At 65.3% G+C, this 230,686-nt stretch carries 195 protein-coding genes and 2 pseudogenes (1 of these 197 cut by a window edge); 74 read left to right on the forward strand and 123 right to left on the reverse strand.

Going from position 1 to position 230,686, the window contains the following annotated elements; genetic code table 11:
- Positions 1-9: 9 nt before the first annotated feature.
- Positions 10-876, reverse strand: a complete 867-nt coding sequence (locus KA712_12430; protein ID MCG5053761.1) for an HAD hydrolase-like protein — start codon at positions 874-876, stop codon at positions 10-12.
- A gap of 27 nt (positions 877-903) precedes the next feature.
- Between KA712_12430 and KA712_12435 the strand changes: the two genes are divergently transcribed.
- From KA712_12435 to KA712_12455, 5 genes are all read left to right on the forward strand, one after another.
- Positions 904-2,019, forward strand: a complete 1,116-nt coding sequence (locus KA712_12435) for an alcohol dehydrogenase catalytic domain-containing protein (GenBank protein MCG5053762.1) — start codon at positions 904-906, stop codon at positions 2,017-2,019.
- 56 nt (positions 2,020-2,075) lie between these two features.
- On the forward strand, positions 2,076-2,597 hold the full coding sequence (locus tag KA712_12440; GenBank protein MCG5053763.1) for an acyltransferase: 522 nt from the start codon (positions 2,076-2,078) through the stop codon (positions 2,595-2,597).
- A complete protein-coding gene (locus tag KA712_12445; GenBank protein MCG5053764.1) occupies positions 2,594-3,310 on the forward strand; it encodes a glycosyltransferase family 2 protein in 717 nt (238 codons plus the stop codon). The genes KA712_12440 and KA712_12445 overlap by 4 nt, the downstream gene beginning before the upstream one ends.
- Before the next feature lie 105 nt (positions 3,311-3,415).
- A complete protein-coding gene (locus KA712_12450; GenBank protein ID MCG5053765.1) occupies positions 3,416-5,110 on the forward strand; it encodes a DUF2341 domain-containing protein in 1,695 nt (564 codons plus the stop codon).
- Positions 5,064-7,250, forward strand: coding sequence for a hypothetical protein (locus KA712_12455; GenBank protein ID MCG5053766.1), 2,187 nt, complete (start codon positions 5,064-5,066; stop codon positions 7,248-7,250). Before KA712_12450 ends, KA712_12455 begins: the two co-directional genes overlap by 47 nt.
- Here the strand turns inward: KA712_12455 and KA712_12460 are convergent.
- Entirely contained in the window at positions 7,210-8,070 is an 861-nt protein-coding gene (locus tag KA712_12460) for a phytanoyl-CoA dioxygenase family protein (GenBank protein MCG5053767.1), read from the reverse strand. The two genes, KA712_12455 and KA712_12460, sit on opposite strands and share 41 nt — an antisense overlap.
- 55 nt (positions 8,071-8,125) lie before the next feature.
- Here KA712_12460 and KA712_12465 point away from each other — a divergent pair, with 55 nt between their 5' ends.
- Positions 8,126-8,998, forward strand: a complete 873-nt coding sequence (locus KA712_12465) for an AraC family transcriptional regulator (protein ID MCG5053768.1) — start codon at positions 8,126-8,128, stop codon at positions 8,996-8,998.
- A 17-nt stretch (positions 8,999-9,015) separates the two neighbouring features.
- Here the strand turns inward: KA712_12465 and KA712_12470 are convergent, their stop codons facing one another.
- Positions 9,016-9,867: a helix-turn-helix transcriptional regulator gene (locus tag KA712_12470; protein MCG5053769.1), complete on the reverse strand. Its 852-nt coding sequence runs from the start codon at positions 9,865-9,867 to the stop codon at positions 9,016-9,018.
- A gap of 26 nt (positions 9,868-9,893) precedes the next feature.
- Here KA712_12470 and KA712_12475 point away from each other — a divergent pair, with 26 nt between their 5' ends.
- Both KA712_12475 and KA712_12480 read left to right on the forward strand, forming a co-directional pair.
- On the forward strand, positions 9,894-10,310 hold the full coding sequence (locus KA712_12475) for a hypothetical protein (GenBank protein MCG5053770.1): 417 nt from the start codon (positions 9,894-9,896) through the stop codon (positions 10,308-10,310).
- 82 nt (positions 10,311-10,392) lie between these two features.
- A complete protein-coding gene (locus KA712_12480; protein MCG5053771.1) occupies positions 10,393-11,784 on the forward strand; it encodes a hypothetical protein in 1,392 nt (463 codons plus the stop codon).
- 28 nt (positions 11,785-11,812) lie between these two features.
- Here KA712_12480 and KA712_12485 read toward each other — a convergent pair whose 3' ends face one another.
- The 5 genes from KA712_12485 to KA712_12505 form a co-directional block, all read right to left on the reverse strand.
- Positions 11,813-12,538, reverse strand: a complete 726-nt coding sequence (locus KA712_12485; protein ID MCG5053772.1) for a DUF4386 domain-containing protein — start codon at positions 12,536-12,538, stop codon at positions 11,813-11,815.
- On the reverse strand, positions 12,535-13,044 hold the full coding sequence (locus tag KA712_12490; protein MCG5053773.1) for a hypothetical protein: 510 nt from the start codon (positions 13,042-13,044) through the stop codon (positions 12,535-12,537). Before KA712_12490 ends, KA712_12485 begins: the two co-directional genes overlap by 4 nt.
- Positions 13,045-13,137: 93 nt before the next feature.
- Positions 13,138-14,208: an AraC family transcriptional regulator gene (locus tag KA712_12495; GenBank protein ID MCG5053774.1), complete on the reverse strand. Its 1,071-nt coding sequence runs from the start codon at positions 14,206-14,208 to the stop codon at positions 13,138-13,140.
- A gap of 81 nt (positions 14,209-14,289) precedes the next feature.
- Positions 14,290-16,116 carry a lamin tail domain-containing protein gene (locus KA712_12500; GenBank protein ID MCG5053775.1) on the reverse strand — a complete coding sequence of 609 codons (1,827 nt, stop codon included), beginning with the start codon at positions 16,114-16,116 and terminating at the stop codon, positions 14,290-14,292.
- A gap of 182 nt (positions 16,117-16,298) precedes the next feature.
- On the reverse strand, positions 16,299-17,072 hold the full coding sequence (locus tag KA712_12505) for a carbonic anhydrase family protein (GenBank protein MCG5053776.1): 774 nt from the start codon (positions 17,070-17,072) through the stop codon (positions 16,299-16,301).
- A 10-nt stretch (positions 17,073-17,082) separates the two neighbouring features.
- Here KA712_12505 and plsY point away from each other — a divergent pair, with 10 nt between their 5' ends.
- The gene (gene plsY / locus KA712_12510; GenBank protein ID MCG5053777.1) at positions 17,083-17,748 is read left to right on the forward strand and encodes a glycerol-3-phosphate 1-O-acyltransferase PlsY; all 666 of its coding nucleotides are present in this window, start codon (positions 17,083-17,085) and stop codon (positions 17,746-17,748) included.
- A gap of 43 nt (positions 17,749-17,791) precedes the next feature.
- Here plsY and bioB read toward each other — a convergent pair whose 3' ends face one another.
- Positions 17,792-18,739 carry a biotin synthase BioB gene (gene bioB, locus KA712_12515; protein MCG5053778.1) on the reverse strand — a complete coding sequence of 316 codons (948 nt, stop codon included), beginning with the start codon at positions 18,737-18,739 and terminating at the stop codon, positions 17,792-17,794.
- 238 nt (positions 18,740-18,977) lie between these two features.
- Here bioB and KA712_12520 point away from each other — a divergent pair, with 238 nt between their 5' ends.
- A complete protein-coding gene (locus KA712_12520; GenBank protein ID MCG5053779.1) occupies positions 18,978-22,742 on the forward strand; it encodes a tetratricopeptide repeat protein in 3,765 nt (1,254 codons plus the stop codon).
- Positions 22,743-22,936: 194 nt separating this feature from the next.
- Complete coding sequence (locus KA712_12525; protein MCG5053780.1) at positions 22,937-23,287, forward strand: SPW repeat protein; 351 nt, start codon at positions 22,937-22,939, stop codon at positions 23,285-23,287.
- Positions 23,288-23,418: 131 nt separating this feature from the next.
- Here the strand turns inward: KA712_12525 and KA712_12530 are convergent, their stop codons facing one another.
- The 5 genes from KA712_12530 to KA712_12550 all read right to left on the reverse strand — a co-directional run bounded on the left by KA712_12530 (position 23,419) and on the right by KA712_12550 (position 28,036).
- Positions 23,419-24,390, reverse strand: coding sequence for a DUF4423 domain-containing protein (locus tag KA712_12530; GenBank protein MCG5053781.1), 972 nt, complete (start codon positions 24,388-24,390; stop codon positions 23,419-23,421).
- A 1,154-nt stretch (positions 24,391-25,544) separates the two neighbouring features.
- Positions 25,545-26,051, reverse strand: a complete 507-nt coding sequence (locus KA712_12535) for a GNAT family N-acetyltransferase (protein ID MCG5053782.1) — start codon at positions 26,049-26,051, stop codon at positions 25,545-25,547.
- Positions 26,048-26,404: a cupin domain-containing protein gene (locus KA712_12540; protein ID MCG5053783.1), complete on the reverse strand. Its 357-nt coding sequence runs from the start codon at positions 26,402-26,404 to the stop codon at positions 26,048-26,050. The genes KA712_12535 and KA712_12540 overlap by 4 nt, the downstream gene beginning before the upstream one ends.
- Positions 26,405-27,111: 707 nt before the next feature.
- The gene (locus tag KA712_12545; protein MCG5053784.1) at positions 27,112-27,531 is read right to left on the reverse strand and encodes a hypothetical protein; all 420 of its coding nucleotides are present in this window, start codon (positions 27,529-27,531) and stop codon (positions 27,112-27,114) included.
- Positions 27,532-27,811: 280 nt separating this feature from the next.
- Entirely contained in the window at positions 27,812-28,036 is a 225-nt protein-coding gene (locus tag KA712_12550; GenBank protein ID MCG5053785.1) for a helix-turn-helix domain-containing protein, read from the reverse strand.
- Between the two features lie 386 nt (positions 28,037-28,422).
- Between KA712_12550 and KA712_12555 the strand changes: the two genes are divergently transcribed.
- From KA712_12555 to KA712_12580, 6 genes are all read left to right on the forward strand, one after another.
- Positions 28,423-29,433 carry a hypothetical protein gene (locus KA712_12555; GenBank protein MCG5053786.1) on the forward strand — a complete coding sequence of 337 codons (1,011 nt, stop codon included), beginning with the start codon at positions 28,423-28,425 and terminating at the stop codon, positions 29,431-29,433.
- A complete protein-coding gene (locus KA712_12560) occupies positions 29,414-30,829 on the forward strand; it encodes a hypothetical protein (GenBank protein ID MCG5053787.1) in 1,416 nt (471 codons plus the stop codon). The genes KA712_12555 and KA712_12560 overlap by 20 nt, the downstream gene beginning before the upstream one ends.
- A gap of 151 nt (positions 30,830-30,980) precedes the next feature.
- A complete protein-coding gene (locus KA712_12565) occupies positions 30,981-32,186 on the forward strand; it encodes a hypothetical protein (protein ID MCG5053788.1) in 1,206 nt (401 codons plus the stop codon).
- 135 nt (positions 32,187-32,321) lie between these two features.
- On the forward strand, positions 32,322-36,314 hold the full coding sequence (locus KA712_12570; GenBank protein MCG5053789.1) for a protein kinase: 3,993 nt from the start codon (positions 32,322-32,324) through the stop codon (positions 36,312-36,314).
- 120 nt (positions 36,315-36,434) lie between these two features.
- Positions 36,435-38,270 carry a hypothetical protein gene (locus KA712_12575; GenBank protein MCG5053790.1) on the forward strand — a complete coding sequence of 612 codons (1,836 nt, stop codon included), beginning with the start codon at positions 36,435-36,437 and terminating at the stop codon, positions 38,268-38,270.
- Positions 38,200-39,624 carry a DUF4981 domain-containing protein gene (locus tag KA712_12580; protein MCG5053791.1) on the forward strand — a complete coding sequence of 475 codons (1,425 nt, stop codon included), beginning with the start codon at positions 38,200-38,202 and terminating at the stop codon, positions 39,622-39,624. Before KA712_12575 ends, KA712_12580 begins: the two co-directional genes overlap by 71 nt.
- Before the next feature lie 40 nt (positions 39,625-39,664).
- Here KA712_12580 and KA712_12585 read toward each other — a convergent pair whose 3' ends face one another.
- Entirely contained in the window at positions 39,665-40,234 is a 570-nt protein-coding gene (locus tag KA712_12585; protein MCG5053792.1) for a YdeI/OmpD-associated family protein, read from the reverse strand.
- Positions 40,235-40,373: 139 nt separating this feature from the next.
- Between KA712_12585 and KA712_12590 the strand changes: the two genes are divergently transcribed.
- Positions 40,374-40,685, forward strand: a complete 312-nt coding sequence (locus KA712_12590; GenBank protein MCG5053793.1) for a metalloregulator ArsR/SmtB family transcription factor — start codon at positions 40,374-40,376, stop codon at positions 40,683-40,685.
- Positions 40,682-41,188: an SRPBCC domain-containing protein gene (locus tag KA712_12595; protein ID MCG5053794.1), complete on the forward strand. Its 507-nt coding sequence runs from the start codon at positions 40,682-40,684 to the stop codon at positions 41,186-41,188. Before KA712_12590 ends, KA712_12595 begins: the two co-directional genes overlap by 4 nt.
- Before the next feature lie 49 nt (positions 41,189-41,237).
- On the opposite strand, the gene KA712_12600 is transcribed toward KA712_12595, so the two are convergent.
- A complete protein-coding gene (locus KA712_12600; protein MCG5053795.1) occupies positions 41,238-42,350 on the reverse strand; it encodes a hypothetical protein in 1,113 nt (370 codons plus the stop codon).
- An 89-nt stretch (positions 42,351-42,439) separates the two neighbouring features.
- The gene (locus tag KA712_12605; protein MCG5053796.1) at positions 42,440-42,838 is read right to left on the reverse strand and encodes a DUF4345 family protein; all 399 of its coding nucleotides are present in this window, start codon (positions 42,836-42,838) and stop codon (positions 42,440-42,442) included.
- A gap of 299 nt (positions 42,839-43,137) precedes the next feature.
- Between KA712_12605 and KA712_12610 the strand changes: the two genes are divergently transcribed.
- The 3 genes from KA712_12610 (at position 43,138) to KA712_12620 (ending at position 48,266) form a co-directional block, all read left to right on the forward strand.
- Positions 43,138-46,170 (forward strand): sigma-70 family RNA polymerase sigma factor, encoded by a 3,033-nt coding sequence (locus KA712_12610; protein ID MCG5053797.1) that lies wholly within the window; start codon positions 43,138-43,140, stop codon positions 46,168-46,170.
- Between the two features lie 63 nt (positions 46,171-46,233).
- The gene (locus KA712_12615) at positions 46,234-47,700 is read left to right on the forward strand and encodes a hypothetical protein (GenBank protein ID MCG5053798.1); all 1,467 of its coding nucleotides are present in this window, start codon (positions 46,234-46,236) and stop codon (positions 47,698-47,700) included.
- A gap of 296 nt (positions 47,701-47,996) precedes the next feature.
- Positions 47,997-48,266 (forward strand): hypothetical protein, encoded by a 270-nt coding sequence (locus KA712_12620; protein ID MCG5053799.1) that lies wholly within the window; start codon positions 47,997-47,999, stop codon positions 48,264-48,266.
- Between the two features lie 110 nt (positions 48,267-48,376).
- On the opposite strand, the gene trpA is transcribed toward KA712_12620, so the two are convergent.
- The 5 genes from trpA to KA712_12645 all read right to left on the reverse strand — a co-directional run bounded on the left by trpA (position 48,377) and on the right by KA712_12645 (position 51,876).
- The gene (gene trpA / locus KA712_12625; GenBank protein ID MCG5053800.1) at positions 48,377-49,147 is read right to left on the reverse strand and encodes a tryptophan synthase subunit alpha; all 771 of its coding nucleotides are present in this window, start codon (positions 49,145-49,147) and stop codon (positions 48,377-48,379) included.
- Between the two features lie 5 nt (positions 49,148-49,152).
- Positions 49,153-50,394 (reverse strand): tryptophan synthase subunit beta, encoded by a 1,242-nt coding sequence (gene trpB / locus KA712_12630; GenBank protein ID MCG5053801.1) that lies wholly within the window; start codon positions 50,392-50,394, stop codon positions 49,153-49,155.
- Entirely contained in the window at positions 50,391-51,155 is a 765-nt protein-coding gene (locus KA712_12635; GenBank protein MCG5053802.1) for a GntR family transcriptional regulator, read from the reverse strand. Before KA712_12635 ends, trpB begins: the two co-directional genes overlap by 4 nt.
- 114 nt (positions 51,156-51,269) lie before the next feature.
- Positions 51,270-51,659 carry a PIN domain-containing protein gene (locus KA712_12640; GenBank protein ID MCG5053803.1) on the reverse strand — a complete coding sequence of 130 codons (390 nt, stop codon included), beginning with the start codon at positions 51,657-51,659 and terminating at the stop codon, positions 51,270-51,272.
- Positions 51,646-51,876, reverse strand: a complete 231-nt coding sequence (locus tag KA712_12645) for a type II toxin-antitoxin system VapB family antitoxin (protein MCG5053804.1) — start codon at positions 51,874-51,876, stop codon at positions 51,646-51,648. The genes KA712_12640 and KA712_12645 overlap by 14 nt, the downstream gene beginning before the upstream one ends.
- A 175-nt stretch (positions 51,877-52,051) precedes the next feature.
- On the opposite strand from KA712_12645, the gene KA712_12650 reads away from it, so the two are divergent.
- The gene (locus KA712_12650; GenBank protein MCG5053805.1) at positions 52,052-54,145 is read left to right on the forward strand and encodes a bifunctional metallophosphatase/5'-nucleotidase; all 2,094 of its coding nucleotides are present in this window, start codon (positions 52,052-52,054) and stop codon (positions 54,143-54,145) included.
- 131 nt (positions 54,146-54,276) lie between these two features.
- Positions 54,277-55,146, forward strand: a complete 870-nt coding sequence (locus KA712_12655; protein MCG5053806.1) for a peptidyl-prolyl cis-trans isomerase — start codon at positions 54,277-54,279, stop codon at positions 55,144-55,146.
- Between the two features lie 50 nt (positions 55,147-55,196).
- On the opposite strand, the gene KA712_12660 is transcribed toward KA712_12655, so the two are convergent.
- The 3 genes from KA712_12660 to KA712_12670 form a co-directional block, all read right to left on the reverse strand.
- A complete protein-coding gene (locus KA712_12660) occupies positions 55,197-55,799 on the reverse strand; it encodes an alpha/beta fold hydrolase (GenBank protein MCG5053807.1) in 603 nt (200 codons plus the stop codon).
- Between the two features lie 33 nt (positions 55,800-55,832).
- On the reverse strand, positions 55,833-56,696 hold the full coding sequence (locus tag KA712_12665; GenBank protein MCG5053808.1) for a hypothetical protein: 864 nt from the start codon (positions 56,694-56,696) through the stop codon (positions 55,833-55,835).
- A gap of 194 nt (positions 56,697-56,890) precedes the next feature.
- Complete coding sequence (locus KA712_12670) at positions 56,891-57,790, reverse strand: hypothetical protein (GenBank protein MCG5053809.1); 900 nt, start codon at positions 57,788-57,790, stop codon at positions 56,891-56,893.
- A gap of 375 nt (positions 57,791-58,165) precedes the next feature.
- On the opposite strand from KA712_12670, the gene KA712_12675 reads away from it, so the two are divergent.
- Together KA712_12675 and KA712_12680 are read left to right on the forward strand one after the other, a co-directional pair.
- The gene (locus tag KA712_12675) at positions 58,166-62,875 is read left to right on the forward strand and encodes a hypothetical protein (GenBank protein ID MCG5053810.1); all 4,710 of its coding nucleotides are present in this window, start codon (positions 58,166-58,168) and stop codon (positions 62,873-62,875) included.
- A 202-nt stretch (positions 62,876-63,077) separates the two neighbouring features.
- Positions 63,078-63,593 (forward strand): hypothetical protein, encoded by a 516-nt coding sequence (locus KA712_12680; GenBank protein ID MCG5053811.1) that lies wholly within the window; start codon positions 63,078-63,080, stop codon positions 63,591-63,593.
- 48 nt (positions 63,594-63,641) lie between these two features.
- On the opposite strand, the gene KA712_12685 is transcribed toward KA712_12680, so the two are convergent.
- The 4 genes from KA712_12685 to KA712_12700 form a co-directional block, all read right to left on the reverse strand.
- On the reverse strand, positions 63,642-64,154 hold the full coding sequence (locus tag KA712_12685; GenBank protein MCG5053812.1) for a hypothetical protein: 513 nt from the start codon (positions 64,152-64,154) through the stop codon (positions 63,642-63,644).
- Between the two features lie 58 nt (positions 64,155-64,212).
- Entirely contained in the window at positions 64,213-64,686 is a 474-nt protein-coding gene (locus KA712_12690) for a MarR family transcriptional regulator (GenBank protein ID MCG5053813.1), read from the reverse strand.
- Between the two features lie 40 nt (positions 64,687-64,726).
- Positions 64,727-65,128: a DUF1398 family protein gene (locus tag KA712_12695; protein MCG5053814.1), complete on the reverse strand. Its 402-nt coding sequence runs from the start codon at positions 65,126-65,128 to the stop codon at positions 64,727-64,729.
- 130 nt (positions 65,129-65,258) lie between these two features.
- Entirely contained in the window at positions 65,259-67,778 is a 2,520-nt protein-coding gene (locus KA712_12700) for a S8 family serine peptidase (GenBank protein ID MCG5053815.1), read from the reverse strand.
- A 128-nt stretch (positions 67,779-67,906) separates the two neighbouring features.
- On the opposite strand from KA712_12700, the gene KA712_12705 reads away from it, so the two are divergent.
- The 3 genes from KA712_12705 to KA712_12715 all read left to right on the forward strand — a co-directional run bounded on the left by KA712_12705 (position 67,907) and on the right by KA712_12715 (position 72,788).
- Positions 67,907-70,534, forward strand: a complete 2,628-nt coding sequence (locus tag KA712_12705; GenBank protein ID MCG5053816.1) for a protein kinase — start codon at positions 67,907-67,909, stop codon at positions 70,532-70,534.
- Between the two features lie 218 nt (positions 70,535-70,752).
- On the forward strand, positions 70,753-71,985 hold the full coding sequence (locus tag KA712_12710; protein MCG5053817.1) for a hypothetical protein: 1,233 nt from the start codon (positions 70,753-70,755) through the stop codon (positions 71,983-71,985).
- Between the two features lie 503 nt (positions 71,986-72,488).
- Positions 72,489-72,788, forward strand: a complete 300-nt coding sequence (locus tag KA712_12715; GenBank protein ID MCG5053818.1) for a hypothetical protein — start codon at positions 72,489-72,491, stop codon at positions 72,786-72,788.
- A 445-nt stretch (positions 72,789-73,233) separates the two neighbouring features.
- On the opposite strand, the gene KA712_12720 is transcribed toward KA712_12715, so the two are convergent.
- From KA712_12720 to KA712_12755, 8 genes are all read right to left on the reverse strand, one after another.
- Positions 73,234-74,658 carry a hypothetical protein gene (locus tag KA712_12720; protein ID MCG5053819.1) on the reverse strand — a complete coding sequence of 475 codons (1,425 nt, stop codon included), beginning with the start codon at positions 74,656-74,658 and terminating at the stop codon, positions 73,234-73,236.
- A gap of 422 nt (positions 74,659-75,080) precedes the next feature.
- Complete coding sequence (locus tag KA712_12725; GenBank protein MCG5053820.1) at positions 75,081-75,482, reverse strand: nucleotidyltransferase domain-containing protein; 402 nt, start codon at positions 75,480-75,482, stop codon at positions 75,081-75,083.
- A 100-nt stretch (positions 75,483-75,582) separates the two neighbouring features.
- Complete coding sequence (locus tag KA712_12730) at positions 75,583-76,791, reverse strand: hypothetical protein (GenBank protein MCG5053821.1); 1,209 nt, start codon at positions 76,789-76,791, stop codon at positions 75,583-75,585.
- Positions 76,792-76,895: 104 nt separating this feature from the next.
- On the reverse strand, positions 76,896-77,309 hold the full coding sequence (locus tag KA712_12735) for a DUF86 domain-containing protein (GenBank protein MCG5053822.1): 414 nt from the start codon (positions 77,307-77,309) through the stop codon (positions 76,896-76,898).
- Positions 77,302-77,745, reverse strand: coding sequence for a nucleotidyltransferase domain-containing protein (locus KA712_12740; GenBank protein ID MCG5053823.1), 444 nt, complete (start codon positions 77,743-77,745; stop codon positions 77,302-77,304). The genes KA712_12735 and KA712_12740 overlap by 8 nt, the downstream gene beginning before the upstream one ends.
- Positions 77,746-77,996: 251 nt before the next feature.
- Complete coding sequence (locus KA712_12745) at positions 77,997-80,636, reverse strand: hypothetical protein (GenBank protein MCG5053824.1); 2,640 nt, start codon at positions 80,634-80,636, stop codon at positions 77,997-77,999.
- A 7-nt stretch (positions 80,637-80,643) separates the two neighbouring features.
- Positions 80,644-81,801 (reverse strand): hypothetical protein, encoded by a 1,158-nt coding sequence (locus KA712_12750; GenBank protein MCG5053825.1) that lies wholly within the window; start codon positions 81,799-81,801, stop codon positions 80,644-80,646.
- Positions 81,802-82,506: 705 nt separating this feature from the next.
- Positions 82,507-82,815, reverse strand: a complete 309-nt coding sequence (locus KA712_12755) for a hypothetical protein (GenBank protein MCG5053826.1) — start codon at positions 82,813-82,815, stop codon at positions 82,507-82,509.
- Between the two features lie 329 nt (positions 82,816-83,144).
- Here KA712_12755 and KA712_12760 point away from each other — a divergent pair, with 329 nt between their 5' ends.
- Both KA712_12760 and KA712_12765 read left to right on the forward strand, forming a co-directional pair.
- A complete protein-coding gene (locus KA712_12760) occupies positions 83,145-83,900 on the forward strand; it encodes a hypothetical protein (protein ID MCG5053827.1) in 756 nt (251 codons plus the stop codon).
- A complete protein-coding gene (locus KA712_12765; protein MCG5053828.1) occupies positions 83,897-85,024 on the forward strand; it encodes a di-heme enzyme in 1,128 nt (375 codons plus the stop codon). Before KA712_12760 ends, KA712_12765 begins: the two co-directional genes overlap by 4 nt.
- Positions 85,025-85,692: 668 nt before the next feature.
- Here the strand turns inward: KA712_12765 and KA712_12770 are convergent.
- Together KA712_12770 and KA712_12775 are read right to left on the reverse strand one after the other, a co-directional pair.
- Entirely contained in the window at positions 85,693-86,166 is a 474-nt protein-coding gene (locus KA712_12770; protein MCG5053829.1) for a helix-turn-helix domain-containing protein, read from the reverse strand.
- A gap of 211 nt (positions 86,167-86,377) precedes the next feature.
- Positions 86,378-88,114, reverse strand: coding sequence for an ABC transporter ATP-binding protein/permease (locus KA712_12775; GenBank protein ID MCG5053830.1), 1,737 nt, complete (start codon positions 88,112-88,114; stop codon positions 86,378-86,380).
- Between the two features lie 203 nt (positions 88,115-88,317).
- Here KA712_12775 and KA712_12780 point away from each other — a divergent pair, with 203 nt between their 5' ends.
- Positions 88,318-88,479, forward strand: a complete 162-nt coding sequence (locus KA712_12780; GenBank protein ID MCG5053831.1) for a hypothetical protein — start codon at positions 88,318-88,320, stop codon at positions 88,477-88,479.
- 33 nt (positions 88,480-88,512) lie between these two features.
- On the opposite strand, the gene KA712_12785 is transcribed toward KA712_12780, so the two are convergent.
- Positions 88,513-89,736, reverse strand: a complete 1,224-nt coding sequence (locus KA712_12785; GenBank protein MCG5053832.1) for an ATP-binding protein — start codon at positions 89,734-89,736, stop codon at positions 88,513-88,515.
- A 203-nt stretch (positions 89,737-89,939) separates the two neighbouring features.
- On the opposite strand from KA712_12785, the gene KA712_12790 reads away from it, so the two are divergent.
- Positions 89,940-90,659 (forward strand): hypothetical protein, encoded by a 720-nt coding sequence (locus KA712_12790; protein ID MCG5053833.1) that lies wholly within the window; start codon positions 89,940-89,942, stop codon positions 90,657-90,659.
- A 57-nt stretch (positions 90,660-90,716) separates the two neighbouring features.
- Positions 90,717-91,253 (forward strand): CDP-alcohol phosphatidyltransferase family protein, encoded by a 537-nt coding sequence (locus KA712_12795; GenBank protein ID MCG5053834.1) that lies wholly within the window; start codon positions 90,717-90,719, stop codon positions 91,251-91,253.
- A 13-nt stretch (positions 91,254-91,266) separates the two neighbouring features.
- Here KA712_12795 and KA712_12800 read toward each other — a convergent pair whose 3' ends face one another.
- From KA712_12800 to KA712_12815, 4 genes are all read right to left on the reverse strand, one after another.
- Positions 91,267-91,725: a YeeE/YedE family protein gene (locus tag KA712_12800; protein ID MCG5053835.1), complete on the reverse strand. Its 459-nt coding sequence runs from the start codon at positions 91,723-91,725 to the stop codon at positions 91,267-91,269.
- Positions 91,722-92,147 carry a YeeE/YedE family protein gene (locus KA712_12805; protein ID MCG5053836.1) on the reverse strand — a complete coding sequence of 142 codons (426 nt, stop codon included), beginning with the start codon at positions 92,145-92,147 and terminating at the stop codon, positions 91,722-91,724. Before KA712_12805 ends, KA712_12800 begins: the two co-directional genes overlap by 4 nt.
- Positions 92,148-92,232: 85 nt before the next feature.
- On the reverse strand, positions 92,233-93,363 hold the full coding sequence (locus KA712_12810) for a di-heme enzyme (protein ID MCG5053837.1): 1,131 nt from the start codon (positions 93,361-93,363) through the stop codon (positions 92,233-92,235).
- On the reverse strand, positions 93,360-94,277 hold the full coding sequence (locus KA712_12815) for a metallo-mystery pair system four-Cys motif protein (GenBank protein MCG5053838.1): 918 nt from the start codon (positions 94,275-94,277) through the stop codon (positions 93,360-93,362). Before KA712_12815 ends, KA712_12810 begins: the two co-directional genes overlap by 4 nt.
- Before the next feature lie 139 nt (positions 94,278-94,416).
- Here KA712_12815 and KA712_12820 point away from each other — a divergent pair, with 139 nt between their 5' ends.
- Entirely contained in the window at positions 94,417-95,709 is a 1,293-nt protein-coding gene (locus KA712_12820) for a sensor histidine kinase (GenBank protein MCG5053839.1), read from the forward strand.
- On the forward strand, positions 95,706-96,242 hold the full coding sequence (locus KA712_12825) for a response regulator (protein ID MCG5053840.1): 537 nt from the start codon (positions 95,706-95,708) through the stop codon (positions 96,240-96,242). Before KA712_12820 ends, KA712_12825 begins: the two co-directional genes overlap by 4 nt.
- A 5-nt stretch (positions 96,243-96,247) precedes the next feature.
- Here KA712_12825 and KA712_12830 read toward each other — a convergent pair whose 3' ends face one another.
- From KA712_12830 to KA712_12840, 3 genes are read right to left on the reverse strand one after another with little or no spacing between them, the layout of a single operon-like run.
- Positions 96,248-96,442, reverse strand: coding sequence for a hypothetical protein (locus KA712_12830; GenBank protein ID MCG5053841.1), 195 nt, complete (start codon positions 96,440-96,442; stop codon positions 96,248-96,250).
- Position 96,443: 1 nt separating this feature from the next.
- On the reverse strand, positions 96,444-96,899 hold the full coding sequence (locus KA712_12835) for a nucleotidyltransferase (GenBank protein MCG5053842.1): 456 nt from the start codon (positions 96,897-96,899) through the stop codon (positions 96,444-96,446).
- Between the two features lie 31 nt (positions 96,900-96,930).
- The gene (locus tag KA712_12840) at positions 96,931-100,455 is read right to left on the reverse strand and encodes a carboxypeptidase regulatory-like domain-containing protein (GenBank protein ID MCG5053843.1); all 3,525 of its coding nucleotides are present in this window, start codon (positions 100,453-100,455) and stop codon (positions 96,931-96,933) included.
- Between the two features lie 125 nt (positions 100,456-100,580).
- Between KA712_12840 and KA712_12845 the strand changes: the two genes are divergently transcribed.
- Positions 100,581-101,144 carry a Uma2 family endonuclease gene (locus KA712_12845; protein ID MCG5053844.1) on the forward strand — a complete coding sequence of 188 codons (564 nt, stop codon included), beginning with the start codon at positions 100,581-100,583 and terminating at the stop codon, positions 101,142-101,144.
- An 11-nt stretch (positions 101,145-101,155) separates the two neighbouring features.
- Here KA712_12845 and KA712_12850 read toward each other — a convergent pair whose 3' ends face one another.
- Complete coding sequence (locus KA712_12850) at positions 101,156-101,602, reverse strand: VOC family protein (protein ID MCG5053845.1); 447 nt, start codon at positions 101,600-101,602, stop codon at positions 101,156-101,158.
- A gap of 158 nt (positions 101,603-101,760) precedes the next feature.
- On the opposite strand from KA712_12850, the gene KA712_12855 reads away from it, so the two are divergent.
- From KA712_12855 to KA712_12865, 3 genes are all read left to right on the forward strand, one after another.
- Positions 101,761-102,297, forward strand: coding sequence for a hypothetical protein (locus KA712_12855; GenBank protein ID MCG5053846.1), 537 nt, complete (start codon positions 101,761-101,763; stop codon positions 102,295-102,297).
- A 202-nt stretch (positions 102,298-102,499) separates the two neighbouring features.
- Positions 102,500-102,775 (forward strand): type II toxin-antitoxin system Phd/YefM family antitoxin, encoded by a 276-nt coding sequence (locus tag KA712_12860; GenBank protein MCG5053847.1) that lies wholly within the window; start codon positions 102,500-102,502, stop codon positions 102,773-102,775.
- Positions 102,744-103,064 (forward strand): type II toxin-antitoxin system RelE/ParE family toxin, encoded by a 321-nt coding sequence (locus KA712_12865; protein ID MCG5053848.1) that lies wholly within the window; start codon positions 102,744-102,746, stop codon positions 103,062-103,064. The genes KA712_12860 and KA712_12865 overlap by 32 nt, the downstream gene beginning before the upstream one ends.
- A 144-nt stretch (positions 103,065-103,208) precedes the next feature.
- On the opposite strand, the gene KA712_12870 is transcribed toward KA712_12865, so the two are convergent.
- Complete coding sequence (locus KA712_12870; protein MCG5053849.1) at positions 103,209-104,147, reverse strand: LysR family transcriptional regulator; 939 nt, start codon at positions 104,145-104,147, stop codon at positions 103,209-103,211.
- Positions 104,148-104,277: 130 nt separating this feature from the next.
- On the opposite strand from KA712_12870, the gene KA712_12875 reads away from it, so the two are divergent.
- The 5 genes from KA712_12875 to KA712_12895 all read left to right on the forward strand — a co-directional run bounded on the left by KA712_12875 (position 104,278) and on the right by KA712_12895 (position 108,704).
- Positions 104,278-105,138, forward strand: a complete 861-nt coding sequence (locus tag KA712_12875; protein ID MCG5053850.1) for a pirin family protein — start codon at positions 104,278-104,280, stop codon at positions 105,136-105,138.
- A gap of 249 nt (positions 105,139-105,387) precedes the next feature.
- Positions 105,388-106,182, forward strand: coding sequence for a TIGR04255 family protein (locus KA712_12880; GenBank protein MCG5053851.1), 795 nt, complete (start codon positions 105,388-105,390; stop codon positions 106,180-106,182).
- Positions 106,179-106,847, forward strand: a complete 669-nt coding sequence (locus KA712_12885; GenBank protein MCG5053852.1) for a helix-turn-helix domain-containing protein — start codon at positions 106,179-106,181, stop codon at positions 106,845-106,847. Before KA712_12880 ends, KA712_12885 begins: the two co-directional genes overlap by 4 nt.
- Entirely contained in the window at positions 106,848-107,702 is an 855-nt protein-coding gene (locus KA712_12890) for a hypothetical protein (GenBank protein ID MCG5053853.1), read from the forward strand.
- A 156-nt stretch (positions 107,703-107,858) separates the two neighbouring features.
- Positions 107,859-108,704, forward strand: coding sequence for a hypothetical protein (locus KA712_12895; GenBank protein ID MCG5053854.1), 846 nt, complete (start codon positions 107,859-107,861; stop codon positions 108,702-108,704).
- 38 nt (positions 108,705-108,742) lie between these two features.
- Here KA712_12895 and KA712_12900 read toward each other — a convergent pair whose 3' ends face one another.
- Together KA712_12900 and KA712_12905 are read right to left on the reverse strand one after the other, a co-directional pair.
- Positions 108,743-109,495 (reverse strand): hypothetical protein, encoded by a 753-nt coding sequence (locus KA712_12900; protein ID MCG5053855.1) that lies wholly within the window; start codon positions 109,493-109,495, stop codon positions 108,743-108,745.
- 41 nt (positions 109,496-109,536) lie between these two features.
- Positions 109,537-110,754: a hypothetical protein gene (locus KA712_12905; GenBank protein ID MCG5053856.1), complete on the reverse strand. Its 1,218-nt coding sequence runs from the start codon at positions 110,752-110,754 to the stop codon at positions 109,537-109,539.
- A 99-nt stretch (positions 110,755-110,853) separates the two neighbouring features.
- On the opposite strand from KA712_12905, the gene KA712_12910 reads away from it, so the two are divergent.
- From KA712_12910 to sppA, 3 genes are all read left to right on the forward strand, one after another.
- Entirely contained in the window at positions 110,854-112,140 is a 1,287-nt protein-coding gene (locus KA712_12910; GenBank protein ID MCG5053857.1) for an amino acid permease, read from the forward strand.
- A gap of 102 nt (positions 112,141-112,242) precedes the next feature.
- Complete coding sequence (locus tag KA712_12915; protein MCG5053858.1) at positions 112,243-114,030, forward strand: hypothetical protein; 1,788 nt, start codon at positions 112,243-112,245, stop codon at positions 114,028-114,030.
- A gap of 51 nt (positions 114,031-114,081) precedes the next feature.
- Positions 114,082-115,872 carry a signal peptide peptidase SppA gene (gene sppA, locus KA712_12920; protein MCG5053859.1) on the forward strand — a complete coding sequence of 597 codons (1,791 nt, stop codon included), beginning with the start codon at positions 114,082-114,084 and terminating at the stop codon, positions 115,870-115,872.
- A gap of 16 nt (positions 115,873-115,888) precedes the next feature.
- On the opposite strand, the gene glgX is transcribed toward sppA, so the two are convergent.
- From glgX to KA712_12985, 13 genes are all read right to left on the reverse strand, one after another.
- Positions 115,889-118,144: a glycogen debranching protein GlgX gene (gene glgX / locus KA712_12925; protein ID MCG5053860.1), complete on the reverse strand. Its 2,256-nt coding sequence runs from the start codon at positions 118,142-118,144 to the stop codon at positions 115,889-115,891.
- Between the two features lie 83 nt (positions 118,145-118,227).
- Positions 118,228-119,133 carry a cation diffusion facilitator family transporter gene (locus tag KA712_12930; GenBank protein ID MCG5053861.1) on the reverse strand — a complete coding sequence of 302 codons (906 nt, stop codon included), beginning with the start codon at positions 119,131-119,133 and terminating at the stop codon, positions 118,228-118,230.
- Positions 119,134-119,207: 74 nt separating this feature from the next.
- Positions 119,208-120,845, reverse strand: coding sequence for a fumarate hydratase (locus KA712_12935; protein MCG5053862.1), 1,638 nt, complete (start codon positions 120,843-120,845; stop codon positions 119,208-119,210).
- 81 nt (positions 120,846-120,926) lie between these two features.
- Positions 120,927-121,724, reverse strand: a complete 798-nt coding sequence (locus KA712_12940; protein MCG5053863.1) for a site-2 protease family protein — start codon at positions 121,722-121,724, stop codon at positions 120,927-120,929.
- Between the two features lie 38 nt (positions 121,725-121,762).
- Positions 121,763-122,302 (reverse strand): histidine phosphatase family protein, encoded by a 540-nt coding sequence (locus KA712_12945; GenBank protein MCG5053864.1) that lies wholly within the window; start codon positions 122,300-122,302, stop codon positions 121,763-121,765.
- Between the two features lie 159 nt (positions 122,303-122,461).
- Positions 122,462-124,042 carry a cell division protein FtsZ gene (gene ftsZ, locus KA712_12950; GenBank protein MCG5053865.1) on the reverse strand — a complete coding sequence of 527 codons (1,581 nt, stop codon included), beginning with the start codon at positions 124,040-124,042 and terminating at the stop codon, positions 122,462-122,464.
- Between the two features lie 138 nt (positions 124,043-124,180).
- Positions 124,181-125,407, reverse strand: coding sequence for a cell division protein FtsA (gene ftsA, locus KA712_12955; protein MCG5053866.1), 1,227 nt, complete (start codon positions 125,405-125,407; stop codon positions 124,181-124,183).
- Between the two features lie 22 nt (positions 125,408-125,429).
- On the reverse strand, positions 125,430-126,326 hold the full coding sequence (locus KA712_12960) for an FtsQ-type POTRA domain-containing protein (protein ID MCG5053867.1): 897 nt from the start codon (positions 126,324-126,326) through the stop codon (positions 125,430-125,432).
- Complete coding sequence (gene murC / locus KA712_12965; GenBank protein MCG5053868.1) at positions 126,323-127,699, reverse strand: UDP-N-acetylmuramate--L-alanine ligase; 1,377 nt, start codon at positions 127,697-127,699, stop codon at positions 126,323-126,325. Before murC ends, KA712_12960 begins: the two co-directional genes overlap by 4 nt.
- 125 nt (positions 127,700-127,824) lie before the next feature.
- Positions 127,825-128,934 carry an endonuclease/exonuclease/phosphatase family protein gene (locus KA712_12970; GenBank protein ID MCG5053869.1) on the reverse strand — a complete coding sequence of 370 codons (1,110 nt, stop codon included), beginning with the start codon at positions 128,932-128,934 and terminating at the stop codon, positions 127,825-127,827.
- A 45-nt stretch (positions 128,935-128,979) separates the two neighbouring features.
- Positions 128,980-132,321 (reverse strand): transglutaminase family protein, encoded by a 3,342-nt coding sequence (locus tag KA712_12975; GenBank protein MCG5053870.1) that lies wholly within the window; start codon positions 132,319-132,321, stop codon positions 128,980-128,982.
- 119 nt (positions 132,322-132,440) lie between these two features.
- Positions 132,441-132,890, reverse strand: coding sequence for a PA2169 family four-helix-bundle protein (locus KA712_12980; GenBank protein ID MCG5053871.1), 450 nt, complete (start codon positions 132,888-132,890; stop codon positions 132,441-132,443).
- Positions 132,891-133,040: 150 nt separating this feature from the next.
- Complete coding sequence (locus KA712_12985) at positions 133,041-134,357, reverse strand: outer membrane protein transport protein (GenBank protein MCG5053872.1); 1,317 nt, start codon at positions 134,355-134,357, stop codon at positions 133,041-133,043.
- Between the two features lie 100 nt (positions 134,358-134,457).
- Here KA712_12985 and KA712_12990 point away from each other — a divergent pair, with 100 nt between their 5' ends.
- Entirely contained in the window at positions 134,458-135,999 is a 1,542-nt protein-coding gene (locus KA712_12990) for a DUF2029 domain-containing protein (protein ID MCG5053873.1), read from the forward strand.
- Here KA712_12990 and KA712_12995 read toward each other — a convergent pair.
- From KA712_12995 to KA712_13010, 4 genes are all read right to left on the reverse strand, one after another.
- Positions 135,996-136,913: a metallophosphoesterase gene (locus KA712_12995; protein MCG5053874.1), complete on the reverse strand. Its 918-nt coding sequence runs from the start codon at positions 136,911-136,913 to the stop codon at positions 135,996-135,998. The genes KA712_12990 and KA712_12995 overlap by 4 nt on opposite strands.
- A 33-nt stretch (positions 136,914-136,946) precedes the next feature.
- Positions 136,947-137,867, reverse strand: coding sequence for a UbiA prenyltransferase family protein (locus KA712_13000; GenBank protein ID MCG5053875.1), 921 nt, complete (start codon positions 137,865-137,867; stop codon positions 136,947-136,949).
- Complete coding sequence (locus KA712_13005; protein MCG5053876.1) at positions 137,854-138,735, reverse strand: class I SAM-dependent methyltransferase; 882 nt, start codon at positions 138,733-138,735, stop codon at positions 137,854-137,856. The genes KA712_13000 and KA712_13005 overlap by 14 nt, the downstream gene beginning before the upstream one ends.
- Before the next feature lie 72 nt (positions 138,736-138,807).
- Positions 138,808-140,346 carry a hypothetical protein gene (locus KA712_13010; protein ID MCG5053877.1) on the reverse strand — a complete coding sequence of 513 codons (1,539 nt, stop codon included), beginning with the start codon at positions 140,344-140,346 and terminating at the stop codon, positions 138,808-138,810.
- A 281-nt stretch (positions 140,347-140,627) separates the two neighbouring features.
- On the opposite strand from KA712_13010, the gene KA712_13015 reads away from it, so the two are divergent.
- The gene (locus KA712_13015; protein MCG5053878.1) at positions 140,628-142,064 is read left to right on the forward strand and encodes a tetratricopeptide repeat protein; all 1,437 of its coding nucleotides are present in this window, start codon (positions 140,628-140,630) and stop codon (positions 142,062-142,064) included.
- Between the two features lie 88 nt (positions 142,065-142,152).
- On the opposite strand, the gene murG is transcribed toward KA712_13015, so the two are convergent.
- The 9 genes and pseudogenes from murG to rsmH form a co-directional block, all read right to left on the reverse strand.
- Positions 142,153-143,250 carry an undecaprenyldiphospho-muramoylpentapeptide beta-N-acetylglucosaminyltransferase gene (gene murG / locus KA712_13020; protein MCG5053879.1) on the reverse strand — a complete coding sequence of 366 codons (1,098 nt, stop codon included), beginning with the start codon at positions 143,248-143,250 and terminating at the stop codon, positions 142,153-142,155.
- 147 nt (positions 143,251-143,397) lie between these two features.
- Positions 143,398-144,629: pseudogene (ftsW, locus tag KA712_13025) on the reverse strand (putative lipid II flippase FtsW).
- Between the two features lie 13 nt (positions 144,630-144,642).
- A complete protein-coding gene (gene murD, locus KA712_13030; GenBank protein ID MCG5053880.1) occupies positions 144,643-146,061 on the reverse strand; it encodes a UDP-N-acetylmuramoyl-L-alanine--D-glutamate ligase in 1,419 nt (472 codons plus the stop codon).
- A 90-nt stretch (positions 146,062-146,151) separates the two neighbouring features.
- Positions 146,152-147,264: a phospho-N-acetylmuramoyl-pentapeptide-transferase gene (mraY, locus tag KA712_13035; GenBank protein MCG5053881.1), complete on the reverse strand. Its 1,113-nt coding sequence runs from the start codon at positions 147,262-147,264 to the stop codon at positions 146,152-146,154.
- 31 nt (positions 147,265-147,295) lie between these two features.
- Complete coding sequence (locus tag KA712_13040; protein ID MCG5053882.1) at positions 147,296-148,756, reverse strand: UDP-N-acetylmuramoyl-tripeptide--D-alanyl-D-alanine ligase; 1,461 nt, start codon at positions 148,754-148,756, stop codon at positions 147,296-147,298.
- The gene (locus tag KA712_13045) at positions 148,753-150,312 is read right to left on the reverse strand and encodes a UDP-N-acetylmuramoyl-L-alanyl-D-glutamate--2,6-diaminopimelate ligase (GenBank protein ID MCG5053883.1); all 1,560 of its coding nucleotides are present in this window, start codon (positions 150,310-150,312) and stop codon (positions 148,753-148,755) included. Before KA712_13045 ends, KA712_13040 begins: the two co-directional genes overlap by 4 nt.
- 2 nt (positions 150,313-150,314) lie before the next feature.
- Entirely contained in the window at positions 150,315-152,330 is a 2,016-nt protein-coding gene (locus KA712_13050; protein ID MCG5053884.1) for a transpeptidase family protein, read from the reverse strand.
- The gene (locus KA712_13055) at positions 152,330-152,869 is read right to left on the reverse strand and encodes a cell division protein FtsL (GenBank protein MCG5053885.1); all 540 of its coding nucleotides are present in this window, start codon (positions 152,867-152,869) and stop codon (positions 152,330-152,332) included. The genes KA712_13050 and KA712_13055 overlap by 1 nt, the downstream gene beginning before the upstream one ends.
- A complete protein-coding gene (gene rsmH / locus KA712_13060) occupies positions 152,866-153,783 on the reverse strand; it encodes a 16S rRNA (cytosine(1402)-N(4))-methyltransferase RsmH (protein MCG5053886.1) in 918 nt (305 codons plus the stop codon). Before rsmH ends, KA712_13055 begins: the two co-directional genes overlap by 4 nt.
- A gap of 342 nt (positions 153,784-154,125) precedes the next feature.
- On the opposite strand from rsmH, the gene KA712_13065 reads away from it, so the two are divergent.
- The 7 genes from KA712_13065 to KA712_13095 all read left to right on the forward strand — a co-directional run bounded on the left by KA712_13065 (position 154,126) and on the right by KA712_13095 (position 161,667).
- Positions 154,126-154,890 carry a Fic family protein gene (locus KA712_13065; GenBank protein ID MCG5053887.1) on the forward strand — a complete coding sequence of 255 codons (765 nt, stop codon included), beginning with the start codon at positions 154,126-154,128 and terminating at the stop codon, positions 154,888-154,890.
- A gap of 135 nt (positions 154,891-155,025) precedes the next feature.
- Positions 155,026-156,663, forward strand: a complete 1,638-nt coding sequence (locus KA712_13070) for a hypothetical protein (protein ID MCG5053888.1) — start codon at positions 155,026-155,028, stop codon at positions 156,661-156,663.
- A gap of 67 nt (positions 156,664-156,730) precedes the next feature.
- Positions 156,731-157,414 (forward strand): glycosyltransferase family 2 protein, encoded by a 684-nt coding sequence (locus KA712_13075; GenBank protein MCG5053889.1) that lies wholly within the window; start codon positions 156,731-156,733, stop codon positions 157,412-157,414.
- A gap of 6 nt (positions 157,415-157,420) precedes the next feature.
- Positions 157,421-157,774 carry a DUF2304 family protein gene (locus KA712_13080; GenBank protein ID MCG5053890.1) on the forward strand — a complete coding sequence of 118 codons (354 nt, stop codon included), beginning with the start codon at positions 157,421-157,423 and terminating at the stop codon, positions 157,772-157,774.
- A gap of 50 nt (positions 157,775-157,824) precedes the next feature.
- Entirely contained in the window at positions 157,825-159,225 is a 1,401-nt protein-coding gene (locus KA712_13085; GenBank protein MCG5053891.1) for a hypothetical protein, read from the forward strand.
- Between the two features lie 275 nt (positions 159,226-159,500).
- A complete protein-coding gene (locus KA712_13090) occupies positions 159,501-160,385 on the forward strand; it encodes a hypothetical protein (protein MCG5053892.1) in 885 nt (294 codons plus the stop codon).
- A gap of 7 nt (positions 160,386-160,392) precedes the next feature.
- Complete coding sequence (locus KA712_13095; protein ID MCG5053893.1) at positions 160,393-161,667, forward strand: oligosaccharide flippase family protein; 1,275 nt, start codon at positions 160,393-160,395, stop codon at positions 161,665-161,667.
- Here KA712_13095 and KA712_13100 read toward each other — a convergent pair.
- The 5 genes from KA712_13100 to KA712_13120 all read right to left on the reverse strand — a co-directional run bounded on the left by KA712_13100 (position 161,651) and on the right by KA712_13120 (position 166,066).
- On the reverse strand, positions 161,651-162,334 hold the full coding sequence (locus KA712_13100; protein MCG5053894.1) for a class I SAM-dependent methyltransferase: 684 nt from the start codon (positions 162,332-162,334) through the stop codon (positions 161,651-161,653). The genes KA712_13095 and KA712_13100 overlap by 17 nt on opposite strands.
- A 410-nt stretch (positions 162,335-162,744) precedes the next feature.
- Positions 162,745-163,560: a glycosyltransferase gene (locus KA712_13105; protein MCG5053895.1), complete on the reverse strand. Its 816-nt coding sequence runs from the start codon at positions 163,558-163,560 to the stop codon at positions 162,745-162,747.
- Positions 163,561-163,566: 6 nt separating this feature from the next.
- Positions 163,567-164,316 (reverse strand): glycosyltransferase family 2 protein, encoded by a 750-nt coding sequence (locus KA712_13110; protein ID MCG5053896.1) that lies wholly within the window; start codon positions 164,314-164,316, stop codon positions 163,567-163,569.
- A gap of 14 nt (positions 164,317-164,330) precedes the next feature.
- Positions 164,331-165,278, reverse strand: a complete 948-nt coding sequence (locus KA712_13115) for a glycosyltransferase family 2 protein (protein MCG5053897.1) — start codon at positions 165,276-165,278, stop codon at positions 164,331-164,333.
- Entirely contained in the window at positions 165,275-166,066 is a 792-nt protein-coding gene (locus KA712_13120; GenBank protein MCG5053898.1) for a class I SAM-dependent methyltransferase, read from the reverse strand. The genes KA712_13115 and KA712_13120 overlap by 4 nt, the downstream gene beginning before the upstream one ends.
- Before the next feature lie 219 nt (positions 166,067-166,285).
- On the opposite strand from KA712_13120, the gene KA712_13125 reads away from it, so the two are divergent.
- Positions 166,286-167,215, forward strand: a complete 930-nt coding sequence (locus tag KA712_13125) for a glycosyltransferase (GenBank protein MCG5053899.1) — start codon at positions 166,286-166,288, stop codon at positions 167,213-167,215.
- Between the two features lie 106 nt (positions 167,216-167,321).
- On the opposite strand, the gene KA712_13130 is transcribed toward KA712_13125, so the two are convergent.
- From KA712_13130 to KA712_13155, 6 genes are all read right to left on the reverse strand, one after another.
- The gene (locus tag KA712_13130) at positions 167,322-168,635 is read right to left on the reverse strand and encodes a hypothetical protein (GenBank protein MCG5053900.1); all 1,314 of its coding nucleotides are present in this window, start codon (positions 168,633-168,635) and stop codon (positions 167,322-167,324) included.
- Positions 168,636-168,648: 13 nt separating this feature from the next.
- The gene (locus KA712_13135; GenBank protein ID MCG5053901.1) at positions 168,649-169,296 is read right to left on the reverse strand and encodes a class I SAM-dependent methyltransferase; all 648 of its coding nucleotides are present in this window, start codon (positions 169,294-169,296) and stop codon (positions 168,649-168,651) included.
- Entirely contained in the window at positions 169,271-170,152 is an 882-nt protein-coding gene (locus KA712_13140) for a class I SAM-dependent methyltransferase (GenBank protein MCG5053902.1), read from the reverse strand. The genes KA712_13135 and KA712_13140 overlap by 26 nt, the downstream gene beginning before the upstream one ends.
- 108 nt (positions 170,153-170,260) lie before the next feature.
- On the reverse strand, positions 170,261-171,949 hold the full coding sequence (locus KA712_13145) for a hypothetical protein (protein MCG5053903.1): 1,689 nt from the start codon (positions 171,947-171,949) through the stop codon (positions 170,261-170,263).
- A gap of 41 nt (positions 171,950-171,990) precedes the next feature.
- Complete coding sequence (locus KA712_13150; protein MCG5053904.1) at positions 171,991-172,737, reverse strand: hypothetical protein; 747 nt, start codon at positions 172,735-172,737, stop codon at positions 171,991-171,993.
- Positions 172,738-175,687: 2,950 nt separating this feature from the next.
- Positions 175,688-176,161 carry a hypothetical protein gene (locus tag KA712_13155; GenBank protein MCG5053905.1) on the reverse strand — a complete coding sequence of 158 codons (474 nt, stop codon included), beginning with the start codon at positions 176,159-176,161 and terminating at the stop codon, positions 175,688-175,690.
- Positions 176,162-176,398: 237 nt separating this feature from the next.
- On the opposite strand from KA712_13155, the gene KA712_13160 reads away from it, so the two are divergent.
- Positions 176,399-176,536: a hypothetical protein gene (locus KA712_13160; protein ID MCG5053906.1), complete on the forward strand. Its 138-nt coding sequence runs from the start codon at positions 176,399-176,401 to the stop codon at positions 176,534-176,536.
- Positions 176,537-178,796: 2,260 nt separating this feature from the next.
- On the opposite strand, the gene KA712_13165 is transcribed toward KA712_13160, so the two are convergent.
- Positions 178,797-179,618 (reverse strand): PEGA domain-containing protein, encoded by an 822-nt coding sequence (locus KA712_13165; protein MCG5053907.1) that lies wholly within the window; start codon positions 179,616-179,618, stop codon positions 178,797-178,799.
- A gap of 557 nt (positions 179,619-180,175) precedes the next feature.
- Positions 180,176-180,475, reverse strand: coding sequence for a hypothetical protein (locus KA712_13170; protein ID MCG5053908.1), 300 nt, complete (start codon positions 180,473-180,475; stop codon positions 180,176-180,178).
- Between the two features lie 383 nt (positions 180,476-180,858).
- Here KA712_13170 and argH point away from each other — a divergent pair, with 383 nt between their 5' ends.
- Together argH and KA712_13180 are read left to right on the forward strand one after the other, a co-directional pair.
- Positions 180,859-182,283: an argininosuccinate lyase gene (gene argH, locus KA712_13175; protein MCG5053909.1), complete on the forward strand. Its 1,425-nt coding sequence runs from the start codon at positions 180,859-180,861 to the stop codon at positions 182,281-182,283.
- 30 nt (positions 182,284-182,313) lie between these two features.
- The gene (locus KA712_13180) at positions 182,314-182,958 is read left to right on the forward strand and encodes a DedA family protein (GenBank protein ID MCG5053910.1); all 645 of its coding nucleotides are present in this window, start codon (positions 182,314-182,316) and stop codon (positions 182,956-182,958) included.
- Here the strand turns inward: KA712_13180 and KA712_13185 are convergent.
- The 14 genes and pseudogenes from KA712_13185 to KA712_13250 form a co-directional block, all read right to left on the reverse strand.
- A pseudogene (locus KA712_13185) lies at positions 182,942-184,071 on the reverse strand (DegT/DnrJ/EryC1/StrS family aminotransferase). The gene KA712_13180 and the pseudogene KA712_13185 sit on opposite strands and share 17 nt — an antisense overlap.
- Positions 184,072-184,172: 101 nt before the next feature.
- Positions 184,173-185,765, reverse strand: coding sequence for a hypothetical protein (locus KA712_13190; protein MCG5053911.1), 1,593 nt, complete (start codon positions 185,763-185,765; stop codon positions 184,173-184,175).
- Positions 185,762-187,393, reverse strand: a complete 1,632-nt coding sequence (locus tag KA712_13195) for a hypothetical protein (GenBank protein ID MCG5053912.1) — start codon at positions 187,391-187,393, stop codon at positions 185,762-185,764. The genes KA712_13190 and KA712_13195 overlap by 4 nt, the downstream gene beginning before the upstream one ends.
- 78 nt (positions 187,394-187,471) lie before the next feature.
- On the reverse strand, positions 187,472-189,148 hold the full coding sequence (locus tag KA712_13200; GenBank protein MCG5053913.1) for a PEGA domain-containing protein: 1,677 nt from the start codon (positions 189,146-189,148) through the stop codon (positions 187,472-187,474).
- Positions 189,145-190,578 carry a protein kinase gene (locus tag KA712_13205; GenBank protein MCG5053914.1) on the reverse strand — a complete coding sequence of 478 codons (1,434 nt, stop codon included), beginning with the start codon at positions 190,576-190,578 and terminating at the stop codon, positions 189,145-189,147. The genes KA712_13200 and KA712_13205 overlap by 4 nt, the downstream gene beginning before the upstream one ends.
- 37 nt (positions 190,579-190,615) lie before the next feature.
- Positions 190,616-191,611 (reverse strand): glycosyltransferase, encoded by a 996-nt coding sequence (locus tag KA712_13210; protein ID MCG5053915.1) that lies wholly within the window; start codon positions 191,609-191,611, stop codon positions 190,616-190,618.
- Positions 191,612-191,628: 17 nt separating this feature from the next.
- The gene (locus KA712_13215) at positions 191,629-192,006 is read right to left on the reverse strand and encodes a DUF2304 family protein (GenBank protein MCG5053916.1); all 378 of its coding nucleotides are present in this window, start codon (positions 192,004-192,006) and stop codon (positions 191,629-191,631) included.
- A gap of 5 nt (positions 192,007-192,011) precedes the next feature.
- Positions 192,012-192,749: a glycosyltransferase family 2 protein gene (locus KA712_13220; protein MCG5053917.1), complete on the reverse strand. Its 738-nt coding sequence runs from the start codon at positions 192,747-192,749 to the stop codon at positions 192,012-192,014.
- 53 nt (positions 192,750-192,802) lie between these two features.
- Complete coding sequence (locus KA712_13225; protein MCG5053918.1) at positions 192,803-193,747, reverse strand: small ribosomal subunit Rsm22 family protein; 945 nt, start codon at positions 193,745-193,747, stop codon at positions 192,803-192,805.
- A gap of 19 nt (positions 193,748-193,766) precedes the next feature.
- Positions 193,767-194,789: a M50 family metallopeptidase gene (locus KA712_13230; GenBank protein MCG5053919.1), complete on the reverse strand. Its 1,023-nt coding sequence runs from the start codon at positions 194,787-194,789 to the stop codon at positions 193,767-193,769.
- A 69-nt stretch (positions 194,790-194,858) separates the two neighbouring features.
- Positions 194,859-195,443, reverse strand: coding sequence for a glycosyltransferase (locus KA712_13235; protein ID MCG5053920.1), 585 nt, complete (start codon positions 195,441-195,443; stop codon positions 194,859-194,861).
- A gap of 154 nt (positions 195,444-195,597) precedes the next feature.
- The gene (locus KA712_13240; protein MCG5053921.1) at positions 195,598-196,701 is read right to left on the reverse strand and encodes a glycosyltransferase family 4 protein; all 1,104 of its coding nucleotides are present in this window, start codon (positions 196,699-196,701) and stop codon (positions 195,598-195,600) included.
- 47 nt (positions 196,702-196,748) lie between these two features.
- Positions 196,749-197,516 (reverse strand): glycosyltransferase family 2 protein, encoded by a 768-nt coding sequence (locus KA712_13245; protein ID MCG5053922.1) that lies wholly within the window; start codon positions 197,514-197,516, stop codon positions 196,749-196,751.
- Positions 197,517-197,561: 45 nt separating this feature from the next.
- Positions 197,562-199,256 carry a serine/threonine protein kinase gene (locus KA712_13250; protein ID MCG5053923.1) on the reverse strand — a complete coding sequence of 565 codons (1,695 nt, stop codon included), beginning with the start codon at positions 199,254-199,256 and terminating at the stop codon, positions 197,562-197,564.
- 306 nt (positions 199,257-199,562) lie between these two features.
- On the opposite strand from KA712_13250, the gene KA712_13255 reads away from it, so the two are divergent.
- Complete coding sequence (locus KA712_13255; protein ID MCG5053924.1) at positions 199,563-200,360, forward strand: hydroxymethylpyrimidine/phosphomethylpyrimidine kinase; 798 nt, start codon at positions 199,563-199,565, stop codon at positions 200,358-200,360.
- A gap of 10 nt (positions 200,361-200,370) precedes the next feature.
- On the opposite strand, the gene KA712_13260 is transcribed toward KA712_13255, so the two are convergent.
- The gene (locus tag KA712_13260; protein ID MCG5053925.1) at positions 200,371-200,970 is read right to left on the reverse strand and encodes a hypothetical protein; all 600 of its coding nucleotides are present in this window, start codon (positions 200,968-200,970) and stop codon (positions 200,371-200,373) included.
- Positions 200,971-201,072: 102 nt separating this feature from the next.
- On the opposite strand from KA712_13260, the gene KA712_13265 reads away from it, so the two are divergent.
- Positions 201,073-202,110 (forward strand): Gfo/Idh/MocA family oxidoreductase, encoded by a 1,038-nt coding sequence (locus KA712_13265; GenBank protein MCG5053926.1) that lies wholly within the window; start codon positions 201,073-201,075, stop codon positions 202,108-202,110.
- Positions 202,107-202,754: an N-acetyltransferase gene (locus KA712_13270; GenBank protein MCG5053927.1), complete on the forward strand. Its 648-nt coding sequence runs from the start codon at positions 202,107-202,109 to the stop codon at positions 202,752-202,754. Before KA712_13265 ends, KA712_13270 begins: the two co-directional genes overlap by 4 nt.
- Here the strand turns inward: KA712_13270 and KA712_13275 are convergent.
- From KA712_13275 to serS, 4 genes are all read right to left on the reverse strand, one after another.
- Entirely contained in the window at positions 202,751-204,979 is a 2,229-nt protein-coding gene (locus KA712_13275) for an ATP-dependent RecD-like DNA helicase (GenBank protein ID MCG5053928.1), read from the reverse strand. The genes KA712_13270 and KA712_13275 overlap by 4 nt on opposite strands.
- 42 nt (positions 204,980-205,021) lie before the next feature.
- Positions 205,022-205,369 (reverse strand): integration host factor subunit beta, encoded by a 348-nt coding sequence (locus tag KA712_13280; GenBank protein ID MCG5053929.1) that lies wholly within the window; start codon positions 205,367-205,369, stop codon positions 205,022-205,024.
- Positions 205,370-205,520: 151 nt separating this feature from the next.
- On the reverse strand, positions 205,521-206,384 hold the full coding sequence (locus KA712_13285) for a hypothetical protein (GenBank protein MCG5053930.1): 864 nt from the start codon (positions 206,382-206,384) through the stop codon (positions 205,521-205,523).
- Positions 206,385-206,411: 27 nt separating this feature from the next.
- Entirely contained in the window at positions 206,412-207,677 is a 1,266-nt protein-coding gene (gene serS / locus KA712_13290) for a serine--tRNA ligase (protein MCG5053931.1), read from the reverse strand.
- Between the two features lie 32 nt (positions 207,678-207,709).
- On the opposite strand from serS, the gene KA712_13295 reads away from it, so the two are divergent.
- Entirely contained in the window at positions 207,710-208,192 is a 483-nt protein-coding gene (locus KA712_13295) for a PEGA domain-containing protein (GenBank protein MCG5053932.1), read from the forward strand.
- 108 nt (positions 208,193-208,300) lie between these two features.
- Here KA712_13295 and KA712_13300 read toward each other — a convergent pair whose 3' ends face one another.
- Complete coding sequence (locus KA712_13300; GenBank protein MCG5053933.1) at positions 208,301-208,510, reverse strand: hypothetical protein; 210 nt, start codon at positions 208,508-208,510, stop codon at positions 208,301-208,303.
- A gap of 175 nt (positions 208,511-208,685) precedes the next feature.
- Between KA712_13300 and KA712_13305 the strand changes: the two genes are divergently transcribed.
- Both KA712_13305 and KA712_13310 read left to right on the forward strand, forming a co-directional pair.
- A complete protein-coding gene (locus KA712_13305) occupies positions 208,686-209,267 on the forward strand; it encodes a nucleoside monophosphate kinase (protein MCG5053934.1) in 582 nt (193 codons plus the stop codon).
- A gap of 3 nt (positions 209,268-209,270) precedes the next feature.
- Positions 209,271-209,684 carry a cyanoglobin gene (locus KA712_13310; GenBank protein ID MCG5053935.1) on the forward strand — a complete coding sequence of 138 codons (414 nt, stop codon included), beginning with the start codon at positions 209,271-209,273 and terminating at the stop codon, positions 209,682-209,684.
- Positions 209,685-209,706: 22 nt separating this feature from the next.
- Here the strand turns inward: KA712_13310 and aroA are convergent, their stop codons facing one another.
- From aroA to KA712_13325, 3 genes are all read right to left on the reverse strand, one after another.
- On the reverse strand, positions 209,707-210,981 hold the full coding sequence (gene aroA, locus KA712_13315) for a 3-phosphoshikimate 1-carboxyvinyltransferase (GenBank protein ID MCG5053936.1): 1,275 nt from the start codon (positions 210,979-210,981) through the stop codon (positions 209,707-209,709).
- Positions 210,982-211,003: 22 nt separating this feature from the next.
- Complete coding sequence (locus tag KA712_13320) at positions 211,004-211,750, reverse strand: tetratricopeptide repeat protein (protein MCG5053937.1); 747 nt, start codon at positions 211,748-211,750, stop codon at positions 211,004-211,006.
- Between the two features lie 162 nt (positions 211,751-211,912).
- The gene (locus KA712_13325; protein ID MCG5053938.1) at positions 211,913-212,128 is read right to left on the reverse strand and encodes a cold shock domain-containing protein; all 216 of its coding nucleotides are present in this window, start codon (positions 212,126-212,128) and stop codon (positions 211,913-211,915) included.
- Between the two features lie 259 nt (positions 212,129-212,387).
- Here KA712_13325 and KA712_13330 point away from each other — a divergent pair, with 259 nt between their 5' ends.
- The 4 genes from KA712_13330 to KA712_13345 are packed head-to-tail and all read left to right on the forward strand — an operon-like array spanning position 212,388 to position 218,727.
- On the forward strand, positions 212,388-213,914 hold the full coding sequence (locus tag KA712_13330) for an FAD-binding protein (protein MCG5053939.1): 1,527 nt from the start codon (positions 212,388-212,390) through the stop codon (positions 213,912-213,914).
- Positions 213,911-215,143: an FAD-binding oxidoreductase gene (locus KA712_13335; GenBank protein ID MCG5053940.1), complete on the forward strand. Its 1,233-nt coding sequence runs from the start codon at positions 213,911-213,913 to the stop codon at positions 215,141-215,143. The genes KA712_13330 and KA712_13335 overlap by 4 nt, the downstream gene beginning before the upstream one ends.
- Positions 215,098-216,498, forward strand: a complete 1,401-nt coding sequence (locus tag KA712_13340) for a 4Fe-4S dicluster domain-containing protein (protein ID MCG5053941.1) — start codon at positions 215,098-215,100, stop codon at positions 216,496-216,498. Before KA712_13335 ends, KA712_13340 begins: the two co-directional genes overlap by 46 nt.
- A 9-nt stretch (positions 216,499-216,507) precedes the next feature.
- The gene (locus KA712_13345) at positions 216,508-218,727 is read left to right on the forward strand and encodes a response regulator (protein ID MCG5053942.1); all 2,220 of its coding nucleotides are present in this window, start codon (positions 216,508-216,510) and stop codon (positions 218,725-218,727) included.
- Positions 218,728-218,791: 64 nt separating this feature from the next.
- Here the strand turns inward: KA712_13345 and recA are convergent, their stop codons facing one another.
- From recA to KA712_13395, 10 genes are all read right to left on the reverse strand, one after another.
- A complete protein-coding gene (gene recA, locus KA712_13350; protein ID MCG5053943.1) occupies positions 218,792-219,868 on the reverse strand; it encodes a recombinase RecA in 1,077 nt (358 codons plus the stop codon).
- Positions 219,869-219,913: 45 nt separating this feature from the next.
- Positions 219,914-221,446, reverse strand: coding sequence for a YifB family Mg chelatase-like AAA ATPase (locus KA712_13355; protein ID MCG5053944.1), 1,533 nt, complete (start codon positions 221,444-221,446; stop codon positions 219,914-219,916).
- A gap of 156 nt (positions 221,447-221,602) precedes the next feature.
- Complete coding sequence (locus KA712_13360; GenBank protein ID MCG5053945.1) at positions 221,603-222,496, reverse strand: hypothetical protein; 894 nt, start codon at positions 222,494-222,496, stop codon at positions 221,603-221,605.
- 74 nt (positions 222,497-222,570) lie between these two features.
- Positions 222,571-222,984 (reverse strand): biopolymer transporter ExbD, encoded by a 414-nt coding sequence (locus KA712_13365; protein ID MCG5053946.1) that lies wholly within the window; start codon positions 222,982-222,984, stop codon positions 222,571-222,573.
- 52 nt (positions 222,985-223,036) lie between these two features.
- Complete coding sequence (locus tag KA712_13370; GenBank protein ID MCG5053947.1) at positions 223,037-223,492, reverse strand: biopolymer transporter ExbD; 456 nt, start codon at positions 223,490-223,492, stop codon at positions 223,037-223,039.
- Between the two features lie 56 nt (positions 223,493-223,548).
- Positions 223,549-224,367 carry a MotA/TolQ/ExbB proton channel family protein gene (locus tag KA712_13375; protein ID MCG5053948.1) on the reverse strand — a complete coding sequence of 273 codons (819 nt, stop codon included), beginning with the start codon at positions 224,365-224,367 and terminating at the stop codon, positions 223,549-223,551.
- A gap of 69 nt (positions 224,368-224,436) precedes the next feature.
- Entirely contained in the window at positions 224,437-225,162 is a 726-nt protein-coding gene (locus tag KA712_13380) for an energy transducer TonB (protein MCG5053949.1), read from the reverse strand.
- A gap of 53 nt (positions 225,163-225,215) precedes the next feature.
- Entirely contained in the window at positions 225,216-226,244 is a 1,029-nt protein-coding gene (locus KA712_13385; protein ID MCG5053950.1) for a hypothetical protein, read from the reverse strand.
- 328 nt (positions 226,245-226,572) lie between these two features.
- Positions 226,573-227,835 (reverse strand): hypothetical protein, encoded by a 1,263-nt coding sequence (locus KA712_13390; protein ID MCG5053951.1) that lies wholly within the window; start codon positions 227,833-227,835, stop codon positions 226,573-226,575.
- 87 nt (positions 227,836-227,922) lie between these two features.
- The gene (locus tag KA712_13395) at positions 227,923-228,738 is read right to left on the reverse strand and encodes a hypothetical protein (GenBank protein ID MCG5053952.1); all 816 of its coding nucleotides are present in this window, start codon (positions 228,736-228,738) and stop codon (positions 227,923-227,925) included.
- A gap of 103 nt (positions 228,739-228,841) precedes the next feature.
- On the opposite strand from KA712_13395, the gene hisB reads away from it, so the two are divergent.
- The 3 genes from hisB to hisA all read left to right on the forward strand — a co-directional run.
- Complete coding sequence (gene hisB, locus KA712_13400; GenBank protein ID MCG5053953.1) at positions 228,842-229,435, forward strand: imidazoleglycerol-phosphate dehydratase HisB; 594 nt, start codon at positions 228,842-228,844, stop codon at positions 229,433-229,435.
- An 11-nt stretch (positions 229,436-229,446) separates the two neighbouring features.
- A complete protein-coding gene (hisH, locus tag KA712_13405; protein ID MCG5053954.1) occupies positions 229,447-230,118 on the forward strand; it encodes an imidazole glycerol phosphate synthase subunit HisH in 672 nt (223 codons plus the stop codon).
- Between the two features lie 81 nt (positions 230,119-230,199).
- Positions 230,200-230,686 carry the 5' portion of a 1-(5-phosphoribosyl)-5-[(5-phosphoribosylamino)methylideneamino]imidazole-4-carboxamide isomerase gene (hisA, locus tag KA712_13410; GenBank protein MCG5053955.1) on the forward strand. The gene runs 266 nt beyond the window's last position, so 487 of the gene's 753 nt are visible here — the first part of the coding sequence; its start codon is at positions 230,200-230,202; its stop codon lies off the right edge, out of view.

The raw sequence follows: 230,686 nt of genomic DNA on the forward strand, positions 1-230,686 counted from the left end.
CCCCGAGCTTCAAAGCCGCTCCACCACATGCGTGGGCTGTGCTTCGGCGTGTGCCAGCTCGGCAAGCCGGGAGACCCCCGTCAAGAGCAGCGCCGAAGCGATCCCAGCCCGGGTGGCTCCCAGAATGTCGGTGGCCAGCTGATCGCCCAGCATGAGGATGCGCGCCTTCGGCACGGCGCCGCCCACCTTTTCGAGGCCCGCCTCGAAGATCGGCAGATAAGGCTTGCCGAGCGGCACGAAGCGTTGAGAGCCGCTGGGATCGCGCAAACGCAACACCGCCTCCACGGCGGCGGCAATGGCGCCGGCGGTAAGACCAAAGCCGCCCGTGCGGGGGAACACCAGATCCGGGTTGGGCAGCAAGAGGCGGGTGGTCTGCCCGTGCTCCAGGCGATGGAGCAACACGGTGATCACCTCGTTCATCGTCTCCAAAAAGGGATAGCCATAATCGTCCGCCAGCACGCACACGGTGGCCGATCGATCGTCGGGGGGTGCCACGATCCCCCCAGCAGCTTCCACGTAGGCGCGTGAGTCGTCTGTGCCGAGCACGATGCAACGTTGTCCCACGAGCCCCTCGCGCTGGAACGTGCGGCCGAGCAAGCTGCCTGACGTGATGATCCGCTCCCGCGCCACGGGAAGGCCGAAGCCGGTGTAGCGTTTCCAGGTGGTGTCGATCGAGCGAGACGCATCGTTCGAGAGCAGCCAGTAAGGCTTGCCCCGCTCTGCGAGGGATTCGAGAAACGTGGCGGCCCCGGGCAGGGCGCCGTTCGAGTTCACCAGCACGCCGTAGGCGTCGAGAAAAAACACGTCGTAGCGCGCGAGCAAGGCCTCGATACGCGGCAAGACGTCGGGGGCAGGGGCGCCGTGACCGTTCGACATGCGCCCACGTATAGCAGCCGGGCGCGCGTGAGACCCAGGAACGGCCTTGCCCAGTCGCGCGTCTTGGGGGAAACCTTCCACATGGACGCGGTGGTCATGTCAGCCGAGGGCGAGGTCGAGGTGCGGCAGTGCCCCGAACCGCACACGGTGGCGGCCAGCGACGCCGTGGTGAAGGTGACCTTGGCCGGAATTTGCGGTTCGGACCTGCACATCGTGGCCGGCCGCGATCGGGGCTGTCGCATGGGCACCATCATGGGACACGAGTTCGTGGGGGTGGTGACCGAGGTGGGATCCCAGGTCGCCCGGTTTCGCCCGGGCGATCGCGTGGTGGCGCCCTTCACGGTGAACTGCGGCCAGTGCTTTTTTTGCCAGCGGCGTCTGCCCGCCCGCTGTGAGCGCTCGGCCGGTTTTGGTTTCGTCACCTCCGAGGGGCGAGGCCTCGAAGGCGCCCAGGCCGAGTTCGTGCGCGTGCCCTTCGCCGACACGTCGCTGCTGGCGCTGCCCGATCGCGATCATGCCGGGGCGCCCTTCGAGGACCAAGACGCGCTTTTTCTCGGCGACATTCTCTCCACCGCTTACGGCGCGGCGGACGCGGCCTGCATCGTGCCGGGCGATGTGGTGGCCGTGGTGGGCTGTGGCCCCGTGGGGCTTTTGGCCATTCAGGCCGCCGAGCTCTTTCAGCCCGCGTGCGTGGTGGCGGTCGACCCCTGCGCCTACCGGCGCGACAAAGCCGCCGCGCTGGGGGCCCTGCCCTGCCCGCCCGAACAGGCGCGGGCCCTGTGCGACGACCACACCCACGGCCGCGGCGCCGATGCGGTGATCGAGGCGGTGGGCACCGAAGGCGCCCTCACCCGCGCGCTGTCGCTGATGCGCCCAGGCGCCATCGTGTCCATCGCCGGGTACCACACCGCCGATACCTTCTCGTTGCCGATCCAGACCGCCTACGACCTCAACTTGACCTTGAAGGTGGGGAGGGCGAACGCCCGGGTGCACATGGAGACGTTGTTGCCAAAAGTTCTAGCGGGCATCTTCAGACCCCGCGCGATCATCAGCCACGTTTTGCCGTTGCGACAAGCGGTGTACGGCTACGAGATCTTTCGCGAACGGCGCGACAACGCCATCAAGGTCCTGCTGACCCCCTGAGGGGCGAAATTCGCGCGGCGGCGCAAGGGGCGCGATAATCGGGCGGGCCCTCACACATGTCTGCACGCAACCGCTCCCACGGCACAGGTCAGTGGCAACCCGGCGATTTCCGCCGTCTGGGGCCAGACTGCGTGTTCGAGGCGGGCGCCCTGGTGTTTCACCCCGAAACCATTTCGCTCGGCCGCAACGTGTACGTGGGGCACCAGAGCATCCTCAAGGGCTACTTCAAGAACGAAATGACCATCGGTGACGAGACCTGGATCGGGCAGCAGTGCTTTCTTCACAGCGCCGGCGGCCTCTTCATCGGCAACGCCGTGGGCATCGGACCCGGCGTGAAGATCATCACCTCCACCCACCAGGAGGCAGGTCGCGCGGTGCCCGTGCTGCAAGCGCCTTTGTCGTTCGCCCCCGTGCACATCGACGACGGGGCGGACCTTGGCGTGGGTGCGATCGTGCTGCCGGGGGTCCGCATCGGCGCCGGTGCGATCATCGGTGCAGGCGCCGTGGTGACCCACGATGTGCCCGCCTACGCCGTGGCGGCGGGTGTGCCCGCGCGGGTGACGAGGCTGCGGCCGTGAGCGCAGAAGGCCTGCCCGCGTCCGAGCCCCTCACGCTGATCGTGTTCGCGTTCAACGAGAGCAGCAACGTGGACACGGTGCTGCCCCCCATCCGCGACTGGCTGGCCGCCCGCAGCCCCACGGGCCAGCTGCTCTTCATCGACGACGGCAGCACGGACGACACGGCCGCGCGCGCCCAGGCCGTGCTCGCCGGCACCCCGGGGGCCGCCGTGTTGACGCACCCGAAGAACCGCGGCATCGGCGCCGCGCTGAAGACAGGCGTGCGCGCCGCCACCGGCACGTGGGTCACCTTTTTGCCCTGCGATGGCCAGATCGCCCCCGAAGCGCTCGACGCGCTCCTCACCAGGGCCGCGCACACGCAGGCCTCACTCGTCTTCTCCGTCTACCTGGATCGCAACGATGGTCTGCGCCGCACGCTCCTGTCGGCGGGCATCCGTGGCCTCATCCGGGCCGCCTTCGGAGTGAGCCTCGCCAGCGATGGTCCCTATCTCTTCAAGCGCTCGCTCTTCGACCCGGACGCGCTGCCTCCCGATTCATTCTTCCTCAACTTCGAGTTTCCCATCCGGGCCCTGCGCCGTCGCCAGCCCTTCGAGGTCGTATCGATTCACTGCCGCCCCCGTCACGCAGGGGTGAGCAAGAGCACTGGCTGGAGACGCATCCTGGGCGTGGCGCGGGATCTGGTCGACCTGCGGGTGAGGATGTGGCGCGAGTAGCCGCGCAGGCACACCGCCCCTCAAGTTCGTCGACCTGGGCGCCGATGGCTCCGAGCAAGCCTGATACCGCCTCGACACCGCATCGTCGAGCGGCTCTCGTTCATCATGACGCGCCTTGCAGGGTTCATCTCGTGTGTGGGGCTCATGCTCTTCATGGGCAGCGCGAGGGCCTCATTCTCTTACCGGAAGAGCGTCACCATCGATCGCTCGAAGGCCGGAGACGCAGGCACCACCACGCTCTCGGCGTTCCCGATGTTCTTCAAGGTCACGGATGCCGACCTACGGTCCACGGCCAACGGCGGCGACGTGCAAAGTGCCAACGGCTACGACATCATCTTTCGCGCCCTGGACAGCGCAACGTGTGGCGGCCCCTCCACCTGTGAACTGCCGCATCAGATCGAGCGCTACGACGCCAGCACGGGGGACCTCGAAGCCTGGGTGACGATCCCGGTTCTGAACGGCCCCAGCGCCGCATCGGACACGGTGATTTACGTCTACTACGGCAACGCCGACATCGTGTCGTCCACGGAGCAAGCCAGCTCGGTCTGGGCTGACGGGTACAGGGCCGTTTACCACTTCAACGAGACCACCGGCGGCACGGGCGCGGTACGGGATTCGACGAGCCATGCCAACCACTTGACCGATGTCAACGGGCCCACCCTGGGAGGCACAGGGTTTTTGGGGCCCGGGATCCAGCTCGATGGCGCCAACGACTACCTCGAGGCCCCCACCTCGAGCTCTCTCGAGATCACGGGCAGCATCACCCTGTCGATGTGGGTCAACTTAAGTTCCACGTCCGAGCCTCAAATTGGCGTGACGAAACCCCCAAGCGACACTTCACACGTGTCACGGTATCACAACTACTCCCTTCACTTTCTCCGCGTCAGCTCGACCTCGTTTCGCCCGCGCTTTTATTTGACGCTCGGAGGGAACGCCCGCTCGACCTCGACGTCGACCACGATGTCCACCGGCTCTTGGACCCATGTCGCGGGCACCTACGATGGCACGACCTTGCGCGTGTACCAAAACGGAGTCTTGCGAGGCAGCCTGAGCAACTCGGGCGCGATCTTGAACTCGCAAAAAAAATTGAGGATTGGAACGAACGGCTCCGGCTCCAGCGAGTTTTTGGCCAACAAGCTCGATGAGCTCAGGATCTGCGCGTGCACCCGGTCTGCGGGCTTCATCGTCGCAGAATTCAACAACCAGAGTGCACCGTCTTCCTTCTATGCCGTGGGCAGCGAAAGCGGCCCCGGGGTGCTCTCGGCCGTGCACTACGAGACGGGCCACGCCCAGCGGATGCCAGACGGGGCCGTCCGCGTGACCTGGCGAACGGGCTGGGAACACGAGACCCTGGGGTACCGCATGTATCGGCTCGCCCCCGACGCGTCTTGGGTGCGGGTGACGCCCGCTTTGATTCCTGGGCCTCTGCTCGGGGGAAGCGGGCCGCTTTACGAAGCCTTCGATCACAGCCCCGGGCCGCCGGGGAACCGCTACGTCGTCGAAGACGTGGATGCCCATGGCGTGGCGACCCGGCATGCGCCCCTCGACATCGAGACGCTGGCACCCCCGCGCATCCCTGCCGCCCTCCGGGAGCCCCACAATCCACGCCTTGGCGGTGGGTCACGTTGCCCCCCTCGAAGACACCCTCGCCGAAGGGTCTGCCCCGAAGCGAAATTCCGCCCTGGCGACCCGCCCCTGGGTGGCGCCCCCGGGAGCCCTGGCGCTCCCTGTGTCCCGCAGCGGCTGGCAACGCGTGGGATACGCAGCGCTCGTCGCGGCAGGCTGGGACCTTCGCCGTGAGCCGGGGGGCTATGGCCTTTGGCACGACGGCGCCGAGGTGCCGCTGCGGATCGTGGACGGAGGCGACGGCCGCTTCGATCCCGAAGACCACCTCGCGTTCCTGGCACAGGCCCGCGACACGCGATGGGAGGGGGAATCCGTGTACTGGCTCGGGCCGCGCGGGGGCCTTCGTCGCGTTGCCGAGGGGGACGTGCCCACCGCGTCGGGCCTCACGGGGCAAAAAAAAGCCCTCCGCGACGAGTTGAGGCAGCTTCGTCTCGAGCCCTCTTCACCCAGCTACCTTCACGCCACGCGGCTCACGGAGCGCACCCGATACCTTGCGGCCATCCTGGATGGTGAGGGCGACAACTTCTTCGGCGCCGTGCTGACCAAGCCGCCCCTCGAAAGGACGCTGCCCGTTCACCATCGCCACGCGGGTGAGGAGCGGCTCGAGGTGGTGCTGCAAGGGATCTCGCAAGGAGACCACGCGGTGGCCATCGAGCTCAACGACGTCCGGGTGGGGCAAGCCAGCTTCCGCGGCAGGGTTGCCCATACGTTCACGCAGCCGGTCGTCCTGCGCGAGGGCGACAACCTCATTCGTCTCGTACGCGCAGGTGACGAGACCGACGTGGCAGCTGTGTCGAGTCTGACGCTTGTTTACCGGCATCGCCTCGTCGCTGATGACGACCATCTCACGTTCAGCGTTCCCGGTGGGCGTACGGTAACCCTGCACGGGTTTTCGTCTCGCAACGTCGAGGTCATCGACATCACGAGCCCCGACGAGCCCGTGTGGCTGGACACGCGCAGCGCACGTCTTTCCTCCCGGGGCCACGCGGTCGAGGTCACGATCCCGGGGGCGGGGACACGCCACGTTCTCGCCACCGCGCGGCCCTTCGAGCTTCGGGACGCCCGGTCCGTGACAGCGTCCACGGCGCTCGAGGCGGGCGAGGGCGCCCACGTGGTGATGATCGGCCCGGCGGCCCTGGCACCTGCCATGGAGCGGCTTGCCGAGCAACGCCGACGCGAAGGCTTGCTCGTTCGTGTCGAGGACGTCCGCACGCTCTACGAGCAATTCGCCTACGGCCACAAAACACCCTGGGCGGTTCGCAACTTCCTGCGCTGGGCCGGCGAGACGTGGCCCACGCCGCCCCGCTACGTCGTGCTCTTTGGGGACGCAAGCTTCGATCCGCGTGACCGCCTGGCCAAAGGCCAGGGCGATCTCGTTCCCACATTATTCTTCGACGCCCCGACCATGGAGACCGCGACCGATGAGCTGTTCGGCGACCTCGACGGCGATGGCCGCGGCGATGTGGCCGTGGGACGGTTGCCTGCCCGCACGCTCGAACAGGCCGAGGTGATGGTGAGCAAGGTGCTTGGCTTTTCGCCAGAGGCGGCGGCCCCGCTCAATGACCTTCTGCTCGTGGCAGGCTGGGACGGCTCGTCCCTCGATTTTCCCCGGCTGTCCGCGTCCGTGGGGGCGAGCGCGCCCGCGGCCGCCCGAAAGGAGAGTCTGGTGGTGACCCCCGAGCTCTACGATACGGCGCGCGCGCGCTTCGGCGAGGCGCTGTCGCGCAGCCCGAAGGTGGTCAACTACTTCGGCCACGGTTCGACCGGAACCTGGAGCGGCACGGGGTTCATGACGAGCGCCCAGGCCAGGGAACTGGTCAACGAAAAGCCCCCCGTCTTTTCGCTCATGACCTGTCTCAACGGCATGTTTCAGGATGTCTTCAGCGAGAGCTTGGCCGAGTCTCTTCTGCAAGCACCTCTAGGGGGAGCCGTGGCGGTGTTGTCCTCGTCGACTCTGACCGAGCCCGTTTCACAAGCGGAGCTCGCGCGGGGCTTCGTGGGCGCGGCGCTCGGCGGCACGGCGCCTCGTTTGGGGGACGCGGTGCTTGCCGGCAAGGAGCGCATCGGCCCCGGGGGGGTGCGGCTTTCGTGGAACCTGCTGGGAGATCCGTCGATGCCCTTGCTGCCTGCCTCTTCGCGGCTCATGAAAGAAGCCCTCCCCGCGCCGCAGGCCGGGCCTGGGTGTGCTTACGCGCGGGGTGATGCGACCGGCGGGGCGACAGTGGGATTGTTGATGCTGCTCGGGCTGTGGAGGCGCCGGCAGCGGGCGCGGCTCAGTGCCCGCGCCGGATGCGGTGGGCGCGCGCCTCGATGAGATCCGGCCGTGGCACGTTTGGATCTCCGTAGCGATTGCCCGCCCGATCTTGCCCGTGTGCCAGATAGATCTGGTGATAGTTCCCGGCCTCCGCGTTGTACTTCGTGGCCGCGCTGATGAAGCGCATGGTGTAGCCGCATCGCCTGCGCGCGCTGCGGTTGGCTTCGCTGCCGTGGAACAGCACGGCATCGTGCAGGCTGGCGTGGTTCGGCAACAACGTACAGGTGACCGCCCGCGCTTCGGCTTCGTCGAGATACCTGCGGCTGATCTCTTTCGGGAAGGTATTGATGGTGAGGTCGGCATCTTCGTAGCCCACGTCCCCGTTCGTGTGGGTCCGGGGGACGACCCGCATGGCCCCGTTGCCGTCGTCACTGGGGTCGATGGCCAGCCACACGGTCACCACCTCCATGGGCGAAAGCAGGTGGCGCCAGTAAAACGAGTCTTGATGCCAGGGCACGCGCTTGCCATCTGCCGCAGGCTTGCAGATGAAGTGACTCGAGAACAAGGCCACGTCGTTTCCCAAAAACGGGGTAACCAACGACAGCACGGAGGGGTGAAACAGAAACTCGAACAGCTCGGGGTGGACGAGGTGCGGAACGTCCAGATCTTCGGGGCGCTTATCTTCGGGCAGGTCTGCCAGGATCGACTCGAAGGTGCGACAAAGCCGCGCGAACGCGTCGTCGGGCAGCACGGGCTCTGGAACGATGAGGTAGCCCTCCCGCCTATAGGTCTCGACCTGGGTGAGGCTGAGCCGTGCTGGAAGGCGTTGCGTTCCGTTGATATCTTGCAAGGACGCGCCGTTCGTTTCGATCTGACTCATGCCCTATAATCTCGCATGGAGAGTTCGAAACGTCGTGTCCCTGGAAGCTCATGCTATGTCCTCCATTGATGTGCCCTACCGTTTGCAGCTGTCCACGCTCGTGCACGCGCCGGCCGTCTGCCACGTCGCGGCCCGCACCATCGCCCCCGGCCACACGCCCCCGCTGCACACCCACGACTTTCCAGAAATCTTCTGGATCGAGGCGGGCCGGGGGGCGCACGTGCTCGGCAGCGGCAAGGAGGCCCTGGTCCGCGGAACCCTCGTGTTCGTGGCGCCCGAGGACGTGCACGGGTTCGAGACGGCCGGCCCCGAGGGGTACGCCCTCTTCAATCTCGCCTTTTCGCGGCAGCACTGGCGCGCCTTCTGGAAACGCTACGCTCCACCGGGGGCGCTGGATCTCTGCGCGGCCGAGACGCCCCGCGCGGCGCGCACCTTTCGCCTGGAGGACGGCGAACTGGCCCAGCTCAAGTTGTTCTCGCACGAGCTGCGCCAGGGGCAGCGCACACGCGCAGCGCTCGATCGGTTCCTGCTGAACCTCCTGCATCTCGTCACCTCGCTGGCGCCCCGGGAGGGCACGCAGCAGCTGCCTCCGGTATGGTTGCGGCGCAGCGTGCGCGCGCTCGCCGAGGACGAAGACGCGCTTTGCCAGGGCACTTCTGCGCTTGTCCGCCTGAGTGGCCGTACGCCGGCCCATCTTTCGCGCGAATGCCGCCGCTGGTTCGGAAAGTCACCCACCGAGCTCGTCAACGAGCTGCGCCTCGAGCGGGCGGCCGCACGGCTCGCCGCGGGGGACGAGTCCGTGGTGAGCGTGGCCCAGGCGTTCGGTTTCTCGAACATGAGCCACTTCTACCGGCTGTTTTCACAGCGCTTCTCCACGACCCCCGCCGAACACCGCGCCGCCGCCCGCAGGGTGCTGCAACCCAGCTGAGGGGCGCGCGGGCGAACCTAACGGCCGCTGGGCTCGTTCCGCGGGGGCGGCGTGCGAAACCAGCGCTCGGTCACGTCGTCGGCCGGAAACAAAGCTTCCAGGGTCAGCTCCTCGGTGGTCAGATCGAGCGGTGTACCGATGGTCGTGAGACACGCGAACATCGTCAGCTCGTGGGCGCCGTGGCGCAGGCGCAGGGCCGCCGCCGGGGCGCCGCCCGGCTCGGGCACGGGGAGGCGTACGACGCCGGGATAGGTGCGGATCTCGTCGCGCAACGCCCGCCGTTCGTCGTCTGTGGGGTGGGCCTGGGCAGCCCGTTCGACCCGCTCGAGAAGCAAAGACGCAACCTCGGACCAGTTCACGATGTGGGGCCTCAGCCCCTCGGGATGCAGCGTGGCCTTGACCAAATTCGCGGTAACCCCTGCCGGCACCCGTGAAGCGTCGAGGAAGGTATCGAGAAGCCTGCGGGCGCCGTCGTTGACCCGCAGCACGTTCCAGCATCGGTCGATCGCCAGGGCCGGATAAGGAGACTGCTGTGCGAGCAGAAGGTCCACCGCCCGGTTCACGGAGGCCATCGCCTGCGCGTGAAGCGGGGTGGCTGCGTAAACGCCCGCAAAGCCCGCGCTGACCAGCAGCGTGTTGCGCTCGCGCAGCGCGAGGCTCAGCACATCCGACAAGCGCAGCACCATCGCGCGGCTTGGCTGCGCTTTGCCGGACTCGAGGCAACTGACGTGTCTCGACGAGACGTTGGCAGCAAAACCCAAACGTTCCTGGCTCCACCCGAGAACCCGTCGATGCCCCCGAAGACGCTCACCAAACGAGGGGGTGCTTCCAGACTCGGCCGAGATGACCTCCGAGGTCATGGACTTCATGAGGGCCATGCTGCACGACAGGGGGTATGAGCACCAGTCTCGAAACGGCTCTCTTTGTCCTCGGCGCGTGTGGCGCCACGGCCTTCATCCTGGGATCGTTACAGCTCTCCGCAGCCCAGCGCGCGCAGGCTGGACGATGGCTTCCCCTGCTGATCCTCGTGGGTTTTTTCGCCGCGAGCGTGTCGGCCGTGCTCAGGGAGGGACCTTTGGGTTTTGTGCGCGAGCACACGCGGGGCGCCTGGTCGACCCAGATCTGGTTCGACCTCCTGATCGCGGCGAGCGTGGCGTTCAGCAGCCTGGCCCCGCGGGCCCGGCGGGCAGGCATGCGGCTTTCGTTGTGGGGCCTCGGCCTGCTGCTCACGGGAAGCATCGCTCTTGTCGCCATGGTCCTGCGCCTCCATCACCTCGAGGCCCGGGCTGGCGCGCAGGAGCCGGTCGCTTGAGGGGTGGGACCCACGACCCTTCGCGCCGCGACGAGCGCGCCTTGGCGGCTGCGGAGAATGGGCCCACAATGAACTTACCCCCTTGGCAACCTCCCGCGCGTCCGTCGTCAGCAAGCCCCCCCTGCGTTTCGCGCCCGTCTCGTGGCTGGCCGGACTGACCTTGTTCTTCGGGGTGGCCTGCCGCGCCACGGAGGAGCCCTCGCCGGAGGATCTCGGCCCCGCAGGAGGCGGAAGCGGCGGAAGCGCTGAAGCCCCTCCTGTCCCCGCAAGCCGTTGCACGCCGATCGCACTCGCTACGCCGGCCCAGTACCAGGGCAAAGCTTCATTTTGGGGCAATCACCTTGGCGCTGGCATCGATGTGGACCTCGGCGGGGGGGGCTACCACAAGTTCACGATTCGCTTCGGACAAGGCAAGGACTACCGCCCCCGCACGGGCACCTTCCCCCTGGGCACCTCACCCAACGGCGCGTTCGCCACGTGCCACGAGTGTGTGATGGTGATGGAAAACGTCTGGGGCGACAACGTCAACACCTTGAACTTCGCCTCGTCCGGTTCCATCACCATCGAAGCCATCGACCTGCCCCACGGGGCCGTGAGGGGCCGGGTCGAGAACGTCATCTTCCAACCGCTGACGTATACAAACCAGCACCACGTGTGGGCAGGCTTCAAAGAGGACACGGACCACTGCCTGTTTCTCTCCGAGGCGCGCTTCGACACCTTCGCCGGTGAGGGCGAAGCCTGCGCGACGTCGAGCGATTGCCGAAACCACGCAACGCAGGTCTGTGATCCACGTGCGGGCCACTGCGTGCCCACGCGCTGCGGGTCCCACGAGCCCTGCGGGACCAACGAGGTCTGCGTGCTCCAGAACGCCGCCTACGACACCCAGGCTTGTTTTCCGGCCTGCGAACCCTGGAAGGCGAATGGCTGCCCCCAGGGTCTTTCCTGCGTGACCCGCGACTACGCAGGCAAAGAGGGGGTGTGTAAGGTCACGGGAACCGCCGCCGTGGGCCGCAAGGAATGTCCTGCGAGCAACACGAGCACAGGCTGCGTCAGCGGGGCCGTATGCCAAACGGTCTCGACGTTTTGGCCCAAGGAGCAGTATTGCTTCGAGACTTGCGACTTTTTTGGGGACGGCAAAGCCTGTTCGTCCGGCATCTGCCAGCTCCGGTTTTACCGTAACAAGGACTTCAAGCTCTACTGCTACGACGATCGCTGCCACCGCGGAGGCACCTGCGAACGCCCGGAGCGCGCGGATCCGGCCGCGCTCGGCGCCCGCTGCGCCGCAGACGCCAACCGCCCGTGCGGCGTGGAAGCAGGCGTGGCCCGCGGCGTGTGCGACGCCGACACGAACAACACCTGCCTGCGCCTGTGCCGCCTGGGGGAACAAGACTGCCCCACGGGGCAAGCGTGCGCCCCGTACTTCATCCGCAACGACGGGGCCACCGCGGTCGAGGGGATCGGCGTGTGCCGCTGAGGCGCGGCAAGGAGTGCACCGGCGAACGTCACCGGGCCCGCCACGCCGCCCTCATCACACGCACGCCCGTTGCGACCAGCCAGACCGTCCAGATCAAAAACGCCACGAGCGGCACCTCTGCGATGAGCGCGGAGGCGGGTAGCGGCACCACGGTCAGCAACCCATCGGCAAGACCAAGCAGGAACAACCCCGCACCCAACCGACCCAAGGTACGGAGCGCGCGGTTCGTCTCATGCCCCGCCACCAAAAAGGTCCACAGTGCGAGGGTCATTTGACCCAGGTGCTCGCCCAGCAGGTTGCCAAACAAACGGTGCTGCAGATCGAAGGCCACCGCCACGGCGTTCCGCGTGGCTTCTGACGCCAGCGGCTCCGTGTAGGCCGCGGCCAGCGCTGGCACCACCAGGGTCCAGCGCAGCAGCCCCACGAGCTGCGTGACCGCCGAGATCGTCCCGAGAGCGCGCACCAGCGCCCGACGACCCACAGGCATCTCGAGCACATCGGGCAGCGCGATGACGATGAGCAGAAAAGGTACGAGACACAGCGCGTACGCGTACCAGGTCCACAGGAGCCCGTGGCCGCCGGCCGAAAAGCGCACGAGGATCTCCCCCGCAGGCTGGCGCAGGATGTCGGGGTAGTCGAAGGTCGCCACCAGCACGTTGAAAGGAACCTGAACCAGCAGAGGCACGAGCGCCAAGCCCGCTCCCAGGACAAGCCGCGCCCGCCACGCAACGCCAGGCAACTCTTGCGCCTTCACAGCACCGTGCTCCAGGAAATCCCCGGCGTGGGGTGCACGATCACACGGCCTTCGGAGCCCGCTGCGATGCCGATGCCCAGGCGAAGATCGAGCCCCTGCCCCAGCGCCCAGCGGAAACCCAACTCGCCGTGGATGGCCGTGCCTTGGCTGACCGACTCCGCCACGTTCCATTCATTGTTGAGGCCCTGCAGCAGCGACACCGAAGCGAAGGGCCCGGACGGGCGGCGCGACCCCAGCGCAAAGCGCACGGGATACACGGTGAGCCCCGTTTTGAGAAACCAGGTGGTTCGCGAGCCGTCGAGCCCGTCATCCGCGATCAGCGGAAACAAACCGACGTGAAAGCCCAGCGCGTGATCACGAAGTTCCACGCCCATCGAAGGCGAGCGAAACCCGTGCACGGTGAGCTCGCGCTCGGCGAGCGCGTCATCAGCGTGGGCGGCGGCGGGCGCTGCCAGCAAAAGGGCGAACCCGGAAAATGAGAGGAACAAACGATGCGAGAAGTTCATGAGGCCGAGCTTGAGCCTTCTCGTCACCGCTGACAGTGGCCCCGCCCGCCAACCCATGGTCTGCGCGCGCCACCACCCTGCCTGCGGCGTTCGTCAGCCCGCGGAGGGCAGGCTGCGGTTGCGCGCGCGAAACGTCTTCGGCGTCTCGCCCGTCCACCGCCGGAAGGCGCGGTGAAAGTTGCTGGGATCGGAAAAACCCACGAGGAATCCTATTTCTGCGAGCGAAAGCCGCTCGTCTTCCAAGTAGCGTTCGGCCAGCCGACGGTGGGCCCGCTCCACCACCTCGGCAAACGTCGTGCCTCGTTCGGACAAGCGGCGCTGCAGCGTGCGCGAGGACAAGGCAAGCTGCGGGGCGATGTCCTCGATCGGGGGGACCCCGCGCGCCAACTGGGCGGTGACCAAGCGTTCCACCTGGGCCTCGATGCGGGCGTCATCGGGCAGGCGTGACATCACGTCGCGAGCGTACGCGTCGAGGTGGCTGGCGAGACCCGGCTTAAACCCCGCGATGGGCAGGGCCAACACGGCGGGATCGAAGCTGATCGAGGTTTCCTCCTGCGCGAAAGTCGGCGTGACGCCGAAGAGCCGATGGTGTTCGTTGAGATGGGGCGGTGCCGCGTGCTTGAACTTCACGCCTCGAGGCACCAAGTGAACGTTGGTCACCCGTCGCGCCAGGACGAGCGCGCCCAAGGTCGAAAACTCGGCCACGTGACGGGGATACTCGTGAAGCAGCCCTCGACAGCCCGGGTACAACACCACGGCGTCCGCCTGGTGCTCGAGATCCACACGGCCGGCGTCGTGAAGGATGCGCGAGAAGGCGCACACCCGCGCAAACGCCTCGCCCAACGTGGCACTGTGAGCGGCAAGATGGCCCACCACATCGAAGGCGTCGAGGTCGAGACACTCGGCAAAGTGAAGGCCGAAATCCACATCGCCCGATCGGCGGGCAAGCTCGGCGACGATGAGGTTGTTTGCCGCCTGCGTGACACGGGCCTCGGGACCCTCGAGATCGGCAGGTTCGAGCCCGGCGGCAGCCAGCACATCCTGGGTGGCTATCCGTCGGCTGGCCGCGTAGGCAAGAAACCCACGCAGAGAACTCGCGGCCACCGTGAACCGCGCGCCTTCGATGCGGTCCGCCTCCGTCCCGACCACGCTGGCCTTTAGCATGTCTTGACCGGACCATCGAGAGCCCCCTCGCCCCGAACCCAACCGGGCGGCCGTGGGACCGCCCGGCTCTGCGCTGGCCTCTCAGGGGCAGGTGTTCGGAGCGCCTTTGCTGGGCGTCATGGGAACGAAGGGCCCCGTGCCGTCAGGGCAGCGGCCCACCGACGTCACGTGGGCCGTCCACGTGTGTTGGTCGACGATGGCCCCGCTGGCGTCGTGAAGGACGGCCGCGTCGCCGTTGCCGAGACCAAAGTCGAACTGACCCACGCCGCCCTCGAGCTGATCCAGCACCAAAAGCCCCCCTGCGGGCACCACGGTGCCAGCCGTGAAAAAGTACTTGTGCCCAGCCGATGCGGGGGCGTTGTCGGTGAAGTACCAACCGGAGAGATCAACCGGGCCCGCGCCCGGGTTGATGAACTCCACCCAGTCGGGGTTGGGGTTCGACGAGATCTCGTTGAAGACGAGCCGGCCCACCGCACCACCCATGCCACCTGCGCCGCCCATGCCACCTGTGCCGCCTGCGCCACCTATACCTCCTGCACCGTCGGGGACACGAACGATCCGCTCCCACGAGAACACCTCGGGCGTTCGGGGATCCACCTGCAGAAGCAGCCACTCCAAGGTCGTTTCTCCCTGCACCACCACGCGGGTCAGGTTGGGCACGGGGGCGGTGATGCCGTAGGCGCTGCTGCCGCTGGCGAGCGGCTTGTCCACGACGAAGCTATGCGAATCGCCCTGCACCAACAGCACAGGCCGTGCAAACGCGCGTGCCCGATCCGCAAGGCGTGTGACGAGAGCCTCGAAGCCCGCCGTCGCGCCCAGGAAGGTGTCGGCTTGCATGAACACGGCAACGCCCTTCGAGCCGTCCGCCTGCGCGACGTCGAACGTGCGATCGATCCAGTCGAGCGCGGCGTTGATGCGGGCGTTGACCTCGGCGATGCGGCGCGCAGGGTCATCGAACTTGGTGCCGGTCGTATCCGTGCCGAACCAGGGCGCAAGCCCGTTGGCGCTGCCCACGGCATGAACGGTCGCGAACGTCACACCCGAGGCCGACCACAGCTGATTTTCAACGAAGGTGGCGTGGGCGGGGACGGTGGCCTGGCTCAACACGAACGAGGGTGCGCCGAGCGTCGTCGCGGGATCGGCAAAGAAAGCATTGCGAAGCGCCGCCAGACGCTCGAGCGGATCGTAGGCGCCGTTGTTGGCGCGGTGGCAGTCGGTCCATTCGTTGTCGCCGAGGGTGTAGTGCAAGGGCTTTTGCAGGGTGGCAAACGCCGCGGCGATGGTCTGGAAGTACGCATCGTCACACCGGGTGCTGCCGTTTTTGATGTCGCCCACGTGAACGAGCGAGGACAGGCGCGCGTCCGCGTTGAGCTGCGCCACGAGGTTGGGGAAGTCGGCCACCTGAGCAGCGCCGTACGGCGTATCTCCCAGCACCGCCAGGTACGTCGGCTGCAAAGTCTCCGGAGCGCCGCCCTCGAAGGCGACGCCCACGTTGAGGCGCCCGTTCTGCAACAAGCGCAGCGCGATCGTGGCGACCTGCTTGATGTCGATGCGCACGGTGACGGGCGCCGCGCCCACGTACGAAGGCGCGTCCGCGGCGGTCACCACGGGGCACGCCTTGGCGAACGCGGCGGCGTCCACCGTTGCCAGACCCGCAGGCAGCCGGTCGAGCAGGAACGAAGGCGCTTGGCCCGGCACCAGGCTGAAGTCCCGTACCAGCGGCCGGGCCCCGGCGAGCGAAATGCGCAGGCAAAGGGCATCGGCGGGCACGGTCTCGAGGGTCAGGGCCAGGGCGCCGAGCTCATCGCCCAGGGCCTCATCGCGGGGGCTGTCTGCGCAACCCATCACGCCGCCAAACAGTCCAGTCAGCGTCAACGCGGCGGCAATCCGAGGCAGGGTCTTTTTCATCACGAGCTCTCCTTGTGGGCACACGATTTGGTGCACCCGTTGTAGAGCGGCGGGAACCCGGCCCGCGTGACGCTTGGCCGATAGTTTGCCGACAAGGCAACTCCGACATCACGGCTTCGTGCCCGAAGCGCGTCCGTGCAACAGCCAGGTGAAGTCTCGTGCGCCGAAGCGCCGTTGCGACCTCAGGGCGTGGCGTCGAAGAACACCGTACGTCGTCCTACGGGCTTTACGGGACGCACGTTGTTCGGGTAGAGCGCAGTGAACGAGGCAATCTGCTCGCGCGAGGCCTCGAGCGGCTCCGTGAGCACCAGCCACTGCACGTTCTCCCAGCAAGGCGGCGTGGTGAGCGAGCCGGTGTAGCGTATGTACGTGTGCGCCTTCGGCAAGAGCGAGGCCAGGGAGAGAGGGGGGCCGGCGCCCGTTTCTTCCCCCGGGGTGCGCGGCAGCCGCCCCAGCAACATCGCCAACGCAGGGTTCGGTCGCCCTTCCTTCACCATCACCGCCACCACGGCCAGGTGGCCACGGGCGCTTCGGTGGACCCACTGCAGTTCCATCGGGAAGCTCTGGCCTGCGGCCCGGTGCTCGCTGGGGGCGTGAAACTGAATCGTCTCGAGCGCAAACGTCATGGCACCGAAGGCGATGCTGCTGCCGGGCGCCACCGTTTGCTCCACGGTGCGCCCCGTGTTCGTGAGCCGCACGGGCGTGGTGCCGTAGCGAAACCGGACCTCGGGCAAGTCGCGCGGGACCACCTCGACGATATCGATGGGCGATTGGCTTTGCCCCGAGGCACACGCGGCATACGCAGGATCCAGCTGCCCCCAGGCCGAGGGACCGTCGGGGCCCTCGTAGGCCCACCGGGGCCCTGTCGCGCAGCCCCCCAACGGGGCGCCGGCGATCAGGGTCACCGTGCTCAAGGCGAGGCCCGCCCGGCGCCAATCCAAGAAAAACCCCCGCATGTGCCTGCTTATGGGTTCGGACGCCCGGGCGATTTCTGAAGCAGCGCCCCGCCCTTGCCACCCCAAAGGGCAAGGGCCATGCTGCGGCCCCGTGCTTCCCCAGGCCCTGTTTCTCGTGGCTGCATTCGTGTCTGGCTCTTTTCCCACGGGCGTTCTCCTGGCCCGCGCCCGCGGCGTGGACCTGCGCCAGGTGGGCAGCGGCAACGTGGGCGCCAGCAACGTGGGCCGCGCGCTCGGCAAAAAGTTCGGCATTCTGGTGCTGCTGGTCGACGCCGCCAAGGGCGCCTGGCCGGTGCTCTTGGGGCGGGGCCTCTGGCTCTCCGACTGGGTGCTCGCCGCCCTGGCGTTGGCGGCCGTTCTCGGGCACGTGTTCAGCATCTTCCTCAAGGGGCGCGGCGGCAAGGGCGTGGCCACGGCGCTCGGGGCGTCGCTGGCCCTCACCCCCCTGCCGGCGCTCTGTGCCTTCGGCGTCTTCGTGCTGCTGTATGCAGCGTTTCGCATTTCCTCGGTGGGCTCGTTGGCCGGTGCGGTGTCCTTCGTGGGCTTCCTCTTCGCCTTCGGCGAGGCCCACCCGGCCACGCTGGCCTACGGCAGCCTCGCCGCCCTGGTGATCGTGCTGCGCCACAAGGACAACCTGCGCAGGCTGGCGCGCGGCGAAGAGCTCAAGGCCCCCTGAGGCCGCCTCAGGTGACGCAGCCCCGAGGGGGGGCAGTCTGCCTTTAGAGCGCAGCCGGGCGCATGCCCGCGTCCCGCAGCAGCGCCTGATCCTGTTCCACGTCGGGGTTGCCCGTGGTGAGCAGCTTCTCGCCGTAGAACACCGAGTTGGCACCGGCCAGGAAGCACAGAAGCTGCGCTTCGCGTGACAGCCCCGTGCGCCCCGCCGATAGACGCACCTTCGCCTGGGGCATGAGAATGCGCGCCACGGCGATCGTGCGCACCAGGTCGAGCGGATCGGTGGCCGGCAGCGCCGCCAGCGGCGTGCCTTCCACGGGCACCAGCGTGTTGACGGGCACGCTCTCGGGCTGCGGGTCCAGATTCGCCAGCGTCATCAACATGGCGCACCGGTCGCGGACCGACTCGCCCATGCCGATGATGCCCCCGCAACACACGGTGACACCGGCCTTGCGAACGTTGCGAATGGTGGTGAGGCGATCCTCGTAGGTCCGGGTGCTGATGATCTTCCCGTAAAACTCGCGCGAGGTGTCCAGGTTGTGGTTGTAGGCGGTGAGCCCCGCGTCGGCCAGCCGCTGCGCCTGCGCCTCGGTCAGCATGCCCAGGGTCACACACGCCTCCATGCCCAGCTCCCGCACGCCGCGCACCATGCTGAGCACCGCATCGAAGGCTGGGCCTTCCTTCACCTCGCGCCAGGCGGCGCCCATGCAGAAGCGGGTGGCACCGGCCTCCCGCGCCCGGCGCGCCGAATCGAGCACCTCGTCCACCTTCAGCATGCGCTGCGGGTCGACCGCGGTTTCGTACTTCGAGGACTGGGGGCAGTAGGCGCAGTCCTCGGCGCATCCGCCCGTCTTGACCGACAAGAGGGTACAAAGCTGCACCTCCTCGGGGCTGTGATGCGCCTCGTGCACGGCCTGCGCCTGCCGGATGAGGCGAGGCAAAGGCAGGTCGTAGAGCGCTTGAACCTCTTGCAGCGTGTAGTCTTGCCGAGTCACGCGCCCGTTTTAACAGGCGGAACACACGGTTCCAAGCCTCGTCTTGCAGGTCCGGGGGCGCGCCGCCTCCCGCGCGGTGCCGCACATGACACGAACCGCCCTGGCCAGGCAGGGCCCGTGCGGCCGCAGGGCGGCGGAAGGGGCGCCCGGGGCTAAAGAAGGGGCGGAAAACCCCCGAACTTTGGCTCGGGCCTCGGGCCTCCCCAAGGCCCCTCACCTCTCGGGGGACGGTTTCGCGGTGTCAGTTCAAGTCTTCTGCCCAAAGTGCGGCCGCGCTCAACCGGCGGCGCCCAATAACGCCGACGAACATCACAAGTGCGTCGCGTGCCAGCACGTCTTCTCCGCGAAGGGACGCCCCCAGCCGCTGCCCGAGCGGGTCTTGGCAGGCGGCGCCGCGGCGCTGGTCGCAGGCAGCCGCCAGGACCCGGAGCTGCCCGGACGCCCGCGGAGCACCAGCAACCTGCCCGCGCCGCGCGAAGCCATCCCCTCGCCCTCCCTGGGGGTGGCGCCCCCGCTGGTTCCTCCCCATCGGCCCACCCTCTCGGGGGTGGGGGGAGATCCCGACGTGCCCGCGCCCCGCGAAGCCGTCCCGCCCCCCAACTTGCCCGCTGCCCGCGAGAGCATTCCGGTGCCCATGGGCCTGCCGATGAACCTGCCCGCCCCCCGCGGCCCCGTGCCCATGAATCTGCCGGCTCCCCGCGAGGCGGTGCCCCCGCCAAACCTGCCGGCCCCCCGCGCCGCCGTGCCGCCCCCGGATCTGCCGGCCTCCCGCGCCGCCGTGCCGCCCCCCAACCTGCCCGTCTCCCGGCAGGCCGTGATGCCTTCGGCGCCCGTGTCCCTGCCCGCGGCCCCCGGCCTGCCGCTTCCCCCGGGCCCACCGGCGTCCTCGCCGTGGCTGGCCGTGGTCCGCGACGCCGCGCCCCCCTCCGATCTGCCCGCCCCCCGCGAGGCCGTGGGCCTTTCTAACCTGCCCGCCCCCCGCGAGGCCGTGGGTCTGGCGAATCTGCCCGCCTCCCGCGAGGCGCCTGGCCTCGCCAACCTGCCCGCGCCCCGCTCCGCGGTCCCTTACCCGAACCTGCCGGCCCCCCGCGAGGCCGTCGCCAACCCGAACCTGCCCGCGCCCCGCTCGGCGGTGCCACGGGCTTCGGCCGTGCCCCCGGCCACCCCGGTGGCCCTGGCTCGCCTGAACCTCAGCGTCGAACGTACCCCCGCGCCCGACTTGGCGCCCGCCAACAGCCCGCTTGCGCCTTTGGATCTCAACGACCCCGGGCTCAGCTTCGATCTCAGCCCCGACGAAGCCCTCCCGGCCGGCCCCGGCCCGCAGCAAAGCGCGTTCAGCAGCGCAGAGGACCCGGGCCTCGATCTCGACCTCCTGGACGACATCACGAGGGCGGCGCCCCTTTCGGCCGCCGGGCTGGCCGCCGCCTTCCGCACGCCCGGCATCCCTGCCAGCTTGGGGCTCGAGGCGGTGGACGGGGGCCTGGGCTTCAGGCTCGACATCGAGGGGGCCGAGGCGCCGTCACCCACGTCGCCCGTTGCGGCCATCGTGCCTTCCTCCGCGCTGCCCGCGATCGAGGTGAACGCGATGGGCGTTCTGGAAGACGCCCTGCCCGAACTGGCGCCGCACCGGGAGGCACCTCTGCCCTCCACCGCGCCGAAGCCGCGGACCCGTCCCAAGCCCGCGCTGCTGGTAGCCGCGGGTGCGGGCGCGGCGGCGCTCCTGGCCGGGGTGCTGCTGGTGCTGGTTCCGAAGCTCACCGCGGGCCCCGCCCCCGAGGCCGTGCTGGCGCCTTTCCTGCCGCAGCTCGAATCAGATACCTTCCCCGCCTACCAGGCCGCCGCCACCGCACTGGTGCAGCAAGCCGCGCAGGAATCGCACGCCGACGGGCTGCGCGCCGGGGCCGCCGAGCTCTTGCTGCTGGCCCGCCTCGGCCGCGAGGCCCCGAAGGCGCTGGTGACGGAGGCGGCGCAGCACTTGAGCCAAATCCTGCCAGCCGACGAGCCTTCCGCAAGCGAGCGTCGGGCGCGCGCACTGGCCGAGCTGGCCCAGGGCAAGTTAAGGGGCGTCGACGCGCTCTTGGCGGGGATCGAGGATTCCCCCGGCGCCCGCCTGATCGTGGGGCTCAAGCAGCTCGCTACCGGCAACCCCGCGGCCGCGGCAGGCACCTTCGAGGTGGCGGCTTCACAAGAGCCTCGGCGTTTGCTGCCGCCGTACCTGGGCGCCAAGGCGCTCGAGGCGGCGGGGCAGGCCGCGAAGGCGCATGCGCTCTACGAAAAAGTGCTCGCACGCAACCCGCAACATCTCGGCGCCGCGCTGGGCGCGCTACGCACCGCGGGTTTGCCGCCCACGGAGCTCCTCGAGAAGCTCGAAAAGCTGGCGGGGGCGAACCCTGGCGCCGCGTCGGGCGCCGAGGTGGCCGGCGTGCTGGTGCTGCTCGGCAAAACCGCCGCAGGGCTGGGGCGTCACCACGCGGCGCCCAAGGCGTTTACGCGGGCTCTGGCGGCTGACCCGGGCAACGCCGAGGCCACGATCGCGCTGGCCGAAAGCCTGCTTGCCGAAGGCCGCTACAACGACGCTCTCACGCGGGTGCAGAGCGTGGCGGGCGAAGCCGTCAAAACGGCCGAGGGGCTCTTCACGTGGGGTGGCGCGCTCATTGCTACCCACAGGGTCACCGAAGGGTTGGCGCAGGTCGACAAGGCGGTGCTCAAAGCGCCTCAGGATCCGCGGGGCCCCTTCTTTAGGGCCTGGGCGGCCGAAGAGGCCGTGAACCCCGATCACAAGGGGGCTCTGGCGCAATACCAGGAAGCGCTCTCCCGCGCGCCGTCCTTCGTGCCCGCCACGCTCAGGCTCGCGTCGCTCTTGCAGAAGAGCCAGCGTGCGCCCGAGGCCCTCAAGGTGCTCAAGGCCGCCGAGGACGCCGGCGCCCCGCCCACGTCGCTGCAGCTGGCGTGGGGACAAGCCCTCATCGTCGCCAAGCAGGCCCACCGGGCCGAGGACGTGTTTCGCAAGGCTTTGGCGGCAGAGCCCACGCTGGCGGCCGCCCGGTTGGGTCTGGCGTCTGCCCTGGAGGCGCAAGGGCGTGTGGGTGAAGCCAAGCTCGAGCTCGACGAGCTGCTCACGCAAAGTCCCGACACAGACGGCATCCACGAACGGCTCGCGGGCCTCGCGTTACGGCTGGGCGAAAAGGACGAGGCGCTGGCCCACTTCGAGGCGGCGCTGGCCACCGGCAAGGCAGGTCCCGAGGTGCACGTGGCGCTGGGGCAGCTGGCGCTCGACATGGGCAAGCTGGACCTGGCCGCGTCGCACCTCGTGAAGGTCTCGGAAGAGAGCCCTTCCACCCCGGGCGCGCTCTATTCGCTCGGGCGGCTGCGCGAGCGCCAGGGCGATCTCGGCAAAGCGCTCGCCGAGTACCGCCGCGCCACCGGCTACGAGAACACGCCCGAAGTGCAGCTGGCTTACGGGCGGGTGCTCGGGGCGGCTGGCAAGGAAGACGATGCCCTGGTGGCGTTCCGCGAGGCGTTCGCGCTGGCTGAGGGACATCTCGAACACGGGCGGCTGCTCCTCAAGCGCTCGAAGGCCGATCAGGCGATCGTGGATTTCGACGCCGCCGTGCGGATCGATCCCGAGATGTGGGAGGCGTTCCTGATGAAGGGAAACGCCCACGACGTGCTCGGTGAAACCGACAAGGCTGCCGAAGCGTGGCGCCAGGTGGTCCGGCTTCAACCCAAGAACGTCGAGGGGCTCTACAAGCTGGGGCGGCTCGAGATGGACCGTGGCCAGATCAAGCCGGCGCTCGATTATCTGCGCCGCGCGGCGGCCGGGGCGCCGCAGGATCGTCCCTGGGCGGCCGACGTCTATTTTCAGCTAGGTTATGCCGAGCTGCAGGCGGGCTCGAAGAAGAGCGCGCGCGACGCCTTGACGAAGTATCTGGCGCTGGCGCCCACGGATGCGCCCGATCGCCCCGCGGTCGAAAAGCAGCTGGATCGCCTGGGCGGCTTTTAAAGCCAAAATCCCTCGGGTCAGCTCTCCGGCGTTCTGCGGGGCAAAGGCACGTTACGTCGCAGCCTCTGAGCGCGTGGATGGGATCACAACGCCCTCCGGCACCGGCGAAGGCGCCCCTGCGGGCGTTGGCGCCCGCGGTTCAGCAACTCCGGTAAGGGGCTTGCAGGGTGGATCGAGGGCAGGAGGGATAAAACATGGAAAACAAAGCTGCACGTTACGTGAACATTGCGCTCGGGGCCTGGCTGTTCTTGTCAACGTTCTTGTGGATTCACAGCGACGCGCAATACACCAACAGCTGGCTCGTAGGTCTGGCCACGGTCATCGTGGCGGCCGTGAGTCTGTCGACGCCGGCGGCACGCTTCTTCAACACGGCGCTAGGGGCTTGGCTCTTCATCTCGGCCTGGGCATTGCCCAGCATCTCCGACGGCACGGTTTGGAATCATGCCCTGGTCGGCTTGGCCGTGGTGGTTGCGTCGCTGATACCCAGCCGGGGTGAGTCCGCGGTGATCCGCAGAGAGCAAAGGCCGGCCACCGCCCATCGATGAGTTGATGCCGTTCGGTCCCACCTCGCGGGCGGCCCGGCCCTCTCGCGAGGGTGCGGGCCGTGGGCGAAGGGGGGGCCAGCGTCGACTGGACGAACATGGTCGGCGCGCGTCACCAAACGAAGCGTTCACGGCTAGCTTCTTTCGCCCAGGAGAACCAATTGCACGTTCAGTAGGGCCACGTGGTCCGCAGCGCGCGACTCCGCAACGATGCTGCGGACCTGCTCGAAGAAAGCAACGTGCGCTTGCCTGATCCGTTGCAGATCCTCTGATGACACGGCGACGACGTTGTACGAAAACAGAGACTCACCCCTGCCATCGAATCCCTGGAGTTTCTTCACTGCCACTTCGGCCCAGTGACGTTTCTGTGCGAGGTTGCCGTGCGGATCTGTCCCGGTGTCGACGGTGATCACGTTTTGAGCCACCCAGCGCCCTCGAATTCGTCGGACTTGTTGCGCCCGCTCGAGGTGTCTAAGGCAGTCGCGTACGTTGGTCGGCTCTTGTCCTATGGCTTGCGCAATCTGCGCGACTTGGTTCGTCCCGCATGGCTTGAGCTCGAGCGCACGCAGCACGGCAGAGCTCCAAGGATGCGCGTAGGCGAGGTCGCGTTGCGCTTCGACGGCCCGGTGCAGCACCTTGACTTCCATGAGCTTTCCAGCATCCACAAGCGCGTCCAGCCAGTCGATCAGGCGGTGGCTGAATGCATGAACGATGAGTAGAAGCTCCGGCAGGCGAGGTTCACTGAGGCCAGCACGCCATCGCTTGACCGTGCTGCGATCCACTCCCACCACTTTGGCGATGTGTGCCGTAGTGGCTTGCTTGGTAAGGACTTCGAGCAGACGAGATGTGTCTTCCGCCTGCCAGTGAGCGAAGTCGCGGCACACGGAATCCGCGGGAGCCAGGACTGCTGCGATTCCTCTCACATCGACCCGCGCCGCTGCGGCCAGTTTGAACAGCACACTGGCCTTCGGGGCCCGGGCCCCTTTCTCCCACATGTAGATCACGTTGGGACTGGTATCCAAGCGCCGGGCCAGGGCCGCCCGAGAGCGCCTGCCACGCAACGCGCGCAGGAGCTCCGACGCGAGTTTGTCCCAACGGATGATCACTATCAAAAAGTAGCCTATTTGCTGCGAATGGCTAGTGAGTATGTGGTGTTGCGATCTAGATTTCGGTCGAGTCGTCGCAGATACTCGAATGCATGAAGAACGCAGTGGTCGCATTCCTCTTGGTCACGATGCTGAGCCAGGGCTGCCATTCGTCCCTTACCAGCAGCACGGCCCCCGAAAACGGTCAGACAGGATCGATTGGGGCAGCCGAATGCTTGGAGGATTCGTCCTGCGAAAACGCGTACCGGGAAACCTTGGCCCACCTGCAAACACCCTTACACGGGCATCGGCGGGTGCAGGCTGCCAGTTGCGAACCCATAAACCAGGCAGGCTCGGAGAGTGCCAGCGGTTTCGCTTGCGTTTGTGCCCTGGAAGGCGGCGGCTCGTTGCACATTGGACCAGCAGGCGCGCCCTGCACTGTCCAGAGTCGTGATGGCTACTCGTGCCTGTTGAACCCCGCGTCCTTCGCGGGTTGTTCGCCCGGTGACCCCACAACCTGCGAGGCAGCGTGCGCCGGGCTAGAGCGGCTACTCGGACAGGACGCCGCGCGAACGTTCGACGTCGGGATTCGAGCCGCCGCTTGCGTGAAGCAGTCTTGCCAAGTCGTCTACCGGGTAGGCAACGATTGCTTTGCCAACGTCTTCCCCGGAGAAGCCTACAACTGTGAGCTCTCTGACGGCGCAATTCTGGCAGCCGCAACGGCCGCTCGAGACGCGAGAAACAGGCCGACGTTGGCGACTAGCCTTTCACCGCCCAGGTTCCATCCGAGACCATCGGACGAGTGGCAAGGCATGCTTGTCGACCTCGACGCTCAGCCTCCCTGCGAAGAATCAGGAGATTGTGGGCTGGCACGGGCCTGCTTGAATGAACGTTGTGGGCCCTGCACCCGAGACGAACAGTGTGCCCCGGGTGAGCTTTGCGCGCTCGACCACTGCGTACGACAAGATCTGGCGACCTGCCGAACGCGAAGAGACTGCGCTGCGGGTATCCTGTGCATCCTGAGCGGCTATAGCGCCGACCCTCGAGCCAACGAGCAGATGCGTGCGTACTGCCTGAACCCCGAGGGGGGAGCCTCCATGGTCATGTGACGTGACACTTCATGACACCGCGGTTGCGGGAGCGGTGTTGCCAGGACCTCCTGCGAGAGGTTTCTGTTACCCCGCGCGAAGGAGCTTCTCAAAGCAATCGAAGTGCCCCTTCCGAAACCTAACTTGCCCTACTCGAGAATAGCCGCTACGCGCATAGAACCGGAGTGCCCGTGGGTTCCCGCAGTAAGCGTCGAGGCGGATGGAGTCATATCCAAGAGCGCTCGCGCGGCGCTCGGCGAAGCGCATCAACGCACGCCCTATCCCATGTCCTTCCCACGGAGGCGCCACCGCGAGTCGATGGATCACGGCGGTGCGACCTGAGTGCTGCCAGAGCACGCTGGCGTATTCGTGCTCCTGGATTTCGTTAATTACAATCACGCCAACGGCTCTTTCGGCATGAATCGCTACGAATGCCGTACGAGCCGCGATGTCGGCCATCAATGTCTGGCGGTCTGGATAAAGTTCGTCCCATTGCTCGATGCCGATTCCACGCATGCCTTCAATGCACTGCTTGACCAAATCGAGGATGCTGACAACATCTCCGAATTCGGCTTCGCGGATGGAAGTGCTCATCCTTTTTTGTCTTCCTGGCCAGGACCTTCGCCGCCCGACGGCCCATAGAAGAAGACCCAGACGGAAAAGTCCGACGAAAACGACTCGAAGCGGTGACTCTGTCCTGCGGCCACAAAGATGAAGGAGCCAGGCTGAACTTCCTGGCGCCTGATTCCATCGAAGAAGATGCCCGTGCCGCGGGCGACAACATAGATCTCGTCGCGATCATGCGGGCTTTGAGGATCCGATCCTACAGGCGTGTACATCTCCACGTCGAGCGACCCTTGCGAGAAGACTGGCACGGCCAGGTTCCCCGGAGGCGGCGGCCCCATCGAAATCGCCTCGAAAAGACTTACGTGCAAAGCTTTGGGCATCCGGGTCGTTCCTCGTGCTCATTCCTGTTCTGTGCGTGAGTTCTCACGGTCCCACGTTCCCTGCGGACGTGATCATTGCTCGTGGCGCCGCAGAGATGGGCTTTCCGGCACGACGTCGATCCCCATCGTCTTCATGGTTCCGGAGCCGTGCCTCACCGCGGTCTGTTTCGTTAGAAGAGTCCACCCATCTTTCGAGAGTCGAGAAACGTCCGAGCCACTTTAGTGGCCTGAGCTGGACATCGCACTGCGGTTGCCGACCGTATCCACTCCAAGTTTGGCCAACTCAAGGATCGATTACGAGTCTCCCCTCGTCCAGCGCCGCGAAAATGGCACTGTTCGAGAGATCATCTGGATTCAACCCGTGACTTATTCACCGGGATGCTGATGGGTTCAGACGTAGGCAGTGTTGCCCATACCAAATTGCCGACTGCGCGATATTCCACACGCACGCGGCTTCTCACACGCTCTACGTCTTCGGCAGGTACGAAGTACGATTCTCGGGTACCGTTGCTTCTTGATACGACCACCGCCATCTCATCGCTGAACATGCCTCGTTCGACACTTTCACACTTGAGCCACCCCGAGTTATTCATAACGCAAAACTAATTGCGCATCCGTTCAGCGTCAAGATCCAGCGCATCGTTGCAACTTTGCCGCTGAATCGTGCCCCAGCACCGAAGCCCCAGTTACCTCACGCCCCCTCAATTCTAACTTTTGAGTTCGCCGTCATAGAGCACGTCCCAGGTGCTGCCCGCGCCCTGCGCCTCGAGGCGGACGCGACCTCCCTGCGCGGGCACCTGCACACGAACCCGGCGCCCGATGGCCTCCTCACCCAGGTGCTCGATGGCCACGCGGGTAAAGCCGTTCGTGTCTTCCGGTGATTCCACCAGGAGCGCCAGACCGGTCGCTCCCTTCGTGCGCGTGGCCTCGACAGAGGCCTTCGGGGTGACCTCCACGGCGTCACCCGTGGGAAGGCGCGTCCGGTACGCGGAAACCGCGATGCCGACGAGCAGGACCGGAAGGCCGAGCGCGGGGATGAAGCGGGCCGCCTGAAGCCACGGCCACGACCCAAACACCCCCGGGCGCCGCGGGCGTAGGCGCGGACCTGCCGCGAGGGCCGTTTCCAATCGGGCCGGAAAGCCCTGTCCGAGTCTCGCCCGGACCGCTGCAGCCTCGTTGCCAACGAGCCCACGACATCGTTCAAAGCCTCGAGGTGTTGTTGCGCAGATGCGGAGACGCCGCGAATGCCCTCGGCTGCCGCCCGCGAGATCGCGAAGTGCGAAAGGCAACCGGCAGGGACGGCCCGGGAAACTTGGTATCCTCGCCATACCTGGCTGCTCCTTGCTTGAGGTCAAGACCCGAAGACTCCCCATGGGGGGCCACGAGAGGCTCTGCGGCGTCGAAGTACTATTGGAGGGTTCGATTCACGCTACGTCGAGAGGTGCCCAACAGCTCACTGATCTCGGTGACGGTCATGCCGTCCACCCTTCTCAGCTTGTTCGCGTGAGTCCGCGTGTCCCTGATGTGGTTCAGCGCCAAATTTGTGACGGTCCGGTAAAGCCAGGGATAAGGGGCATGGGGAACACGACCTTCCTCGCAAACCCTGTGCAGGGCCATGAAGGCCTCGTGCATGAGGTCCTAGGCCAGGGCGGGATCACCCACCAGACGCGCAGCGCGGCGCGCCACCGCAACGGAGCGGAGCCGATACAGGTGTCTGAATTCTTCATCGGACATGGGGGCCAAGGGGAACTCGTCACTCGGGGCGCTGTGCTCTAGCCCCTTTCTAAAGAGACACCGCTCGGCCGCAAAACGGGCGCATGCGTTCGTCAGCCTGCCACACCGCTGGCAAGGCGCGTCGGGCTCCGCACGCCGAGACGTACTGGTCATTTTGCACGCGCGAGTCCACGCATTTGCAGGCGGCGGGCGACGCGGCCGCACCTTGCCCGCCTGGGTGACCTTTTTGCCGCTTCCCGGTCGGAAGGCGCGCAGGCAAGCTCAGTCACGGTCGAGGTTTATCCGTGAACGTCCAACTGCTCATCGACGCAATCGTGCGCCAAACCACCGTGCTCATCGCCCAGCTCGCCACCCGTGGCGGCGTGCGGGCGCCGCTGGCACATCTTGCCAATCAGGTCTTTCTCGAGCTCGCCCGGGAGCTCGAGGCCCAGGGGGTCAGCCGCAAGGTGAGTGCCGACATGTTTGGCCTGGCCTTGCGGAGTTACCAGCGCAAGCTGCGGCGCCTCGAGGAAAGCTGCACGTTCCGGGGCCGGAGCCTCTGGGAAGCGGTTTACGCCAGCGTGCCGGCCGAGCGTGCGGTCAGCCAGGCGGAGCTGCTCGACAAGTTTCGCGCCGACGACGCCACCTTGGTCCGTGGTGTGCTGAACGATCTCGCGGAAAGTGGGCTCGTCTTCAAGACCGGTCAGGGCCCCGTGACGCGCTACCGCCTGGCCGAGGCAGAGACCACGGCCACCCCCGAAGCGGCGCCCGAGACCGGCCTCGACGAGCTGGTGTGGGCGCTGGTGTTCCGCGAGGGACCCATCTCCCAAAGCGCCCTTGCCGAGGCGTTCCCGGGCGTTGGCAAGCGCCTCGAGCCCGTTTTGACCCGCCTGGAGTCAGCCGGCCGTGTGACCCGTCTCGTGGCCGAGCACGAGGCAAGCCCGCACTTCGCAGCGGCCAGCTTCGTGGTACCGGCGGGAGCGCCTCAAGGCTGGGAGGCCTCCGTGTACGATCACTTTCACTCGGTGGTGAAGACGATCTGCACCAAGCTCGAACAAGGTGCCGTCAGCCATCTGCGCGATCGCGTGGGCGGCAGCACGTACACCTTCGAGGTGTGGCCAGGGCATCCCTACGAAGCCGAGGTGATGGCCACTTTGGAAGAGTTCCGGGCGCGCAACTCGGCCCTGAGGACCAAGGTGCGCGCGCACAACGAGGGGCAGGCGCTGCCCGCAACTTATCAACGCGTCGTGATTTACGCAGGTCAGTGTGTGACCGAAACGTCTGAGGAGAAAGAACATGAAGAAGACGAGCAATGACCGTTGGGCTTGGGCCCTGGCCGCCGGCCTGGCCCTTCTGGGCACCTTCACCGGGTGTCAAAGAAACGAAGCTGACATCGACGGCGAATCCCATTTCCTCGAGGTGTGCACGTCTTCCTGCCCGGGAGGTCTTTCGTGCCTCTGTGGCGTATGCACCTTGCCCTGCGATGGCGCCAACACCTGCCAGTCGCTCTCCGCATCTGCATCGTGCGCGGCACCCACCAGCGTAAGCTGCGGCGGCGAAGCACCGGTGGTCGCCTCGAGCTGTCAGGTGGGCTGCACGAGCGACGCCGCATGCGCCGGTCTTGGCACCGGCTTCATGTGCGAAAGCGGCCGCTGCTTGCGTCGTTCAACGAGCGTCTCGACGGACGCCGGTACACCCTCCTCGATCCCCGACGCGGGGCCGCTCGTCAGCGTTGACGGGTCAGCCCCCCTTCCGGGGACTCCCGCCATCGCGAACCCGATCGATATCCTCGTGATGGTCGACAACTCGGCCACGATGGCGGAAAGGCAACAAGCTTTACGAGCCGCGATGCCCGGCTTCGTGACCGCGCTCCAAACCCGCTTTGGGCCGGGGCTGGATCTGCACCTGGGGGTCATCAGCTCGGACGTGGGGGCCGGATTTACGATCATTTCGGGCAGTCCGGCCTGCAACCGACCGGGCGGGGATCGGGGCGAGTTCCAGGTGAGGACGGGGTGTGGTCTGGACCCGACGACGTCTCGGTTCCTCGTCCATGGGCAGCAAGGCTCTCTGCGCAACTATACCGGTGAGCTCGCAACTGTGTTGGGGTGCCTCGTCGAGCTCGGCACGCAAGGCTGCGGTTTCGAGCACCAGCTCCAGTCGGTTCGTGTGGCCCTTGCCGGGACGACGCTGACGAACGCCGGGTTCCTTCGCGCCAATGCAACCCTGCTCATCCTGATGCTCACCGACGAGGATGACTGCTCGGGGCCCGCTGATTCCCCGCTCTTCGCCTCGACGAGCTACGAGGGGCAAGCACCGTCATTGCGCTGCTCGATCGAAGGCCACCTGTGCAACGGGATGAAGCCCTCGGCTGCATCCTTCTCGACGCCGCTCGCCAACTGCAGCGCGAACCCCAACCCCACCGGCCTCCTGAAGGTCAGCGAGGTCGCGGAATCCATTCGCGCCCTCAAGTCCCCAGGGCAGGTGCGGGTGGCCGTGATCTCCGGGATGGGGGCCGAGGGGACGTCTTCCTACGCTTTCGCGACGAATACGCTCAACCTGCTCGAGGCTTCGCCCGTGTGCACGACCAGGAGCGGGAGCGCTGCCCCTGCCCTGCGGCTCTCCGCCTTCGCCTCGGCCTTCCAGGGTCAAGTCCACAGCATCTGCAACTCCGACCTGTCCGGGGTGATGACGCAGATCGTCTCCGGTCTCTAGTCTCCGCACCTTGCACGGCTCTCGGGGCGCCTTCTTCAGGGAGGGCGCCCCTTTGTTTTCCGGCGAGTCGCTCGGCCTGCGCGTAAAATGAGGAACGTGTGTCCGAGCAACCGGGCGCTACGGGTTTTCTCGGCAAAGGAGCCCGAAAATCATGCCCGACGAAGCCTCGCGAACATCCCCCCTCACCGGCCCTCTGCACCCCGCACCGTGGGTCGTGATGGCCCTTGTCGCCCTGATCCTGCCTGGATGCGGCGACGCAACCACGGATGCGACGTACAAGGGCGAACCCCTGTTCCGGATCAACGGGGAATTGGCCGGCACGTTGCCGATGAGCCCCCTTGCTCATCCCCGGGTGGGCGTCGCCTGGATGACGGTGGCCTCCGGCCAGCCCGCCGCCGGGCAAAGCGCCGAAATCACCTTGGGTGCGTTCCCCTCGAAGTTCACATTGGACTTTGTCGACGAACCGCCCGCTGCGGCTTTCGGATCCTTTTTGGGTCTCGCCAATGCGCCGGGGGTGGCCATTGGGTTCCTCCTTGCGTTCGATGACGTCGACAACGACCGCCGCTTCATCCCAGGGCCGACACCCGATCTCCTGCTCGCCGCACCCGATCGCGCCTTCGGTCTTGTCCCCAATGCCCTCGTCTACTACGTGAAGGAAGGAGAGGCGGTGATTGCCGCTTCCGCGCCGGGTGAACTTACCCCCGAGGAGATCACCGCACTTCGGAGCCCTGAGCGCGCGTTGCTCGCGGGCAAGTACCGCATCATCGCGAGCTGCGACGAATCTGACCTATCTGCTTCCGTGCTCCAGCTCTCCATGTTCGAGCCCGCCTCGCGCGCCCCCAACAACCTCATGGCTCAACTCTTCTGCGAAGTTCCCGCTGAGTCGATGACCGAAGACGAGCACGTTTTCGCAGACGATTGCTTTTCAGGTCACGTCGAGGGCGAAGACTTGGTCCGCCTCGTGGGGACGCTGGCGGGCGAGGTCGTGGCCCTTCAGCGTTCGGCGCCTGATTACGGGTCCTTCGGGCTTGCCTCGCTGAGCGCGACCGATGGCGACGCGGGAACCTACAGAATCATCTACAAGGGACCTGAAGACGCGGTGTCCTTCGGCGAAGGAGACGTCTCTACAGGCCAAGCCACCCTGTGGGTAAACGACCAAACGACCGAAACCATCTTGGGGAGCGCCGCGTCTCCCTTGTGTGCCGACGCGCGCATGTTCCGAAAGGATTACGTGGATGCCGCAGACGAAGACATTGCGGAGGTGGCGGGCCTGACCCTCACCAACCTACGCACGGGCCCCAGCTGCGAGCTGCCCTTGGCTGGAAACCTCAAGTTCTGCTTGGTCCTGGACCGCTGATCGTTGCCCGCTGACCGTGCGCCGGTGCGCCGGAAGGAGGCGCCTCACCCCCCCCGGTGGCGATCGGTGTTGGCGCCGGACGCCATACGAGCTAGTTTTCGGGGCTGACCCCCTCGGGGGCCGCGAGGACCAGGTGTGACACTAGCAAAGCCGGGCGAGTCTTCTGCCGAATCGGAATCGGCCTGCGACTCCGAGACGAATCACGCGACGGAGACGCAGGTGGGCAGGATCGCGGGGGTACAGCCCTCCCTCGCCGTGGGGGCGCTCTTCGCGGAGCGGTTCCGGCTGCAGGGCCTTCTCGGGCGCGGAGGCTCTGGCCACGTCTTCGAGGCCTTGGACACCCTCACGGGCGCGTCCGTGGCGCTCAAGGTGTTCGGGGGATCCGGGACGGGGGATCGCTTCATTCGTGAGGGTGCCGTTTTGGCGGGCCTCCGGCACCCCGCAATCGTGGGCTACGTGGATCACGGGGTCACACCTGCGGGAGAGCGGTACGTGGCCACGGAGCTTGCGCGAGGACGAACGCTCAAGCAGGTGCTGCGGCAAAGCCCCTTGCAGGAAAAGCCAACGGTCCAGGTTGGGTTGCGCATACTGCAGGCGCTGGCGGCCGCGCACCGGGCGGGCATCGTTCATCGCGACATCAAGCCCGAAAACCTGATCGTAGTGGACGACGACTTTTCGCGCCTGACGGTGCTGGACTTCGGCATCGCCCGGCGGGTGAGCGAGCTGGGCGCCACGCGAACCGGTCACTGGGTGGGCACACCCATGTACATGGCCCCCGAACAGGCACGCGGGCAGCGAGACGTCGATGGGCGCGCGGATCTGTTTTCCGTGGGGTGCGTGATGCTCGAGTGCCTCACCGGCAAACCCCACTTCGTGGGCGACAACGCGCTGGCCACGCTCGCGAAGATCTGCGTGGAAGACGAGGTGCCGGTGGGGGCGCTGTGCCGGGGGATCCACCCCGAGCTCGAGGCGATCATGCAAGGGCTGTTGGCGAAGCGGCGCGAGCTGCGCCTGGCAGATGCCGCAGCGGTGGCGCTGCGCCTGGCCTCGCTCTTGCCGCAGCTCGAAAGCGGGGCCCCGCCCCCTCCGCGGGCGCGGATCAAGACGATCGGTGATGCCGAACGGCGGGTGCGGGCCTTGGTCCTGGTGGCACCGGGCACAGAGGAAAACGAACCCGAGGCGCTGGGCGCAGCGGCACGGCTGGCGCCCTACACGCGAGGCGTTCATCCGCTGCTCAACGGGGCCTTGCTGCTCACGGTGCCCGGGGACTCACCTCTGGATCAGGCGGTACAGGCGGCACGCTGCGCGCTGGTGGTGCGCGAGGCGATGCCCGCCAGGGCGATCTGCATAGGGCTTGGCCAGTGCGAGTTGGTCACGGGGGCAACAGGCAAAGAGCGCGACCTCGCCGACGTGACCACGGACCTGCTGGCTGAGACGGGTGGCGGCGAGATCCGTGTGGATGCAGCCACGGCGGCTTTGCTGGCAACGCGGTTCGAGCTTGCAGAGGAGGGGAAGGGGGATGCCACGCGCTACCGCCTGCTGCGCGAGAGACGGTCGCTCGAGCCTCCGCGCACGGTGCTGGGCAAAGTGTTGCCCTGCGTGGGCCGCGAACGTGAGCTGGCGAACCTCGAGGCCATCTTCGGCGAGTGCGTGTCCGAATCGGCCGCGCGCGCCGCGCTGGTGGTGGCCGGAGCGGGCGCCGGAAAATCGCGCCTGCGTTTCGAGCTGCTCGAACGGCTGGGAGCGCGCCATCAAACCCTGACGTCGTTGATCGCCCGCGCAGATCCGCTGCGCATGAACGCCCCCCTGGGTCTTTTGGGGGAGATGCTGCGAACACAAGCCGGCGTGGAAGGAACCGCAGGGCCCGAGGCACAGCGCCGCAGGTTGGAAGAGCGGCTCGGGCGGCATCTCGAGGGAGACGCCGGGGGGGAGCGATCGCGAACGCTTGCGTTTTTGGGTGAGCTGGCCGGGGTGCGTTTCCCCGAGGAGGAGATCCCAGCGCTGGCGCTTGCCCGGCGCGATGGCCACGTGATGGCCGATCAGACGCGCGCGGCGTGGCTTTCGTACGTGCGTGGTGAGGCCAAGGCGGCACCGATGGTGATCGTGCTGGAGGACGTGCATTGGGGCGACGGGGCGAGCGTGAGAGCGCTCGACGAGACGATGCGCCAGGCAGCGGATCTGCCGGTGTTCGTGGTGGGCTTCGCGCGTCCGGAGCTCGAGCACCGATTCCCCGGGCTCTGGGCCGCGCGTAACGTCGAACGTATGAGCCTGCGGCCCTTGCCCGTGAAGGTGTGTGAGGCCCTGGTGCGGGAAGTGTTTCCCGGCCTTGGGGCCAACGACGTGGGCCGGGTGGCCGCACGGGCCGACGGCAATCCGTTTTTTCTCGAGGAGCTGATGCGCGCCGTGGCGCTGACCCGTACCGAGGAAGGCACGTTGACGGAGGCGGAAACACCCCCGACGGTGCTGGGCATGGTGCAGGCACGGCTCGACGAATTGGGTGAGGAGGCCAAACGCGTGTTACGCGCGGCCAGTGTGTTCGGTGAGCACTTTGCCCAAGCAGGGGTTGCCGCTTTGTTGGAGTCAGACCACGAGGACGTCACGCGGTGGCTCGACATGCTGGCGGACAAAGAGGTGGTGTATCGACGAGACCTTGGCGCCACCGGGCCCGCGTACAGCTTCCGTCACGCCCTGCTGCGAGACGCGGCTTACGAGGCGCTCACCGAGACGGATCGCACGGCGGCACATCGGGAAGCGGGGCTTTGGCTCCAAGGCCAGGAGCGGCCCAACGCGGCGCTGCTGGTGGAACACTTCGAGCGCGGCGGAGCGCGGGAGCTCGCGGCGCGCTGGTGCGCAGAAGCGGCAGAGGCGGCCATCCGCGCGAGCGACCTTCCTGCCACGATCGCCTACGCCGAACGCGGCAAGGCACTCGGAGCGGAGGCCGACGTGCTCATGCGGCTGGAGCTCGCCGAAGGGGACGCCCGCTGCTGGCGCGGCGAGTACGCCCACGCCGAGCAGCTCCTGCGGCACGTGGCCGAGACTTCACAGGGCAAGCGACGTTACGAGGCCCTCGCCGTGCTGGTGTACGCAATGGGAAATCAGGGAAGAGTCGCTGAACTCGCTGAGCTCATTCAGCCAGAGGCGGAGCCGGTAGACGATGCGGCCTACGTTGCCTGGGCGAAGGCGCAGCTCTGCTTGGACCGTTTCGTATCGCAGCGCCCCCCCATCCGTATCCGTTCTTTGGCAGACGGATCGAAGGTGCTGCTCGAGGCGCACTTGGCCATGGGGGAAGCCTGGCACCAGCACGCGCAAGGGCGGTTGAGCCACGCATTGAGCGCTTACCGTTTCTCTCGCACGCTCTTCGAGCAAGCAGGAGACCTGAGAGAGCAGGCTTCTTCCGTTTCCAACGAGGGTGCGCTTCTAGTTGATTTGGGTCTCTACACGAAGGCCTCGGAGGCGCTGCGAGACGCCGCACAACTAGGCGAGACCCTGGGGACAACCTCTTTCGTAGCGATGGTAGCCCTGTGCGATGCCCAGCGCCTTTTGGGATCCGGGCGTCATCGAGACGCGGCGGCGGCCGCAGCAGGAGGCATCGACGTCAGCAAAAAGGAGGCATCGATGGTTCTGCACCCGCTTCGGGCTTATTGGGTGCTGGCGGAACTCGCGTTGGGCTCTGATGAGCCGCTGGCCTCTCTTGAAGCGATCGCTCGCGAGGCGCTCGCGGGAATGACGACTTCCTGCAGGGAGGCCCTCCCCACGGGCTACGCCGCCCTGGCGAGGGTGCTGCGCAGACGAGGGGCTCTTGCCGAAGCCCTGGAGATCTCACGTCAAGGCTTCGCGGCAGCGCACAACGCGGACATCACGGACGGTGAGTTTTTGGCGCGGACCACCCACGTCGATTGCCTGGTAGACGCCGGCCTGCATGAGGAAGCCCGGGCGGTGGCCGAAGCGAACGCCCGCCGGTTGGTCGCACGCGTGAACCTGCTGACTGAGCCCGCGCACCGGGTTTCGTTTCTGCACAACGTGCCCGAGAACGCCGAAGCCTTGCGCCAGGCCCAAAACCTGGGCATCGACCTTTCGTCCGCCGATTTCGCCCCCCTCTTCGCCCTGCCCGAGCACATACCCGACTGAACCGACAAGCGCCCTGCTCCGTGGTCTTGCTCACGGTCGTGCCCCAGGCAAGCGCGTACGCCCTCGAAAGTTGCTCGGCTCCGGTCGCTCCCCGCGGGGATTGCGGGTAGTTTGCCCGGCATGCGTAGCCTGATCTTGGCCACCCTGTGCAGCTGTCTCTTTACGAAGGGCGCGTTCGCGGCCCCCCTTGCTGATTGGCTGAACCCTGCGCTCACGGGGCGGAACCGTTTGGCACCGCACGCCGCGATGATGGTTTTTGCGAACGAAGCGCAGGCGCGACGGGCCGGCACCAACCGCGCAGCGTCACCGTTCTTCAGGTCGCTCAACGGCCTTTGGAAGTTTCACTGGGTCGCCACGCCCGCGGAGCGTCCGCTCGATTTTTTTCGCAGCGACTACGCTGACGGTGACTGGAAGTCCATCCCTGTCCCTGCAAACGTCGAGATGCACGGATACGGATATCCGATTTACACGAACATCAAGTACCCTTTTGGCCCCGCAAACCCGCCCTTCGTACCGGACAGCTACAACCCGGTCAGCTCGTACCGCACGAGCTTCGAGGTTCCGGCAGGCTGGGAGGGACGACAAATCCTCCTCACCTTCGAGGGGGTCGAATCGGCGTTTTACGTGTGGGTCAACGGGCATGAAGTGGGATTCAGCAAAGGCAGCCGCACGCCGGCCGAATTCGATATTGGTCCTCACCTCAACCCCAAGGGCAAGAACAGCTTGGCTGTACAGGTGTTTCGCTGGTCGGATGGCTCGTATCTCGAGGATCAGGACATGTGGCGCATGTCAGGGATCTTTCGCGATGTGTATTTGTGGAGCCCTGCTCCCGTTCATGTACGCGACTTCACGATCGTCACGGATCTGGATGAACGATATGCCGACGCAGACCTGCGCGTGCGAACGGATGTATGGTCAACCGTCGAGGAGACGCGCGAGGGCACGGTGGAAGCACAGCTTTTCGACCGTGGGAAACCGCTTGTGAGGTTGGGCCCGAAAAAGTTCAAGGTCATGGCCAATCGGCCTGCTGTACTGGACATGTCCGAACCCGTTCGGGCACCGCGGACTTGGTCGGCCGAGGCGCCGCACCTTTACGATCTGGTGATCGTGCTTCGTGACGCTGCAGGCAAAGTGCTCGAAGCCATTCCCCGCAAGGTCGGTTTTCGTGAGGTCGAGATAAAGAACGGGCTCTTGCAGGTCAACGGTCGCCCCATCCTCATCAAGGGTGTCAACCGCCACGAACACGACGCTGACAAGGGGCACTATGTGCAGCCCGAGAGCATGCGCCGGGACATCACGCTGATGAAGCAGATGAACATCAACGCCGTCCGCAACTCACACTATCCCAACGCCGCAGCCTGGTACGATCTGACAGACGAGCTCGGGCTCTACGTGGTCGACGAGGCCAACATAGAATCACACGGAGCCCAGTATCTGGCCTCGGATCCACGCTGGACCGCGGCACACCTGGATCGCACGCAAAGGATGGTGGAACGCAACAAAAACAACGCCTCGGTCATCATCTGGTCTCTCGGTAACGAGGCAGGCAACAGCATCAACTTCCGCACCACGTACGCCTGGATCAAGGGGACCGATCCCACGCGGCCCGTGCAGTATGAGGGCGCCGGTGAAGCTCCGAACACGGACATCGTCGTACCGATGTACATGTCGACGCGAGAGGTCGAACGCTACGGCCGAGAACCGCACCCGCGCCCGCTGATCCTGTGCGAACACACGCACACCATGGGCAATAGGCGGTGGCAGCATTGGCGACTACGTCGGCCTGTTCTACAAATACAGACAGCTACAGGGCGGGTTCACGTGGGACTGGGTGGATCAAGGCATTCGGACCCCGATCCCACGCGAAAACCGCGCCACGAGGGGCGTGCCGGGCCAAGAGTCTTTCTGGGCTTACGGCGGCGACTTTGGCCCCCCGGGCGTACCCAGCGACGATAACTTTTGCCACAACGGAATCGTACAAGCCGATCGCTCACCCACGCCGCAGGTCCCTGAGTTCAAAAAAGCCTACCAGTACATTCAGGTTCAGGCACAAGCACTGAACGAGGCGGGTGGTTCCTTCACCTTCAAAAATTGGTTCGATTTCATGAACCCCAAGCAGGTGTTCGAGGGAAGCTTCACGCTCACGGCTGATGCCAAAGTGATTGCCCGGGGGGCTTTACCGCCGCTGGACTTGGGATACCGAGACTCTCGCACGATCCCTCTTTCCTGGAAGGCGATCGTGCCCGAGCCGGGCGTCGAGTACTTCGTGAACTTCAGTTTCAAACTGGCGAACGACACCCCGTGGGCTCGAGCGGGATTCCCTTTGGCGTGGGAGCAGTTCAAGCTGCCCGTGCAGGCGCCACGACGTGAAACCGCCATGAAAGGCACCGTCACGACCCGCAGCGATGATGCGGCCGTTTATGTCGATGGCAAAGACTTCTCTTTGACTTTCCGCAAAAACGATGCCGCCCTGCACTCGTTTGTGTTCGCCGGCTTGGAACTGATGAAGGCGCCATTGCTGCCGCACTTCTGGCGAGCGCCTACCGACAACGACCGCGGATTCGACATGGCGACGGCCTTGGGCGTATGGAGCGGAAACACCATGAAAGCGCACAGCGTGGCCGCAGAGCGGGTCCATCACGGTGCCGTGCGCGTTGTGACCCAAGCCACCTTGAAGGAGGTGCCCGCGCGCCTGGTCATCCGATACGATGTTTATCCTTCCGCCGACGTGCACGTGAAGTTCACGATGGAGCCACTGCCACAGGCCGTTCCGGTTGCCGTCCCCATGATGCCGCGCGTGGGCATGCAAATGGCGCTCGCGCCGGGCTTCGATCTCTTGCGCTGGTTCGGCCGCGGGCCTCACGAAACGTATTCCGATCGCAAAGACGCCCCCGTGGGGATGTACAGCGGCAGCGTTGCCTCACAGTACTTCAACTATGCGGAGCCCGGCGAAACGGGCAACAAAACGGACGTCCGGTGGGCCGCCCTGATACATGACAAGGGCGTAGGTCTCTTGGCCGCAGCGACGACTTCCTTGCTGAACGTGAACGCCCTGCCCTTCACGACGGCGGACCTTCAAAGCGTAAAGCATGGGTGGGAGCTTCCGCGCCGCAACTTCACGACGCTGAACATCGACCACCGCCAGATGGGCCTCGGCGGGGAAAACAGTTGGGGAGCCCGGCCGTTGCCCCCCCACGTGTTGCCGTTTGACCGCTACGAATACAGCTTTCGTCTACGGCCGTTCCACACGAAATCCGACGACCCCCTGCAGCTCTCACGCGAAGCCCTGCCCGTCGTAGCGCCCCTTTGAACTCGCAGGCGGGTTCTCGAGCCTCCGTCCCGGCCAGGCATCACTCGTCAGAGCGCGGCAGGCCCTTGTCGTCCCAGTTGCCGAACAGCTGGCGCTTCCCACTCTTGAGGACGAAGTGCGAGAGTCGCTTCTCGAACTCCTTTGGGTCGCGCTTTCGCACGTCTTCGATGTACCCGAGCCGCACCCGTTGGTACAACGGGGGGCAGCCCTGAAAGAACAGCCAGGCGCCCGGCTCGGCTTCCAGCCGTTGGCGCACGTCATCAGGCACCTGCACCTCTCGTTCGCTCAGGTCGGGTAGCTTTTGCAGGCCTACCTCGGTCATCTTGCCCGCCGCGATCAACCGGCGCGCGCGTTCCTTGTTGAGCTCGGTCCAGTGGCTGCGGGGCCGGCGCGGTGTGAAACGCTGGGCTGTCGCGTTCCCGTGCTTCTTGGCAAGGCCATCGATCCAGCCGAAACACAGCGCTTCCTCGACAGCTTCCAGGTAAGTGAGGCGCGAAGGCCGTTCACGGCGCAGCAGGAGCCAGATCTCAACGCAGCGTGTGTGGTTCGCCTCCAACCACGCACGCCACGCCTGCCGCGTTCCCGGGTCCAGAATGTTCGAGATGTCCATCGGAACGATGATATCGCTCTCTGCGATGAGCCAAGGGCTGCGGGGACCGCAATCACTTCACCAGGGGCTTTGGCCTTCGCCTTGACATCCGAAACGCGGGACGCCATCATTCTACCAGATGGTAGAATCAGCACAGCGATTGGACCTCCTTTTTGGAGCCCTCGCCGACAGCACGCGCCGGGGCATTTTGGCTCGCGTCGCCCAGGCTGAAATGAGCATCGGTGAGATCGCCACGCATTTCGACCTGACATTCGGGGCCATTTCCAAGCACGTCAAAGTGTTGGAGAAGGCAAAGCTCATCACCAAACGTCGACGCGGCAAGGAGCAGGTCGTTTTGATCGTGCCGCGCTCTATCAACATCGCCCGCAAGCACATCGAACACTACGCCAATCTGTGGGCGGACAGGTTCGACAACCTGGAAACGATCCTGAAAGAGACGACATCACCATGAGCAAGACCAAATTCACCATCGCCGAAGACAAAAGAACACTCATCGTCGAGCGCACCTTCGAGGCTCCGAAGGATCGGGTCTGGGAAGCCTACACGAACCCCGCCATCCTGCGTCGGTGGTGGGGACCGAAAGGCTGGACGACCGAGATCAAACACATGGAGTTCAAGGAAGGGGGCTACTGGCACTACGGAATGAAGTGCATGGACGAGGCCCAAGGGGACTGGTTCGGCAAGACCAGTTGGGGGAAGGGTATTTTCGGGAAGATCACCCCGAAGGACGCCTTCGCGTACACAGACCTTTTTTGCGACGAAGAAGGCACCCCCCTTCCAAACATGCCGACCTCCCGTACCCTACTGACTCTCACCGAAGAGGGTGGAACAACCAAGCTGACCTGCACGACCGAGTACGAGGACGCCGAGGCCTTGGCGCAGGTGCTCGCAATGGGTATGGAAGAAGGCTTCACCCAAACCTTGGACAATCTCGAAGACGTGCTGGCCGCATAGCGCGAACAGCACCCGGGCGACAAAAGGGCTTTCCGAGGCCCACGAGTGACTACCGCGGAAACAGGCGCTCGGGGTTTTCCTCGACGTCGTCGATGTGAAAGCGGTAGTACTCGAAGTCACCCGCTGCGAGCTTCCATGTCACGGAGCCGGCAACGGGGACGACCACACCATGAGGGGCGCGCCACTCGTGGGCTGCCACGCACCACGTCTCTTCGGGCCCGCCCGCGTACGAACGACGGGCGCGGAGCGAGGTGAAGCGGCCGCTCGCATCGAAGGTGAATACGGCGGAGACAGCGAACCCGTCGGCCTGCAGAGTCGCCCGGGCGCTGTCGTCATCGAGAGGCTCCCAGGTGATGGCGGGCGAGGTGGCCGCTGAAGGAAACCAGACCAGCTCCCCCAAAAATCGCAGGGCAGCACCCCGATCGATGCCTTCACCGGTGGCGTTCACGATCGGAATCAGACCGCCAATTGTAATCAGCATGCGTCCCGTTCGTCCATCGAAGTCGTCGCGGCCGAGCACGGGCAAGCGCTTCATTTTCAAATCGACCAGCCACACGAACCCCGGAGGGTCTACCCGGAAGTACTGGGTGGCCACTGCGGGCATCAAGGGCTCCTGCGGACGGGTCCGAAGGCCTCCGCTTTGTCGTAGCCGAACCGTTGCCGCACGTGGGCGGCCCACGGCACCCGTCGAGAGCAGCCAGCGCCGCACGGGGGAAGGCAGGGGTGCGAGCTCATCGTTCGTCAGGATTGTCGGCGCGCCGAGGGGCCCCGAGAGCAGCCGCTCCGCCTGCCGCCGTCCCGCAGCGTCGAAGCGCGCGCCGGCTGCCGCGAAGAGCACGGCCAACGCGAGCAGCACGTTCACCAGCGTACCCGCCTTGGCTTCCGGCCAGTGGACCACGATGAGCGCCTGCGACACCACCACCGCGGCGCCCGCCACGAGCCACCACGAGCCCAAGCCCCTCCAGCGCAGGAACGCGGCCAGGACGAGGCCCACAGCCACGAGAAGCCACGCGAGGCCGAGCGCCCGCTGCAAGCCCGCGCCCAAAGGCCAAAGTGTCTGTCCACTCAGCCCGGGCACCGCCGCGAGCTTGAAGGCTGAGACAAACCCCAGCATGCAGATGGTGCCGTGGGTAAGCAGCAAAAAAGTGGTGATGTAGCGCATGGTCCAGACCTCCTCCCCGGACGATGCACGAGCCGCGCCAGCTCATCGGCCAGGTGATCGGGCGCGAGCCGCGCATATCGTGCACGGCCTCAACGGCGAAGGGTTCTCAGGGCCCAGACGTTGATCGCAGCGCCGCAGAGCTCGGCGAGCAGGAGCGCCATCAAAAGCCCATCCGCCGTGCCCGTCGCAATCATGGCTCCCGCCCTCACCAAAGCCGCACCTGCCAACATGGCGACGCCCACGAAGAGGCCCGGCTCGAGCCAAGCCACATGGCGGCTACATACGAAGAGTGCCCCCGCGATCCCGAGCGAAAGCCCGCCGTAAAACGTGGCCAATTCGACCACCGCGCGGGAACTGTCGAGGCGGATGTCGACCTGCTGGGCAATACCGCGGGTATCGAGCAGGAAAGCCCCGCCGATACAGGCAAAGACGAAGGCCGTTAGCGCCAGCACGGCGCGCGCGCGACGACGGCGTTGATCTTCGTGCACAGGTGGAGCCTACACCATGCGGGTACGCGTATTCACGCGGGCGAGGCCCGCCCCTGCGTGCGCCGACTATAATCGAAATATCGAATTTGGTCGGGTCGCAAAGAGGACAACAACAACCGGTACTTGCCCTCGCACCGTGCCCTCCGGGCAGCGCGCGAGAGGGGCTCGGTCCGGAACCCCTTTTTCGACGATCGGGCCCCAAAGCCCCGTTCTTTCCGGAAATGACGAAGACCCGGTCACCTTTGCTGGCAGCGGGGAACTCGTGACAGCGGGCTCGAGAGGCCCTGAACGGCACCGACATGGAAACTGACGAATCACGTCGAGAGAGAAGCGATCTGGCGCGGCTGGTCGAACGCCACGAACGCGCTGTGAGGGCGGTCGTGCTGGCCATCACCGGAGACCCTTACCTCTGCGACGAAGTCGCTCAGGAGGTTTTCGTCGTCGCCTGGCGGAAGCAGGAACAATTGAGAGACCAGTCGCGCCAAAAAGAATGGCTGTGCGGCATCGCCCGGAATCTGGCCCGGCGCCGCTTGCGGGATGCCCGACGAAGAGACGCGTTGGCGCGTCGTGCCCATGACCCCCTCGACACCTTGGCCGCCGAGGAAGGTGGGCTCGATCCCACCGAAGCGGCGGCTCGCAAGGAAGCGGAGCTCATGGGCCTCGAGGAGGCCCTTGCCTCGCTCCCCACGCGCCACCGCGAACCTCTCTTTCTCTTCTATCTCGAGGGCAAAAGCGTACGGGGACTGGCGGAGCAGCTGGGCCTTTCCGAGGACGCTGCCAAAAAGCGCCTGTCCCGCGCCCGACAACATCTACGAAACGACGCGGAACGCACCATCGCCTCCGCAATTTCGCGCTTGCGGCCAACGGCGGCGCTGGTTGCGGCCATTTGCAGCGCCGTGGACGCCGAAACAGCTGCTGCGGGGACAAAGCCAGCTCTCGCGTCCTCGGGGCGCGGGAGCGCTCTCCCAGCCTGGCAGGGCATAGCGAGACGCGCGGCTTTCGCGCTCAGCATGGCCCTGCTCGGCCTGGCTGGCTTCGGAATGACCCGCTTGCCTTCCTGCGAAGACCGCGATCCCCGTTCTATCGCCTCGCGCCCGGCGACAGGATTGACCCCAAACAGCGTTGAATCGGACGAACGCCTTCCGAAGCTCGTTCGCAGCGTCATCAACGAGCCCACCCTCTCGCTGCATCTGACCCTCGTTGACAAGGATGGCGGCCCGGTGCCGCACGCCCGAGTCACACTTGCGGCGGTATGGGGTGCCATCTCGGATGTACCGCTGCCCGTCGCCACGGAGCCATCGGATCCCCAGGGCCAAAGTCGGCTGTCCGTGAGGCGGGGAACCTATCTCTTGACCGTCAGCGCAACCGGATACATCTCCTTCTCTGCGCAAGTGTCACTGACACACGATCTGCACCAAAAGATCGCGTTGTGGCCGGCGGCGCGTTTGGACGGAATCGTGAGCCTTGACGGGCCCCGCAAAGACCGCGCGGGCGGAAACACGCAGCTCGGCGGCCTCAGGGTCGAGCTCGTGGGCGACAAGGGCCCCGCGCAGGGCAGACACAGCGCGCGCACCGACGATGACGGTCGGTTTTCCATCGACGGTCTGATGGCGGGACGGTACACGGCCCTGGTCGTGGGGCACGCGGGGGTCGCGGAGCAGGAAGTCTTCGTTCGCGCCTTCCCCGAGATCACCCAACTGGCCATCAGCTTGCACCAAGGGATCCCGGCGCGCGGGTCTGTCGAAGGAAGCGATGCACGCCCGCTTGCGGGCGCCTGCATCATCATTTTCGGGGGGCCGGAGTGTGTGGCAAGGACGTCTGCGCTCGGCACCTTCGTACTGCCGCACGTGGAGCCCGGTCGCACCCTCGACGTGCGCATCGAAGCCGAGGGGTTCGTTGCGCAAACCGCCGCACTGATGATCGGCCTCGACGGTCGTTTGCCTCCTGTCAGGCTGGAAAGGGCCCACGTGATCCGGGGCGTCGTCGTCGACGAAGCCGGCAAGGCCGTGAAGGGCGCCGCTGTCGAGCTCCGGTACCGGTCAGCCGGCGTGCGGAGCGCTTTCGCGAAGTCGGACGAACCCGAACGTTATGCCGAGACCGACTCAAACGGCCGCTTTGTCCTCACGAACCTCGCCGAAGGAGACGTGACCCTGACGGCGCGGCTCGAGACGAACCTTCTGGGGCGTGTCGATGTCCCCGTCGAGCCGGTCCAGAAAAGCGAGGCCAAGATCGTGTTGGCCCAAGCCGGATTCATCGAGGGGGTCGTGCGTTATGACGATGGCAGCCCCGCGGGGCACGTCGCGGTCATCGAGTATTGGAATCGTTCAGACGTCACGGATGACGAAGGCCGATACCGTCTTGGGCCCTTTGCCCCGGGACGCTATGACCTTCGGCTTCATGCGCCCAAACACCGTCAGCCCCATGTGCTTTGGTTTGCCGAGCCTGACGTGGGGAAGGTCGTGGATGTGGAAAAAGGGAAGAGAACGTCCCTTGATCTCACGATCTTGCGCCACAACCATACGCTTGAAGGTGTGGTCGTCGACCCGAGTGGCCGGCCCGTGGGGGGCGCCGTGGTCACCGCGGGCCCGGCCCGCTTGCGACAACCCCAGCGCTGGCGGCACGGCAATGCGTGGACCGTGACGGATGATGATGGGACCTTTCGATGCGAGTCGCTCGAAAGCGGCCCGCACACGCTGTGGGTCGAGCACGGCACGGAGGGGCGCGCCGAACTCGTGAACGTCGAACAAGACGCCCGGGGCCTGAGGGTTGTTCTCGTGAGACCCGCGAAGATCACGGGGCGCGTGGAAGGCCCGGTGCCCGCGGCGTGTGAGGTCCAGCTACACCGAGTCACGCGCGAGGGCATAGACCTGATGCCCCTCCAAGAGGCTGCGCTTATCCGCGCCGAAACGTTTGTTTTCTCGGAGCTGAGTGCCGGTCGATACGACCTGATATCAAAGTGTCCTGGTGTCTATGCGCACGAACGGCTGACGCTGGCCGAAGGCGAACAACGGTCTGTCGCGCTGGCGCTGGCGCCCGCCCCCCAGCGTGAGCTCACGGTGCTGCGCGCCGAAAACGATCAGCCCTTCACCAAGCTGGTGGTGCCCTTCTTCGTGAACATTCCGGGCGTCGGGAGGATGAAACAGCGCCTCGAAACCGACGAAGCCGGCCGTCTCCTCCTCCCGGGGGCACCGGCAGGGGCACGCATCGAGGTTGGCCTTTGGGCCCTGTCGTACGTTCCCAAGGCTCTGGCTGTCGAGATCCCGGATGACCTGACGCCCTCCCACCTCGGTGTCGTGCGGTTAGCTCCCGAACCTGCATCGTCGCTTCCGTAGGGAACCCTGCGGCACACGCTCCCGACACGCGTCACCTTTCGACGTGACCGGGAACTGGTGGCCATGAAGACACGAGGGCGCATCATCACCGTTCGTTCATCCTCCCTGTGGGCACTCTTCGCGGCGGCCGTGGCCTGCGGAGACCCTCGGGCGACGCCGCCGGTCGAGCTCGGTACGGAGCCTCTGCCGGATGCGTCCTTGTCAGAGGTCATGCCGTCCGTGGACATGTGGCCTGTGGAGGAAAGGCCAGTCGATGCAGCTGTCCAGGGCGATGCGATGGATCCAGGGGCACCGGCCTACGTGGGTCGTTGGTCGGGGCAATCGATGCGCCTCGAGGGGTCTTGCGGAGCGGCTGCCCCCCAGGATCGCGAGGTGCCGTGGCAAGGCATCGCGGAGCTGGGCGCCGTTCCAAGTCTCCCGAATCTCTGCAACTTGGTGCTTTCGCCGGTGTCGGCGGACAGGGCCGAACTCCCGGCCCCGGCGACATGCCGGGGCACGGACGTCTTGGAGGCCCACATCACGGCCGAGGCAGAGCGTCTGACGGTGTCTCTGCTGCTCGAGCAAGATACGTGTACTGTTCGTTACACATATCGCTATCGGAAAAAGTCGCCGCATCTCTTCTCTGCGTTGCCGGTTCACCCGGCTGCGTCCGTGCATCCCCACGAGAGCAGCCGGACGCTGTCGTCTCTTCACGTGTTCGAAGAGCAGGTCTACACAGCTCATGGTGTCGCTGCCGGTGGCGGCGCGAAGAACACCATCATGTCCTGGGATCCCATCGAGCAGCGCTATCTATCGCATCTGACACTCGACCAAGGAGCAGCCCTCCTCTATCGAACGGCTCTCGGCCGCGTCTTTGCCCTCGTGGCCGGAGCCGGAGGGGGAACCGACTACGCGGCAGGGCCTCCCTGGAGGCCACAGGGCGGTCTCGAGAGTGTGCACACATTCGACCTCGCTGCGTGGAAGGGCACACTGTTCCTGGCAGGCATGCAGGGAAAAGACGCGGTCATCTGGAAAAGCTCGGACGAAGGGAAGGCCTGGACGATTGCCCTGCGGGAGCCTCCTCTAAAGGCCAACGACAAGGCCACGTACTTTTTCATCGCCCCCTTCAACGACAAGCTCTACATCCAAGCTGCGGATTTGCAGGGGGGCATCCATTCCAAAGCCAAAGTGTTCGACGGGCAATCGTGGACCGACACCCCCTCCCTCGTTCCCGACACCTCCTTGCGCGGGTGGAAACCCATCGTCTTTGCAGGCAAGGTCCTTCTGCAGGGAGCCCCCGGCGGCCATTCTTTGTCCACGTTCGACGGCACGTCTGCTGAGCGGGTCGACAATTTCCGTATTCGCGACTACGCCGCCCAGGCTGACAGGATTTATGTCCTCCTCGACAACGAGACCATCGTCAGCTCGTCCGATCTCCGCACCTGGCGCGACGAAGGGTTCGCTCCGGATGGCTCGGCCAGCATGGCCCTCTTCCAGGGTAAGGTCTTCGTGGGCGCTGCCGAGGGCAGGCTTTACGAACGGGCCCTTTAGCTCCAAGTCGCCCGAGGGCCCGGCGGCTCGGCTCCCGGAGCCCCGGCAGGCCCGTGGCTGCCTTGGGACAGGGGTCGGGACCCGTTGGGACTCGTTGGGACTCGCAGGATCGCAGTCCCAACGGGAACGCCCTGGACCGCCGGGACGCCCCCGAAAAAGGCCCAATTCTGGCGGGCCAGGTGGTTTTTTCCCGGCGCTCGAACGTTGGCACGAAGGTTGAAGTAGTCCCCCTCGTCCGGACGGCAGCAAGCCCCGGGACACCAACCAACCGCAACCCGAAACGAAAGAGATTCCCCATGAAAACCTCCAAGACGATCGTTCGCACCTCCACGGGCATCAAGGCCGGCGGCCTCTCCACCGTGAACCACAACCGCGCCCTCATCAAGACCGCTTCCGGCGCCAAGGCCGGTGGCTTCGCTCTCAACCACAACCGCGCCCTCATCAAGACCGCTTCCGGCGCCAAGGCCGGTGGCTTCGCTCTCAACCACAACCGCGCCCTCATCAAGACCGCTTCCGGCGCCAAGGCCGGTGGCTTCGCTCTCAACCACAACCGCGGCTTGGTTTAATCACGCATCTTCGGCTCTGAACACGCGCTGTCGGGCGCCTGCCCGAAGCGCTGGGCACGGGGCAGAGGTCAAGGCAGAAGCCCTGGCCTTCGCTCCGTTTTCCGGTGGAGCTAACCGTTTTCCCTCAAGCCGCGGATGAACGGGTAGACGCCTTCGACGCCCTTGTCTTCGACGATTCGGATCGTCTGCGTGCCGACCACGGCAATGTCTGCCTTCCCGCGAAGGAAGTCGACGTCATCCTTCGACTTGACACCAAAGCCCACGGCCAGAGGCAAGTTCGTCGCCGCCCGGCATCGGTCGAGGTACCCATCCAGCTCCTTCGAGAAGGACGTGTTGCTGCCGGTGACGCCCTTGCGCGCCACGCAGTAAACGAACCCACGGCCATGTTCCGCCAGGTAACGGAGACGCGCCGGCGAGGTGTTGGGTGAATAGATGAAGATCGGGCTTTGCGACTGCTTGGCCATTTCTTCGAGGTAGTCGTGGCCTTCTTCAGGCGGAAGATCCGGCACGATCGCCCCCGCAAGACCCAGCGCCTTCATGCGCGCCACGAATGCGGCCACGCCGTATTTGTAAAGAATGTTGTAGTAGCTCATGAAGAGGAAGGGGATGTCGAATCTCTTCGTGACCTCCCCTGCGAACGCCAGGCAGCGTTCCACGGTGGAGCCGGCCTCGAGCGCCCGCTGGTTCGCATGCAGGATCACGGGGCCGTCGGCGATGGGCTCGGAAAACGGGATCTGGAGCTCCATCAAGTCCACACCGGCCTTCACCATCTCCTCGACGAGGCGCGAGCTCGTGTCGAAATCGGGATAGCCCATGACGATGTGGGTCATGAGCAGCATGCCCCGCTCTTCTTTCCTGCGCTTCAAGTAATCTTCGAGCATGGTCTTCATCCTTGCTGCTTCTGCGCGTAGGCGCGGGCCTTGTCGATGATGAATTGTTCCCACTTGGGGTCACCGAAGGCATCCGCAACGGTGAAGATGTCCTTGTCCCCGCGCCCAGACTGATTGATCAAGATCGCGTCGTCGGGGGACAAGTGAGGCGCCTCCTTGAAGGCCTGCGCGAAGGCGTGCGACGATTCGAGGGCGGGGATGAGGCCCTCGTTGCGAATGGTCGTTTTCAGCGCGGCGACAACCTCGGCATCGGTGGCTGCCTCGAAGCGCACCCGACCGGTCTCGTGCAGATGAGCAAGAATGGGTGAAACCCCCACGTAATCGAGGCCGGCCGCCACGCTGTGGGTTTCGTTCATTTGTCCGTCGGGGCTTTGCAGAAAATAGGTCTTGTAACCCTGGGCCACGCCAATCGAGGCGTCTCGACTCGCCAACCGCGCGGCGTGAAGGCCGGAATCCAGCCCATGCCCACCCGCTTCGACACCCACGAGCTCCACGTCGGCGTCGTCCATGAACCCGCTGAAGATCCCCATCGCGTTCGAGCCACCGCCCACACAGGCATAAACGCGCCTCGGCAGCTTGCCGGTGATGCCAAGGATTTGTGCACGGGCTTCTTTGCCGATGATGGATTGAAAGTACGTCACCATGTCGGGAAAGGGGTAAGGCCCACACGCCGTGCCCAGGGCATAGTGCGTGGTGTCCATGTTGGTCACCCAGTCGCGAAAGGCCTCGTTGATCGCGTCCTTCAGCGTTTGTGAGCCTTCCGTCACGGGCACCACCTTGGCGCCCATCTGTTCCATCCAGAACACGTTGGGCCGCTGCCGGGCGACATCCACGGCCCCCATGTAGATGGTGCATTCCAGTCCCATCTTTGCGGCCATGGTGGCCGTTGCCACGCCATGCTGCCCCGCCCCGGTTTCCGCAATGACCCGCTTTTTGCCCATGCGCTTGACCAGCAAGCCCTGCCCCATCACGTTGTTGGCCTTGTGAGCCCCCGTGTGGTTCAGATCCTCGCGCTTGATGTAGATACGGGCGCCCCCGAGCTGCCGCGAAAGATTCTCCGCAAACGAGATCGGGGTCGGTCGGCACGAATACGAGCCCATGAGCGCTTCGAACTCGGCCCAGAAGGTGGGGTCCTGACGCGCGCTCTCGAACGCCGCCTCGAGCTCGTCGAACGTGGCCGTCAAGATCTCGGGCACGTAAGCGCCCCCGAACTGTCCGTGATATCCGCGCTGTTTCATGTTTCGTTCTTTCCTTGAGTCCCACCGATGGACTGAGTGAATTGCACCTTGTCGGTGCGGCACAGCAGCTCCGCATGAAGCGCCGCGGGTGCACCTTCGAAATCCAACGTACGCCGCACCAGGAGCAGCGGGGTGCCCGCAGCAACCTCGAGCGCCCGGGCGTCGGCATCGCAGGCCGTTGCCACCGAGAACGTTTGCCGACCGCCCACGGGGCGCAGATAAAACTGCTCCTCGACCACCTGGGCCAGCGACCGATTCTCGAGAGCGATGGCATCGAGGCCTGGAAACACGGCCGCATCGAGCGTGAACCGTTCAATCAGGACCGGGCCCCCCGCAAGCTCGGGCGTGGACGCGACCGTGGCCACCCGCGAGAACGCAAACACCACGCGCCCGGCCAGCGGCCCCGCCCCTTCGGCCGGTAGCTCCACCCGGCTCACGGGCGCCAAAAGGGCCGTCGAAAGCGCGAGCCCGCTCGAGCGAAACGACGCCACGGTGCCGGCGATCGAAAACACGTCCACCTCCGCCTCCGGGCCCCGCTCACGCACGAAGGTGCCCGCGCCGCGCCGCCGCTCGATGAGGCGCCGCGCCGCCAGAAGATCGGTTGCCTGCCGCACTGTGGGACGCCCAATGCCGAAGGTTTGCGCCAGCTGCGTCTCCGATGGCAGGCGGCTGCCCGGCGGGTGAAAACCCGCACGAATCTCCCGGCTCAGCCGTTCGGCGAGCTGCGCGTAAAGCGGAAGGGGAGACCGTGGATTGAGCACCTCTCGGCTCAGGTTGGGGCAAAGACATCAAGTTGTCAAGACAACTTGGCAAGAAGCGGTGCCCCGGGGGATACACCGCCTCAGCCGTCCTGTTACCTCTTTCGGTCGACGGGCCTATGCGGAACGTTCCCTGAGGGCCGAAACCTTTGCCAAGGTCGTGTAGTCACGGTCACGATGCAACACCGTCACGCCATGACGAATCGCAATGGCAGCGATCAGACAATCGATGGACGAGCGGACGGTCACGCCCGATCGTCTCGCCACACGAAACAGATCGACGGCGCCCTCGAACACCGGCAGCGACAGCGGAGATTCCAAACAAGGGAAGGACACCATCGCCTCGCGGGCTCGCCGGTAAGCGGACTCGTCACGAAATCCCTGCAAGACCTCCTGGATGACAGGCAAACACGTGACGACGTCGTCGAGGCTAGCAACCTCCTCCAGTCGTAGGGTCGGCTTGCGCTGGAAGACCGCGATCCACACTGACGTGTCAACGAGAAACACGCGATCGCTTCCCCGGCTTGGGCCGGTCGGTGCGCATCTCTGTCAGATCGCCCTCCCAAAGACCGCTTCCCGCCAGTTCCAAGATCTGCCGGGCCTTTGCCCTTCGGACGAAGTCTTCCAACGCGCGCTCGATCGTTCGCGAGTATGTGCGTTCTCCGGCCAGCCGCGTCGCCTCCTCGAGCAGGTCCTCGCGCAACACAACATTTGTACGTTTCATGTGTATCGTGAGTCTAACACGCTCCGCACAAGGTCCGCTGGGCATCACCGCGCGTGAAAACGGGGTGGCTCGCAATGCCCCGCGTCGGATGACACCGATCCGTGAGTGAGTTGTGACCTGAGGCTTTGTGCTTCCCACGTAAAGTGCGGCTCAAACCCACGAAGCGAGGCGCGCGATGACGGTAACGATGGTAACGAAGTGGCAAGCGGTGACGGCGGCTGGAGTGGCTCTGGCCCTCGGCCTCTTCGCATGTAACGGCAACGGGACTGACGCCGACGCAGGCGGCTCGACGGGCGACTTGAGAATCGCTCTGTCCAGCGTGCCGGCGGGAACGCAATGCCTGGCGGTCGACGTCAGCGGCGCCCGCGCGCGCAACGTGACGTTCGATCTAACCCCCGGCGCACCAGCCTCCTTTCTCATCGATCGACTCCCTCTGGGATTGGTCACCGTATCGGCCCGGTCGTTCGATGCGCCTTGCGCCGTCATCGCGGGTCTCGAGCCGTCCTTCGTAAACGAAGCACCTGTGACCGTGCGGATCGAGCTTCGCGCCGTGGCGCAGGTTCTTCTCAAGCTCATCCGCAACGGCCGGCTGTCGGTCGGCATCGATTTCGAACCCGATAGCCATGTGTGCGCCGGAGTTCCTGACGGTGACCTCTGCCAAGGCGGTAACCTGCGCGTTCAGCTTTTGGCTTTCAACGACTTCCATGGACAGCTCTCGCAGGGACGTTTTGTGTCGGGGCGGCCGGTCGGGGGCGCTGCCATTTTGGGCAGCTACCTCAAGGCGGCAGCCGCAGGGCGGGAGGCGCAAACGCTGATCGTGCACGCGGGAGACCACGTGGGCGCATCTCCGGCTGCCTCGGCCTTGTTGCAGGACGAGCCCTCCATCACGTTCCTGAACATGCTGGCAAACGAAAGCTGTACCTACGCCGACCGTACGAACGCAAACTGCAACCTCGTGGGCACGTTGGGCAACCATGAATTCGATGAGGGCAGAAGCGAGCTCCTGCGTCTCATCGGGGGCGGCAATCATCCCATGGGTCCGTACTTGGAAAGTCCCTATCGGGGCACGAGGTTCCCCTATATCTCCGCCAACGTGGTCGACGAAGCGACGGGCGCGCCGCTCCTTCCCCCCTACGTGGTCAAAAACGTGCGGGGTGTACCTGTCGCATTCGTCGGCGCGGTGCTCGAGACCACGCCCACCATCGTCACGCCGACGGGTGTGGCCGGGTTGAAGTTCCTCGACGAGGCCGACGCCGCCAACAGCTACGTGCCGGAACTGAAAGCAGCGGGCGTGCGCGCCATCGTCCTGGTCATCCATCAGGGGGGGCGGCAGTCCAGCTTCACAGGTCCAACGAAAGCCGTGCCTGGCGTCATCGACGGCCCGGACATCTTGGACATCATCGCGCGACTCGACCCTGAGTTCGACGTCGTTGTCAGCGGCCACGCGCACAGCTTTACGAATGCGATCGTCCCCCGTCCCGGAGCGGACGATATCCTGGTCACGCAGGCGTTTTCGGCCAGCACGGCCTACGCCGACATCGAGCTGCTGGTGGATCCGGTTTCGGGTGACGTGGTGGGCAGGTCGGCCGAGGTCATCACCACGTTTTCGGACGTGGCACCCGGCAACACTCCCGATCCCGCAATCGCGACCCTCGTCATCGACGCAGAAGCCAGAGTGGCCCCGTTGGTCAACAGGGTGGTCGGCGTTGCGCCGGTGCCGCTGACCCGCACCGAAAACACAGCAGGCGAATCAGTGATGGGCAACCTGATTGCCGATGCCCAACGCGCCGCCACGGGCACTCAGTTTGCCTTCATGAACCCAGGTGGCATCCGTGCCGATATCGATGCCGGAGACATTACCTGGGGTGAGCTCTTCACCGTGCAGCCTTTTGGCAATAGCCTCGTCACCATGCAGCTCACGGGGGCGCAGATCAAAAACGTGCTCGAGCAACAATGGGCGGCGCCGCAGCCGTTTCCTCGCATCATGAAGGTCTCGGGCCTCTCCTACACCTGGGATGCCGCATTGCCGCCCGGCGCTCGTGTGGTCGAGGTACGGGATGCCGCCACCAACACGGTGCTCGACCCCACTGCTCTTTACACCATCACTGCCAACAACTTCATGGCGGCCGGTGGCGACAACTTCGTCGAGTTCACCAAGGGCTTAAACCAGGTCGGTGGAGACGTCGATCTGGACGCCTTGATTGAGTACGTCGAGGAGAACAGCCCGGTGACCGCGGTCATCGAGGGGCGCATCGTTCGTCTCAACTGACGGGACGTGGAGCAAACATCCCCCCCGGCCTGCATCGCCCTGTGAGGTCATTGCCCTTCGCTGCCCGATGGACAGCACGTGCGGCGACACTTCTTTGGTGGTCGCTCATGGTTGGCGCCTGCCGGTCGCCGGTGAAGACGCCAGCGGATCATCACATCCCTGGGGGGCTGGGGGTGTCGCGCCCCCACGCCGTCCAGGGGGCAGGAGCAGCGGCGTCGGGCGGCGACACGGTGGTGGCCTGGGTGGGTGAAATCGCGCTGACAGAGGAGGATCTGGCCCGGCAGGCGGCGCGGGCGCACCGGGTTGGCGTTGCACCGACCACACCGGCCGCGCGGCAGACGCTTCTGCAGAATCTGGTGCGCTTCGAGCTCTTGGCCCAGGAGGCCGATCGGCGTGGGCTGATGCAGGATCCCGAGGTGTTGCATGTGGCACGTCAACAAGCCGTGGCGAAGCTGATCCAGGACGAGGTTGGCCGAGCCTCGGATCCGGCGCGCATCACGGACGCGGATGTACAACGCTTCCATGACGAAAAGCTCGAGCACATGTTCACGCGCCCCGCGGCGGTCCGCGTGATCGACCTCGCCCTCCGCGACGAGCGCGAAGCGCGGCGCCTGTGGGCCATCGCGCGGCAGCTGGCTCCCTCGGACGAGCAAGGCTTCGTCGCGCTGGTGCTCGCCCACGGGGCAGATCCGCATCTGACAAAGACCAAAGGTGATCGCGGGTTCGTGGACGAAACGAGCGTGCTTCCCAAAGCTCTGGTGCGTGCAGCTCTTTCGCTCTCGAAGCCGGGGGAGGTCTCCGATCCCGTACCAACCGAGGACGGATACGTTCACCTGCTGCGGCTACAGGCCCGACGTGCGCCTGTCGTCCAGGGGTTGCGAGAAGCTGAGCCCGCCATTCGCCAGCAGATAGAGCGCGAGCGGCGAGATCGGGCGATCGAAGCCCTCGTGGAGCGCCTGGGAACCATGAACAAGGTTCGCTTCGCAGCCAAGCGCGACTGACGCACGCGTCTTGGGCGATCAGCACACGCGCACGGCCGATCGCCAGCGGCTCAGCGCCAGGCCGCGATGAAGTCTCCCACAGCCCTTGCGATGGCGCGGTCGACGTCGTCCTGGGTGCGCCCCGTCCGCGCCAACGTTCGTTTCGCAACTTGCAGGGAGTGATCCCCGTCGTCAACGAGGTGCAGCGTGGCGGGACATGCCAGGCTCGGAAGCAAGGAAACGAGTTCGTCTGTGGGACAGAGTGGATCGCGGGTGCCTTGCACGAAGAGCACCGGCAGGCGAAGACGCGCGAGGATCTCGGCGCGGCTCTTGCCCGCGCCCGCGCTTCTCAACGGATAACCGAAGCAGATCACGCCGCGCGCGCCGGTGTCCTGCTCGGCCGCCAGGTGGCAGCTCACCCGCCCACCCATCGATTTGCCTGCCAAAAAAACGCTTGCGTCCTCCGCGGTCGCGCGAGCTCCTTTCAACGCTTCCGCGTGGTGAGCCACGAGACGGGGCAAGGGATCGGGGCGCTTGCTCCCCGAAGCCATGTAGGCGTAGTCGAAGGTGTGCACACGACCGAATGCAACAAGGCGTTCGGCCCACGCTCGCATCCACGGGTGAGACGACGACGCCCCGGCTCCATGAGCGAACAATATGACAGCAGGCCCCATCAATGATGGGCCTAGCACGACGCGCGCTTGCGTTCACTCTGCAAGCAGCGGAATGCTGCAACCTGCGGGAGGAGCCTGGGCCCCTATGAAACGCTCGGACACCAGGCGACGCAAGGGGCGCAGGGTAAAGGCGCTGAGTATGTCCGTGTGAAAGGCTTTCTGCTCATCGCAGCTCAGCTTCTCGCTTCCGTAGAGCACATAGGCGTATTCGCGGCTGCCATCGGGGCGGAGCCACTCGCCAAGGGCTCCTCCGTTGACCACCCGCGCGCTTCCCGTTGCGAAGTACAGGTCCTGATAGGTTCCGGAAGGAAAGTAGGGACCGAGAAAGAGGTGGGCGAAGAACAAGTGCAGAGGGGTTTCGAAGTCGCCGTTTCCCTTCGCGGGGCCCAAGTTGGTGGCATGAATGAACGAGTGAGGGATCTGCGTGCGCCCTTGCCACGGGAAGAAGTACTTCGTGGACGCCACGAGGCCCATCGCCGCTTCAGGCACGCTGACGCGAAGCCAGGCCTCGGGGCTATCGACCTTCTCGATACAAATCGCGTCGATGGGCTTTTCAGGGAGGCTGCTGTTGAAATGGGCGGTCATCTGCTCGCAGGTCCAGCGCCCCGTGGCGGGCAGTCCAGCCACGGCGGGTGTTCCCCCGGCCCCCGCATCGGTTCCAGCAGAGCCTCCCAGCGCGCTGCCTCCGCCCGCTTCCGCTCCCGCGCCCGCGTTGCCCGTGCTGCCCCCTGAGGCACCCCCCAGCCCCGAACCACCTTCGTTGCGTCCGGCATCGACCTCCGCCCGTGGCTCATTGTCGGGGCTCCCACCGCACCCGGGCCATGTGAGATAGAGGAGCAGGGAGAGGACCGGGAGGCACACTTGTCTCGGGGCGTGACACAGGAGTCGTTGGGTCATGAGCTGCACTCTTTGTGGCCGGGGCTTGCCGTTCCTTACAGGGAAATCGTCTTGGGACGGTGGCATAGCGTCAACGAAACGACTCAAGGACGGCAAGCGGATGCCGAAAGACCGCATTCGGTAAACCAACGACTCGACGAGGCGGAAGTTGCGAGCCTGAGCTTGCCAGGCTGGGTACGAGAGGCGGGCAAGCCTCACCAGCGCCGGGCGAGAAAGAACGATAGGCCGCTTTGCTTGTGGCCTCCGAGCCATACCGGGAGCCGGGAGCGTTGGCTCCTGCCGCGCGTGAGCGTGACGCTTCCGAATCCAAAGTCCCACACATTATCGACCACCCAACCGAATCGAAAGTCCACACCCACGCGGCTATGTCCCTCGAACTGGGGATCGCCGGGGACCCAGAAGGCCCGCCCTCGCACGGCGAAGGGATGAATCACTTCAACTCCCCATGACGCGTAGGGGATCCACTCATAGGGGAGACGCACGCGTATGGCCCCCGAGAGGTCTGCCTCGAAGAGAGAGGGAGCGTCGCTTGCCTCTTCGTTGAGCATCGCGACACGTTGAACCTTCGCGCGGAAGACCATCGAATAAATTCCGTGTGTACCCAGCGGAAGGTGCCCCTGGACGCCCGCCGCGAGGTGCACCAAATGCCCCGGCGACCTAGACAGGGCTTGAACGTCGAGTTGGGTGATGGCCCAGAGACGCTCGAGGATCTGGCGTTCGACGGCCAAAACGCCGCTCTGCCAGTTGCCGGTGGCAAATCCGGGGCGCTGGTTGAGGGCCGTGACGCCCATCCGTGCCACCCAGGCCAAGGTGACCGGCATTTGCAACGATAGAGACGTCGCGTTCAGATCGAGGCCACCGTAGGCTTGCTGCCACAAGCCCACACCGCTTTCCCAAAACGTCACGTCGGCACGCACTTCGCTGCGCGTCAAGGCGTTGCGGCTCTTGACCAGCTCGTCCGCGACCGCCACGGGCGCGGCATGGGCGCACACGGACTGCGCTCCGAAGCCCGTCGCTGTCAGACCCAGCCCAACGACGAATATGGCCGAGACGAAGCGGTAAGCGTTGTGTTTCGTTGAGTCGACGGCCCTCACGATGTTTATTGATCCCGAAGCCTGGTCAATCGGGTCAAATATTCTGAGTCGATCTCGAATGAGAAGAAACGGTGACCCGAAACCGGGCGAAGCATGCACTGGCCCACGTGGCACCATGACGAGATTGTGTGAAGAACACGTGATGAGGCCTTTCGAGTGACATCACCGGCAAAGGGGCTACGTGGGCTCGGTTTGCTTGCGCTCGCGGCAGCCGTCGCTTCCTCATGTGTGCTGGAACGTGGACCGACGCAGCGTTTCGGACCACGGGAATCCCTTGTAAATCGACAAGCGCGCATCAGCTCCGTGTGGCCCCAAGGCGAGGTCATAGCACCGACAGAGGTTCTGGTGCGTTTTGATCACCCGATCATCCCCCTCATGACCTGGGACGCCATGCCCGAGCCTCCTGTGGCCCTGGATCCCCCTGTCGAGGGGGACTGGATGTGGCTGTCAACCCGAGAGCTGCGGTTTGTCCCGAGAACGAGCTTCGCGATGGCCACGACTTACCGTGTGACCACGCGACTTCCAGACGCGTCCGTCGTCTCGACAGACTCAATCAATTTTTCCACGACGCCTCCTCGCATCCTTCGTCACGAATTCGACGTCTCTCATCACCAGGAAACATCGCAGCGGCCCAAGGTGGCACTGTTTTTCGACCAAGACGTGGACCCCAAAGACGTCGTCAGCCGCACCGTCTTCGAGGTGCCGGGGAGCGAGGGACCTCGCACCATTCCTGCCCGCAGCACAAGCTCAGAGTGGCTCATCCGCAACCAGCGTAAAAGCGACTCCGGGCACAGACGGGCTGTCCTCGAGCCGGTCTCGCCGCTGCCGAAAGATGCGCAAGTCACTCTCGTCCTCGGAAGTGGTTTGCCTTCTTTGGAGGGACCGCGAAGGACCCAGACCGCCCAGAGAGTCGACTTCCGCACCGCGAGCCCGTTTCGGTTCCTGACCCCGCGAACGGACTCAGGGCCCGGCCGCCGCATCAGAGCGAAAGAGCGCTGGGATCTACCGCTCTCCCACCCGCTGGGCAAAGACAGCCATGGCTCCGTCGCGATGAGTCCGGGGTGCCGCCGATACAGGATTCGTGACGCTGCGCTGGAGATCTCATGTGCAAAGCCTGGGATTGCCGCAATTCACACCCGAGGATTCCGGGACATTTTTGGCCAAGCCCTGGAGACGCCCTCGACCGAGGTCGAAGTTCTGCCGGCTGTCCCCCGGCTTGCGTGGACCGAGGGAGACGGCCGATGGCTGCCGGGCCCCCTCGTCGCGCTGCTTCCCGAGCAGACCCTGCGTCTCGAGGCCGACTGCGAGCCCGCGTGTGAAGTACGCGTACGCGTCGCATCCGCCCATCCCTCTTTCCTGCCTGACTACCTCGGCTTGCGGTCCGACCAGGAGATGAGCCTTGCAAGGGGCGCCACCCTGTGGGAGCACAGCGCCAGGCTTGGCTCCTCGACGGGAGAAGGGCCATCTTTCGGGGTCAACGTTCCCGTCACGCTTGGGCACTATGTGCTCGAGGCCGAGGTTCTCGGGCCGCAAGATCTCCCCTTGAAGCGCCTGAGACTGTGGGTCCAGCGCACGACACTGGCGCTACGAACATTCATGGGTCGCACGGAGCTTTCCGCGTGGATCACGGATTTGGCCAGCGCCGAACCCGTCTCCGACGCGACCGTGAGGCTTTGGCCCTCTGGTCGCACGACCACCAGCAATGCGGATGGGATTGTAAGGTTCGGCCTGCTCGAGGCAGGGGATGATTTGCTCGAGGTGCGCCACGGACAAGCCCACCTCCTTGTGCCGCATCAGTCGTGGCCTCATCAGGACGCGCTCGGGGCTGACATCGCGGAGAACGCAGACGGGGAGCATGCCCGCAAGACTCGAGAGGCCACGTTGCGTCGTCCGTATCCCGGCGCCGCCTGGGCCCGAGGCCCGAACGCAGACTTTCAATGGTATGCAGCCACCGATCGCCATTTGTACCAGGCTGGCCAAAGCGTTGCCTTCTTCGGTTGGATTCGTCAGCGGGAGGCCGGAGGGCATGCCCAGTGGAAGCGATTTGGCAACTCCCTCAGTGTTGTGTGGGAAGCCCACGACCGCCATGGGCGATTCGCGTTGGGTCGATCGGCCCTATCCGCTCACTCGGGATTCTCCGGGCGGCTTCAGCTCTCCGAAAACTTCCCTGCGGGAGAGGTGACGCTTCACTTTTCTCTCGAAAAGCAAGATGGTGACGAGACGCTGGTTCTATCGCGCGAGTCCGAGTCATTCGTCGTCGCCGCTTACGAACGCCCGGAGTTCGAGAGCGAGCTCACCATGTCGCAAGAGCCCATCATCGCGGGTGAGAACATGGAAATGATGATGAGGGCAACGTATCTGTCCGGAGGCGGCCTTTCGCAAGCACGCTGGCGAACCACGCTGAAGTCCCATGCGACGTGGCACCCAAAGCTCTACGAAGATTTCGTGTTTTCGACGGGGAGAGACGTCCCGCCGCCACCTGTGGCCCGCTCTCACTTCAAGGCCGTGACCCGCGAAACGGTCTTGGATGGAAAGGGTATGGCCACCGCGGAGTATCGCCTGCCGGGCTCTGGAGATCCAGGCCATCCGGAGCTGCTCGTCGTCGAGTCGGAAGTCCAAGACTTGAACCATAGAGAGTGGAAGGACTTTCAATACGTTCATGTTCATCCCTCGTCTCTGTTGGTAGGGGTCAAGGTGAACAGGGCGAGGCTCCTGCCTGATGAGAGCACTTCGCGGGGGAGCTTAATCGTGGTTGATGCGCGGGGCACTCCGGTCGAAGGACGCGAAGCTCGTCTTCAGCTTCTCAAGAAATCTGCGGATGACGTCGGATCGCAGCGTGAACATCACGGATATCAGCGAATCAGCACCACGAACGTCCTTGCGAGGACGACGCCCGTGACCATCGAGGCGGCGCATTTGACGAAAGGACAGTATGTGTGGCTTGCCGAGGTCACGGATGACAAGGGGCGTTCGCACCGCTCCTCGGCCACCTTCGAGATCACAAGCGCCTCACCCACTCGGATCACGTCTGCGGAACCGAGCTCGAAACTCTACTGGCAAACTGATGCCACCTCGGCTCATGTGGCTTATGAATCTCAATCGAAGTTTCAGCGCGCCATGCTGGTCTTCGAGCGCAATGGGGACGTGGTGGCCTGGCAGCCGATCGCCGCATCGCAGGCGGGCTTCGTCTCTCTTCCCGAATCTGCGGGAAATTGGGGGCAAATCACGGCCGAGCTGGTCACGCTCGGCGTCACTGAGCGTGGGCCATCAACCGAACATACGTCCTCTCGTCGCCATCTATTTGAAACCGACAATCACCACTTGGCGGTTGGCGTGAGCACGTCGTCTTCGGTACGAAGCCATGATACGACTCACACGCCCGGGGAGCGGCTCGAGCTGCATATGCGGGTTAAGTTCCCCGATGGAAGGCCGGCGCCGGGAGCCAATGTCGTCGTCTCCGTTGTCGATGACGCGCTCGTGAAGTTGAGCCATCGCGTGCAGTGGACAGATCCTTTCGAGGACTTTCTCGGGCGGGGCAGAGAACCGACGCCGATGCAACACCAAAGCACCCGCGAAGTTTGGCCTTTGTCCCTGCATGCCTGGGATCACCGTTCTGGCCAGCTTCGTGAGGCGGCGAGCATTCAACTTCGTGAGGCGGCGAGCCTTGAGTTTCGCCGAGAGCTTCGTCCCACAGCGCATTTTTCTGCAGGCCACTTCACCAACGCCGATGGTCAGGCGAAGATCAGCTTTGTCCTTCCCGATACGCCAACCCGGTACCGCGTCATGGTCGCCGCCGCCCACGGCGATAGGTCGTTCGGGCTTGGGGGAACATCTTTCACCACGAGCAAGCCCTTGGCGGTCCGGATTGGTGCTCCCGCATTTCTTCGCTCCGGGGACCACGCCGAAATCCCCTTCGTGGTTCAGAACCAGTCAGGGCAGGGTAAGACCGTCTCGCTGCGCGCACGCGCCCAGGATGCAAACGGCGCGTCGGTCGAGGTAGGCGGCCTCGCACGCAATGACGAGTCTCTTGAGTCTGGACAGCGGCGCGCGTTCACAGCAAGCCTCAGGGCACCTTCGCGAGCGACCTCCATCGAACTTCGGGCAAGCGTCCTTTCGGGTCGATCCTTGTTGGACGAGGTCGTTCACGAGCTCGACGTCATCCCTACCCATTTCGACGATCACGTCACGTCGTTTGGCGATGGTCCCGGCATTCACGACGCATCCATCCTTTGGCCTTCAGGTGAAAACGATGACGTCCATCGAGAAGAGAGCACCCAACCACGGGTCTCGCTTGCCTTCTCGCGAGGACTTGCGCTACCTACCTCGGGACATCTTTCATTGCATGCGGCCATGCAGCAGCTTTGTACTCCCCAGGTCGAAACGACTGAGGCGCTGGCGGCCTGGGTGTGGGCGGCCTCCTCGTGGCTTCCCCGCTGGGACTTGGTTGCGAACGCGTGCGCCCCAGAGCCCGACGATGCGCGCAGCCGCATCGCCACGTTTTTGTCCATTCTGGCGGAGCGTCAATATGGACCAGACGAATTCTTCGCCTATGGCAACCGCGGTCAGAAAGCCTCGGCGCGTGAGATAGACTTGATCATCGCGGCAGCACGAGCCGCGCGAGCGGCCGAGCTATCCCTTCCTTCAAGCATTGCTTCTGCCATCGACGAGGCCTCCAAAGCGCGACCTGCTGAGATCGCAGGAACGTTTCAAGCGTGTCGAGCTGCCAAGGTGGATGACCGAGAGTGCGGGCGACGCTTGGTGGCTAAGCACGGAGCTTCGTCGCTCGCTTTCCTTTATGCTGGACCTGCGCTCGACGCCGCAAGCCGCATGCTGCGCGACGGCGAATGGCGCAGCGGACTTCGCACGGAAGATCTCCTCGCGTGGCTGGAGAGCCCCCATTTGGAACCTGACGTGCGGGCAATATTGGCCCGTGATCTGCTTTCCCGAGCCACGCGAGGGGGGTACCGAGGCCTGGATATCGGCCGGAGAGCCATCGCGGACGGGCAGCGGTTTTGTGCAGGCCTTTTTACAAGTCCGAACGCAGGCCGATGCGATAAGGGCTCTGACAGAAACACAGCAGACTGAAAGCCTGGCGCCGCTGGTTCGAGGTCTTTTCCGTCTGCGCTCGGGCGATTCCTGGGGAGGTGCGGAGACGACGGCCCGAGCGCTCACAGCACTTGCGACGTATGAGCAACGGTTTGGCGCGAAAGACGAAAGCCCCCTTTTGGTAGAGGTGAACCGGCGCCAGGGCCCGCGGGTTCAACGGCACGCACTGGAATCGTTGCAGATGACTCCCAAGGGGATAGCGCCGTGGTCGCACGCACTGACCCTGTCCTACAGACGGGGCCCCGCGGCGCGGGACCAGTTCTCGGGTATACGCGTGCAAAGATCCATCGCGGGGCCTTCAGGTTTTGCCTTCGAGCAACTAAACGACGGCACGTGGCGCGTTCCGGCGGGAACCCGGGTGATCATCACCCTGCGCTTCGAATGCCACACCCCCTCTTTCGACGTCCTGATCAATAGCCCGTTTCCTGCGGGTATGGCGCCGGTGAACGCTGGGTTGGGAGGCCAGACCTTTGCGGGAAAGGGAGGCGTCAAAGCCCCGTTCGCGGATTTCGTGACTCAAGTCAAGGGGGCCATGACGGCATTCGCGCGACGATTGGACCCGGGCACACATGAGTTCGTGTACACCGCCGACACGTTGACGCCAGGGGATTTCCTTTGGCCCGAAGCCACGGTCGAAGATCGCGAGTCCCCCGGCGTCTTCGGACGCACCCGCGCCAACCGTGTCCTCATTGAATGATCGCTTGAAGAGGCGTGTTGCCGGCAACCGTCCCCGCTTCAGGCCGGGTCACTTCACCTTGGTGGCCAGTTTGAGCGACTGCGCCCTCGAGCACACCTTCATGGAGGCGTTGATGTTGACCACGTAGTCTTTACCCGGATACCAGATGCCCGTCATGTTCTGCAACATAGGCGCCGCCTTGGGCGACTTGGCTTTTTTCGTGACATAGGCTTTACCTACCCGGGTCCAATTGAAGAAGGGATCGGTGGGCTCCGTGCCAGGGTCCTTCTGTTGCGGCACGTATACCTGAACGAACGTGGTGTCCTCCTTCTCATTGGCGATCTTGAAGAAGTACCTGCAGGTGTCCTTGCCGCCCTGTTCACCCAGGTATTGCGCCTCGCTCTTTCCACAGGACGAGAACACAGCGTCTTTGGACAGGTGGGCCGCAATGGCAGGGTCACAACACGTGCCGTTGTAGGCTTTGCATGTGGCGGCGGCAGGCTCCGCCTGCGCCGTGGAATCAAAGGTCGCCCCCACCATGACTACCGCCAACGCAGCGTGAAGAATGTTTCGCGTGTTCATGGTGCCCAGGTTAAACGCGTTGCCGTGCCGGGCGCAATACGGGCAGCAACGCACCCATTCAGTCGATCGGCGCGCCCCGGAGCTCGAGGTGCTTGGCAACCCTCATGAGCGTCGCGAGCAGCGAGGCCCGTTCCTCCTTTGAGAGGTGCGCGAAAGACTCCGCATCGTTCTTGTCGGCCAGCGCCGCGAGCTTCGGAACGAGACGCCGCCCGAACGCCTTCAGGCTGACGAGCTGGGCCCGTCCATCGCGCAGGTCGTCCCGGACCGACACGAGGTCCTTGGCCACAAGACGGGCCACCAGCTTCGAGATGGCCCCACGGGTCAGCCCGAGCGTCGTCGCGAGCTCGCTCGGATTGATTCCGTCCCCCTCGAACAGAGCGCGCAGCACGACCCACTCGGCGACGGTCACTCCGCGTGCCTCCACCTTCGCTTTGAAGGCGTGGGACACATGGTTCGACACGGCGCGGAGCCAGTATCCGAGATGCACCTCGAGCTCACTCACCTTAGCCCGAGCCTGCGGTCTCTTTGCCACGTCGCGTTCCTTGCCCGGCTTGTGGCTGCGCGTGTGCGGTTTATTGCGGGAAGTGTTCGACATGCGTCTCTGCCGTGCGCCCGAAGTAAACGACCCGTTTTCCAAGGAAGGACACCATGTAGCCAGCGCACCCCGCGGCTTTCACCTTCGCGCAGAAGCCAGCATACGTGTAGCCAGGAGCCTTGTTCTGCGCATCGCGCACGGCGCTTTCGACGTCATGGCCACGGAATTCCGGCGCCACTTTCGCGTCTGATTTTGGCAGAGGAAGCTGCACGCTCTCGCCGGTGGCCAGGAAGTACGCGGACGTGCCGCGCCGGTAGTCGACGTCATAGCCCTCGAACCCCGCTTCAATCAGCGCACGGACGATGGAGGGGAAGTCCATGGTGCCTGCGTACGCGGCCTCCAGGCATCTCTTGGCAGTTGCGGTCAGTTGCTCGTTCATGTCCCGGTTGCTTTTCCTGGTGCGGCGGGCTCGCCTTGAGCCCAAAGAATACCGGACAACGGATAGCACATCATGGTTTCCTAGGCAACAACATGGCGACAGACGGAGCCCGACATCTCCTCGCCCCAGGCTACGGTGCGGGACCACGTCGGGCCGAAGACGTGGAGGACCGCAAATCGTATGTCCACGCCTTTTCGTTCAGGATCAAAGCCCGGCCATGTCCCCCGGCCGTGCAGGGGGACCATCCACCGCGTTTCCTGTAGCTGCCGTAGATTCCCTCGCCCAGCACGAGCAGACGTTCGCTTGACGTCACAGGTGTCGTGGCGATGGTGGAGATTCCGGGCGGCACGAGCCAAGTTGGGCCTTCGTTGCGTGAGGGGTGCTCGAAGGGAAACATGATGGAGCTCGTGCTGTAGAAGGTCAGGGGCACGGCGAAACCGTTTTCGTTCGAGACTTGCCAAACGTGAGTTCCGTCCTGGTTTTCGCATACCGGCTCAAGTGTGACCGGCTGACGCTCTTGCATCGCGACGACCTTCTCGATGGCGGCCACGGGATCGACGAACCCATGCCCAGATCCAAAGTCGAACCCCGCAGAGAAGGCTGGATCGGCGATGGTACCCTGGAACCCTCGGTCGAAAGGATCGTCCATGTCAATCGCGGTCTCAGTGAGGATCCTTTTGGCCTGGTCTAAACTGAGGGTCCCATTCGAGGCCTGAAGCATGAGTGCCACGACGGCGCCCACGTTCGGCGCAGCAGAGGAGGTCCCGAAGAAGAAGTACGCATCGTCCAGATCCCGAACGCGCAACGCAAAGAAGGTTGTCTGAACGCCGTCGGCTCCGACGAGATCAGGCTTATTTCGTACATCTGGTTGAGGCAGTCGGTTTCCCAACAGATCGTAGTAGATGGCACCGCCCCCGTAGGAAGAGGGTGTCGCGATCAGACTGGCGTCCATGTTCCGGGTGAGATAGCTCGGAGCGCCGAGGTAGCTCAAGACGGGGCGTTCCGGAACCACCGCTGATTCCACGAAGACGTTGCCAACGGGTCGTCCGGCGAAGGTCTCGTTCCACAGCTTTGCCCCCCTGGGGGTGTTGAACCATGACGACGAGCCAACCGTGATTGCCGACGAGGCATTGCCTTTTGACCAGATGGTCGGAGCGTCGAATGAGACACCAGGCAACCTGAGCCCAGGGCTGTAGTACGATAGCCAAAGGCGCTCGGGCAAGCGCTCCTCGTCGTTGCGTGCAAAGATGCCAAGCAGGTACTCGGCTCCGTCGTTGGGCAAAGTCTCGAGGAGCCCCGCGACAGGATCCTGTGAGGTCAATTCTCCGCTGAATCGGTAGATCGAAAGCTCATTGTCGGAAGTCAGGCGAAACACGACCATCTGAAGTCGGCTATCGCGGTCGCGACACTCTACGCACAAGGACCCCCAGGGTGCGTCCCACTGCAACCATGCGCGCACGAACCGTGGATCTTGGGACGCCCGCGCCGGAACCTCGCCGGGAGTGAGCGGCACGAGAGGAGCCACGGAATTGGGGTCCGGGTCGAAATCGTGGAACAAACCACCAAACAGAGGTACCGGACGAAACGCCGACTCGAGGTACTGGGCGGCGACGCCCGGTTCTCCACCGCCCAGCCCGGAGTTGCCAGCTGCGGTGACGTAGAGGATGCCGGCTCTTGCAGCGTCCTCGATGGCACGTGTGGCAAGGTCGTCCTGATAAACGGCAGAGATGTCGAGTTGGGCGATGTCGTCGACGATGACGTCACATTTGGCACTGGCTCGGAGCGCCTCGAGGGCTCTCACGATCGTGAGGCGTGAGTCACCAGCGGTGATCCCGGCGAAGGAGAGGCGTGCGCCCGGCGCGATGTCGTGGATGAGCTCAGCCATCGCGCGGCCTTCGTCGATGCTAACGCCCGGAAAAAGGCCTCTTACACCCTCGAGGGCGATGTTCACGGGTTGGGGATAGTTCGGATTCCCAGGCCCGGGTAGTTCCCCAGACGCCACGGCGGCTTCCATGCCGCCAAGGAGGTCGAACGAGGAGGAGATGATGCAAACCTCGACACCACTGCCATCCAGCTTGTAGCGCTCGCGTACGGTATCGATGCTTTGCGCAATCAAGGCCTGGTTCGTGATGCGACCCGTGGGCGTACCCGGATAGGCAGATCGGGGCGTTTGGATCCCAAATGTCTGCGCCTGCGAAACGACACGCACACTGGCCAAACAGGGGGTTTTGCTAAGCGAAGTGATTCCCGACTCAGCCACCCAACCGACGGCGTACAAGCCTGCCTCGTAGTCAACATCCATGGAGAGTCCATCGAGGCAGCTTCGTGCAGACACGAGCCCCTTTTTGCGAACCACCTCGATGTGAACCTGTGTCACGCCGTCCTTGATCCGGGTGATGCGGTCATGCGTCAAAGCGGAAGGAGCGAGGGCCAGAGGGACCGCCTTGGAGACGTTCAGCTCGGCGAGCCTCGAAGGGGCAACGCCCTCGAGGAGGGCAGGCGTCGGTTGGGTCGCTTCGCCCCTGGTTGGGGCGCGATCGGCGACTTGGCCTGCGGGTCCGCATGCCGGAGCCCAGCTCACGAGCAACAAGGAGATCACGGCCCAGCGCGACGCGCCGCGGTGCATCGAGTGCGAAAGTTCGGGTTTCATACAACCGAGGACACTTGACCCTGCCGGTTGGTGCGCACGATGCGAGCAGAGCCAGCCCCCGCATGGACGAATGCAGTGTGTAGGCCCTAAAGCCACCTTGGAGCCCTGCCGATGATACGCTCGAAATCGTGCAATTGGCCTCGTTCGACGGGAAACGCTACGGGGGCCGCTTCGAGACCGAACAAGAGGTTGGTCACGGCGGCATGGGGGCGGTGTACCGTGCGCGCGACTTGCAAACGGGCGAATACGTCGCCCTGAAGGTGCTCTACGAACGCCAAGGGCCGAACGCGGAGCGCTTCGAGGAAGAGGCGGCCATGCTGTCGGAACTGTCGCATCCGGCGATCGTGCGCTACGTGCAGCACGGACTGACCCCAGGAGGCGAGCACTTCTTGGCCATGGAGTGGCTCGAGGGGAAAAACCTCGAAGAGGCGCTCCTGGCAGGGCGCGTGCCGCTGGCAGACGGACTGGAGATGGTGTCGCGGATCATGGATGCGCTGGCCACCGCGCACCGGCGGGGCATGGTGCACCGGGATCTCAAGCCTGCAAACATCTATTTGCCCCAAGGCAAACTGACACAGGCGAAGCTGCTCGACTTCGGGATCGCGCGGCGGCTCTTCGACGGCCGGCGCCTCACGCGCGTGGGGGCCACGGTGGGCACGCCGATGTACATGGCGCCCGAGCAGGCGCGGGGTCTTTCCGACGTGGACGCCCGAGCGGACGTGTTCTCTTTGGGCTGCGTGCTCTTCGAGGCCTTGACCGGCGAGCCGCCTTTCATCGCCGAAACGCCCGCGGCTGTGCTTGCAAAGATCTGTTTGGAGGCAGCGCCCCTCTTACGCACGCGTCTGCCTGAAGCGTCCGAGGACGTGGAAGCGCTGCTGGCGCGCATGCTCGAAAAGGACCGTGAAAACCGCCCGGGCGATAGCTCGGCGCTGTCGCGGCTCTTGCTCAAGCATGCCGACGACCTTCGGTTCGGGCCACGCACCACGCGTACGGCCACCGACGAAGAAGCGCTGGTCAAGGTCACGCCCGACGAAAGCAGGCTGCTGGCCGCGCTGGTGGTCGAGCTGCCACGCAAGGGGCCCAAGCCCAGCCCATCCGGCGCCGTGACGTCCCCTCCGCTCGCGGCAGGTCCAGGCCTCACGCCCGTGTCGCTGACGGCCGTTCGCCGGCTGTGGCGAAAATCGGTCGAAACGCCCGTACCGCCCCCGGGGCAGAGCACTCCCACCGATCGCCCGGCCCTGAATGCCGAGACGCTGCCGGAGCTCTTCGACGAGGTCATCCTGGCCAAAATCGTGGCCAACCTGGCGCCCTTTGGCGTTCACGTGGAACCCTTCGCCAACGGCGGGCTGGCGATCGCGCGGCCGGAGGGGCCGGCCTCGCTGGATCAGGTGGTGGACATGGCCCGCTGTGCGCTGGAGATGCGGCGCATGCTGCCCGTGGCGGTGTTGGCGGTGGCTTCGGGCCGGGCCAAGCCGGGCGAGGCGGATCTGCCCATTGCGCACGTGCTCGAGCGCGCGGGCGCGCTGCTGCCGGGCGCCCCCGCCGGCACGATACGCCTGGATCCCTTGACGGCGGAGCTGCTGACGACGCGCTTCGAGATCCAGAAGGTCACGGGCGAACACGGGGAAGACCGACGCCTGATGTTCGAGAAGGGGCTCAAGGATCCCCCTCGTACGTTGATGGGCCGCCCTGTGCCGTGCCTCGGGCGCGAGCGCGAGATCACGAGCATCCAGAGCCTGTTTCAGCAGGTGGTTTCGGATCAGCAGGCGCGGGTCCAGATTCTGACGGGCGTGGCGGGCGTGGGCAAATCCCGCGTGCGTTTCGAGGCGCTCGAGCGCATCTATGGGCTGCAGTTGCCCTTCGTGATACTGACGGCGCGCGCGGAATCGTTCCGGGCGAACGTGGCGTGGGCACTCTTGGGTGCGGCGCTGCGGGGGGCGGCGGACCTGAGCGGTCACGAGGCGGTCGAGGTGTCCCGCAACCGCTTTTCGCAATACGTGGGCCGCCGGTTCAAGGAACCGGAGGCGCGGCGCCGGGTGGTGGCGTTCCTGGGCGAGATCGCGGGGGTGCACTACCCAGACGAAGACTTCCCCCTGCTCGCGTCGGCGCGGCAGGATCCGCGGGCGATGAGCGACCAGACCCGCGCGGCCTGGCTCGACTGGATGGAGGCCGAATTGGCGGCTCAGCCGGTGCTGCTTGTGCTGGAAGATCTGCACTGGGGCGACGCCGCCAGCTTTCACCTGGTGGACGCGGCGTTGCGGCTGTTTCACGACAAGCCGCTCATGGTGGTGGGATTTTCGCGGCCGGAGCTCAAGCAACGGTTCCCGGGGCTGTGGGCGGACAGGGCGGTGGAACACGTGGCCTTGTCGCCGTTGACACCGAAGATGACCCGCAAGCTGGTGGCGGCGGCGTACCCGGGCGCCAGCCCGGATCTGTGCGAGCAGCTGGCGGAGCGGAGCGACGGCAACCCCTTCTTCGTGGAAGAGCTGGTGCGCGCGCACGCCGAGCGCGGACTCGATGTCACGGACGGAGCGGCACCGTTTTCGATCCTGGCGTTGATTCAAGATCGCCTGGATCTCTACGGCGAAAACGCCAAACGGGTGTTGCGAGCAGCGAGCATCTACGGGCAATCGTTTCGGCGAAGCGCGGTGGCGGCCCTGCTGGGCAGCGAGAGCCTGAACGACGTCGAGCACTGGCTCGAGCACCTTTCAGATCGCGAGCTCGTGTACCGCCGGGTCCAGGGGGCCGACCCGTGACTACGGCTTTCGGCACGGCCTGGTCCGCGAGGCGATCTACGACACGGTCACCGAGGAAGATCGGCGGCTGGGGCACCGCCTGGCGGCCGAGTTCCTGGAGCGCCAGGGGGACGAAGCGGCGGCGAACATCGCCGAACACTTCGCGCGCGCCCAGCTCCCCGAGGCGGGCAGGGCCCTGGTACCGCCTGGCGGGTGAACAGGCGCTGGGCGCAGGCGAATTGCCGGGCGCCCTCGAGGCCGTGGACAAGGCGCTCGTTTGCCAGCTCGAAGGCGAAGCGCTGGGCCAGCTCAGACTGCTCGAAGCCCGCGTGAGTTATTGGCTGGGGAACGCGGAACGGGCGGAAGGAGCCGCACGAGACGCGGAGGGCTTGCTGACAGGCGTTGCACGTCTTGAGGCCGTGGGCGAGCTGGTGGTGAGCCTTGGATGCCTTGTTTTCGAGAAGGGGCGCGGCGATCGCGAAGACGACTTCCGCCAGTGGTTCGAGCGGCTCCGCACCATGCCCGAAAGCACCCTGGACCCTTCGCGACACAACTCAGCTCTTTTCCGGGCTGGCACTTACCTTTTCTCTTCGTCCGACGCGAAGCGGTGGGGGTGGATTGAGGACCTTGCGAGACTCCAGCGTGATCAGGCGGCTCCCGCCTGCCGGGCTGCCGCCCTCAACGTTCTTTCCTGGGCCGCCGCATTGAGGTCACAGTGGGAAACATCGTCCGAACTCGCACGGTGCGCCGCAGATGATTTCGCCACTGCGGGAAACATGCAGGAATCGCTGATCAACCGCGAAAATGCGGCGGTCGCCATGGGCGTGTTCGGCGCTCTCGAGGAGGCAGTCAAGCTGAGCCGTGACGTCGTTCGTGAAGCCTCGAGGCATTCTGGTCCCTTGACCGTGAACTCAGCAAGCGCAAACCTCGCGCACCTCCTGCTCGAGGCCGGACACTTCGAGGAAGCGGCCTCGGTGGCAGAACAGTGCGCTCAGCTGTGCGCCCGTCATGGTCACCAGCGGCTCGAGCCGTTCGCTTGGTGTACTGCCGCTCGTGCAAGGCTCGCCTTGAACGATTTCGCCCGCGCTGAAGAGTCGTGCCTACGAGCGGAAGCAAGCGTTGCCCCGTCCTCGCCTTTGGTCTCAGTGGCGCGCGCGGTGCGCGTGCGCCTCCTGCTGAGCTCGGGCTCACAGGCGGAGGCCGCGAGCGCCGCCCAGGAAATGCTCGAAAGCGTGGATAGACTGACGGCCTCCGACTTTTCGTCGGACGAGGTCTTCGTGTGGGCCACCGCGGCGCTCGCCTTCCAGGAGATCAAGGACGAAGCGAACCTGCGTCACTGCATCAACGAGTGTCTGACGAGCGTTGAGAAGCGTTTTCGGGTGAGCGCGGGGGGCGTGGTCGGTCCCGAGGCTGCGATGAGGCTTTCCGAACTGGAAGGCTTGCCGGCCTCTGCCCTCCCCAAAATGGGGTGAGGCCGCTGCCTGGCTGGCTTTGGGCGGGCTGCTCCGCGGGCTCCGAACGCCTTCGCGTTGGGGCATCAAGCCGGGGCCTTTACAGGATGGCAACACGAGAGGCGTCAAGTCCCTGACGAGCGCCACAATCTCGACTTGCGAATAAGGGCTAAAAACTGGTCTAATTGGGCTGCTTGGCGTCCGGCCAGGCAGAACCAACCAAACCAAGGATTGAACCATGAAGAACGTCAAGACCAAGTCCGGAGTGCGCGCAGGGGGCTTCGCCCTCAACCACAACCGCGGCCTGCTCTAAGCAGCCGTGGCGCGAAGCAAAGCCTCGTCCCGGATCTCACGGGGCGAGGCTTTGCTTTTTCGTACGTCAGGAACCTGCGGCCACGACGTGGTCACGACACGGCTGTCATGGACCCGTCCCTTTCCGCCCCCTATCGCGGCAAACGATGGCGGGCAGCTCAGGCATGTTCATTGCTCTTGCTGTCCTCATGTTCCGAACGAGAGGACCAACTGTGAGCCGAGTCGCGGTGAGCCTGCAGTCCCCCCAGAACAGCGAGTGGCAACTCGAGCTCATCGACGGCAAAAACGCGTTACTCGACGGAAGGAGCGCGGAAGGAACCGTGGAGGTTGTTTCGACGGGAGTCTTCGAGGACTGCGTTCCAGATGTCGACTGCGCCCGCGACTACCGGATTCGTTGGACCCCGCGGGCATCGGCCCGCTTGCCCGCCCGCTGGGTCTTCAAGGCGGGCTTTGCCGGTGTGCCGAACGCAGTTGAAGATCCGAACATCCTCGTCACGCTCGAGGAGCCGTGAGCGGATGCCCCCCCGGGCTGTCGAAAAGCGCCGCACGGGCGTAGCGCATAAGGCTTCACGAGCACACCGGCCGCGTGGTTGAGCTCTGCGAGGTAATCCGACCAGGGCGTGCCGTCCTTGCTGTGCCATGTCCCCATCCCCGGGGCGAGCCCCATGCCCCGCACCTGCAGAGCGTCCATGAAAGGCCGGCTGATGTCGGGCCTCGTACCGACAAGAGAATGGAACACGTTCAGGAGGGGCATGACGCCGCGATTGTAGATGTGGATGTCGAGTGCGGGACACATCTGCGTGGCTGTGTCGATCAAGACGGAGGCCGGGTGCGCACGAATCGCGGACATGGTGCCATCATGTCGCGCCAACGGCCGTCGCATGCGGGCCCGGTGATAGATCCAGGCCCCGATGGGCGCCAGCCACGACGGCTGAATGTCGGTGTGTAGAAAGCCAGTCAGTAAGAAAACGTCCAGACCAAAGTCGGAGTTGACATGACCACGCCCCAAAGCGCACGACTTTCTCCGGGCGTTTTCGCGAGCGCGTGACTTGCCAGGCCGCCAATGATTGCGCCGGGCACGGCGGCCATGACCGCCACCACCGCGCCTCCCAAGTCGTTACGGTTCTTATAGAAGATGGTTTTTGCAAGCCAGCCGAGCGCGAGCGCTCCGGACAAGCTGCCGGCTGCCGTGACCGCGAATCGGCCTTCTTCCCGATCTTGGGACCATACTGCCAATACGATATTCATGACCTGAGGAGTCGCGAGGAGCAGTCGCACATTCATGCTCTGCTGTTCCTTGGAATGACTTGTTCTTTCGTCGCGCTTTAGTGCTTCGTGAGAGCGTTGAGCATCCTTGAATCGTTCAAGCCTCTCGCAGCCTGGATCTTGCGGAAATAGATCACATGTGCTTTCGGCCAGAAAACGAGCGGGCCGGTAGTGTTCCAGTGGCAGCTCCCCCACAAAGGGCCGAAGGAAGGTTTGAACCAACGGTTGATCCTCTGAGGATTGCTGTTGGACGACTGAAACAAGAGAGCCGTAGACGAGCCGTGGAGATTCATGTCGATGCTCGAAGAATCTGACCAGCGACTGGCGATCATTCGTATCGAGCCATCCTGAAACGCATTCCGCCCTGTCTTGCCCTTGCGGCTCGGTCATCTGCACGGCCAGAGACAAGGCCATCGGCAGTCGCAACCTGCAGCCCATGATAAGCGCGGTTTCTCTAACGTCCGGCGAATCGGCATTGTTTAAAGCGGCCGCAAATTCTTCGGCAAGCCCGGGGGCTTCTTTTTCGATCGCTTGGCGACACGGCTGTACTGGCAGAAGTGTTTGTATGGACCGAAGTCCTCTTGGCGAAAGCCCCGCGCCCATCCGAAGGAGCGAAATCTGACCATCGCAGGCCGACGCACCGCCTTGGACCGGCACCACCCGCAAGAGACCTCGATCAATGAGCACTGCGCCGCTTTCAGCGAAATACGAGAAGGCGCGAAGACGTCGAGAGTTCGTTATATCGGGCACAAACGACGCTACACTTTCGCCGTCCAGAACCGCACTTTGAAACCATCGGTGTGCATGCGAATCCAGCTCCCAGGCTGTCTGCGCCATCTGCATCGAGCGCACGCTTCCACGAGCGCGCAGCGCGCCTGCTCGAGAAACGAAAAGACGCTTGAGCACAAGTTCTTCGGGAATCGGCGGCAAAACCTGCCAAGTTCGATTCTGAACGCTCCACAGGCGACAGAGATATACTTCCACGACGCGGTTGGGCTCATTTCGTTCGGCGCCTGAACCACAGACGGCGAAATCCCCGTTGGGAAACTGGGCAGCGTAAAGGCTATTTTCAATCTCGACGGGAACGGTCGCTTCGAGCCGAAGCGTGTAGATCAAGGACTCGGAAGGCTGATCTTCCGATTGGAAGACTTGGGATAAGCCTCCCTCTGGAGCCGTATTGGCATGTGCTGACGTGCTGGCGATGCCAAGCAGGAACGCCAACGAAAGTCGGGACAGCCCCACCCGCAACGACCATCGACCGGCTTTCGCATGTTGCTCGTGCCCACCGATTGCAGGTCGCCGAAGGCGACGGACCGGCTGTTCGCTCCCGCATCCACGCCGCTTCCCTTTGGGCATCGCCATCGGCATCTGAAGGTGAAGACTATTCGTCAAAAGCGAAGGAGAGGTATCCGGCTAGCCGGTCGAATCGGCAACCTTCAACTTCGTCCGTACTGCGGCCACGACGCGATCTAGATCTCCCAGGTGGTTCTGGCATGTGTCAATGAACGCCAGCTTTTTGGCAACGAGGGGGGCGTCGGTCATGGGGAGTCGCTTCGTCCGCGACGGTACTGCTGCAAGTATGGCAGCAGGTCGAAGTACTCGTTGCGCGCCTTGACCTCGAACGCAATGCGAGCGGACTTGTCCCTTTCGGCCACCAGAGACCCGTCCCGCAGCACGCGGTGGATCAGATCCACGGGCGCCCGATTCAAAACCACGAGATCGACGGGCAGCGATAGCGCGTGTTCAAGCTCGGCAGCAAGGTCGAGGTGTAGACCCGCAAGAGTTCGTTCAGGGTCAGCTTGAAACAGCACAGCAACGTCGACGTCGCTCTTGGCCCGGGCTTTGCCCGTGGCCCGACTGCCGAACAGGTAAACGGCGGCGATGCCATCGCCATGGCGCAGAAAATACTCCTGTAAACGCTGCTTTACAGCCGAGGGCATCGCGCAAGTATACTTCCTGAGAGCTGCCAACGCCGTGGTCTGATTCGGTGCCATTCGATGGGCTATCACCGTGGGCGCCCACCCGGGGGCCCCGGGCCGGTCAGGGCAACCAGCGAAGCGACACCTGCCCGGCGCCGATTCCCAGCGCGCCTCCCTCGGTGGGGTTGTGTAGCGTGGCCACCCCGTGGGCGTCGATGCAGACCTTCCGCACGAAGCTCTCCGGGTCTCCCCAGGGGGGGTGCCAGTCCGTGCTGTAAGGCGCCGTTCCGTCGGCAACGATCCCGTAGCATCCGGAGAACGAAGGGACGGTGACGGCACCGTCGGTCCACGGCAGCCAAAAGGGCTGGCTCTGATCGGCGTCGGCGAAGAGCCTCACGAGGGCCTGCGCGGATGGCGACGGGGGTTGGCTTGGACCCCAAGACTTGGGGTCCGTGATGGCGGCTCTTATCACGGACAAGGCAACCTCGAGAGTCGACGCTGCCCGATCGGGGCTCACCTCAAGGTCGCCCAGCTGGAACTCACCCGAGGGAATCGCGGCGCCGTCACAGGCCGCCACAAAGCGTGATGCGTACCCGTTGGCGCCAATCCACACGGCGTACCTTCCTGGAAGGAGGTGCATGAGACCGTCCGCGACCTCCTGCCCCCAGCGCACGCGCACGGAAGCATTGTCACGCTTCGGAAAGAACCCAAGCTTGAGATGCGGGCCCCCCGTATCTGCCGTTTCACATGGGCCTCCGATCACCTCCGCACTGCCGTTGACACGAGTACGAACGGCAAAGGGCACGAGGGGGTACTCACCCTGCCAGTGGGTGTTCCCCGGAACGACGAGGTTGGGCAGGGCAAAACCATCCACGGAGACCGCGTAAGTGCCATGGGCGAGCGCAACGTCGAAACGTCCATCCGGGGCCGTCGCGATCTCATAGCCAAGACCGTCGTCCCGACGAACGCGCACCTTCAAGACCTCCCGGAAGGAAGGCGGAATGACGAGCTTTCCGTTCACCAAGTGGCATGTCTGCACGTCCAGATCGGCGGGGGCGTCGAAGGCCACGGCGTTGGGGCAAGAACAACCCGGTCCAAGCTCCACGGGCTCTTCGTGCACCAACCCCTGGTCACGCAGAATGAACCTTCGGCAGACAGGCTCTCCCGTGTCGGCGGGCGCGGCATCGCGGCCGTCTGCTTCTTCGAATGGCACCGGGGGCAGTGCCTCGACGGGCTCCGCGCACCCAGGCGCGCCCACGGCCCACAAAGCCAAACAAGAAAGTGCCAGCCGCCCCTGGTCCCAGCGCAATACGTGCCGTGTCGTCGTCATGGAACCCATGCTAGCCGCTGCCGCGCCGTGCCGATCCTTAGGCGTACCTTAAATCATCTGACCTCCCCAGCCCCGTCTCACCGATTCGCCGACCGTCGGACCACTCAGAGTAGTGTCGCGGCCCGCTCTGCAAGCGCTCTTAACTCACCGGGATCCGTTTGAATGGCGTCCCACGCAATCCCGTGGTCGGTGTCGAGGTAGGCGTGGACAAGCACATTGCGAAAGCCCGCCCATTGTTGTAGACGCGACGCCAATCGTTCATCGAGAAAGCCGTTGCGTCCGAGAATGGAGAAGGCATCACGATACGTCGCAGGTGCCTCCCAATTGCGATCGGCGATCACGTGATTGGCGATGTCGAGTGCCGATTCTACAGCAAGGTGCAAATAGCGCTCAGCCAAGTGATGTACATCAGCATTGGCCTTGAACTCCTCACGATCGGTGTCTCGGAACCGGGCCAATCGGTCGAGATACTGCAGCAGGCTGTCCAGGCGACGGCGCAACACATTGGCATCAACCACGTGCCACCCCAGCCTGGAGGCGAGCCTTCGTCACCATCCGAAAAAAACGCTCCGTCGGCTCATAATCCGCGTGGGCGGAGTACGTTCGGACGCGAAAGCGATGCAAGGGCTCTTCTCGACGCTCGAACGCCACCACGCCGTCCCTTAGAACGTTGAACGCAAGCAGGGTGGGCGCATCGTTCAAGATGACGAGGTCCAACCGTTCGGCGCTGAACTCGCGTGCCAAAGCACCGAGCAACGTTCTTACGACTTCCTTGCGCTCGAGCGCATTCGGCGAAGCGTTGAGAAGAACCGCAATGTCGAAATCACTGTGAGGCTTGCTTTGTCCCGTCGCGCGGGACCCGAACAAAAGCGCGGCGTCCACATCGGGGTGTCCAGACAAAGCGCGAGCAATCGCGTTGCAGTCCCGCGCCACCGTATGATCGCCTGCTTCCACGTACCTAGTGTGCGACCATCGAGATCCTCTGGCAACTATCGCAACGGGCCCCGCCGGGGGGGACAGACGCCGCCGGTCGCGGCAGCAAGTGCTACAGGCACGATGCAGCACGCACGGGGCACCCAGGCCGTCAGACCGGACACCCCACGAAGCCCCCGCGGGGCCTTGTCCGGGATTTGCCACCGGGTCTGATATGGCTGCCGGCTCCTCGACGGGTGTCGCCACAGTCCGCGCCACTGCCGGGGGGTGGATTAATCAACGGGGAGATGGACCGGCAGAGGGACACTGGCGACACCCCGTCGCCATGGGCCTTCTTTGGTTCTTTCAGGTGCGGTCACCAAGACGTAAAGTCTGTAGTTCCGGGCGACCGGCGTCGCCGGGAGTTCAATCTTGAGACGCCCTTGGCGATCCAGCTTGGCGTCGTGAGTGAGCCGGAAATCGAGGTCTCCATCCGGTGGCAGTGACTTCACGGCAAAGCCCGAGGTCGCTTGCAAGCCGCACCCGACAGAACCACCAACAGTCTGCCCCCGCTTGGGCGCCATCCATTGAAATAGGTCGGTTACGGTGTCGAAGCTTCGCGCCGAATCCCACGGTGCCGAAGTGTGAGTCCAACCCGAAGCATCGACCGTGTCTTGGTCGACGAGCCACGCGGTCACAAAGCCTTGAGACACGGGTTTTCCACCATAAACTGCACGAATCTCGAGGGCAGGGGACCCTCCCGTGGACCCGGCTTTGATCGTGTTGCTCGCGTCTCTTCCTTTTGTGCTCGCAGTTTTGACGGGGGTGATGTGGACGTCGAGGGACGACTTTTTCGGGCTGACCCGCATGCTTTCGATTTCGAGGTGGGCGTCTGCAGATCCGACCATGAGACGGATGACACCGATGGGCTTTGCCCAATCGCTCTCGATGGGCAGCGCGATCGCCTCGTTTGTGGGCGCTGGAAAAGCTGCACGAAGGCCAGCTGAGGCAAGTGCCACGATGGCAGGACCAGTCAGGCGGGCCGGTTTCATGACGAATCGTCCACTTTTTGTCTCCTCGATCGAAATAGAAGGAGATGATTGCTGCGGTTTCGGAATACGAATCACCCAGGGGCCATGTGTAACGCCCGGCGCGACATGGGTTCGTGCGAACATCCGGTAGCCAGCGGCGGGCAGATGACCAAGGGCAACGACGATCTGTTCGGTTCTTGCAGGGAAGGCAATCGACTTGACGAGTCGTCCTTGACGGCATCCGTCAGCACCGCACGAGCGTTCATTGAGTGAGACAGTCCAATGTTCGTCGGGGGCTATTCTCTCACTTCCAACCCTCTGGAGGCGCAGCCAGCTCCGTCCACTGTTGTCCAAGGTGGGCTCATGAACGACCAAACCTCGCTTTGGGATCACGTCGAAGGCGGCTTGGGACTCGAGGGCGGGCTCGCCGCCTGGAAAGAACTTGCCTTCAAAGCGGCAACGGCTCGGGGCCATGTCTGACACGTCGGGTGGGCTCACCTTTAAAGTGCCCTCTCCTGCCGACAGAGCAGGTTCATCCTTTTCGAATCGTCCCGTCATCGACGATGAAGAATCGTACGAGAAGGAAAGTGGCACGGCGACGATGTCTTCCGACCATTGCTGTGGGAAACAATCGAGCTCGTACTTGGCAAGCAGATACGGCGAGCGTGACCCTTGTGCATTCCGTGTCTCGAGCTGCAGCGCTATGGTCTGCCCCTTCACAAATGAAGGACGAGACGCTCTTAGTCGTGCAAATCTGTCCTTGGTCGGGAAGGAATGGACGGAGAGGCGAACGGTCGAGAGCTCTCTCTCTTCGGGTTCGTTCTCGATGAAGAGTTTCAAGTTGTAGTCGCCGTGCGGCAGAACGGCCGGCAAGTCCAGTTTGCTCACGAAGGTTCCCACAGGACCCATCTTGACGGAGACGGAGGCGAGTGCCTTCGGCTGCCCTTTCAGCATGCGACGCGGATTCTCCAGCACGATGCGGACCTTGACCCTGGAAGACAAAGTGGAGCCGTCGTGCAATGGAGCTCGCGATCGCTCATCTATCCATCCGACGATATCGATCGACTCCCCCGGCCGGTAGGCGCTACGGTTCGTTGCGAGACTCCCCCAGTACAACGCGCAACCCAAGCTTTGGCCTTGCGACCGGCAGGGCGAATGCAGGTGAAGGTCTCGTTCGTGGCGCTCGTCGACGAAGGCCCAGTCGCCTTGGCCCTCCGTCTCCGTCCGCTCGACCACAATGACGGAAGATGAGCCGCGCCCCCAACACGGCTGCGAGGAAAGGATAAGCCCGTGGTCATCTGTTCTTCCGACATACCCCAGCGTTCCACGGTGGCTCGGCGCGCGGGACTGCGCGGAGTAAACCCTGGCATTCGCCGCCGGACCCTTGGCACTGATGTGCGTTGCCCATACGAGCCTGTCGCCACGCGACTTGGCAGTGACGACACCAATATCCGTAACCTGGTAGATGCCATAGGCAGATGCGGTGCTCGTAGAGCCGTTACGGGCCCGAAGGCGAACGACGAACGTTCCCCGGCGTTCCCCGACCAAAGGGCCGAAATCCACTGTGTGGGCCTCCGCAGAATCGACGGGGGGAACGGGCATCGTGGATACGCCGTCCGTAAACCAAACATCGAGAGAGGGGCCCAATTGGTAACCATTCCACGAAGTCTCGAGGCCGGCAATCAGCGTGACCGTCTCCTCCGGCGTGAGAGCAACCACGTCCAGCGCAAGAGGGCCTTCGTCGTCGGCCGAGAAGGACAGGTGCTTTGGCCCATCCGCGGCGAGTACGGCGTAGGGCCGCATGAGTTTGAGGGCAGCAGCAGCCTTTGGAGTCACTCCCGCGGTAGGGGCCTGTGCCGACACCAAGGCCGCAATCACGAGAGGCGCAATGAAACCGGACACGCTCGAATCAATTCCCGGCCAACGCGCCGCGATGCAGGCCAAACTTCGGCCATGCTGTGTGTGGGACTGCCGGAATCACGGCAGGATCGCACGCAAAGTAAAAATCGTCGACTCCGACGCCGTAGGGTCGAATCTCGCAGTCGAAGAAGAAATTGCTGCGAGCGGGCTTGTGTTCCACGAGAACCGCAAAATCGATTCCCGCCAGCCTGAATCGGTGAAGCCTCATCGAGCCTGCCGTGACGGTGGTGAGCTCTTCATGAGGAAGATCCATGAGTGGAATGACCTCACCAAGTTCGACCAAGTTTTTCCGTCCATATTCTCGGCAAGAACTGCCCGACAGTTCGTAGCGGGTGCCGATCGACGGCGGTGCAATCGCCACCACCGGGCGCACGATGCTTGCATATTGCCTGCGAACAATGCCGTCGCTGGACGTCGGCGCATCGCCGTAGGTGGGGTCGACCTGCGTGCACCCACTGTCGAGATAGACATCTCCGTATAGCTGATTTGGCACGCAGTACACGGTTTGGGTGTTCTTGTTGGGGCGCCACCAGCGGCAACGGTTCCCCCTATGGCGGTCCCGAAATCCGAGGTCGTCCCGCCCAAGACCGACAAAACCGTCGCTCCCCGTGACGGCCTCGACCGACACGCGATCGGTCAGAGGAACGAGGACCGAGCCTGTCTCCTTGACCAATTCATCGTCGATGGGGTCTCCCACCAACATCACCGCCTTTTCATCGGAGGGAAGGTTTTGTGTGGCACACATCGAGTTGAAAAGGTCACCCGTGTCGGGGTGAAACGAGGACGAACCGGGCGCAAGTGCCATGGTCCGGTAGTGCCTGCCCGCAAGACGACTCCGCCACAGCGATACAAAAGGAGCGGTGGGATAGAGCGTGGGCGCAAAGGCTACGGGTTGCCCGTCGCACCCATCGACGCGAAAGACATCCAAGCGTATTCTGCGTGCAAAAATGCTGTCCGCATTGGGCTCGACCGGGGTTGCGAAACGTTCATCGTACGCGCCAAATACCTGCTGCGATCGGGAATCCTCGTCCATGTCAATGACGAAGAACGGTTCAGACTCCAAGCCCGGAACCGTAAGCCGCAACTGCGACAGTTGAGTGCCGGCGGCAAAGCGCCGCTCGTCCCCAGACTGCCCCCCGGTTCCCATTGTGTCACCCCCTGCACCGCCTTGGCTGTGGGTACCCCCTGTGCCGCCTGCGACGTTCGGGGCACCACCGCTCCCCACAGGGACCTCACTGCCACCGACGCCCCCCTGCGGCGGCCCGCTCCCCGCTGCGCCCGCGGTCGGTGATTGACGGCCTCCGGCTCCCCCCTGTGCGGGTCCGTCCCCTGCGCGAGGTGCCCCACCCGCCCCTGCCATCTGCCCCGCACCACCCCCCGCTTGCCCGCCAAAGCCAGGGCGCGGCTCGGCCTCGCCGCCACAGCCGATGGGAACGACGCAGACGGGAGCGAGGCATAGTCCGATGAGGCCTAACGGAAATCCCATGCCAGGCCACATGCACTTTTTCGGTCTCATGCTCACCCGGTTGCAGCCCTGGAGCAGTTCGGGTCAAATTTAGTGAACGGGAGCTTTGCGACTTGGGGTCGCGTCAAGATTTCAGGAGCTGGTCCATGTCTCGGCTCAGAACCGCCCGGAGAGCCCCACCGAGAGGCCGCCCGGAGTCGGTGCCACCCCCAAGTTCACCGACGGGTCATCCCGCATCAAGGAGAGCACACGTTCCGTGAACGTGGGCATCTTGGTGTTCCAAAAAGGAGTTTAGGCCCACGCAACCGCGACGTCGTAAGCCGTCATGGAGGCGTCGCAAGTCACGAGACTCAAAGGTTCAAGAAGCGCCAGCGCGTGGGCATGCGGCTACCCATCGCCACGACCACTTTGCGGTTGTGCAGGTCTCCCTGCCACCCATCCCCAACCTAGCGCCTCTTGAGCAGAGCTTGCCGTGGCGACGGCCACCGCCAGGCGGCGGAGGCGAGAGAGATCGCAGCAGGTTTCGATCTGCTGTAAGGCCTCCGCCGAAACGCTGAAGCCTCTTGCCAGCAAAAGCTCGAACACACAGGTTCCCAGCGCCATCACCCCCTCGGCTCGCCCCTCTGCCAGCCCCTGGGCGCGCCCCTGCGCCCTCGCCCACGTGACCTGTTCCTCCGAACGCGTCGCCTTCATCATCGTCAACTCCTGCGAAAACTCCCCCCTCCCGCGCGAGGCCCACTGGGGCTCGGCTGGGGTTCAAGGCCTCTTCGGCACCCAGCGCCGACAGTTGCGGACATTCTTTGGTGTGCGTGACGACGAGCGCCAAACGCCCGCTCCATGCCCCGAGCAAGCGATCTTCTGAAAGGATCGCGAGGTGCGAGACAAACCCTGAAGTTGGCACGAGGCCGCTCAGCCTTTCTTGTTGATACGCGTCAACAAAATTGGGCCCGTCGTCTTCCCATGCGGGAGGGGCGGGGCGATACTGGGGAGTTCGCGCCCGGTGGTTCACTGACGAGGAGGAAATCATGAAGTTTCGGCCCACGCACACATCGAGTCGCTTCGGCGTCATCGCCCTCGCCCTCTGGGTTGCGCCCAGTTTCCTGGCCGCCTGCACCAGCGACGCAGGTGAAGAAGACGTCACAGAGGACGACGATCGCTCGGGGGCCCCTGGCGGCCAAGGTGGCTCGAATCCGCCCCTGGGCGGCCAAGCAGGAGGCCCCGCGCCCCTGGGCGGCCAAGCAGGAAGCCCTGCGCCCTCTTCCGGCGGCCAGGGTGCCGCACCGTTGCCGAATGCCCTCGGGCCCAACGACGCGTTGGCCAAGCTCGGCTGCAAGGCCGTCGGGGGGGCCATGCCGAGTGGTGTTTCCCTGGTGGAGGTCAACGCCGTGGCGGACCAGAGCCAGGTCGAAAGCACCCAGGCGAAGATCAAGCTGGATAGCGCCACCTCCTACCTCGTCCGTTTGCCGGAGGGCAAGGCCGGTTGGCTCGGGCTCGACGAGGACCACTGGGACGCCACGATCGTGTTCTTTGCCGAAAGCGAGTCCCCGTACGAGATCCAAAACGCCAAGATGGAGCCGAAGTCCGACGGGCCCCTCGAAAGCGGCGCGTGCAAGGGGCTCGGCATCACGGATTACCGGGTCTATTTCGAGCACTGGAGTCCGGCGTTCGTGCGATTTTCCGCTGAGGGCCCGCGTGAAGTCATGTTCATGGCGATGCGGGACGAGAAGAACAGCGTGTCGTCGCAAAAAGAGGGCGGGCAGAGCGCCGAAGACGCCCCGTGAGCACGAAGAGTCGTGCGCGGTTCGCGCTCCTCGTGGCCGTGATCCTGGCTTCCGGCTGCGCCCCCGAGGAGGGCACGGTCGAGATCCCGGGCTTCATCGAGACGACGTTCGACGGCTCTGCCTCGCCACCCGCCCTTGTTGAGCTCGGCCGGCACCTCTTCCACGATCGACGCTTGTCCGTCAACGAGGCGCGCGCCTGTGCCACCTGCCACGAGCAGAAAAAGGGCTTCACCGATGGTTTTGCGCGTTCGATTGGCGCCACCTTGCAGGTGCACCCCCGCAACGCACCGACGCTCACGAACGTGGTGCACCGGCCGCTCCTCAACTGGCGACACCCAACGCCCACGTCTCTCGAAGCGCAGCTCTTGGTGCCCCTGCTCGGGACCGCGCCCGTCGAGATGGGGATGGACGGCCTCGAAAACGAGCTGCTGTCCCGCCTCGCGAACGAGCCCACCTACCAGACGCTTTTCGCGGCGGCCTTTCCCGAGCCGGCGCCTTTCGGGCCCGGCCTCATCAGCCTCGAGCGCGCTGCGCAGGCGATTGCAGCGTTCGAGCGCACGCTCGTCAGTGACGATTCGCCCTTCGATCGGTTTCGGCGCGGCCAGCCGGGTGCGCTTTCGGAGGTGGCCCGTGAAGGCATGGCTGTCTTCTTTGGTCCGCGAGGGGGCTGCGGCCAGTGTCACAATGGCCCCGATCTCGACCGTACCAGCACCCAGGTCACGGACCCGCCCGGCTATTTCAACGTGGGGCTTTACGACCTGGATGGCGCGGGCGCCTATCCCGCAGGAAACCAGGGGCTCGTGGAGGCCACGGGCGTGGCCAGCGACATGGGACGCTTTCGTGTGCCCACCCTCCGCAACGTGGCCGTCACCGGCCCCTATTTCCACGACGGCTCCACGTCGTCGCTTCGGCAAGCCATTCAGATTCATCTCGACGGAGGCCGCTGGGTGCCCGAAGGGCCCCGCGCAGGCGACGGCCGCATGAACCCGTTGCGGGATCCGCGCCTTGCGCCCCGAATCCTCTCCGCGCGCGAGCTTTGGGCCCTGGAGGTCTTCCTCCGCCATGTGACGGACGAAGGCTTTTTGACCAACCCGGCGTTCGCCGATCCGTGGCCCTCGCGCTAGCGGATGTGCACGCTGCGCCTCGTGCCGACTGCCCCTCGTCTGGGGCGGGGCTGAACTTCAAGCGCCGATCGGGATGCGGGCCGCCAGGTGGAAGGCATGAACGGCAGCGACCGCATCAAACTTGTGGCCCCAAGCCGCCTTGCCATGGAGCGAAAGAAACGATTCTACGTGACATCGAAATTGAAACTGGCTGCTCGAAGGCGGACTGGCGCGCAACGCGCGTCCCCAAAGCCGAACAGCGGGCAGGGGTTGCAGCTGCTGTCGCCGGAACACAGTGACCAGATCCGATACGTCCGATTCAATGTACCTTGTGAGCTTGCCGATGGCCCAGTGGGCGGGACTGAGAAGACGCAGGTCCAATCGTCCGATTCGAGAGTGCCTTTGTGAACGCTTCTGGTAGTCAAGCAGCGTGATCATTCCCCAACGGTCTATGTCTTCGGCCACACTCGCCGCGATGCCTGTGAGGTGTGACGCTTTCTGTACGCACGCATGGACGTGGTCCCAAGTGACCCTCGATCGGGCGGGCAAGCGCAACCCAAAGTCGATGCCTTGACTGGGACGAACGCCCCCCCACAAGGCCGCCGCACATGCTCCAGTAAGGTAGACGGTGGCTGGCGCCTGCAGTTGGTCTGATAGGACCTTGAAAAAGTGTTCTATTTGCTTTGGCTTCACGTTTGCCCTGCGTAGGCGCTGAGGCGCGATAGCAAACTTTGTAGGGTGTCAGCGCTCACCATGGCCTTGAGCATCAGGTGCGCCTGCAGCGTGGCCCGGCGACTTTCAGGTTTGTCCTTTCTGCCACCATTGAGAGCTCGGCGGGACACGGTGAGGGTACGCAGGCAGGCGACGAGTTGCGCCCACTTCGGCTCTTGCAGCCCCAGCGCAGCGGCGCGCGCCACGCGCTCCATCTCGTCGCGAGACATCGACAAGGGCTCGCCGTAGGGGGAGCGACCATCCGCAAGCACACCCGGCGTTATGTCAAGCGCACATGCCAGGGCGCGCAAGGTGGGGAGCGTGACTTCGCGTACACCGTTTTCGATGGCGCAAAGGTTCGGGCGGGAGATGCCTGCGGCTTTGGCCAGGTCAACCTGTGTCAGTCCGCGATGAAGTCGCCACAGCAAAACTGTTTCCGCGAAGGGCCACATCCAACTAAATGTATCAAACTTAATACGCCCCAACAACGCCGTCCCCTGACCAACCGGAGTCGTGCAAGCGACTTTTCGAAATCTGCCCAGTTATGTTCGAGGGGGTAGCCAACGTACCTAGCCTTCCTGGAGACGCTTCAGCCCCCTGAGACCCTCACTAGCCACCATGGTGACCCTAACCGACCCTAACCGCCGCTAGGGTCAATCAGTCTCAATGGCTTGAGTGCCCCCCTCCTTCAAGTGGCCCCGGTCTGGCTTGGCCGCCGTCAACCAATCGCCCGCCTTCAAGACGCAGCACTCTATCGACTTGCGCCAGCGTATGCAGGCGGTGGGCGACGATGAAAGCGGTGCGACCTCGGCACAAGGCCGTGATTTCAGGGACCAGGGTGGCTTCCGTTTGGTTGTCGAGCGCGCTCGTAGGTTCGTCGAGGACCACGAACACAGGATCACGCAAAAAAAGGCGTGCCAACGCCACACGTTGACGTTCCCCGCCACTCAGCAACGTGCCCCGTTCGCCCACGGGGGCGTCGAGGCCTTCGGGGCGACCATCCAACAACGCCGAAAGCCCTGCACGGCGCGCAGCCGCTTCAATCTCACTCATCGAAGCGTCCGGGCGTCCCACCCGGATGTTGTCGCCCAGGCTCGCGTTCCAAAGAAAGGGCTCTTGCCCGAGAAGTGCCGTGCATTGACGAATCGTCTTGCGACCCAGTTCGGCCACATCGACGCCATCGTACAAGATGCGCCCCGAGGTCGGGCGGTGGAAGGCGACCAACAAATCAAGCAAGGTGCTCTTGCCCGCGCCGCTCGGCCCCACGATGCCCACTGTTTCGCCTGGTGCGATCGTGAACGATACGTTTTGCAAGAGCGCACGTGGCTTTCCCTCCACGGTCACCTCGAACGTGACATCATCGAACACCACCTCACCCCGCGGGCGCTTGTCGGTCTTCGCGTCAACGAAATCTTCGACCTCTTGAGCGTCCAAGAGGTGCAGAAGCGCCTCGAAGCCAGGGCGTGCAGCCAACCATTGCTCAAAGCCGTTCGTAAAGGCTTGCATTCCTGATTGCACGAAACCCGTGAGTGCCATGAAGCCCACGAGTTCCCCCAAGGTTGACCTACCGGTCACGAACAACCAGCCGCCGACACACCAAAGCACGGGAGGCGCCAACTGCTGCACCATCTGAAGACGCAGAGCCATACGCGTGGAGGCGATGCTGGCACCCAACCCAGCCTCACGCATCGAGTGAATGCGCGTGGTCAGGGAAGCGGCGGCCGCTGAGTCGTACCCCAAGCTTCGCGCCGGCTTGATCGACATCAAGAACTCCGACATCGCCGAGGCGAAGTCCTCTCCCTGCACCTGCAAATGAGCGTGAGCCCTATTCACGCGTGCCTGCAAAGCAGAAAGCGTGGCGAACTGAAGTGACAACACACCGGTGGCGGTGGCGGCCAAAAGGGGGTTTAGCCACAAAAGGTAGAGGGTGGTGGCCACACCCAAGACAACGTTGGAGAACAGATTGCCTGTAACGAATGAAAAGAAGGATTCCACCCGGTTGCTGTCGACGGTAAGCTGATTCGACAGGGCACCTGGCCCTTTGCGGGCAAAGAAGGTGAGCGACAGGCGCTGCAGCTGCTCGACCACTTGGCACCGCAGTCGTGCCGTTGCGGAGCGCGACAAGCGTTGGCTCGACGCGAAGGCGGCAAGCGTGAAGGCGGCATGCACGAACCACAACGCCACGTTGCCCGCCACGTAAACCGCCATCCACAGCAGGACCTGCTTGTGTCCAAGCGCTCGTGCGCGACCCAGAACATGATCCACGAACCAGGTCACGCCCGCGGCGAACGGCATATACGTTAGCGCTTGCCCCAACTGCAACGCGGCAGCCCCGGCCAAGGCGCCCCGATTGACGGCGAGCAGGGCGAACAAGCGCCCAAAAGTCGCGGCAGGACGCATCGCTCTGGGCATGCTTCTCTCTTGGCAATCGACTTCAGTGGCCCAGCAGCGCAGGGTACGCCCGGAAAGAAGCAGTCACGTCCGGTGTGCAGGCAGCCTCGTGATCGAGGGGGAGCTGGGCATCCATGGCGTATACCGGCCAAGCTAGCACAAGAGCGGGACAGGGGGTGAAGTCGCGGGGGCGGGGTGACGAGGAATCTGGCTTGAAACCAGAAGGCAGTTTCAAAGCGGCCGAAGCGCGGTACACCGCTGTTGACCAGGTCGACATCCAGAAACTTCAGCACTGGCTGGCCAAGGCGCGAGATATTCAATGGGACTACAAGAACATCGTGCGTCGCAAGGGTCGATTGGACCGCTTGAAGTAGCGTCACGGAGATTCGAGGGGCAAGCGAAAGACACTACGTCTTTCGGCGGGGCTTCTTCTTGCTGGCGGCGGCCGGTGAACCCGGCACCCACTCCGGCATCGACCGACGCATGAACTCGTCGAACATGGGAACGGTGAACGCTGTGTCCCCATGTTGAGGGCTGAAAATCATGCCTTTTTTTATGAGCCCGTTTCGGAGCGGACCGGCGGTGGTGACGTCCATCGAGAGCGTTTGAGCGATGTCGCCAGAGCGATGGGGCCCCGGTCCCAGTTCAGCCATGGCACGCATGTAGTCCCGCTCGCGCGGAGTCAGACGATCGAGACGCACGCGAAAGAACCCCTTGTCGAGTTGAACGACCGACTGTTCTTTGGCGCGGCGAGCATCCTGTATGGTGATCGGCGACCGTTCGGTGACATCCCAGGCTTGCGCCGCCCATTCCTGCAGGAAGTAGGGATACCCTTTGGTCTGCTCAACGATGAGATCGAGCGCGGCCTGGTCGATGGCGACTCCCTCTCGTCCAAGAGGCGTCCGGATCGCGTCAGCCGCCGCATTGGGGGGGAGTGGCCCGACGTCGGGATAATCGAAGAGTCGTTCGGCGTAGGACCTCGCCTCTCCGGCCAGCGCTGCCAGTTGCGGCAACCCGGCGCCGAAGACGACGAACGGCAGTCCTCGTTGGCCCAACTTATGTATCGAGACGATTAAAGCGGAGAGGTCTCGCTCGACGAGGTAATGGGCTTCATCCACGAACAGCGCCACGGCTTTGTCGGCCTGCTTGGCAGCGCTCGCCACTTCCATCAACAGCTCGGGAAGGTCCGCCTCGAGACTGCCCGAATCCGCAGTGCCCGTTTCAGGATTCACTCCGAACTCGACCTCTCCGGCGGACACCTTCAATGCGCCAGCGAACGCACGTAACACCGCCAGCGCGCGCCGGGCGACATCCTTGGTTCTTTCCATTCGGCTGAGTTTGAACAGCATCGACCGTAGCGGAGGAACGAGCATCTCGGCGAGGCGCCGGTCCTCTGGCGCTTCGAGTAGCACCGTCAGGTAGTCCCGCTCCTCGGCGAGGTGAGCGATGCGATTGAGCAGAACGGTCTTGCCCACGCCCCGTAGGCCAAGAAGCATTTGGCTGCGCGCCGGACGCCCGATGCGGAGTCGGTCGAGTGCAATGGTCGCGTTTCGGATGACGTCGTCGCGGCCCGACAGCTCCGGAGGCTGAGTGCCAGCGCCGGGCGCAAAGGGGTTGTAGATCGGATTCATAAGTAACTTACAAAGTTATACACGGTTTATGTTCTCTGTTGATAACAACCATAAATCTCAGCTAGATGCTGACGGGCCTCACGGCCCGGCGACGCGCCCTCCAGGCAGTCTCTGTCGTTGGGGAAAGAATCCGACGCGCGCTGCTTTTTAGTTGTCGTTTTCCCGCAACCTGCCGGCAGGAGGGCGCGATAATTAGGAAAGCCATGGCCTCGAAACGTCGGGGGCGCAGGACCGGCACCTTCGCCACCGCGGGAAATACGCCGTCTGGGGGCATCCCCGCACCGAACGTCGCGCGCATCATCGCGGACCTGGGCGCACAGCTCGAAGGCTTCGCGAAAGAGGTGGCGGAGCTCAAATCCCTGGTGAGTGACTTGCGTGCGGCGAAGGCCCGCCGCCCCGCCTGGGAGACCACCGAAGACGTGGATGTGGGCGATTTTCGGCGGGTGCAGCGGCGAAGGCGTGCGCTGATGGCCGTGGCGTTCCTGGTGCCGGTGATCGCCATCGTGCTGATCGCGGTCTGGACGGCCGGGCCGCGAGACCCAAGCCCCGGTACGAGTACGGCCCCCCACCTCACGGAGAAAGCCCCCGCTTCGGTGGGGACGCCCCCCCCAGGTCCCCGCGCTGCGGCGGAGGCGCCCCCCCTGGCGGCCCCCCCCGAGGTCAGCCTGCCCGTGGCCGAGGCCCCCGCCCCCCGGTCCCCCGTAGGCGCAGGACCCCTGGCGTCCCCCCGGCCGGCGTCCCCCCCCGCCGTTCCGGCTCCCGCTCCCCGGGCCCCCACCGCCGCCCCTTCACCTCCGCCTGTGGAAGTGGCCCCGCCGCCACGGCCCAGCTTCGAGCCCCTGGACCCCCCGGCTCCCCGCACGTTGCGCACGGCGGGGGCGCTGGTGCACGAAACCAGCGGCGGCGCCCCCATCCTCGACTGACGGGCTTCACGCCACGCAGCCGTCACACTGGCCCCCCGGGTGGTAGCCTCACCTCCCGTGTTGTGGGCCGACCTGCTCTCGCTCGTGCGCATCCCCTTGGGGGTGGTGTTTCTGTTCGTGGCGGACTGGCCGATCGGGGCGCTGGGGGTCATCGCCCTCGCGGGGCTTACGGACATGCTCGACGGCTACGTAGCCCGGCGGGTGATGGGGCCGCGCGCGGGGGGCCGGCATCGTGGAGATTGGCTGGATCCCCTGTGCGATAAAATCTTCGTGGCGTTCATGCTGGCGGGACTCGTGTTCGTGCGCGGCACACCCTGGCTCTTCGTGCTCGTGTTGTTGCTGCGCGACCTGCTTCAGGTGGTGTCCCTGGGCGTGCTGGCGCTCATCCCCGCCTTGCACCGGAGGCCCTATGACTACCGCGCGAACCGGCTCGGCAAGTTGACCACGGTGTTCCAGTTTTTGGCTGCCCTCGTGATCTTGGCCGGGCAGCCTCCCCCGTGGCCACTGGCGATCGTGACCGCCTCGCTCGGCGTGACCAGCTTGGTCACGTACATCGCGCGGGTGCGCGCGCCCGCGGCCGCGCCCCTTCCCTGAGCCGGGTTGGGGTTCAACCCAGGGCGGGATCGCGGACGGCGCCCTGGCGGGCCCGGAGCCATTCGTAGGCCATCATGGTGCTGGCCATTCCCAAAAAGAACACCATGCCCGACGCGCGCAACGCGCCCACGGCCGCCAGGGCAGGACCCGGGCAATACCCACTGAGCCCCCACCCCACGCCGAAGAGCGCTGCGCCTCCCAGAAGCCGCGGGTCCCCGAGGCGGGCCGATGCGCCCCCGACGGGCACGCCACAGCCACCCACCGGGGCTGCGGCAAGCTGCCGCCGCATCCACAGCGCCACGGGCATGTGCACGATCACGGCCCCGCCCATCACGAACAACAACGAAGGGTCCCACGCCCCGAACAGATCGAGAAAGCCGGTGACCCGTGCCGGCTGTGTCATGCCACCGAGGCCGAGACCGATGGCGAACAGGAACCCGCTTGCCAGCGCCCAGAGATCTTTGCGGGTCATCGGGGCGCTCCCGGGCCGAAGGCCCACACGGTCATCACGCCCGCGGCGATGAAGGTCACGGTGGCCACCAGCGAGCGCCCGGAGAGACGGCTCAGCCCACAGACGCCGTGGCCGCTGGTGCAGCCCCCGGACAGCCGGGTGCCAAGACCCACGAGCGCCCCGGCCAAAAGGGCCACGGGCAGGCTCCGCAGCCCGGGAGAAAAACGCGCAGGCCGCGCCACCAGCAGAGCCAGCCCTCCCAGCACCAAACCCGTCACGAACATCACCCGCCACGAACGCTCTTGCGGCGCCACGTCGGGCGCGAGTGCGCCGGAGAGGATGCCGCTGATTCCCGCGGTTTCGCGGGCACACACCAGCAAGAGAGACGACGCGAGGCCGATCAGACCTCCGCCGGCCAGGGCAAGCAACCAGGCTTCATCGATGCGCATCATTCAACTCCTCGTGCAAGCGGGCAAGTGTAACCAAAGCGCCCCTTGCCGCCACGACGCCGCGCGGCGGCTCCCTCGTTTACGGCTTGGCCAGGGCTGGGTTTTGCACGAAGGCAAGATCGGTGAGGCTGTTCAAGAAGGCCAGCAGATCGGCCCGCTCTTGCGGCGTCAGCGTAAAGCCTGGAACGAAACGGCTCTTGAACGGGTTGGCGCGGCCATCGCCCGCCAGCGGTCCCTCGGTGATCACGCGCCCGCCGGCGGCGTAAAAATCGATCACGGCGTCGAGCGTGGGCAAGCTGCCGTCGTGCATGTAGGGCGCCGTCAAGGCGATGTTACGGAGAGTGGGCGCGCGGAACTTGCCCATGTCTTCCCTGACGCCCGTGAACTCGAACAAGCCTCGGTTGCCCGGCGGAAATCCGCCGTTGCCCCCGATGTTGAAGAGCCCCGTGTTGTGGAACGCGCGTTCGGCGAAGACCGCACCGTCGTGGGTCACGGACGACGAGAAGTTGAAGCCCCCGTGGCAGTGGAAGCATTCGAGCCGCTCCGTGAAGAACAGCTCGAGGCCACGCAAGGCCGACGCCGACAGCGCGGTTTTGTCGTTCTGGTAGGTGTAGCGATCGAAGGGCGATTGCCCCGAGATCAGCGTGCGGGTGAAGCTGGCCAGCGCCTTGACCACGTTGGCGAGCGTGAGCGCGGCAGGCTCGTCGGGAAAGGCCGCTGCGAAGAGCGCAGGGTAGCGCGCGTCCTGCATGAGCCGCCCCAGAACCGTGGCTTCGTTCCCACTGACCCCGAGCTCGACGGGGGCTTCACCGAAGAGCGGGATGGGGATCTGCTGCTCCAAGGTGGTGAGCGCGGGATTCGCCCAGGTCTGGGTGCCGTTATAGGCCACGTTGACCAGCGCCATCGAACCCCGCGGCGTGGACTCACCGGTCGAGCCAACGGAGACGGGGCGGCCATCGCTGAACGCCAGCGCTTGCTCGTGGCACGACGCACACGACTGGGCGCCGTTGCCCGAGATCTGGGTGTCGTAAAACAAATGCCGCCCCAGTTCCACCTTGGCGGCGCTCATCGGGTTGTCGGCGGGCACCCGCGGCGTGGGAAACCCGGGCGGCAGGTTCCAGGCGTAGGCCTGCGGCGCGGGGGTTTCGCCTCCGCAGCCCACGCCGAGGCCCGCGGCCAGCAGGGCCGCTCCCAGCGCGCGGGCGGTCATTCGATACGGAAGAGTTTTTGGGCGGCGCATCCGCTCACACACTGGCCCGTGGCCACATCCAGGCCCAGGTTGGGCATCAACGCCAGGCATTCTGGATCGTCGGGAGCCGACATGCACCCGGGAGCGGTGTTCGGGGTGTTCACGCCCAGGTTCGATCCGGCGAGCAGCGTCGCCACATCCACCACCACCTGGGGGCGTGCGGGATCGAACCCGGTAAGCTCGACAGTCACGCGGTTGGGGCGCCCGCAGGCGGTCGCAGGGGCCTCGGTTTGGCTGGCCGATTGGCACCCGGTGCTCCCAAGGTGCACGAGGAAGGGGGTGGGGGCCGCGGCGCCGGGCGCTTCGCTCGCAAAGTCGAGCCGCAAGAACTTGTAGCCCCCCTGCCAGCTCCAGAACATGGCCCCCAGGCTGAGCGGCGCGGGGGCCAGCCCCACGTTCTGGTGGTTTTGCGCTTCGGGCACGCCCAGGGTGAAGCGCAGCTTCGTCATGTTTTTCACGTTGCCCGTGACGTTGAGGGTGCCGTTCGTTTCGGTGGTGCCGAGCTCGCCACAGGCGCCCACGGCGTTCTCGAAGTCGAGGAGCGCGGTGTGCTCGTTTTGCCATTTGCCATCGGGAACGAGCGCCAGCGGGTGGAGAGCGCCTGCGGTATCCACGGCCTCGACGTCAGAGACGAAAAGCCGAAAGTCGGCGAAGCTGACCGACGAGGCCGCGCTGCCCAGGCCTGGATACGAGGTGCCACAGGCGAAGGGCTGGGCGCCCACACGCGGCGTGAAGGTGATCGCCAAAGGCGTGGCGTCTTCGGCCTCGTCTCCGCAGGCCGCAAGCAGCAAACCGCCCGCGAGGAGGCACGTCGAGGCGGCGGCGGCGCGTGCGCGGCCGCTCCGGGGAAGCGATGATTTACGTCGGGTCACCATGGCGGCAAATCTGGCATGGGCTGCCGCGCGCGGCGAGCGCCCGCGCACGGGTGCGACAATTTGACTCAGGGCCTCGCGGGCGCGGAAGGGTTGCCCCCCTCGGCAGCAGGGGGCAAGGTGGTCTAGGCCCCACGACACCATGAGCTCGGACAAAGACAGCCCCACCCGCATCAACCTCGACTGGCTCTATCGGCTCCGGTGGGGGGCGGTGTTCGGGCAGATCGTCACGATCGTGGTGGCGCACTTCGGGCTGGGCGTCGCGCTGCCCTTGCCTGCGCTTTCGTCTATCGTGGCCACCGAGGTCGTGTTCAACCTGGGCGTGCGCGCGTGGCAGCGCCGGGCGCGCAGGATCGAGCCGCGGCATCTCGTGTGGGGCCTGGGCTTCGACATCGTGACCCTTACCTTGCTGCTTTTGCTTTCTGGGGGGCCCCACAACCCGTTCAGCTTTCTTTACCTCGTGTACATCGCGCTCGCGGCGGTGGTGCTGACGCCCCGGTGGACCTGGTCTTTGGTGGCGTTGGCGGCCGTGGGTTCGGCGCTGCTCTTCGTGGTGCCTAGCCATCACCTGCACATCCACGGCGACGGTGATGGGCTCTTCAATCTTCACCTCCAGGGCATGTGGGTGGCGTTCACGGTGGCGGCCAGCTTCATCGTGTATTTCGTGATGCGCGTGCGGCGCGCCCTGGCCGAACGCGAAGCCGAACTGCAGGCCATCCACGCCGCGGCCGAGCGGAACGAACGCCTGTCGGCGCTGGCCACGCTGGCCGCGGGAGCCGCGCACGAGCTGGCCACACCGCTCGGAACGATCGCCACGGTGGCCAAAGAGCTGGAACGCGCCTTGAAGCTCGGCCACTCGGGACCTGAGCTGCTCGAAGACGCGCAGCTCATGCGGGCCGAGGTGGAAAGGTGTCGCCAGGTGTTGCAGCAAATGTCGGCGGACACGGGCGCGACGATGGCCGACGGGTTCGAGACGTTCCGGGTGAGCGCGCTGCTCGATGAGGTGCTCGCGCAGCTGCCCGCCGCGCGCGGGACCGTGGATCTGGCCTGGCGCGCGCCGGCCCCGCAGGCCTTGCTCAAGGCCCCGCGGGCGCCCCTGCGCCAAGCCCTGACCAACGTGATCAAAAACGGCTGGGACGCTTGCGAAGCCGCAGGGCGGCCGCCGCGTGTGGAAGTAGAGGGCAGCCTCGCCGCGGGGTACGTCGAGCTGCGCATCCGTGATCACGGCGCGGGCATGTCGGCCGAGGTGATGACCCGTGCCGGCGAGCCGTTTTTTTCCACCAAACCAACCGGCAAGGGGATGGGGCTTGGGCTCTTCGTGGCCCGCAGTGTCACCGAGCGTCTCGGCGGCCGCGTGGTCATCGATTCACGGCTCGGGGAAGGCACGGAGGTCCGCCTCACCTTGCCGGCCACGGCCGCGCGGGAGGCGGCATGACCGAACCCAACGCCCAACGCCTTCTGCTGGTGGACGACGACGAGACCTTTCGCGAGCGCCTGGCTCGCGCGCTGCGGGCCCGTGGCTTCGACGTCGACACGGCCGATGGGCCCGACGTTGCGATGGCCGTGGCCCGTCGGGTGCATCCGCAGGTGGCCATCGTGGACCTGCGTATGCCCAAGGGGTCGGGCTTGGAGCTGGTGGGCAGCCTGCACGCCCTCGACGCCCAGATGCACATCCTGGTGCTCACCGGTTACGGCAGCATCGCCACCGCCGTCGAGGCGACACGGCTGGGCGCGGCCGGATACCTCGCCAAACCGGCCGATGCCGACGACGTGCTTCGCGCGCTCGCAGATCCAGCGGCCGACAGCGAAGCCGAGGCCAACACACCCAGCCTGGCGCGGGTCGAGTGGGAACACATCAACCGCGTGCTGGCCGATTGTGAAGGCAACCTCTCTGAAGCGGCGCGGCGGCTCGGCATTCATCGTCGCTCGCTGCAGCGCAAGCTCCAGAAGTATCCGCCGAGGCGCTAAAGACCTCAGAGCAGTGACTTCGCAGGGTCGCGAGGCTGGGACTTCGCCAGCGCAAGGCACAAGCGGGTCAGCGCGCTCTGCATTTTGAGTCGGCTCGTAATCGCAGCAGCCGTCATGTCTACGCCTTTCATCACGAAACCTCTTTGCTGCTGCATGGCCGACATGGCCCTGAGGCGCTCCGTGACGGCCTTGGCGCTCATGTCAACCACGACTCACCTCGCTCAGTCTTTGCACATCCGAGACGTCCTGGGGACGGCCGGCGGCAAGCTTGAGGGAGATCAGCCCTTCCCGCGACACCACCACCACGGTCCCGCCCTCGAAGTCGAGGGTTTGTCGCCCCTCCCAGATTCGCAACAAGGCCCCCTCGGCCAAAAGCGCATCCAGCATCAGCGGCTGCCCATCTGCAAGGATCTTGGTGAACCGCACGATGGTCACCCCGCTGCCAAACGCGAGAGGTTCCGTTTCGAAGACGAAGCCAGCGGCCCGGGCGCTCTCGCGCAGAGCGGGCAGAAATGCCTCCGGAATCAGAAGGTCGATGTCCTGAGTTGCCCGCGGAACGCCGTGAACCGCCAGGGCGATGCCCCCGCAGATGGCGTAGTCGACCTGACGTTGTTGCATCTGTGCCAGCAGCGCACTCAACTCCGCGAACAAGTCCATCGCGCTAGTGTGGCCTCCCGAACGAAACACGTCACTCCATTTTTGTGGCGTCGACGACCTTGACGGTTAGCGGGGGACCGGCGGCGCGCTGGAATGTCACCGTGATGTCCGCTTTCGCTTCGGAGAGGCGACGAATGAGGTCGGAGGATCTCCATCCCACCGTCGAGGCACCGTCGACCGCGATCAGTGAAGCCCCCGCCGTGATCCCTGCTCGCGCGAAGGGGTGACCTTCAGCCACCCAATCGACCATCAGAGGACCGCCCTCCGTGGCGGCCGCGAGAATGCGGCGGTCGAAAACGCGCGGAGGCACCGGCACCAGCCGCACCACGCCCACGTCCTTGTCGCCGTTGATGTCAGAGAGCCTGAAGGATTCCACCAGACCTTGGTTGAACTCCTGAATATGCACCTCACAGGAGTCGCCCCGCTTGGCGATTGACTTCGAGAAACGGCCCTCGGCATCGAGTTTCACCTCCTTCTGGCGCGCCGAAGAGCACGAGAGGACCACCCGCACCTCCGCATGACTTGCAAGCGGCACGACTTGACCTCGAATCGTCAAAAGAGGGTCGGTGATGATGTGAAGGTCGTCGACCGAGTTCGAGAGATCGACGGACTGGCGCGCGTGCTGCCCAAGCGCGGACAGCACTTCGGCAACGTAGTGACCCGGGGGCAGGTCGCGACAGGTGAACCGCCCTTGGCCCGACGTGATCTCTTGTGAACAGCTCGGGGAGGTTCCTCCGTAGGGATCGGCCGCGGAAGACGAGAAGCTAATGCTGTAGGCGTTCAAAGCCGTACCATCCGGCAGCGTGACGTGGCCGCGCACGTTCACGCCGTGCTTCAGTGTCACGACGATGTCCCGCGTGTCGACCTCGAAGGGACCCGCACCGGCATCGCCAAATCCAGGCGCCTTCACCCACAGACGGTGGCGGCCCTTCACGACCTCCCGGAAGAGAAAGCGTCCGTCTGCGTCGGTGTTCACCACCGTGTCACCCCCATGTCCCTTGCCGTCAGCACCGGTGACGCCTGCCGACACGATGGCGCCGGGCACGGCACGCCCCGTCTCATCCTGCACCCTCCCGGAGAGCGTGCCTTCCACCACCTCCTTTTCGAGGCTCACACTCACCGTCGCCGCTCGTTTCCCCGTCAGGTCCACCGTCACGCAGTCTTTCCTCGCCCAGCCACAGCGGCTCTGAAATCGGGGGCCTCCTGTTCGGCTGACCCGAACGGCGTAAACGTTCTGCCCAAGCGGCCCGAGGCGAAAGCGCCCTTGCGCGTTGGTGGTCGTGGCCCGCGCATCACCGCCCGGAGCCGCGACGGAGACGTGAAGGCCCTCGCTGAGCCCCCCGTGCGTTTGCACGATGCCTTCGATGAAGTTGCCAGCCTCGACCCGCACGACGACCTCCTCTTTCAGCTCCTGCGAAACGTTGACCTCCTGATAGCCCTTGAGGTCACCGTGTTCCGCATGAATGACGAGCACGCCGTGAGGAAACCGGGGAACCCGGAAACGACCGGTGTCATCGGCGGTCATGACACGGGGCGTACGGGCACGAGAGATGCCTGCCCACACGGGCCACCCAAAGAGCTTGATCCGCGCTCCCGCAAGCGCCTGGCCATCAGGCCCCTCTACACGCCCCCTGACCGCAAAGGTCGCTGGCAGGGTGAAGGCGTGCGTGGCGTGCTCCTGGTCGAGCGTGACGATCGCCGTCATGCCGTCGCCCTCCACGGGCTCCTGCAGAGTCACTTGATACTGACCTTGCGTGAGTCCTTCGAAGGCGTAAAAGCCCTTTGCATCCGTCGTGGCTTTCAGTGGCGACGTCTCGCGCGGGGCAACGGTGAGATTGCCCGTGGGCGTGAGGACCAGGTGAGCACCCTCTGTCGCGCCCCCTTCGTGATCAGTGACGGTTCCGGAGATCGTGGCCCCGGGTCGGACGTAAATGTCTTTTTGAGCGGGCGCCCCGAACACGACGACCATCGGGCTGTCGGCCGTGCCAACCAGCCGCCCCTTGCGCGCCACGAGCGTGTAGAGGCCTGGAATGACCGAGGATGTCGAGTAGACGCCGTCTTTTCCCGAGATGACCTCGATCACGTCTTGACGAAAGGGCACATCACTCGAAGGGGAAAGGGATATGTGAGCGCCTTCGACGGGACGTTGGGTTCCCTCTTCGAGCACCCTTCCCAAGAGCGTCGCCGCTTCCCGCAAAACGATCGTGCGGGTCAGATCCCGGTCGATGGCCAGTACTTCCGAAAAGGTTTGATAGCCCGACGCACGCGCCACCACCCGGTAGCTGCCCTCCGGCAGAGCCAGCTCGAACCTGCCCTTCTCATCCACATCGGTTGCCACGTGCGCGCCGCCCAACCCGAGCTGCGCCGGTGTGTTCGTCAGGGTGGCGGAGACCTTCGCATGCGGAAGGGCAATACCGTCACCGTCGGCAACCACGCCCGAGAAGGTCCAGGCGGCCTCTTTGACGACCACCATCGTGGGCGGAAGGGTATCCCCGTTTGCAGCACGGAGAGCCGGCACGTCGAGATCTTCGAGAGCGCCCACCTTGCGTCCTGCGCGGGCCGTCAGCGTATAGGTCCCCGTGCCCACGCCCGCCAAACGAAAGGCGCCCTGCTCATCGGCCGTGGCCGTTTGCGCTTCGTGCGCGGCCCCTTGACTGTCGAAGGCGGCCACCGTCAGCACGAGCGCCGCAGAGGGGACAGCCACGCCTGCTTCATCGACCACGTGGCCCTCGATGACAGCCCCCACGGGCAAGACCTCGTTCGCATTCCCAAGCGCCTGCAATCCTCCCGGCGCGGAGGAGCGTGCGGCGGCGTGCGGCGCGGGCTGTGCCTGTCGGGGCGCGCGCGCGACGATGGTGAAGGTAAACACCGCCGCCAGCATCAGCAACAAGGCGACCCAGGTCCGGACCGTGAGTATGAAGGCTCCTGCTTTGGCAGCTTCACCTGCGGGCAGGCGACGAAAGGCTTCTGGAAACAAGGCGAACGCCCAGGTTTTGCGAGGCCCGAACCGTTCATCCATCTCTGTGCGGATGGCATCCAGCCCATATTTGAGACGCCACCGAATCGTGCCCGCTGACACGCCCCACTCTTTGGCAAGATCCGTGGGACGTTTGTCGTCGCGAACCGTGGCGAGGAGGGTTGCGCGGTATACCTCGGGCAAGCCCTCGACGAGTTTCATCGCGTGCTGCTCGAGCTCGCGACGCTCCATCGCCTCCGAAGTCTGCATGGACTCGGTCGCATGCGCGAACCCGGCCCGCGCGGCGGCCTGTTCGCGCTCGTGCTGGCGAAGGCGCGTCCGGGCGGCGCGGGATATCCTGCGCCGCATGACCGTGGCGTACCAGGCACGGGACAACGCCCGCCCCGGTTGCTCACGAAGCGCGGCCTCGGCAACGTCCTGCGTGAGGTCTTCAGCCAAAGCCGGATCCCGGACCAGGGCCAGCGCGAGCTGACGCATCCACCGCTGGTGATGCGCGTCATCCATGAGGGGCAATGGCGCATCGTGTGCACCGACTCCACGGGGCGCTTGGGGCTTCATCGCGTTCGTCTCGTCGATCATGAACGAGAAAGCCCGCCGAGCCGCAAACGTTGGAAAAAAACGCGGCCGCTCCACGCCCAAAATGCGGCCGTCCCTGCCGCGCTGGCTGGCCACCCCTGACCCTGATCATGGTACGATCGAACGTGATGACCGCTTCGCTTACGCGACGCCCCGCGCCTTTCACCTACCGGGAGTACTGCCTGCTCCCGGAGGACGGCAAACGCCACGAGCTCATCGAGGGAGACTTTTTCGTGACTCCTGCCCCTTCTCCTCGCCATCAGACGGTGTCTCGCAGGCTGCAGTACCTGCTCATGCAGGCGCTCGAAGAGCCCGGGCACGCGCAGGTTTTTGACGCGCCCGTCGACCTGCTCCTTCATGACGAGTCCGTGGTGCAGCCGGACCTCGTGGTCGTGAGCACGGCTCGCACCTCCCTCATCACCGCACGGGGCATCGAAGGCGTTCCCGATCTCGTGGTGGAGATCCTCTCCCCCTCGACGGGTGACCGTGACCTTCAGCTCAAGCGGCGCGTGTACGAGCGCTTTGGCATCCCCGAATACTGGGTGGTTGATCCCGTCTCTTGTTTCGTCACCGTCTGGACCTTGGAGAACGGGCGCTACGAGCAACGCGCCTACCTCGACAGAGCGTCCACCCTGACCTGGCCCGCTTACCCGGCGCTCAGCGTGGATCTGTCACGGGTGTTTCGTCCCTGAGGGCGTTGACCCTAGCTCCCTGTTCCCGGTGACCACCCCGCTGGGGGGACGACGTTCACCATCCACGGCACGCCGAACTTGTCGATGAGGCTTCCGTAGCCAGGCGACCAGAAGGTCTGTGCAAAGGGCATGACGACTTGTCCCCCCGCGCTGAGCGCTTCGAACCAGCGTCGTCCCTCATCGAGGTTCTCGGTGTGGAGGGTTACGTCGAACCCGTTCTTCGGCTTGTCGATGTGGGGAGCGAATTCGGGCGGCATGTCCGCGCCCATGAGCGCTTGGTCGCCAACCTTCAACCAACAGTGCATGAGCCAGTCTTTGTACTCCGCTTTTACGGGCATACCGGGTGGCCCCTCCCCGAAGGGGTGGGCAGCCGTGATCTCTCCGCCCAGCGTGGCGGCGTAAAACGCGAAGGCTTCTCGGCATTGGCCCTTGAAGCTCAGACTCGTGACGATCTGCATGAGGTCTCCTTCCTCTCGAGGGGCTGCTGTCTTCAGCCACTCTAGCACCGGGACGACTTCGTATCGTAATTGCAGTTCTGTCATCTCCGAGCAGCTCAACGGAAGTTAGCCGCACTGGCCGGAACCCAGACGCCGCTCAGGTGTCAACAGACAGAACCATGCGTAGTCTCTTTGCTCTCCTTGCGCTCGGCGTGCTCGCCGGTTCCAATTCTGCGATAGCCACGCCGAAAACCCTGGCGCTCGTTCTGGAGCCAGGCCGGGAGTGGTGTCCGGGCGGCGTCACGATCGGGATCATGCTGACGAACAAGTCGCACGCCCCCATCTGGCTCGCCATCAATCGGGACGGGGTGAACGGCAAATGGGATGACTTCGGGTACGAGTACTGCCGCCAGGCAGGGCCTAACACAGAATGCGCTGGGGGTGGTCAAGCAACAGGCTCCCCACACGATCCCCGGCCCGAGGACCTGATCAGTGGCCCAAACGCCCTCGTCCTTGAAGAACAACACCATGCGCGTTGGCGCATCGACCTCGGAAGAGTGCCACTTCGCGGGGGGGCGGGCGAGTTGACGGTCTCCATCGACATCCTGTCGAGCGATGATCCCCGCTCAGATCGACCCCTGATCAACCATCATCTCGAAGCCAAGCTGCACGTCCGCTTGCACCGCTCCGGCAGTTGCTGGCGGGTCGGCGGCTAACTGTTTGTTGCAGCTGCCGGTGCCGCGTGCGTCACCTTGAACCTAGACATGGCAGCGGTATGCGGGCGACAATGCGGTCTTCGGGCTCAGGTGGGCCACGCAGCTGAACTTTGCACGTCATACGGATCTGGCTGGGGATGAGGGTTTGAGTTGTTGGTGATGTACAGTATACTTTTAGACGTACTATCAAACGTACGTCCAGATGAGCACCAAAGTACCTGAAATCATTCCCATCAGCGACCTTCGACAGGATGCGGCTGGCGTCCTCAAAAGGGTCGGCAAGTCGCGCGAACCCATGGTGATAACGCAGCGTGGCCGTGCGGCAGCCGTGATGCTGAGCATTGAGGAATTCGAGCGAAGCCAGGAAGAGCACGAGATTCTCCGAGCACTCGCCCGTGGCGATCAGGAGATTAGGGCGGGAAAGGGTTTTGACTTAGATACCGTTCTTGCCGAAGCTGATGGCATCCTCAAGGCTTAAGTACGAAGTCCGATTTACGCCATCAGCACGCCGACAGTTTCTGTCCGCCTTGGCGTTCATCCGTGCGGACAAACCGTCGGCAGCTCTGGCGTTTCGACGAAAGGCCGAGGTTGTGTTGCGCAGGTTGGAACGGTTTCCGCAGTCGGGTCACCCGCTGAAGGAGTTTCCAGAATTGCCTCACCGAGAAGTTGTCGTTTCGCCGTACCGCTTCTTCTATCGGTTGGTCGACAAGACAGCGTGGATTGTCTCTGTGTGGCACGGGCATCAGCTGCCACGCGAACCTAAATAGAGGTCGGTTAACTCCTGCTCAGGCGAACCGTATAACTCGTCGTTTCAGCAGTCGGTGCCGCCGTTACGGCGCCGCCTCGAGAGATGGATCTCGAGCTGCTTGATGGCGACAAGCGGGTGCATGTCATCATCGTGCCCCGTCCCTTTAACTTTTCGGCGTCCCACCCCGCGAGGGACGCCGCCGGCGCACCGGCGGCTCGAGAGGCGTCATGGGCGCAACGAGCGCCCTTAGGAGTTGCACGAAAAGCCGCACTTTGGCCGGCAAGTGTTGGCGGCTTGGGTACACGACGTGGATGAGTTGCGGCGGTGGTTGCTCCTTGGGAAACAGAACCTCGAGGCGGCCCGCCGCCACAGCCTCGCGGCAGATGAGGGACGGCACCTGGGCAATGCCCACGCCCGCCAAGGCCGCATCACACGCAACTTCGAGATCGTTGACGAGCAGTACGGGGGCCACTTTCACGTTCTTTCCCAGGATGTTCCAGCTTTCGAAGGGTCTAAACCCAATGAACCGCGCCGCAGAGAGGTTGTGACGTGTCAGACGACCTTGCTGGGCAAGGTAGGACGGCGAGGCCACACAGTAGGTGTAACCAGAGCCGAGCGAGGTTGCGATGAGAGCGGTGTCGTCCAAGCGGCCCACGCGAATCGCGAGGTGAAAGCCCTCTTCGATCAGGTTCACGCGCCGATCGGCAAGCATGACCTCGACACGGGCGTTCGGGTAGCGGCCAAGATACGCGGACAGCACCGGCATCAAGAAGCGACGACCGTAGAGCACCGGCGCAGAGATGCGGAGCCAACCGTTGGGTTCGTCCTCCCGTTCGCGGACCGCCGCGTTGGCCTCGTCGATCTGCGCGGCAATGGAGGCGCAGCGTTCGAAATACGTGTTACCCACGTCGGTGGGCCGCACACGCCGGGTCGTGCGCTCGAGCAAACGAACGCCCAGGCGGGCTTCGAGCCGCGCCACCCGTTCGCTGAGGCTCTGCTTGGTGATCCCGCGCAGCTGCGCCGCCCGCGTGAAACTGCCCTCGCGCACGACGTCGGCGAACAGGAGCATGTCGGTGGGCGCAACGTCATTTGTCAGGCTCATCCTGACAGTATGTCAACATGTGTGGAGATTGTCGCCACGGCCTGCATGCGGCACGCTTACCCCTCATGGACATCTTGCCGCACGTGAGTCTCGGTGACGTTGCCTTTCGTTTTGCCCCGGGAGCCTGGTCGTGACCTCGCGCCGGGTGGTTGCCTCGGTGGCCCTCGAGGAGGCGCGCATGGGCGCGGGCTTTACGGCGCGCAGCCTACGAGGGCGCAGCCTCGCCCTGGATCCCTTCCTCAGCATCGACGAATTCCACATGTCCTTGCCGACGTTTCCCCCGCATCCCCACGCGGGCTTTTCAGCCGTAACCTACATGCTCGAAGATTCGGCCGGGGCGTTCGTCAACCGTGACAGTCTGGGAGACACGTCGCGCATCGGCCCGGGGGACCTGCACTGGACCCAGGCCGCGCGCGGCATGATGCACGAAGAGATTCCCGAACGACCCGGCGTCGATTGCCACGGCCTGCAAATGTTCGTGAACCTGCGGCGCGCCGACAAACAGGCGCCCCCGCGCGCGTTTCACCTCGATCGTCAGCAGGTCCCCGTGTTCGAGGCGCCTGGCGCCCGGGTTCGCGTGTTGGCCGGAGCGCTGGGCGGCTTGGCGGCCCCTCTCGAAGGGTTACTGACGGATGCCTTTTTGTTCGACGTCCAGCTTTCGCCTTCGGCCCGTCTCGTGCTCGACGTGGACCCCACACACAACGTCTTTGCCCTTGCGCTGTCGGGCGACGGAACCGCCGACCCCGAGGGCGCCCCGATCGCCGCAAGCCCAAGCTCTTCGTGCCGCGCGGTCGGGTTTGCGCGGGAGGGAAACACCTTGAGCCTCGCGAGTGGTCCGCACGGCCTTCACCTCATCGTGGGCGGCGGAGCTCCCCTCGGCGAGCCGGTCGTCTTCGGAGGCCCCTTCGTCATGACGAGCCCCGAGGACATTAGCGATGCCTTCGCGCGCTTCGCGCGCGGCGAGATGGGACGCCTCGCCCCCTCGGCCTAGGGGCCTGACTCTCCAAGAGACGTCCTGCGTCTCGTGGAGGACGAAGTGCACCGCCAGCGGCGTCCCATGAAGCCGGTGGTCAACGACGCGCTTCGCTGGCGGACCGAGCCCAACGACGGAGAAATCGCTTAGATTTCAGGTCTTTGCGCGCCACTTTCTTCGCCAAGTCACCTGCGGAGCCACACTTTCTGATTCGCTTACTTCACACTATGCTTCACAGTCGGACACTTAACGATTACCTTTATCCCCATGAGCGTCGCCATGGACCCGCTCGTAGCCCCGCCGCCCGCGGAGGTCCCTCTGAAACACGCGCCTCTGGTGCGGGTCATCGCCCAGCTGCGCTTCCCGGAGGTTCTGTCTGTCGAGCAGCGCGACTTTGTCGCCCCGTTCCAGGAGGCCATCCGCTCGAAGTACCCCGTACTCCGCCAGGAGCAGACGCAGGGCATCGTGCTCGGCGCCGCCGTGCTTGCGCCCGCTAAGCCGCAGGTCGCTTGGCGGTTCAGCGACACGGACGGCCACTGGCGCGTCTCCCTCACCACGGAGTTCTTGGCACTCGAGACCACGAAGTACGTCAGCCGTTCGGATTTCCTTGCTCGTCTCGGGGCGGTCGTTACGGCTTTGGACGAGCACATCGAGCCCGCACAGGTGGACCGCCTCGGTGTTCGCTACATCGATCGGATCACTGGAATCGCGGTGGATGATATCGCCACGCTCGTCCGTGCCGAGGTCCGAGGGATCACCGGAACGGTCGCGGCGACGCACGCCGCGCACGCGCTCTCGGAGTCGCTGTTCCAGGTTGACGATGCACGCCTCCTCGCGCGGTGGGGCGTTCTTCCACCTGGCAAAACCGTCGATCCCGTCGCTATCGAGCCGGCTTCGGAGAAGAGCTGGATTCTCGATCTCGACATGTTCAGCGCCACTGCCATGCCCTTCGTCGTGGACCAGGTCGTCGAGCGGGCGCAGCGGTACGCTGAGCGCATCTACACGGTGTTCCGCTGGGCCGTGACTGACGAGTTCCTCGTCCAATTCGGGGGCAAGCCATGACCAGCCTCGATATGCGCCCGCCGCTCGAGTCGACCTCGGCTGCCGGAGCGATGCTCATGCGCCAGGTGCGCGAGCCCATCCTCGTGGGTTGCATGCTTGCCGGACTGGGGACCTCTACTGCGCATGCCAGGGAAGCGGAGACACTGCGCCGGGCGCAACGTTCTGCTGAGCGGACCACGACCGGCGATCTCCTGCCGTCAGCGCAGCCCGCTGGCGCGGCCATCGGCGAGCTCCGTCGGCTCAGCGGGCTCACGTGGGACCAGCTCGCGCGAATGTTTAACGTGAGCCGCCGGTCGCTTCATTTCTGGGCGAGCGGCAAGCCCATGACCCCCAGCAACGAGGAGAACCTTCACCGGGTTCTCGCGGTGCTGCGAAAGATCGATCGTGGCTCGGCGAGTGCCAATCGTACCGCTCTGCTTGGCGTCCACGAGGACGGAAGCATCCCCTTTGACCTTCTCGTCGAAGGTGATTACGAACGCGTCTTCTCACTTTTGGGGACCGGTGGTGGGCGACGCGTGTCGCCCCCGAAACTCGACAAGGCGGCGCGCGCTGCGCGAGCTCCTCGTCCGCCCGAGGAGCTCGTCGGCGCGCTTCAGGATCGCATCCATCCCACCAGTGGCCGTCTGCTTGCCGCGAAGCCGGTCACGCCCACCCGGAGGAAGTAGGTGGCGACGCTCGCCCCTGACTCCGACGAGGCGAAGCGAATCGATGCGGCACTCGGGGAGTGGCGGCAGGGCGATCTCGCGCTCGAAGAGACGTGGTTCGTTCACCTGGGAGATAGCGCGCTGCCCCTGTCCGATGCCTCCTCACAATCGGAGGGAGGGATACAGGCCCTGACGTCCGAGGTGGACGGCTTGGCCGTCGTCACGCAGACCTGTGACGTCGTTCGAAGTTGCGTGACCCGTCCGTACATCGAGGTCGCACCGCTCGTGCGCGTGACCGAAGACGAGCTGTACCAGGTGAAGCGCGGTCGACGACCGGCGCACGCGACACTGCCGACACTCGAGAGAGAACTGCTCGTCGCAGACCTCGACCGGATCATGACGGTGGAGAAGTCGATAGTGGCATCATGGAAGCGGACGCCGGGATTCACGCGGGACCAGGATGGCCGCGCGTTCGCGCAGGCGCTCGCACGCAAACGGGTCAGGTTCGCGTTTCCTGACGATTTCACGTCCCTCGTCAAGAAGCTCCACTCGCGCCTGGGCGACAAACACGACAAGAATACCAAAGAGGGCCGCGGACTCCGCGCGCTCCGCGAGATTCGCGTTTGCGGTGCACCGTCGTGGGATGCTGCATCGGTCGAAGTCTTTTTCTGGTTCATCCGTGACGGTGCGAACACAACCTTCGATGGCGAGAACTGGGCGGACCTCCTCAAGGACTGGTTAAAGCTCGTCCCGGCGACAGGCCGTTTCACCATCATCGACGGCCAGATCGCTGCGCTCGAGGAGATGACGGCCCGCGACTACGTGGACAGTGATCCGCTTGATCTCGATCATTTGTCGAGTACGGTCGGCGAGTAACGCCTCTCGTGACCATGCGGCAAATTGTCGCAGCGGCGCGCTCTTGGCTTGAGCGGGGCGCGCCCGGGCGCTAGCACCCGCACGATCATGTCGATGCGCTCCTCCCCCTTCGCTCGCCCGGCTCCACAGCCGAGGGGCCTCCGTGTCGCGGGGCGTGTGAGCTTCGCCAGCGCACTTTTGGGCTTGCTTGCGGGGCCCGCCGAGGCCCACCACGACGCAGCGGACGCCCTGCCGCTGTCGCTGAACACGCCGGGAGCCGTGGGCGGCCTGACGAGCCCCGCGGAGCGCACCGAGACGCGCTTCGGTTTCCTGTCTCGCGCCTTCCGCGTGAACGACAACCCGCTTTACGGCGCAGCCCTGGGTGGCGACGCGCTGGTGCTGTGGAACGGGCTGTTCGGGAACCTGAGCGTGACCCCACAGCTCAGCCTCGAGGCCCTGGTGCCGCTGGTCACCGACCTGCCCGATGACCAGGAGAGCCGCACGGGGCTGGGTGACGTACGCCTGGGGGTGCGCTGGTTTCACCGCGTCTCCTCCCTCGACGCGACGATGGCGCTTGGGGCCGAGGGGTCGTTGCCCACGGGCGACGCCGCCCGCGGATTCGGCGCCGACGCGGTGGTCACGAGGACCTCCGGACGCCTGATTCACGACCTGCCGCGCCCCCGGATGCGCATTTACGGCGAAGCGGGCGTGGCGTGGACGTGGGCCGAACGACGCGGCACCTTGGCCGATGCGGCGTTGGCTGCGCTCTGGCAGCCCTTCGAACGGCTGGGCTTTTTGTGCGAGGCGCGCGTGCTCACGGCGCTCGAGCAAGGGCGGGCCCAGGCGCTGGCCTTCGTGGGGCAGACCCGCCAGGCCGGGGATACCACCTTGGTGATCACGCCCGCGCTCACACTGGCGCTCGGCCGTCAGGTGGGGATGAGCGTGGGCCCTCAGATTCCGCTCGGCTTCAAGGACTTCGACTTCGGCGTGACGGCTGCGGTGGGGTTTTCCCCCGGGCCGTGATCCTCGCGGTCCCGTACCGGCGGTCCGACAGGCAGCGGTCAGCGCTTCCGGGTGAAGCGCGACAGGCCCATTGCCCGTACCAAAGGCTCGGCCTCCGTCACGAGCTCGAGGTGCCCGATCCGCGTGTTCACCATGACCAGGCGCGCGCGGCGGGCGCGGGGGGGAGGTGCGGCGTCGAGAACGTCCAGGCTGACTTTCCGTTTGAAGCGACGGGCGAAGGGGCGGGCCCACGTGTCGGTGGTGCTCACGATCACCACCATGCGACGGCCAGGCCGACGCAACCAGGCTTCGTAGGCGTCCTCGAACCCGTAGAGCGCGTCGACCAAAATCACCTCGCGCAGGCGGGGGCTTTCGAGCCAGCTCGCGATCGTGCGGTAGGCGGCGCTGTGCCCCACGGCCACCACGGGCAGGCGCCGGGGCACGAGGCGGGCACGCGCCTTCGCCACGACGTCGAGGAGATCGTCGAGGTCGAGCCAGCGCACGGGTTCACCGGCGGCCTGAGGGGCCTCGGGCACCACGAACACCGCGGGCAGGCGGCTGGCCTCGCACTTGCGTTCGAGCTCGTGCGCGCTCCACGCGGTGTCCGCGTCCGTATAGAACCCGTGCACGTACACGACGATCGCCGCGGGGCGTACCCCGGCGGGGCGATAGACGTGCACGGGGCCGCGCGGGGTCTCGAGGCGCAGGTAGAGCGGGGCGGCGGCGCTCACGGGGCCCGCCTGCGCGCCTGACGCCGCGGCGGTGAAGGCGGCAAGCCCAAGGACCCAGGCGAAGAGCCTGACGCCCCGCACCTGCCGCTTGCGAGACCACGTCGGGAGCGCTTCACCGCGGCTCAGGGCGCCTCCGCCTCGCGCCGGGTGACCAACATGTGACCGCGTCCCGAAGCATCGGGGTAGCCGTAGTGAAAGCGAATCGGTCGCAAAGGCTGGCTCTTCCACACTTCGGCGAACGCAGCGGCGGTCTTCCGATTCGCGCCGGGAAGAAAGGGCCCCGTGAACCATCCATACGTCGTTTGCGTGAGCCCATGCGCTTGCGCCACGTCCGAAGGCAGGCCCGTGCTGTCCGAGACCATGAAGGCTGCGTTCTCCGCCAGGTAGGTACGCACCATCGAAAAGCCATCCCACCACAGCAAGTAGCTGGCGGCCTTCGTCATCGCGAGCACTGTGCCCTTGGCGCGCAGGTGCGCAAGCAGGCGCCCGTCTCGGCGGAGGGCCGCGTCCGCCAGGTTGCCAGCCAAGTGGCGGAACACCCGCACGTCGGAGGCCCCGGGGCGCCGAAATGTCATCTCCACGTGGGGGAAGAGTGCCGCGCGGGCGCCGCCCTTGAGCCCGCGGGAGGCGATGGCGCGGTCGCGCACGGCGAGCTCGGCTGCGTCCACGTAGACAAGCGCACCGTCGGGCGCGAGGTCGAAGTAACGAAAGGAGACGAGCTCGAAGCCCCAGGCGTCGAGCGCAAAGAGGGAAAAGACGATCTCGGCCGGCAGGATGCCGCGGGCCATGGCCGAAAGGTTCGTGGTTTTGGAGTGCTCGGCCGCCATGAGCCGCCGCAGGTTGTCGCCCGCCTGCTGCAGAGCCGCTTCGAGCTCTTCCACCGTCGCTTGCTTCACGGTGCGCAGGTCACCCGCCGGTTCCAGCGACAGCGTGGTGACCTCGGCCGCGTCTGGGAAGGTGCCAAGGGCGGTGAGGAGATCGCCGCCTCCGAAGGGATAGACCACGGGACGCCCCGCATGGGCCGGAACCACTTGCGACAGGACGGGCGCAACGTGCTCACGAAATCGCTTGAGGAAGCGCGCACGGTTCGGCCTGAGGGTGCGGCAATAGGCGTCGTGGGCCGGGGCACCCACGCCGAGACCCGAGGCCCCCCCGGGTGCACAAGCGACGAGGCGTGCGACGCGAGCCGCCAACTCGTCGAGCGCGGGGTCGTCCGGAGCGGCCCGCGCGGTGGGACAGAGCCCCCAAACGACGCCCAGACAAAGTCCCAGCACGGATACGGCCTCGCGCCTGCGCGAACGCCGCCCCAACAAACGCCCGTAGCGAAACGAAGCCGACATGCGACGGCAGCAGTATGCGTGAGCGGCCTCGCAAAGCAATGGCCGAGCCCTTGCCACAAAAACCTCAGCGAAACGCCTCGCCCCGGGTATCGTGCCTGTGTGAACGCCCCCGCGGCGCCGTCTCGGCACATGGGCCTCTGGGCCACCACGGCCGTCGTGGTGGCCAGCATGATCGGTACGGGCGTGTTCACCACCACGGGCTTCCTGATGGCCGATCTCGGCGCGGGCCTGTGGGTGCTGGCCGCGTGGGTGTGCGGTGGGGTGCTGGCCGCCTGCGGGGCGCTTTCCTACGGCGCTTTGGCGCGTGTCATCCCGGAGAGCGGGGGCGAATACGTCTTCATTTCCCGCACGCTGCACCCTTCACTCGGGTATCTGGCCGGCTGGGTGTCCGTCACCGCGGGCTTTTCGGCACCGCTTGCGTCGGCAGCCATAGCCTTCGGTCGTTACCTGGCGCCCTTTCTCCCGGAAGGGCTGCCCCCCTCGGTCACAAGCTTTTTGCTGCTCGCGCTCACGTCGCTGCTTCACGCCACATCGAACCGACACGGCACGCGCATTCACGCCTACGTGGTGGCCTGCGAGCTCGTGCTCATCGTGGGCCTGGCCGCCTTCGGACTTGTGCAGGCCAAGGTGCCGCTCGTGCCCGAGCGGGCGGCGCTGCCGCCCTTTGCCCCCACTGATTTCGCGGTGTCGCTCGTGTGGGTGTCGTTCAGCTACGCCGGCTGGAACGCCGGGGTCTACATCGGCGGCGAGGTGCGGGACCCGGCGCGCACCCTGCCCAAGGCCCTGCTCTTGGGCACGGCCTTCACCACCGCGCTTTACGTGATGCTGAACCTGGCGTTCGTGTCCGCGGGGCCCCCCGAGCTGCTGGCCGGCAAGCTCGAGGTGGGCCAGGTGGCCGCCTTCGCCTGGGGAGGGCCCACCCTCGCCCGCTTCGTGTCCCTGCTGGTGGCGCTGGCGTTGGCGGCCAGCGTATCGGCGCTCGTTTTTACCGGACCCCGCGTGCTGGGACGTATGGCCCAGGATGGGTATCTGCCCGGCTGGATGGCGCCTGCGTCCGCCACCACGCCTCCCCGCGCAGCGATCGGCAGCTTGTTCCTGCTGGCCAGTCTGCTGGCCGTGACGGCCACGTACGAGCATCTGCTGACGTACATCGGGGTGCTCTTGGGCCTGAGCAACGCGGTCACCGTGGTGGGCCTGTTTCGTTTGCGGCGGCAAAGGCCGCAGCTGCGCGTGCCGGGCTGGCCCGTGGTGCCCGGCCTGTTTCTGGCGCTCGTGGGCTGGATGGTCGCATTCACGGTATACCGCAAGCCCCTCGAAGCCCTGATTGGCGCCGCCACGTTGGCGCTGGGTTGGGTGGCCTACCGCCGGCGGGGTGCTGGGAACTGACCCGTATTGGCGTTAAGCTCCCCCGCGACGATGACGGCTTTGGCGTTCGTAGCTGGTCCGGCGGCGGGCTTTGCGGGCAACCGCAAGCGGGGGGCGTAAGCCATGTCGCGTTGCCGCCATCGCTGGATGACGCTGTGCCGGGTGCGGCTGGGGCAGGCGGGGGCCGTTCTGCTCGTCCTCGCCGTGTCTCCCGTGCGGATCGCGGCCGCCGAGGAACCACCGCCGGAAGAGACGGCCCCTGCCATCTCGCGCCACGTGCCCACAGAAGCCGCAATCGTGGGCACGGTCCGCCTGACCGAAGTGGAAGATGGCTTTGCGTTTGCCGACCTTCTTTCGGGGGTTTTTCCCCGGCTTGCGGACGCCGTGGGCGCCGTGCGTAGGCCACTCGGCCTTCCCGCGCTCTCCGAGGCCGAGCTTCGCGAGCGAGGCGTGCGGGCGGACCAACCCGCGTTCTTCGCCTTCGGGCGCTCGCCGGCCTCGTTGGCGCCAGCGGCTTTAGGGGCTCATCACCGGCTCGTGGTCTCCGTGAGCAACCCCGATGCGTTCGTCACGTATGCCGCTACGGTGCTCGAACGCTTCGGCTTCGCCGTAAGCCCCGTGTGCGCCCGAAAGAGCAAACCCGCGCCGTGGGCGAAGGCCTTCGTGCCGCTTTGTCGCGCCACCGAGCTCACGCGCGTGGGGTACGATCCGCAGTCGGGTACCGGTGTGGCGCTACACTTCGCCTCTGAAGGCGAAGAGACTTTCGCCCTCTTCGATGTGGTCGTGCCCGAAGACCCGCGCGCCAAGCCCAAGCTTGCGGCCAAGCGGTTTGCCGCCGGCATCAAATTGGCGCTGAAGGACACGTCGTTCAGCGCCCTTGCCACGGTATGGGGGCAGAGCACCTACGCCAAGCTCACGAGCGGGGGCTCCATCGCCCTCGTGCTTTCGCCCGAACGCTTCGCCGGCCTGATGCCCCCCGCCTGCCGCGCGACGTGGACGCGGCCGGACGGTGCGTTTTTTCGCCAGGCCGCCCTGGTGGCGCGCCTGCACCCCTTCGACTGGAAACTCCAGGTGGCGTTCCTCCCCACGCCCGAGGCACACCCGCACTTCGTCCGCGGCGGCAACAATGATGGCTTGATCGACGCCAAGGCGCTCGCCGACGCCGGGCTCGGCGCCGCCATTCTCTACACGGCGTCGATGAAGGGATGGCTCGACCTTTCGCGCCCCGCAGCCCTTGGCGAGGACTGGGGACAAACCTTTGCGGCGCTCGCGCCGTGTGGGTGGCCGGCTGCGGCCGTGGCCGTCATACGGCACTGGCCCCATCTCGTGACGGGGTGGTTCCGTGAAACCCTCGCGCGCATGGGTCGACCCAACTTGCTGGCCGAGGCGCGCAACGTGGCGGTGGGCCTGCAAACGCCGCTCGCCCTCGTGGGGCAAGATCGAAGCGCCGCACCCTCGGCCATCTGGATGGCGTCTTTCGAGGCCAACGCGCACCCGGCCCTTGCGTCCTGGCTGAACGAACGCGCGCAGGGGCCGGCAGAACAAGCGGCGTTCGGCGCGCGCACGCCGCAGCTGTGGACACTTGGGGGAAGTGCCCCGGGGCCGCGGACGGCGGGGCTCGAGTCCCTGCCAGGAGCCCGCTGCGGCCTGGCGCTGTCGCCCGAAGGCACGGGGCTCGGCTGGTACTACACGCAGAAGCGGCGGCCCGCCGTGTTCGGCAACCGGGCCGCGCTGGGGGCTGTGCACGTGAACGTCAAGCGCCTCCTCAGCGTGGCTGCCGAAGACGCAGACGCTGGCACGCGGGACGCCGTCAATCTGGCCACCTCGCAGATCGGAATGGCCGGAGGCGATCTGGTCATGAACGGCGAGCTGCTCGAGCTGGACCTGTCGCTCACCGGAAGTGGCATTTGATTCTGAGGACGCCTCTTTCGTAAGGGCGCCGCCCGGGTCAACATCACGGGCATGGAACCAGGTAGCCGTCGGTCGGGAGGCTTCTTCCGGAAGCTGGGTAAGCTCTTCATGTTCGTGGGGATCGCCTGGAGCGTGCTCCTGGCCGGCGGGCTCGTGACCGCCTTCGTCTTCCTGTCGCGCACACCCAAGGTGCCCGCGCGCACCGTGCTCGAGTTGCGACTGGACCGCAAACTGCAAGCCGCACCTTCTTCGGGCGGGCTCATGGATGTGCTCAACCCCGATCGCAGCAGCTTGCGGGCCGTGCTGCGCGCGCTGGACACGGGCGCGGAGGACGACAAGGTGCAGGGCCTGCTGGTTTACGTGGGCGGCGATCACGGCCTGGCCACGCTGCAGGAGCTGAGGGACGCCATCGTGCGCTTCCGCAAGGCAGGCAAGTTTGCGTACGCCTTCGCGCACAGCTTCGGAGAGGTGGCCGGAGGCACGGGCCCCTATTATCTGGCCACGGCCTGTGACGAGATTTGGATTCAACCCTCGGGCTCGGTAGGCATCACGGGCCTGCGCGCCGAAGTGCCGTTCGTCAAGGAGCTGCTCGCGCACGTCGGCGTCAAGGCAGACGGTCAGCAACGCAAGTCATACAAAACGGCGTTCAACACCTTCACCCAGCAAGGCTTCACCGAGGCCCACGCCGCGTCCACCGCCAGCCTGCTCGAAGACACGCTGGGGTTGCTGGTGGCCGACATCGCCGCGGCTCGCAAGCTCGAACCCGCCCGGGTCAAAGAACTGTTTGCGCAGGGGCCCTTCCTGGCCGAAGACGCCCTGGGTGCCAAGCTGGTGGATCACATCGGCTACCACGACCAGGTGCTGGCCGCAGTCAAGGGGCGCGCGCAGGGCGGCGAGATGCTCTACACGGGCGCCTACCTCGAGCGCCACGGCGACGACGACGAGGGCAAAGGTCCGAAGGTGGCAGTGATTTACGGCGTGGGCACGATCGTCGACGGCAAGGGACAGATCGACCCTCTTTCGGGCAGCGCCACGCTGGGGGCCAAAACGATCGCAGCGGCGCTCCGGCAGGCGGCACGCGACAAGGACGTCAAGGCCGTGATCTTCCGCATCGACAGCCCCGGCGGCTCCTACGTGGCTTCCGACACGATCTGGCGCGAGACGGTGGAGCTCCGCAACGCGGGCAAACCTCTCATCGTCTCGATGGGCGACGTGGCCGCTTCGGGCGGCTATTTCGTGGCCGCCGGAGCCACGAAGATCGTGGCGGAGCCCGCCACCCTCACAGGCTCCATCGGCGTTTACGCGTTCAAGCTGGTGACGAAGGACTTGTGGGACAAGCTGGGCGTCTCCTGGGGCACGCTTTCGACCTCACCGAATGCCGATCTGTGGTCTTCGTTGTCTGGCTTTTCGCCCGAGGACCACAAGCGCCTCGGGCGCTGGCTCGACTTCGTCTACGACGACTTCACGTCGAAGGTGGCGCTCGGCCGCAAGATGTCGGCTGAAGCTGTCGAAGCGGTCGCGCAGGGCCGCGTGTTCACGGGCGCACGCGCCAAGGAACTGGGGCTCGTGGACGAGCTTGGGGGCATGGAGACCGCGTTGGCGTTGGCCAAAGAAGCGGCGGGTCTTCCGAAGGACAAGGACGTCGAGCTGGTTCCCCTGCCCGAGCGGCAAGGCCTGCTCGAGCGCCTGTGGGGCGACGAACGCGACAGCAGCGAAGACGACCTCGAGAGCGCCACCTGGAACGCGGCGTGGCTCGAGCGGGCCGCCACGTGGGCCGGCCACATGGAAGCGGCCGCGCCGAAGGGTGCCCCCCTCCAAGCGCCCGTGCCGGCCCTGCACTGAGACGACCGCGCTTTGACTACCAGCGCCGCATCTCGGGGTTGGGACGGCGCCAGAGCTGCGCCGATCGGGCGGCCACCTCGAAAGGCGCTCCCGTTTCGATGGACAGGGCCGCGGGCGCCGGCATCTGCGTATCGATCTCTTTGCGGAAAGCACCCTTGCCACACGACGCGGGCAACGTGAACAGCATCGACTCGAAGTGGGCATTGAACACAACGAAAAAATCATCGTCGCGCAAGCGATAGCCTCGCGCATCAGGGCTGGGGATGCCCTTGCCATTCAAGAACACCCCCAGGCTTTTTGCGAAGCCCGTATGCCAATCGGGGTCGGCCATTTCCTCGCCATCGGGACGGAACCAGCCGATGTCCGTGAGCTGGGTGCCGCGGATGTTCGACCCCTGAAACCACCGTCGTCGACGGAACACGTGGTGCGTGTTTCGCATCTCGATGAGGCGCCTGGTGAAGGCGAGCAGCTCGAGATCCAGGTTCTCCCAATCAATCCAGGTCAGCTCGTTGTCCTGGCAGTAGGCGTTGTTATTCCCGCCTTGCGTACGCCCGAGTTCGTCTCCATACAGCAACATGGGCACGCCCTGGGACAACATGACCGTGAACAGCATGTTGCGCTGCTGCTGGGCTCTCAGCCGGAGCACCTCCGTGTCGTCCGTGGAGCCCTCCGCTCCGCAGTTCCACGAGCGGTTGTGTGACTCGCCATCACGGTTGTCCTCGCCGTTGGCCTCGTTGTGCTTGTCGTTGTAGCTCACGAGATCGCGCAGCGTGAACCCATCGTGGGCGGTGACGAAGTTGATCGACGAATAGGGGCGACGGCCATTGCTGCCATAAAGATTCGAGCTGCCCGTAAACCCGTCGGCGATCTGCGGCAGGGTTTGGTCCTGTCCCCGCCAAAAGTCCCGCACGCGATCGCGGTACTGGCCGTTCCACTCGCTCCACAAAGGGGGAAAGTTTCCAACCTGGTAGCCACCCTCGCCCACGTCCCAGGGCTCGGCGATCAGCTTCACCTGGCTAATGATGGGATCTTGCTGAATGAGATGAAAGAAGGTGGAGAGCCGGTCCACGGCGTGCAGCTCGCGGGCCAGGACGGACGCCAGATCGAAGCGAAAGCCATCCACGTGCATCTCCGTCACCCAGTAGCGCAGCGAATCCATGATCAGCTGCATCACGTGCGGGTGCCGCATGTTGAGCGTGTTCCCCGTACCGGTATAGTCCATGTAGTACTGGGGCGCTTCGGGCACGGGGCGATAGTACGAAGCGTTGTCGATGCCTTTCCAGCTCAGGGTGGGGCCAAGGTGGTTGCCTTCGCAGGTGTGGTTGTAGACCACGTCGAGAATGACCTCGATGCCAGCCTCGTGCAGAGTCTTGACCATGCTCTTGAATTCGTGCACTTGCTCGCCACCGCCTCGTAGGCTGGCGTATTCGTTGTGAGGGGCGAAGAATCCGAGCGTGTTGTACCCCCAGTAGTTCCGCAGCCCTCGGCTCTGCAGATGCCCGTCGTGAATGAACTGGTGAATCGGCATCAGCTCCACGGCGCTGACGCCAAGCCGTTCGAGATAGTCGATGGAATCGGGATGAGACAGCCCCGCGTAGGTCCCCCGCAGGTCGGGCGGGATGCCCGGGTTCCGCGCCGAGAAGCCCTTGACGTGCACCTCGTAGATCACGGTCTCGTTCATCGAACGGAAGAGCGGCCGATCGTTGCCCCAGTCGAAATAGGGGTTCACCACGACCGCCTTCGGCACGAACGGCGCGCTGTTTCGTCGGTTCCGCCCCTCACCCTGCAGCTTGTACGTGAATAAAGAGTCGTCCCACCTTACCTCGCCATCGAAGGCCTTGGCGTAAGGGTCGAGCAGAAGCTTGTTGGCATCGCAGCGCGCGCCCTGCTCCGGCGCCCACGGCCCGTGCACGCGAAAGCCATAGCGCTGCCCGGGCCGGACGTGGGGAAGATAGCCGTGCCAGCAGTTCGCGGTCATCTCGGGCAAAGCCACCCGCGTCTCCCGGTGTCGTTCGTCGAACAAACATAGCTCCACGCGGGTGGCCGCTTCGGAGAACAGGGAAAAGTTGGTGCCGGCGCCATCGTAGGCAGCGCCCAGGGGAAAGGGGCGCCCCGGCCACACCTCCACCGCTTCGCCCGAGGCCAGCCGCCGCGCCGGGTTCGCGGGAGGCTCTGGGCTCTTCTCGAGCTTGTCAGCAGGCGGCGACAGGGGGCTTGCCCCGCCCCGATGTACGACCGGCAACGAAGGCGTGGATGCCACGGGGGATCTCATCCTCTGCGATTCCAGCAAAAAAGGGACCTACCGCACCGGCAAAGCTTCCGTGCAGCCGTTGCGGGCTGCGCGGGGGAAAGACGTCACCCGCCGGTGGCGCCGTCCGCAGGGCGTGACTCGGCCGAGGTCTCCGGGCGCTCGCCCGGGCCCGGTCCATGCGCCTCGGGCTCCATGTGAATGACGACGTCCGCGATCTCCGGGAACCGGGCCCGCAGCGCGACCTCGACCTCATGCGCCACTTCGTGCGCGCGGGCCAGCGACATGTCCGGTTCGAGGTGAATGTGCAGATCCACGGCCACGGACGAGACCGTGCCGCGGGACCTGACACGGTGACACTTCAGCACGTCGGGGTGCCCCTCCACGAGGCGGGTGAGTTCCGCCGTCTCGATCACCGCGGCGTCCAACAACACCGTCAGGTTCTTCGTGGTGATGATCCACGAGACCCTTCCAATGACCAGGAAGACCACCAGGGCTCCCACCGGATCCGCCCAAGCCCAGCCGAGCCGCGAGCCCGCCATGGATGCCAACACCGCCGTGGTCACGAAGACGTCCGAGGCCGTGTGGGCCGCGTCCGCGGTCAGAAGGGGGCTCTTGAGCTGACGCGCCTTCCGGGCCTCCACACCGGCCACGACCAGATTGACCACCCACGTGCCTGCCACCACCCCAAAGCCTGTCAGGGTCGCCTGCGGTGCCGGTCGGTTGGCCACGAGCGCGGCGATCGCGCCCCAGCCGAACCGGACCGCGGCCACGCCCACCGCGACACCCACCGCGGCCGAAGCCAGCACCTCGATCTTTTGGTGACCGTAAGGATGGGCCTCGTCGGGGGGCGCAAACGCCAGACGCATGACGAGCAACCCCACCACGTTGGTAGACGCATCCAACAGCGAATGGAGCGCGTCGCTCGAAACCGCCAGAGAGCCCGACGCCGCTCCGTAGATCGCCTTGGCAGCGGCCACGGCGAGGTTCGCGCCCAGGATGTACACCAACACGCGCAGAATCCCGCGCTGCCGGGCGCTCTCGGCCGGAAGGGGGCGAGGCCTCGTACGCGAGGAGGTGGCCTGAGTCAAAGAACCTTGAGTTTCGTGCCGTCCGTGAGATCGGCGAAGAAGTCGTTGCCCTTGTCGTCCACCACGATGAAGGCCGGGAAGTCCTCGACCTCGATGCGCCACACGGCTTCCATGCCGAGCTCGGGATATTCGAGCACCTCGACCTTCTTGATGCAGTCCTGCGCCAGCCGCGCTGCGGGGCCGCCGATCGAGCCCAGGTAGAACCCGCCGTGGCGCTTACAGGCCGCGGTCACTTGCGAAGACCGATTTCCCTTCGCCAGCATGATCAAACTGCCACCCTGACTCTGGAAGGTATCCACGTAAGCGTCCATGCGGCCCGCCGTGGTGGGGCCAAAGGACCCCGAAGCGTACCCCTCGGGAGTTTTTGCGGGGCCCGCGTAGTACACGGGATGGTTCCGAAGGTAATCCGGCAGGCCCTTGCCCTCATCCAGCCTCTCTTTCAGCTTGGCATGGGCGATATCGCGCGCCACCACCATGGTGCCCGTGAGCGACAGCCGCGTCTTGATGGGGTACTGGCTCAAGGTGGCGCGCACCTCGGCCATGGGCCGGTTCAAGTCGATGCGTACGACGTTGCCGCCCAGGTCTTCGTGCGTGGGGGCGGGCAAGTATTTCGCCGGATCGCGCTCGAGCTCTTCCAGGAACACGCCCTCGTGGGTGATCTTGCCGAGCGCCTGGCGATCCGCCGCGCACGACACCGCGATGCCCACGGGGCAGGACGCGCCATGGCGGGGCAACCGCACCACCCGCACGTCGTGGCAGAAGTACTTGCCCCCGAACTGTGCGCCGATGCCGGTCTTCTGCGCCAGCTCCAAGATCTTGCCCTCCCACGCGAGATCACGAAAGCCCCGGCCCGCTTCGTTGCCGCTCGTGGGCAGCGTGTCCAGGTATTTGGCCGACGCCAGCTTGGCCGTCTTCAGGGTGAACTCGGCAGAGGGCCCGCCGATCACCACGGCAAGGTGGTAAGGCGGACAGGCCGCCGTGCCCAACGAGCGAAGCTTGGCTTCGATGAAGCCCACAAGGCTCTCGGGGTTGAGCAGCGCCTTGGTCTCCTGATAAAGGAAACTCTTGTTGGCCGAGCCGCCTCCTTTGGCCATGAAGAGGAATTTGTAGGCGGCTCCCTCTGTGGCGAAGATCTCGATCTGCGCGGGCAGATTGGTCTTCGTGTTCACCTCACGAAAAAGGTCGAGCGGGGCCAGTTGCGAATACCGCAGGTTGGTCTCCGTGTAGGTCTGAAGAATGCCGCGCGACAAGGCGGCTTGGTCGTTGGCGCCGGTGAAGACCCGCTCACCCTTTTTGCCCATGACGATCGCGGTGCCGGTGTCCTGGCACATCGGCAAGATTCCCCCTGCCGCGATGTTGGCGTTCTTGAGCAGGTCCAGCGCCACGAAGCGGTCGTTCGACGAAGCCTCGGGGTCTCCCAGGATCTTTGCCAGCTGTTCCAGATGCGCTGGCCGTAAGAGATGTGAGATGTCGCGCATCGCCTGCTGGGCCAGCAGCGTGAGCGCCTCGGGTTCAACCTTCAAAAACGAATGGCCCGCCGCCTCGAAGGTGCTGACGTGGTCGCCGCTCAGCTTGCGATAGGGCGTGGTGTCGGGGCCAAGGGGAAGGAGATCTTGGTAGGTGAACTCAGTCATCGGGCCGTGCCTGGCGCGCACTATAGCACCCGCATCGGCCCCCCCGTCCGGGCGATGGGGTCGCGGCTTCACGTGCGAACGTCACGCGCGATACACGAACACGCGCACCGGTCCGCGGCGAAGCCCCGTGCGGCCCGGCGGGATGTACTCGACCTCGGGGGCTGCGGGCTCGTCGCCCCGTGGGGCGGGGCGGAACGCCGGCTCCGGCCAGGCCGACGACCAAAGGCCCCACCCGCCGAAAGGCAAAGACGCACGGGCGGCGAAGCGCGCCAGGCGCAGCTCGGCCGAGCCCATCACCCACAACAAAACCGCAAGCGCGACCAGCTGCAGGTGCAGCCCGAAAAGCCCGAAAAGCCCGAGCCCCACGGCAAACACCCGGGCCACCTTCACGGCGAGCTCCGTGGCCGGCAAATGCCCCATGCGCAAGGACAGCGCCGCGCGCAAGATGCGGCCTCCGTCCATCGGCAGCGCCGGGAGCAGGTTGAACACGCCGATGCCCAAGTTGATGAGGGCCACCCACCCGAGCGCCCCACTGCCCAACGGCAGCGAAGCCAGATAGCTCACGCCCGCAAGGGCAAAGGACACCGCAGGGCCCGCGGCCGCAATCGCGATTTCGTGGCGGGGGTGGCGGGGCGCATCCAGCATTTTCGCCGCGCCTCCGAAGAAGTGCAGCTCGATCTCCTTGATGCGCACGCCCAGACGGCGCGCCACCAGCGCGTGCCCCAGCTCGTGCAGCAGCACCGACGCAAACGCCACCAGCACCAGCGGGATCGCCTGCAGCCCACCCGACCACAACGCCACCACACCCAAAAGGAGCAGGAAGGAAACGCTGACCTTGATCGGAAACCCGAAGATTCGGCCGAGGGAGAAGCCACGCATGATGCTACCTTTCGGAAGCACCCGGCTTTACCCGTCAATCACGCGCTTCGTCGGAGCAGCGTGCGGGTACTCCAGTCGATCACCGTGATCGTGCCCGGCTGAACGAACTCGGCCTGACCCAGGCGGTGGCACAGCAGGCGAATGACGCCCCCGTGGGTGAAAAGCAGATGCCGGCCAGGGGGCAAGGTGGCCAAAAAGGACTCGACGCGCTCTTGCAGCTGGACGATAGACTCACCGCCCGGCGCCTCGAACCCCTCGAAGCGCAGCAGCGCTTCTTTGTACTCGGCATCGAGGGTTTGCCAGAGCTGCCCTTCGAGCGAGCCAAAATCAATCTCCCGGAGCCGCCGGTCGCGGGAGGGATCCCCATAGGCAAGCTGCGCCGTCCGCACGGCCCGTGTGAGATCGGACGACCAGACCTGATCGAAGCTGACTTCCCGCAGGCGCGGCGCCAGAGCACGTGCCTGCGCTTCGCCATCGGCCGTGAGCTCCACGTCGTCCCATCCCGCCAAGGCGCCATCACGGTTGCGCGTCGTTTGGCCGTGACGAACAAGCCAGAGTTCTTGACCGGGCACGCTCATCGCTTCGCCTTTCCCCTGTGTAACACGCAGCCTTGAGCCTGGCATGCGAACACCACCCGCGCCAACAAAGGCGAGGGGACGCGCAAGCGACGTGCCCCGCAGGCGCCCGCGACAGAGGCGCCCGGGCCCCAGGGCGGGCCCCAGGGCGCTCAAGACGGGTCATTCGCGGTCGATGGGGAGCCGGGGCGTCCACGACGCCGCCTGCTCTTTGGTCATGCGCCGCCGCAGAAAGGCCGGTGTGTCGAGCTCGCTCTCGAAATGGCCCATTTCACCGTTGAAGGCGGGCATGCCGTAGTCGGACCCGCGGCGCGCGCCCTGCGGGGGCCCTGGGTTGCGCGCGCTGGCCACCTGTGCGGGTTGATGAATGACCGGGCGCGACTCGGGAGCCGGGGTCCACTCGGGCACGGGGCCCGAAGGGGGGTGCGCCGAAGCCACGGGTACGGCCAGATCGGGGGGCGCCATCATCGCGGGGTTGGCGTGGAAAGCCGGGTTGGCCCCATAACGCAAGGTCACCGACTGATGAGCCGGTTGCACGCCCGCCTCATGGGCGGCCGTCTCCCAGGGCATGCCGTAGGGTGAGCGATCCGTGGGTTCGGCGGTCTCGGCGAACACGGGGGCAAGCCCGGGCGCGGCCGGCGCCAGGGCAGGCTCGAACGGGACGGGCCGCGCGTGGCTCACCGGCTCCGAGGCGGGAGCCACACCCGAAGAAATGGGCAAGGCCATCTGCTCGCGGCGCACGGGCACCCGCAGCGTGCCGCGCCCGTCACCCGCATCCAGCGCAGGACCTGCGAACCCGGTTGCGATGACCGTGATCCGCACCTCGTCCCCGCAGTTCGGGTCGATGACCGAGCCAAAGATGATGTTGCACTCGGGATCGGCCGCCTCGTGCACGAGCGAACACGCCTCCTGCACTTCGGCGAGGGTGAGATCCGGGCCGCCCGTGATGTTCACCAGGATGCCGGTGGCGCCGTTGATGGAGACGTCCTCGAGCAAGGGAGAGTTGATGGCCATGCGCGCCGACTCGATGGCGCGCTTTTCGCCCGTGGCCCGGCCCGTGCCCATGAGCGCCCGGCCCATGCCGGTCATGATGGTGCGCACGTCGGCGAAGTCCACGTTGATGAGGCCCGGCACCATCACGAGATCGCTGATGCCGCGCACGGCGTTCAGGCAGACGGCGTCGACCATGGAGAACGCGTCTTTGAGGGCCGTCTTTGTGCCAGCAAGGCCGAGCAAGCGATCGTTCGGGATCACGATGAGCGCGTCCACGGCCTTCGCCAGCTGCGCGATGCCTCCGGCCGCTCGCTTTTTGCGCTGCATGCCCTCGAAGGTAAACGGCCTCGTCACTACACCCACGGTGAGGGCGCCGAGATCCCGCGCCACCTGCGCGATCACGGGCGCGGCCCCCGTTCCGGTGCCTCCCCCCATGCCGGCGGTCACGAACACCATGTCGGCGCCGGTCAGCACCTCGGCCATGCGTTGCGCGTCTTCCAGAGCCGCGGCGGCGCCGATGTCGGGGTTGGCCCCCGCACCGAGGCCCTTCGTCAGGCCTTTGCCGATCTGGATCTTCGTGGGCGCCATGTTCGCGCTCAACACCTGGCAATCGGTGTTGGCGACGACGAAGTCGACACCCTGAATCCCAGCTTCGATCATCGTGTTGACGGAGTTGCCACCGCCACCTCCAACGCCAACCACCTTGATGACGGGCTGGCCAGTCGCCGAAACGTCGTCGAATTCGAGCATGCGCTTTGTTTCTCCCTTGGGATCCAGGAATCTCATGCGCGCGAGCGTGACCAAAATTTTCGATCACATTTTGCGCGCACCTGAACAGGCGTTGCCCTGTGGGACCCGAGCGCCAGCCTGGCCCCGCCACAGCGGCTTTCAGAAGGTATTCGAGATCATGCGCCGGAACTTCTCGAAGAAGCTTCGTCGGCGCGGCCCTTCGGCGTGCGTGTCCATGCCTTGCTGCTGGGCCCCGTAGAGCACGAGGCCAAGGCCCGTGGCAAACGCGGGGGTCTTCACCGCATCGGCCAGCCCCCCCACGCCCTTGGGTGTACCCACGCGCACGGGAAGGCCCAGGATCTCTTCCGCCAGCTCGGCCATTCCCGGCAGCTGCGTGGCGCCACCCGTGATCACCGCGCCCGACGCCAGCAAGTCCTCGCAGCCAAGCCGCGCGATCTCGCCCTTGACCAGCTGGAAGATCTCTTCGACCCGCGGCTGGATGATGTCGCGGCAAAGCATCTGGCGGGACAGCACCCGCGGTTCGCGCCCGCCCACGGAAGGTACCTCGATGGTCTCGCCCTCCTCGACCATGCTGGCCGTGGCGCAGCCGAAGTGGTGCTTGATGCGCTCGGCCTCGTGGGGCGGCGTGCGCAGGCCAAACGCGATGTCGCTCGTCAGCTGGTGGCCACCGATGGGCAGCACCGACGTGTGGGCCACGGCGCCGTCGCAGAACACGGCGATGTCCGTGGTGCCCCCACCGATGTCCACCAGGGCCACACCCAGGCCCTTTTCGTCCTCCTCCAACACCGCTTCGCCCGAGGCCAGCGGCTCGAGCACGATGTCGAGCACCTCGAGATCGGCGCGCGTGCAACACTTCACGATGTTCTGGGCGGCGGCGGCCGCGGCGGTGACGATGTGTACCCGGGCCTCGAGCCGCACCCCACACATGCCGAGCGGCTCCCGCACGCCGTCTTGGCCATCGATCTGATACTCCTGGGGCAACACGTGCACGATGTGACGATCGGCCGGCAGCGCGATCGCACGCGCGAGATCCAGCACCTTGGCCACGTCCGTGGGCCGGACCTCTTTGTCCTTGATCGCCACCGTGCCCGTGGAGTTCACGCCCTTGATGTGCCCACCGGCCACCCCCACGTAAACCTGCGAGATCTCGCAGCCGGACATGCCCTCGGCTTCGGCCACGGCCTGCTTGATCGCCGCAACGGTCGAATCGATGTTGACGATCACGCCCTTTTTGAGACCGCGCGAAAGCTGGGTGCCCACCCCAATGACGTCCAACCCGTCCTCGCCCCGTTCGGCGACGACACAGGCGATCTTGGTGGTCCCGATGTCCAGCCCCACGATGATGTCGGAACTCCGTCTGGCCATGTGATGTCTCTTTCTTCGCCGCTTAGCTGTCGCCCAAAGTGAGCCGCAACGAAACCCGGCTTTTCGGCGAGCCGTCCAGATGGACCACCCGCAACGAACCGGGGCCGTCGAGGCCCGCATTCTCGAGAGCATCGAGGATCTGGTCGAGACGCGCCAATTTTTCACCATGCGCTTCCCGGCCCAGCCGCACCTCCGCCCCCGTATCCAGAAAGTACAAGGAGAACCCGTAGCGCGCGTCGATGCGCACCTCCGACAGAGGCGGCCGGGACGTGACCGCCCGGTAGGTCTCGAGCAGCTTCAGAGCCTGCTTGTAAGCGGCCCTGACGGCCGCCGGCTCTTCGGTGTACCGCTGCCGATCGAGGCCAGTCAGCACCACGAGCCCCGCCGCCTCAGACGTGGTCGCGCGCTTGAAGGGCAAACCCTCGGGATCAACCAAATAAAGTCCACCCAACATCGCCGCGGCCGCAACCCGCCGTTCGATCACGTCGATCTGCAGGGTCGAAGGCAACTTGCGCTCGACGTGCACCGACTGTACCCAGGGGTGCCGGGCCACGCGGGCCGCGATCGCGTCGGGGTCGAGGGCCAGCAACCGTTCACCCGGGCGCACCGCCGCCAGCGCGATGATCTCGGACGAGCTCACGCGTTCGACAGGGCCCACCAGAATCTGCGCCACGGCAAAGCGGGGCGACTCCAGCACGTGCTCTAGGGCCCAGCGCCCCCCGAACACCACACCCACAAGAAAGCCGACCACCGCCACAGGGCGCGCCAGGCGGCGCAGCACCCCGGCCCCCCCCCGCGCGCCCGTGGCAAGACCCTCGGCGAGCGCCACGAACAGAGGTCGCCTCTCCAACATCACACGACGGTTCGCCTTGCGACGGCGCCGGCGCGGAATCTCGACGGCAAGGGTCTGCCCTCTCACGTGCGCGCGCCCCCCGGCGGCGAGAGGGCGGCCAGCACCTCGGCCCCCACCTTCGTGATGTCGCCCGCCCCCAGCGTGAGCAAGAGATCACCCGGGCGCACGAGCTGCGCGAGCGCGGCGCCCAGCGAAGGCCGCGGCACGTGAAGGGGTGCCTGCGCGGGAGGAAAACCCGCCAGCAGCACATCGAGCGTGCCGCCGGCGAGCGGCGCTTCACCCGCAGCGTAGATGTCCGTCACCACGAGCACGTCGGCGCCACCCAGCGAAGGGGCAAAGTCCTCGAGCAGATCGCGGGTCCGCGAGTACCGGTGGGGTTGGAACGCTACCACCAAACGGCGCTGGAAGAGCTTGGCCGCCGCAATCGTCGCCGCGATCTCGGTGGGGTGGTGCCCATAATCGTCGACGACCAGCACCCCGCCCGCCTCGCCGCGCACGGAAAACCGGCGATCGACGCCGTCGAAGGCCCCGAGCGCCTGCACGTAGGTCCCAAAGGGAACGCCGAGAAAATCGGCGACGGCCAGCGCACCCAGCGCGTTGCGTGCGTAGTGCACCCCCGGCATGCGCACGTGAACCTCGCCGAGCAGCTTGCCCTTGTGTTCGACGGCCATCCGCGTGCCCTGGGCCGTGGTTTCGAGCAAACTGCCGCGGTAGTCGCCCGCTGACAGGCCGTACGTCACGTGCCGCTTGAGCAGCTGGGGCGCCAGCGCCGCCGCGGCCGCGTCGTCGGCGCACAGGACCACCAGCCCATAAAACGGCACCTTGTTCGCGAAGTCGATGAACGCGTCCCGCAGGGCCTCCATGTCACCGTAGTGGTCCATGTGCTCACGATCCAGGTTCGTGATGAGCGCCACCATGGGAAACAGGTGACGGAACGAGCCGTCGGACTCGTCGGCCTCGGCCACCAGGATCTCACCGTGCCCCAGGCGGGCGTTCGAGCCCAGCGCCTGGGCCTTGCCCCCGATCACCACGGTGGGATCCATGTTGGCCGCGGCGAACACCGAGGCCAGCATGGTGGTGGTGCTCGTCTTGCCGTGCGAGCCCGCCACCGCCACGCCGTCTTTGACCCGCATGAGCTCGCCCAGCATCTCGGCCCTGGGGATCACCGGGATGTCCTGGGCCCGCGCCCGCTGCACCTCGGGGTTGTCGGGCCTGACGGCGCTCGAGACCACCACCACGTCGGCGCCCGCCATGTGTTCGGCCTTGTGGCCGATCCCGATGCGCGCTCCCAACGTGGTCAGCCGCCGCGTGACCTCGGTTTCGTGCAGGTCGGAGCCCGAGACGTGGTAGCCCAGGTTCAAGAGCACCTCGGCGATCCCGGACATACCAATGCCCCCGATGCCCACGAAGTGGATGGCGACGTCTCGTTTGCGGAACATGGTTGACCGTCTCCCAATCTGCGCCAAGGCGGGGGACGGTCCAAATTTTCGCACCCGCCGGGCGCGCCGCAGGCGCCAGGGCCGGGCGTCGCAGGCGGCACCAGGCCGCCTGGACCGTGACGCGGTCAGCGGGCGGCGTCCGGAACCAGGGACAAGGTCATCACCACGCCCAGGTGGTCCGAGGCCGTGAGCCCCCCGGGCGTGCGCGCGGGCAGGCCCACCAACGCGGGCCCGCGGGCTGCCACGTCGCCGCGGGTCAACACCAGATCGATGCGGCTGTCGAGGGCCGCGGGATCGCCGGCGGCCAGGTCCACGCAGCAGGTGTATCCAGGATCGCCCGGGCGTACGTTTTCCCACGGATCTCGGAAGAGGGTGCGAAGGAACCCGTAGCTGCGGGTCGAGCTGCGGTCTGCGGCGCTGTTGAAGTCTCCCAACAAGAGCACGGGCCCCGCGACAGGCCGCAGGCGCTCAACGAGTTCGTCGGCTTGAGCCTCCTGAAACGACTGGAGGAGGCCCCCCACTTCGAGGTGAGCATTGCCGAAGGTAAAGCGCGCCGTCCCCGCGCCCGAAGACGCCACCGTCTCGACGGTGCTGTAGCCACGCCGGATCTCGACCCGTGGCCCCGCTGCGCCTCCCACGTTGACCGTGAGATAGTTGGTGAACACGGTGGTGGTGGCGCCCGACACGAGCACCCCGGGCTTGGCGAGCGTGACGTCCCGGTCGGTCATACGCAGGTCGACGAGCTCCGTGCCGAGGCGCACCGGCAGCTCCACGTCGCTCAGCACGTTCTGCACCGCCACGACGTAGGTCAGCCCGCGGGCGGCAAGCTCAGCCTGAAGGATCGCGAGGAAGTCGAGCACCACCTCACTGGCGTTGACGCCCGGCACGGTCGCAAAGTCACTCGGGGACTGGCGCCGGTAGATCTCCACCTCCTGCAGAGCCAGCAGATCGGGCGCGTGGAGCGCCACTTCTTCAGCGAGCAGCTTGGCCCGCGCCGGGAAGTCGCTGCGCAAGACCTCGGCCCAAAACGCAGCGGCCAGGTCGGGCACGGCGTCCACGCTCGGCGCCAGGAGCACGTTGCTGATGTCCGCCCCCAGGTAGAGGTTGCGGGTCATGACCGACACGTCGACGCGGGGGCCCTCGTAGGAGTCCTCGCCCCCTCCACACCCGACCGCGGCCCACAAGGCCACCCCCAGCCGCACGGCCAAACCCACGCCCGAACCGGTACTCGACATCCCGTGCAGGATACCCGGTTCGGGCGCCCTCGGCCCGCGTAGCGCTCAGCCGACGGGGCGGCGGAGATCGAGGGTCAGGGGGAAGCGGGGGTTGGGTTCCGCGGCGGGCTCCGTCATGCGGCCCGGCGTATGGCCGAGCGCAAAGAAGCGGCTCACCCGACGCCCTTCGGCCTCGAGCCCGTTCGAGGGGAAGCGGTCGTAGCTGCGTCCCCCCGGATGCGCCACGTGGTACGAGCAGCCGCCCACGGAGCGCGACGACCAGGTGTCGAGCATGTCGAACACGAGCGGCGTGTGGATACCCACCGTAGGGTGCAGTGCGGACGGGGGCGCCCAGGCCTTGTAGCGCACACCCGCCACGTACTCTCCATTGGTTCCCGTGGGGGCCAGCGGCACGCGACGCCCGTTGCAGGTCAGCACATGTCGGGGATCCGTCATGTTCCTCACCTTCACCTCGAGCCGCTCGACCGAAGAGTCGACGTAGCGGGCCGTGCCCCCGGCGGCGACCTCTTCGCCCAGCACATGCCAGGGCTCGATCGCTTGCCGCAGCTCCACCTCCACGCCATCCACCGTCGTGCGACCGTAAAGCGGAAAGCGGAACTCGTGGTGAGGGGCAAACCATGCCGGGTCGAAGGTGAAGCCGGCTTGGCCGAGATCGAAGAGCACGTCGCGGAAGTCCTGCGCCACGAAGTGAGGCAGCAGGAACTTGTCGTGCAAGGAGGTGCCCCAGCGCACGAGCTTGCGGCGGTAAGGCTCACGCCAGAACCAGGCCACGAGCGCCCGTACGAGCAATTGCTGGGCGCAGCTCATGCGAGCATCCGGGGGCATCTCGAACGCACGCAGCTCGAGCAAGCCCTGCCGCCCGCTGGCGCTGTCGGGGCTGTAGAGCTTGTCGATGCACATCTCCGTGCGGTGGGTGTTGCCCGTAACGTCGATGAGCAGGTTCCGGAACAGGCGGTCCACCAACCACGGCGGCGGGTTCGAGGCCCAGGCATCGAGCTGGCCAAAGGCCACTTCGATCTCGTCCAGGGCGTCGTGACGAGCTTCGTCGATCCGCGGCGCCTGGCTGGTCGGCCCCACGAAGAGCCCCGAAAACAGGAAGGACAGCGAGGGGTGGTTCACCCAGTACGACAAGAGGCTGCGCAACAGATCGGGGCGCCTCAAAATGGGGCTGTCGGTGGGCGTGGCCCCTCCCAACACCAGATGGTTGCCGCCCCCCGTGCCCGTATGCCGGCCGTCCAACATGAACTTCTCGGTGCCGAGCCGCGTTTTGTGGGCCTCTTCGTAAAGGGCCAACGTGTTGTCGACGAGCGCCGGCCAGGACGCCGCGGGGTGGATGTTCACCTCCAGCACGCCGGGATCAGGCGTGACCTGAATCTTCGTCAGGCGGTGGTCGCTCGGCGGATGGTAGCCCTCGAGCCGCACCTTCACGCCGAGCGCGCGCGCCGTTTCCTCGATGTTGGTGACGAGGTCCAGGTACTCCTCGAGGCAGGTCGTGGGCGGCATGAACACGCATAGATGTCCCTGGCGTGGTTCCACACACAAGGCGGTGCGCGAGAGGTTCTCGGCCGAAGCCCCGGGCGCGGGCGGCGTGGGTGTGCCCTTGGGGCCACTCTCTGCCGTGAGCGGCCGCGCCTGCCGGACCCACTCGTCCCGCGCCGGCAGCGGCGTGCGCCGTGCGGTGGGGTCCTGCTCGTAGTGGTAGAGCATGTGGCCCGGGCTCGACCAGGGCAGCGAATCGAGCGGGAGCCGGTAGCCCATGGCGCTGTCGCCCGGGATGAGATACATGCGCTCGGCGCGCACGAACCAGCGGCCCGTCACCCAGCGAAACCGCCTGTCGGTTTCGTAAACGGCCCGCAGCGGCAAGGCGTAGCCCACCACCGTCTTGAGGCCCTGCTCGAACACGTCGTGCAGCCGCTTGCGTTCCATCGCGTCCTCGAGGCGGGACTCGAAGGGGTCGACGTTGACGGGCAGCCGGCGCTCCCGCCAGAGGTAGTACCAGGCGTCTTCATAGCCCGGGATTGCAAAGCCCTTGGCCACACCCAGCCGCTGTGCCAGCTCGTCGACGAACAGTTTGGCTTGCTCGGCGGTGGCCTTGCCCGGCGCCTGGCTCGACGAAAAGAGCTTGGGATCCGTCCACACGGGCTCGCCGTCTTTGCGGAAGTAGATCGAGTACGCCCAGCGAGGCAGCGGCTCACCCGGGTACCACTTGCCTTGACCATGGTGCAGGAACCCGCCCGGGGCGAACCTATCGAGCAGGCGGTGCGAGAGCTCGTCCGCCATGGCTTCCTTGTGAGGGCCAAGGGCGGCCATGTTCCACTCGGCGCCTTCCATGTCGTCGACCGAGACGAACGTGGGCTCACCACCCATCGTGAGGCGCACGTCACCGGCCTCGAGCACGGCATCCACCGCGTTTCCTGCCGCCACGATGGCGTGCCACTGCTCGTCGCTGTAGGGCTTCGTCGAACGGGGGCGATCCTCGATGCGCTCGACGCGCATCGTGAACTTGAAGTCCTCGTTGAGCTTGTCGTCCTCGTGCTCTCGGTCCCACCCGAAGGAGCCGAAGATGGGCGCCGCCGTGGAAGGCTCGGCCGTGCAGGCCAGGGGGATGTGCCCCTCCGCCGCCAGAAGGCCGTTCGTCGCATCAAACCCGATCCAGCCCGCGCCCGGAAGGAACACCTCCGCCCAGGCGTGCAGATCGGTGCAATCCTCGAGCACCCCCGCCGGCCCCTCCAGGGGCTTTTTGTCGGCCTTGAGTTGGATCGAGTATCCCGAAACGAACCGCGCGCCAAAGCCCACCTGGCGCAGCGCCTGAACCATCAGCCAGGCGAAGTCGCGGCACGACCCATGGCCGCGGGTCAGGGTCTCCTCCGGCGTGAACACACCGGGCTCCATGCGGATGTCGTACTTGAGCGCCGTCTGTACGGCGCGGTTGATGTCCACCAGCACATCGATGCTGCGGCGGCCCGGGCGCGCCAGGTCGGACTTCAGGTGGCCGACGAAGTCGGCGAAGCGGCCGCCCCAAGCCTTCGTCTCACGATAGGGCGCCAGCTCCTGGGCCAACGCAGGTTCGTACGTGAAGGGGTAGTACTCGGCATCTTCGTCGAGAAAGAAGTCGAAGGGGTTGATGGTGGTCATCTCAGCCACCAGGTCCACCTCCACCTTCAAGTCGCGCGCGGCCTTCGGGAACACCAAACGAGCTTGGTAGTTGCCGAAGGGGTCCTGCTGCCAGTTGACGAAGTGATCGCCCGGCGAGACTTTCAGCGAATACGCCTGAATCGGCGTGCGGCAGTGAGGGGCCGGGCGCAGCCTCACCACGTGGGGCCCGAAATACACGGGGCGGTCGTATCGATAGGTGGTTTCGTGGTGCAGGGAGACCCGTATGGACATGCGTTGGCTCGGAGCGCAGCATAGAGCCCTCTGTGTTAATGGTGCGTTTCCAAATGGGCAAATCACCGTAAAAATGCAGCCGCCAGAGGCCCGGGCCCCCCGATGGGCGCCCCCCCGGGCTAGCGCACCACCTCTTTGAGGGTGGACAGCATCTCGTGGGTCAGCACCTGAGCCGGCATGAGCTCCGTGGTCACTTCAATCCGCGTGTCCACGTCGAGCTTCTCGAGGTTCTCCTCGTACTCCCGCAGCCCGTGGTCTTCCCCCTCCTCGAGCATGGCCAAGGTGGCACGGTCCCCGAGCAAAGTGGCACCGCCCTCGAGAAAGCGCGTGAACGCCCCCCACACACCCGACGTGTCAGCCGGCTGGCCTCCGAGCTGCGCCACCATCTCCCGCAGGCGCTCGGCGCGGTCCTGATGCGAAGCACGACAGGACTCGAGCTGTCCCTTGAGTTCGTCGTCTTCCAGGCGGTCCAGCGCCTTGTCATAGGTCTCGACAGCCGCCAGCTCACCTCGCAGCAATTCGTTGAGGGCTTCAATCGTCGGCGCACCACTGTTTCGCATCGTTGCCATGGCTTTCCTTTCCGAACGCTGTACCTTCGCGCGCACTGCCAGCACGACCGGTCGATACCTTCCGCGCCTCGCGCGGTCAGCACCGTCGGAATGTTTCAAGGCCCGTGCCACGACACGATTCAGGGCAGACGTGCTTGGCGCCTGGCCTTTTCAGCGCGCGTCAGATCCCGATCCCGCCGGCGGTGACGGCGCCGTAACGACGCCGGTGACCGTGAGGCCAAGAACGTGCGCAAGGGTCGTGTAGGTACCCGCCGGACCTTCGAGTCCCCCCGCTGCTTCGGCGGGAAGCAAGGCGAGCAGGAGATACCCGAAGTCGACGCGGTACCGCTGCCGCATCAGACCAACACCCACCGATACGCCCACGCGGTCGCCATCGGGAGCCGAAGGCGCCAACGACTCCTTGCGCCCCGTGGTCTGCTCGAACGTCAGCCCCGCCCGGAGCTCGATCCCGGGACGCCACCCGGAAAAGGAAGCCCCTGCGCGCAGACTGGCGGCGTCGCGGCTGCGCCGCTCGATGATTTGGCGAGGCGTGGTGGGGCGCTCGAAGGTGACCTCGAGGCGGTCGAACACACTCCAGCGCGTGTAGTCGATCTGAAGCCCGACTTGCCAGTGGCGGGAGGGAAAGAAGGTGGCTCCAAGTGACGCCAGGTCCGGCAACGGAAGGGTCGCCCGGGCCCGTTGATCCGCGAAGGTCTCTGCCAAGCTCGCGCTGGTCACAGTGAAGTTGGCCTCGCCTTCCAGGCCCAGCCGGCTGCGGCCCCCGGTGTTGAGGCCGCGGTAGGCCGCACCCAGGTGAAGCCGGTTCGGCGCCAGCTTCCACATGACGGCGGCGTTGGCTTGCCAGTCCCAATCGCTGCCTTCGAGATCGCCCCGGCTGCCCACGGAGGCGGGCAGCCCCACCGCAAATGCCACACGGCCGTAAAGCGGCGCCACACCCACCGCGCCCGCCAGCCGATCCGAAAAGCGCCACGCAAAGTTCAGGTTCGCAGCCACAACGGCCACCCTGACGCTGATGGCCTTCTCTCGACCGGCCCACGCGCTCGGCCAGTTCACCGCGAAACCATAAGGGGCGAACACCCCGAGACCCAGCGTGGCACGCGCGCTCACCGGCAAAGACACGAAGGCGTTCGGCACCACCTGCGGGGCCAGGTCGCTCCTCACGAGGGTGCCAGAGGGCGGCGCAAAACGTGTGTTCGCGATCGCGAGTGATAACGTGGCCGAGCCAGCGGCCGCGGGGGCGAACGCCAGGCCCGCGGGGTTGAACCAATTGGCAGCGGGCTCGCTGACATTCCCCACCACGGCGGAGCCCTGGGCCAAGGCCGCTGCCGATTGGTCGTACAGCACGAACCCCGAGGCGTGGGCCACACCCAAAAGGCCGCTGCCCGCAAGGATCCGCCCGAGCGTGACCGCCCCTGACAGCAAAGCCCCGCAACGCCTCGAAGACCTGCGGGCGAAAAAGCGCAGCACGATGGGCATCCTACTCGACACCCAAGGGCTACGAACCTGTGGGCGTGAACTTCGCCCGGGCGATGGCCCGCAAGCTCGGGTGTTGTATAGTCCGCGCCCGGTGAGTTCAGTTGAACCCGTGCACGCCCCGGGGCCCGAAGACTCGGACCGTCCGAAGCCCGGCTTGGGCGTTCGCGACCTCGCCCCCCGGCTGATGGCGCTCGCGGGGCTCGCGGCCGCCTTGCTGCCCATGGCTCTACGCCGCCTGATCGACGGCGACGAAGGCTACTTGCTCATGGGCGCGCGGTTGGTCTCCGAGGGCCAGCGTCCCTACGCGGACTTCTTTTCCCCCCAAACACCCGGCGTCGCCTACGCGTTCGGCGCTTGGTTCTCCGTGTTCGGCCGCTCGTGGGGCAGCGCCCGAGTCCTTGCCGGGCTCGTGGCCGTGGCGACGGGCATGTTCTTGTTCGAGTACGTGTGGCGCGCCACGCGCAGCCGCGGATGGGCGTTCGTCAGCCTCGTGGCCTTCGTGGGCAGCGGCTACGTTTTGGGTTGGCTCACGATCGCGAAGACGTACGGCCTCACGGCGATGTTCGTCATGGCGGGCGCCGTCATGCTGATCCTCGACCGCTCACGGTGGACCTCGTTCGCGGCGGGGATGTGCTTTGCTCTGGCCACCGAGACCCGTCTTTACGCGCTCGTCGCGGTGGTTGCAGGTCTCGTTTTCCTTTGGCAGCAGCGGGCCTTCGCACCCCGGGGGCTCTGGCGCGAACTTGCGGGATACGCCTTGGGCGTGGGGGCGGGCGCGCTTTTCATTCTGCCCAGTGTCTTTGCAAGCACCGAAGCTCTGTGGTTCGGCGTCGTGGAGTATCACGGCATGCGGGAGGCGGGACAAAACGAACTCATCGGCAATTTTCGCCAAAAATGGGACATTCTGCGGGGTCTGGTGGTGCCTGAGCGCATGGAAGGCCCATCAGACATTCAGTTTTCGATCACCTTGGCGCTGGCGCTGGTGGCGCGTGCCTCGCGCAGCACCCCGAAGGGCTTTGGCGCCGCGGGGCTCGCGTGGATCTCGCTCTTTGTCGTCAGCCTTCTTCCTACGCCGAGCTATCCCCAATACTTTAGTGTGGTCGTTCCGCTGATGCTGGCCGATTCCTTCGCGGCGCTTGGCCAAAGACGGCTGCGCGCCGTGTGGGCGCCCGTCTCGATCCTGGCGTCCTTCTTCGTGGCCATGGGCGCCGCGGAGGTTGCCCGCTACACGACCACGGGCATCAACCTTCCCACGGTGTGGACACCCGACCGGGCCGAACGTTGGACCCTGAAGACGATGCGCAAGGTCGGGCGCGAGATCGACGCACAGGGGATCGACGAGGCGGCAAGCTGGTGGCCCGGCTACTTCGTCAACACCAAAACCACGATCGTGCGCGGCTTGGTCAACGACTTCGGTCTCCGGGTGGCCAACCGGGTCACGCCCGAAAAAAAGCAGCAATACCACCTGGTGAGCCACGAGGACATGGCGGGCATGATCCAAGCCCAAAAGCCCCGGCTCTTCGTGGAAGGCAACTGGGCAGCAACTCCGGTCGCCAACCTCTTGCCCGCGCATGGCTATCGCCTGTCATCAAGCCACGCGAACGTCCGACTTTGGGTGGCTCCGCCTCCCTAGACCCGGCAGGCGGCAGGCGATGGGTCAGCGAGCACCTGGCGCTGGACCTCGCCAAACCGATGCAGCACCGGATCATGCGCGAACGTGGTCGCGGTGATGCCATCAGGGCCAAACTCGTAGACGTTGTAGCGCGCCCGGGCTTCGGGCCGGCCTGCGTACGAGGCCGAGCCCAGGCCCACGACGGGAACCCGCGTGCCGCGCGGGCCTTCAACCCAGGTCAGGGCGTCGCGGTGATCGTGGCCATGCAAAACCAGCTCGGCGCCGGCACGCGATATCACCTCCAAAAAGCGGCTGCGATCCCGAAGATTCCTGCGCTCGCCGCCTCGATACACAATTGGCGGGTGATGAATCAGCACCACCCGCGTGCAGCCACGCATCTCGGGTGACACCAGGAGGGCGTCCAGCGCGCGCAGCTGCGCCTCGCCCACGCGGCCCCACGACTGCAGGGTGGGCGTGGGCTCGCAGCTGTTGACGCCCACCAGTGCCACGCGCCCCCGCAAGCGGACGAAGGGGTAGCGGGCCCCGGGCGGCCGAAGCTGGGCCTCCTGAAAGCTCCCGAAGGTGCGCTCGAACGCGCCGCTGGCAACGATGTCCCGTGAGTACAGATCGTGGTTGCCCGGAATCACCGTGACGGACTCGGGCCCCGCGCCTGTCGTTTGCAACCAAGCCAAAGCAGCGTGCCACTCTCCTGCGAGGCCCACGTTCGACAGATCCCCCGTGACCACCAGGTGATCGCACCCGCGGTGACGGAGATCCTCACCCAGACTGCGTACCAGGTTCATGTCGTGCAGCCGACGGCGGCGCAGCCATGCGTTAACGAGACCCGGCAATCGTTTGCTGAGAAGATCGCGCGGCGCGAGCCCCGTCAAGCCGCGGAAATGGGGATCTGTGACGTGTGCCAAACGAAACGTCATGACGCTTTTCCCGGGCCCAGGCGCCCTTCGGCGTCAGGGATCCTGGCCATGCACCAGGACCGACAAGTTGGGGATGTCAACGATGGTGAGAACCAAAAACAGCGCCGCAATGAAGAGCACGAACGTAGCGAAGCGCTTTTCGCGAAACAGCCTTTCGGGGGCTTGGGCCGCCGAGTTGGGCTTGAACGAGATCTGGAGATACCAGGCGAAGAGAAATGCCAAAAACGGGAGCAGGATGATGTACTCGATGCGGTACTTCACCAGAAAAACACCTGTGAAGAAGGACGCCGAGCAGCCGTAGAACATGATCGAGATGAGCAGCCGATCCAGGGTGTAGTACCGAAACGAACGGCGGTAGAGCGCAGCGACGGCCGCCCCGATCTCGCGAAACTCGGCATACCTCTTGGTCGCCATCAGAAAGGCGCCACCCATCCAGTACCCGAGCAGCAAGCTCGACGGGGGGCTCGAGGCGCTCGTCAGAGCAAACCAACCCATCAGGAGCCGGATCGGGTTGTTCACCGATTCGGAGAGCACGTCCACGTAGGCGCGATCCTTCGTGCGGAAGGGGCGCACGTTATAGAGCACACCCATCACCGCCAACCAAAGGGCGGTCAGGAAAAACGGCACCCCCAGCACCCACGCCAGCCCGAGCCCCACAACCAGCAGCATCACGTACTCGAGGTAGACGTAGGGGGCCCGAAGCCCGCCCGTCAGCGACGGGCGGTGTTTTTTCACGGGGTGGTGGCGGTCGAAGGCGGCATCGAGCCACTCGTTGATCACATAGTTCGCGGACGCCACCAGGCAGGCGACGAGCAGGGCCGTGCCCACCCGGGGCAGCGCCTCGGTCCAGGGCGGCCGGGCCAACAAGCCGGCGAAGACGACCCCTGGCAGAACGAAGATGTTCTTGATCCAGTGGTCGGGCCGCGCGATCGCCAGGTAGCTACGAAGCCGCATGGCCCTGCTTTTTCGCCACCACGAACCACGAATCGCGCAGGTTCAGCGGCACGACCACGCGCTCGAGCCAAGGCCCTGCGAGGCGGGCCAAAGGCCGTACGGGCGGCAGGTAACGCCCCACCCGCTGGGCCAGGTAGCTGGCTGGAAAATACCAGCTTGGGCGCTGGAACGACAGCGGCGAAAGGCCGGCACTGCCGAGAGCGCGCGTGAGGGTCTGGCGGTTGAAGTATCCGATGTGGGCGACGCGGTAGTGCCACCAGCGAGGCCCCAATGCTTTGGCGGCAAGCGAGCTCACGTCGGGCGTGACCACCACCACGATGCCCCCGAGCGCCAGGCAGGCGACGGCCTGTGCCAGGAGCGCGCGGGGATTCGGGACGTGTTCGATGACATCCACGAGCGCGACCACGTCGAAGCCGCCCGTCACAGAGGGATGAGGCAACGTTCCCAGGTGCACGGGAAGCCCGCGGGCGCGGGCCTGCTCCTGAAACCAACGCGAGGGTTCGATGCCTTCGGCCTCGAAGCCCAGGCGCCTCGCCTCTTCCACCAAGATGCCGCTTCCCGCGCCGACGTCGAGCAAACGCCCGGACGTTTTCCAGGGCGCAAGCTCCTGCAGCAGGCGCCGGGCTTGCAGCGCGCGGCTGTCCCGCCCCGCCTCGTAATCGGTATCCACGAGCTCTTGGTAGTGCGGGAGCACGTCGCCCAGGCTCGGGCACTGCAGAAAACCGCAGGACTGGCACGCATAGATCGCGCCCACCCGTCCGTAGTGATCGTCGGTGACTGCAAAAGATCGGCTGTCGAGCTCGTCGACGCGCACTTCGGAGGCGCGGCGCAAAATCAAGTCGTGGGAATCACAGATCCAGCAGTCCATGAGCGGTTCGCGGAACGTAGCACCCAGGCGCTTTGGGTGGCAATGCGGGCGCTGGCCGCAGTGGGCAGCGCCCTAGGGTTCCCACTGGCCCATCACGAAGCTGAAGGCTTGCTCCGCGTAGGCCCCGCTGCCGGGAAACAATGCATAGGCCCCCACGACGGCCACGCCCAAGACGTAGGCCATTGCGATCCCCTTGCGCCCGTCGACGCGTGGGAACGCCCAGGCCAGCGCCACGAGCGCACATGCGTAGAGCGGGACCACGGCGGCAACGCCTGGCAGCCCCATGAGGTGCCCCAGCGAATGAACGCTGCGGCCGCTCTGCAACAGCCGAAAGCTCAACTCATAGAGCGGATTTTGCAGCCGATCCGGCCAGTGGGGGTAGGTGAGCACGGCGGTCGCGTAGATGATGACGCTGGCCACCACCGCCCCCAGAGCGGCCACCCGCGCAGCCACGTGTTTGAAGACGAAGGCAAAGCCGGCACAGGAAAGCCACGCGGCAAAGGGCAACGACACCGTGAGATAGCGCGGCCCCACGGTCCACCCGGCCCTCGCCATGAAGGGGTCGAGCGCGCTCAAGAAAAGCAGGTAGCTCACGAACACGGCGAGACACAAGAGCGCCTCTGCGCCCGCACGCCTCCGCCACGCGGCGTCCTTGAAAATCGCGAACGCTCCGACAAACGCGAGCAAAAGCCACGGAGACAAAACGAACAGGCCGTTCGAGGGCAAAAACGTGGTGCTGAGGGCGGAAGGCGCGCTCAGGCCCACGATACCCATGAAGCCCTTGCGGGTCACTTCGTCCACCGAGTAGTGGTACCCCGTGCGCAAGGGGCTGCCGAAGCACACGTAGTGGTAAAGGCCCAAGAGGACGACCACAGGGGCCGCGCCCAGGATCGCGTACCCCCCGTTGCGCACGCGCTCCCGGCCCACGATCAACACGTACAGGCCCACGAGCGCCGCCACCACGGCCGATTGATAATCCATCATCACGGCGGCCGCCGCGAAGAGCCCCACGCCGGCCGCGCCGAGCTTCGGCCGGCGCAAACGCTGGCGGCAGAGCGGCACCGCCACCAAGAAGGCAGCCCCGGCGCATACGGCCGCCAGCTGATGTGACATGAACAGGATCGCGTACACCCAGGCGGGCGAACCCAATGCATAAGCCACGAGAGCCGTGCGCCTCGCGCGCAAGTCGTCCGTGAAGTGCCCCGTCATGCGGTAAAAAAACGGCAAAAACAAAAGCGCCGGTAAGGTCACCGCAAACACGCGAAACGCCCAGGTGAAATCTCGCAGGGTGCGCGCGCCCAGGGCTTTCGCCGCCGAATACACCGGAATCGCCACGAAAGAAGGCCCCGGCGCTTTGTTCGGGTACTGGTGGCCGTCGGGTCCGAAGGAGGTGTCGAACTGCGAGCTCATGTCGGCACGCCGCTCATCGAGCCACAGCCTTCCTTTGTCGACAAACTCCTGCGTTTGCAGGATGCGGGGCATCTCGTTGGCGCTGCGCAACTTTTCGAAGTAGGGAAACGCGTAGAGATAGCTCACGGCCACCAGCACGAAGGCCGGCCACGCCCGCCAAACGGGCACATTTTGGGGCGCTGAGGGGGAAGGAGCGGACACCGCGGCTAGGTTTACCCCAACTGTCCCAAGAGCGGCGATCCAAACGTCGAAACGCCTGTTTCCCTGACGAATCCCAAAGCCGACGAGGTTGCCGCGAAGCGCCGCCCCGGGTCACTGACGAAGTACAGGCGGTCATCCCAGTTGCAAGTTGCGCCGGGTCCTGGAACTCTGCGGACATGCAACTTCAGGATACGCGGTCCCAACGCCTGGTCTCAGCCACCGCGCGAACACGCCCATGCCCACGCGTGGTCCGCGCGCCGTTTTCCTTACCCACTTTTTGGGTGGCGTTCGTGTGGCTGGCCCTGAGCCTGCCTGGATGTGCCCGCACGAGCAACGCCCACACCCGCAAGGTCGACGGGCTCAACCGCGAAGCCCTGGCAGCGCTGCAGGCCGGCAACCCCAAGCAAGCGCAGAAGAAGCTGCAGTCGGCGCTTTCCCTCGCGAAAAAGGAAAACCTGGGCGATCACCCGTCGGTGGCCGAGACGCACATGAACCTCGGGGTGGTGTACGCAGCGGGCCTGGACCAGCAAAGCCGTGCGGTCCGCGAGATGACGAAAGCGCTCGAGCTTCACCCCGAAAGCGCGCCCAACCGCGGTGTGCAGGATGGCAAGATCGACAAAGCCTTCGACCTGGCGAAAAAGCGGGCGAAACCCCGCAAGAGCAAGTCCGAGAAGAAGGCACCTGCGGCCGCACCCGCACCCGCCGAAGGGTCGGCAGCCACGGAGCCGACGAAATCATCGGATGCGGCGGGCGCGCAGCCCCTCCCGATGGCCCCGGAGCCTGCGCCCGTGAGTGATTTAGAGGCGCGGTTGCCGGATCCCATGCCGGAACCGGTCTTCTGCCACGTGCCCGCCAAGATCCCCCCGGGACAGGACGTGACTCTGTGGTGCGGCGTCGACAAGAACCTGCGCGCCCGCAACGCCACCCTCTACGCACGACCGGCCGACCAGATCGAGTTCACGTCCATCGAGATGAAGCGCTCGGACGGAGGCTGGTGGGTGGGCACCGTTCCTGCCCCGCTCGTACACGGAAATATGTTGCAGTTCTACGTGCAGGCTGAAAAGTCGAACGGCGAGGCTCTCGCGGCCAACGGCAACGTGGGCAGCCCCAACTTCGTAATCATCAGAGACGGGGCCCGTCCTGCCCCCAAGGTGCTGACCCAACAGGTGCTCGAGGGCGAAGACGAGCCCCCGCTCGTCGAAGCCGGCCCCGAGGCGGCCCCGATCGAAAAGGCGTCCTCCTTCGACTGGAGCCGTTTGTTCGTGGCGCTCTCGGTGGGCACGGGGTGGGGCTGGCACGCCAGCGGCCCCCTCGAGTTTCGGCAGGACCTGCAGGTCGACGCAGGCACGGCCTCGGCCGGCCTGGGCCACGTGCTTCCCGAGGTGGGGTATCGCCTCAACGAACGCTGGGCCTTCAGCCTCCAAACAAGGCACCAACTGCTTCCCAACGAAGGCACCACGGGAGGACGCACGGGGCGCCCAGCTCAGGCCGCAAACGCGGCTTTGTTGCGGGCCCTCTACAGCCGCCCGCTGAGCGCGCGCTTTCAGCTCCAGGGCTCAGCGAGCCTCGGCGCCGGCGAGGGGTTCCGCATGGTGTTGGATCCTTTGCCAGCCAGAGGCCGCTCGGGCACGGACACCGTGCGCGGAGGTCCGGTGCTGGCGGGGGGCGGGGGTGGGCGGTCTCTTTGCCCTTTCGCCGAGCTTCGGGCTCGTGGGTGAGCTGCGGACCCTGTTCGGCTTCCCCGACACCGCGGCCATCGCCGAGCTCAACCTGGGCGTGCGCTACGACTTTAGGTGATCCGTGGCTTCAGGAGGGAGCGGGAGCCGCGAGCGCCCGCTCCAGGAAGTCCACGATGGTGGCTGCCGCCTCCGGGCGCGCCAGACCGCGCATGGCCACGGCCATGGACTCGAGGCGTGAGCCATCGGCCAAGAGCGCGGCCAGCGTGTCGGCAAGGCGCACCGGTGTGGTCTCGGCCTGCGGGAGCACCACGGCCGCTCCCACCTGCGCAAACGCCTCGGCGTTCCGGGTCTGGTGGTCATCCGCCGCCGTTGGCAACGGCACCAACAGCGCGGGCCGCCCGCAGATGGCGAGCTCGGCCAGGGTCAGCGCCCCGGCCCGCCCGATGACCAGCGTGGCCGCCCCGTAGGCCGAAACCATGTCGTCGATGAAGGGCCGCACCGTCACCTGCGCCGAGAGCCCCGCGGCCCGGTAGCCCGCTTCGATGCGCTCGGCATCAGCGCGGCCCGTCTGGTGGACCACGGTGACGGCCAGCCCGCGCGCCACGAGCAGCGGCAGCGCCCCCAGCATCAGGTCGTTGACAGCCCGCGCGCCCTGGCTGCCCCCCACCACGAGAAGCCGGACCTCGCTTACCCCCGGGGGAGGGGCGGCGCCTCGCGCGGCCTCAACGAAGACCCTACGCACGGGGTTCCCGGTGTCCTGGGTGCGCCCCACGGCGAAGGCCGAAGCCGCCTCGGGAAAGCCCAGGAACACACGGCGCGCAAAGCGGCCGAGCACCTTGTTCGTGAACCCGGGAACGCTGTTTTGCTCCTGAAGCGCCGTGCGCCGGGCCGTCAGCGCCGCCATCAGCACCAGGGGCCCCGAAGCGTAGCCTCCCACGCCCAGCACCCAGTCGGGGCGGAAGCGCCGCAAGATGCCCAGCGACTGCAAAAAGGCCTTCGGCAAGCGGAAGAGCCCCCGCAGCGTGCCTGCCAGGCCCATGCGCTTGAGCCCGCTCACCTGCAGGAGTTCGAGCGGGTACCCGGCGGCGGGAACGACCTTGGCCTCGAGACCGCGGGACGTGCCCACGAACAGCACCTCTCCGCCCCGCCTCTGCACCTCTTCGGCCACGGCGAGCCCCGGGTAAAGATGCCCCCCGGTGCCGCCACCGGCCACGATGAGCTTCATGCGTGGGCCTCGGGCTCCGAGGTGGGGGCGGGCACGCGGCGACGCCGGCCCGTCTCCACCACCACTTTGACCCCCTTGTCGGAGCGCTTGTTGCCGCTTGCGCCCCAGGGCCACAGCGCCACGTTCCAGCCCACCCACAGCTTTTCGCCTCGCCGCGGCTCCGGGTTGCGCGCCGACACGTTGCCCAGCACCCCTGCGGCAAACAAGCTCACGATCATCGACGAGCCCCCGTAGCTGACGAAGGGAAGCGTCAGCCCCTTGGTGGGCACGAGCCCCATCACCACAGCCATGTTGATGAGCGCCTGCATGCCAAAAACAGCCGTCAGGCCGAACGCCAGATAGGCCCCGAAGGCGTCGCGGGCGCGCGCCGCGGCCAGCAAACCGCGCCAGATCAGCAGGCCAAAAAGCGCCGCCACACCCACGACCCCCACGAAGCCCAACTCTTCGCCCACCACCGCCAAGATGAAGTCGGTGTGCGCTTCGGGCAAAAAGAAAAGCTTTTGCCGACCGGCGCCAAGGCCCTGGCCGAACAGCCCGCCCGAGCCGATGCTGATGAGCGACTCGACCGTCTGATAGCCCGCGTCCCGTCGGTGCGCCCAGGGATCCAAAAAGGCCAGCATGCGCCGCATCCGCCAGGGCGTTCCCACGATGAGCCGCCACGCCACGGGCGCCGCCAACAGCAACGACAAGATAATGTAGCTCGTCCGCGTGCCCGCCACGAAGAGCATGGCCAACGCCACAAAGCCGAAGATCGCCGCCGTTCCCAGATCGGGTTGTTTGAGCAGCAGCAACACCAAGATGCCCGTCACGATGAGCGGGGGCAAAAAGCCCACCCAGAGCTGCTTCACCTTTTCGGCTTTGCGCGCCAGCAGCGCCGCCAGATAAACGACCAGCGCAAATTTGGCCACCTCGGACGGCTGAAACGACAAGGGCCCGAGACGAAACCACCGCACCGCACCGCCCGCCCGCGACCCCACCACCAGCACGCTCACCAACAAAACCACGCTCCCAAAAAGCATGGGATAGGTGAGCCGGCGGTACAGGCTGTAGTCGGTCCGCAGCGCGAAGGCAAACGCCATCAAGCCCAGCAGCGCATAGAGTGATTCGCGCTTGAGGAAGAACGTCCAGTCACCATAGCGGCGGGCCGCAAACATCGCGCCCGCCGAAAACACCATGACCACGCCCAGGGCGGTGAGACACAGCACGGCGCCGCAGAGGATCCGATCGGGCCCCCGCGACACCGCAGCAGCCTTCAGCCACTCGGCCCACGGCGCATGCCCCTTGCGTGGCCACAGCCACCCAAGACCCCGCGCCCGCGGGCGCGCCACCGCCACGGGTCCCGATCCGAGGCCTGGGCGTACCGTCTGCGTGCGGCTCATGCCCCGTCCCCCCTCACGCCTTTTCCGGAGGCACCACCCGGTGCGGCTCGCTCCCCGCGTCCTCGGCCTCGCGCTCCAGCTTTCGGATGGCCGCCGCGAAGCGCTCGCCCCGTTCGGCGTAGTCACGGAACATGTCGAAGCTCGAACAGGCGGGGCTGAGCACCACCGCGTCTCCCGCCGCAGCCAGGGCGGCGGCTTTCCGAACCGCGTCTTCCATGCTGTGGGCGTGCTCCACGTGCATCACGCCTTGCATGGCCTCGGCGATCCGCCCCGCGGCCTCACCCAGCACCACCACGGCCCGCCCCACGCGGCCCATCGTCTCGGCCAGGGGCGCGTAGCTGCCCCCTTTGTCACGGCCTCCGGCGATCAGAACCACCGGTCTTGGAAAGCCCGTCAAGGCGGCAACGGCCGCGCCCACGTTGGTGCCCTTCGAGTCGTCGAAGTACTGCACGCCATCCACCTGGCCCACCATCTCCATGCGGTGAGGCAGCGGACGAAAGCCCACGAGCCCCCGATGCACTTCGGCCGGCAACGCCCCGGCCAACCGCGCGGCCAGCAGCGCGGCCAGCGCGTTTTCCTGGTTGTGGCGCCCCACCAAACGGGGGTTGTCGGCGGGGTAGCGCTCGATTTGCCCCCCCGGGATACGAATGCACAGGCTGTCGCCTTGTAGCCAGCCGCCCTCGGTCAGGGCCTGACGTGTGGAAAACGCGATCCAGTGGGCCCGCACGTGGCGGGCCACCTCGGCCACGAGCCCATCGTCGAGGTTCATCACCGCGAAGTCGCTTTCCTGCTGGGCCGCGAAGAGCCGCGCCTTCGCCGCCACATAGCCGTCGACCTGGCCGCCGTAGCGGTCCAGGTGGTCGGGCGTGATGTTCAAAAGCACGCCCACCTGCGGGCGAAACGTCTCGAAGGTCTCTGCCTGAAAGGACGAAACTTCCAGCACACACAACCCCCCGAGATCCGTGGCCGGCGTGCCCACCGCTTCGGCCAAGGGCGTCCCCAGGTTTCCACCCACGAACGTGGGGCGCCCCGTGCCCTTGAGCATGGCGCCGCACAGGGTGGTGGTGGTGGATTTGCCGTTCGTGCCGGTGATGGCCACCAGGGTGGCCTTCGTGAACCGCGCCGCCAGCTCGAGCTCACCCGTTACCGGCACACCCGCGGCCCGCGCCACCTGAAGCTCGGGACCTTCCGGAACGCCGGGAGACAGCACGATGAGTTCGGCATGCCGAAAGCTCTCGGCCCGATGTCCGCCCAGCTCCTCCACAACTCCGCCCGGCAGCGTGGCGAGCGCGCCCGCCAGCGCCGCCGCCGGCTGCTTGTCGGTCACCGTGACCCGCGCGCCGCGCGCCGCGCACAGCCGCGCCGCCGCCTGGCCCGAGCGGCCCAGGCCCACGACGAGCACCCGTTTTCCTTGGAGTTCAGGAGCGGTCATCACGGAATTCCTGCAGCCACGGTGCACCCGTTTGGCGCCGCGGTCCAAAAAAACCACAGCGCCACCCGCATGCCGCGGGGCACGCCCCGCTCAGCGCACCTTCAGGGTCACGATCAACCCCAGCGTGGCGCAGATGAACGAAACGATCCAAAAACGAACGACGATGCGCGACTCGGGCCATCCCAGTTTCTCGAAGTGGTGGTGAATGGGTGCCATCAGGAACACCCGGCGCTTGGTGCGCTTGTAATACCCCACCTGGATGATGTCGCTCACCGCTTCCGCCACGAACACGCCGCCAATCACCGGCAACGACATCTCCGTCTTCGTGGCCAGCGCCACGAACCCCAGCGCGCCGCCCAGCGCCAGCGCGCCCACGTCGCCCATGAACACCTGCGCGGGGTGCGTGTTGTACCACAGAAAACCGATGCCGGCCCCGCCGATGGCGCCGCAGAAGATGGCCAGCTCCCCCGCGCCCTGCACGTGCGCCAGACCCAGGTAGCTTGCGATGTTGAAGTCGCGCAGCACGGTGCCCGCTGCGTAGCACAGGAACATGAACGTGAACGAGCAGATGATGACGGGGCCTATCGCCAGCCCATCGAGTCCGTCGGTGAGGTTGACCGCATTCGACGTGCCCACCACCACCACGAGCCCGAACAGCACGTAGACGGCGAGCGGCAACTCGGGCGAAAAGCGCTCGATCGCCACCAGCGGCAACACCAGCTGCAAGCGCACGTGCGGCTCGAGTGCGTTGCCCGCCAGAAGCCACGTCACGGCCACACCGCCGATCAGCACCTGGAACAGAATCTTGATCTTGCCTGGCACCCCCCGCTTGTTCTTGTGAACGAGCTTGATGTAGTCGTCGACGAAGCCCAGGATGCCGTAGCCCACGGTCACGAGAAGCGCGAGCCACACGAGCTCGCTCGACAGATCGCACCACAGCAAGGTGCCGAACGCCAGCGCAAGGATGATGACCGAGCCCCCCATGGTGGGCGTGCCCTTTTTGCTTGCGTGAGACGCGGGGCCATCGCTCCGAATCACCTCCCCGATCTGGCGCTCCCGGGCGCGCTTGATGAACCAGGGGGCCACCACGAAGGTGATCACCAGCGACGTGAGCGTGGCCAAGCCCACGCGTGTGGACACGTAGCGAAACACGTTGAGGAAGCGAAAGTCCTCGCGCAGCAGTTGAAAGAGGTGAAACAGCATCTGGAGTAAACTTCCGGGGACGCGCCCCGGCCTAAAGAGACTTTCCGAGCGCGTCGGGCGCGCCGCCTTCGATGACCTCGTCGGCCCACAGCGTCTGCAAAGCCGCCACCGCACGTTCGAGCCGTGCCCCCCGCGACCCCTTCACCAAAATCCAGTCGCCCGGCCGGGTCCAGCCCGCCACGTGGCGCGCGGCCTCGGCGGGATCATCGCCCTCGAAGGTCCATGCAAGGCCAGCCCGCCGGGCCCCGGCGGCAACGTGTCGCCCGAGCCGCCCCACGCCTGCCAGACCCACCACACCGGCGGCGGCGGCCTCTGCACCCAGCGCTTCATGCAGCGCCACCTCGGCCTCACCCAGCTCCAGCATGTCCCCAATGAGGGCAAACGCACGGCCCGTGCCCCGCGCGCCCGCCACGGCCGTCGACACCGCGGCGCTCATCGACGAGGGGTTCGCGTTGTAGCAGTCGTCCAGGACCACGCGATCGGCAAGCGCCAGCGGCCGCGACCTGTGCGCGGGCAGCTCCACCTGCTCGAGCCCCGCCGCCGCCACCTGAGGGGGCACGCCCAGCACGGCCGCCACCAAGAGGGCAATGCCCCCGTTGACGGCATTGTGAAGCCCCGCGAGGGGCAGATTCACCAGGACTGGCTCGTCGCCCACCGCGTAGCGCACCACGGACCCGGCAGCGCCTGCCGGCACGAAATCCAGGAGCGCCACGCCGAGGCCCGGCGCTCCCCCCACCTGCGTGCCAAAGCGGAGACGACGCGCCTGCGGAAGGAACTGCACCGAAGGCATCAGCAGGGGCTCACCGGCCGGGATAAGACCCACGCCGTCCGGCGTGAGCCCCTCGAAGATCTCTCCCTTGGCGGCTCCGATGGCCGCGAGCGACCCGAGCCGCCCCAGGTGGGCCGCGCCCACGTTGGTGACCACGGCCACGTGGGGACGGGCCAGGTGGGTGAGATAGGAAATCTCCCCGCGGGCCCGCATCGCCATCTCGAGCACCCAGACCTTCTCCCTGCCCTGCGCGCCCAGCACGGTGAGGGGCAGCCCGATGTCCGTGTTGTAGTTGCCAGGCGTCTTGAGAACCTCGCCCAAAGAGCTCACGGCGGCCGCGATCAGCTCTTTCGTGGTGGTCTTTCCGTTCGAGCCCGTGACGGCCACCACGCGTCCCGAAAACGCCGCGCGCACCGCCTCGGCCAGCCGGCCGAGCGCCGTCAGCGGATCGTCCACCGCCAGCACGGGGGTGGCGCCGACCCCCTTGGGAAGACCCCGTCCACCGGGAACGATCACCACGCTCGCCCCCGCCGCGGCCGCGGGCCCGCAGTAATTGAAGCCGTCCACCCTCTCGCCCCGCAGCGCCACGAACGCCATGCCGCTCGTCACGCCGCGGCTGTCCGTGGTGGCCCCCCGGAACACGGCCTCGCCCGACGGGGGGCCGAGCCAAACGCCTTGGGTCACCTCTGCCAGCCAGGCGAGGTCGCGCGCCTCGGCCGTCACGATGGGACTCCTGGCGCGGGTCGAGACAAAAACGCCGCCGTGGCCTCCGCGCGGTCGTCGAAGGGCAGCTTCTGGGTGCCCACGATCTGATAATCCTCGTGACCCTTGCCTGCGATGAGCAGCGTGTCGCCCGCGCGGGCGGCCTGGACCGCCAGGCCGATGGCCGCGCGTCGATCGGGGGCCACACAAAAACCCGTCGCGCCCGCCCGTACGTCATCGGGCCTGCGCTCCGGCACCTTTGCTTGCAACACCCCGTCCACGATCATCTCGAGGATGCGCATGGGGTCTTCGGTGCGCGGGTTGTCCGAGGTCACGATCGCCACGTCGGCCAGGCGCGCTGCGCTTTCGCCCATGAGCGGACGCTTGCCCGGGTCGCGATCGCCGCCACACCCAAACACCACCAGCAAACGCCCTCGCGTGAGCGGGCGCAACACCGACAAGGCCCGCTCGAGCGCGTCCGGGGTGTGCGCATAATCGACCACGCACAAAACACCGGCCGTGTTCTCGACCACCTCGAGGCGCCCCGGTACGCCGGGCAAGGCCGCCACGCCGGCGGCGAGGGCGTCGAGCGGCACGTCCGCCGCAAAGGCCATGCCGGCCGCCAACACCACGTTGGCCAGGTTGTAGTCCCCGACCAGCCGCGCGCGCAGCTCGACTCTGCCCAAGGGCGTGTGAAGCTCGGCGCTGAGCCCCCCGCCATCGAGACGCCGCGGGCCCACCCACAGATCTGCCCCGGCGGGCTTCGGGTCCGTACCCAAGGTCAGCACGCGCCCCCGTATCCGCCTGGCCATGCGCTGCCCGTCGTCCCGGTCGGCGAACACCACCCCCACCCCCTCGTCACCCAGCAGGTCCTCGAAGAGGCGCGCCTTTGCGTCGAAGTAAGCCTCCATCGTGCCGTGATAATCCAGGTGATCTTGCGTCACGTTCGTGAGCGCCCCCACGGCGAAGGTGCAGCCGGCCAGGCGGTGCTGGTGAAGCGCGATCGAAGACGCCTCCATCACCACGTCGGTACAGCCCGCCTCGGCCATGCGTGCCAGCGAGGCGTGCAGGAGCAGTGCGCCCGGGGTGGTGAGCGGCGCAGGCTCCGTGTGTCCTGCATACCGATACGCCACGGTTCCCAAAACCCCTGGCACCCGCCCCGCGGCCTTCAAGATGGATTCCACGACGTAGGTCGTGGTGGTCTTTCCGTTGGTCCCCGTGACCGCCAGCAGGCGTAACCGCTCCGCCGCGCCGTAACGACGGGCCGCGAGGTGCCCCAGCGCTTCCCGTGCCGAGGGCACGTGCACGAACACCGCCCCCGCAGCTGCGGCCGCCGCCTCCCCCGCGTCGCGCGCGGCCCCAGTGGCGTCCGACACGATGACCTTCGCCCCGCGCGCCAGCGCGTCGGCCACGAACTTGCGCCCATCCTCACGGGTGCCAGGCACCGCCACGAAGACGTCCCCGGGCTGCACGAGGCGCGAATCGTCCCGCACCTCGCCCACCAAGAGCTCGGGCACGCGCGTGGTCGCAAGACCCTTCAGGAGGGGCGCAAGGGGCCGCAGGGGCGTGTCGTCCACGTCTAGCCTCCTCCGGGGCGAAAGGACACGCGCAAGGTCGTGCCGCGCGGCACCTGCCGCAGGGGCGTGATGGTTTGCTCGAAGGCCACGCCCGAGCCCGAGGGCAGGAGCTCGAGCCCCAGGCTTTCGGCATGCGCCAAGGCCTGAGCCAAACTTTGTCCGGTGAAGTTCGGAACCGAAACCATCACGTCTTGTTCCTCTTCGGGGCGCTCGGGATCGAGCGGGAAAAATTCTTCGTCCGACAGCACGTAGGCATCGCTGCCGAAGCCCTCTTCAACAGTGGGTTCGTCAGCCACTGCCACGAGCGCCGGCGCCGGCATGTGTTCCACTTCTTCGGGATGGCTGGGCGGCACGTTCAGGTACTTGAGTGCGGCTTCCGCGATCTCGCGAAACACCGGCGCCGCTACCTTACCACCGAGATGCGTGGGATGGGGCTCATCGACAAACACGGAGATCACCAACTTCGGTTCGTCGACGGGTACGATGCCCACGAAAGAAGCCAACCACTTGTCGGGGTCGTACCGTCCGTTCGAGACCTTCTGAGCGGTCCCCGTTTTGCCCGCCACCCGGTACCCGGGCACAGCCGCCAACCGCGCTGTACCGAGAGGCGTGGGCACGCCCGCCATGATCTCCAAGAGCTGCTTCGCCGCCTCCGCCGAGACCACACGCCTCGTCGCAGGCGGTGGCCCGAGCGGCACCGCACGCCCCTCCGAGTCCACCACCCGCAAGCCCAGCCGCGGGGCCCTCCAGACCCCACCGGCGGCCACCGCGGCGAACCCGGCCGTGATCTGAAGCGGCGTGGCCGTGAGCCCCTGTCCAAACGCCACGTTGGCGAAGCCAATCTCGCCCCACCGCTCGACCGGCCTCACGATGCCCTGGCGCTCACCGGGCAAGCCGATCCCCGAACGCTGGCCGAAGCCAAACCCGCGGAGCACCTCGCTCAGGCGCTCTTTGCCGATCCGCCGCGCGATCTTCACCGTGCCGATGTTGCTCGACTGCTGGTACACCTCGGACGCGGGCACCACGCTCAAGGGGTGCGTGTCCCGGATGGTGTACTTGCCCACTTTCATGCGGCCGTTCTCACAATCGAAGAGCTCGTCGGGGCGGATCTTCCGGGCGTCGAGCGCCGCGGCGAACGTGAAGGTCTTCATCGTCGAGCCCGGCTCGAACGCATCCGTGATGACGCGGTTGCGGGCCCCTCTTTCCGAAGCGCCGGCCGGGTTGTTCGGGTCGAAGGTGGGCAGCGACGCGAGCGCCAAGATCTCCCCCGTGGGCACGTCCATCACCACGGCCATCGCCGCCCGCGCCGCGTGCACCTCCACCGCCTTGCCGAGCGCCGTCTCCGTCACCAGCGTGAGATAGGCATCCAAGCTCAGCACCACGTCCTGCCCCACCACCTCCGAGGTATCGAGGGCGCCATCCACCAGGAGCTCGCGCCCGAGCGCGTCCTTGACGCCCTGAAACGTCGCGGCCTTGCCCCGCAAGTAGGTTTCGTACGCGAGCTCCACGCCCTCGAGCCCCCGCCCGTCGGAGCCCGCGTGGCCGATCACCGTCGCACCCAGGCTGCGCAAAGGGTAAAAGCGCCGCGGCTCCGGCCGAAAGTCCACCCCCGGCAGCTGGAGGGCGCGCACGGCGGCCGCTTCTTCGGGCGTGACCCGGCGCTTGAGCCACGTGAAGTAGCGGCGCGAGGCCAGCTTCTTGCGCACCTCCCGCGCGTCGAGCTGCAGAGCCGTCGCGAGGCGTGCGGCGGCACCCTTGCTGTGCGCGAGCACCCGCGGGTTGCCGAACACCGATTCCACCCGCGCCGTGGCGGCCAGCTCTTTGCCGTTGCGGTCCAGGATGCGACCCCGCGCCGGCGGGATTTGGATCGCCTTGAGATAGTTCCGATCCGCGAACTCTTTCAGCTTGTCCGATTGCTCGAGCTGAAGGCTCCACGCCCGGCGCACCACCCACACGCCCATCACCGCAAAGAGCAGCCCGAAAAGCGCGATCCGCGCGCGGGTCCAGCGGCCGAGCATCAGAGGTTCTCCTCCGGCGATTCGTCCTGGGGGGCGGCAGGGGGCGGCTGCGTCTCGGGCGTTGCGGTGGTCGTCGCGTCCACCCTACGCGCCGCCAAGCGTGCCCGCAGCTCCCTCGCCGGAATGATGTCCGCCGCGGACGGCGTGCCCATACCCAACTTCTCGCGGGCCACCTCCATGACCCGCGTGGGATCTTTGAGCACGCCGATCTCCAGCACCAAGTTGCGGCGCCGTTCCTCGAGCTCCGCGCGCTCCCGGCGTGCCTCGCCCAACGCCAGCGCCACTTCCAGGTGCTTGATGTGCACCGCCACATGCCCCAGCGCCCCCAGCGTCAGCCCCAGCAGCACCAGGAAGGCCACGCCGGTCCCGGGCCGGCGCCGGCGGGCATCGGCTTCACTCACCGGCGCACGCAAGAGCGTCGACCCGGGCTTCTGCCGCCCGCCCGTGGGCTCAGGCCGCGGCGGCACCGTGCGCTCAGGCCGCGGCGGTACCGTACGCTCGGGCCGCGGCGGTACCGTGCGCTCAGGCCTCCCGCTCACGCCGTCACCCTCTCGGCCGCCCGCAGCTTGGCCGAACGCGAGCGCGGGTTGGCCAGGCGCTCCTCCTCCTCGGCCACCACCACCTTCTTGGTCAAGATACGTAAAGCCGGCTCCTCGGCCGCCCGCACGGTGGCATCCGCCAGCGCCTTGAAGCGCCGCTTGACCATCCGGTCTTCGAGCGAATGAAAGGTGATCACCACCAGCCGCCCCCCCTCAGCGAGCCGCGGCGGCGCCCCCCGCAAAAAGTTTTCCAGCTGCCCCAGCTCGTCGTTGACGGCCATGCGCAGCGCCTGAAAAGTCCGGGTGGCCGGGTCCTTGTGGTGTTCCCGCCGGGGCATGCCCCGCGCCACCGCCGCCGCCAGCGCCACGGTACCTGAAAGTTCCCCCGCGTCCTGCGCCCGCAAGATCGAGCGCGCCACCCCGCGGGCGTAGCGCTCTTCCCCCAAATCCCGAATCAAGGTGGCCAGCGCGTCCTCATCGAGACGGGCCAGCAAATCGGCCGCCGATTCACCCCGCGTGGGATCCATCCGCATGTCGAGCGGCCCCTCGCGCCGAAAGGAAAACCCCCGGTGTGCTTCGTCGAGCTGTACCGACGAGACCCCCAGATCCGCCAAACAGCCGTCGAGCTGCGTCACACCCAGCCCCGCCAGCGCCTGCGGCAGATCCGAAAACGGCGCATGCACGAAAGACACCCGATCGCCGAACGGGGCCAGCCGCTCCCGGGCATGGGCCAACGCCGCCGGGTCCCGGTCGAGCCCGATGAGGCGACCGTCGGGCGCGCTGCGGGCCAGGATCTGCTCGGCGTGCCCCCCGAACCCCACCGTGGCGTCGCAATAAACCCCCCCCGGACGAGGCGCAAGCCAATGCATCACCTCCGCCAAGAGGACGGGGGTGTGCCTAACCTGCTGCGTCATATCGGAGCCTGGAGCCGCCATGGAGGGGCGAAAATTCAGAAACGACGTGGAATAACTCGCCGCGCGTGTCCGTTTCATACGGGTGCGGGCGCCACGCCCATGTTCGCGCCCCCCCAACCCCAGTCAAATTTCCTGTCAGCTGTTTCCCCAATGATTGCGAAGCCCTGGCGAGACCGGTCGGCTACCCCCCAAGGGCGCCCACCTGTAAGACGTGCAATTTACACGTCAGGAGATGTAATCCAAATACCCAGAATTATTGGGGATACTACGTCTAAGTGGGCTTGACTCAAGGGAATTTTTTTCTTAGACAAGTCCTTCCAACGCGTGAGGTAAGGAGTGGTCATGGACGCGAAATTGTTCGAGCTCGACACCAAGATGGAGGCGCTTCGGGGGCAGATGGCGAGCTTTCCGGACAACATCGTGCGCGATTATCAAGAGCGCCTGGATGTCTCCTGGATCTTCCACGAATCGGCGCTCGAGGGGGTGGTGCTGTCCTATTCGGAACTCAAGGCCGCCATCGACCACCGCATCATCAGCGACGTGTCGCTGATCCCGATGTACGAGGACGTCAAAAACCTCAAGCTCGCCTCGGATCACCTACGTGAGCTACTCGCCAGCAAAAAGCCACCCGAGCCCAGCCTCGATTTGGTGCGCAAGCTCTACCTGATGCTCACCCCCGACGGCGGGGCCGGCGCTCCGTTTCGCAAGGAAAACCCCTTGCATCGGCAGTACTATCACGAGATCGCACAGCCCGATAAGATCGCCGCCCGCATGAAGAAGTACGGCGAGTGGCTGGCCTCGCCCGACTACACGGAGCTGCACCCTCTCGCCCGCGCCGCCCGCGCTCAGCAGACCCTGCTCCAGATCTACCCCTGGACCAAAAACACGGGCCGGGTGGGCCGCTTGCTCGGCAACTACGTGCTGCTCAAAGCCGGCTACCTGCCCGCCGTCATCCACAGCATCGAGCGGCAACGCTACTACGATGCCCTCCGTCACGAAAACGACGGCCTCCTGCAGCTCTTGGTCGAGTCGATGGAAAACAGCATCGAAACCTCCGCCAAGTTCTTCCAGGAAATTCAGGTCCTGGCCGTCCGCCGCGCCAGCTGACCCTGGCGCAAGCCGCCCCGGACCCGACGCGAGGCACCGCACCTGCGGTGCCTTTGTCGTTTCCGCCCGCGATCGCACCGCCACGCTGGCCTCGGGAAGGTTTTTGCCCTAGGTTCCGCCCTGGTTTTTCGGCGCGTGGCCTTGCCCTACTCCCTTCGTCGCTTCTGGAGCGCCCTCGACACCGATCTGCGGGTGTTCCTGCTCGGCTACCTGGTGCTGCTGCCCTTCTTCTGGGCACCGCTCGTCTTCACGAAGTACCTGCCCGGCCTGGATCTCGGCTTTCACCTGTCCACCGCCGACCTGCTCAGCAAAGGCGTGGGCCCCGACAGCCCCTATCACGGCTTCTACAGCATCAAGAACCTGTGGGCCCCCTATAGCGCCCATTACCTGGCCCTCGTGGCCATCGGGAAGCTCGTGGGCGGCATTGCGCTCGCCCACAACGTGGTGGTCTGCCTGTACGTGGCGGCGCTTCCCGCCACGCTCGCCGCCTTCCTGAGCGCCTGCGGCAAGAGCCGCATTCCCGCCCTGCTCGCCTTCCCGCTCGCCTACAACCTCTGCCTTCACTACGGCTTCATCAGCTTTTGCCTCTCGCTGCCTGCCCTCTTCGCCCTCTTCGCCACCCTCTGTCACCTCCTGCGGCGCCCCACCTTTTCGTGGACCTCCTGGAGCGCCTCCGCCGCGAGCGGCGTGCTGCTCTTCTTCTGCCACCTGCAAAACCTCCTGTTCGGCCTCTGTGGCGCCGCCGTGCTGCTCACCTTCACCCGCGCCCCCTGGCGCCGCCGCGCCCTCGCCCTTGCGTCCCTGGGCCCCACCTTGGCCTCGCTGCTCTACTGGCACCTCCAGACCTCCTTCAAAGGGGACCCCAACGAGCAAAAAAAGACCCTCGCCTTTGCCTGGCAGGCCGTCAAAGCCGCGCGGGTGGTCGACTTCCTCGGCGGCAAACGCCCCCTGTCCCTCGACCTTCGGGAGCGACTCGAACACGTCCCCGAGATGGCCCTCAAGGGCTTCACCGATCTCAGCGACGTCGCCGGCGCGAAGGCCTTGCTCTTCGCCCTCGCCGCCTACGTCGTCATGGGCCTTTTGGCCCTGCTCTTGCCCCGAGGCGCGCGCCCCCGGCCCCGCTTTGGTCTTGCCACCGTGTTCCTGGCCCTGGGCGCCCTTTTCGCCTTCCTGGCCCTGCCGCATCACCTGTGGGCGTTCGAGCTCATGACCTTCTTCCCACGCTTTTCGGTGCTGCTCTTGCTGCTCCTGATTCCTCTCGTGCCCGCAGGCCTGCGCCGCCTGCCCTGGCACAGCGCCCTGCTGGCACTGGCCCCCGCGCTGGTCCTGGGTGTGCTCTATGGCAAGCTCGTCAACACGAAGTACCACGCCTACCGCGACGAAATCCGCGACTTCATCACCGTGCTCAACAAGGTGCCCCGCGACGGCAAGCTCATGGGCATCATCTTCGATCGCAAATCCACGGTCATGCGCATCGAGTCAGCGCTCGTGTCCCTGCCCGCCTTCTACGTCGCCGTCCACCCCGACGCCCGCACGATGGTGCCGGTCCACTACTGCGGCATGCGCCACATGCCGTGTGCGGTGGAAAAAACCGTGCCGTGGCCCGGTCCGTGGATGGGCAACGCCTTCAATTGGGACGAGACGCATGCGCTTTTCGACTACTACCTGGTTCAGCACGCAACGCCCAGCGCGGGGCTCTTGGGCCCCCTGGTCTCGCGGGTGCAACCGATGGCAGGGGCCGGCAAGTGGGCGTTGTTTCGCAAGGGGCAATGACGCGGGGCTTCCGCCGGTGGCGCATTGTCCTTGCGCAGCCCTGGAATTGGGTACAATACGGGCGTCCGTGAGAACCGTCGCGATCATCCCAGGCTACAACGAAGGCAGGCGCATTACTGACACCGTGCGCGCCGTCAGGCCTCACGTCGATGAGATCTTGGTGATCGATGATGGCTCCATCGACGACACAGCCGAGCAAGCTCGCGAAGCCGGAGCCATAGTGGCGAGGCACTGTGTGAACCGCGGACAAGGCGCCGCGCTTCGTACCGGCATGGAGGGCGCCCTCGCCCTCGGGGCCGACATTTTGGTGCAGCTGGACGCCGACGGACAACACGACCCCAGCTTCATCCCCCAGATGGTCGCGCCGATCTTGTCCGGAAAGGCTGACGTCACCTTCGGCTCGCGCTTCATGGGCGTTGAGGCAGAAGGCATCACCCGTGGCCGCCGCCTTCTGCTTCATGGCGCACGGACGTTCAACGCCTTTGCGGTAGGCGTTCCTACGCACCTGACAGATCCCCAGTCGGGCTATCGGGCCTTCTCCGCAGCCGCGGCCCGCCACATCGACTTCAAGCAGGACCGAATGGCTCACTGTTCAGAGATTCTGCGCATCGTTACTCGCTCGAAGGACCTCCGTTGGTGCGAGGTTCCCGTGCGCGTGCGGTACACACGCGATTCGATGCGCAAGGGGCAAAAGCCGTGGGATGCCGCCCGAATTGCATGGCAGCTTTTCGTTGGCGCCTTCACGAAGTAGGTCTCGATGCTCGTCCAAATCGTCTTCGTCCCTGTGCTCCTCGCTGCGCTGATGGTAACCTGGCGGCGGGCGATCCAGCGGGTCATCAAGCTGTCGGAGGCCTTCGTCTGGACGCTCATCTGGGGCGGCGCCGCGGTCACGATCTCCCTGCCCGGAGTGTCTTCGACGCTGGCTCGCATTGCGGGCGTCGGCCGTGGGGTCGACTTCATCGTCTACGCATCGGTCGCTGTACTTTATCTGCTGGTGTTTCGGCTTTTCGTCGAACACGTGAGGGTGGAACGGCAACTCACGCTGATCGTTCGCCGCGAAGCTCTCCGCGACCTGCCTCAGGCAAACGATCGCTCTCAGCACGTGGCTTGACGGAAAAGGCAGCCCTGGTTGGCTGACCACTAGAAAAAGTAAGGCGAGCGTTGGTTTTCACCTCGATCACCTTTCTGTTCGCGTTTCTGCCGCTGGTGCTTCTACTCGATGCGCTCGCGCCACCAAAAACGCGAAACGCCGTGGTGCTTGCTGCCAGCCTCCTCTTCTACGCCTGGGGCGAAGGCCCCTACGTGCTCCTTCTTTTCGCGCTCTTCCTTGGGAACGCGCTGGCAGCACCTCTCGTGGCGCGCGCCCGTTCAACCTCTCGCGTCTTGGTCCTGGCCATCGTGGTAGCAGGAAATCTTGTGCCCTTGTTGGTGTTCAAATACACGAACTTCGCTCTAACCAGTGTCTACAACCTACTCGGGGCGGTCGGCGCAGCACCGCACGAGCCCTGGCACCTGCGGCTCCACCTGCCGCTCGGCATATCTTTCTTCACGTTTCAGGCGATCTCCTATCAGACCGACCTATGGCGGAACAACGAAGAGGCGCCTGCGCGAACGGAGCAGCTCGGAGTGTACCTTTTCATGTTTCCTCAGCTCGTCGCAGGGCCCATCGTGCGTTTCCAGGATGTGGCCCGAGAGCTGGTGCACCGAACGTCGAGCGTCCTCGACAGGCACGAAGGCCTGGCTCGGTTCGTTCAGGGTCTGGGGAAAAAGGTTCTGATTGCCGACGTTCTGGCCACGGCGGCCGATCCGGTCTTTGGCGCTCCTGAAGCCCTCAGCCCCCAGACAGCAGCCATCGGACTTGCCGCATACTCTCTGCAGATCTACTTCGACTTCTCTGGGTACTCTGACATGGCCATAGGGTTGGGAAGAATGCTCGGTTTTTCCCTCCCCGAGAACTTTCGCCATCCCTACGCCGCGAGGTCCGTCACGGACTTCTGGCGGCGGTGGCACATCACCCTGTCGTCATGGTTCCGTGACTATGTGTATGTGCCGATGGGTGGCAGCCGCCTGGGGCGGCTTCGCACATTCGTGAATCTCTGGATCGTCTTTCTCTTGTGTGGCTTGTGGCACGGAGCGGCCTTCAACTTCATTGTCTGGGGAGCCGTTCATGGCGCAGCCCTTTCCGTCGAACGCATCTTTCGCGAACGCGCGTCGCTACCTCGATTCCTCGTGATCCCCTTGGGCCACGTCTGGACCTTGGCTGTCGTAAGCGCCGCCTGGGTTCTATTCCGAAGCGAGTCTCTCCACTCGGCGGGGACATTCTTTGCGTCGCTCTGTGGCACAGGGCCGCCTCACGAAGCGAAGTCGTTCGCTTTCGGCACCAAAGTCGAGACAACTCTGGTTTTGGGAGCTGTACTTTCCATCGGCCCCCTCCGGTTCTTTGCCAAATTTCGGGCAGTCCTTCGCCCGCTGGCCGTTCCTGCTCTCGTCCTGGTCTTTGTGGCCAGCCTTGCGAGGGTCATCGCCACGACCCACTCACCCTTCATCTATTTCCGGTTTTGAGTATGCCCGCGCCCCTGCACCCGAAGCGGCCGCTCTCCCTTCTGCTCAGCTGCGGGTTCGCCGTCGTGATGACCCTGGTGGCCTCCGTGGTTGCCCCGAGGACCGCTCGGGTCGACCATGACCGGGCGTCCACGCTCTTCGTCCCACCCTGGCACAGGGCCTTCCCCCGCGCCTTCGAGGCCTACCTTCGCGATCACCTGGGTTTTCGACGACAGTGGATCTCGCTGAGCAGTGCCATCGACTACTTCGCTTTCAGAACGGCGCCTCCCAACACCGTGCTGGTGGGCAAACAGGGCTTTCTGTTTCTCAATCAAGACTTCATGCCCGAGGCGCTCGAGAACCGGCCATTCTCCAAAGCACAGCTGACTGAAAGGGTAGGTTTCTTCGAGGAAATCCAGAGAGCCTTGGACGAGTTTGGCGGCAAGCTCCTGGTGGTCATCGCCCCCAACAAAGCCAGCATCTTCCCTCAGCACCTGCCCGACGGCTACCGACCCTCCAGCTGGACGCGCCTCGACCACCTTTATGAAGCTCTCGCAGAGGTGGGAATAGCCACGCTGGACCTAAGGCCCACCCTTCGTTCTTCGAAGGAGCTCGTCTACGACCGGCTCGACACGCATTGGAACGGCCGTGGCACCGCCCTCGCGACGGCCGAAATCGACGCCGCCATCAGTCGAATGACAGGATGGGCGTCTAGGTTCGACGCTTCCAAGGTTCGGTTTCAGGACGAGAAGAGCGCTGGCGATCTCGCGCGTCTCATGGAACTGGAGCGCTGGTTGACGGAAAGGAGCGTTAGAGCGTTTTGGACGGACAGTCCAGCAAAGATTTTGGGGAACGATCCGTACGCCGGAATTGCGAAAGGGGCCCGACTCCGCGGCCTCGTCGTCCAGTACGAACATCCAGAAATACCTGAAGATGGACTGGTCATGATTCATCATGACTCGTTCGGATTTCCAGAGACGCTGCAGTCTCTCCTTCCCCATGTTCTTGCTCGAAGCCGCTGGACGCTCGAGACACATCGCGTAGAGCTTTTGCAGATCAGAAAACTTCGACCTCGGGTTCTAGTCTACCTTTCGGCGGAGCGTTACCTATTCTCGCCTCCTCCCGTTCTTCTAAAGCCTCGATTCCCTTGGAACCCGGGCCATTCGATTCCTCTCAAATGAGTTTGCAATGAAGCTGTTGAATGGCCCCCGAATAAATGTCCTCTGGTCCGTGCTCGGACAGGTTGGCTTTGCCGCACTTTCCTGGATCGTTACCGTTTTGCTCGCTCGCGCGGATCGAGAGGGGAGTTTGGTCGGTCAGTTCGGTCTCGCATCAGCGATCACGTTGCCCGTCCTTGTTCTCTGCAACTTGCAGCTGAGAACGGTTGTCGTAAGTGATGCACGCGACGAATTTCAGTTCTCTGACTACTTTGGCCTGCGCGCTATAGCGCTCTCGATCGCCTTTTTCGTCATGGTCGCGATAGCGACCATGGGCCGCTTCGATAGGGACACGAGACTGGCGATTCTTGCCATATCCTGCATCAGAGTCGTCGACGGAGTGGCAGATATCGTTCATGCATATCTTCAACGCTTTGAGCAACTGCGTCGGATGGCGCTCTCGCTCCTCGTCCGGGGTTTATGCACTCTGGGGGGCGTTGCTGTCGGCTTACGGCTCCAAGGGAGTCTCTGGGCTTCCCTGGCGCTCGTTGCGATTCTTCTTTTGGCGGAACTCCTCTTCCTCGACAGTTGGGCGATTCGCAAGACTCGCTCCGAAGCAGCTCGGCGCGGCCATCCCTGGGTTGCGCTTACACCTCGGTTCCGACGGAGTCATCTCAAGGCAATCTTCAAGTTGTCTCTTCCCCTGGCCCTCTCTGGCTTGGTGGGTGCATTTGCGACCCAGCTGCCGATCTATGTGATCGAGCACGAATACGGCAGCGAAACACTTGGCAAGTTCGTCGTCATCTACAATCCGCTTTTGGCGATGCCCATTTTTGTCGTTGCGGCGTTCGAGGGCGTCCTTGCTCAACTCTCGGCGGCTGCGGCAACCAGGAACAGAGCTCTTTGGCTCAATCTTTTCAGTCGCCTCCTCGCGATAGCCGTCTCGTCTGCGCTCATTCTGATTGGCGGTGTCAAGCTCTTTGGGCGTTCTTTTTTGCACCTCGTATATGGACAAAATTACGCCGCGTCTGCGGACCTGTTCCTCCTCCTCTCGATAGGAGTAGGGCTGGGCTTCATCAACACGATCCTTTCTGCATGTTTGCTGGCCGATCGCCGATTCAAGTCCATTCTGATTCTTTCGCTCGTCCAACTGCCAATAACCACAGCCCTCATTCTTGGCTTGGTAAATCGCCTTGGGGTCGATGGAGCAGCCTATGCCCTGATTCTTGGTCAGATTCTCTCAATGGCGGCCTACGGGTCCATGCTCCTTCGCTCACTGTATCGCAAACCTACAGAGTGGCGGTGAGGACCAGCTCGTCCCCCTCGGCCGTGCCGCAGGCTTTCTTGAATGCCACCAAACGCTCAGCGAGACCGGTCCTTGCCCGAGATACGAGACTTTTTGGACGGCTATGCCAGTCAGAGCGTCCCCACTCGCCGATCTGGCTGCTCGCATGCTCCAGATAAGAGAAGGCTCGCACCGACGACCGAACCTCAATGTTCCTGAATCCAAACGACTCAACCAAATGCCTAAGAGACGGCGCTGAAAAAAGGATGAGATGACGAGGAGGATCCAGGTGCAACCAGTTCGCTCTGTGCTTTTTGAAGAGGGCACCACGGACATTGGGAGTCACGATCACGAGTTTGCCCCCAGGCTTCAATAGACGCCGCGCTCGTTCGACGAGTTGGTCGGGATGATGGACGTGCTCGATCACGTGGCTCATACTGACGACATCGAAACTCGCTTCTTTCAATTCGAGAGTCGAGAGATCGCCATGATGAACTGTCAGCCCACGAGAGCGGGCGAAGGCGACGGACGACGAATCCACATCCGTTCCCTCGACAGTCCAGCCGAGCTGCGAAAGCGTCTGCAGTACATCTCCGTTTCCGCATCCAACGTCAAGAAGCCTGCCTCGATCTTCAGGAGACTGCCATCTGACGACGAGATCCCAATCAGAGCAGTAGGCTGGACGCATCCTGGCCAATGGAGCCAAAAGGCGCCTTAACGGCTTGAGCTCTGCGCGCAACGTGTCATAGCCGTACTCGTCTTCGAGGTAGGCGCGCGCGCAAACGTCATCCCAAACTCTATACAGTTTTTCCGACCACTTGAGGCTACCGAACGGCCTCCCCTCAGATCCCGAATGCGTGTAGTAGCTCTCGTAGACGGTTCCGATGGAGGTCCTCGTTGGGCGGGGATCGAGCCAAAGAGACCCACATTGAGCGCCCGAACAGGCTCGAAACCCATACGTCCCAGGCGCCTGGAAGAGCCGATCCTGCAGACCCGTGTAGAGAAAGTCTCCGGATGACTGACATAGGGGACAGACGGCTTGCTCTTCGAGGACAACTTTGCTCTTCATTCGCTTCAACGTTCGGTAGGCAAAGAACGTTACCTTTTGGGCTTGATATATCGATACGCAAGCTCAGTTCGCTTGCTCAGCAAGCGATGAATCACCAGAGCGATCGAGCCCCGCCGTCCCAAACCTCTCGCATGCATCTTGGCCGTTTGAAATGCGGCATCGAGCTGGCGAGACGCATCCACAGTGCCCTTGGCAGCCACATGGACACGAAAATCAGCGAGATATTCCTTGATGACCTTTGGCTTCGTAACGCTAGAGAATCGAAGCCAAAGATCGTAGTCCATATCCAGATGTCTCTCTAAATCGAGACCACCAGCGATGTCCCACATTTCTCTAGTCCAGAAGACGGCCATTTGGCTAATGAAGTTCTCCTGGAGCAGTTTGAATCGCGAGAACGTCCAACCACGCAAGTTCTTGTAGACCGTTATGGCGTTCGCTGCAGGTCTACCCTCGGCGTCGATTACGCCACAGCGACCATAAAGCCATTCTGGCATTCCAGGTCGAAGATTTGCAACGACCGTTTCGAGTGTGCTCGGTCTCAGACGGTCATCAGAGTTCAACCAGCCCAGAATGGGTCCGCGAGCCATCGAGAGCCCTTTGTTGACGGCGTCCGACTGCCCCCTGTCCTTCTCGAAGACGAGACGGAGACGCTCAGGGTACTTCGCCTGTATCGACTCGAGCCATTGCCTCGAACCATCTGTCGAACCGGGATCGAGAACCAGCAGTTCAACGTCGATCTTTGACTGCTGCAGGACCGAATCGACGGCCTCGGGCAGGAACTTCCTCTGGTTGAGACAGGGCATAACGATGGAAACAGTCGGCACACCAAGAGAGTTCGCTGGCATCCTTTACTATCCTTCGCGCGCGCTCCGTCGGCGCTCCCAGACGCGATTTGCAAGGTAAGTGGACAGAAGAATACGTCGCTTAATCTGCGTAATGGGCCGGAAATCGCGCCGGAAGTCGGTCAGGCTTTGCCCATGCTTGCGGTATCTGATCGTACTTATGGGTACGAACTCAACCGCGCCGAATGCAGATGCGACGAGTCCGATCCACATGTCATGCATGGGAATGCGACTGGGAAACGGTAGCGCGATCTCCAAGGTGGGGCGCGAGAATGCCATACAACAACCAAGAAATGTGTTGTCGTAAATGTTCTTCAGGATGCCTGGACCAGATCCCATACGACGAAATAGCGATGGATGGACTTCGTTCCCAGTGGCATCCGTGACGCACCCATCCAGAACGATGGCAAAGACTGACCCCGTTCTCGCCACGAACTTCTCTCGGATGAGGTTGAGCTTGTTGGGCAACCAAACATCGTCTTGGTCCGCCAGTACCAGCACGTCATTCTTCGCATGTCGGAGTGCATTCTCGAAGTTGAAGATTGGGTTGGAAAACTTTTGGTCCGGCAGGATCGTGAGGCCAGGGAACTTGAACCTGTTGACAATCTCTAGCGTCCCATCGTTGGAGGAGTCGTCTGAGACGATGAGCTCATCCTGCTCTAGCAATTGGGGAACAATGGAGCCGAGCTGTTCTGGTATGTATTTGCTCCCGTTGCACGTGGCCATACACACAGAGACGGCCGGGTATTTGCTCGCCATGAATGGCCTCGCACCTATCGCAACAGGTCGCGGAGAGCGGCAAGATAGTTGAATGAGAATCTGCGATAGCGACCGCTTCTCAGCTCTTCGGCAATGATCGGCAGGCGCTTCCGGCGTGAATCGGGCAAAGTGCCTCTGGCCCTGTAGTGACGCACCTTCTCCGACAATGAATTCAGGCGATGCTTGGAGAGTCGCCCAGAAAATCTGCTTAGAACACAATCCATCTGTGACGAGTGCTCCAGCAGAAGTGAATTGTCGAGAGTCCAGGCATGTTTCACCTTCTCAAGGAAGGTGAGTGCCTTGACCCCCACGACATTGCCCCCGTGCAAGCGATAGCGGACCAGACACTCGGGTACTACTTCGACGGCGTCTTCGACGGCGGCTGCCATTGCCATCCACCCATCGTGAATCCAGGTCTGGGGGACCGGAACGGCCTTGGGCAGAAAACCTGCGCGAACTGCCATGGCCATACCAGCCACAAAGTTTCGCTCGACAAGCACCTCGAAGGCCTCTCCCGCACGGACACGCGAGACCTCGGCAAAGCCAAAGTTTACGGCGCCCCAAAGGTCACGCCCGAGTGAGGCGAGTGCGCCATCAACGAGCTCTGCGTTGCAGGCGACGAGTTGAACCTCCGGCCTGCGAAACGGCACGAGCATCTTGGTGATTTTCTCGGGGTGCCATACATCGTCCTGGTCTGAAGGGAAGATGACCTCGCCTCGACACAGGCCCAAGGCCTTCTCGAAGTTGGCAGCAACTCCAACGTTGCGCTCGTTACGGTGGACTCTGATCTCGAACGGGGCATTAGAGGCGAACCGATTCAAGACTTCCAAAGTCTCGTCTTTGGAAACATCATCAACGACCACGAGTTCGTCAGGGTGAGTTGTTTGCGAGACGTAGCTCTTGAGTTGCTCCTCGAGATACCTCGCGCCGTTGTACGTGCAGAGTGCTATCGAGATCTTCATGGAGCTTTGTGGGCGACGATGATGTCCTGGTAGCTCACGAAGTCCTCCCGTCCGCACCACTTTCCGAAGCGAATGTCATCCTGCAGCCTCAGCTGGTATTTGGCATGAATGCCGCGAATTAGCTCCTCGTCGAAAGCAATGGCGGCCTCGGGTACAGCCGGATTCTCAACCATGACTTCTTTGCCCTTGAACTCGTACACGATGGGTCGGCTCCCCCGCCCAGCGGCGACGAGCTGCCGGCTCTCACTGTTCAAGAGGAACCAGGTCCCCAAAAGGCGTCCACCTGGCCGTAGCACGCGACTGATCTCGGAAAGGTAGTTCTCTGCGTCTTCTGGTACCAGATGTGTGAAGACAGAGGTCAAGAAGACGAAGTCGAACGACTGGTCATCGAAGGGAAAGCGGTATTCGCTGGCCTTGTAGCGCCCGTCTGGGTTGTAGGCCGTGTTCTTGATGTCGGAAAGCTCGAAGCGGAAGTTGGGGTGTTTCGGCGTAATGTTTTGCTGACACCACTCGATCCCCGCAGGAACGATGTCAATTCCACGATACTGCCCCTGGCGTAGGAAGTTCGCGAGCGGAATGGCCATCCGCCCGATTCCACATCCAACGTCGAGCACGTCTTCGTTCGGCTTGAGCCCAGCGAATTCGGTGAAGTACCTGAGGAACTCGTACCCAATCGCCGTGAAGCTTCCGTGTCCGACGAAGTGCAACCGGGTGGGCGGAATCGAGTCGTCTTTCTCCCCCATCAGATAGGCGCCCGAATCAATCAAAGCGGCCCCTATGCGTCGCATCAACGGAGCGACAACGCGCGCGCGGACGTTCGGGGGAATAAACTTCTTTAGGCTCTCCTGGTCAAACATGCTGGGTTTCTAGACCGGACGGCGCCGGCAAGCAACCGGCAAGCGGCGGCTTCGGGTAGGGAGCGGCATGAGTGGCGGCAGCGCCCAGACACTGCGCGTCATCCACTCAAACCAAAGCATCCACCTCATGTAATTCTCCCGTAAGATGTCGTGCAGGAGAACATGTCCATCACCCATGAGCCTCGTACGGCAGCAGGGCAGGAGCCCATCGGCTGCCTCGCCGCCGTGGTTGTGGTCTACAACCAGGAATTCTCGAAGAGCTGCGCCCATCGCAGCATCAGCGCCATGGCACAAGCCCATCCTGGCAAACTCAAGCACGTCTTTGTCTACGACAACAGTCGGTCGCGCTGTTCCCCGCCGGAGGAATCCCTGCCGTCGCTGGGGATCTCGATTCACGAGCGGCACGACCCACAAAATGGTGGGCTAGTTCCGGCGTACAACTGGGCCTCGCAACGGGCGACCGAGCTTGGTTGCGACTGGATCCTGCTAATTGACCAAGATGCGACTTTGCCCCCGGACTACTTGAAGGTCTTCTCAAGCAGTGCAGGTACATTCCACCAGGACGTCGTCGCTGCGATACCGCACGTAAGGGCTGGTGGAAAACGAATCGCACCGCAGGGGACCCTGGCGGGGCTAACCCTGCCTTGGCCCCTGCCGAAGGATGCTGTTGGACCGCAAGCGACCGAGGTCGTCGGAATCAACTCGGGGACATTCGTAAGGCTCACCTACCTCGCGATGCGTGGCGGGTGGGACAGTCGATACAGCTTGGACGCAGTCGATTTTTGGTTCTTCGCTGAAGTCTACGCAAACAGAAAGCTCGTGGCCATACTACCGTGTGAAATCGCACACGCGTTGAGCGTTGCTGACCTCTCAACGATCTCTTTACGACGGTACGAGAGCGTCGTTCGAGCCGAGAGGGAGTTCTACCTTCACATGAGGCCACGAAGGACCCAATTTCTGGCGTCCCAAATGATGTTCGCTAGGGCGGCCAAGAACCTGCTTACAGGGCGGCTCAGCCTCGCGCGAATCGGAGCTCGAGAGGCGGCATTGATGTTCTCGAGAGGGTTACGACGCAGGTAGGAGCAACGACGCACCACCGTCCCATGCCTTCGTCACAATGAGATTCGACTAGGGGAAGTCTTGGAGATTCGAGGTGAGCCGACTCACGCCTCAGCGAACCAGCCCATCAGGGGAAGACGGTCAACCTCATGGGCGGATAAGAGGCGGGTTGCAGAGGGATCGGGCCGAGCACCTCAGCCTGATTTAGATCCCCCTTACGGTGCTTTTGGCGCAGCTTCTCTATCCGCCCCGCAGTGGTGGGCCAATCGAGGTCGGGCCTTGCCGGAACGTTCGACCAGTGAATCAAGGCGTGGAAGCACAGGAGAGCAACGGCAAGCCTCGCCTCTAATGCTCGCAGGCGCAGAAGTGCTGGCAACCAAACCAAGGCCGCTGTTGCGCCAGGCAGGAACGAATACCGAAGGTCCCAAAGGACGTAGCCGGTCCCGCGCTGAAGCAGTGGCGCGTTGTAGGCGCGTGTCAATGCAACCGCACCGAACATCAAGGACACCGACAAAGCCAGCGTCAATAGGAGGCTTTTCTCGACGGAGAGCCACTCTGTGCCCCTCAGCACCGGCGCAGCGACGAGAGCGGCCACGCAACTCGCAGACCAAAATGCAAGAGGGCCGCTCTGAAAGAGCGGCAAGGCGCCCTGTTCTCCCAGGAAAGGTGCCAAAAAGAAGCGAAGCGAAAAATTGCCGAAGATGATCTCAGGCAAACTTCCCAGCTTCGTGAAGTCGCTCGAGGCTTCCATCGACTTCGTGTGACTCATGGTATTGAGCAGAATGCTCAGGCCCAAAACCGCCCCGAGGGCGAAGTAGGTCGGTCTGCGGGTCACCAACAGCAGGACAAGAAGCAATGGCCCCATCACAAACGCGCTTCCTGTGGACAAGAACAGCCCAATCAGCGCGATTACGCGGAGCACGTTGGGTTGCCAAGGCTTCTCCAAGAGCAAAAGGACTCCCAACCAAGTAAGGGTTGCCTGGAGGTTCGCCAAGTTAAGGAACACTTCAGCTGTCCCAGGGCCGATGGCGATCACCAAAGCGACGAAGAGGCGTGCTTTTCGTGAGGGGAGGAGCCAAGAGAATCCATCACGCACGAAGTACGCTATACAAAACGCATTTACCGCCATAGCAGTCGCCGCGTAGGCGTACGGCAACGCGACAATGGGAAGCAACAGACCGCTTAGCCAAGCAATCAACCGCGATAGGAAGAGTTGGTACCCTGTGACGGGTGTCCACAAGCTTGTATAACCAAGGTCCCACCATCCTTGAAAGAAGCAGCTTCCATCCTCCGCCCAGAATTCTGCTCGAAACAAAGCCGTGGGATTTCGGAAGGCGATTAGTGCCGAAATCAGCGCCACACAGGCCCACAACGGGGGCGAGCACGCGACCAAGCGCTGCCGAAGCAGGGAGAGAGCATTGGTTTCGTTCTGCTGCGGCATATTCGTATTTCGGTTACTTTTCGCCCTCCACAACCAGGGCTAGCCGTAAGGACACCGGCTTGACTTCAACGCTCTGGAATCCGGCCCGCTGCATACAATCCCTTAGTCGCCTGTGCGAAAAGCGCGTAGGGTGAATGCCTTTGCGCGTAAACCCCGAGAAGCGCGCAACGGCTTCCAGGAAAGTAGATTCGACGATTGGCAGCCACGGCTCGCCATAGTTTGGTGTACTCAACCAAATGGCTCCCCCTGGCCTCAGTATCGAAAAGAGTTGCTCAAGGTAGGCGTCGGGCTCGAGGATGTGCTCGATCACCTCCTTCGCGTAGATGGCATCGAAGGTTCCGAGGGCTCGAAGGTCATCGGAAGGCGTGACGGCCTTCGTCACCGCGATCCGGGGATCTTGCCTCGAAGCAAGGGCTTCGGTCGCTCGTGAATCGATGTCAATCGCAGTGACACGGATGTTCTCAGGCAGGTACTCCAGCTCCTGCATCAATCCACAGCCGATGACGAGGACCTCGAGAGTACCTTGACATCGCTCGCGGCGTCTCCGAATGAACGACTCCAGGCTCCTCTCGAGCGGCTCGTGATACAGGCTCCACGGGAAGCTCCTCACACGGCCGTGATTGCTGAAGTAGTCTCTACTCCGCGACATCGTCTTTCTCACAAACGAGGACAAACTCGTAAACGTCGGGATCGTCCGCAGGCACGAGCGGGGAGGCCAAGCCCCATGCCAAAAGCTTTTGCAGCGGCGCGAAAAGCGCCTCGGGGACATCTCGAAGGAGCCGGTTCGGATAGACTCCGGTGGCAACCTTCGCCAGGAAACCCAGGAACGCTTGAGGCAGGAACAATCTAAAGAGGAACTCGGATCGCGAGTTCCCGAGACCGTACAGGGTCTTTAGTTTCCACCCATTCCGCTGAAGAGTTCCAGCCCAAACCTCCGGCGAGTAAAGATGCCAGTGTTGGAAAAATCCATTCGCCATCCCCGATGCCATCATGGCGAGTCGAGGCGATAAGCCCATCAGCGCTTTCTGGATTCGTCCGTGAAACGCCCATTCGGGGGCCGGAACGAAGAGCACGAGTCGAGCCCCATTGGCGGCACTCTCGTAAAGATTGTGCAGAGCGGCGTCGATGTTCCGCACGTGTTCGAGCGAGCAGTTGCCAATGAGGTCCTGAAACTTGACTCCGGGAAACGGAACCTGCTTCGAGATGTCACAGACCTCAGCGTGTATGTGCTGCTTGGCCTGCTCAACCTCACTTTCCGCAATGTCAACGCCGTAGACTTCTGGGCGGTGCCTGCCCGGCAACGTCCACCAAAAACCGTCGCCGCAGCCCACGTCGAGCACCGGAGACCTCAGCTTTGGCTGCTCGGCGTCCAACATCTCCATCGCGAGGAGGCGGTTCAGCTCCCGGATCGCGAGGGCGAAAGGAGCATGACGCACGTAGGCGGCGGTCCGTCCCAAGAACGCCGCCGAGCTTTCGGCGGAAAGGGCGGGCATCTGCGCTGGCGGGTACTTGGACAAGCTAACGATTCCTTCTCGAGGGCCGAGCAATCACGTTGCCGGCAGGGGTTTAGTGCCCTAAAGGCTCCGCATGTGTCAAGGGCTGGGTTTGAGGTCGAGGCTGGGCGTTCAGGCGCATGGCTTCACGGGGAGCAGCTTGAAGCCCCCGTGTTCCAGAAGCGGAGCGCCCCCACAATGGAACATGACGGGGTCCTTGGGCCCCGGGAGCTCAACGAGGTACCGAACGCCGTACCGCTTGAAGACATCGTCGAGCTCTGGAAACGCACCGCGTCTAGCCAGTGCGTTGATCTCGTCCCTAAGTCGTTGTCGCGCGGGTTGCACGTAATGATTGGCGTGATCCGGAGCCCCGAAGTGGAGAACACGAATTCCCGCCAGCGCCGTAAGTCGGCCAGGGTATTGAACGAATACGGTGTCACGTCCCGTGAGTCTTCGCACCTTTCGAGCCCAGGCCATGAGATGCGCGTCCTCCGGTTGGCTGTAGAAGCCAATCTCGGTTGGCATTCGCAGGGGAACTAGGACACACAAAGCGGCGCCGAGCAGCCAGCCTGTTGCTCGCATGACCCTTACCAAGGCTGGCTTGGTTTTTGGAACCAGACGAGTCTCCCACAGGGTCACCGCGAGACTCGCGACCGCCCAGGCCGAGAAGAGCTTCAAACATAGCAGAATCGCACGGCTCACCCCCAGGAACCCATGCGGAGGGGCCGGTATGAGTCTCCTGATGAGGCTGGCAACCCAGGGGTGGGCGGGATCGTGCATCGCAAACCCAAGGTGGGCGAAGAACATGCACACGAGATACGCCCAGAACAGGGGAAGCATAGCGACGGCGTTGAACTTCCAGGGTAACCGGGGGAGCGCCACGCAGAGAAGAACAGCAAGGGCGCCGGCCGCGAGCAGCGCCAAGTCGCTCCCTTGGGCGAACAAAGGCAGATCGAGGGCGGCACGAGCGTTGAGCCCGCCGCCGAACATTGGATCGAGCCAGACCCGCGCGGACGTGGCGCTCTTGATTTTCCCGTACCTAAGCAATTGCGGGAGAAGGAGCGGCGACATGGCAACCAGGCACCCGAGAAAAGCGACCACCGGTTTGAACACCAGATGGGGTACCGGACGCCTGCGCGCAAGCAGCGTGTCGAGGATCGGCAACGTCGTCCAGGTGAGCAGAACCACCAGTGATACGAAGAACGAGGCGCCGTTCCAAAGGCCGAGAACCCCCACGAGGGCTCCCAAGCAGAAAGGAACGCCAAACTTGCTGCGTGCTCTCGCATCCGTCGTTGAACGCACCCCACTCAAACCGATTGCCACGAGAGTGGCAAGCAGTCCAGCACGGGCCGTGTCGTTGGGATACAGGCCGTTTCCGGGGACGATCCATCCAAGTAGGACGCCCAATGGCACCGCAAACATGAGGCCGCGCAAGCTAGTGGTCAGGTACTGCGTGGCAAGGACAGCCAGGAGAAAGGCGCCAACGGCCAAGATTTCGAGCCGGAAGAAGGCGCCCGCACCCCGAGCGCCCGTAAGGTTGGAGATCCCTGCGGCCATCCAAGGGTTGAGCGGCGGGTACCAATGGGGCTCTCCCTCGAAATGAGGGTCGGCCAATAGATGCCCACGCCGGCTTTGGTGGAACTTGGGTAGATCCCGGAGCCATATGTCTCCACCACCCACGAAGAGAACTTGGCCCTGGGCTGCTGTCGCGGCCTCCAGAGCCCCGAGGCGGAGCCAGTTGGAGACCACGAGGATGGCAACCGAGAGAAGAAGAACTCCCGCCGCGAGCAACTTGGATGCGGGCAGGACTCGAATCGTCATCGAAGAGTGCCGACGAAGTGGCAGGAGAGCCCCCGGCGCGTTCAAGGGGAGTAAGGCCCCCCCGGAGCGGTGAAATCGATTTGATTTGTCTTGGTGTACGGCACCTTCTCTTTCAAGAGATTCTTCTTCACCCAGACTTTCGTATTTCCATCTGCATCCGTGTTCTCCAGGAAATAGAAGGTATCGCCGCGAACCATGTAGAAGTGTCGCGTGTGTCGATTGAAGTATCCCGCATCGGTTGGCCTCACGTCGCCATTCTCGAAGGGCGCATTTGTGCTCGCCCAGTAGGTTTGGGTGGTCGACGGGTAGTTCTCACCTTTGAACCAGGGTGCTGTCGCATCGTTTGGAATGATGTACGTCGTGGTTCCACGCCACAGAACGAGCGCTTCTCCGCCGTTGGCGTCGTTGACGATGTAGCAGGTGTCGAGGGGTGTTTTGACTTTCTCGAAAGGAGCATTCACCGCTGTCCAAATGTCCTTGCCTGCTTCCACTCCAGCTACATTGGGGAACTTGAAGGCGGTTTGGATGTCGACATAGTACCAGTCGCCGGCTTGTGAGTTTTCCACTACATAGGCGAGTTTCGTGGCGTCACCTAGGTAGTACTGAATGGGTCTTCCCGTTTGTTTCGGGATGGCGTAGTAAGCGCAATCGACTGGGAGGTAGTGGTTCGCCGTGCGCGGCGGGTAGGCGGTGCTCGTCCACTTCTCGGTGGCGAAGTTGTAGGAGTATATGGTGTCCTCCATCAGGACGACGAGAGGCCCACCGTCAGCGACGCCTTGTTGAAACATGCCCTTTATGCGCTTTAACTCGCACTTGTTGTTCGCACCGCATTTGTAGAAGGGCGCGGAACAATCGGCTGCGGTCGAACATGTCGTTTTGCACCCCTGAGTGGCGCATTTGTACGCACCGCAGTCGACGCCGGCCTGCGGCGCGCGGCAAGTACCAGTTCCGTCGCAACTTGTAGGGGCAACGTAGCTATTTCCAGAACATATGGCGGCCTGACATGGCGTTCCGTTTGCTGTGTACTGACAAGAACCAGCGCCACCGCACTTCCCTGTCAGTCCACAACCCGACTGTGCAGGGCAGCCTCCGGATGCTTTCGGGACTTGTCCTGACAGGATTGGACGACACAGACCGTCATCTTGACCGGTAGCGCTCTTGGCGCACGCCTCGCAGGCGCCAGAACATGCGCTCTCGCAGCAGAAGCCGGAGACGCAGGTGAGACCCGTTTGGCACTGAGAAGAGGAAGTGCACTGCTGCCCCCTCGACAGCTTCCCGCCGCAAGTCGCGTTCAGGCACTCCACGCCAGGCGCACAATTCGCGTTGGTCGTGCACTGATTCGTGCACTCGTTGCTCGCACCGCAAAGTCCTGGGGCACAGGCCTTCTCCTCAGCGGGCCTACAGGCCCCGGCTCCGTCGCAGGTTCGCGCGCGGACTTCCTTTGACTTATCGGAACTGCAAGCGGCCGCGGCACATACAACACCCACCGAGTGTTTAGCGCACTGGCCTGCTCCATCACAGACACCAGTTGTTCCACAGGTGCTGGGTGCCATGGTGGAGCAACGGGTATCCTTTTCTCCAGTTGCCATTGGCTGACATTCCCCAGTCGTCTTTCCTGTTCGAGAAGCCAAGCATGACGAACACGCTGACGAACATTTGTTGTTGCAACAAACGCCATCGCTCGAACAAACCAAGCCGGACGTACACTCGCTATCCTTCGTACAATCTCTTCCCTTTGGCTTCCTCGGATAACAGACGCCACCGTCGCAGTAAGCTGACGAGATGCAATCGCCATCCCCTTTGCAAGGACTGATGCATTTGTCCGACCCGCACTTGAAGTTGCCGCAAGCCGACTCTTGCACTTCAAGGCAGGTCCCAGAACCGTTGCAGACAAGAGCCGGACGAGCCTTTCCGTTCGTACACTGGGCTGCGGCGCACTGGGTGCCAGCCGGTTGAACGGCGCATTTGCGAGCGCCGTCGCACACGCCCGTCCTTCCGCACTTGTTTTGGGTTTCGGAGGCGCACTCGTTGTCCGGATCCTCGCCCTCTTTCACCGCGGCACACGTACCGTCAGGCATACCCGTCTTTGCCGCGACACAAGCCTCGCAGAGTCCGTTGCAGTCGCTACCGCAACAAACCTTGTCGACACATTTTCCGGTGGAGCATTCGTTACCGGTGGTGCAGGCGTCGCCGTTGGCGCGCTTGCCGCCGCAAAGCTTGTTCACACACTGGACCCCCGAGGCACAGTCGGCATCCGACTGGCACTCCCGGTTGCAGGCGCCGTTTGTACACGCGTATTCGTTGCATTTTTGGATGGGGGACTCGGAGCACTTACCCTGCCCGTCGCAGAACGCCGCAGGCCGGGCGCCCTCAGCCGTGCAAGCTGCGGCCGCACACTGCGTTTGTGGGTCCCATTTCCGACAAGACCCAGCACCATCGCAGAAGCCGTTACTGCCGCATTCCGACTTGTCAGAAGCCGCGCACTCGCTGTCCGGATCCTCACCATCGGCAACGTTGGCGCAATCACCGTCGGGCTTCTCAGTGCGGCTTTTGCTGCAAGCGCGGCACGTACCCGCACAGCTCGATTCGCAGCAAACTCCGTCGATGCAGAACTCCGTCGCACAGTGTTCGTTTTTCGAGCACGCCATCCCCTGCCCGAGCTTCACACCGGCTTCCACGACCACTTCACGAACGTCGGGCGAGGCGTCCTTGCCAGACATGTCTCCCCCGTCAGAGGGCTCAACAACCCCGGCGTCTTTCTTGTCATTGGAATCTGGTTCGCCACGACTCGCCGTGACCGACCAGTACAGGCAAGTTTCGGGCAGGTCTCGAGTGCCGTCGAAGAGGACTTCTCCCTCAGCACCCGTGACCTGTGCTCGGAAAGAGGTTCCAACCTCATACTCGTCCAACGTCACCTGAATCGTTCGGGGACGATCGCAGGAGAGGGATTGGTCGTAGGTGCGTTCCTTGCCGTCGGACGACCTCGTCAAGATAACCTTGACGTCTTCGTCGGAACTCACGTTCTGCCCGCAAGCCAGAGAGAGGAGAATCGAGCCCTCGTTGCAGGCCTCCGGCCCAGGCGCAAGGGTTTTCGTGGACGAACAGGCGCCTACCAAGGCCAAAGTGGTGGCAGCTAGAGCGAATCTCTTGGTTGGCATCAGAAGTTCTCCATCTGGTCAGGAACGACAGGACCGATTTCCGTTTCACCCCCGCTTTGTACTGGCTCAGCTTGAACGTGACGGCGGTTTGGGCTGGTTGCGGAGACCGACCAGCCCGCGAGAGCCAGTATCCGCGAGTCCTCGGCACCGTCAAGGGTTCGCCCGCAGACGGGCAGCTCCGCGCCCTTGACGACGCCTGCGGGCTCCGGCGGAGGGGCCAATAGGCGGCCTTGACGGCAGAATGGTCGCGGCACTGCCTTGAGCGTAGCCCTGCCCGCACGCCGCAAACGTCGCTGCCCACAAGCAGCTTCGAGCTTTCGATCTCGCTCGGCCCATATCTCACTCTGGCGGCCAGCGAGCAAGTCCTTGGGGGTGACATACCCGTGTGCACTGTGCAGGCGAACAAGCACGGTTGGGTGTGGGTCGGCGGGGATTCCAAGACGTCCGATGCGGGACCTTATCCCTCTAAGTCGGGAAGGCACAACATTGACCACTGAGCATCCGGCGCACCATTCGTTACGCCGCGGGCGGCTTGGTTAGAGGCACCAAGCGGAATCAAGGATCAAACCGCATTGCGGGGTCAGTTATTGGATTGCGAGATCGTGGCGCACAAGACGTATGAATAGCCCGAAACGCTATCGGTTCCAACGTGTTGCCATTCGCACTTCCAGCCCGTCGGAGGTGTCAAGTTATTGAACGTAAAGGGGGCATCTTGGGGATAGCTGGCGATGATAGTCATGTTCCCTATCGCCGTTTCGTCCAGGAAGTTACACCCTCCCCCGACCACAACCTGCCCAGTCGGACACGCGGCGAAGGCACTGAATTTGCCGGGACCGCTGGACAAAGAACCGACGGCACGATGCATCGTGACGCTCAACGGATGAACGTGTGTCTTGATGACATCGAAGTTACCCCGCAACCCCGAAGATGAGACAACCCCTTTGTCCTCAGGACTGTGAGGGAGCTTCATTTCTGCAGTCACGTACGATGACGCAGCAATCGTTCCGAGCAAAATACCTAGGTTCACAAACTTCTTTCTCGAGTTCTCTTTCATCGCTTTTCCCTCTGCGTCTATGATCGATCTACTGGCGAGCCAGGACCTCGGGCCTTCGCCTAGGGCCCGTAGACCGCGTTGTTGTCGTCGTAGTTCGACACATCATACTTCGCATAAACCTTGCACGCGTTGTTGTTTCCACACTGCCCAGGCCCGGTGCATGTCGTGCTTGCTGCGGAACAGGTGCCCAACTTCCCAGACACGTTGCACTTCGCCGCCTCTGTATAGCTCGACCCCGTGCACATCGGACCCGCGCAAGAGGCGGTGCTGCAGCAAACACCGTCCACCCTGAAGGTGCTGGAGCACTGGTCACCTGAGGCTGCGGTTTCGCCAAGGCCCTTCTTTGGCTTGCACTTGGCGTCCGTGTCGCAGTAGTGGTTGGCAGCGCAATCCGAAGCGGACTGGCACGAGGTCTTGCATACGCCAGAGGCGCACGTGTAGAGGCCGTTGCTGCAGGGCTGCGGCGCGGGCGTGGCACACGTGCCAGCTCCGTCGCACGTCGATATCGGAGTGACACTGGTACTCAAAGCGCATACCGCAGGTTTGCATTGCGTGCCCTGCGTGCCGACCGTGCAGCTCCCGTTGGCGTTGCATCGCCCGTTGGTTCCGCAGACGGACGTCGACGACACGTCCTTGCATTTGGCCGCCGGATCGGGCGTTCCCGCTGCAACCAAAGAACAGGTACCACGTGAACCCTGGAGGTTGCAGGCCTTGCATTGTGCACCTTCGCAGTTCTCGTTGCAGCAAACGCCCTGAGAGCAAAAGCCGCTCTGGCATTGGTTGGGGTTGGAACAGATGGAGCCGTTCGGCTTTGGCCCACACGAACCGGCGTTGCACGTGTTTGGAGCCTCGCAGTCGGAATCGTTGGCGCAGGTATCGCCACACTTCGTTCCGTTGCATTTATTGGGCGAGCAAATGAGCTGAGCGGGGGTTTTGCAATCACCCTTTCCGTCACAGGTAGATACCGGAGTGGCCTTTCCTGCGGAACACATTGCGGGCGCGCATTGCGTGCCTGAGGCGTAGTTTTGGCAGCCCCCATTACCGTCGCAGAGCCCGTTTTCGTCGCACGTATTCGCGTCTTTCTTTCGTTCGGTGCAGATCCCCCGGGGATCGGTGCGACCCGCTGGTACCTTGGAACATTTGCCGAGCGACTGCGATAGATTGCAGGCCTCACAGGCGCCGTCGCAGGCGCGGTCACAACAGACTTTGTCCGCAGAGCACACGTTCGAGCGGCACTCCGAGTTTTGGCTACAGCCCTGACCGGCCTCCTTGAGACCGCAGCTGCCGTTCACACAGGTGTTGGGCGCCACACAATCGGTATCCGAAGCACACGTGCCGGGACACAAACCACTCGCGCATTTGAAGAACCCACAGGGAACCTCGGAGCCCTGAATACAAGCGCCGGACCCGTTGCAGGTGGAGGCTGCGATGGCCGAGTTGCCCAGACAAAGTGGGGCTGCACACGGCGTCCCTGCGGAATACATGGCACAGGCGCCTTTGCCGTCACACACGCCGCTCTCCTTGCAGCTCATGGCGCCTCCGTCCTTGCAGAGCCCCTTGGGGTCGGGGCGTCCCGCGGACACCGGCACGCATTCGCCAGGCGAACCCACGCTGGAACACGTCACGCAGGACCCATCACAGGCCTGGCCACAGCAAACGTTGCCCACGCAGAAGTTGGATTCACATTCGGTGGGTGCTGTGCACGCCGCACCGGTCGGCTTCTTTCCACAGGAGCCGTCTTTACAAGTCTGCCCCGGTGCGCATTGGCTATCGCTGGTGCACTCGCCGAAGCACTGATTGGTGGCGCTGTCGCATGCGAAGGGCGTACAGATCGTGGCCCCACCTGCCACGCAAACACCGTCAGAGCATTTCTTGATCCCCGTCACGCTGGCAGAGGTCGGGCTGCAAGCACCCGCCGTGCACACCGTACCATCAGGATAGGATTGGCACTCCCCTACGCCGTCGCAGGTGCCGTCCAGGCCGCAGGTGCTCACGTCGGACTGCTTGCAGTCTTCGGCCCTCGGGGGGCGTTCGCCGGCTGGAACGGGGCTGCAGGTGCCCTGCTTGCCTGGAACGTTACAAGCCGTGCATTTGCCTGAACACTCGGTCGCGCAGCAGAATCCATCGATGCAGCGGTTGTTCTGGCACTCAGCGTTTTGCGTGCACGCATCGCCGGGCGCGAGGGTCCCTACCACGGCAGGTCTGGCGTCCGGCATTTCTGTCCCATCGGTAACCGAAGCGTCGTCGCCGGGCATCATGGTCCCGGGTCTTGCCAGATCCACAGACCAGAACAAACAACTTGCCGGCGCTTCGCGCTCGCCCGCAAAGAGCTGAACGCCCGCACCGGTAACGTTTAACGAGAAGACGTTGCCCGAAGCGTAGTCTTCAACGGCAACTTCCAGGCGCAACGGCCTTCCGCAATCGAGACTCGCGTCGTAGGTGCGCGACTTGCCATCGCCCTTGCGGGTGAGGGCGATCCTGACCTGGCCACTTTCCGCGCCCTCCTTGCAAGACAGCTCGAGCAGGAGGGTCCCCGGGTTGCAAGACCCTGCTTTCGGGGGCACCGTCTTGTCGCCAGCACACCCCAGGCTCAACCCGGCGATCGCAAGACAAAGGCCCGCAACTTTCGCTCTCATCAGAAGGTCTCCATTCGGTCCACCGGAATAGGACCGGTCTTGGTTTCGCCACCACCGGAGAGCACGACCGCTGCCACGATCCCGGCCACGGCCGCAGCGCCGAGCGCGCCCCAGAACCAGCCCTTCTTGTAGAGCGGCGTATCGCCTTCCTCTCGCTGCGAGCTTGCCGTCAACATGGGGGCCTCTCCGCCTTCCGCTGACATGTCACCGGAGGTCAGGGGCGGAGGAGCCGCGACTTTCGGTTCCAGGCGAAAGACCGCCTTCTGGTATTGACCGCCCTTGACCTCGAGGCTGCGCACAAGCGTGTCGTGGCCTTCGGCGCGCACTTCCACATCGACCAGACCTTCGTCGACCGGAACCGGTGTGGCCAGCGGAAGCCGGCCCACGGTCTTCCCCGCAACCACGACTTCGGCGCCCTGGGGAGAGCCCAGCACCTCGATCCGGCCCACGTGCGACTTCACGGCCTCGATGGACTCCTTGATGATGGCCGCGTTCTTCTTGACCCAGGGGTCCTCCGCCGAGGTCAACGCTTCGCTCAACTTGAAGTCGGCATCGACCCAGCGGCCGATCGCTTGCAGGCATAGGCCCACCTGCGCGGCGGCGCGGGGCGTGGGGTCGAGTTCGTAGGCCCGCTGGAACTTCTCGAGTGCGTCAATGTCTCTGCCCGCCCGCCGCAGGCGGAGCCCTTCCTTGATGAGGCTCTCGGCCGGAGCCTCTTCCCGTGCACCGGCGTGGGTAGGCCACGCGGCGCCCAGGGTGAGGAAAGCCCCAACCACCAAAACCGGCAAGAACCACTTGAGCCGCGTCGCGTCTGCACCCATGGTGGGTCGCACGCTAGCTTACACATGGCGCGATTTCAATGGACATGCGGAAGGCGGGGTTCGTGTGGTCCGTCGTCGAAGACAGGCTCGGTCCCACGCCACCGTGCGCAAAAAAACCGGCGCCGGGAGCCACGCTCACCGGCGCCGGGCCGCATCTGACTGGTTCGGAAGCGCTGCGCAGTGCAGCGCCTAGAATGGGGGCGGAGGCGAGTCGCGCCGCCTGACCGGTTACGCCCTAGTGCTCGCGGGCGGGGGAATTCGAGACAGGAGTGAGAGTCGCTACAGCCGGATGGACGTCCGAAGTCCATACCGGGCGAAGGGGCGGGGAGTTACCTGTGCGTTCACGTTGAGCTTGCGTTTACCCATGTGTTGCGTTCCTCCTTTGTGCGCCAGTCGGTTGCGGCTCTATTCTTCAAAGGTAACCGAGGCCTTCGGGCGAGACCAGGTCAGGCAATCGCCCGCGCGACAATTTACGGACGCGAAACGCGCCGGACGCAAAACGGGGTGCGCGACCGTAAGGCCGGCACCCCGCAATGACGATGATGGAAACTGCGCCTTTACTCGGCCAGCTTGAGCATCTCCTCGAACTTCTTTTTGGCGTCGTCCGTCAGGGTCCACTTGGTCTCGTCCTTGTGGCAGGTGTCACAATCGACCTTCATGCCCTTCTTTTTGGCAGTCTTCGTCATGGTCTTCATGACGGTCTTGGCGCGCTTGATGCCGCCCTCTTTGCAGGCTTTGCCCACCTCGGTCTTTTCGTCCTTGGCGATGGTGCAGTCGTTGTCGCCCGCAAAGGCCGGAGCGGACAGAGCAAAGGCCAGGGTGCTTGCCAACAGGGCGCCGAGTGACTTCTTCAACATTAGGAGATCCTCCCGAAAAGCTTGGAATGGGGATGTGAGAGTTCGACTGAAGGGCCTGGGTGGGGGCTTACCAATCCGGCAGGGCTGTTTAGTAGGTTTATCCGAGACAGCCCCCGAAAGCCAACCTCCGCCACAAGCCCCCCCTGGATACTCGATAGACGGTGCGCCAACAAGTTCCATTCATCGCACATGTGCGAGGAACGATAGAGGAAACCTTCGGCCCGCACGTCCCTCGTAAACAGGCTTCAGCGGTGAGCGCCCGCCCGATCGGGTAGGGGCCTAGTCCGCACTTGGCGGGCGCGACAGCGCAATGCGCCAGTCGCCCGACTTCCCCACGCCTTCGGTCGCCTCGCCTCGTCGAATCGGCTAGTCTGCCGCCCGCCATGAAACACACACCACCCGAGACGAAGGCCGCAGGAGGCCGGGGCGCCCGGTTCTCGCAGGCCATGGATCCGGCGGCAGCCGCTTTGAACGCCAGCATCGACTTCGATCGGCGCCTCCTGCGCGACGACGTCCGGGGCAGCCAGGCGCACGCCCGCATGCTGGCGCAGGTGGGGCTCATTTCGGAAGACGACGCGTCGACCATCGCCCGGGGCCTCGAAGAGGCGGCCCAGGAGATCGCAGACGGCTTGGTGGCGCTGGACCCGGCGCTCGAGGACATCCACATGAACCTCGAACACCGCTTGACCCAGCTCGTGGGGGAGCCCGGCCGGCGCCTTCACACGGCCCGCAGCCGCAACGACCAGGTGTCGACGGACCTCAAGCTCTACACGTTGCGGTCCATCGCCGCCCTGGTGGCAGATCTGGATCGCACCCGCCTGGCCTTGGTGCGTAAGGCGCGCACCCACGCGGCCGACCTCATGCCCGGTTACACCCATCTCCAAAGAGCCCAGGCCGTGACCCTGGGCCACCACCTCATGGCCTATGCGGAAATGTTGCGCCGCGATCGGGGTCGCTTGCTCGACGCCGCCCGCCGCGCGGCCGAGTGCCCCCTGGGGGCGGGCGCCTTGGCGGGCTCGAGCCTGCCGGTGGACCGCAACGCAACGGCGCACAGCCTGGGCTTCGAGGCCGGGCCCACCCACAACAGCCTCGACACCGTATCGGACAGAGACTTCGCGGCCGAGGTGGCGTTTTCGTGCGCGCTCATGCTCGTGCACTTCTCCCGTCTTGGTGAGGAGCTGGTGCTGTGGTCCACGACGGAGTTCGGGTTCGTGCAGCTGGGCGAAGGGCACTGCTCCGGAAGTTCGCTCATGCCGCAGAAGCGAAACCCCGATATCGCGGAGCTTCTGCGCGCCAAACCGGCACGGGTGATAGGCGACGTGGTGGCGTTGCTGACCATCTCGAAGGGCATCACGCTGGCCTACAACAAAGACCTGCAGGAGGCGCAAGAGCCCCTTTACGACGCGATCGAAACGGCCCAGCTGGTGCTGGCCGTGGCGCCGCGGCTGATCGCGGATCTGACATTCAATACGGCCCGCATGCACGAGGCCGCACAAGATCCTGCGCTGGGTGCCACCGACCTGGCAGAGTTTTTGGTCCGCGAAGCGCACGTTCCCTTTCGGCGCGCCCATGAAATCGTGGGGGCGTTCGTGCGCCATGCCGAGAGCCGGGGCGTGCCCCTGCGCGACGTTCCAGAGGCCGAGCTTTCTGAGATCGCCCCGGAGCTTACTCCCGCCGCCCTCGGGGCCCTGGCGCCCGCACAAGCGGTGGCCGCCCGTACACTGACGGGTGGCCCCGCCCCAAGCCGCGTTCTGGCCGAGGTGGAGAGACTCGAGCAAGAGCTCGTGGCTCTCGGTTACGAGATCTGATTACCCCCTTCGACGACGGAGCCCATTGTCATGACGACTGGAACCGAGCTTTCACCCGACGTTGCTGCCCTGCCCGCGAAGCGGCCGCCCCTGCACCGACGCCTCTACAACTGGGTGCTGGCCTGGGCGGACTCGAAACACGCTGGGTGGGCGCTCTTCTTGATCGCGTTCGCCGAATCGAGTTTTTTTCCGGTGCCGCCCGACGTGCTTCTGATCGCGCTGGTCTTGGGAAGTCACCGCGAGGCGTGGCGTTTTGCGGGCATCTGCCTCGCCGGCTCCGTGCTGGGCGGCGTGGCTGGGTACGGCATCGGCATGGGTTTTTGGGAAGCGACGCAGGCTTACTTCTTCAAGATCCCGGGGCTGACGCCCGCTGCCTTCGACAAGATGGCCGAGCGCTACGAATCCTGGGGTATCGCCATCGTCTTTCTGGCGGCGTTTACGCCCATTCCCTACAAGCTCATCACGATCTCGGCGGGTGTCTTCAAGGTCAGCTTCTTGCCGTTTTTGGCGGGCTCGGTCGTGGGTCGGGGCGGGCGGTTTTTCCTGGTGGCTGGTTTGCTCTACTTCTACGGGCCTCGCATTCGGCCGTACATCGACAAGCACTTCGAGAAGCTCGCGCTGCTGTTCGGCGCGCTGATGGTCGGGGGCTTCGTGGCGCTCAAGTATCTGCGCTAAGCGGCAAGCAGCGGGCAAACGACACGACCGCATCGATGACTTGCCCGACCTCTGCCACCGTCATCTCAGGAAACATTGGCAAGGAGAGCACTTCTGATGCCGCGGCTTCCGCATGCGGCAAGCGGGTGCCCGGCGGCACGAGGTGGGAGAAGGCAGGCTGCTGGTGCAGCGGGCGCGGGTAGTGAATGGCATGGGGAACACCCCGCACCGCCAGGTGCTTGGCCAGAGCTTCCCGCTGCGGGCTGCGGATCGTGTACTGCTGGTAGACATGATGAAGCCGCGGGGGCGCGTAGGGCGTAGCAATGCCCAGCGGCCTGAAGGCTTCGTCATAGGCCGCGGCCACACGACGGCGCCCCTCATTGAAGGCATCGAGGTGGGGAAGCTTGGCTCGCAAGACTGCCGCCTGGACGAGTATCGAGCCGGCTGTTCACGCCGACGGTCTCGTGAAGGTATCGTGTGTGCGACCCATGGTTCGCGATCAGCCGACACTTTTGTGCAAGGACGTCGTCGTTCGTGGCCAAGGCGCCGCCATCTCCGAAGCACCCAAGATTCTTTGGCCGGAAAGAAACTGAAGCACCCAAGGTCACCAAGCGTTCCTGCCAGGCGCCCTCCGTACCGTGCCCCCATGGCCTGCGCTGTGTCTTCGATGACGGGCAGCCGATGGTGCGCAGCCAGCGCCAGGACGGGATCCATGTCGGCCATCAGGCCGTAAAGGTGCACGGGAACGAGCGCCCGCGTTTTGGGCGTCATGCGCGCTTCGACCTGCCCCACGTCCAGGTTGTAGGTGCGGGGATCGATGTCGACGTAAACGGGACGTGCGCCCAGGAGCACCAGGGCCTCCACGGTCGCAACGAAGGTGAACGGTGTCGTGATGACCTCGTCGCCCGCTGAAATCCCGAGAGCCATGTACGCGATCTGCAGGGCGTCCGTACCCGAGGCACAACTTACGACGTGACGAACGCCGAGGTAGGCGGCCATCTCGTGCTCGAACGCCGCCACATCCTCGCCGCGAATGAACGCCGCGTTTGAAAGTACGGACGTGAGCGCGGCGTCGATCTGAGGTTTGAGGCTCACATACTGGCGATGTAGGTCCACCATCTTGAGCGCGGTCATCGTCTCTCATTTGTATCACGAGCGGCCTTGCCCGGCCCGGGGCTGACCGAGGCGCGGCTCCTGCGCACGTGCGACAAAAAACGAGAACGAGCGACAGCACCCTACACGGGCGGGAGGCTCGAAAAACGCACGCGCGGCTTACGGCAGGCCCAAGCCCAGGCGGCACCACTGAGCGCCGTTCCAGCCGATAGGACCACGAGGAGAATGAGAGAGGCTTTGCGAAACGGCTTCCAGAACTGGAGCAGCCACCAATCGACCCGCACCTGTGGGTAAGAGCGTGCGATCGGAACGGAGAGATTCGTGTAACGGCTCCACGGGGCCGTAAGCGCAGCTTCAGGCCACGGTGTCTTGAAGGGAACCGTCTTCAACAGCCAGTAGTGGCCCTGAATGGGCTGAAACGCGGGCAGCCATTGGAAGGGATAAAAATCCTCGAAGCAGGGATCGCAGCCCACGGGGCGTCGAACACCCCGCGAGCCCGAGCGGTTGGGATCGCCCAGCCAGTTGTTGCGAGCTTCCTGCGAGATGCGAATGAAGTGATCCCAGTAAAAGGCGTTACCAACGACCTGGACGAACAAACTGACGCCGAAGAGGGTCACGAACAAAGTGGCCCAGGCTCGTTTCGCCCAGCGCGCTGCCTGCAGAACCTCGTCGAGGTACACGACACCAGGCAGGAGCAACGGCGCAACCAGGGGCACCATGTACCGCGGACCCCACGCCCAGTCGCCAGACCACGACTCGAACTTTGCATAAAGGAGGAAGACGGGCGTCACCGTGATCACCAAAATGCCAAGCACACGCGGCTGGAGCCGCCAGACCCGGCGCGCCGCGAAGACAGAAAGCACGAGCGGCGGCGCGTACAGCAGCAGCGAACGACCGGGCGACGCCAAGAGCCCCCAGACGCCTTCCCAGAGTGGCTGCGCAAAAACCGCGGCGTCAACGTTGTAGCCAGTGGAAGCCATTCCCCCAGTGGGCGCAACAGGGCCAAGGCGTGCGCGGTTATGAAGGGCAATGGTCAACGCACCCAAAGCCAAGGGCGCCAAGGCCACTGGAACCAAACTCAAGAACCGCTTCACGTCACGCCGAAGGCGGTAGAGGCAGAAGACGAGCCCCCCTGGCAGCGACAAAGCAAACACCAGCTTCGAGGTGAGCAGCAGTGCCGCCCAGAAACCCACCCGAAAGGCCGTGCCTCGCCTCGGGGCCTCCCCAAACGCCACCAGACTTCCCACGAAGCCCATGAAGGTGGCGGCTTGTACGATCTCGGAGTACGGGCTTCGGGCGTAGACCCAAACGAAAGTTCCCAGGCCCAAAAGCAGTGTCCCGAGGCTAGCGACCCCGCGACGGACGCCGAGACGCAAGCAGGTGTTGAGGAAAAGCACACAGGTGAGCGCGCCGAAAAACGCGGGCCCCGTGTGGCACGTGATGACCTTCGCCATCGACCAGGCACCCAACCAGCGATCGACGATCCACTTGTAGATCATCACGCCCGGCACGTGCGCCAACGACGCCAGGATGGGATGAGGCGCGTAGCTGTAGATGCCGGGTCCCGCAGGGATACCCAGCTCACCCCGAAAGACGATGGACTCCGCCGTGTAGAAGATGAGCTTGGCGTCGTTCCAGGGGATCTCACGGCTGGTGCTCAGCATGTAGAGAAAGAAGAAGAAGCCGAAAACGGCCATTTGATGGCGAGGCTTCATTCTGCCTCCTCAGACGCTCGACCGCCGTGACGACGCCATAGCCACAAGCCGCCCGCCACGAGGCTCATCAACGCCAGCAAACTGGCCACGCCTTTGCCCCAGCGTTTCGGCAAGAAGTTCAGGAACCACCAGTCCACGCGGGCGCGAACGTAAGACTCGTGAATGGGAAACTTCACCGACGTGTAGCGATGCCAGGCGGCGTCCGCTTCGGCCACCTCGGCGGGATCTCCCGCCAGCACGTGGCCAAGCAGCCATGCGTGACCCTCGATGGGATTGAAAGGCGCAAGCCAGATCATGGGATGGATGTCCTCGAAGCAGGGGTCGCATTCGCCCCCGGGCCGCGCGTTCAGCGCCCCACTGCGGTTAGGGACCCCCAGCCAGCCCGCGCGGGCTTGTTTCGCCACGCGAATGTAGTGGTCCCAATAAAGCGATGTTCCCAGCACTTGCACGTAAAGGCCCGCGGCGAGCAGGACCGACGCCGCTGCGAGCACGAGCCGTTGCCGGTGCGCGATCACTTCGTCGACAAAGGCCGCACCCGGCAACAACAGGGCCGGCGTCATGAACACGCAGTAGCGGGGCCCCCACGCCCAGTCACCCGTCCAGTGTGATAGACGCGCCAGGTAAAGCAGGTAGGGAACCAGGGCGGCAGTCAGCACCCAGGTGACCTCGAGCTGGTGGCGCCGATAGAGCGTTCGGAATCCGAAAAAGCTGAGGACCAGGGGGGGGCTGTAGACCAGGAAGCTCTTGCCCGGCGCGAGAAACAGAGACCAAAGGCCCATGAAGAGGCCTTGGCGCATCGGCTGGCTCTCGACCAGGTGCCACCAGTGGCTGAAGGTCCCGTAGCGCAGCCGGCTGTCGAGACACACGAGCACCACACCGCCCAGCGCGAGCGGCAGGGAGGACAAAGCCAGGTGGCGCAGCGCCGATCGGTCCCGTCGCAACCGCCACACCAGCCACAGCGCCACGAGCGGCAGAGCCAGACCCAGCTCCCACTTGCTGTTCACGAGGGCCGCGCTCCACCCGCCGAGCGCGAGCGCGGTGCGTGCGGTGGGCGCCGCGTTCATCCGCAGGGCCGCGAAGACGTACCCGGTAAAGACGAAGGTCTGAACGGCGGGGGGCCAGGGCGAGCGGGCATAGACCCAGACGATGGTTCCGAACGCCAAGGTGGCCGTGGCGACGCCCGCAGACACGCGTCGCAGACCAAGAAATAAACACATCTGTAAAAACAGCCAGCAGGTGCCTGCGGTGAGCACGGCCGGCGCCAGGTGCGAGGCCAATACGAGCAGGTTCTGATCCCCACCGCGCCAGAGCGGGTTCCACAGCGCCTTGAGGAGAGCGCCCGGCACGTGAACGAGCGAAGGCAGGAGGGGATGAGGGCTTTGTGAGCGGCCGTTCGGTCCCACGGCGGCGGGGAAGTCGAGCGCCGTGGTGCCGTCCTGTACGAGCCGCTCGGCGGTGAAGTAAACGTAGCTGCCCTCGGTCCAGGGGCGCTCGCGGCTGGTGGACAGCAGGTAGGCAGCCGACAGAGCCAGTACGAAACCAAAGCTCGCGAGGGCGCGCGGAGACGATACGAATCGCGAAAACACGCGGGCGCGCGGGAGAGACTCGTGGGCGGGGGGGCTCGGCAAACCGGGGGCATGCTGCCCGCCTCCGTAGGGGGCGTCAAGACGCGCAGGGAGTCAATTCGAAAACGGGGGCCGAAGCGTCTAAAAGCGTCCCTGCGCCGAGAGGGAGGGAACGAGCGTGGTGCGTCCTTCGCGACTCTGCACAGGCAACGCAGCGAGGTGCGGTAACCACGAAGGCGCTGCGGCGCTGTTGGCGGTGCGGTTCGGGTCGTCTACGCTGCGTGTCACGAGCCAGCCTGCCACCAGGCCGAGCGCGCCTCCGGCCAGGGCCCTGCGCGTGGTGGTGGGCGTATCCTGGAATTGGCACTCCGATGCCCCCTGGGCACATTCGGAGATCGCGCCCACCAGAGCCCCCGCAAAAGCCCCTGCGGCCACCGTCAGGTCCACGAGCACCATGCGCTGCCAGGAGGGTCCGTACTTCGTCTGATCGGGCAAGTAAGCGCCCGCCAGGCCCACGCCGACGCCCACGTTGAGGCCCAACAGCATGGACAGATAGAGATGGTCTTCGTGGTCGAGGCCCAAGGCGGGAACTGCCAGGGCGCCTGCCAGGGCGCCCATCGCGGCGCTGCTTTGGATCAAAGTGACCCGGCCATAAGTGGGCGCCCGTTCGTCCGTGGCGATGCCGAAGGCGGCCCCCGCGGCCAGCCCCAAAGCGCCGCCGACGAGCGCGCCGGAAAGGTCGGACGACAAAGCCAGTCCCCCAAAGACGCCCTCGAGGGTGCCCACGGCCATTGCGCCGATGCGATACATCCCCTGGTTGTCGGGGATATACCGTGGCGTCAGGCGGGCCCCGATGAGACCGCCGGTCACGGCCCCCACGCCCGCGGCGGCGGTGAGCAGCGAAAGCGACGCCGGGTTGGTGTCTTGGGCACTTCCAACGGGAGCGACTTGATCGGAGACCAGCCCCACGGCGGCGAGTGCACCCGCGAGGCCCCAAAAGGCGATGAGCTCCGTGCGACCGTTGCGCTGGACGTAGTCGAGCCCAAACGAGACCCGCGTGTCCTCACCCGGGCGAACCTCCACGGATTCGCGACGGCTTTCGTGGTGCTCTGCCTCGGCGTAGATCTCGTAGACACCAGGATCCAGGCGCTGGTTGTAGGGGTTCTCGGCCCGCATGCCGCGCACGAAAAGCGTCGCGCGCCGGGGACGTGTGGTCACCACGAGGCGACCCGGCACGGGATCCAGCTTGAAAAACAGAGGCTTCGTCTCGGCGATGCCCACGTCAACGGTGCGGACTTGCGTTTGAAAGTTGGCGCGCGACACGGTCACCTTGTAGGTCCCACGTGGCACTTGAAACTCGTTCGGGGCCTCACCGGTCACGCGTTGACCCGCCCCTTCGAGCGTCACCGCCACGTCGCTCGGCACCGTGTTGATGACCACAGTGCTGGGCCGCCGATCGATCGCGGCGATGCGCAGGCGCGCTGCTTCGGCGAGGGGACCTTCAGGTTCGTGCGCCACGAAGGTCTCGTAGTGGGCCCGTGCGTCTTTCAGCCGCCCAAGGTGGTACTCGCACTGAGCGAGCATGAAGACCACGTCATTGCTGGGAAAGAGGTCCAGCGCCATCTTGAACTCGACGAGGGCTTGCTCGCGATCGCCCGCGTCGAAGAGGCCAAGCCCCGTTTCGTAGTGGTTGCGGGCGCGCTCCCGTGCCGCAGAAGAAAGCTCCGCCGCCATTGCACCCTCCGCGCGGGCGAAGGCCGCGGGCGCCGCCACGACAGCTCCGCAGAACAACCATGCAAGCCAGCGCAGGCGTCTCACGGTGTTCCTCCCTCCTCTGGGGCAGCAGGTGTCTGTTTGCGGCCGAAGATTTTTTCGGACGAGGGGGCCACGTCGTCGCCGATGTATTTGATCTGTTTGCCGGGTGCCAGATCGTCGCTTTCGGCGGGGCTTTTGGGGTTGCCGTCTGCGGGGAGCGTCTTCGAAGGGGGCGGCTGTCGCCGCGGCCGCGCTGACGGGGAAGCGCTGCGGGCATCGGGTAAACGCCCCGGGACCGCGCTGACGGAAGCGCTTCCTGCGTCGAAGAGGGTCAGCGGCACCTCTGGGGCCGCTGGGACCCCTGCGGGTGGGGCCAGAGCGCGGCCAGAGGCCGGGGGCTTCACGGCTCCCGAAACGGCGGGGACAGAAGGCTTCCGGGGCGTTTTTGGGGGGGTTCCCGTACGCGCCAGCGAAAGCGCAAGGCCAAGGCCCAGGGCCAGGACGCCCGCGATACCGAGGTGCCACCGCGGGCCCACGCGCGGCGCCTCGGCAGCGGCCACAGCCGAGACGGGCCGATCGAAGGTGACGTTGGGATCTCCGGTGAGGAGCCGCTCGACGTCGCGCTGCAGGTCCACGACCCTCTGGTAGCGTTCCTCGCGCGATTTGGCGAGGGCCTTCATGACCACGGTCTCGACCGCCACCGGAATTCCGAGCTCGGGCAAAAGTTTCGAGGGCACGATGACCTCGTTGTTCAAGACCTGCGAGATCACCTGCAGGTAGTTGTTGGCCCGAAACGGCACTTCGCCCGTGAGACACTCGTAAAAGACCACGCCCACGGCCCAGACGTCGGCGCGGGCATCGATGTCCTCTTCGCCGCGTGCCTGTTCGGGCGACATGTAAAGCGGAGTACCAAGCAGAATGCCCGTGCGGGTCAGTCGCAGCGTCTCGGGACCTTCGTCGGCGCTTCGCACCGCCTTCGACACGCCGAAGTCCACCACCTTGACGAAGTCTTCGTCACTGCGGCGCACGAGGTAGATGTTCTCAGGCTTGATGTCACGATGGACGATGCCCTTGTCGTGGGCCGCGCCGAGTGCACTCGCCACCTGCTTGATGATGTGCAGACAGCGCTCCACGGGGAGAGGGGCCTCACGCGCCAGGAGCGCCGAGAGCGGCTCACCCTCGAGATATTCCATCACCACGAAAGACCGCGCATCCTCCGTGGTGCCGTAGTCGGTGACATCCACGATGTTCTCGTGGCCGATGGCGCTCGCGAGCCGCGCCTCCTTGAGCAAACGCGCCACCAGCTCTCGCTTTTCGACCAGCCGCTCGAGCAGCACCTTCACGGCCACGCGTTTGCCAATGACGGTGTGGCGCGCTTCGTAGACGGCGCCCATGCCCCCTTCACCGATGCGCCGAATGATCTCGTAGCGCCCCGCCAGCACGGTGCCCACGAGAGGGTCGAAGCTGCCCGGGGCGGCGTCCTGGTCATCCATGAACGGTCATCCTACTTGAATCCTGACTTAGGCATAGTTAGCGCGTGGGGTCACGCAACTGGGCCGCGAGAGGCGCGTAGTAGCCGCGAAGGCTTCGTGGAGCCGTCTCACCCCAGTATTGCGACAACTCATCTGGCAACGATGTACAGAGCCCGTCACGCCAAGCCCGCGCCAGCACCAGGGCCCATCTCGGGTCAAGCCCTCCGGGTGCCCCCTTGGTCGCGCCCCGGGCACGGACCGGGCACACATAGGCAGCGAATCGCAAAAGTGTGAAGGGAAAGGTGAACAGGGCATGTTTCCGGCCTCTCAGGCTCCGCAGGATCCACAGGCGGTTGCGCTCGACCTGATACAGCTTCAAGGGGCTTCGGCGCCCTGTGCTCTCCGAGAACTCGTGTACCCCCCGGGCCTCCGGGCAGAACGCAACCACCGCGTTCATTCTCCGAACCTTAATTCCCAACGCAACGTCCTCCATGTAGAGGAAAAGAGACTCAGGGAATAATGCTGCGCCGCCAAGCTGGTGCCAACGCCCCTTGCTGACCGCGAACAGCGCCCCTGAGGGCGCCAAGGGCCGCGCAACCCGCACACTGACGGCTTCGGGCATGTGCCCGCGAGCCTCGTCGATGCCCAAACCGTCGAATGTCAAAGAAAGACCATGAGCGTTCACCCTTGCCTCAGCGTCGGTTAAAAGACCGCCAACCAGAACGGGAGCAGGGTCACTCACGAACCGGTTGGCCAGCTGTCGGATGCAGTCAGGCGCCAAGGCAACGTCAGGGTTGACGACCACGATGATCTCGGCGCGACTCTTCGCGAATCCGCGATTGACGCCAGCCCCGTAACCCAAGTTCTGGTCACATTCATCTACTTCGATTCGAAGACTCGTGAATGGAGCCAAAGCGGCTCGATCGAAGGCACGAGGGCCGTTGTGCCAAAGGTAAATCACTCCGATGTCTTTTGACTGCAGCTCCAACGAGCGGAGCAGGGGAAGAAGCAGGTCTGGATTGCCGAAACTAACAGTCACCACATCCGGCTTCATCGATTCACTCCGACGGCTCACTCGCCTCCGGAGCGAGCGCTCCGGGAGAGTCGTTCCACCTTCTCCTGAAGCAGGGCCAGGTCCTGTGTCAGGGTGATCGAGCGCCTCTCGAGGCGAGAAAGAGAAATCAGACTCAAGAGGTGCACGAAGGTCAGCGTGCCCAGGCCGACCGAAAAGAGCAGATTCGCCGGCAGCGTAAACCCGAGAATCGAGACGATCTCGGGCGCGAAGTGGAGCAGAAAGAACCCAGCTCCCAGCCCCAACATCAAGAGCAAAAAAAGCAAGCTCGCCTGGAGCGCGAGGCGGCGCTTGAACACCAAGTAAAGGATCAGCAGGGCGAAGCCGATGCAGATGGCACCGAAGGCTGCGTACCTTTCGAGCTCGCCTCCTGTCACGTGCGTCAAGCCTCGCGACGCTCCAGATGGCGAGACACCGTCAACATCAACGAGATACTCACGCAGAGCATGTAGTGAGCGACCCTCAAGCCAAAGATACTGCTCAATCCACCCTGCCTTGGTTCCATGTGCACCTGTACTTCCACGAGAGTCAGCCCCGCGGCGCCAGCAATCGCCAGCGATTCGGGCTCGGGGTAGTCGTAGGGGTAAACCTCGTCGAAGAGCTGGAGGGCGCGGCGACCGAACAGCCGAAAGCCCGACGTGGGATCGACCACCTTGATGCCGGCGAAGAGCCGCAGCAGGAACGAAAGCCACCCGATGCCCACGCGGCGCAGACGGGTGCTTTGAAAGCCCACGCGCTCGAGAAAACGCGAGCCGATGATGAGGTCGGGCGCGCCGTGGGTGTCGTAGGCGTCGAGCAGCTTCGCCAGCTCGTCGGGCGGATGCTGGCCGTCTCCGTCGATCTGGGCTGCCCAGTCGTAGCCGTCACGGGCGGCGAGGCGCAGGCCCGTTTGCACGGCGGCCCCAATGCCCAGGTTGTGGCTGAGGCGCGCCACGCGGGCGCCCCGGGCACGGGCGATGGCGGCGGTCCCGTCGACAGAGCCGTCGTCGACCACGAGCACGTCCAGCTGCACCCGGTCGCGCAGGGTCGCGGCCGCGCGGTCGAGCCTGTCGAGCAGGCGTGGCAGCGCCTCCTCTTCGTTGAGGCACGGGACGATCACGAGCAGCTTGCGACGGGACATCGGGCGCACCGACGCTAGCGCACGAAGCGCCAGGCGCCAAACCGATCCGGCGCTCAGGCCCGCGAGGAAGGCGCGACCTGCGTCACGAGCGCGTCAGGCCCGATACGCTGCCCGGTGCCGCTGGGCGTGGCCTGGGTGACGCGGCAGAGGCGGCCCCGCTCGAGGCGCAAGAAGGCTTCGTTTTGGCTTGTGACGTCGCGCGTCTGGAGCTCGAAGGCCGTACGCCCCTCGAGCCCACAGCCAAACCACTTCGTACGGCCCTTTTCCTTCTTGAGGTCACTCACCACCCGAAGCCAGGTGGGATCCCGAGGGGCGGTGCCCTGCGGGGCGATGACCAGGTACGAAAAATCCGCCCGGGTGTTCTGCGCCCGGGGCGCGCTGTCGTGGCACCAGTCTCGCGGATGGGCCAGCGCGGGACAGGGCGCCTGGGTGAGGCAGGGGGCCACGACGAAGGCGCCCGCGGCAACCAGGTGATCGCGCACCTGCAGCAGCGCGCGCGAGGTCTCCTTGAGGGCGGGCTCGATGATGAGGAGGTGCCCCTCGGGGGCCAACCAGCTGGCCAGCCAGGACCGCACACGTTCCGCCCGCACCGAGGGCTCGTGGGAGGCGAACTCGTTCAAGAGGTGGGCCGCGACGATGAGGTCGAAGCGCCCGCGCACGCCCTCTGGCAGGCCGGAGCGCGACAGATCGGCCACCACCGTGATGCCGGGGCCGGCGACCCGGTCCACCGTCACCACCTCGAGCCCGGTTCCGAAGCGCGCTCTCAGGGTGTGCGCCACGATGCCCGTGCCGGCGCCCAGGTCCAACACGCGGCGGGGCACGAGACCCGGAACGTGCAGATCGAAGATCCGCGTGAGCATGGCCGCCGTGCGCGGCGCAATCTCGGCGGCATAGTCCGCCCTCAGGCCGGCGTCGGCCAGGTAGGGTGTGCCCACGAGCGCACGCGGGCCTACCAGGCCCTCGTGGATGCGGGAGCGGCGTTTTCCAGGGGCAGACATGAGCGCGCGACGACCGCCGTCAGCGCGTGAACAAGCCGACGATGTCGTTGAAGGTCACGACCACGAAGACCCCGAGGAGCAGCACCAGCCCCACGAAATGCACGGCCGCCTCGGTCTTGGCGTTGACGTCCCGCCGGCCGAGCGAACCGAAGATCAGGAACAGCACCCGCCCGCCGTCGAGCGCCGGGAAGGGCAGCAAGTTGAAAAGACCCAGGTAGACCGAAAGCATGGTCAGAAGATCCAAAAACTCGAGGGCGCCGTTGTCAGCCGCTTGCTTCATGCGTTGAGCGATGCCCACGGGTCCCGACAACGCGGCCTTTTGTTTGCCGGTGACCATCTGCCACAGGCCGTCGAGGATGCGTCCGGAGAGGTCCACGGGCACCATGACGGCCAAGCCCACGGCCTCTGCCAAGGGCAAGGATTGATGCAGGCTTCCTCCGCCGATCTGAACGCCGATACGGTAGGTGCCGTCCTGGGCCGCCGGGGTCACCGTGATGACCTGCTCTTTGCCGCCCCGCTGGATCTTGACGGGCACGGGCTTGCCGCCCGACTGCGCGATCACGTCCGTGATCGGGTTGCGCACGGACACGGGCTTGCCGGCCGCCTCCACGAGCTCGTCCCCGGCCTTGAAGCCGGCGGTCTCGGCCGGTGTGCCCGGCATGACCTTTTCCACCTTGAGCGACGGCACGCCCCAGTAGCCAAACATGGCAAAGGCCAGGAACACCGCGGTGATGTAGTTGGCAAGAGGTCCTGCCACCAGCACCGCCAGGCGCATCCACCGGGGACGGTTCGGGTAGACGTAAGGGTCGTCCCGGTCGAACTCCTCGTGCGGGTTCAGGCCCGTGATCTGAACGAAGCCACCCAGGGGAATGGGTGCGATCTGGTAGATCGTATCGCCCTTCTTGAACGAGGCGATGGGCTTGCCAAAGCCGATCGAGAACCGCTCGACGCGCATGCCGCACAGGCGCGCCACGATGAAGTGGCCCCACTCGTGAACGACAATCAGGAGGGCAAGGCCCAGGATCGCAATCAGCAAAGACACAGTAGGCAATCCTAGCAGCCGGTCATTCCACCGACCAATCCGGGTATCAGGCTGCGCGCGATCCTGTCCTCAGAACCGCGGCAGCGGCAGTGGCAGGCGGCGCAGGGGGGCACGAAGCGCCGTGGCCAGATCGGACAGCACGGAGCCCGTCTTTCGCTGTCCCACGAGTTCGAGGGCTAAACCGGAGGCCTCGCGCTCGAAGCGGCGCTCGAACGCCAAGCATTCACCCCGCGCCCGCGCCACGGCGGGAAGACAGGGCAAACGGCGCGCCACCACGTAACGGGACCGCAACACCACCGCGTCGCGGCCGGCGTCGAGGCGACCCAAGGCCCAGCCGAGAGGCGCCCAGGTGAGCGGCCGGTTCTGGGTGGTGGCCAAGATCACCGCCGCACCCTGCGCTTCGGCCATGCCGCGCACGAACGCCCGCCCGGCGACATCGCGGTACACAACCCGCAACTGGGGGAGCTGCCGCTCGAGGAGCTTGAGCACGCCCAGGCTGTTGTCGCGCGAGCCGTCGTTCACCGCCACGATCTCGAAACGCAACCCCAAGCCCGCCATGTGGGCCGCGAACGCCCGGATGTCGCTGCCAACGCTGTCTTCCGCGTCGGAAACTGCCAGGACCAGGGAAACGTCGATCTGGTGGCCTTGAATCATCGTCACTCCTTGCGGCGCGAGGGGTCGCCTTTGGAAGGGAGTTTGCATCAGCCATGCCGAGACCGCTGCTTCGTGATTTCAGGTGTTTAGGCCCGGAGAGGCCGAGCAAGGAGCGTATGTGGGTGCGCGCTTGCGCACCTGGGTGCCACCTCGACTACGCAGTCTCCGTGTTTCGGGCGCGTAAAACACTACTCAGAACGCATCGCAGCATCCGGGCGTCACCAGGGGGGAACGTAAAGACCCCGGGCTCGGAGCGAAGGTCGGCGAGGCCTCCCGTATGGGCCACCACGAGGGGTGTGCCCACGGCCAAAGCTTCCCGCGCCACGAGCGGCATGCCCTCGGTCCGCGAGGCTGAACCCGCGCGGGGGCCCGGAAGCGCGCGGCTCGGAACGACGCACACGGCGGCTTCGCGCAGCGCCGCCGCCACGGTGGTGGGTGAAACGGCACCCGGAACGGACAGCTCGACACCGAGCCGGGTGGCCAGAGTCTGCAAGCGGGGCGCTTCGGGCCCCTCCCCCAGGAGGCGTACGGGGGGCCGTTCGGGCAGGGGCAGGCCGCCCACTGCTCGCAAGAGAAGGTCGAACCCCTTGATGGGAACCAGGCGGCCCACCCCAAGCACCCGGTACGCCCTCGGGGGGGGCGCAGCGGCGCGGGCGAAGAGCTCTGCGTCCACCGGCATGGGCGCCACGTCGAGCGGCACCCCGGCGGGCCAGGTACCCAAAAGTTCGCGCAGCTGCCGGGCCAAAGGCGCGGAGACGCACACCACGCGCTGGCAGCGCGGTACGATCCATCGGGCCAACGCGGCCCCCCCGGGCGCGGCCCGTAACCACGCCAGGTCTCCCGAGTGTACGAAGCTCGTGTGCGGCAAGCCTGGCGCCGCCAGGGCCACGGCCAGAGCAGAGGGCACCATCCAGTGGCTCTCGACGCCCCCCCACCCCGGCGACCGGCTCCGGATGGCGTCGACGAGGCGGTACACCACGCCCAGGGCTTCGAGGGCGAGGGCCCCCCGCGCCAGGCCCGAAGCCGCGTCCCAGACCTCGGGGGCGCCCGGGCCGCTGAAGAGCCGTTCGCCCCCCACGCGGAAGACCGAGACGCCCTCGACCCTGCCCGCACCTTCCGGAAGCCCGCACGCAATCACGTCGGGCACCGCAGGATCGCATGTCGACCTTCGGCGCAGCTGAGTGAGCACGAAGCGGCCGGCCCAATCCCCCTGCCGGCGGGGAAACGAGCTCGTCACGACGCCGAAGCGGCGGTTCACGTGGCGGGAAGCTTTCGGTCTTGGAGCCTTGCGCCCATGCCGGTCCCTTAGAGCTCGGGGCTGAGGGTCGATGCGCGTGCGGGCGCGGTGCGCCCCGAGAGCCGCCGCAGCAGCCGGCGGCCGAGGCCACGTCCCAGCAGCCGCAGGATGGGCCACGCCACCTTGTGGGGCCGAATGCCCGATCGCCACGTGGGCCCGTAAACAGGGCGCACGGGGACGTCCGCCACCCGAACGCCCGCCAGGGCCAACCTGACGAGCACGTCGTTTGGGTAGCCGTAGCGGGGAAACGTGGGCTCGCCCAGGATGACGTCCAAGGCCTGGCGGCTCGCCGCCGTGTAACCACACTGCGAGTCGAAGACATGCCACAGCCCCGAGCACACGCGGGTGAGGTGCGAGAGGACCAGGTTTCCGCAGAGCCGCGACAGGGGCATTTCACGGTAGACCCCCGGGGCAGCGAAGCGGTTGCCCTTGGCGTAGTCAATCCCCGCCACCACGGCCTGCACCAGGTGGGGAAGGTCGCGGGGATCCATTTGCGAATCGCCCGCCATCACCGCCGTAACGTCGGCCCCGAGAGCCCGCGCTCGCTCGTAGCCGGTGACCAGAGCGGCGCCCACCCCCCGGTTCCCTGCGTGACGGATCACCTCGACCCGCGGATCGGCGACGCCGCCCGCCCGCAGCGACGTCTCGTCACCGCTCGCGTCGTCGACGACGATGACGTGGTCCACGAAGCGCGGGATGGACGCCAGGGTGCGCTCGATCTTGTCGGCTTCGTTGTAGGCCGGAACGACGACGGCAACACGGCGCTGCGAGAACATGGGACGTAGAGGGCGGGGGCACGAAAGCGAACGATGACGACCCCGTCAAAGAGCCAACTCCGCCTCCGGGGCTGCCTCGCGCCTCCCGCCGCCCGCCTTGGGGTCTTTGCGTTCAGGCTTCGATTCGCTGCGCCCCGAGGACGACGGGCGCCGTCCCTGAGACCGCGTGGACTCGGCCTCGTTGCCCGTGGGCTTGACCGAAGGCATGGGTTGCGTGGGCATGTCGGGCACCGCAGGGCGGGTCCCGGAGCCCACGGTGGGGCGCAGGCTGGCGAACACCTTGAGCGGCGGCCGCACGGACTTGGTGACGTCGTCGTAGCCTTCTTTTCGAAGGACGAGCTCCGTAGGTTCAGCGGATTTCCAGTCGATGTTGGCGACACAGGGAGTCGTGCAAAGCATCTTGTTCGATGTTTTGTCGAACACGTCCGCGCCCCCCGGAATCGAATCGACTTCGATCTGCAAAGGCCCGTCCTTGATGGCGGTGCCGCCCGTTCGATAGATCACCTTGGGTTGGGACAGGTTGCGCACGACCACGATCCCCCCCGCAAAGCCCGCGACCGCAACGATGAGGACCATGCTCACCAAAAAGCCAGGTCTTTTGTAGGCGGGCTGGGCCGCAAGCGCTGCAGCCTGCGCGGCCTGCTCGGCCAACGACGAGCTGCCGGACGCGCTCACCGAGACCGAAACCGGTGGAAGCGTCGGGGAACGAACCTGCAGGGTGTAGGGCCGCGAGCTCGACGCGGGCATGCTTTGGCTCACACGCACCGAGCCGGTGTTGGTCTGGCGCCCGTCCTGCGGCGCCTCCCCCGGAAAGAGATCGCGCATGAGCCCCGCCAGGTGCGTGGGCTGAAACCGGGAGGCATGGACGATGTCGTCGAGGGCATCTGCCATCTCGCCGCCCGACTGAAAGCGGTGGTCCGCGCTGCGCGCCAGCGCCTGGAGGACGATGGCGTCGAGCTCGGGCGGGCACAGGGGGTTTTGCAGTGAGGGCGGAGGCACCTCGCACTGGCGCACCCTCTCGACGGTCTGCAAATCGTTGTCTCCCTTGAAGAGGCGGCGCCCCGTGAGGATCTCGTGCAGCACGATGCCGGTGGCGAAGATGTCGATACGGCTGTCCACCTCGTTGCCCCGGGTCTGCTCGGGCGCCATGTAGGCGAACTTGCCCTTGAGGGTTCCTTTCTGGGTGCCCTCGTCTGAACCTTCACCGCCCAGAGCCTTGGCAATGCCGAAGTCGAGCAGCTTCACGGACCCCTCGAACGACAGCATCACGTTCGAGGGCGACACGTCCCGGTGGATCATCCCCATGGGCCTGCCGTCGTCGCTGCGTAGATGGTGGGCGTAGTCGAGGGCGCGACACATCTCGCGGCCCACGTAGGCGACCAGCTCTGGCCGAGGGGGACCTACGCGCGCCCACAAGGTGCGCATGGTTTCAGCCAGATCACGGCCTCGCACGTACTCCATCGAGATGAAGTACTCGCCGTCCACCGAACCCAGCTCGAACACCTGCACGATGTTCGGGTGGTTGAGGCGGGCCGACATCTTGGCCTCCTCGATGAACATCTTCGTGAAGGTGGGGTCGTCGGACAGATGGGGCAGGATACGTTTGACGACGAAAATGCGTTCGAAGCCAGCGGGCCCCTGGACGCGCCCTTTGAACACGTCCGCCATGCCTCCGCGCCCGATGCGCTCGAAGAGGGTGTATTTGCCGAACTGAATCGGCTGAGGAAGGACGACGCCCACGGCCGTTTGATCTTAGCCCAGAATATCAGGAACTTCCCTAACCACGCGGCTGGCGTGCCGGGACCGGCTCGAACCATATCAGCGAAGCGCGGTCGAGCCCAGGTTTCACACGCCCCTTTTCGAGGCCAGCCCCGCGAAACCCTCCTCACGCGGAGCCACGCTTTGTCCCACGGGGCCTTACCCCACACCCCTTCCGTCCACGGCGCGGCTGGAACGCAGCGGCCCGGGTCGAGGAGGGCCTGCAACAAAACGGCGGAGGCGCGGCTTCTTCGAGCCAACGGCCCCCGCTTCCAGTAAAAGGACGCGGTGTCAGTGGCAGACCACCTTCATCTCATTGCGATTGGCGGGCTCGACCCGTCGGGGGGCGCCGGCATTTTGCGTGATGGGCTGACGGCACGGGCCCACGGCGCGTCCTTCCGGCTGGTCGGGACGGCTTGGGCGGAGCAGTCTCCCCTGCACGGCGTGCAGGCCATCAACCCCCGACCCGCCGACGAGCTCCAGCGCGCCATCGGCTTGGCCCTCAAGGAAGCGCCACCGGGCCGCACCGCGGTAAAAGTGGGCATGGCCGTCAATTCGAGCCTGTTGCGGACGATTGCCAGCGCCCTCGAGGGCTTCGGGGGGCCCGTGGTGTTCGACCCGGTGGTGGGCGCGACGGCGGGCGGTGCCTTGTTCGATCCCGGTCCGGTGAACCTGCGTCAGGCCCTGGCCCCCCTGCTCGCGCGGGCCTGGGTGGTCACGCCGAATGTCCGCGAGGCCTCCCTGATTTGCGACCGCCCCGTCACGGAGGTCGACGAGGCCGTGTGGTGCGGCCAGGTTCTGGCCAACCAAGGCGCCCGGGCCGTGGTGATCAAGGGTGGCCACCTCGTGACGTCGTCCGTGGTCGACGTGCTCGTGCACGCGGGGCGTACCCACAAGGTGGAGGGGGAGCGCATCGCGGGCCCGAACGTGCGGGGGACCGGCTGCTCGTATGCCACGAGCCTGGCGCTGACCTTGGCGGAAGGCAACGCGCTGCCCGAGGCCTGCGCCAAGGCGCAAGCCCACGTGGTGGCGGGGATCCGAAAGGCACGCCAGGTCGGCCCCGAGTGGCACCTCGGCCACGTGTGAGCCCGGTGAGTCAGGGTGCGTCCGGCAGCTCGAGCTGCACGAGAGGCGCTCGGCGGACTGGCAGAAGGGCGATGTGGCGTGAGGGATCCAGGCTGCGCATGTAGTAGTGGCCCGCGTCCTTGTCGCTCGACCAAAGGGCCGGCTCACCCGCCAGCTTCTTGAAGCCCACCCAGACGGTGTCGAGCCCCGCGAGGCCGGTCACCCCTTCGAGATCGGCGACCAGCCAGCGCTGGCGGCCCACCTCCCAACCAAAGCGTGTGCCCACCTCTTGGGGGCCTTGATGGAGAGGCTCGCCCGGGCCGTCGAGCGGCGACGAACGGTACACGGATACCTGAAACGTGCCGGCCGCGGCGGGGCGGAACCACAGGCGCCGGGGTCGGCCCGCACCCGCAGGAAGATCGAAGCGCACCAGCGCCTCGTAGGCACTGTCGGGAAACGACAGCACACTCTCGGCCTGGCCGTTGCCGTAGCCAAGCATGACCCGCGGGCTGTCGAGCACACCCGGCGCGTGCGGGGCGGACGCGCAAGCCCCAAGACCCAGGAGCGCCAGCCGAGCCCAGGCCCGCAAGGGACGTCGCGTGCGCCCACAAAATGCCACCACCTCGTTCATGCGCCGAGATTACCCCACCGAGCTCCTGGGGGAAGCTGCGTCCCTCTCCGTGCGCGCACAAAAGCCTTTCGTCAGGGAACCGATGATAGGATCAAGCTGCCGATGCCAACCGCTTCCTTGAATCGCGTGGGACTTGCCGTGGTGGGGGCTTCGGGGTGGGGCAAAAACGTGGTGCGGGCGTTTTCCATCGCCGAGGGCTGCGACCTGTCGTGGGTCTGTGATCTGAACCCGCAGTTGCTCCGCGCCACGGCCGCACGCCATCCCGGCGTCAAGATCACCTTGTCGTACGAGGAGGTTCTGGCCGACCCCGCGGTGAGCGCCGTGGCCGTGGCGGTGGACGTTCCGAACCATCACCGGCTGGCCAAAGCCGCACTCGAAGCGGGACGCCACGTCTTCGTCGAAAAGCCCCTCACCTTGACGAGCGCGCAATCCCAAGAGCTGTGTCTTTTGGCGCGCACGCGCGGGCTCACCTTGATGGTGGGTCATCTTCTGCTGTACCACCCTGCCGTAGTGCTCGCGAAACAGCGCATCGATGCCGGTGAGCTGGGAGATATCCATTACCTCTACAGCCAGCGTGTGAACCTCGGCATCGTGCGGGAGACCGAGAATGCCTGGTGGTCGCTCGCGCCCCACGACATCGCGGTGGCCATGCACCTGCTCGGCGAGGCCCCCGTGGCCGTATCCGCGACTGGCGCCGTATTCTTGCAGCGCGAACGCCACGTGGAAGACATCGCCTTCGCAGCGCTGCGGTTTTCACAGGGCCGCACGGCACACATTCACGTATCCTGGCTGGATCCCCACAAGCGCCGCAGCCTCACGGTCGTGGGATCGAAGCGCATGTTGTCCTTCGACGACACGGCGGCTGACGAACGCGTGAAGATCTATGACAAAAGCGCGATCCCCTCCCCGGGGCACACCACGTACGCCGAGGGCGTGGCCGTACGCTCGGGCGACGTGATCGCACCCGCCGTACCCAACAAAGAGCCTCTGCTCGAAGAATGTGAGCACTTCATTACGTGCGTTCGCACGGGGCAGCGGCCGCGCAGCGACGGAGAGCAGGGCCTTGCCGTCGTTCGCACGCTCGAGGCGGGGCAAGAGTCACTGCGCAACGGCGGCGCCCCCGTGGACATCGCCCCATGAAGACCGGCGCGACGGGTGCAAAGCCCGAAGGGCAGCGCGCGCCCAGCGCCCCCGTGGCGCCCGCGTGGGCCCACGCTTCGGCCATCGTGGACGAGGGCGCCGTGCTTGGCCCCGGCACGAAGGTCTGGCACTTCTGCCACGTCATGTCCGGAGCCCACATCGGTGCGGGGTGTTCCCTGGGGCAAAACGTGTTCGTGGCCGCAACCGTTCACGTGGGCGACGGATGCAAGATTCAAAACAACGTGTCGCTGTATGACGGCGTGACCTTGGCAAGCGACGTGTTCGTGGGGCCCTCGGTGGTGTTCACGAACGTGGTGAACCCACGCGCCTTCGTGATCCGCCGCGACGAGTATCGCCCCACTCACGTGGGCCGCGGCGCCAGCATTGGTGCGAACGCCACCATCGTGTGCGGACACGACATCGGGGCGTACGCCTTCGTGGCAGCGGGGGCCGTGGTCACCCGTAACGTGCCCGCGTTTGCCCTGGTGGCCGGTGTGCCCGCGGTGCAGATCGGCTGGATCTGCCGCTGCGGCCTGCGCCTCGCGGTTGACGACGCGGGCCCGCCCTGCTGTGCCGCCTGCGGAACACACTACGTCTTCGATCGCACCCGCGGCGAGATGCAGGTGTGCGAGGACGTTCCCTAAACGCGCGCCGCCTGTCGCAGGCGCTCTGCGAGACGGCTATGACGCACGTTGGCCTTTTCGTTGCGCACGGCGAGGCCGAGCGCTTTGCGCGTGCCCACCATCACCACCAGGCGCTTGCCCCGCGTGACCGCCGTGTAGAGCAGATTGCGCTGCAACATCACGAAGTGCTGCGTGTGAACGGGCAAGACCACGGCCGCGTACTCCGAGCCCTGCGATTTGTGGACGGTGGCGGCGTAAGCGAGCGCGAGCTGGTCGAGCTCGTCGTTTTCGTAGGTGACGGAGCGGCCCTCGAAGGTGGCGGTCAGCGTGTCACCTTCGATCGCCGTCACGTGGCCGACATCGCCGTTGAACACGTCCTTGTCGTAGTCGTTCCGGACCTGCATGACCCGGTCACCCACCCGGAAGAGCCGCTCGCCGCGTGCGATCTCGGCCGCGCCCGCGGTGAGCGCCTCTTGAAGCAGGTGGTTGAGGCGCAGGGCGCCCAGATCCCCGCGGTGCATGGGCACCAGCACCTGAATCTCGGCGTGGGACAAGCCGTAGCGTTTCGGAAGCCGTGTCACCACCAGATCCCGCACGGTCTCGGCCGCCTTTTGCGGGTCCGGCTCTTCGAGGAAAAAGAAGTCCCGTTCGTCGGGGGCGCCGTTTTCGGGCGGGGCCCCGAACTCGGGCGGCGCGCCCGCGTTGATCCGGTGGGCGTTGGTGACGATCAGGCTGCGCGCCGCCTGACGGAAGATCTCGGTGAGGCGAACGGTGGCGATCACGCCCGACCCGATGAGATCCGCGAGCACGGCGCCCGGGCCCACCGAAGGCAGCTGGTCCACGTCGCCCACGAAGACGAGCCGCGTGCCCTCGGACACCGCCGCCACCAGATCCGCCGCCAGCCTCACGTCGAGCATGGACGCTTCGTCCACCACCAGCAGGTCGGCCTCGAGGGGATTTTCAGCGTTGCGGGCGAAGGCGGCCTCTTTGGGGCGCCACTCGAGAAGGCGGTGAAGAGTCCCGGCCGGCAGGCCCGTGGCCTCGGCCAGGCGCTTGGCGGCGCGCCCGGTGGGTGCGGCCAGGGCCACCGTGAGCCCCGCCGCCCGACACAGCTGCACCACGCCGCGCACGATGGTGGTTTTGCCCACGCCCGGGCCCCCCGTGACCACCAGCACCTTTTCGCCGAGCGCCCGGCCAATCGCCTCTCGTTGCGCGGGGGCGAGCGCAAGGCCCGCGGCGGCTTCGTAGCGGGCCACCGCCGCCGCAACGTCGCCCTTCATGTGCACACGAGGAGGGGCGTTGCGCAGCCGCACCAATGCCAGGGCCACTTCGCGTTCGGCGCGGAACAGGCCTGTTTCGTAGACGATCTCGCCGTGCTCGGGCACGCTGTCGAGCGCGACCACCCCCTCGCGCCCAAGGACGTCCACGGCTGGACGCACCAGGGCCTCGTCGACGCCCAGCCGCTCGGCCGCCAGGCGCTCGAGCTCGAGGCGCGGCACGAACACGTGGCCGCCGCCATTGGCCTCGTCGAGTACGTGGCGCAGGCCCGCCTCGATCCGGATCGCGGCGTCCTTGGCCACCCCCAAGCTGGTGGCGAGCCTGTCGGCCGAGAGAAACCCGATGCCCCACACGTCGAAGGCCAGCCGGTAGGGGTTGTCGCGCACGCGGGCCACGGCCGCGGCGCCGTAGCGCTTGTAGATGCGCGCGGCGAAGGCAGGGGACACACCGTGGCCCTGCAAAAACACCATCACATCGCGTACGCCCTTTTGCTCGAGCCACGCCTGCCGGAACGCTTGCGCGCGGCCCTTGCCGATTCCGGGAACCTCCGCGATGCGGTAGGGCTCGCGGTCCAGAATCTCCAGAGTCGCCATGCCGAAGCGGTCCACGATGCGGCTCGCCATCTCGCGGCCAATGCCCTTGACGAGCCCAGAGCCGAGATACCGCCGAATGCCCTCGAGGGTCTCCGGCGCCAGCTCGGTGTAGCTTGCGAGCTTGAGTTGCCGGCCAAAGCGCGGGTTGTCCTCGTAGCTGCCACGCACGCGCAGACGTGCCCCTTCGGGTACCCCGGGCAAGGCGCCCACGATGGTCTCGAGCTCTGCCGCCCCCTCCACCTTGAGGCGGGCGACCGTGAAGGCCCCGTCGTGACCGGCGAACACGATACGCTCGAGGGTGCCCTCCCGAATGACCTCCTCGGTAGGAACAGGAGCCGCGTGGCCTTTGCCCGCAGCGCGCTCGAAGAGGTCCATCTCGCCGCCGCCCTCATCCCCCGGCCGCATGGCGCCGCCGGCTCAGTTGGCCTCTTCGAGCAGCTCGCCGAGCTCGTCTTCGTCCTCGTCGGTCTCCGGTGCGAGCTCTCCCTTGCCTTCGTTCACACGCTCCCGCAGCTCTTTGCCCACTCGGAAGAAGGCCATGCGCTTCGGCTTGACGTGGACCGTCTCTCCGGTCCGGGGATTCCGGCCCTCGTAGGCCTTGTAGTCCCGAATCGTGAAGCTGCCGAAGCCCCGGATCTCGATACCCTCGCCACGCTTGAGCGCTTCGACCATGCCGTCGAAGATCTGGTCGACGATGAGCTCTGCCCGCCCGGCCGGCAGCTTGAGCTGATCCGCGATCGCCACGATGAGGTCGGCTTTGGTCATGACGAGATTCGAGCCCTGACTCTAACCAAATCCGCGGCCGAGCGCAAAGTGGCAAAAACTCACAGGAAATCGAGATTTGCGCGAAACAGGCCCGCAAAGGGCCCAAACGGTCTGCCGCCCTTCCGCGCCCCTGGATGGAGCGCCCGGCCGCTCAGGTCGAGGGTCGTGCCGGCAGCGGCGCCGAGGCGTCGCTGCGATAACGGTAGGCGCGGAAAAAGGCGTACTCGTCGCAGTTGTGCCGCGCGTAGAAGTCCATGATGTCCTTCCAGTCGAACTCGTTGCGTTCGACGCCGTCGCGGATCTCACTCCAGGAGAAGGTCTGCGGGCATAGCTCTCCGGCGAGCGGCACATGTCCCGACGCCGTCCGCGCGTCGTATAGCACGAGCGCGGGGGGCAGGCGCGACAGGTAGTGGGCCGCAAGAGGAGCGACCTCCATGACCTCGACGCTCAGCAGATCGAGCGTGCTCGCGTCGCGGAACAAACACTCGGTGCGCTGCACGTTGGTGTGCGGCGCCAGGATGATGGCGTTGTGGGGGATGTCCCCCTTGTTTTGGCAGCGCTGGTTGCGCGGCACCTGCGTGACGACCCTGTAAGCCAGGTAGTTGTCGGTGCGGTTTTCGATGTCCAGCACCAGGTGGTCCGCACGGAAGGTCTGCCCGTCCACGATGGCCTGGCGCTTTTCCACCTTCAGCGTGAGGGTGAGGTGCCGCGTCTCGAGGGGTTTTCCGGGCTTGAGCGCGCGGCGCCCCCGAATCTCGTCGTAGTACGGTATCGGCTGCGCCAGCTCGGCGAGCGCCGGCGCCGAAACCGCGTACTTCTTGGCATCCTGCTCGATGAGCGCCTGGTAGATGGGCTGAGAATACTTCAGCTCCGGCATCATCTGGTTGACCGGAGGCGGGGACTTTGGCACCGGGGGGGCGGGCGGAGGCGAGGCCCCGTAGAGCAACAGCACGCCCCCGAAGATCACCACGGCGGCCGCGCCCAGGCAGGCAAGCGCGAGCGGCTTACCTTCCACGCAGACCTCCTGCCCCGCCCACGCGCGTCACCCGATGACCTCCGCGCCCCCCATGTAGGGCCGGAGGGCGGCAGGCACGTCGATCCGCCCGTCGGCCCGCTGGTACGACTCCATCACCGCGATCATGACCCGCGGCAGGGCCAGCCCCGAGCCGTTCAGCGTATGGACGAACTGGGGTTTGTCCTTGCCGTCTCGAAAGCGGATGCGCGCGCGGCGGGCCTGAAAGTCGCCAAAGTTCGAGCATGAGCTCACCTCCAGCCACTCCTCGCACCCGGGCGCCCACACCTCGAGGTCGAACTTGACCATGGCGGAAAACGAAAGGTCCCCTGTGCACATCTCGATCACACGGTAGGGCAGCTCGAGGGCACGCAGAACGTCCTCGGCGTCATCGAGCAAACCCTTGAGTTCGTCCATGCTGGTCTCGGGCCGCACGAACTTCACCAGCTCGACCTTGTCGAACTGGTGGCCCCGCTTGATGCCGCGGGTGTCGCGGCCGGCGGCCATCTGTTCGCGGCGGAAGCAGGGCGAGTAGGCCACGTGTTTGATAGGGAGGCTCTGGCCTTCGAGGATCTCGTCCCGATAGAGGTTGGTCACGGGGACCTCGGCGGTGGGCACCCACCAGAAGTCCTCGACCGCGTCCCGGTAGAGGTTGTCGCCGAACTTCGGCAGGTTGCCGGTGCCCACGAGGCACTCGCGGCGCACCATCGCGGGCGGAAGCACCTCGGTGTAGCCGTGTTTTTCCACGTGCAGGTCGAGCATGAAGGCAATGAGGGCGCGCTGAAGCCGGGCCCCCTGGCCCTTGAGCACGTAAAAGCGGGAGCCCGAGATCTTCACCCCGCGGTCGAAGTCGAGGATGCCCAGCTTGGGGCCGAGCTCCCAGTGCACGCCCGGCTTGAAGTCGAAGGTCCGCTTCCGTCCCTCCTCGCGCAGGATCCGGTTTTCCGTGTCGTCTTTTCCCTCGGGCACCGACGGGTGCGGCAGGTTCGGCACCTCGAGCAGCTTCGCCTCGAGCGCGGCCTCGAGCTGCCCCAGCTCCTGGGTGAGTGTCTCGTAGCGCGTCTTCAAGGCGGCGCCTTGGGCCACGGCGGCCTGCCGTGCCTCCGCATCGGGCGCGCGGCCAATCTCCTTCGAGAGGCGGTTCTGCTCCGCCTTGATCGTTTCCGAGTCGGTCTTGAGCTTTCGGACCTGTTCGTCGAGGGCAAGCAGCGCGTCGAAGTCGACGTCGGCGCCCACCCGCCTTAGACCTGCCCGGACGAGGTCGGGCTGTTCACGCATGAGCCTGATATCAATCATTTTCGCCCGCAGTCTACGCTACGGCGCGCGGCGTGGAAATCATTGCGCCTCGGGGGGGGCCCGCCCTACTTCTTCCCCTTGGTCCCCGGCAGCGGGTCGAGCCGCGCCTCGAGGGCGTTGTGCACGTCTTTGAGGTACGCTGTCGTGTGCCACGGTCGGTGGCCTGGCAAGCGCACGTGGACCGTCACGGTCTCGAACCGGCTCACCTTCAGCCGCTGGGAGCCCGCACGAAGCCGCACGTCGGTGCCCACGGCCCGGCCGCCGCCGCCCCGGCACTGGTGCCCCCGGAGACCGCGGCGGCCACCCTGGCCGTGTCGTCCACACCGCCCGGGGCGAGCCTCACGCTGAACGGACGGTCCCTCGGGACGACGCCCCCCAGCGGCGGGGGCGGGGGCGTCAGGCGGCGCGGGGGGACGCGCGGCCCCGCGTCGAGGTACCGGGGAGGTAGGGGGGGTGGGGGCAGTCGGGGCGGACGGGGCCGGGCCGGGTGCGCCAGGAGCGGCGGTTCAATCTGACCCGTGGGGACCACCGTACGCTCCTCGTCCACTGAGCTCTCCCGAGAAGCGGGACGGCTGGCGTGTTCCGCGAGCCGGAGGAAGAGGCGCTCGTTCGCTTCGTCCATTTCACGCAGCTTCACCCGCACGATGGGCCGCGCGTCGAGGGCTGTCCTCCGTGGCGAAGGCAGAGAAGCGAGCCACGAAGTCGTCGACCGACTTGCACTTGGTCGACACCTGCACGACGCGCTCGTCCGCGGCCGGCTGCGCTGCGCGGCCCCTCGTGTCCCACGACGCCCTCCGGGTCGGGTCGTCCGTGCGCGATTGACCCACGGACATGACATCGGCATCCCGGAAGGGCGCTTAATTGCCCGTCCGGAAACGGTTGCCGCGGCCCGAGAAATGGCCTTAAGTTACCTCCCCCGGTGCCGGGGACACGGCCGCGGGTTTGCTTCTTCCGCCCGGCCCCCTTCACCCATTTGCCCCTTTACCCCCCGCAAGGACAGCGATCTCGATGCACAGAGCCATTCTGCTTTTCGGTTACCCCGGCAGTGGCAAGGGAACTCAGGGCAAAATCCTCAACGCGCTGCCTGGTTTTCATCATGTCGCCATGGGCGAGATCTTTCGCGGGCTCAAACCCGGAAACCCGCTTTATGACGAGGTCTGGTCCTACCTGAAAGCAGGCAACTTGGTGCCCGATCAACTCGTGATGGACTTGTTCGCTCAGCACATCGAACAACGCAAAATCCCCCAGGCGGATCTGCTCGTGATCGACGGCATTCCGCGCAACCGCACGCAGGTGAACCTGCTCAATCAGCTCGCAGCCGTCATCAAGATCTTCAAGCTCTCCGTTTACAACGAAGATCTCGTGGTCCGGCGCATGAAGAAGAGGGCCATGACCGAGAACCGCCCCGACGACGCCTCGGACGACGTGATCGCTCACCGGCTCGAGGTGTATCGAACCGAGACGGAAAGCTGCATCAAGGCCTACCCGGGAACGATCCTCACCCGCATTCAAGCCGATCAGCCGGTGTTCGACGTTCACCTCGACATCATGAATGCCCTCGGCAAAATGCGAGACATTCGCTTCCCCTGACCCATGGCGCTGTCCCCCGAGACACCTCCTTACGCGCTGATGGGCGGGGAAACCGCCGTCCAGACCCTGGTGGCGCGGTTTTACGAGCACATGGCGCTTCACGAGCCGGCGCTCGCCCGGCTGCACGCATGCGAGCCCGATGGGCGGGTGACCGCCGAGGCACAAGAGCGCTTCTGTCTGTTTTTGATCGGCTGGCTTGGCGGCCCCCAGACCTATATGCAGGTCCACGGACATCCGCGGCTGCGGATGCGCCACGCTCACGTACCCGTCGATTCGGCGATGCGTGATGCCTGGCTGCGTTCGATGAACGCCGCGATCGCGGAGGGCGCCTTCGATCCCGAGGTGGTGGCCCACCTGCAACGGGCGTTTGCCCAGGTGGCGGACTTTCTCCGCAACCGGCCTGACGGCACGCCGTGAACGACCCAACGGCGGATGGGATTCACACCGCCGCGCGCGCGCCGAAGTCGGCCAGGTGGTCCCAGAACCGCGGATACGTTTTGGACACGCAGGCCGGGTCCGCGATCGTGACACCGGGGACCACCGAACCCAAAACCGCGAAGCTCATGGCCATGCGGTGATCGCTGTAGCAATCGATCGTGGCAGGCGTCAGCGGCCGCGGGTTCACCCGAAGCCAGTCGGACCCCATCTCCACGTCCTGGCCCAGACGGCGCAGTTCGGTGACGGTGGCCAGCAAACGATCGGTCTCTTTGATGCGGATGTTCGCCACGTTGCGGATCGTCGTGGGCCCCTCGGCGAGCGGCGCGATCGCGGCCAGCGTCATCACCGTGTCGGAGATGTGATGCATGTCCACGTCCACGCCCCGTAGGCGCGTGGCGGCCCGCACCCGCGTCTGCAGGGGGGTGCGCTCCACCTCGGCCCCCATCTGCGCGAGCACGTCCACGAACCCATAGTCACCCTGCAAGGATCGGGTGCCGAGCTCCACGACGATGTCGTGGCGTCCCGCCGCCGCCAAAGCAAAGGGATAACTGGCGGCCGAGGCATCGGGCTCGATGGCGTAGGTCAAAGGCCGGTAGGCCTCGACCGGGTGAACCACGAAGGCGTTCGCTTCGGTATCGATCTGGGCGCCGAAATCCTCGAGCATGCGGATGGTCATCTCCACGTAAGGCCGGCTGACGAGCGGACCTTCGATCTCGATGCGCAGCGGCCGGCCACACAGGCCGCCCATGAGCAAGAGAGCTGTGAAGTATTGGCTGGACCGGTCGCCCCTCATCCGCACGTGACTGCCCCCGTAAAGGCCTCCCGTGATCGTGAGCGGCGGACACCCGGAGGCGCACGTCACGGAAACGCCCAGCTGGCGAAGCCCGTCGACGAGATCGGCGATGGGGCGCTTGGCCATGTGCTCATCGCCCACGAGCGTGGTTTGCCCGGGGACGAGCGCCGCCAAGGCCGCCAGGAACCTCACGGTCGTGCCGCTGTTGCCCACGAACAGGGGTTCGCGCGGCGCACGCAGCCGGGTCCAGCCGCCGTCGATCTGCACGATGGGCCCGTCGTCACGCACGCGCACGCCCATCGCCTCGAGGCCAAGCCGCATGTACCGGGTGTCGTCGCTCTCGAGAACACCCGAAAGCCGCGTGGTGCCCTCGGCCAAAGCCGCCAGCACGAACGCCCGGTTCGTAATGCTCTTCGAGCCCGGAACCGGCCATGTCCACCGGCGGCCTGGCGCAAGCGGGCTGATGGGCAGCGCCCCCGACATCTTCAATGGCTCCTGGCAGGCCCTACATGCGCCGGACGCGCATGCGCTTGCCGCCGCCGATCTTGTCGGGAGGAGGCATGAACTTGGGTTGGCCCTGCCCCGCCATCGCGGGCGTCTCGATGTGGAACGAGTACCACTCGGCCCCGTAAGCCGACATCTTTGGCTTTTTGCCCTTCTCCAGGGAGGCCAGGTGCGCCTTGAGGCGGGCGTCCGCCGGCAGGGCAGCCACACCCCGCTGCAGCACGTTGAGCGCCTTGGCCTTTTCGCCCCGCTTCAGCTCGCAGAACGCGTAGGCGGCCCAGAGCAGGCCCTGTTCTTTGTTTTTGGCGACGGCGACCTCGAAGGCCTTCTCCATCAAATCGTACTGGTGCTTCTTGAAGTGCGCCGCAGCAAGCATGCCGCGGGCCATCCACAGCTTCGCCGGGGCCTTTTCGAGGTAGGGGCGAGCCCCTTCGAAGTCCCGTTGCGCCGCGTACTTGAGCACACCGATTTGTCCGTCCATCGACGCCGCCAGACGCGGAAACCATAGACCCAGCGGCCGCATGCTCTCGAACACGGCGATGGCCTTGTCGAATCGCTGCGCCGAGATGTGCGCCTCTGCCTCTTTGTTCTTGGCTTCGAGGCGCCGGAGCACCTTGCGGCCAATGAGAACAAGGGGAATGACCAGGCCGGCGAGGCCCAGAAACACCCCCGACCACGGGTCGAAGAACACCAACCCTGTGGTGAACGCGACCGCACCAATGACCAGCGCGATGAGAAGGGAGAGCATGAGCGGTGCCAGTGTGTAGCACGAAGCCCCTGGTCACACCCGCAGAACCCTACCCACCCGAAGGGTCGTTACACCCCCCTCCACTGGCCGCAATCCGTGCTGCGCGTTCGCCGTGCGCCCAGGCCCCGGGGGGAGCGCAGGACGCACGGCAATCGTGATTGATTAGTTCGATTTGTCGATGCGGCGAACGGCCTTTGCGGAAGGTCCGCGCGGCGCATCGTGGAGCTCGAGCTCGACCTCTTGGCCGCCTTTCAGCGACTTGAAGCCATCTGCCAGAATCTCCGAGTAGTGGACGAAGATATCGGGCTTCCCGCCAACCTCGATAAACCCATAACCCTTGACATTGCTAAACCACTTAACCCGTCCAACGGTCTTCATCGGTGAATCCTCCAAATGATTCGCTTACTGTCTTAAGCATGAACGGGGCCAACGGCGGAAATATTCCACTCCTGATTGATTCCAGCTACTTAGGATCGGAGGTCGGGTGGGGTCGCGGGCCAACTTACACAGATTGTCCCAGGCCTGGATACAGATTGGACGAAGCAGGCACGGACGGTTCACACCCTGTGGCGCAGGGGCCACAGGCGCCCACCACGCACCTGCCCGAGCGCTCGAAAAGCTGTAGAGTCCTGGCGGAATGAAACAACGGGGCACCCTGGCCGCGCTCCCTTTGCCCAAAGGGGCCAAGCTGCACGAATCCGTGCTGCAAAACATGCCCGCCTTCAGCTTCGACGCGGGCGCCGTGCTGCAAGCTCTGCGTGCGCTTTTGCCCCCCGAAAGGCTCGTCACGGCGCCCGCGGGTCTGTACGCCTACGACTGCGACGGGCAGACGCTCGACACCGCACTGCCCCTGGCCGTGGCCATCCCAGAAACGACCGACGAAGTCTCACGCCTGGTCAAGGTGGCCGCGGCTTTCGGGGTGCCCTTTTTGGCCCGAGGGGCGGGCACGGGCCTTTCGGGAGGCGCCGTGGCGGTGGGGGCGCTCGTCATCTCCACCGCCCGCCTCAACCGCATCGAGGAGATCGATCTCGAAAACCGCCAGGCCTGGGTGGGCCCCGGTGTCGTGAACGCTCATCTCTCGCGCGCCGTGGCCCACTCGGGTCTTCACTACGCGCCCGACCCTTCGAGCCAAAACGCGTGCACGATCGGCGGCAACGTCGCCGAGAACTCGGGGGGGCCCCACACGCTCAAATACGGCGTGACCACGAACCACATCCTCGGCTTGGAGGTGGTTTTACCGGACGGGGAGATCGTGAACCTCGGCGGCACCGCGCTCGACAGCCCGGGCTACGATCTGGTCTCGGCCTTCGTGGGCTGCGAGGGCACCTTTGGCATCGCCACGCGGGTGCTGGTGAAGCTCACGCCTTTGCCCGAAGGGGTGAAGACCGTGCTCGCCGTCTTCGACACGGTCGAGGACGCATGCCGGGCGGTTACCGCCATTCTCGACAGGGGCGTGGTGCCCGCAGCCGTCGAAATGATCGATAAAACCACGCTGCAGGCGGTGGAAGCCTATACCCACGCGGGCCTTCCGCTCGATGCCGCCGCCGTACTCCTCGTGGAGGTCGATGGGATGGTCGAGGAGCTCGCCGCGTCGCTCGACGCGGTGGTCGCAGCGCTCGAGGCAGCGGGGGCGCGAAGCCTTCGCCATGCAAAAGACGAAGCCGAACGACTCACCCTGTGGAAGGCCCGCAAGCAAGCGTTCGGCGCGCTCGGCCGCCTGGCTCCGAACTACTACACCCACGACGGCGTCATCCCGCGCACGCGGCTGCCCGAGGTGCTCGCCGAGATCGGCCAGATCGCGGAGCGGCACCACGTGACCATCGCCAACGTGTTCCATGCGGGCGACGGCAACTTGCACCCCGTGGTCCTCTACGACGAGCGAGAACCGGGCGCTATCGACCGGGTCAGGGCTGCAGGCGACGAGATCTTGCGGCTGGTCCTCGCGGTGGGGGGCAGCCTCTCCGGTGAACACGGCATCGGCATCGAAAAGCTGAGTTACATGTGCGACGTGTTCAGCGAGACCGATCTCGCGGAGATGCACCGGCTGCGCGCGGTCTTCGATCCGATGGGCCTGTGTAATCCCGGTAAGGCGCTGCCGCATCCAGGGCGCTGCGTGGAGCTCGGGCCCGGCTCCGGCCAGACGCGGAAGCCGGTGGGGCTGTGAACGGGAACGCGGAGATCCCGCGCGTCGCCGAGCCAAGCTCGCGTCAGGAGCTGTGCGAGCAGGTGCAAGCCGCGTTTCGCGCCGAACGCCCCCTCCACGTTGCGGGGCTCGGCACCAAGCAGGCGCTCGGGGCCTGGCCGCGTGCGGACGAGGGTGGCAACGCTTTACGGCTCACCACGTCCGGTCTTCACCGCGTCGTGGCGTACGAGCCGCGCGATCTCGTGATCACCGTCGAAGCGGGGATCCGCTGGTCCTCGCTGCAAGAGCTTCTGGCCACCCACGGCCAGTGGCTGCCCTTCGACCCGCCCTACCCTGGAGGCACGCTCGGCGGCACGCTCGCCACCGGCGTCACGGGCCCGCGCCGGCAGCGATACGGCACGGCCAAGGATCACCTGCTTGGCCTCCATGTGGTGAGCCCGCGCGGCGACCTCACCCGATCGGGCGGACGCGTGGTCAAAAACGTCACGGGCTTCGATCTGCACCGGCCTCACGTGGGGGCCTTCGGCAGCTTGGGCATCCTCGTCGAAGCCACGTTCAAGGTGAGCGTGCGGCCTTTGCTTTCGCAGGCCCTGCTCGTGCCCTTCGCCAGCGTGGCGGCGGGACACCACTGGCTGCTCGACGTCGCCCAGAGCCCTCTGCAGCCCACCGCGCTCGAGCTCTTGGGCGGGGCCCTGGCAGGGGAATGTGCGCAGCGGTTCGGGCTCGCCTGGCCCAGGGCCGCCGCCCTCGCTCTGGTGGGCGTCGAGGGCAGCCCCCCCTTCGTGCGGCGGCACCTGGCCGAGTTGCAGGCGCGCCTCCCCGCGGGCGCCGAGGGCCTGGTCGTCGAGGACGCCCGCCGGGAATGGGAGGCGCTCGCGCAGCTTCCGGCAACAGGCGGGGGGGTCACCGTAAGGCTTGGCACCAAACCTTCGGCCCTCGCGGCCTGCATTCCCGCGGCCCTCGCCAGTCACGCTTCGGTGAGCGTAGGCCTCGGGCTCGCGCGGCTGCACTGGCCTCGCGACGCGGGTGTCGAAGCCATCGGCGCCTGGGTGGCCCGTCTCGACACGATGGCGGCCGTGCACGGGGGCTATGCTTGTGTCGCGTCGGCGCCCACGGACCTCGACGGTCGCCACGCCCTGCCTTTTTATCCCCCGCGCCTTGCGACGACACCGGCGCATCGGCTTTTTTCCTCACTCAAGCACGCATGGGATCCGAAACACCTACTCAACCCCGCAAGAGCGCCCATCTGAAGCTCTTCGCAAGCCCCGAGGCCCCCTCGTTCGAGCAGGTCTCGACCTGCGTGCATTGTGGCTTTTGCCTGGAGGCGTGCCCCACCTACCGGGAGCTGCGGGTGGAGATGGACTCTCCGCGGGGCCGCCTCTACCTCGTCAAGGGCTTGCTCAAGGGCCAGATCGAGCCGGGCGACGAGGTGCTGCGCCATCTCGACCAGTGCCTGGATTGCCGCGCTTGTGAGACAGCCTGCCCCTCGGGAGTGCCCTACGCCGAAATCTTGGAGCGCAGCCGCACCGTACTCGAGCCCCTACGGCAAAGGCCCGCCGCCGGGCGCTGGTTACGCCGCCTGTTCTTCGAGCGCGTGCTGCCCTCGCGGCGCGTGCAGCGTGTCGTGCTCCGCACCTTGTGGTGGGCGCAGTCGCTCGGGCTCCTGGCCCTCGGCCGGCGTCTGGCGCGGCTCGGCTGGCTGCCCGGGCGGCGTCTGCAGGCGGCGGCCGCAAACCCTCCCCTGCTGCCGCCCCGGGCGTTTCGCGACACGGTGGCCAAAGCCTTCGATCCCCGCGGCGGCACCTATGTCTTCCCTGCGCAGGGCGCGCGCAGGCACAAGGTGGCGTTGTTCACCGGGTGCCTCGCAGACCACATGTTCGCGAGCGTCAATGCCGACACGGTCGAGGTGCTGACCCGCAACGGCTGCGAGGTGCACGTGGTGCCCGAAGAGGCCTGCTGCGGGGCCTTGCACATCCATAACGGGGCACGCACGGAGGCGGTCGCTCTGGCCAAACGCAACATCGAGGCGTTTGCACCCCACGGCTTCGACGCCGTGATCTCCAACGCCGCCGGCTGCGGCGCAGAGTTGCGTCACACCCAGGGACTTTTGCCGAACGACGCCGAAGCCGTCGCCTTCGACCACAAGGTGCGAGACATCTGCGAGTTCCTGGTCGAGATCGGCTTCGAGACGCCCCGGGGGCCGAGCGGCGGAAGCGTTCTGTCCCTGGCGTACGATGAGCCTTGCCATCTCGTCCATGCGCAAAAGGTGAGCGCCGCCCCCAAACAGGTGTTGGCGGCGCTTCCAGGCTATCGGCCCGTGCCCCTGGAAAACGCTGACACCTGCTGCGGCAGCGCGGGGCTCTATGCGGTCTTGCAGCCACAGCTGGCAGGATCGATTTTGGACCGGAAACTTGCGGCCCTCGTGGCCAGCGGCGCCCAGGTGGTGGCCACCGGCAACCCCGGCTGCTTGCTCCAGATCGGAGGGGGGGTCGGCAAGGCGGGACTTGCCATGCGCGTGGCCCACCCTGTGAGCCTGCTGGCTGAGGCCTATCGCGCCGAGTCAGGTCCGTCCTCGTCAAGCCCCCGAGACGAGCGGCCGATGTAGGCCGCTGGTTTGACCTCGCTCCCGCCCCTTTTGCAGCTGGCTCAACCCGCCCCCCAAACGGCGACCGAACAGGCGATCGTCCGCGCCGAACAACTGAAGCTGTTGTTCGGAAGTCTACCCACGGCGTTGTGGGCCGCCGCCCTGAACGTCATCGTGCTGGCGGTCGTGAGCCACGGGCACGTCGAAACCGCTTGGCTCTGGGGCTGGACCTGCACGTCCCTCGGCATCGGCGCGGTCCGCGGCCTCGTCAGCGCGCGCTACCATCGCGCCGCCGCACGAGCGGGGCCGGAGGGACCACGGACCAGCGTCTGGTTACGCCGCTTTTTGCTCGGAAATTACGCGGCCGGGCTGGCCTGGGGCTCCGCGCCGATCGTGCTCTTTCCGGACGACGCCACTCACCAAATCTTCCTCGCCTTCATGCTCTCGGGTGTTGCGGCGGGGGCGACGGCCACCCTGGGACCCGTCCGCGCGGCGTTGGTACCTTTCGGCGCGGCCCTCACGCTCCCCCTTTCGGTTCGCTTCCTGCTGAGCGGGTCGGAGTTGGGATTGGCCGTGGGGCTGGTCTCTTTGCTGTTCCTCACGTTCGTCGTGACGAGCGGTCTCAAAAATCATGCTGCCGTATCGGAGAATCTGCTGCTGCGCATTCGCTTGTCTCGCTCCGAAGCCCTGATGAGCGAAACCGGGAGGCTGCTGGAGGTGGGCGGGTGGGAGCTCGACATCCCTTCGAGCCGGGTCCGCTGGTCGGATGAGGTTTTCCGCATTCACGAGCTTCCACCGGGCCGAGAGCTCTCGCTCGAAGAAGCGCTCGGCTTCTACTCGGGGGAAGCCCAGCAGGAGGTGAAGGCCGCGGTCTCGGCCTGCATCAACGAGGGCACACCCTGGGACCTCCAGACCGAGTTCGTGACCGCCAAGGGCAAACGCCTTTGGGTCCGCTCGCTCGGGCACGCCGAATTTCGCAGGGGCAAGCCCGTGCGCTTGGTCGGTTCGTTTCAGAACGTCACCCGCATCAAGGAAGTGGAAAACGAGCTCATCGCGTCGAAGAACCTGGCCGAGGCGGCCACGAAGGCCAAAAGCCAGTTCCTGGCCACGATGAGCCACGAGATCCGCACGCCCATGAACGGCGTGTTGGGTCTGTCGAAGATTCTGCTCGATACGCCCCTTTCGCCTGATCAACACCGGCTGGTGGAAAACATTCACGCATCGGGTGAGACCCTGCTGACGGTGATCAATGAAGTGCTCGATTTTTCGCGCATCGAGGCCGGACGCCTGGAGATCGTGGAAGGTGCCTTCGATCTCGGCGCGACCCTCGAGGGGGTGTTGGCACTGTTGCGCCCCGAGGCCGTGCGCAAGGGACTTGACCTCCGCTTGGCCTATCCAGGCCCTGCGCCGCACACGCGTTTGCGCGGAGATGCGAGCCGGATCCGGCAGGTCTTGCTGAACTTGGTGGGAAATGCCGTCAAGTTCACGAACACCGGGTCGGTGGTCGTGAGCGCGGAGGTGGGCGTCGTCGGAGGCACAGACAGCGCGCAGGTTCGCCTGGCGGTGGCCGACACGGGCCCCGGCATTCCGCACCTGCTCCACGAGCGCTTGTTCGAGCCCTTCACGCAAGGTGACGCGCGCTGGGCCCGCCAGCATGGGGGCAGTGGGCTGGGGCTCGCGATCACCAGGCAGCTCGTGCAGCTGATGGGTGGGTCCATCCATTTCGTGTCCGAGCCGGGACAAGGCACGACCTTCACGGTCGACCTGCCGCTCGCCCTCGAGGAAGCAAGTGAAGCGCCCACGCCGTCCGCACGGACGCCCGAGGCTCAGGAAGGCCGTCCGACGTGGCAAAGGGCACCCCGGGTGTTGGTGGTGGAAGACAACGAAGTAAACCAGCTCGTGGCGCAACGCCTGCTGGAGAAACTCGACTGCATCGTTCACATGACGGGCAACGGCTTCGAGGCGCTCTCCGAATGGCACGCCCACGACTTCGACTTGGTGTTCACGGACTGTCAGATGCCAGGCATGGATGGCTTCGAGCTCACGCAGGCGATACGGACATCCGGTGCCAAGGGCGCCGCGGTTCCCATCGTGGCCCTCACGGCCAACGCGTTTCAGGAAGACCAGGACCGCTGTTTGGCCGCGGGCATGACCGACTACCTGACCAAGCCCGTCTCCGCGACCAAGCTCCGCAGCGTCCTGCTCGCCCGCCTCCCGGCCCTCGTCACCCCGAGCGCCCCGGCCGAATGAACCCCTGGGGCCGTCCGCGCGGCAGCTGCACCGCGGACGGCCCCCCGCTCATCGAGCGCACGGATCACGCCGAGGCCAAAGCCACGGCGTCGCGACCGCCGCTGGCACCCGCGACGGCAACCGGACCCACGCGCCCTTCGGTCTCTAGACCTGCGCCGGTCCCAGAGGCCAAAACGGATTTCCTGACCTCCGCCATGAGCTCGGGATGGGCCAGGAGATGTTCCCGTGCCCGCTCCCGCCCTTGCCCGAGACGCTCCCCTTTCCAGGAATAGAACGCCCCCGCCTTGTCGATGAGCCCGGCCGCAGCGCCCAGGTCCAACATCTCGCCCGCCACGTCCACGCCCACGCCGTAGAGGATGTCGAACTGCGCCTCACGAAAGGGAGGCGCCACTTTGTTCTTCACCACTTTGACCCGCGCCTTCGAACCCACGACGGTCTCGCCATCCTTCAAGACGCCCGTCTTGCGAATGTCGAGGCGCACGCTGCTGTAGAACTTGAGCGCGTTGCCTCCCGTGGTGGTTTCGGGGTTGCCGAAGACCACGCCGATTTTTTGGCGAAGCTGGTTGATGAAGATGACCGTGGCGTTCGCGCGCGCCGTGGCGGCCGTGAGCTTTCGCAGCGCTTGGCTCATCAGCCTGGCCTGCAGACCCATGTGCGCATCTCCCATCTCGCCCTCGATCTCGGCCTTGGGCACGAGCGCTGCCACGCTGTCGACGACCACCAGATCCACCGCGCCCGTGGCCACCAGGCGATCCACGATCTCGAGCGCCTGTTCGCCACAATCCGGCTGCGAAACCAGGAGCTCCTCGATTTTCACACCCAGCTTCTTGGCGTAGCCGATGTCGAGCGCGTGTTCAGCGTCGATGAACGCGCAGACCCCTCCCGCTTGTTGTGCCTGCGCGATCGTCTGCAAGGTCACCGTGGTCTTCCCCGAAGATTCGGGGCCGTAGATTTCGACCACGCGGCCGCGAGGCAAGCCGCCAACCCCCAGGGCCTGGTCGAGGCCCACGGAGCCCGTGGGGATCACGCCCACCTCGGGGAGGGTTCCTTCCCCAAGCGCCATGATGGCGCCCTTTCCGAACTGCTTCTCGATGGACGACAGGGCCTGCGCAATGGACTTCAGTTTCTCTTTGATGTTCATGAGTGTTGACTCCCTTTCGAGGTGCTTATCCGCAGGCCTTTGCGATCAGTTGCTAACGATCTCGCGATCGAAAACACGATAGGAGAGCGCCTCGGCCACATGCGCAGACCGCACGTGTGGAGCGTCTTCAAGGTCTGCGATCGTGCGTGCCACCCGTCGAATGCGATCGATGGCCCGCGCCGAGAGGGCAAAGCGTTCCACGGCGCGTTCGAGCAGACGATGGCCGGCCTCGTCGAGAGGGGCAAAGGCTCCGAGTTCCTGCGGCGTCAGACGCGCGTTCACCGTGCGCGCCCGCGTGGCTTGCCGCGCGCGGGCGCCCGAAACGCGCAACGCCACGGTGGCGCTCCGTTCTCCCGGCGTGCCCGCCGCCAGATGCCGGTAAGGCACGGCGGGTACATCCACGTGCAGGTCGATGCGGTCGAGTAGCGGCCCCGACAGTTTGGCGCGGTAGTTGGCGATCGCCGTGAGTGAACAGGTACAGGTGCGCAAGGCACTGCCCAGGTGGCCACAGGGACAGGGGTTGAGCGCCGCCACGAGCATGAAGTCCGAAGGAAAACGTACCGCCCTCCGGGCGCGTACCAACGTGATGAACCGGTCTTCGAGGGGCTGCCGTAGCCCTTCGAGAGCCGTGCGCGAAAACTCGAGCAGCTCGTCGAGGAAGAGCACCCCATTGTGAGCGAGCGAGACCTCGCCCGGACGAACCAGGGGGCCGCCCCCGACGAGCCCCGCCACGGAGACGGTATGGTGGGGGGCACGAAAGGGGCGCGCGCGCTCGAGGCCCCCCGCACCGAGAACCCCGGCCACGGAGTGGACCATCGTGGTCTCGAGGCTCTCCTCGAAGCTGAGCGGCGGCAGAATGCCAGGCAACCTCCGGGCGAGCATGGTCTTGCCCGAACCCGGGGGCCCCACGAACAGGATGTTGTGACCGCCCGCCGCCGCAATCTCGAGCGCGCGACGCACCTCCTCTTGCCCCCGCACGTCGGCAAGGTCGGGCAGCGTCTGCGCCTCAGCAGGATCCTCGTCCGGGACGTCGGGGCGGCGGAGCGTGTCGAGTCCTGGCGCGCCCGGCGCACGCAGCGCTTCGACCAACTCGCCGAGACAGCGCACACCCACCACCTGTAGCCCCTTGGCCGCCATCCGCGCTTCTCGTTCGTTGGGTGCCGGAACGAAGATCCGTGCGAGGCCGGCTTTGTGAGTCCAGGCGGTGACGGGAAGCACGCCTCGCACCGGGCGCAGGGTGCCATCCAGCGCCAGCTCTCCCAGGAACAGGCTTTGGTCGAGCGCGCCCTCGGGCAACGCCTCAGCCGCGCGCAGGATGCCGAGCGCGATGGGCAGGTCGAAGGCGGCGCCGTCCTTCTTGAGATCCGCGGGGGCCAGATTCACGACCACACGGCGCTGCGGAAGTTTGAACCCGCAATTCTCGAGCGCGCCCCGAATGCGGATGCGGCCTTCTTTCACCCCGGCGTCTGGAAGGCCCACGATGTTCACGCCCGGCAGCCCGGCGCCTATGTCGACCTCGACTTCGATGGGCGCAGCTTCGATTCCGATGACGGTGGCTGAGGTCACTTTGGCAAGCATGGACGGGCGCATTGCGAAGGCCGTGCCATGCAGACGAGCGCCCGAATGCCAACGTTTTCACAGACGTTAATGCGACGCTGGACGACGGGCCCTCCGGGCTACGGACATGCCCCCTTCGCTCTGCCCAAAGGCTGGACAGTGGCGTCGCAAAGACGGTCAGGGGCTTGGGCCCGTGTCGACGAGCCCTCCATCGGGGGCAAGCGCGTCGGGTGGGGCTGCCCCCACGGTGAAGCGGTAGACGTACGCCCCCACCGCGGGCAGCGGCACGCCATGCCGATCGGTCACCAGCTCGGGGTCCAGCCGGAGCTCCAGCTCACCCTGCGGCCAGGGCACGCCCTCGCCCTGCGGGCTCACGAGCCAGGACTTGGGCTGTGCCATCGGCGTGAGAATCTCGATGGCCACGGGCTCGCCCGCGCGGCTCACCCGCACGGCGCCGGGCACGGGTGCGCCAGGAGTGCTGGAGAACGCGAGACGCACCACGAAATCGACCGGGTGAGCGCTCTCCGGGGCCGGAAAGGTCACGCCGAAGGGAAGGGTCTCGAACGAAAATCGTGTGGGCCCGACGTAGGGCCCTCCGCCCCGGCCTTGTAGACGCTCGGGCGCAAGCTCGAGCGTGAGGGTTGCCGCCGAGGGAAGAGGGGCCGGGGTGACGAAGCTGACACTCGGGGCGGACCTGCCCTCGATGCGACGGCCCGGGTCGTAAGTCGAGAGCAGCGGCAAGTCGACGGCGCCGGCCTCCCGCTGCCAGCGGACCCAGGCCACGCCCGCACCGGGCCGCGGGGTGCCGCCCGCGAGGTCTTGCACCAGGGTCACCTCGAGGAGCTGATCGAACACCGCGCGAAACGTGACGTCCGCGGGAAACGGCGGGGCGACACCCGCGTCGAAGGTCTCGATCCGCCACAACACCGCCGGTGCGCCCGTGGACGGCAGGGCCTCGAGCGCCTGCAGAAAAGGCGAACCGCCCGCAGGAGCGTCGTCGCGACAGCCTGCGAGGGCCAGCGTGGCGGCGATCGGAAGCGCCCGGGGGAACAAACGGAAAACCCGCCACATGTTCGGCTCTCCTCTCACTTGAGCCGGACGCGGGCGGGTCTGTCAAGCGCTGCCGAGGGCAGCGCCAAGGTCAGTCAGTCTTTCGTCACGATGCCCAGGGTCTCGGCCCCGGCGCCGCGCGCGGTGTCCATGAGCTTCACGGCCTCGCCGTAGTTCGCGTCGTCCTCGATCTTGAAGAACACGACCTTCTTGCTGGCCTTCTTGAGGCGATCGGAGAGCTTGTCGGCCAAGGCTTCCCAGGCCACGGGCTCGGCGTTCACCGTGATCTGCCGATCTGCGTTGTACTCGATGACGATGTTGTTCGGAAGGTCCGGTGGCGGTGGTACGTCATCCGGCATCTTCTTCGGCACGTTGGCATCGTGGTACTTGAGCAATGAGGGCGTGAGCACCATGAAGATGATGAGCAACACGAGGACGACATCGATGAGGGGCGTGACGTTGATGTCTGACTTCGCCCCGCCTTTGCCGCCACCTACGTCCATTCCCATGACTTGGACTCCTTAAAGAACCTGCGTGGACCCGTGGGTTGAGCAGAGCAGCTCAACCGCCGGCCTGGCCGGCCTCGGGCTGCCGGAACTCTTCCGTTCCCAGGAAGACGTCTTCGATTCCGGCCTTGTTGATCGTTTCCATCACCTCGCGTGCCAGACCGTACGTGATGCGGTTGTCAGCCTTCAAGAAGATGTTCTTTTCGGGAGACTTTCGCTTCTCGGCTTCGACGAGCGATGTCAGCTCGTCGAGGCCCTTGGCTCGCTTCCCCATCACGTAAATCTGTTTGTCGTTGGTGACCGAAACGATGATGTCTTTGCCATCGTCCGCCTTTTTCTGGTGGGCGGTGGTCTTGGGGAGGTCCACGGCCACGCCGCTCACTATCATGGGCGTCACCACCATGAAGATGATGAGCAAGACCAACACCACGTCCACCAGCGGTGTGACGTTGATGTCGGCCTTCACCTGCCCCTTTGAACGCTTCTTGGGGTGGCGCGCCTTCGAGCGCATCTTCTTGATCTGGTGTTCCGTGGCCACGGTGGGACCTCGATGCGGGGTGCGGAGGGTTAGTACCTCTGGGGACCACCGCCGGGATACGGCGACGTGATCGGGCCACGAGGCATCTGGGAGGGCGGACCATGGCCATGACCATGACCGTGTGCGGCCGCCATCGGCGCCACAGCCATGGGGCCACGGGCTTCGCGCATCATGCTGTCGAGCACCTCACCGGCGGTCTCGTCGAGGTCAATGGTGACGTCGTCGATCTTCGCGATGAAGTAGTTGTAGAACCAAACGGAGACGATGGCGACGCCGAGACCGACGGCCGTGGCGATGAGCGCCTCGGCGATACCGGCCGCGACCGACGCAATGCCGCCGCCACCCTTCTCGGGGTCACCCATGCCCTGGAAGGCCGTGATGATACCGAACACCGTGCCGAACAGACCCACGAACGGGGCGGAAGACGAGATCGTCGCCAGTAGGGGCATGCCCTTGCGCATCCCGGCGAGCTGTCGCTCCTTCACGCGCTCCATCGTGCGGCTCGAACCGTCCACGACGAGCTCGAACTCGGAGGCGTCGCTCGCCTTGGCGCCCAAGCTCTCGACGCCTCTGACAAATTCGTTGATGCCCGACCCAATGACCTTGGCGACGGGGCTTGCCTGCCATCGCTGGTCGAGGCCCACCGCCTCACGCAAGCGCCCCTGCGAGCTGACGAGCGGCAGAAGCGAACCGATGTAGCCGATAGACTGAATCTTGGCTTTTCGGAAGGTGATGAAGCGCTCGACCGTCACGCCGATGGCGAGGATCGACATGATGATCAGGACGATGACGACCCCCTTGGCCACCATGCCCATCTGTGACCAGAGATGTGCAATAGAAAAATTCATGTTCGTTTTCTCCTTCGAGGCGTCTCCCGAATTGCCTTTTCGACCGAATGAAGCTTGCGCGTGAGAGGACTACTGACTGACTTTCAAAATGTTCTTCTGCACGTAGCAGAACGGAACGGGGTTGCCGCCCACGGACATGGGTCGGAAACGCCAGGTCCGCATCTTGTCCGTGCAGGCCTTATCGAACAAAGGATCCGAAGGCTTGATGACGGTGACGTTCGAGACGTCTCCGCCCTTGCCCACGCAGATCTTGACGAGGTTGAAGAGCAACATACCGGAGCGCTTGAGCACGGCGGGGATGTCGGGAGGGGGGTTCGAGAGGGCTTGCTTCTCGCCGATGGCGGGCGGAAGCATCTTCGGCGCCTCTTCAACGCCGGTGCCGCCCACGACACCGCCCACGACACCGCCCACCACGCCCCCTTTTACGCCCCCTTCCACACCGCCCTCGACGCCGTCGTCCTCGCCCGAGTCTTCTTCCTCTTCCTCTTCGGGTTCAGGCTCTTCTCTGGGCTGAACGACCTGGTTCGGCTTCGGTTGCACGATCTCCGCTTTGGGCGTTTTCGGCTTGGTCGAAGACGACTTTTTCTTCGGAGGAGGAGGAGGCGGCGGCGGTGGTGGCGGCGCCGACATGAAGGTCACAGCCACGCTGGGCGGCGACAGCTCGTCGACGTGCCAGAACGAGTGCACGATTGCATAAACCAGCGCAACCCCGTGCAGCCCGATGGAGACGACGTACGTGTACCGGCGGCCTTTCGGCTTGACCTTGTCTTGCGTGAGAAATGCCTCGAACGCCATGGCTTGCTCGCGGTGGGTATCCCAGGTGTTTCGGTTCGCTGAACGCGGGTGAACTACTTCTTGCCCTTGGGCTTACCCTTGCGGCCCTTCGCGGGGCGCTTGGCAGCCTTGGCAGGGGATTTCTTTTCCGGGCTGGCGGCTGCCGCTGCGGCCTCGCCCTTGCCCTCGGCGGCGCCGTCGGCTGCGGCCACGGCCCCGGCCGGGCGCACGCCGTGGTTCATGACCTCCATCGTCCTCTTCGCCCACTCTGTGGACTTGTCCACGGCCGCCTGCCATTCGGCCGGCTGCTCGAAGTAGGCGAAGGACTTCTGGCGCCACAGCAGGTTGACGTACGCCATCGCGTCCGTATAGGTCGGACGCAGCTCGACGGCGCGCTCGAGGTACTTGATTCCCGCCTCGGCAAGGTCCACCCGCTGCTGTCCTTGAATGTCGGACTCGATGAAGATGGGCTTCCCCGCGGCATTGACGGCACCCGGTCGAGGGTCCCACATCTGCTTGTCCGTGCCGCCGCCCTTCATGAGCAGCTGGTTGTAGATGAAGGTGCCCGCGGCGTAGAGGGCCTCGGCGTCCTGTGGCTTGAGCTCGACGTTGACCTGGTACCACTTGAGGGCCTCATCCATCTTCTCCCACTTGGAGTAGACCTGCATCAGACCCGCCACGGACTGACCGTCCTTGGGGTTGGCGGCGAAGCGCTCTTCGTACATATCGGCCAGCGTCTGAAAACGGTCGGCGTCGAAGAGGGTCTGGGTGTAGAGCATCTCGCCGCGGGGATCCTCGGGCTTGAGCTCCATGTACCGCTTGAACGACTTGATCGCACAGTCGGCGCCCACGATGCTCTCGGGCGTCTTCGAGCCGGGCACGATCAGCTGCTTGCAGGTGTATCCCTTGTTCAAATGAAGAACGGGAAACTCGGGCAGAAGCTGCTCGGCCTCCTTGAACAAGGCCACGGCCTCCTTGTAGTTGCCATCACGGTACGAGGCGTTGGCCTTTTGAATCAGCCGACGTCCCTTGACCTGATCGCAACCCGAAGTTCCGAGAGCTGCGATGACTCCGACCATCAACGCCGCCCGCCGCAAACTCACTTGCCACGCCCCCGCGCGGGCGCAGCTTTCTCTCGCTGCAGCTTTGTCCCACATAAGGAGCCGAGTAAATACAATGCCGATCATGGGCCACGCAAGGAATAAAGCCTGAGTTTTGTTTGACTGTACGCGACGGAGCAGATGGTTTCGGAAGCTTGCGAGAACACCCCACGATCCCGAGGGGTGGGGCATCTTCTCTTGGGAGACCGGCAGGTCCGTTTTGCTTACCCACCCGCCTCGAAATCACCACCGTCGCCCGCCTCTAGAGCACTTAGACCCCCGCGCGCCAAAGGGAGGGCAAAAAAAGTGAGGGCACCGCGCCCCTGCGTTTTCAGCGGATTGTGTAAACCTCGAACGCGTCCCCACCGCGGGCGAAGCTCTTGAATTTCCTCAAGATCACCACGTAGCTGCCGTGAACGGTCCATCCCACCGGGCGATCGTTCATGGGCACCCGGAGCAGGTGCTCGGCCGTGAGTGGCACCTGCGGCACCAGCTGCCCCGGCTCGGGCAGCGCGACTTGGTACAGGTCGAGCTTGGGCACGTCGGCCTTTTTCCGCGCGAGCGCGGGCGGATTGAGGGGGTCGACGGTGAGGCTGAAGGCAAGCCGTGGGGGATCCACGGCTTCCCGCTCGATCAACGAACGCTGGTCGTACATCTCGAAGGGAACCCGCAAGCCGAGGGGGGCCCGCACACCCATCGCGTCCACCAGTTCGAGCCTGGACTCGTCCTCCGCGATGTCGGCGAACACGCTCCGCCCGGGCCGACGTTGGCGGAGCTGGTTGGCAAGGCCCCAGCCCATCACGTCGGTGATCTCACCCCGCCACACGATCTCGCCGCGCAGAAGGTCGAAGAGCGCCGCCCGGTCGGGCATCCTGACATCTTTGGTTTTGTCGTAACCTCCGGGCTCCTGACCAAACAGGCGGCTTTGGCCATCGGTCCAGGCGAGCACCCTCAAGGCGGGGGCGGTGAGCCGATCTTCGAGGTCGGCCATCAGGACTTTGGGTTTCCCCACCACGGACAGATCCGCCAGGTCCACGGCCGCGACCGCGTACTGCGTGCGCCCCTTCTTCTGAAGACGGTCCCATTTGACGGCGAACGGCTTGCCCGCGCGGGAGGTGAATCCGATTTGGGTCGCTGGCCCGATGACGCCGGCAGGTTTGCCCGCTTCGTCGAAGCGCTGCGCGAGTCTTTGGCCCGACTTGCCGTCACGCACCACCAAGACCACGCTCCGGTCGGGGCCCGGGAAGACGATGCGCTCGTAAATCTCGTTCGGATCGCCGAGCGCGATCGAGTTGACCTTCTCCTTGGTCGAAAGATCAAAGAGCTCGAGATGGGCGAACGAGGCGCTGTCCGTGCGAATCACCGCCACCACGTGGGCTTCGGGATTGAGGGCCACGGCGTCGTCAAAAAAGCCCTTGTCTGCTTTGCGGACCCACGTGGGGCGCGCTTCGGTAGGGGGCAAAGGCACGACCTCGGCCTGCACGGCCGTGTCCGCGAGGGCCGCGCGGGGGGCCGGGGCTCCGCTCACAAGCAAGACCGCCAGCACCCGCGATGCGTGAAAACAACCGGCTTTCCGCGCCTTTGCACTCTTCATGTCGACCTCGATTCCCGAAACGAACTGGGTTGGGCAGAGTCGTCGAAGGTCACGCGGCCGCCCCCGCGCCCCTCACGGCTCCGCTCATCATCCGTCGTCAGGCTCGTTCCGGCAACACAACACGCCCCCAAGTTCGGGGCGGGGCTTCCAGACGGTCAGGACCTCGGTCACGTGGCTCGTGGGCCCCCCACAGTCCCAGACCCCCGCAGTGGCCAGGCAGTCGTAGAACTCGAGCCGACGATCGAGCGGAAAGCAGCCGTCTGCCTCGGGCTGCCCCAAAGTGCCACAACCTCGGACGTCGTTGTGGGCGCTGGGACCGAAGACACAGTCCCCCCCGACGCTGCCGCCCCCGGCCACCGCGAAGAACGCCCTCGTACCTGGAGGAACCGCGGCCTCGCAGCCGCTCGGCGACCGCCGCTCGACCTCCCGGGGCCCAAGACACACATGCCAACCCGGAGCACAAAGATCGGCGGCGCCGCAACCGAGCCCCTGGGGGTTGGTGCTGGTGTTGCCCGCGCGCCGGCCACAGACGGACTGACGCCCAGCCGTGTAGGTGAGCCCGGGGACCTGCCAACCGCCCGCACAGCCTCCAATGTCGGGCCAGGTGCCGGGCGTGACGTCGAGGAAGCCCTCGCGCGTGCCATCCGCACAGCCCACCACGGCCGGGAGGCCCGAGAGCACCACGGGCCCCCCCACTTCGCGGCGGGCGGCGTCCGCGGCGCCATCGATCCGCGCGGCATCCGGAGTCCTCGGGGCACTGGCATCCAAGACCGCTGCATCGGGGACGACCCCGGGCGCTTCCAGTCCGGCCTCGAGGGGCTCACACCCCGGCAGGCCACCCACGAGCGCAACGGCCGCAAGGAGCTGGCCTAGAGCGCGTCCGTGGGGACCAACGACCATCACGACGTCTTTCTATCGCGTTCCGGTGCTTCTGACATCGGCCGCGGCGCTTCGGAAGGCACGCGAGTCGTTTGACGTCTGTGGGTGGCCACCGCATAGTTGCGGCATGCGCCGGGCCACGGTGGAGCGAATCACCAGCGAGACCCAGATCCGCCTCACGGTGAATTTGGACGGAACGGGGCAGCGCAACATCGACACGCCGCTGCCCTTCTTCAACCACATGCTGGACGCGGTCTGCCGCCACGGTCTCATCGACCTCGAGCTGCATGCCCGTGGCGACATCGACGTGGACGCGCACCACACGGTGGAAGACGTGGGCATCTGCCTGGGCCAGGCCTTTGCCCAGGCGCTCGGGGAACGCAAGGGTATCAATAGATACGGCGACGCCACCGTGCCCATGGACGAGACCCTCACCACGGCAGCCGTCGACTTTTCGGGGCGCGCCTATCTGGTCTACCGGGCCGACATGTTGAAAGGCCGCTGGATTGGCACCTTCGACGCGGAGCTGGCGCGGGAGTTCTTCGGCGGGTTCGCGGGCGCGGCGCTCTGCAATCTGCACCTCGAGTGCCGCTACGGCGAAAACGCGCACCACATCGTGGAGGCGCTGTTCAAGGCGTTCGCCCGGGCCCTACGCCAGGCGGTCACCCTCGATCCGCGCGTACAGGGTGTACCCTCGACAAAAGGCACGCTCACCGCGTAGATCGGGCCTCGATGACTGCCCCCAACACCCCCGATCCCTCCCCGCACGCCGCCTCGGCGCGTGCGCACGTGGCCGTGGTCGACACCGGTAGCGGCAACCTGCGCAGCGTACAAAAAGCGCTCGAGGCCGTCGGGGCTCACGCCGAGGTCACCGCCGATCCGGACCGGATCGCCCGGGCCGACAAGATCCTGGTGCCCGGCCAGGGCGCCTTCGGAAGCTGCGTTCAGGGTCTTTCCTGTCATGGTGGTGCGCTCAGGCAGGTCGTGCTGGAGGCCATCGCAAGGGGGATCCCCTACTTCGGCGTGTGCCTGGGCCTGCAGATCCTCTTCGAGGCGAGCGACGAGAGCCCGGGCGTACGAGGCCTGGGGGTGATTCCGGGGCGGGTGATTCGCTTCGACCTGCCCCCGCCCTTCAAGGTGCCGCACATGGGATGGAACCCCTGCACCCGCGGCCCCGCGGCGGGAACGCCGTTGCTGGGTGACACCCCCGAGGCCACCTCGTTTTACTTCGTGCACAGCTACTATGCCGCCCCCGCAGACGCCTCGGTCGTGGCGCTCTTCAGTGACCACGGCGTGCCGTTCTGCGCGGCCGTGGCCAAGGACAGCATCTTTGCTTGCCAGTTCCATCCCGAGAAGAGCCAGGAGGCGGGATTGGCCCTGCTGCGCCGCTTCGTGGCTTCCTAGGATTCCGGCACTTCGCGATTCCAGCACTTCGGCCTGCCCCCCCGGCTGGTGGGGAGCGCGTCTACCGGCTACAGTGCGCCCGTGCTGATCTTCCCCGCGATCGATCTCATGAGTGCCCGCGCCGTTCGTCTCGAACAGGGCCGCGCCGACACCGCGAAGGTGTACTCCGAAGCTCCCTGGGAATTGGTGGCGGGTTTCGAGGCGGCGGGCGCCGCACGCGTCCACGTGGTGGACCTCGATGCCGCGTTCAGTGGTGGCAGCCAGCACAACCGCGACACCATCGCCCGCATCGTCGCCAGCACCCGGCTCGAAGTGGAAGTGGGGGGCGGCATCCGCGACGCCGCCGCCTGTGAGCAGCTCTTTGCTGCGGGCGCTCACTACGCCGTTTTGGGAACGGCCGCCATTCGCACCCCCGCGTTGGTGGAGGACCTTTGCCGCCGCTACCCGGGCCGCATCGTGGTGGCGGTGGACGCACGCAACGGCAAGGTGGCCGTGGCCGGATGGACCGAGGACACGGACGCCAGCGCCCTCGATGTGGGCAAGCGCGCTGCCGAAGCGGGTGCGGCTG

The organism is Myxococcales bacterium (genome assembly GCA_022184915.1).
Taxonomy (GTDB): domain Bacteria; phylum Myxococcota_A; class Polyangia; order Fen-1088; family Fen-1088; genus JAGTJU01.

Bases quoted from the DNA above. Each gene is read 5' to 3' on its own strand.
- KA712_13310 (MCG5053935.1), top strand. From the start codon at position 209,271: ATGGCGCTGTCCCCCGAGACACCTCCTTACGCGCTGATGGGCGGGGAA.
- KA712_13105 (MCG5053895.1), bottom strand. From the start codon at position 163,560: ATGCCAGCGAACTCTCTTGGTGTGCCGACTGTTTCCATCGTTATGCCC.
- KA712_13095 (MCG5053893.1), top strand. From the start codon at position 160,393: ATGAAGCTGTTGAATGGCCCCCGAATAAATGTCCTCTGGTCCGTGCTC.
- KA712_12685 (MCG5053812.1), bottom strand. From the start codon at position 64,154: ATGAACACGCGAAACATTCTTCACGCTGCGTTGGCGGTAGTCATGGTG.
- KA712_13330 (MCG5053939.1), top strand. From the start codon at position 212,388: ATGAAACAACGGGGCACCCTGGCCGCGCTCCCTTTGCCCAAAGGGGCC.
- KA712_12645 (MCG5053804.1), bottom strand. From the start codon at position 51,876: ATGAAACGTACAAATGTTGTGTTGCGCGAGGACCTGCTCGAGGAGGCG.
- KA712_12935 (MCG5053862.1), bottom strand. From the start codon at position 120,845: ATGACTGAGTTCACCTACCAAGATCTCCTTCCCCTTGGCCCCGACACC.
- hisB (MCG5053953.1), top strand. From the start codon at position 228,842: ATGCGCCGGGCCACGGTGGAGCGAATCACCAGCGAGACCCAGATCCGC.
- KA712_12500 (MCG5053775.1), bottom strand. From the start codon at position 16,116: ATGAAAAAGACCCTGCCTCGGATTGCCGCCGCGTTGACGCTGACTGGA.
- KA712_13375 (MCG5053948.1), bottom strand. From the start codon at position 224,367: ATGAATTTTTCTATTGCACATCTCTGGTCACAGATGGGCATGGTGGCC.
- KA712_13190 (MCG5053911.1), bottom strand. From the start codon at position 185,765: ATGAAGCCTCGCCATCAAATGGCCGTTTTCGGCTTCTTCTTCTTTCTC.
- KA712_13265 (MCG5053926.1), top strand. From the start codon at position 201,073: ATGCCAACCGCTTCCTTGAATCGCGTGGGACTTGCCGTGGTGGGGGCT.
- KA712_13065 (MCG5053887.1), top strand. From the start codon at position 154,126: ATGGACGCGAAATTGTTCGAGCTCGACACCAAGATGGAGGCGCTTCGG.
- KA712_12535 (MCG5053782.1), bottom strand. From the start codon at position 26,051: ATGAGCACTTCCATCCGCGAAGCCGAATTCGGAGATGTTGTCAGCATC.
- KA712_12975 (MCG5053870.1), bottom strand. From the start codon at position 132,321: ATGTCCATACGGGTCTCCCTGCACCACGAAACCACCTATCGATACGAC.
- KA712_13280 (MCG5053929.1), bottom strand. From the start codon at position 205,369: ATGACCAAAGCCGACCTCATCGTGGCGATCGCGGATCAGCTCAAGCTG.
- KA712_12785 (MCG5053832.1), bottom strand. From the start codon at position 89,736: ATGAATCCGATCTACAACCCCTTTGCGCCCGGCGCTGGCACTCAGCCT.
- argH (MCG5053909.1), top strand. From the start codon at position 180,859: ATGAAACACACACCACCCGAGACGAAGGCCGCAGGAGGCCGGGGCGCC.
- KA712_12495 (MCG5053774.1), bottom strand. From the start codon at position 14,208: ATGCTAAAGGCCAGCGTGGTCGGGACGGAGGCGGACCGCATCGAAGGC.
- recA (MCG5053943.1), bottom strand. From the start codon at position 219,868: ATGAACATCAAAGAGAAACTGAAGTCCATTGCGCAGGCCCTGTCGTCC.
- KA712_12650 (MCG5053805.1), top strand. From the start codon at position 52,052: ATGACGGTAACGATGGTAACGAAGTGGCAAGCGGTGACGGCGGCTGGA.
- KA712_12560 (MCG5053787.1), top strand. From the start codon at position 29,414: ATGAAGAAGACGAGCAATGACCGTTGGGCTTGGGCCCTGGCCGCCGGC.
- KA712_12665 (MCG5053808.1), bottom strand. From the start codon at position 56,696: ATGACCCAACGACTCCTGTGTCACGCCCCGAGACAAGTGTGCCTCCCG.
- KA712_12800 (MCG5053835.1), bottom strand. From the start codon at position 91,725: ATGACCCGCAAAGATCTCTGGGCGCTGGCAAGCGGGTTCCTGTTCGCC.
- KA712_12940 (MCG5053863.1), bottom strand. From the start codon at position 121,724: ATGCGTGGCTTCTCCCTCGGCCGAATCTTCGGGTTTCCGATCAAGGTC.
- KA712_12505 (MCG5053776.1), bottom strand. From the start codon at position 17,072: ATGCGGGGGTTTTTCTTGGATTGGCGCCGGGCGGGCCTCGCCTTGAGC.
- KA712_12675 (MCG5053810.1), top strand. From the start codon at position 58,166: ATGACCTGGGACGCCATGCCCGAGCCTCCTGTGGCCCTGGATCCCCCT.
- KA712_13305 (MCG5053934.1), top strand. From the start codon at position 208,686: ATGCACAGAGCCATTCTGCTTTTCGGTTACCCCGGCAGTGGCAAGGGA.
- KA712_12550 (MCG5053785.1), bottom strand. From the start codon at position 28,036: ATGCACGAGGCCTTCATGGCCCTGCACAGGGTTTGCGAGGAAGGTCGT.
- KA712_13360 (MCG5053945.1), bottom strand. From the start codon at position 222,496: ATGTGGCGGGTTTTCCGTTTGTTCCCCCGGGCGCTTCCGATCGCCGCC.
- KA712_13120 (MCG5053898.1), bottom strand. From the start codon at position 166,066: ATGCGACGCATAGGGGCCGCTTTGATTGATTCGGGCGCCTATCTGATG.
- KA712_12835 (MCG5053842.1), bottom strand. From the start codon at position 96,899: ATGGACTTGTTCGCGGAGTTGAGTGCGCTGCTGGCACAGATGCAACAA.
- KA712_13370 (MCG5053947.1), bottom strand. From the start codon at position 223,492: ATGCGCTCGAAGGCGCGCCACCCCAAGAAGCGTTCAAAGGGGCAGGTG.
- KA712_12755 (MCG5053826.1), bottom strand. From the start codon at position 82,815: ATGATGAAGGCGACGCGTTCGGAGGAACAGGTCACGTGGGCGAGGGCG.
- KA712_12770 (MCG5053829.1), bottom strand. From the start codon at position 86,166: ATGTGGCCCTTCGCGGAAACAGTTTTGCTGTGGCGACTTCATCGCGGA.
- KA712_13260 (MCG5053925.1), bottom strand. From the start codon at position 200,970: ATGAACGAGGTGGTGGCATTTTGTGGGCGCACGCGACGTCCCTTGCGG.
- KA712_12815 (MCG5053838.1), bottom strand. From the start codon at position 94,277: ATGGTGACCCGACGTAAATCATCGCTTCCCCGGAGCGGCCGCGCACGC.
- KA712_13170 (MCG5053908.1), bottom strand. From the start codon at position 180,475: ATGTTGAAGAAGTCACTCGGCGCCCTGTTGGCAAGCACCCTGGCCTTT.
- KA712_12620 (MCG5053799.1), top strand. From the start codon at position 47,997: ATGAAAACCTCCAAGACGATCGTTCGCACCTCCACGGGCATCAAGGCC.
- KA712_12660 (MCG5053807.1), bottom strand. From the start codon at position 55,799: ATGGGGCCTGCTGTCATATTGTTCGCTCATGGAGCCGGGGCGTCGTCG.
- KA712_12600 (MCG5053795.1), bottom strand. From the start codon at position 42,350: ATGCGCTACATCACCACTTTTTTGCTGCTTACCCACGGCACCATCTGC.
- KA712_13390 (MCG5053951.1), bottom strand. From the start codon at position 227,835: ATGAAGAGTGCAAAGGCGCGGAAAGCCGGTTGTTTTCACGCATCGCGG.
- murG (MCG5053879.1), bottom strand. From the start codon at position 143,250: ATGAAGCTCATCGTGGCCGGTGGCGGCACCGGGGGGCATCTTTACCCG.
- KA712_13050 (MCG5053884.1), bottom strand. From the start codon at position 152,330: ATGCTCGGCCGCTGGACCCGCGCGCGGATCGCGCTTTTCGGGCTGCTC.
- KA712_13275 (MCG5053928.1), bottom strand. From the start codon at position 204,979: ATGGACCTCTTCGAGCGCGCTGCGGGCAAAGGCCACGCGGCTCCTGTT.
- KA712_12700 (MCG5053815.1), bottom strand. From the start codon at position 67,778: ATGAAACCCGAACTTTCGCACTCGATGCACCGCGGCGCGTCGCGCTGG.
- plsY (MCG5053777.1), top strand. From the start codon at position 17,083: ATGGGTTCGGACGCCCGGGCGATTTCTGAAGCAGCGCCCCGCCCTTGC.
- KA712_13320 (MCG5053937.1), bottom strand. From the start codon at position 211,750: ATGCTCTCCCTTCTCATCGCGCTGGTCATTGGTGCGGTCGCGTTCACC.
- KA712_12695 (MCG5053814.1), bottom strand. From the start codon at position 65,128: ATGAACGAGCAACTGACCGCAACTGCCAAGAGATGCCTGGAGGCCGCG.
- KA712_13130 (MCG5053900.1), bottom strand. From the start codon at position 168,635: ATGCCGCAGCAGAACGAAACCAATGCTCTCTCCCTGCTTCGGCAGCGC.
- KA712_12905 (MCG5053856.1), bottom strand. From the start codon at position 110,754: ATGTCGGCTTCGTTTCGCTACGGGCGTTTGTTGGGGCGGCGTTCGCGC.
- KA712_12880 (MCG5053851.1), top strand. From the start codon at position 105,388: ATGAGCGTCGCCATGGACCCGCTCGTAGCCCCGCCGCCCGCGGAGGTC.
- KA712_12810 (MCG5053837.1), bottom strand. From the start codon at position 93,363: ATGACCGCCCGCGCGCTGGGAGCGGCCCTGCTGGCCGCGGGCCTCGGC.
- KA712_12450 (MCG5053765.1), top strand. From the start codon at position 3,416: ATGACGCGCCTTGCAGGGTTCATCTCGTGTGTGGGGCTCATGCTCTTC.
- murD (MCG5053880.1), bottom strand. From the start codon at position 146,061: ATGACCGCTCCTGAACTCCAAGGAAAACGGGTGCTCGTCGTGGGCCTG.
- KA712_12790 (MCG5053833.1), top strand. From the start codon at position 89,940: ATGGCCTCGAAACGTCGGGGGCGCAGGACCGGCACCTTCGCCACCGCG.
- aroA (MCG5053936.1), bottom strand. From the start codon at position 210,981: ATGTCGGGGGCGCTGCCCATCAGCCCGCTTGCGCCAGGCCGCCGGTGG.
- KA712_12490 (MCG5053773.1), bottom strand. From the start codon at position 13,044: ATGAACTTCTCGCATCGTTTGTTCCTCTCATTTTCCGGGTTCGCCCTT.
- ftsZ (MCG5053865.1), bottom strand. From the start codon at position 124,042: ATGCTCGAATTCGACGACGTTTCGGCGACTGGCCAGCCCGTCATCAAG.
- KA712_12845 (MCG5053844.1), top strand. From the start codon at position 100,581: ATGACCGCTTCGCTTACGCGACGCCCCGCGCCTTTCACCTACCGGGAG.
- KA712_12750 (MCG5053825.1), bottom strand. From the start codon at position 81,801: ATGGGAACCGGGGGGCAGTCTGGGGACGAGCGGCGCTTTGCCGCCGGC.
- hisH (MCG5053954.1), top strand. From the start codon at position 229,447: ATGACTGCCCCCAACACCCCCGATCCCTCCCCGCACGCCGCCTCGGCG.
- KA712_13365 (MCG5053946.1), bottom strand. From the start codon at position 222,984: ATGGGAATGGACGTAGGTGGCGGCAAAGGCGGGGCGAAGTCAGACATC.
- KA712_12870 (MCG5053849.1), bottom strand. From the start codon at position 104,147: ATGAGCCTGACAAATGACGTTGCGCCCACCGACATGCTCCTGTTCGCC.
- KA712_12595 (MCG5053794.1), top strand. From the start codon at position 40,682: ATGAGCAAGACCAAATTCACCATCGCCGAAGACAAAAGAACACTCATC.
- KA712_12465 (MCG5053768.1), top strand. From the start codon at position 8,126: ATGTCCTCCATTGATGTGCCCTACCGTTTGCAGCTGTCCACGCTCGTG.
- KA712_12850 (MCG5053845.1), bottom strand. From the start codon at position 101,602: ATGCAGATCGTCACGAGTCTGAGCTTCAAGGGCCAATGCCGAGAAGCC.
- KA712_12860 (MCG5053847.1), top strand. From the start codon at position 102,500: ATGAGCACCAAAGTACCTGAAATCATTCCCATCAGCGACCTTCGACAG.
- trpA (MCG5053800.1), bottom strand. From the start codon at position 49,147: ATGCTCGAAGATTACTTGAAGCGCAGGAAAGAAGAGCGGGGCATGCTG.
- KA712_12840 (MCG5053843.1), bottom strand. From the start codon at position 100,455: ATGATCGACGAGACGAACGCGATGAAGCCCCAAGCGCCCCGTGGAGTC.
- KA712_12680 (MCG5053811.1), top strand. From the start codon at position 63,078: ATGACTCCCAAGGGGATAGCGCCGTGGTCGCACGCACTGACCCTGTCC.
- KA712_13210 (MCG5053915.1), bottom strand. From the start codon at position 191,611: ATGAAGCCGGATGTGGTGACTGTTAGTTTCGGCAATCCAGACCTGCTT.
- KA712_12430 (MCG5053761.1), bottom strand. From the start codon at position 876: ATGTCGAACGGTCACGGCGCCCCTGCCCCCGACGTCTTGCCGCGTATC.
- ftsA (MCG5053866.1), bottom strand. From the start codon at position 125,407: ATGGCCAGACGGAGTTCCGACATCATCGTGGGGCTGGACATCGGGACC.
- KA712_13355 (MCG5053944.1), bottom strand. From the start codon at position 221,446: ATGCTTGCCAAAGTGACCTCAGCCACCGTCATCGGAATCGAAGCTGCG.
- KA712_13005 (MCG5053876.1), bottom strand. From the start codon at position 138,735: ATGGACTGCTGGATCTGTGATTCCCACGACTTGATTTTGCGCCGCGCC.
- KA712_12725 (MCG5053820.1), bottom strand. From the start codon at position 75,482: ATGCCCTCGGCTGTAAAGCAGCGTTTACAGGAGTATTTTCTGCGCCAT.
- KA712_13165 (MCG5053907.1), bottom strand. From the start codon at position 179,618: ATGGGTGCAGACGCGACGCGGCTCAAGTGGTTCTTGCCGGTTTTGGTG.
- sppA (MCG5053859.1), top strand. From the start codon at position 114,082: ATGGAACCAGGTAGCCGTCGGTCGGGAGGCTTCTTCCGGAAGCTGGGT.
- KA712_12885 (MCG5053852.1), top strand. From the start codon at position 106,179: ATGACCAGCCTCGATATGCGCCCGCCGCTCGAGTCGACCTCGGCTGCC.
- KA712_13270 (MCG5053927.1), top strand. From the start codon at position 202,107: ATGAAGACCGGCGCGACGGGTGCAAAGCCCGAAGGGCAGCGCGCGCCC.
- glgX (MCG5053860.1), bottom strand. From the start codon at position 118,144: ATGAGATCCCCCGTGGCATCCACGCCTTCGTTGCCGGTCGTACATCGG.
- KA712_12760 (MCG5053827.1), top strand. From the start codon at position 83,145: ATGAAGTTTCGGCCCACGCACACATCGAGTCGCTTCGGCGTCATCGCC.
- mraY (MCG5053881.1), bottom strand. From the start codon at position 147,264: ATGCTGTTTCACCTCTTTCAACTGCTGCGCGAGGACTTTCGCTTCCTC.
- KA712_12995 (MCG5053874.1), bottom strand. From the start codon at position 136,913: ATGACGTTTCGTTTGGCACACGTCACAGATCCCCATTTCCGCGGCTTG.
- KA712_13000 (MCG5053875.1), bottom strand. From the start codon at position 137,867: ATGCGGCTTCGTAGCTACCTGGCGATCGCGCGGCCCGACCACTGGATC.
- KA712_12585 (MCG5053792.1), bottom strand. From the start codon at position 40,234: ATGGACATCTCGAACATTCTGGACCCGGGAACGCGGCAGGCGTGGCGT.
- KA712_12470 (MCG5053769.1), bottom strand. From the start codon at position 9,867: ATGAAGTCCATGACCTCGGAGGTCATCTCGGCCGAGTCTGGAAGCACC.
- KA712_12825 (MCG5053840.1), top strand. From the start codon at position 95,706: ATGACCGAACCCAACGCCCAACGCCTTCTGCTGGTGGACGACGACGAG.
- KA712_12820 (MCG5053839.1), top strand. From the start codon at position 94,417: ATGAGCTCGGACAAAGACAGCCCCACCCGCATCAACCTCGACTGGCTC.
- KA712_12980 (MCG5053871.1), bottom strand. From the start codon at position 132,890: ATGGCAACGATGCGAAACAGTGGTGCGCCGACGATTGAAGCCCTCAAC.
- KA712_12575 (MCG5053790.1), top strand. From the start codon at position 36,435: ATGCGTAGCCTGATCTTGGCCACCCTGTGCAGCTGTCTCTTTACGAAG.
- KA712_13225 (MCG5053918.1), bottom strand. From the start codon at position 193,747: ATGTCTGCCCCTGGAAAACGCCGCTCCCGCATCCACGAGGGCCTGGTA.
- KA712_13150 (MCG5053904.1), bottom strand. From the start codon at position 172,737: ATGTTTCAACAAGGCGTCGCTGACGGTGGGCCTCTCGTCGTCCTGATG.
- KA712_13340 (MCG5053941.1), top strand. From the start codon at position 215,098: ATGGGATCCGAAACACCTACTCAACCCCGCAAGAGCGCCCATCTGAAG.
- KA712_13220 (MCG5053917.1), bottom strand. From the start codon at position 192,749: ATGTCCCGTCGCAAGCTGCTCGTGATCGTCCCGTGCCTCAACGAAGAG.
- KA712_12775 (MCG5053830.1), bottom strand. From the start codon at position 88,114: ATGCGTCCTGCCGCGACTTTTGGGCGCTTGTTCGCCCTGCTCGCCGTC.
- KA712_13235 (MCG5053920.1), bottom strand. From the start codon at position 195,443: ATGATTCAAGGCCACCAGATCGACGTTTCCCTGGTCCTGGCAGTTTCC.
- KA712_12615 (MCG5053798.1), top strand. From the start codon at position 46,234: ATGAAGACACGAGGGCGCATCATCACCGTTCGTTCATCCTCCCTGTGG.
- rsmH (MCG5053886.1), bottom strand. From the start codon at position 153,783: ATGACGCAGCAGGTTAGGCACACCCCCGTCCTCTTGGCGGAGGTGATG.
- KA712_13205 (MCG5053914.1), bottom strand. From the start codon at position 190,578: ATGGATGACCAGGACGCCGCCCCGGGCAGCTTCGACCCTCTCGTGGGC.
- KA712_12830 (MCG5053841.1), bottom strand. From the start codon at position 96,442: ATGAGCGCCAAGGCCGTCACGGAGCGCCTCAGGGCCATGTCGGCCATG.
- KA712_12565 (MCG5053788.1), top strand. From the start codon at position 30,981: ATGCCCGACGAAGCCTCGCGAACATCCCCCCTCACCGGCCCTCTGCAC.
- KA712_12460 (MCG5053767.1), bottom strand. From the start codon at position 8,070: ATGAGTCAGATCGAAACGAACGGCGCGTCCTTGCAAGATATCAACGGA.
- KA712_13380 (MCG5053949.1), bottom strand. From the start codon at position 225,162: ATGGCGTTCGAGGCATTTCTCACGCAAGACAAGGTCAAGCCGAAAGGC.
- KA712_13245 (MCG5053922.1), bottom strand. From the start codon at position 197,516: ATGTTCTCGCAGCGCCGTGTTGCCGTCGTCGTTCCGGCCTACAACGAA.
- murC (MCG5053868.1), bottom strand. From the start codon at position 127,699: ATGTTCCGCAAACGAGACGTCGCCATCCACTTCGTGGGCATCGGGGGC.
- KA712_12970 (MCG5053869.1), bottom strand. From the start codon at position 128,934: ATGTCGAGTACCGGTTCGGGCGTGGGTTTGGCCGTGCGGCTGGGGGTG.
- KA712_12730 (MCG5053821.1), bottom strand. From the start codon at position 76,791: ATGACGACGACACGGCACGTATTGCGCTGGGACCAGGGGCGGCTGGCA.
- KA712_13080 (MCG5053890.1), top strand. From the start codon at position 157,421: ATGCTCGTCCAAATCGTCTTCGTCCCTGTGCTCCTCGCTGCGCTGATG.
- trpB (MCG5053801.1), bottom strand. From the start codon at position 50,394: ATGAAACAGCGCGGATATCACGGACAGTTCGGGGGCGCTTACGTGCCC.
- KA712_12855 (MCG5053846.1), top strand. From the start codon at position 101,761: ATGCGTAGTCTCTTTGCTCTCCTTGCGCTCGGCGTGCTCGCCGGTTCC.
- KA712_13180 (MCG5053910.1), top strand. From the start codon at position 182,314: ATGACGACTGGAACCGAGCTTTCACCCGACGTTGCTGCCCTGCCCGCG.
- serS (MCG5053931.1), bottom strand. From the start codon at position 207,677: ATGATTGATATCAGGCTCATGCGTGAACAGCCCGACCTCGTCCGGGCA.
- KA712_13325 (MCG5053938.1), bottom strand. From the start codon at position 212,128: ATGAAGACCGTTGGACGGGTTAAGTGGTTTAGCAATGTCAAGGGTTAT.
- KA712_13145 (MCG5053903.1), bottom strand. From the start codon at position 171,949: ATGACGATTCGAGTCCTGCCCGCATCCAAGTTGCTCGCGGCGGGAGTT.
- KA712_12475 (MCG5053770.1), top strand. From the start codon at position 9,894: ATGAGCACCAGTCTCGAAACGGCTCTCTTTGTCCTCGGCGCGTGTGGC.
- KA712_12610 (MCG5053797.1), top strand. From the start codon at position 43,138: ATGGAAACTGACGAATCACGTCGAGAGAGAAGCGATCTGGCGCGGCTG.
- KA712_13300 (MCG5053933.1), bottom strand. From the start codon at position 208,510: ATGTCCGTGGGTCAATCGCGCACGGACGACCCGACCCGGAGGGCGTCG.
- KA712_13110 (MCG5053896.1), bottom strand. From the start codon at position 164,316: ATGGCGAGCAAATACCCGGCCGTCTCTGTGTGTATGGCCACGTGCAAC.
- KA712_13155 (MCG5053905.1), bottom strand. From the start codon at position 176,161: ATGAAAGAGAACTCGAGAAAGAAGTTTGTGAACCTAGGTATTTTGCTC.
- KA712_12540 (MCG5053783.1), bottom strand. From the start codon at position 26,404: ATGCCCAAAGCTTTGCACGTAAGTCTTTTCGAGGCGATTTCGATGGGG.
- KA712_12915 (MCG5053858.1), top strand. From the start codon at position 112,243: ATGTCGCGTTGCCGCCATCGCTGGATGACGCTGTGCCGGGTGCGGCTG.
- KA712_12945 (MCG5053864.1), bottom strand. From the start codon at position 122,302: ATGAGCGTGCCCGGTCAAGAACTCTGGCTTGTTCGTCACGGCCAAACG.
- KA712_12525 (MCG5053780.1), top strand. From the start codon at position 22,937: ATGGAAAACAAAGCTGCACGTTACGTGAACATTGCGCTCGGGGCCTGG.
- KA712_13100 (MCG5053894.1), bottom strand. From the start codon at position 162,334: ATGCGTCCAGCCTACTGCTCTGATTGGGATCTCGTCGTCAGATGGCAG.
- KA712_13115 (MCG5053897.1), bottom strand. From the start codon at position 165,278: ATGAAGATCTCGATAGCACTCTGCACGTACAACGGCGCGAGGTATCTC.
- KA712_12440 (MCG5053763.1), top strand. From the start codon at position 2,076: ATGTCTGCACGCAACCGCTCCCACGGCACAGGTCAGTGGCAACCCGGC.